General features: G+C 47.1%; 197 protein-coding genes and 1 riboswitch (2 of these 198 only partly in view). Of the genes, 120 read left to right on the top strand and 77 right to left on the bottom strand.

The window, feature by feature from the left end; genetic code table 11:
• On the top strand, window positions 1-1,702 hold the 3' portion of the coding sequence (locus ACJJIS_RS12005; RefSeq protein ID WP_475708191.1) for a hypothetical protein. Its footprint begins 842 nt before the window's first position; only the last 1,702 of its 2,544 coding nucleotides appear in the window; its start codon lies off the left edge, out of view; its stop codon occupies window positions 1,700-1,702.
• Here the strand turns inward: ACJJIS_RS12005 and yciH are convergent.
• Window positions 1,699-2,022, bottom strand: coding sequence for a stress response translation initiation inhibitor YciH (gene yciH, locus ACJJIS_RS12000; RefSeq protein ID WP_444932961.1), 324 nt, complete (start codon window positions 2,020-2,022; stop codon window positions 1,699-1,701). The genes ACJJIS_RS12005 and yciH overlap by 4 nt on opposite strands.
• Before the next feature lie 166 nt (window positions 2,023-2,188).
• Here yciH and ACJJIS_RS11995 point away from each other — a divergent pair, with 166 nt between their 5' ends.
• The gene (locus ACJJIS_RS11995) at window positions 2,189-3,022 is read left to right on the top strand and encodes an ion transporter (RefSeq protein ID WP_413665480.1); all 834 of its coding nucleotides are present in this window, start codon (window positions 2,189-2,191) and stop codon (window positions 3,020-3,022) included.
• A 63-nt stretch (window positions 3,023-3,085) separates the two neighbouring features.
• On the opposite strand, the gene ACJJIS_RS11990 is transcribed toward ACJJIS_RS11995, so the two are convergent.
• Window positions 3,086-3,550, bottom strand: coding sequence for a PaaI family thioesterase (locus tag ACJJIS_RS11990; RefSeq protein WP_282933171.1), 465 nt, complete (start codon window positions 3,548-3,550; stop codon window positions 3,086-3,088).
• Window positions 3,551-3,660: 110 nt separating this feature from the next.
• On the opposite strand from ACJJIS_RS11990, the gene ACJJIS_RS11985 reads away from it, so the two are divergent.
• The 11 genes from ACJJIS_RS11985 (at window position 3,661) to gad (ending at window position 16,670) form a co-directional block, all read left to right on the top strand.
• The gene (locus ACJJIS_RS11985) at window positions 3,661-4,803 is read left to right on the top strand and encodes a serine hydrolase domain-containing protein (protein WP_413665481.1); all 1,143 of its coding nucleotides are present in this window, start codon (window positions 3,661-3,663) and stop codon (window positions 4,801-4,803) included.
• Window positions 4,803-5,030 carry a SlyX family protein gene (locus ACJJIS_RS11980; protein ID WP_282933169.1) on the top strand — a complete coding sequence of 76 codons (228 nt, stop codon included), beginning with the start codon at window positions 4,803-4,805 and terminating at the stop codon, window positions 5,028-5,030. The genes ACJJIS_RS11985 and ACJJIS_RS11980 overlap by 1 nt, the downstream gene beginning before the upstream one ends.
• 615 nt (window positions 5,031-5,645) lie before the next feature.
• Window positions 5,646-6,293, top strand: a complete 648-nt coding sequence (locus ACJJIS_RS11975) for a YiaD family glycine zipper/OmpA-like lipoprotein (protein WP_413665482.1) — start codon at window positions 5,646-5,648, stop codon at window positions 6,291-6,293.
• Between the two features lie 2,168 nt (window positions 6,294-8,461).
• Window positions 8,462-9,475 (top strand): GlxA family transcriptional regulator, encoded by a 1,014-nt coding sequence (locus ACJJIS_RS11970; protein WP_475708190.1) that lies wholly within the window; start codon window positions 8,462-8,464, stop codon window positions 9,473-9,475.
• A 150-nt stretch (window positions 9,476-9,625) separates the two neighbouring features.
• Window positions 9,626-10,711 (top strand): PQQ-dependent sugar dehydrogenase, encoded by a 1,086-nt coding sequence (locus tag ACJJIS_RS11965; protein ID WP_444897588.1) that lies wholly within the window; start codon window positions 9,626-9,628, stop codon window positions 10,709-10,711.
• 199 nt (window positions 10,712-10,910) lie between these two features.
• Window positions 10,911-11,375 (top strand): netrin-like domain-containing protein, encoded by a 465-nt coding sequence (locus ACJJIS_RS11960; protein WP_413665485.1) that lies wholly within the window; start codon window positions 10,911-10,913, stop codon window positions 11,373-11,375.
• Between the two features lie 309 nt (window positions 11,376-11,684).
• The gene (locus ACJJIS_RS11955) at window positions 11,685-12,251 is read left to right on the top strand and encodes a hypothetical protein (RefSeq protein ID WP_444897586.1); all 567 of its coding nucleotides are present in this window, start codon (window positions 11,685-11,687) and stop codon (window positions 12,249-12,251) included.
• Window positions 12,252-12,332: 81 nt separating this feature from the next.
• Window positions 12,333-12,701: a SpoIIAA family protein gene (locus ACJJIS_RS11950; RefSeq protein ID WP_413665487.1), complete on the top strand. Its 369-nt coding sequence runs from the start codon at window positions 12,333-12,335 to the stop codon at window positions 12,699-12,701.
• A gap of 36 nt (window positions 12,702-12,737) precedes the next feature.
• Window positions 12,738-13,541, top strand: coding sequence for a class I SAM-dependent methyltransferase (locus tag ACJJIS_RS11945; RefSeq protein WP_444905541.1), 804 nt, complete (start codon window positions 12,738-12,740; stop codon window positions 13,539-13,541).
• 220 nt (window positions 13,542-13,761) lie between these two features.
• Window positions 13,762-15,282, top strand: coding sequence for an amino acid permease (locus ACJJIS_RS11940; protein ID WP_444905540.1), 1,521 nt, complete (start codon window positions 13,762-13,764; stop codon window positions 15,280-15,282).
• Between the two features lie 14 nt (window positions 15,283-15,296).
• Complete coding sequence (gene gad, locus ACJJIS_RS11935; protein ID WP_444932965.1) at window positions 15,297-16,670, top strand: glutamate decarboxylase; 1,374 nt, start codon at window positions 15,297-15,299, stop codon at window positions 16,668-16,670.
• Between the two features lie 53 nt (window positions 16,671-16,723).
• Here the strand turns inward: gad and ACJJIS_RS11930 are convergent, their stop codons facing one another.
• From ACJJIS_RS11930 to ACJJIS_RS11915, 4 genes are all read right to left on the bottom strand, one after another.
• The gene (locus ACJJIS_RS11930) at window positions 16,724-17,497 is read right to left on the bottom strand and encodes a multicopper oxidase domain-containing protein (protein WP_475708189.1); all 774 of its coding nucleotides are present in this window, start codon (window positions 17,495-17,497) and stop codon (window positions 16,724-16,726) included.
• Window positions 17,498-18,280, bottom strand: a complete 783-nt coding sequence (locus ACJJIS_RS11925; RefSeq protein WP_475708188.1) for a multicopper oxidase domain-containing protein — start codon at window positions 18,278-18,280, stop codon at window positions 17,498-17,500.
• A 154-nt stretch (window positions 18,281-18,434) separates the two neighbouring features.
• Window positions 18,435-19,573, bottom strand: a protein-coding gene (locus ACJJIS_RS11920) for an IS3 family transposase (RefSeq protein WP_475708187.1) whose coding sequence is annotated in 2 segments (ribosomal slippage) — window positions 18,435-19,324 and window positions 19,324-19,573 — 1,140 coding nt in all. Because the reading frame shifts where the segments join, the coding sequence is not laid out codon by codon here.
• Between the two features lie 71 nt (window positions 19,574-19,644).
• Entirely contained in the window at window positions 19,645-20,331 is a 687-nt protein-coding gene (locus ACJJIS_RS11915) for an alpha/beta fold hydrolase (protein WP_475708186.1), read from the bottom strand.
• Window positions 20,332-21,039: 708 nt separating this feature from the next.
• Here ACJJIS_RS11915 and ACJJIS_RS11910 point away from each other — a divergent pair.
• The gene (locus ACJJIS_RS11910) at window positions 21,040-22,932 is read left to right on the top strand and encodes an aconitate hydratase (protein ID WP_475708185.1); all 1,893 of its coding nucleotides are present in this window, start codon (window positions 21,040-21,042) and stop codon (window positions 22,930-22,932) included.
• Window positions 22,933-23,244: 312 nt separating this feature from the next.
• On the opposite strand, the gene ACJJIS_RS11905 is transcribed toward ACJJIS_RS11910, so the two are convergent.
• Window positions 23,245-24,258, bottom strand: coding sequence for an ELM1/GtrOC1 family putative glycosyltransferase (locus tag ACJJIS_RS11905; RefSeq protein ID WP_475708184.1), 1,014 nt, complete (start codon window positions 24,256-24,258; stop codon window positions 23,245-23,247).
• 648 nt (window positions 24,259-24,906) lie between these two features.
• Between ACJJIS_RS11905 and ACJJIS_RS11900 the strand changes: the two genes are divergently transcribed.
• The gene (locus tag ACJJIS_RS11900) at window positions 24,907-25,656 is read left to right on the top strand and encodes a sporulation protein (protein WP_475708183.1); all 750 of its coding nucleotides are present in this window, start codon (window positions 24,907-24,909) and stop codon (window positions 25,654-25,656) included.
• 296 nt (window positions 25,657-25,952) lie between these two features.
• On the opposite strand, the gene ACJJIS_RS11895 is transcribed toward ACJJIS_RS11900, so the two are convergent.
• Window positions 25,953-26,312: a winged helix-turn-helix transcriptional regulator gene (locus ACJJIS_RS11895; RefSeq protein WP_413665496.1), complete on the bottom strand. Its 360-nt coding sequence runs from the start codon at window positions 26,310-26,312 to the stop codon at window positions 25,953-25,955.
• A gap of 110 nt (window positions 26,313-26,422) precedes the next feature.
• On the opposite strand from ACJJIS_RS11895, the gene ACJJIS_RS11890 reads away from it, so the two are divergent.
• The gene (locus ACJJIS_RS11890) at window positions 26,423-26,833 is read left to right on the top strand and encodes a GFA family protein (protein ID WP_475708182.1); all 411 of its coding nucleotides are present in this window, start codon (window positions 26,423-26,425) and stop codon (window positions 26,831-26,833) included.
• A gap of 413 nt (window positions 26,834-27,246) precedes the next feature.
• On the opposite strand, the gene ACJJIS_RS11885 is transcribed toward ACJJIS_RS11890, so the two are convergent.
• Complete coding sequence (locus tag ACJJIS_RS11885) at window positions 27,247-27,519, bottom strand: winged helix-turn-helix transcriptional regulator (protein WP_445362004.1); 273 nt, start codon at window positions 27,517-27,519, stop codon at window positions 27,247-27,249.
• Between the two features lie 144 nt (window positions 27,520-27,663).
• Between ACJJIS_RS11885 and ACJJIS_RS11880 the strand changes: the two genes are divergently transcribed.
• Together ACJJIS_RS11880 and ACJJIS_RS11875 are read left to right on the top strand one after the other, a co-directional pair.
• Entirely contained in the window at window positions 27,664-27,963 is a 300-nt protein-coding gene (locus tag ACJJIS_RS11880; RefSeq protein ID WP_444905530.1) for a YciI family protein, read from the top strand.
• Window positions 27,964-28,344: 381 nt separating this feature from the next.
• Window positions 28,345-28,638, top strand: coding sequence for a YciI family protein (locus ACJJIS_RS11875; protein WP_444905529.1), 294 nt, complete (start codon window positions 28,345-28,347; stop codon window positions 28,636-28,638).
• Between the two features lie 54 nt (window positions 28,639-28,692).
• Here the strand turns inward: ACJJIS_RS11875 and ACJJIS_RS11870 are convergent, their stop codons facing one another.
• The gene (locus ACJJIS_RS11870; protein ID WP_444897575.1) at window positions 28,693-29,427 is read right to left on the bottom strand and encodes an SDR family oxidoreductase; all 735 of its coding nucleotides are present in this window, start codon (window positions 29,425-29,427) and stop codon (window positions 28,693-28,695) included.
• 108 nt (window positions 29,428-29,535) lie between these two features.
• Between ACJJIS_RS11870 and ACJJIS_RS11865 the strand changes: the two genes are divergently transcribed.
• Window positions 29,536-30,138: a TetR/AcrR family transcriptional regulator gene (locus tag ACJJIS_RS11865; RefSeq protein ID WP_413665502.1), complete on the top strand. Its 603-nt coding sequence runs from the start codon at window positions 29,536-29,538 to the stop codon at window positions 30,136-30,138.
• Between the two features lie 49 nt (window positions 30,139-30,187).
• Here ACJJIS_RS11865 and ACJJIS_RS11860 read toward each other — a convergent pair whose 3' ends face one another.
• Together ACJJIS_RS11860 and ACJJIS_RS11855 are read right to left on the bottom strand one after the other, a co-directional pair.
• Window positions 30,188-30,736: a DUF934 domain-containing protein gene (locus ACJJIS_RS11860; protein WP_444927588.1), complete on the bottom strand. Its 549-nt coding sequence runs from the start codon at window positions 30,734-30,736 to the stop codon at window positions 30,188-30,190.
• On the bottom strand, window positions 30,720-32,381 hold the full coding sequence (locus ACJJIS_RS11855) for a nitrite/sulfite reductase (protein ID WP_475708181.1): 1,662 nt from the start codon (window positions 32,379-32,381) through the stop codon (window positions 30,720-30,722). The genes ACJJIS_RS11860 and ACJJIS_RS11855 overlap by 17 nt, the downstream gene beginning before the upstream one ends.
• A gap of 431 nt (window positions 32,382-32,812) precedes the next feature.
• Between ACJJIS_RS11855 and ACJJIS_RS11850 the strand changes: the two genes are divergently transcribed.
• Window positions 32,813-33,625, top strand: a complete 813-nt coding sequence (locus ACJJIS_RS11850) for a carbon-nitrogen hydrolase family protein (RefSeq protein WP_475708180.1) — start codon at window positions 32,813-32,815, stop codon at window positions 33,623-33,625.
• Between the two features lie 351 nt (window positions 33,626-33,976).
• Here the strand turns inward: ACJJIS_RS11850 and ACJJIS_RS11845 are convergent, their stop codons facing one another.
• Window positions 33,977-34,195 carry a DUF2970 domain-containing protein gene (locus tag ACJJIS_RS11845; protein WP_413665506.1) on the bottom strand — a complete coding sequence of 73 codons (219 nt, stop codon included), beginning with the start codon at window positions 34,193-34,195 and terminating at the stop codon, window positions 33,977-33,979.
• 4 nt (window positions 34,196-34,199) lie between these two features.
• Entirely contained in the window at window positions 34,200-37,895 is a 3,696-nt protein-coding gene (gene metH, locus ACJJIS_RS11840) for a methionine synthase (protein ID WP_475708179.1), read from the bottom strand.
• Between the two features lie 220 nt (window positions 37,896-38,115).
• Between metH and ACJJIS_RS11835 the strand changes: the two genes are divergently transcribed.
• From ACJJIS_RS11835 to ACJJIS_RS11790, 10 genes are all read left to right on the top strand, one after another.
• Complete coding sequence (locus tag ACJJIS_RS11835) at window positions 38,116-38,706, top strand: TetR/AcrR family transcriptional regulator (protein WP_444905524.1); 591 nt, start codon at window positions 38,116-38,118, stop codon at window positions 38,704-38,706.
• 119 nt (window positions 38,707-38,825) lie between these two features.
• Entirely contained in the window at window positions 38,826-39,857 is a 1,032-nt protein-coding gene (gene curA / locus ACJJIS_RS11830; RefSeq protein ID WP_444897568.1) for an NADPH-dependent curcumin/dihydrocurcumin reductase, read from the top strand.
• 33 nt (window positions 39,858-39,890) lie between these two features.
• Complete coding sequence (locus tag ACJJIS_RS11825; RefSeq protein ID WP_475708178.1) at window positions 39,891-40,571, top strand: type 1 glutamine amidotransferase domain-containing protein; 681 nt, start codon at window positions 39,891-39,893, stop codon at window positions 40,569-40,571.
• A 108-nt stretch (window positions 40,572-40,679) separates the two neighbouring features.
• On the top strand, window positions 40,680-41,270 hold the full coding sequence (nfuA, locus tag ACJJIS_RS11820) for a Fe-S biogenesis protein NfuA (protein ID WP_282933143.1): 591 nt from the start codon (window positions 40,680-40,682) through the stop codon (window positions 41,268-41,270).
• Between the two features lie 256 nt (window positions 41,271-41,526).
• Window positions 41,527-42,399 (top strand): patatin-like phospholipase family protein, encoded by an 873-nt coding sequence (locus tag ACJJIS_RS11815; RefSeq protein WP_413665510.1) that lies wholly within the window; start codon window positions 41,527-41,529, stop codon window positions 42,397-42,399.
• A gap of 316 nt (window positions 42,400-42,715) precedes the next feature.
• Entirely contained in the window at window positions 42,716-43,585 is an 870-nt protein-coding gene (locus ACJJIS_RS11810; protein ID WP_413665511.1) for a patatin-like phospholipase family protein, read from the top strand.
• 239 nt (window positions 43,586-43,824) lie between these two features.
• Window positions 43,825-44,700, top strand: coding sequence for a patatin-like phospholipase family protein (locus ACJJIS_RS11805; protein ID WP_444897564.1), 876 nt, complete (start codon window positions 43,825-43,827; stop codon window positions 44,698-44,700).
• A complete protein-coding gene (locus tag ACJJIS_RS11800; protein WP_475708177.1) occupies window positions 44,684-45,118 on the top strand; it encodes a nuclear transport factor 2 family protein in 435 nt (144 codons plus the stop codon). Before ACJJIS_RS11805 ends, ACJJIS_RS11800 begins: the two co-directional genes overlap by 17 nt.
• 137 nt (window positions 45,119-45,255) lie before the next feature.
• Window positions 45,256-45,564 (top strand): transposase, encoded by a 309-nt coding sequence (locus ACJJIS_RS11795; RefSeq protein ID WP_444905570.1) that lies wholly within the window; start codon window positions 45,256-45,258, stop codon window positions 45,562-45,564.
• An 8-nt stretch (window positions 45,565-45,572) separates the two neighbouring features.
• On the top strand, window positions 45,573-46,418 hold the full coding sequence (locus ACJJIS_RS11790; RefSeq protein ID WP_475710354.1) for an IS3 family transposase: 846 nt from the start codon (window positions 45,573-45,575) through the stop codon (window positions 46,416-46,418).
• Window positions 46,419-46,983: 565 nt separating this feature from the next.
• Here ACJJIS_RS11790 and ACJJIS_RS11785 read toward each other — a convergent pair.
• From ACJJIS_RS11785 to hrpB, 3 genes are all read right to left on the bottom strand, one after another.
• The gene (locus tag ACJJIS_RS11785; RefSeq protein WP_475708176.1) at window positions 46,984-47,346 is read right to left on the bottom strand and encodes a hypothetical protein; all 363 of its coding nucleotides are present in this window, start codon (window positions 47,344-47,346) and stop codon (window positions 46,984-46,986) included.
• 272 nt (window positions 47,347-47,618) lie between these two features.
• Window positions 47,619-48,614 carry an endo alpha-1,4 polygalactosaminidase gene (locus ACJJIS_RS11780; RefSeq protein ID WP_475708175.1) on the bottom strand — a complete coding sequence of 332 codons (996 nt, stop codon included), beginning with the start codon at window positions 48,612-48,614 and terminating at the stop codon, window positions 47,619-47,621.
• A 202-nt stretch (window positions 48,615-48,816) separates the two neighbouring features.
• Window positions 48,817-51,381: an ATP-dependent helicase HrpB gene (hrpB, locus tag ACJJIS_RS11775; protein ID WP_475708174.1), complete on the bottom strand. Its 2,565-nt coding sequence runs from the start codon at window positions 51,379-51,381 to the stop codon at window positions 48,817-48,819.
• Between the two features lie 125 nt (window positions 51,382-51,506).
• Between hrpB and ACJJIS_RS11770 the strand changes: the two genes are divergently transcribed.
• Entirely contained in the window at window positions 51,507-51,971 is a 465-nt protein-coding gene (locus ACJJIS_RS11770) for a cupin domain-containing protein (protein WP_444897561.1), read from the top strand.
• Window positions 51,972-52,171: 200 nt separating this feature from the next.
• Window positions 52,172-53,122 carry a D-alanine--D-alanine ligase family protein gene (locus ACJJIS_RS11765; protein ID WP_475708173.1) on the top strand — a complete coding sequence of 317 codons (951 nt, stop codon included), beginning with the start codon at window positions 52,172-52,174 and terminating at the stop codon, window positions 53,120-53,122.
• Window positions 53,123-53,275: 153 nt separating this feature from the next.
• On the opposite strand, the gene ACJJIS_RS11760 is transcribed toward ACJJIS_RS11765, so the two are convergent.
• Entirely contained in the window at window positions 53,276-54,394 is a 1,119-nt protein-coding gene (locus ACJJIS_RS11760; protein ID WP_475708172.1) for a KamA family radical SAM protein, read from the bottom strand.
• Window positions 54,395-55,406: 1,012 nt separating this feature from the next.
• On the opposite strand from ACJJIS_RS11760, the gene ACJJIS_RS11755 reads away from it, so the two are divergent.
• The 4 genes from ACJJIS_RS11755 (at window position 55,407) to ACJJIS_RS11740 (ending at window position 58,012) form a co-directional block, all read left to right on the top strand.
• Window positions 55,407-55,736, top strand: coding sequence for a DMT family transporter (locus tag ACJJIS_RS11755; RefSeq protein WP_413665519.1), 330 nt, complete (start codon window positions 55,407-55,409; stop codon window positions 55,734-55,736).
• Window positions 55,737-56,051: 315 nt separating this feature from the next.
• Complete coding sequence (locus tag ACJJIS_RS11750; RefSeq protein ID WP_444905513.1) at window positions 56,052-56,558, top strand: DoxX family protein; 507 nt, start codon at window positions 56,052-56,054, stop codon at window positions 56,556-56,558.
• Window positions 56,559-56,653: 95 nt separating this feature from the next.
• On the top strand, window positions 56,654-57,091 hold the full coding sequence (locus ACJJIS_RS11745) for a cupin domain-containing protein (RefSeq protein ID WP_475708171.1): 438 nt from the start codon (window positions 56,654-56,656) through the stop codon (window positions 57,089-57,091).
• A gap of 174 nt (window positions 57,092-57,265) precedes the next feature.
• Window positions 57,266-58,012, top strand: a complete 747-nt coding sequence (locus tag ACJJIS_RS11740; RefSeq protein WP_475708170.1) for a putative adhesin — start codon at window positions 57,266-57,268, stop codon at window positions 58,010-58,012.
• Window positions 58,013-58,187: 175 nt separating this feature from the next.
• On the opposite strand, the gene pcp is transcribed toward ACJJIS_RS11740, so the two are convergent.
• Complete coding sequence (pcp, locus tag ACJJIS_RS11735; protein WP_475708169.1) at window positions 58,188-58,856, bottom strand: pyroglutamyl-peptidase I; 669 nt, start codon at window positions 58,854-58,856, stop codon at window positions 58,188-58,190.
• A gap of 95 nt (window positions 58,857-58,951) precedes the next feature.
• The gene (locus ACJJIS_RS11730) at window positions 58,952-59,371 is read right to left on the bottom strand and encodes an ester cyclase (protein WP_444913560.1); all 420 of its coding nucleotides are present in this window, start codon (window positions 59,369-59,371) and stop codon (window positions 58,952-58,954) included.
• 277 nt (window positions 59,372-59,648) lie between these two features.
• On the opposite strand from ACJJIS_RS11730, the gene ACJJIS_RS11725 reads away from it, so the two are divergent.
• The 3 genes from ACJJIS_RS11725 to ACJJIS_RS11715 all read left to right on the top strand — a co-directional run bounded on the left by ACJJIS_RS11725 (window position 59,649) and on the right by ACJJIS_RS11715 (window position 64,876).
• Complete coding sequence (locus tag ACJJIS_RS11725) at window positions 59,649-61,016, top strand: efflux RND transporter periplasmic adaptor subunit (RefSeq protein ID WP_475708168.1); 1,368 nt, start codon at window positions 59,649-59,651, stop codon at window positions 61,014-61,016.
• Window positions 61,013-64,138: an efflux RND transporter permease subunit gene (locus ACJJIS_RS11720; RefSeq protein ID WP_475708167.1), complete on the top strand. Its 3,126-nt coding sequence runs from the start codon at window positions 61,013-61,015 to the stop codon at window positions 64,136-64,138. Before ACJJIS_RS11725 ends, ACJJIS_RS11720 begins: the two co-directional genes overlap by 4 nt.
• Window positions 64,139-64,429: 291 nt before the next feature.
• On the top strand, window positions 64,430-64,876 hold the full coding sequence (locus tag ACJJIS_RS11715; RefSeq protein ID WP_445354410.1) for a GNAT family N-acetyltransferase: 447 nt from the start codon (window positions 64,430-64,432) through the stop codon (window positions 64,874-64,876).
• 28 nt (window positions 64,877-64,904) lie between these two features.
• Here ACJJIS_RS11715 and ACJJIS_RS11710 read toward each other — a convergent pair whose 3' ends face one another.
• Window positions 64,905-65,777, bottom strand: a complete 873-nt coding sequence (locus ACJJIS_RS11710) for a LysR family transcriptional regulator (protein WP_475710353.1) — start codon at window positions 65,775-65,777, stop codon at window positions 64,905-64,907.
• A 141-nt stretch (window positions 65,778-65,918) separates the two neighbouring features.
• On the opposite strand from ACJJIS_RS11710, the gene ACJJIS_RS11705 reads away from it, so the two are divergent.
• Entirely contained in the window at window positions 65,919-66,860 is a 942-nt protein-coding gene (locus tag ACJJIS_RS11705; protein WP_444941954.1) for a peptidyl-alpha-hydroxyglycine alpha-amidating lyase family protein, read from the top strand.
• A 31-nt stretch (window positions 66,861-66,891) separates the two neighbouring features.
• Window positions 66,892-67,275 carry a 5-carboxymethyl-2-hydroxymuconate Delta-isomerase gene (locus tag ACJJIS_RS11700; RefSeq protein ID WP_444905506.1) on the top strand — a complete coding sequence of 128 codons (384 nt, stop codon included), beginning with the start codon at window positions 66,892-66,894 and terminating at the stop codon, window positions 67,273-67,275.
• 228 nt (window positions 67,276-67,503) lie between these two features.
• Here ACJJIS_RS11700 and ACJJIS_RS11695 read toward each other — a convergent pair whose 3' ends face one another.
• The gene (locus tag ACJJIS_RS11695) at window positions 67,504-68,382 is read right to left on the bottom strand and encodes an ABC transporter six-transmembrane domain-containing protein (RefSeq protein WP_444905505.1); all 879 of its coding nucleotides are present in this window, start codon (window positions 68,380-68,382) and stop codon (window positions 67,504-67,506) included.
• Window positions 68,383-68,401: 19 nt separating this feature from the next.
• Window positions 68,402-68,968 (bottom strand): TetR/AcrR family transcriptional regulator, encoded by a 567-nt coding sequence (locus ACJJIS_RS11690; RefSeq protein ID WP_444905504.1) that lies wholly within the window; start codon window positions 68,966-68,968, stop codon window positions 68,402-68,404.
• Between the two features lie 95 nt (window positions 68,969-69,063).
• On the opposite strand from ACJJIS_RS11690, the gene ACJJIS_RS11685 reads away from it, so the two are divergent.
• From ACJJIS_RS11685 to ACJJIS_RS11675, 3 genes are all read left to right on the top strand, one after another.
• Window positions 69,064-70,185, top strand: coding sequence for an efflux RND transporter periplasmic adaptor subunit (locus tag ACJJIS_RS11685; protein WP_475708166.1), 1,122 nt, complete (start codon window positions 69,064-69,066; stop codon window positions 70,183-70,185).
• 9 nt (window positions 70,186-70,194) lie between these two features.
• A complete protein-coding gene (locus ACJJIS_RS11680; RefSeq protein WP_475708165.1) occupies window positions 70,195-73,311 on the top strand; it encodes an efflux RND transporter permease subunit in 3,117 nt (1,038 codons plus the stop codon).
• 629 nt (window positions 73,312-73,940) lie between these two features.
• On the top strand, window positions 73,941-74,084 hold the full coding sequence (locus ACJJIS_RS11675; RefSeq protein ID WP_444905501.1) for a DnaB-like helicase N-terminal domain-containing protein: 144 nt from the start codon (window positions 73,941-73,943) through the stop codon (window positions 74,082-74,084).
• A gap of 56 nt (window positions 74,085-74,140) precedes the next feature.
• Here ACJJIS_RS11675 and ACJJIS_RS11670 read toward each other — a convergent pair whose 3' ends face one another.
• Window positions 74,141-74,905: an SDR family NAD(P)-dependent oxidoreductase gene (locus tag ACJJIS_RS11670; protein WP_444905500.1), complete on the bottom strand. Its 765-nt coding sequence runs from the start codon at window positions 74,903-74,905 to the stop codon at window positions 74,141-74,143.
• Window positions 74,906-75,044: 139 nt separating this feature from the next.
• On the opposite strand from ACJJIS_RS11670, the gene ACJJIS_RS11665 reads away from it, so the two are divergent.
• Complete coding sequence (locus tag ACJJIS_RS11665) at window positions 75,045-75,965, top strand: LysR family transcriptional regulator (RefSeq protein WP_444905499.1); 921 nt, start codon at window positions 75,045-75,047, stop codon at window positions 75,963-75,965.
• Between the two features lie 244 nt (window positions 75,966-76,209).
• Here the strand turns inward: ACJJIS_RS11665 and ACJJIS_RS11660 are convergent, their stop codons facing one another.
• A complete protein-coding gene (locus tag ACJJIS_RS11660; RefSeq protein WP_444905498.1) occupies window positions 76,210-76,908 on the bottom strand; it encodes a hypothetical protein in 699 nt (232 codons plus the stop codon).
• A gap of 197 nt (window positions 76,909-77,105) precedes the next feature.
• Here ACJJIS_RS11660 and ACJJIS_RS11655 point away from each other — a divergent pair, with 197 nt between their 5' ends.
• Both ACJJIS_RS11655 and ACJJIS_RS11650 read left to right on the top strand, forming a co-directional pair.
• The gene (locus ACJJIS_RS11655; RefSeq protein ID WP_475708164.1) at window positions 77,106-78,392 is read left to right on the top strand and encodes a metallophosphoesterase; all 1,287 of its coding nucleotides are present in this window, start codon (window positions 77,106-77,108) and stop codon (window positions 78,390-78,392) included.
• Window positions 78,393-78,634: 242 nt separating this feature from the next.
• A complete protein-coding gene (locus ACJJIS_RS11650; protein ID WP_444897547.1) occupies window positions 78,635-79,348 on the top strand; it encodes an ion transporter in 714 nt (237 codons plus the stop codon).
• A gap of 54 nt (window positions 79,349-79,402) precedes the next feature.
• Here the strand turns inward: ACJJIS_RS11650 and ACJJIS_RS11645 are convergent, their stop codons facing one another.
• From ACJJIS_RS11645 to ACJJIS_RS11630, 4 genes are all read right to left on the bottom strand, one after another.
• A complete protein-coding gene (locus tag ACJJIS_RS11645; RefSeq protein ID WP_444905496.1) occupies window positions 79,403-80,011 on the bottom strand; it encodes an OsmC-related (seleno)protein in 609 nt (202 codons plus the stop codon).
• Between the two features lie 150 nt (window positions 80,012-80,161).
• A complete protein-coding gene (locus ACJJIS_RS11640; protein WP_444905495.1) occupies window positions 80,162-80,617 on the bottom strand; it encodes a hypothetical protein in 456 nt (151 codons plus the stop codon).
• Between the two features lie 250 nt (window positions 80,618-80,867).
• Window positions 80,868-81,941, bottom strand: a complete 1,074-nt coding sequence (locus ACJJIS_RS11635) for a 3-deoxy-7-phosphoheptulonate synthase (protein WP_444905494.1) — start codon at window positions 81,939-81,941, stop codon at window positions 80,868-80,870.
• A 1,069-nt stretch (window positions 81,942-83,010) separates the two neighbouring features.
• Window positions 83,011-83,736, bottom strand: a complete 726-nt coding sequence (locus ACJJIS_RS11630; protein ID WP_444905493.1) for a YoaK family protein — start codon at window positions 83,734-83,736, stop codon at window positions 83,011-83,013.
• Window positions 83,737-84,628: 892 nt separating this feature from the next.
• On the opposite strand from ACJJIS_RS11630, the gene ACJJIS_RS11625 reads away from it, so the two are divergent.
• Both ACJJIS_RS11625 and ACJJIS_RS11620 read left to right on the top strand, forming a co-directional pair.
• Window positions 84,629-88,117, top strand: coding sequence for a sialate O-acetylesterase (locus ACJJIS_RS11625; RefSeq protein ID WP_475708163.1), 3,489 nt, complete (start codon window positions 84,629-84,631; stop codon window positions 88,115-88,117).
• Between the two features lie 774 nt (window positions 88,118-88,891).
• Window positions 88,892-90,193 carry an MFS transporter gene (locus ACJJIS_RS11620; protein WP_475708162.1) on the top strand — a complete coding sequence of 434 codons (1,302 nt, stop codon included), beginning with the start codon at window positions 88,892-88,894 and terminating at the stop codon, window positions 90,191-90,193.
• A gap of 434 nt (window positions 90,194-90,627) precedes the next feature.
• Here the strand turns inward: ACJJIS_RS11620 and ACJJIS_RS11615 are convergent, their stop codons facing one another.
• A complete protein-coding gene (locus ACJJIS_RS11615) occupies window positions 90,628-90,921 on the bottom strand; it encodes a hypothetical protein (RefSeq protein WP_444897542.1) in 294 nt (97 codons plus the stop codon).
• Window positions 90,882-91,451, bottom strand: coding sequence for a transposase (locus tag ACJJIS_RS11610; protein ID WP_475708161.1), 570 nt, complete (start codon window positions 91,449-91,451; stop codon window positions 90,882-90,884). Before ACJJIS_RS11610 ends, ACJJIS_RS11615 begins: the two co-directional genes overlap by 40 nt.
• Window positions 91,452-92,529: 1,078 nt before the next feature.
• Here ACJJIS_RS11610 and ACJJIS_RS11605 point away from each other — a divergent pair.
• Window positions 92,530-93,000: an aspartate/glutamate racemase family protein gene (locus ACJJIS_RS11605; RefSeq protein ID WP_475710352.1), complete on the top strand. Its 471-nt coding sequence runs from the start codon at window positions 92,530-92,532 to the stop codon at window positions 92,998-93,000.
• A gap of 196 nt (window positions 93,001-93,196) precedes the next feature.
• On the opposite strand, the gene ACJJIS_RS11600 is transcribed toward ACJJIS_RS11605, so the two are convergent.
• Together ACJJIS_RS11600 and ACJJIS_RS11595 are read right to left on the bottom strand one after the other, a co-directional pair.
• On the bottom strand, window positions 93,197-94,093 hold the full coding sequence (locus ACJJIS_RS11600) for a fatty acid desaturase family protein (protein ID WP_475708160.1): 897 nt from the start codon (window positions 94,091-94,093) through the stop codon (window positions 93,197-93,199).
• A gap of 23 nt (window positions 94,094-94,116) precedes the next feature.
• Entirely contained in the window at window positions 94,117-94,920 is an 804-nt protein-coding gene (locus tag ACJJIS_RS11595) for a hypothetical protein (RefSeq protein WP_475708159.1), read from the bottom strand.
• A 735-nt stretch (window positions 94,921-95,655) separates the two neighbouring features.
• On the opposite strand from ACJJIS_RS11595, the gene ACJJIS_RS11590 reads away from it, so the two are divergent.
• The 4 genes from ACJJIS_RS11590 (at window position 95,656) to ACJJIS_RS11575 (ending at window position 99,220) form a co-directional block, all read left to right on the top strand.
• Window positions 95,656-96,849: a tetratricopeptide repeat protein gene (locus tag ACJJIS_RS11590; protein ID WP_475708158.1), complete on the top strand. Its 1,194-nt coding sequence runs from the start codon at window positions 95,656-95,658 to the stop codon at window positions 96,847-96,849.
• Between the two features lie 228 nt (window positions 96,850-97,077).
• On the top strand, window positions 97,078-97,434 hold the full coding sequence (locus tag ACJJIS_RS11585; RefSeq protein WP_413665542.1) for a VOC family protein: 357 nt from the start codon (window positions 97,078-97,080) through the stop codon (window positions 97,432-97,434).
• Window positions 97,435-97,586: 152 nt separating this feature from the next.
• Window positions 97,587-98,132, top strand: coding sequence for a hypothetical protein (locus ACJJIS_RS11580; RefSeq protein WP_475708157.1), 546 nt, complete (start codon window positions 97,587-97,589; stop codon window positions 98,130-98,132).
• A 392-nt stretch (window positions 98,133-98,524) separates the two neighbouring features.
• Complete coding sequence (locus ACJJIS_RS11575) at window positions 98,525-99,220, top strand: GlcG/HbpS family heme-binding protein (protein ID WP_475708156.1); 696 nt, start codon at window positions 98,525-98,527, stop codon at window positions 99,218-99,220.
• Window positions 99,221-99,618: 398 nt separating this feature from the next.
• Here the strand turns inward: ACJJIS_RS11575 and ACJJIS_RS11570 are convergent, their stop codons facing one another.
• The 4 genes from ACJJIS_RS11570 to ACJJIS_RS11555 all read right to left on the bottom strand — a co-directional run bounded on the left by ACJJIS_RS11570 (window position 99,619) and on the right by ACJJIS_RS11555 (window position 104,196).
• Entirely contained in the window at window positions 99,619-101,862 is a 2,244-nt protein-coding gene (locus tag ACJJIS_RS11570; RefSeq protein WP_475708155.1) for a xanthine dehydrogenase family protein molybdopterin-binding subunit, read from the bottom strand.
• A 2-nt stretch (window positions 101,863-101,864) separates the two neighbouring features.
• Window positions 101,865-102,323: a (2Fe-2S)-binding protein gene (locus ACJJIS_RS11565; RefSeq protein ID WP_475708154.1), complete on the bottom strand. Its 459-nt coding sequence runs from the start codon at window positions 102,321-102,323 to the stop codon at window positions 101,865-101,867.
• A gap of 158 nt (window positions 102,324-102,481) precedes the next feature.
• Window positions 102,482-103,168 (bottom strand): nucleotidyltransferase family protein, encoded by a 687-nt coding sequence (locus ACJJIS_RS11560; RefSeq protein ID WP_475708152.1) that lies wholly within the window; start codon window positions 103,166-103,168, stop codon window positions 102,482-102,484.
• Window positions 103,165-104,196, bottom strand: a complete 1,032-nt coding sequence (locus tag ACJJIS_RS11555) for an XdhC family protein (protein WP_475708151.1) — start codon at window positions 104,194-104,196, stop codon at window positions 103,165-103,167. Before ACJJIS_RS11555 ends, ACJJIS_RS11560 begins: the two co-directional genes overlap by 4 nt.
• An 870-nt stretch (window positions 104,197-105,066) precedes the next feature.
• On the opposite strand from ACJJIS_RS11555, the gene ACJJIS_RS11550 reads away from it, so the two are divergent.
• Entirely contained in the window at window positions 105,067-107,052 is a 1,986-nt protein-coding gene (locus ACJJIS_RS11550) for an N-acyl-D-amino-acid deacylase family protein (RefSeq protein WP_475708150.1), read from the top strand.
• Between the two features lie 12 nt (window positions 107,053-107,064).
• Entirely contained in the window at window positions 107,065-107,352 is a 288-nt protein-coding gene (locus ACJJIS_RS11545; RefSeq protein ID WP_475708149.1) for a hypothetical protein, read from the top strand.
• Between the two features lie 520 nt (window positions 107,353-107,872).
• Here ACJJIS_RS11545 and ACJJIS_RS11540 read toward each other — a convergent pair.
• Entirely contained in the window at window positions 107,873-108,844 is a 972-nt protein-coding gene (locus ACJJIS_RS11540) for a class I SAM-dependent methyltransferase (RefSeq protein ID WP_475708148.1), read from the bottom strand.
• A gap of 1,140 nt (window positions 108,845-109,984) precedes the next feature.
• Here ACJJIS_RS11540 and ACJJIS_RS11535 point away from each other — a divergent pair.
• Window positions 109,985-110,830 (top strand): arylamine N-acetyltransferase family protein, encoded by an 846-nt coding sequence (locus ACJJIS_RS11535; protein ID WP_475708147.1) that lies wholly within the window; start codon window positions 109,985-109,987, stop codon window positions 110,828-110,830.
• Window positions 110,827-111,414, top strand: coding sequence for a flavodoxin family protein (locus ACJJIS_RS11530; RefSeq protein ID WP_445354042.1), 588 nt, complete (start codon window positions 110,827-110,829; stop codon window positions 111,412-111,414). The genes ACJJIS_RS11535 and ACJJIS_RS11530 overlap by 4 nt, the downstream gene beginning before the upstream one ends.
• On the opposite strand, the gene ACJJIS_RS11525 is transcribed toward ACJJIS_RS11530, so the two are convergent.
• Complete coding sequence (locus ACJJIS_RS11525; RefSeq protein WP_475710351.1) at window positions 111,376-112,674, bottom strand: MFS transporter; 1,299 nt, start codon at window positions 112,672-112,674, stop codon at window positions 111,376-111,378. The two genes, ACJJIS_RS11530 and ACJJIS_RS11525, sit on opposite strands and share 39 nt — an antisense overlap.
• Window positions 112,675-113,167: 493 nt before the next feature.
• Here ACJJIS_RS11525 and ACJJIS_RS11520 point away from each other — a divergent pair, with 493 nt between their 5' ends.
• Window positions 113,168-113,773 (top strand): TMEM175 family protein, encoded by a 606-nt coding sequence (locus tag ACJJIS_RS11520; RefSeq protein ID WP_475708146.1) that lies wholly within the window; start codon window positions 113,168-113,170, stop codon window positions 113,771-113,773.
• Window positions 113,774-113,822: 49 nt separating this feature from the next.
• Here the strand turns inward: ACJJIS_RS11520 and ACJJIS_RS11515 are convergent, their stop codons facing one another.
• The 6 genes from ACJJIS_RS11515 to ACJJIS_RS11490 all read right to left on the bottom strand — a co-directional run bounded on the left by ACJJIS_RS11515 (window position 113,823) and on the right by ACJJIS_RS11490 (window position 119,410).
• Window positions 113,823-114,245 (bottom strand): GNAT family N-acetyltransferase, encoded by a 423-nt coding sequence (locus ACJJIS_RS11515; protein WP_444913226.1) that lies wholly within the window; start codon window positions 114,243-114,245, stop codon window positions 113,823-113,825.
• 1 nt (window position 114,246) lies between these two features.
• The gene (locus ACJJIS_RS11510; RefSeq protein WP_475708144.1) at window positions 114,247-115,401 is read right to left on the bottom strand and encodes a JmjC domain-containing protein; all 1,155 of its coding nucleotides are present in this window, start codon (window positions 115,399-115,401) and stop codon (window positions 114,247-114,249) included.
• Window positions 115,402-115,530: 129 nt separating this feature from the next.
• The gene (purB, locus tag ACJJIS_RS11505) at window positions 115,531-116,904 is read right to left on the bottom strand and encodes an adenylosuccinate lyase (protein WP_475708143.1); all 1,374 of its coding nucleotides are present in this window, start codon (window positions 116,902-116,904) and stop codon (window positions 115,531-115,533) included.
• A gap of 15 nt (window positions 116,905-116,919) precedes the next feature.
• Entirely contained in the window at window positions 116,920-117,558 is a 639-nt protein-coding gene (gene hflD / locus ACJJIS_RS11500; protein WP_413665869.1) for a high frequency lysogenization protein HflD, read from the bottom strand.
• 6 nt (window positions 117,559-117,564) lie between these two features.
• Window positions 117,565-118,710, bottom strand: coding sequence for a tRNA 2-thiouridine(34) synthase MnmA (gene mnmA, locus ACJJIS_RS11495; protein WP_444913223.1), 1,146 nt, complete (start codon window positions 118,708-118,710; stop codon window positions 117,565-117,567).
• A gap of 97 nt (window positions 118,711-118,807) precedes the next feature.
• A complete protein-coding gene (locus ACJJIS_RS11490; protein ID WP_475708142.1) occupies window positions 118,808-119,410 on the bottom strand; it encodes a pseudouridine synthase in 603 nt (200 codons plus the stop codon).
• A 149-nt stretch (window positions 119,411-119,559) separates the two neighbouring features.
• On the opposite strand from ACJJIS_RS11490, the gene icd reads away from it, so the two are divergent.
• Window positions 119,560-120,810 (top strand): NADP-dependent isocitrate dehydrogenase, encoded by a 1,251-nt coding sequence (gene icd, locus ACJJIS_RS11485; protein ID WP_020415259.1) that lies wholly within the window; start codon window positions 119,560-119,562, stop codon window positions 120,808-120,810.
• Window positions 120,811-120,914: 104 nt separating this feature from the next.
• Here icd and cspD read toward each other — a convergent pair whose 3' ends face one another.
• Window positions 120,915-121,214, bottom strand: a complete 300-nt coding sequence (cspD, locus tag ACJJIS_RS11480; RefSeq protein ID WP_413662225.1) for a cold shock domain-containing protein CspD — start codon at window positions 121,212-121,214, stop codon at window positions 120,915-120,917.
• A 265-nt stretch (window positions 121,215-121,479) separates the two neighbouring features.
• On the opposite strand from cspD, the gene clpS reads away from it, so the two are divergent.
• Both clpS and clpA read left to right on the top strand, forming a co-directional pair.
• Window positions 121,480-121,860, top strand: coding sequence for an ATP-dependent Clp protease adapter ClpS (gene clpS, locus ACJJIS_RS11475; RefSeq protein WP_413662224.1), 381 nt, complete (start codon window positions 121,480-121,482; stop codon window positions 121,858-121,860).
• A gap of 134 nt (window positions 121,861-121,994) precedes the next feature.
• Complete coding sequence (gene clpA, locus ACJJIS_RS11470) at window positions 121,995-124,274, top strand: ATP-dependent Clp protease ATP-binding subunit ClpA (RefSeq protein WP_413662223.1); 2,280 nt, start codon at window positions 121,995-121,997, stop codon at window positions 124,272-124,274.
• A 96-nt stretch (window positions 124,275-124,370) separates the two neighbouring features.
• On the opposite strand, the gene infA is transcribed toward clpA, so the two are convergent.
• The 4 genes from infA to trxB form a co-directional block, all read right to left on the bottom strand.
• A complete protein-coding gene (infA, locus tag ACJJIS_RS11465; RefSeq protein ID WP_010130378.1) occupies window positions 124,371-124,589 on the bottom strand; it encodes a translation initiation factor IF-1 in 219 nt (72 codons plus the stop codon).
• Window positions 124,590-124,714: 125 nt separating this feature from the next.
• A complete protein-coding gene (locus tag ACJJIS_RS11460; RefSeq protein WP_413662222.1) occupies window positions 124,715-125,434 on the bottom strand; it encodes an arginyltransferase in 720 nt (239 codons plus the stop codon).
• Window positions 125,427-126,119, bottom strand: coding sequence for a leucyl/phenylalanyl-tRNA--protein transferase (gene aat / locus ACJJIS_RS11455; protein WP_444916208.1), 693 nt, complete (start codon window positions 126,117-126,119; stop codon window positions 125,427-125,429). Before aat ends, ACJJIS_RS11460 begins: the two co-directional genes overlap by 8 nt.
• Window positions 126,120-126,208: 89 nt before the next feature.
• Window positions 126,209-127,156, bottom strand: coding sequence for a thioredoxin-disulfide reductase (gene trxB, locus ACJJIS_RS11450; RefSeq protein WP_282933072.1), 948 nt, complete (start codon window positions 127,154-127,156; stop codon window positions 126,209-126,211).
• A gap of 410 nt (window positions 127,157-127,566) precedes the next feature.
• Here trxB and ACJJIS_RS11445 point away from each other — a divergent pair, with 410 nt between their 5' ends.
• The 8 genes from ACJJIS_RS11445 (at window position 127,567) to ACJJIS_RS11410 (ending at window position 136,772) form a co-directional block, all read left to right on the top strand.
• Complete coding sequence (locus ACJJIS_RS11445) at window positions 127,567-128,622, top strand: methyltransferase domain-containing protein (RefSeq protein ID WP_282933071.1); 1,056 nt, start codon at window positions 127,567-127,569, stop codon at window positions 128,620-128,622.
• Window positions 128,623-128,848: 226 nt separating this feature from the next.
• On the top strand, window positions 128,849-131,191 hold the full coding sequence (locus tag ACJJIS_RS11440) for a DNA translocase FtsK (RefSeq protein WP_475708141.1): 2,343 nt from the start codon (window positions 128,849-128,851) through the stop codon (window positions 131,189-131,191).
• A gap of 93 nt (window positions 131,192-131,284) precedes the next feature.
• Complete coding sequence (gene lolA / locus ACJJIS_RS11435) at window positions 131,285-131,896, top strand: outer membrane lipoprotein periplasmic chaperone LolA (protein WP_282933069.1); 612 nt, start codon at window positions 131,285-131,287, stop codon at window positions 131,894-131,896.
• Window positions 131,889-133,232: a replication-associated recombination protein A gene (locus ACJJIS_RS11430; protein WP_445361703.1), complete on the top strand. Its 1,344-nt coding sequence runs from the start codon at window positions 131,889-131,891 to the stop codon at window positions 133,230-133,232. Before lolA ends, ACJJIS_RS11430 begins: the two co-directional genes overlap by 8 nt.
• Before the next feature lie 19 nt (window positions 133,233-133,251).
• Window positions 133,252-133,626, top strand: a complete 375-nt coding sequence (crcB, locus tag ACJJIS_RS11425) for a fluoride efflux transporter CrcB (RefSeq protein WP_282933067.1) — start codon at window positions 133,252-133,254, stop codon at window positions 133,624-133,626.
• Between the two features lie 47 nt (window positions 133,627-133,673).
• Window positions 133,674-134,957, top strand: coding sequence for a serine--tRNA ligase (serS, locus tag ACJJIS_RS11420; protein ID WP_445361704.1), 1,284 nt, complete (start codon window positions 133,674-133,676; stop codon window positions 134,955-134,957).
• Window positions 134,958-135,049: 92 nt separating this feature from the next.
• Entirely contained in the window at window positions 135,050-136,444 is a 1,395-nt protein-coding gene (gene cysG / locus ACJJIS_RS11415) for a siroheme synthase CysG (protein ID WP_445354045.1), read from the top strand.
• Window positions 136,445-136,508: 64 nt separating this feature from the next.
• Window positions 136,509-136,772 carry a hypothetical protein gene (locus ACJJIS_RS11410; RefSeq protein WP_282933064.1) on the top strand — a complete coding sequence of 88 codons (264 nt, stop codon included), beginning with the start codon at window positions 136,509-136,511 and terminating at the stop codon, window positions 136,770-136,772.
• A 22-nt stretch (window positions 136,773-136,794) separates the two neighbouring features.
• Here the strand turns inward: ACJJIS_RS11410 and ACJJIS_RS11405 are convergent, their stop codons facing one another.
• Window positions 136,795-139,122 carry a penicillin acylase family protein gene (locus ACJJIS_RS11405; protein WP_475708140.1) on the bottom strand — a complete coding sequence of 776 codons (2,328 nt, stop codon included), beginning with the start codon at window positions 139,120-139,122 and terminating at the stop codon, window positions 136,795-136,797.
• A gap of 325 nt (window positions 139,123-139,447) precedes the next feature.
• On the opposite strand from ACJJIS_RS11405, the gene ACJJIS_RS11400 reads away from it, so the two are divergent.
• The 4 genes from ACJJIS_RS11400 (at window position 139,448) to ACJJIS_RS11385 (ending at window position 145,113) form a co-directional block, all read left to right on the top strand.
• The gene (locus ACJJIS_RS11400; RefSeq protein ID WP_444928043.1) at window positions 139,448-141,997 is read left to right on the top strand and encodes a TonB-dependent receptor; all 2,550 of its coding nucleotides are present in this window, start codon (window positions 139,448-139,450) and stop codon (window positions 141,995-141,997) included.
• 362 nt (window positions 141,998-142,359) lie between these two features.
• Complete coding sequence (egtB, locus tag ACJJIS_RS11395) at window positions 142,360-143,664, top strand: ergothioneine biosynthesis protein EgtB (RefSeq protein ID WP_444913970.1); 1,305 nt, start codon at window positions 142,360-142,362, stop codon at window positions 143,662-143,664.
• Between the two features lie 2 nt (window positions 143,665-143,666).
• Window positions 143,667-144,635 (top strand): L-histidine N(alpha)-methyltransferase, encoded by a 969-nt coding sequence (egtD, locus tag ACJJIS_RS11390; protein ID WP_444897507.1) that lies wholly within the window; start codon window positions 143,667-143,669, stop codon window positions 144,633-144,635.
• Between the two features lie 28 nt (window positions 144,636-144,663).
• Window positions 144,664-145,113, top strand: a complete 450-nt coding sequence (locus ACJJIS_RS11385) for a DUF411 domain-containing protein (RefSeq protein WP_444916207.1) — start codon at window positions 144,664-144,666, stop codon at window positions 145,111-145,113.
• Between the two features lie 9 nt (window positions 145,114-145,122).
• Here the strand turns inward: ACJJIS_RS11385 and ACJJIS_RS11380 are convergent, their stop codons facing one another.
• Entirely contained in the window at window positions 145,123-146,370 is a 1,248-nt protein-coding gene (locus ACJJIS_RS11380; protein ID WP_413662211.1) for an ArsB/NhaD family transporter, read from the bottom strand.
• A 77-nt stretch (window positions 146,371-146,447) separates the two neighbouring features.
• Between ACJJIS_RS11380 and ACJJIS_RS11375 the strand changes: the two genes are divergently transcribed.
• Entirely contained in the window at window positions 146,448-147,701 is a 1,254-nt protein-coding gene (locus tag ACJJIS_RS11375) for an MFS transporter (RefSeq protein ID WP_413662210.1), read from the top strand.
• A gap of 34 nt (window positions 147,702-147,735) precedes the next feature.
• Window positions 147,736-148,728 carry a hydrolase gene (locus ACJJIS_RS11370; protein ID WP_444897503.1) on the top strand — a complete coding sequence of 331 codons (993 nt, stop codon included), beginning with the start codon at window positions 147,736-147,738 and terminating at the stop codon, window positions 148,726-148,728.
• Between the two features lie 25 nt (window positions 148,729-148,753).
• Here ACJJIS_RS11370 and ACJJIS_RS11365 read toward each other — a convergent pair whose 3' ends face one another.
• Window positions 148,754-149,800 (bottom strand): methyltransferase domain-containing protein, encoded by a 1,047-nt coding sequence (locus ACJJIS_RS11365; protein WP_475708139.1) that lies wholly within the window; start codon window positions 149,798-149,800, stop codon window positions 148,754-148,756.
• Between the two features lie 403 nt (window positions 149,801-150,203).
• Between ACJJIS_RS11365 and ACJJIS_RS11360 the strand changes: the two genes are divergently transcribed.
• Together ACJJIS_RS11360 and ACJJIS_RS11355 are read left to right on the top strand one after the other, a co-directional pair.
• Window positions 150,204-150,821 (top strand): RNA polymerase factor sigma-70, encoded by a 618-nt coding sequence (locus ACJJIS_RS11360; RefSeq protein WP_444913968.1) that lies wholly within the window; start codon window positions 150,204-150,206, stop codon window positions 150,819-150,821.
• Window positions 150,822-150,823: 2 nt separating this feature from the next.
• The gene (locus ACJJIS_RS11355; RefSeq protein ID WP_444913967.1) at window positions 150,824-151,027 is read left to right on the top strand and encodes a zf-HC2 domain-containing protein; all 204 of its coding nucleotides are present in this window, start codon (window positions 150,824-150,826) and stop codon (window positions 151,025-151,027) included.
• Between the two features lie 39 nt (window positions 151,028-151,066).
• On the opposite strand, the gene ACJJIS_RS11350 is transcribed toward ACJJIS_RS11355, so the two are convergent.
• Together ACJJIS_RS11350 and ACJJIS_RS11345 are read right to left on the bottom strand one after the other, a co-directional pair.
• Window positions 151,067-151,555 carry a hypothetical protein gene (locus tag ACJJIS_RS11350; protein ID WP_413662207.1) on the bottom strand — a complete coding sequence of 163 codons (489 nt, stop codon included), beginning with the start codon at window positions 151,553-151,555 and terminating at the stop codon, window positions 151,067-151,069.
• Window positions 151,552-152,484, bottom strand: a complete 933-nt coding sequence (locus ACJJIS_RS11345) for a DUF2092 domain-containing protein (RefSeq protein ID WP_444913966.1) — start codon at window positions 152,482-152,484, stop codon at window positions 151,552-151,554. Before ACJJIS_RS11345 ends, ACJJIS_RS11350 begins: the two co-directional genes overlap by 4 nt.
• A 222-nt stretch (window positions 152,485-152,706) precedes the next feature.
• Between ACJJIS_RS11345 and ACJJIS_RS11340 the strand changes: the two genes are divergently transcribed.
• The 4 genes from ACJJIS_RS11340 to ACJJIS_RS11325 all read left to right on the top strand — a co-directional run bounded on the left by ACJJIS_RS11340 (window position 152,707) and on the right by ACJJIS_RS11325 (window position 158,970).
• Window positions 152,707-153,099 carry a hypothetical protein gene (locus tag ACJJIS_RS11340; protein WP_444913965.1) on the top strand — a complete coding sequence of 131 codons (393 nt, stop codon included), beginning with the start codon at window positions 152,707-152,709 and terminating at the stop codon, window positions 153,097-153,099.
• An 84-nt stretch (window positions 153,100-153,183) separates the two neighbouring features.
• Window positions 153,184-154,554, top strand: a complete 1,371-nt coding sequence (locus ACJJIS_RS11335; RefSeq protein ID WP_475708138.1) for a TolC family protein — start codon at window positions 153,184-153,186, stop codon at window positions 154,552-154,554.
• Between the two features lie 14 nt (window positions 154,555-154,568).
• Window positions 154,569-155,810, top strand: a complete 1,242-nt coding sequence (locus ACJJIS_RS11330) for an efflux RND transporter periplasmic adaptor subunit (protein WP_475708137.1) — start codon at window positions 154,569-154,571, stop codon at window positions 155,808-155,810.
• A gap of 13 nt (window positions 155,811-155,823) precedes the next feature.
• Complete coding sequence (locus ACJJIS_RS11325) at window positions 155,824-158,970, top strand: efflux RND transporter permease subunit (RefSeq protein ID WP_475708136.1); 3,147 nt, start codon at window positions 155,824-155,826, stop codon at window positions 158,968-158,970.
• A gap of 291 nt (window positions 158,971-159,261) precedes the next feature.
• Here the strand turns inward: ACJJIS_RS11325 and ACJJIS_RS11320 are convergent, their stop codons facing one another.
• A complete protein-coding gene (locus tag ACJJIS_RS11320; RefSeq protein ID WP_475708135.1) occupies window positions 159,262-160,536 on the bottom strand; it encodes a hypothetical protein in 1,275 nt (424 codons plus the stop codon).
• 547 nt (window positions 160,537-161,083) lie between these two features.
• Window positions 161,084-162,370: a hypothetical protein gene (locus ACJJIS_RS11315; protein ID WP_475708134.1), complete on the bottom strand. Its 1,287-nt coding sequence runs from the start codon at window positions 162,368-162,370 to the stop codon at window positions 161,084-161,086.
• 449 nt (window positions 162,371-162,819) lie between these two features.
• On the opposite strand from ACJJIS_RS11315, the gene ACJJIS_RS11310 reads away from it, so the two are divergent.
• The gene (locus tag ACJJIS_RS11310) at window positions 162,820-163,755 is read left to right on the top strand and encodes an SPFH domain-containing protein (protein ID WP_475708133.1); all 936 of its coding nucleotides are present in this window, start codon (window positions 162,820-162,822) and stop codon (window positions 163,753-163,755) included.
• 95 nt (window positions 163,756-163,850) lie between these two features.
• Complete coding sequence (locus ACJJIS_RS11305; protein ID WP_444959510.1) at window positions 163,851-164,801, top strand: IS5 family transposase; 951 nt, start codon at window positions 163,851-163,853, stop codon at window positions 164,799-164,801.
• A 245-nt stretch (window positions 164,802-165,046) separates the two neighbouring features.
• On the opposite strand, the gene ACJJIS_RS11300 is transcribed toward ACJJIS_RS11305, so the two are convergent.
• Together ACJJIS_RS11300 and ACJJIS_RS11295 are read right to left on the bottom strand one after the other, a co-directional pair.
• Complete coding sequence (locus ACJJIS_RS11300; RefSeq protein WP_475708132.1) at window positions 165,047-165,589, bottom strand: serine protease external chaperone; 543 nt, start codon at window positions 165,587-165,589, stop codon at window positions 165,047-165,049.
• A 13-nt stretch (window positions 165,590-165,602) separates the two neighbouring features.
• Window positions 165,603-167,891, bottom strand: coding sequence for a S8 family serine peptidase (locus ACJJIS_RS11295; protein WP_475708131.1), 2,289 nt, complete (start codon window positions 167,889-167,891; stop codon window positions 165,603-165,605).
• 845 nt (window positions 167,892-168,736) lie between these two features.
• Here ACJJIS_RS11295 and ACJJIS_RS11290 point away from each other — a divergent pair.
• The gene (locus tag ACJJIS_RS11290; RefSeq protein ID WP_475708130.1) at window positions 168,737-168,919 is read left to right on the top strand and encodes a DUF1428 family protein; all 183 of its coding nucleotides are present in this window, start codon (window positions 168,737-168,739) and stop codon (window positions 168,917-168,919) included.
• 897 nt (window positions 168,920-169,816) lie between these two features.
• Here the strand turns inward: ACJJIS_RS11290 and ACJJIS_RS11285 are convergent.
• Entirely contained in the window at window positions 169,817-170,806 is a 990-nt protein-coding gene (locus ACJJIS_RS11285; RefSeq protein ID WP_444933368.1) for a right-handed parallel beta-helix repeat-containing protein, read from the bottom strand.
• 1,736 nt (window positions 170,807-172,542) lie between these two features.
• Window positions 172,543-172,690: riboswitch (cobalamin riboswitch) on the top strand.
• A 103-nt stretch (window positions 172,691-172,793) separates the two neighbouring features.
• On the opposite strand from ACJJIS_RS11285, the gene ACJJIS_RS11280 reads away from it, so the two are divergent.
• From ACJJIS_RS11280 to ACJJIS_RS11225, 12 genes are all read left to right on the top strand, one after another.
• Window positions 172,794-174,650: a TonB-dependent receptor plug domain-containing protein gene (locus ACJJIS_RS11280; protein ID WP_475710325.1), complete on the top strand. Its 1,857-nt coding sequence runs from the start codon at window positions 172,794-172,796 to the stop codon at window positions 174,648-174,650.
• A gap of 36 nt (window positions 174,651-174,686) precedes the next feature.
• Window positions 174,687-175,301 carry a cob(I)yrinic acid a,c-diamide adenosyltransferase gene (gene cobO, locus ACJJIS_RS11275; RefSeq protein ID WP_475710324.1) on the top strand — a complete coding sequence of 205 codons (615 nt, stop codon included), beginning with the start codon at window positions 174,687-174,689 and terminating at the stop codon, window positions 175,299-175,301.
• A gap of 12 nt (window positions 175,302-175,313) precedes the next feature.
• Window positions 175,314-176,822 (top strand): cobyric acid synthase, encoded by a 1,509-nt coding sequence (locus ACJJIS_RS11270; protein ID WP_475710323.1) that lies wholly within the window; start codon window positions 175,314-175,316, stop codon window positions 176,820-176,822.
• Window positions 176,819-177,841: a FecCD family ABC transporter permease gene (locus tag ACJJIS_RS11265; RefSeq protein ID WP_475710322.1), complete on the top strand. Its 1,023-nt coding sequence runs from the start codon at window positions 176,819-176,821 to the stop codon at window positions 177,839-177,841. The genes ACJJIS_RS11270 and ACJJIS_RS11265 overlap by 4 nt, the downstream gene beginning before the upstream one ends.
• Window positions 177,841-178,623 (top strand): heme ABC transporter ATP-binding protein, encoded by a 783-nt coding sequence (locus ACJJIS_RS11260; protein ID WP_475710321.1) that lies wholly within the window; start codon window positions 177,841-177,843, stop codon window positions 178,621-178,623. The genes ACJJIS_RS11265 and ACJJIS_RS11260 overlap by 1 nt, the downstream gene beginning before the upstream one ends.
• Window positions 178,616-179,164 (top strand): bifunctional adenosylcobinamide kinase/adenosylcobinamide-phosphate guanylyltransferase, encoded by a 549-nt coding sequence (gene cobU / locus ACJJIS_RS11255; RefSeq protein ID WP_444917303.1) that lies wholly within the window; start codon window positions 178,616-178,618, stop codon window positions 179,162-179,164. The genes ACJJIS_RS11260 and cobU overlap by 8 nt, the downstream gene beginning before the upstream one ends.
• Window positions 179,165-179,182: 18 nt before the next feature.
• Complete coding sequence (cobT, locus tag ACJJIS_RS11250; protein ID WP_475710320.1) at window positions 179,183-180,229, top strand: nicotinate-nucleotide--dimethylbenzimidazole phosphoribosyltransferase; 1,047 nt, start codon at window positions 179,183-179,185, stop codon at window positions 180,227-180,229.
• Complete coding sequence (locus ACJJIS_RS11245; RefSeq protein ID WP_475710319.1) at window positions 180,219-180,824, top strand: histidine phosphatase family protein; 606 nt, start codon at window positions 180,219-180,221, stop codon at window positions 180,822-180,824. Before cobT ends, ACJJIS_RS11245 begins: the two co-directional genes overlap by 11 nt.
• Window positions 180,808-181,641 (top strand): adenosylcobinamide-GDP ribazoletransferase, encoded by an 834-nt coding sequence (gene cobS, locus ACJJIS_RS11240; RefSeq protein WP_475710318.1) that lies wholly within the window; start codon window positions 180,808-180,810, stop codon window positions 181,639-181,641. The genes ACJJIS_RS11245 and cobS overlap by 17 nt, the downstream gene beginning before the upstream one ends.
• A gap of 30 nt (window positions 181,642-181,671) precedes the next feature.
• Window positions 181,672-182,565 carry a cobalamin-binding protein gene (locus ACJJIS_RS11235; protein ID WP_475710317.1) on the top strand — a complete coding sequence of 298 codons (894 nt, stop codon included), beginning with the start codon at window positions 181,672-181,674 and terminating at the stop codon, window positions 182,563-182,565.
• Between the two features lie 89 nt (window positions 182,566-182,654).
• Window positions 182,655-183,152: a hypothetical protein gene (locus ACJJIS_RS11230; RefSeq protein WP_475710316.1), complete on the top strand. Its 498-nt coding sequence runs from the start codon at window positions 182,655-182,657 to the stop codon at window positions 183,150-183,152.
• A 791-nt stretch (window positions 183,153-183,943) separates the two neighbouring features.
• Window positions 183,944-185,194, top strand: a complete 1,251-nt coding sequence (locus ACJJIS_RS11225; protein ID WP_444913944.1) for an anthrax toxin-like adenylyl cyclase domain-containing protein — start codon at window positions 183,944-183,946, stop codon at window positions 185,192-185,194.
• Between the two features lie 49 nt (window positions 185,195-185,243).
• Here ACJJIS_RS11225 and ACJJIS_RS11220 read toward each other — a convergent pair whose 3' ends face one another.
• A complete protein-coding gene (locus ACJJIS_RS11220) occupies window positions 185,244-185,663 on the bottom strand; it encodes a TraR/DksA family transcriptional regulator (protein WP_444933357.1) in 420 nt (139 codons plus the stop codon).
• 124 nt (window positions 185,664-185,787) lie between these two features.
• Between ACJJIS_RS11220 and ACJJIS_RS11215 the strand changes: the two genes are divergently transcribed.
• From ACJJIS_RS11215 to ACJJIS_RS11190, 6 genes are all read left to right on the top strand, one after another.
• On the top strand, window positions 185,788-186,150 hold the full coding sequence (locus tag ACJJIS_RS11215; RefSeq protein WP_445364133.1) for a MerC family mercury resistance protein: 363 nt from the start codon (window positions 185,788-185,790) through the stop codon (window positions 186,148-186,150).
• Between the two features lie 9 nt (window positions 186,151-186,159).
• On the top strand, window positions 186,160-186,669 hold the full coding sequence (locus tag ACJJIS_RS11210; protein ID WP_475710315.1) for a ZrgA family zinc uptake protein: 510 nt from the start codon (window positions 186,160-186,162) through the stop codon (window positions 186,667-186,669).
• 3 nt (window positions 186,670-186,672) lie between these two features.
• A complete protein-coding gene (locus ACJJIS_RS11205; protein WP_282933007.1) occupies window positions 186,673-187,140 on the top strand; it encodes a Fur family transcriptional regulator in 468 nt (155 codons plus the stop codon).
• Window positions 187,140-188,180 (top strand): CobW family GTP-binding protein, encoded by a 1,041-nt coding sequence (locus ACJJIS_RS11200; protein ID WP_475710314.1) that lies wholly within the window; start codon window positions 187,140-187,142, stop codon window positions 188,178-188,180. Before ACJJIS_RS11205 ends, ACJJIS_RS11200 begins: the two co-directional genes overlap by 1 nt.
• 112 nt (window positions 188,181-188,292) lie before the next feature.
• Window positions 188,293-190,656, top strand: coding sequence for a M1 family metallopeptidase (locus tag ACJJIS_RS11195; protein ID WP_413662159.1), 2,364 nt, complete (start codon window positions 188,293-188,295; stop codon window positions 190,654-190,656).
• A gap of 107 nt (window positions 190,657-190,763) precedes the next feature.
• A complete protein-coding gene (locus ACJJIS_RS11190; RefSeq protein WP_413662158.1) occupies window positions 190,764-191,249 on the top strand; it encodes a DUF6702 family protein in 486 nt (161 codons plus the stop codon).
• A gap of 158 nt (window positions 191,250-191,407) precedes the next feature.
• Here the strand turns inward: ACJJIS_RS11190 and ACJJIS_RS11185 are convergent, their stop codons facing one another.
• The 3 genes from ACJJIS_RS11185 to ACJJIS_RS11175 all read right to left on the bottom strand — a co-directional run bounded on the left by ACJJIS_RS11185 (window position 191,408) and on the right by ACJJIS_RS11175 (window position 193,672).
• The gene (locus tag ACJJIS_RS11185) at window positions 191,408-191,965 is read right to left on the bottom strand and encodes a hypothetical protein (protein ID WP_475710313.1); all 558 of its coding nucleotides are present in this window, start codon (window positions 191,963-191,965) and stop codon (window positions 191,408-191,410) included.
• A gap of 530 nt (window positions 191,966-192,495) precedes the next feature.
• On the bottom strand, window positions 192,496-192,711 hold the full coding sequence (locus ACJJIS_RS11180; protein WP_444908148.1) for a hypothetical protein: 216 nt from the start codon (window positions 192,709-192,711) through the stop codon (window positions 192,496-192,498).
• 157 nt (window positions 192,712-192,868) lie between these two features.
• Window positions 192,869-193,672: an IS3 family transposase gene (locus tag ACJJIS_RS11175; RefSeq protein ID WP_475710312.1), complete on the bottom strand. Its 804-nt coding sequence runs from the start codon at window positions 193,670-193,672 to the stop codon at window positions 192,869-192,871.
• A gap of 66 nt (window positions 193,673-193,738) precedes the next feature.
• On the opposite strand from ACJJIS_RS11175, the gene ACJJIS_RS11170 reads away from it, so the two are divergent.
• Window positions 193,739-194,877 (top strand): IS3 family transposase gene (locus ACJJIS_RS11170; protein ID WP_475708187.1). Its coding sequence is split into 2 segments (ribosomal slippage): window positions 193,739-193,988 and window positions 193,988-194,877, totalling 1,140 coding nucleotides; the frame shifts between segments, so codons are not numbered across the junction.
• Between the two features lie 74 nt (window positions 194,878-194,951).
• On the opposite strand, the gene ACJJIS_RS11165 is transcribed toward ACJJIS_RS11170, so the two are convergent.
• From ACJJIS_RS11165 to ACJJIS_RS11155, 3 genes are all read right to left on the bottom strand, one after another.
• Window positions 194,952-195,242, bottom strand: coding sequence for a transposase (locus ACJJIS_RS11165; RefSeq protein WP_475710311.1), 291 nt, complete (start codon window positions 195,240-195,242; stop codon window positions 194,952-194,954).
• Window positions 195,243-195,346: 104 nt separating this feature from the next.
• Window positions 195,347-197,674, bottom strand: a complete 2,328-nt coding sequence (locus ACJJIS_RS11160) for a TonB-dependent receptor (protein ID WP_444908149.1) — start codon at window positions 197,672-197,674, stop codon at window positions 195,347-195,349.
• A gap of 42 nt (window positions 197,675-197,716) precedes the next feature.
• Window positions 197,717-198,439: a DUF1826 domain-containing protein gene (locus tag ACJJIS_RS11155; protein WP_444908150.1), complete on the bottom strand. Its 723-nt coding sequence runs from the start codon at window positions 198,437-198,439 to the stop codon at window positions 197,717-197,719.
• A 663-nt stretch (window positions 198,440-199,102) separates the two neighbouring features.
• Between ACJJIS_RS11155 and ACJJIS_RS11150 the strand changes: the two genes are divergently transcribed.
• On the top strand, window positions 199,103-201,328 hold the full coding sequence (locus ACJJIS_RS11150; protein WP_444908151.1) for a S46 family peptidase: 2,226 nt from the start codon (window positions 199,103-199,105) through the stop codon (window positions 201,326-201,328).
• A gap of 51 nt (window positions 201,329-201,379) precedes the next feature.
• On the opposite strand, the gene ACJJIS_RS11145 is transcribed toward ACJJIS_RS11150, so the two are convergent.
• Window positions 201,380-202,003: a DUF3299 domain-containing protein gene (locus tag ACJJIS_RS11145; protein WP_444957835.1), complete on the bottom strand. Its 624-nt coding sequence runs from the start codon at window positions 202,001-202,003 to the stop codon at window positions 201,380-201,382.
• An 86-nt stretch (window positions 202,004-202,089) separates the two neighbouring features.
• Here ACJJIS_RS11145 and ACJJIS_RS11140 point away from each other — a divergent pair, with 86 nt between their 5' ends.
• The 4 genes from ACJJIS_RS11140 to ACJJIS_RS11125 all read left to right on the top strand — a co-directional run bounded on the left by ACJJIS_RS11140 (window position 202,090) and on the right by ACJJIS_RS11125 (window position 206,229).
• A complete protein-coding gene (locus ACJJIS_RS11140; RefSeq protein ID WP_444908153.1) occupies window positions 202,090-202,827 on the top strand; it encodes an ABC transporter ATP-binding protein in 738 nt (245 codons plus the stop codon).
• Window positions 202,817-204,025: an ABC transporter permease gene (locus tag ACJJIS_RS11135; RefSeq protein ID WP_444957834.1), complete on the top strand. Its 1,209-nt coding sequence runs from the start codon at window positions 202,817-202,819 to the stop codon at window positions 204,023-204,025. The genes ACJJIS_RS11140 and ACJJIS_RS11135 overlap by 11 nt, the downstream gene beginning before the upstream one ends.
• Before the next feature lie 257 nt (window positions 204,026-204,282).
• Window positions 204,283-205,587: a S8/S53 family peptidase gene (locus tag ACJJIS_RS11130; protein ID WP_444908155.1), complete on the top strand. Its 1,305-nt coding sequence runs from the start codon at window positions 204,283-204,285 to the stop codon at window positions 205,585-205,587.
• 120 nt (window positions 205,588-205,707) lie between these two features.
• A complete protein-coding gene (locus ACJJIS_RS11125; RefSeq protein ID WP_444908156.1) occupies window positions 205,708-206,229 on the top strand; it encodes a DUF4166 domain-containing protein in 522 nt (173 codons plus the stop codon).
• A gap of 68 nt (window positions 206,230-206,297) precedes the next feature.
• Here the strand turns inward: ACJJIS_RS11125 and biuH are convergent, their stop codons facing one another.
• Window positions 206,298-207,020 (bottom strand): biuret amidohydrolase, encoded by a 723-nt coding sequence (biuH, locus tag ACJJIS_RS11120; RefSeq protein ID WP_475710310.1) that lies wholly within the window; start codon window positions 207,018-207,020, stop codon window positions 206,298-206,300.
• A gap of 600 nt (window positions 207,021-207,620) precedes the next feature.
• Between biuH and ACJJIS_RS11115 the strand changes: the two genes are divergently transcribed.
• The 3 genes from ACJJIS_RS11115 (at window position 207,621) to ACJJIS_RS11105 (ending at window position 210,549) form a co-directional block, all read left to right on the top strand.
• Window positions 207,621-208,523, top strand: coding sequence for a prohibitin family protein (locus tag ACJJIS_RS11115; RefSeq protein ID WP_444897472.1), 903 nt, complete (start codon window positions 207,621-207,623; stop codon window positions 208,521-208,523).
• 290 nt (window positions 208,524-208,813) lie between these two features.
• On the top strand, window positions 208,814-209,605 hold the full coding sequence (locus tag ACJJIS_RS11110) for a penicillin-binding transpeptidase domain-containing protein (RefSeq protein WP_444897471.1): 792 nt from the start codon (window positions 208,814-208,816) through the stop codon (window positions 209,603-209,605).
• 116 nt (window positions 209,606-209,721) lie between these two features.
• Entirely contained in the window at window positions 209,722-210,549 is an 828-nt protein-coding gene (locus ACJJIS_RS11105) for a DUF2059 domain-containing protein (protein ID WP_444908159.1), read from the top strand.
• Window positions 210,550-210,744: 195 nt separating this feature from the next.
• Here the strand turns inward: ACJJIS_RS11105 and ACJJIS_RS11100 are convergent, their stop codons facing one another.
• A complete protein-coding gene (locus ACJJIS_RS11100) occupies window positions 210,745-212,634 on the bottom strand; it encodes a potassium transporter Kup (protein ID WP_475710309.1) in 1,890 nt (629 codons plus the stop codon).
• A gap of 304 nt (window positions 212,635-212,938) precedes the next feature.
• Between ACJJIS_RS11100 and ACJJIS_RS11095 the strand changes: the two genes are divergently transcribed.
• Window positions 212,939-214,579: an acetolactate synthase large subunit gene (locus tag ACJJIS_RS11095; RefSeq protein ID WP_475710308.1), complete on the top strand. Its 1,641-nt coding sequence runs from the start codon at window positions 212,939-212,941 to the stop codon at window positions 214,577-214,579.
• Window positions 214,580-214,629: 50 nt separating this feature from the next.
• Here the strand turns inward: ACJJIS_RS11095 and ACJJIS_RS11090 are convergent, their stop codons facing one another.
• The 4 genes from ACJJIS_RS11090 to ACJJIS_RS11075 all read right to left on the bottom strand — a co-directional run bounded on the left by ACJJIS_RS11090 (window position 214,630) and on the right by ACJJIS_RS11075 (window position 219,163).
• Entirely contained in the window at window positions 214,630-215,862 is a 1,233-nt protein-coding gene (locus ACJJIS_RS11090) for a TackOD1 domain-containing metal-binding protein (protein WP_475710307.1), read from the bottom strand.
• Between the two features lie 304 nt (window positions 215,863-216,166).
• Complete coding sequence (locus tag ACJJIS_RS11085; RefSeq protein WP_413662141.1) at window positions 216,167-217,192, bottom strand: HlyD family secretion protein; 1,026 nt, start codon at window positions 217,190-217,192, stop codon at window positions 216,167-216,169.
• 5 nt (window positions 217,193-217,197) lie between these two features.
• The gene (locus tag ACJJIS_RS11080; protein ID WP_444894014.1) at window positions 217,198-218,463 is read right to left on the bottom strand and encodes a glycosyltransferase family 2 protein; all 1,266 of its coding nucleotides are present in this window, start codon (window positions 218,461-218,463) and stop codon (window positions 217,198-217,200) included.
• 448 nt (window positions 218,464-218,911) lie between these two features.
• On the bottom strand, window positions 218,912-219,163 hold the full coding sequence (locus tag ACJJIS_RS11075) for a hypothetical protein (protein WP_444908164.1): 252 nt from the start codon (window positions 219,161-219,163) through the stop codon (window positions 218,912-218,914).
• Window positions 219,164-219,334: 171 nt separating this feature from the next.
• On the opposite strand from ACJJIS_RS11075, the gene norR reads away from it, so the two are divergent.
• From norR to ACJJIS_RS11060, 3 genes are read left to right on the top strand one after another with little or no spacing between them, the layout of a single operon-like run.
• Window positions 219,335-220,906, top strand: coding sequence for a nitric oxide reductase transcriptional regulator NorR (gene norR / locus ACJJIS_RS11070; protein ID WP_475710306.1), 1,572 nt, complete (start codon window positions 219,335-219,337; stop codon window positions 220,904-220,906).
• A 5-nt stretch (window positions 220,907-220,911) separates the two neighbouring features.
• A complete protein-coding gene (locus ACJJIS_RS11065; protein WP_475710305.1) occupies window positions 220,912-221,211 on the top strand; it encodes a hypothetical protein in 300 nt (99 codons plus the stop codon).
• A 43-nt stretch (window positions 221,212-221,254) separates the two neighbouring features.
• Window positions 221,255-222,271, top strand: coding sequence for a hypothetical protein (locus ACJJIS_RS11060; protein ID WP_475710304.1), 1,017 nt, complete (start codon window positions 221,255-221,257; stop codon window positions 222,269-222,271).
• Between the two features lie 15 nt (window positions 222,272-222,286).
• Here the strand turns inward: ACJJIS_RS11060 and ACJJIS_RS11055 are convergent, their stop codons facing one another.
• Window positions 222,287-224,473 carry a heavy metal translocating P-type ATPase gene (locus tag ACJJIS_RS11055; RefSeq protein WP_475710303.1) on the bottom strand — a complete coding sequence of 729 codons (2,187 nt, stop codon included), beginning with the start codon at window positions 224,471-224,473 and terminating at the stop codon, window positions 222,287-222,289.
• Between the two features lie 77 nt (window positions 224,474-224,550).
• Between ACJJIS_RS11055 and cadR the strand changes: the two genes are divergently transcribed.
• The 3 genes from cadR to ACJJIS_RS11040 all read left to right on the top strand — a co-directional run bounded on the left by cadR (window position 224,551) and on the right by ACJJIS_RS11040 (window position 226,352).
• Entirely contained in the window at window positions 224,551-224,985 is a 435-nt protein-coding gene (cadR, locus tag ACJJIS_RS11050; protein ID WP_444897465.1) for a Cd(II)/Pb(II)-responsive transcriptional regulator, read from the top strand.
• A 21-nt stretch (window positions 224,986-225,006) separates the two neighbouring features.
• Window positions 225,007-225,843 carry a metallophosphoesterase gene (locus tag ACJJIS_RS11045; RefSeq protein WP_445354104.1) on the top strand — a complete coding sequence of 279 codons (837 nt, stop codon included), beginning with the start codon at window positions 225,007-225,009 and terminating at the stop codon, window positions 225,841-225,843.
• Window positions 225,844-225,947: 104 nt separating this feature from the next.
• Window positions 225,948-226,352, top strand: coding sequence for an acyl-CoA thioesterase (locus tag ACJJIS_RS11040; RefSeq protein WP_445354105.1), 405 nt, complete (start codon window positions 225,948-225,950; stop codon window positions 226,350-226,352).
• 39 nt (window positions 226,353-226,391) lie between these two features.
• Here ACJJIS_RS11040 and ACJJIS_RS11035 read toward each other — a convergent pair whose 3' ends face one another.
• Window positions 226,392-226,829 carry a cupin domain-containing protein gene (locus ACJJIS_RS11035; protein WP_475710302.1) on the bottom strand — a complete coding sequence of 146 codons (438 nt, stop codon included), beginning with the start codon at window positions 226,827-226,829 and terminating at the stop codon, window positions 226,392-226,394.
• Window positions 226,830-226,840: 11 nt separating this feature from the next.
• Window positions 226,841-228,016, bottom strand: a complete 1,176-nt coding sequence (locus ACJJIS_RS11030; protein WP_475710301.1) for a thiolase family protein — start codon at window positions 228,014-228,016, stop codon at window positions 226,841-226,843.
• A 1,955-nt stretch (window positions 228,017-229,971) separates the two neighbouring features.
• Here ACJJIS_RS11030 and ACJJIS_RS11025 point away from each other — a divergent pair.
• Window positions 229,972-230,686: the 5' portion of an RHS repeat-associated core domain-containing protein gene (locus ACJJIS_RS11025; protein WP_475710300.1), read on the top strand. Its footprint extends 5,273 nt past the window's final position; the window shows 715 of its 5,988 coding nt (coding positions 1-715); it begins with the start codon at window positions 229,972-229,974; the stop codon falls past the right edge of the window.

Here is a 230,686-nt window from a genome sequence, read left to right as displayed (position 1 = left end):
GATCAGCCAAGTCTTTGTAAGTGCAGACTCCCATATTCTGTCCCAGCCGGGATTTCTCCAGGTTTTTAGGCAGAATTTACCACTTACAGTAGGGCTTGCCAGCGTCGCCTCATTGGATGGAAAGGAGGTCCTGGCACTCGTGGGTAGGGGGCTCGCCTTCTATCGCGGCCGTTTGCTCGGCGCACTTGGTTGGTTGACTTACGGCACCGTGCAGCGATTGGAACTGATGCAGTGGGCTTTTGAAAATGAGCGCAGTGTTGTTAGCCCGGAGAATGCCCCCGGAGCACTGGCCGGGCCATTTCACCGTATGCTAGTGACAGGTGGATATATTTTGCTCCCTATCTTGCAGCGCCTGGAGGCACTGCATTGCCGCTTAACCGCAGGCAGTGCCGTAATGCTACAGGAGAGGGCTGACGGTGTTGCGGCTCAGATAATAGGTAGTGATGCGTTGGCAGACTTCGCCAGGAAGTGGCATCGGTTAGTGCACGCAGATCTCTTAGTGACAGAAATTAATCGCGAAGCCCAGGCGCTGGGACGCAGTTGTGCAAATATTCCCGATGCCGTCCGTTGGATGCAGGAGAATCTGGATGTTGATACCTGCGATGTAGTTGAGGCTGCTATGACGCAGGCCAGGGACCCCTGGGATATTCAGCAGGCGATCGACAGTGAATGTGTAACGGTGTTGATTGAGCGGGAATTTGTGGGGCAGGTTAGATCTGCGATACCCCTGCAATCCATGTTTGTGGACTTTGCCGGGCTGGCAACCGCTGTGACGTCTGAAGTTGCTGGCAAAGACTGTGAGATGGTCGAAAACCGACTTTTACTGAGTTCAAGTAAGGAGTCAGAGGAGTCTGCTGAGGTACTGGACGAGTATTTCAATCGCCTGGCGCCCTTGGCCCTGATGCCTCTGCGCAGGCCATCCTCTGTGGAAATGCAGGCGCTGGATCTGCAGGGCACAATCGATTGGCTGCGCAGTAAACTGGTGGAGTTGCGTGATTTGCGTGGACGCCGGGAGGACTTGCAGGTCAGGGTTTTTACAATGCAGCTGGGAGCGGCGCTGATACGCGGTAAAATCCCTTTTACCGCTGAAGACTTTTGCTTGAAAGGGGCCAGCCTTGTAGGAGCTCAAGAGCAGATCGCTGTTAAGCGCGCTGAACTGGAGGAGTCACACAAGCAATTACAGCAGATTTATGGTGTTTTCTATCAGCGCCTGTGTCTATCCCTGGTAACTATGCCCACGGATCAGCGTCAGACAGCCAGGAATCAGCTGCGCCATTTGGCTGCCTACGATAGCTTGGCACCACATCTGGATCGGCTCGCCGGTTATAGCCACTCGCTGGCAATATTTGCCCAGCACCTATCACCAGAGTTGAATGAAAGGGAACTGCTGCAAAAATATACGGCGCTGTCTTTGCGAGAGACAGATGCCATAGTAGCGGCAGTGGAGAGTTCGGCTCTATTAAGAGAGCAAGGGGTGGCGGCGGCAATAAATTTGAAAGCTCAGGGGGAGCCTTTCAGGCAGCTGCCACAAGGGAGACAGGAAGTGCTGGATTCTCTGCAGGTTATGGAATCGCGTTGCAAACACATTCGCGCTGCGATTCTGGAACACTATCATATCCAGCTAGCCGCCTTGCTGAGTCAGTGTTTGGAGCGGGAAAAGCAGTTGCAGTTGAAGCCACTGCGACTGCTTAAGGCCGGCTAACCGCCGGCCAGTTTTACCGTGTGGTTGCGAGATTCCAGGAATGTTTTGATCTCAGTACGCTTGTCACCCTGAATCTCAATCACCCCATCTTTGAGGGCGCCACCGCAGCCACAGCGCTTCTTGAGCTCTGCCAGGAGCAGCTTGAGTTCGCTGTCAGTGCCTGGCAGCCCGCGCACGCAAGTCACCCCTTTTCCTTTGCGGCCCTTGGTTTCCCTTTGTATTCGAACTATGCCATCTCCATCTCGGCGCTTTTCTGTCCTGGATTCCTCTTTAATTCGACCGAGGTCAGTTGAATAGACGAGACGATTCTCCTTAGCCATGGTTGGGAATACTCCGTTGGTATTTGCTGAAAATGCCGGGAATTGTGCCCGAGGTGCGCAGGATGTCAAAGCCGCTGTAAACGATGTTGAAAATGGGGCGACCCCTGAAGCCTGAGAGGTTAGAATTTTGCCGCAATATGAAACAGCAGCGTAGTTGAGGTGATAGATGGCGTTGACGGGACGTCGCAAACTGCTCAATGAGGTAATTTTCGGAACCGAGACCCGGGCAGGGCGGAATTTTGATGTTTTTTTGATCTGGGCGATCCTGATCAGCGTGGGTTTGGTGCTCCTGACCTCCATAGGTACGGTGCGCGACCGCTATGAGCACTTACTCATCGGCCTGGAATGGGTATTTACTGGCCTCTTCACCATTGAATATATCGCCCGGATATATTGCACGGTGAATCGCCGCAAATATATTTTCAGTTTCTATGGGATTGTGGACCTGCTCGCAATTCTCCCCAGTTACTTGGCGCTTCTCTATACTGGCGCCACCTATCTTTTGGTGATTCGCCTGTTGAGGGTGCTGCGGATCTTCCGAATCCTGAAGCTGGTTCGCTACTTACGTGATGCCAACGTCTTGTTGCGAGCCCTCGGGCTGGCCCGGCGCAAAATCCTGGTGTTTTACTCCAGTGTTTTGGTTATGTGCATTATTTTTGGTTCCCTGATGTTTGTGGTGGAGGGGCCAGGCCACGGATTTACCAGTATTCCCACGAGTGTTTATTGGGCTATTGTGACCATCACAACCGTTGGTTATGGCGATATCTCTCCGCAAACGCCTTTGGGGCAGGGCATTGCTGCAATGACCATGCTGATTGGTTACTCAATTATTGCAGTGCCTACCGGCATTCTAACGGCGGAATTGGCTGGAGAAATGCATCGGGAGCGAGTGCAACAGCGCTGTGATAACTGCAGCCGTAGTGCCCATGACCCAGATGCGGAATACTGCAAATTCTGCGGCCATCGCCTGGAGGATATGGAAGAGAGCGAAGCGCTGTAAGTTATTCGCCCTTTGTCACCGCCGGCCAAAACAGGGCCGGCAGCCATTTATCAGCTTATGGTTTTACCACTCATCCGGGACGCGGACGGCTATGACTTCTGCCTTGGCGCAGAGGCGTCCATTGCTGGTGAGATTGCAGTGCAGAACAGTTTTCTTGGAGGAGCGCTGAACAATAGTGGCTTCGAGAATGACCGGTTTATCGATGGCAGCCGGTGCCAGGTAGCTAATATCCAGTTTGCCGGTGGCATACCAGATCTTGTCACCAGTGCCGACAGCTCGTCCGGCTTGCAGGTAACCATCGGCGATGGCTGTGCATACGGTATGGCAGTCGATAACCGTAGCGATAATTCCACCGTTTAAATATTGAGCAGGTCCAGCATTGTGATGGGAGCTGGGAAGGAACTCGCAGCGGGTTTGATCCTTCTCGGTCCAGTAGCTTTTAATACGCAGGCCCTGGTCATTGTCTGGACCACAGCCGAAGCAATGATTGCCCTGGATCTGATCTTGAATTGCGCTTTCCTGAGTCATATTTATCCCTCGCTATGAGCGCGCAATACTACCGATTTGCGCCGCAGAGTGGAAGAAACTACCCTTGCGGGCTTGCAACAGAGTTATCCGAATTATCTGGACGTAAATACATGGACATATACGGCTTTTGTGCCCCTGGTTTAGAGGCTCTTTACGATGCTTTTGCCAGAAATTTTCGCGAGTGCGGTGATACAGGAGCGGCCTTTGCCGTGCGCCAGCATGGAGAATTAATCTGTTCCTTATGGGCGGGAAGTGCGGATCGGGGTGCAGAGAGGCCATTTACTGAAGACACATTGGCCAATGTCTTCTCATCTTCCAAAGGCGTTCTTGCAGTTTTGGCGATGCAGCAAGTTGCCGCAGGCAAACTGGATTTGGATCGCCCGGTAGCGGATTACTGGCCTGAATTTGCCCCAGGCAAAGAAACTGTCACCGCACGCCAATTGCTGTGCCACCGCAGCGGACTTGTCGCTTTCCGTGAGCGGGTAAAAGACAGTTTGATTTACGATTGGCAGGCGGCTTGCGACCAGGTGGCTGGCAGCGAGCCTTGGTGGAAGCCCGGAAGTGCACAGGGTTACGCCCCATTTTTATACGGCTGGAGCTTGGGTGGATTAATTGAAAGGGTTGCCGAAAAACCCTTGTTGGAACTTTATCGGGAATTGCTAGCCAAACCCCTCAATCTTGATGGGGGCTTTGGGGCAAATGGACATCGTTCGCAGAGAATTGCCGATGTCAGCCCGCTGAAACAACCCTTACCAGAGCTTCGGGAAAATGCCATTGGCCGCGCCATAAAAGAAGACCGCAAAGGGCCTGTTGCGATGGCATTTAGCAACCCGGTGAGCTTGATGATGGGTACCAATAGCTCCGAGTGGCGCGGTGCTTTAATTCCTGCAGCCAATGGCCACTTCAGTGCGAGAGACCTGGCAGCGGTTTACGGTGAACTCACCTGTGACGAGCCGACTATTTTGCCCAAGCGGTTGATAGATGAAGCGGCAAAGGAGCAGAGTCATGGCCACGATAAAGTATTGCAGGCTGAGGTGAGTTTTGGTTGTGGCTTTATTCGCAGCAGTTCCGCGGCGGACTTGCGCTTTGGGGGTAGCCAGGGCTTTGGCCATCCGGGAGCGGGTGGTAGTGTCGGCTTTGCTGATCCGGAAAGAGGGCTGGGCTTCGGATACGTGACAACTCGTTTGGGGCAGAGCTTATTTATGGATCGTCGAGCGGTCGGTCTGGTAGATGTTCTTTACGGGTTGTTGTGATGACTGAAGAAATAAAGGCTCTGGTAGAGCGGGTCGATGAACTGGAGAGCCGTTTGGCTTTCCAGGAAGACACTATAAGCCAATTAAATGATGTGATTACTCGTCAGGATACGGATATTCGCACTCTACTCGCACATATGCGCGAGTTGGGCGAAAAGTATCGGACGATTGCTTTTGAGATGCAGGGGGCCGGCAAGCCGCTGGATGAAAAACCTCCGCATTACTAATTCAGTGGTTACAAAAGGGTTTTTATAGAAGTCCACAGGGGCTGGCACGAAATTTTTTTTGTTACTAAGTGACAGACATAGAGGTATTCGCTGCCTCTTGGGGGTGACTTTAAAAACAAAAGCGTCTAAAAAAATTGCCTCAGTGGAGCGTGAGGCTATTGACAAACTTTTCCACATACGCAGTTGGTAAAATTTGCCCTCAAACAAGAAGATATCCACCGCTATTGGACGTCAAGGCAGATTTCTAACTTGTTGTTTTTAAAAGGAAAACTGAAGAGTTTAAAAAATGTGCAAAACGCTGTAGGCGAGAGTTTACGCCGGCTGGCGCCATGGATAGCTTATTAGTGCACAGTTTTATCCACAGATTTTGTGGAAGACCGGAAAGCTGATCACTTCTTGCTCGCTACTTTGTCCGTCATTGGTACGTAGTTATGAATAGTTAGTACGTAATGGGGACTAGTCAGTAGAACTGACAATAAATTCGCTTTAGTCTATGGAAAATTTCATTGGGTTGGTTCAGCCGCCAGTCAGATAGTGTGTTGAACAATACAGAGATTGCACAAGACATGTGTAGCTCAATACCCGTTACTTAAAAATGCGTTAGGAGAGCCAATAATGAAATATTGGGTAGCAGCCCTGGCACTGGGTTCGATGGTTGGTTGTTCCACATTGGACCCTTACACAGGTGAAAGTAAGACCAGTAATGCCGCCAAGGGGGCTGGAATTGGAGCTGTAACTGGAGCGATCGTTGGTGTCGCTACTGCCAGTAAGAAAGACCGTGGTAAGGGAGCCTTGACTGGTGCCCTGGGTGGCGCGGCGATCGGTGGTGGCATTGGTTACTATATGGATCGTCAGGAAATGTTGTTGCGTCAGCGCCTGGAAGGTACCGGCGTACGTGTTGAGCGTGAAGGTGATAATATTCGCCTGATCATGCCTGGTAACATTACCTTCGGTACTAACCGCGCAGATATTCGTACAGACTTCTATGACACTCTGGAATCGGTCACTGTTGTATTGCAGGAGTTTGATAAAACTGCAATTCGAGTCAGCGGCCATACCGATAGCACTGGTTCAGATGTGTACAACCAGAGCTTGAGCGAACAGCGTGCTAATTCCGTTGCTGGCTTCTTCAGCGGTCAGGGCGTTTCTGCAGGTCGGGTACAGGCGGTAGGTTACGGTGAGCGTTATCCTATTGCCAGTAATGACTCTGAAGCTGGGCGTCAGGCCAATCGCCGAGTTGAGTTGGAACTACTGCCTTTATAACGATCAGGTCAGATAATTTCTACCTTTAGTCGTTCTTTTGTTGATAGTGCCCAGATTGTTCGGTTTGGGCACTACACCCCTTCATAAATTCCCTTTATTATTCTGCTCAATTTCTTAACTATTCCCTTAATCCGCAATTTGTTTGTCCCTGCAAAGAGTTTCCGGCTTTGATCCCTGATTACTCAGAGGATGACGTATTGAGAGAAAGCTTTCTCACTTATCCTCTTGCCATCTTCAGAATCTTTTCCGAACTGTTTTTGTAGTTGCCGCTCAAACCATTCTATTTAGATCAAGGCTCATCTTTGGATTTCCGTGTTGTCTTGTTTTCAGACTTATATAAATCTAGCGACCCTAAGATTTAGCATTAGTTTGATTTCAGTAAATTTTTAGAGAATGTTTTGTGAGCCAAACGAGAGTGGTTATCAGTTCTTTGATGTCTCAGTTTGTTCGACTGCTAAAAATTAGACGTGCCAACATTTTTATAGAGATCATTTGCCAATCATATTTTCTACCTATGAATAATTGATTTTGTGGCCATGTATGCAGAGATAGATTTGCTTGCTTTTTGATTTTTAGAGCATTGGCCGTCAAGTAAGCAGGAAAGTCCGAAAATTAAGTTGTCTAGGGTTGGGTTGGCGCTAATAATAATTTCTTAGTTTTATTATTTTCTGGATTTGTACTTTATGTGATTTATATTTTTGACCAGCTTTTTATGTTGGTACACCTGTGCAAGTTGAGGTGGTGTGAGTCGTAAGTTTTTATTGTTTTTTCTGTCGCGGATATTTTTAGGTGTTTAGTTGGTGGAATCAGTTTTGATTGGTACCCCCAGGCAAAGGATCGCATAAATACTTCTAATTCGAAGGGTGTAGCGCCAGATTTTAGGGCTGTGTTAATAGTGGAGGTTGTTCCTTCCCTCATTCGCCACTTCGATTGGTAATTTAGTTGTTGGATGGATGGATGGATGTTTGTGTCTGTCTCGTCGGAGAATTAATTTGACACATTGAGGTGGGTAAAGAATTCCATAAGTATTATTTTTCATGGTTTCACTGCTGTAAATGGCTGATCTATACGCTGCAGAAATATAATAATGGTGATTGTGAACCTGGCTGGTTTTAAGAGGCGATAAAGTAAAATTTTGCAGGAAGCTTGTCCTTTTGGTTGGAAATGATGAGTCTTAAGATGTGGGCCTGTGATGATCGTCAAGCTTCATTACTTAAATGTTTTGTGAGATTCATATTGGGGCTGAGGGCTTCAAGCTCTTTTCATGAAGGTCTATGTCATTTTCAGTTCTTCACTAAAAGATTTTATCCATAAGATGGAAAGGCTATCTCGATAACTTTTGGTTGGTAATTAATAAGGGGTAGCGGTGATCTTGGCAGAAGGTGTTGGCTAAAAGTAGGTTCTGAGAAGAGTGCACAATGAGTTCTTAACTTAAAGCCTTGACTCTCCTCTTAAGGGAAGAGTTTAGAATTTTAGTGGCTCAGGTAAAGATAGGGGTCTCACTTAACATGCGGTAGATGTAGTAGCTGCGCCTAATTGCTGAATCGATCGTAAAGCTATTGATTGAGTGGTTGGATGTTAGAGTTGGTAAATAGTTCTTGGCTTTAGTGTTTTATTGCAATTTTATTACATTTAAATTTTTCTAGTAGGTTTTTGTTCTTTTTTTGTTTGTGATTTGGAGTTTTTTTAATTTTGGGTGATTTCTTTACACCCAGGCCCGGTCTGTGGGGTGGGGTGGAAAAATTGAGGCAGTGTTGTGGGTCCTTAATTGGCATTTTATTTAGATGTGTCAAAAAAACAGTCTTCAATCATTTGCTGGTGTGCATGCAAAAGACGCCAAAATTTTTAGGGTGGAAAATACTATTTATCGTTGTGTAAGTGAAATAATTATTGGTTCATCTGTACCAATTGAGGTTGTTAGTTTTATTGGTACAGCTTGTTAGTACAAGTGGGATGAAATTTGATCAGTTAAAAGGCCCCAAATTTTGGGTGACTGGTTATTCTTTAAGGTAATATCAATATCACTTTACAGAATATGCAAGGTTAGTACATCCTAACGCAAAGTCACTTAATTCCATCGAGTTATTTTGCCTTTTTACGCCAAGTTAGATTTGCGAGAAAACATAAAGAACCCTTCTGGGTTGATAAGTTAGTTGTAGGTGTTTGCCGTGAAAAGTAGTCTTCTATCGTCATACCAGGGCCTTAAAGAAAGTAAAAAGAGAACGATATCGATCATTATTTGCTCTGGTGCCCAGTGCCTGGATATCACAGGTCCAGCTGAGGTGTTTACGTTTGCTAATAAACAAATGGCCGATTTTGGGTATGGCGAAGATCAGCTGTATAAAATTGAATTTTTGGCTGCAAGCAAGGAGCCGAGGCAAGTAACTACTGGCCTGAAAGTACATCCAGATAAATGTTTTTACGAGGCCGATTCCATCCATACTCTTTTAGTTGGAGGTGGTACTGCGAAAAGTTGCCTTGATTTAACGGATGACAGTCTGTTTCTTGAGTGGTTGAAAGTTAAGGCAAAGGAAGTTGAGAGGATAGGGGTTAGCGGAAGTGGTACATTGGTACTTGCTAAGGCTGGAGTTTTATCAGGGCATCGGGCTACAACCCATGAAAAATACATCGGTGATCTAAAAAAATATAAAGATATTGAAGTAGATGACAAAGCGATTTTTGTGAGAGATAAGAAAATCTACAGTTCTGTAGGGCGAAGTGCAGGGATAGACTTGGCCTTAGCTATGGTTGAGGAGGACTTCGGTCGAAAACTGGCCCTTTTAGTTGCTCGGGAAATGATTTTGTACCTGAAGCGTGATGGTGATCAGAGTCAGTACAGTAGTTATTTGCAGGCACAATTAAAAAATAATAGGTTCTCCCCGTTGTTGGAATGGATAAACCTTAACTTAGAACAGTCTCTCAGTGTTGATTTTTTGGCCAAAAAACAAGCAATGAGCCCCCGAAATTTTTCTCGCTGCTTCACAAGCGAAATAGGTGTAACTCCGGCTCGGTATTTGGAGCAGGTTAGAGTTGAGAAGGCCTGTCAGTTAATATTGGAGGCAGGGATTAGTCAGGATGTAGTGGCAACCCAGTGTGGCTTTTCGTCGCAGGAACAAATGAGAAGGGCGTTTCTTCGGCAGAAAGGTATTCTTCCCAGTAAATACCGCAAACAGTTCGCTTGAAAATACTGGATTTCGTTGATTTTTGGCTTATCTTCGACATGGGGGGCGGCTTTTCAGGGTTTAAGCATGAATGCTCATGTATGCCTGAACCTCTGAGTTGATCAACATCTTCACTTTTAGTTAATATTTATATTTTGCAAGAATATAAATATGAAATACTTACTTTTGACCAGTTTGCTATTTGCAGCTTCTGCAAGTGCTGAGATAGACCTTGATTACCTCAAGGTACCCGAGGGCTTTAAGCTCAGCTACTTTGCAGAAGATGTTGAGACGGCTCGTCAATTGGCACGTTCTGAGTCGGGTACAGTATTTTCTGGTTCTTTCAGCGCGAAAAAAGTTTATGCTTTCAAGGACACAGATAATGATGGTGTAGCTGATCAGCGTTGGCTATTGATGGATGATTTAAAAGCGCCGACAGGTATTGCCTATAAAAATGGCGATTTATATGTGGCTGATGTCAATAAGATTATTCGCTTCCCCCAGATTGATAAAAATCTTGACAAACCGAAGTCTGAGGTTGTTTACGATCAGTTTCCAGCGGACAGGCATCATGGTTGGAAATTTTTGCGTTTTGATAGTGAAGGGCAGCTGATAGTGCCCGTCGGCGCACCTTGTAATATCTGTGATGCCAACGAAAATTACTCAAAAATATTTTCGCTGGACTTGCAATCTAAGAAAACAAAAGTGATTGCAAATGGGGTGAGAAACTCCGTTGGCTTTGATTTTCATCCGCAAACCAATGAATTGTGGTTTTCAGACAATGGTCGGGACATGATGGGTGATGATATCCCACCCTGTGAAATCAATAAGGTAAGCTTTGCAGGAGAGCATTTTGGCTATCCTTATTTCCACGGTGACGATATTGCAGATCCGGAATTTGGTCAGGGTAAGAAGGCCGCTGATTATTCCAAGCCGGTATTAAATTTAGATGCCCATGTGGCGCCTCTTGGAATTCACTTTTATCGCGGTGGGCAGTTTCCCAAGGAATACCAACAGAACTTGTTGGTTGCTGAGCACGGGTCCTGGAATCGAAGCAAAAAATCAGGTTACCGAGTAATGATGGCGACAGTTAAAGATGGTGAGGTCACGGATTACAAGCCGCTGGTCACTGGTTTTATGCGGGATGAAACCACCTATGGGCGCCCTGTTGCATTTTTAGAAATGCCTGATGGCAGCGTATTAATTTCTGATGATTTTGCCCATAAAATCTATCGCTTAACCTATACCGGTATTTAAATGGCCGATTTTATAGCTATCAGGGCTGCTCATTGAGCAGCCCGCTTGGTTATCCACTGTATTGGTTTTCACGCTAGAGGAATTTCTGCCAAATTTCCTCACCTCTTAGCTATCCTTCAGACTCTGTAAAAAAGAGTAAGCCGATCCTAATTACTTGTGCTATGTCTACTGCGATAAGAGCATAAGTAAGGAGAGGGTTGTGACGCAAAAAATATCCTGTGAGACATTTTCCAAAATCGTGAGTGTTATTTTATATCTCCTAGTGAGTAGCACGGCGCATGCGACTGAGGACATAGCTTCGGCATCTACTGCTCATTTGGAATTACGTTTTGCCCAAGCTGAGGTTGTGGCGCAAGTAGAAATTATTGATGTTCACAGGGATGTGGATAGCGCACTGTCTGAGGAGGGAATTACAGCCATATCAGGCTATATCTACTCTGCCGTTCCCAGCCAGGTTTGGAAGGGGCCAATGGGTGGAGAGATCACCTTCCGCCTGGGATTTGAATCCTGCGATTTAAAGCTGGAGCAAGGTGAAAACTATCTGATTTTTGCGAATTTGGATAGCTACGGAAGGTTACACCTGAGGAGTTGTGAGGCGGTTATTGCTGAGTCAGACGCCACCGCGATACTTGCCCAACTTAATAAGTTTATTAAACAGGGCTAAGAAGTTGCTTTCTTGCAGACCTGTTAGAACTATCAGTTGTAACTGGTTCTTTCTTTACAGCAATCCAACCTGCTACGAAGTGGCTCTCCCCCTTGAAGAACCCCAAAGGAGGGTTATTCTTATCAGTATTGGCGCGACCTTCTTTTACAGGCGCTGCATCTCATTAAGTTGCGCACCGTTGTAAACAGGCTGGAGTGTCAGGGTTTGGGATTGTTATCGAGAAAGTACACCGACCAGCACTGTGTAACCGGCTCGATTTTAATGATTAATGTCTTCTTTTGAGTTTGCCTGGGGTCGAGAGGTCCAGATATGAAGAAGTTACTGATTCCCCTGATCATTTTATTACTGATCATCGGTTATTTTATGTCGCGCAGCGGCGAGCATAAGGCTAAAGAAGCCTATAACTCGATGGAGCAGGAGCAGAAGAGTGAACAGATGAGGGGATCCTCTACCCCCTCTAGTGGAGGAAGTAGCGGTGGCTCAATGGCCCCAGCAGATACCTCGGATTCCCCTGATGGTATGGGCAATCCCGATTCCCAAATGCCCCAGGACTCTGACTCAACCGATCCCGCTCCTCCGGGGTCTTCAGATAACGGGAGCTCACCTGACGCTACTATGTCTGGGTCCGACAATATGGGTGCAGATGGCAACATGAGCCCGGATGCTAATGATTCTAGCGCCATGCCAGACGCGAGCAATAACTCGGGCGGCGACCTAAATCAGCAAGCGGATAAGGTCGTAGATGATGCTACGAAGGAAGCCAATGATGCTGTAGAGGGAGCGACTAACGATATGGATGCCTCTGCCGATGGCACTGAAACAGATACAGAGGCAGATACCGGTCAGGATGAGGGAATGGAAAGTAATGATAACTGACCAATAGTAATGACTCAGCTACATCGAGCTAAGCGAAAAGCAGGGCCGCACAGAAGTGTGGCCCTGCCGCATTCTCAAAATATGATTGAGCATATCTGGCATCAGGGTGATCGAATACTCGAGGTTAGACCAGTTGGGAAGTTAACCGTTGAGGACTTCCAGTTGCTAGCCGCGCAAGTTGATCCGATCATCAGTAAGCGGGGACGTATAGAAGGGTTGCTAGTCAATGCGGGAGATTTTGCTGGCTGGGAGAGCTTCGTCGCAATGATCTCTCATTTTCGCTTTATTCGAGAGCATCAACGACATATCCGCCGGATAGCCGTGGTTACCGATAATCCTATCCTCCGCTTTATGCCCAACCTTGCCTGTCACTTCATCAGTGCTGAGGTGCGTCCCTTTCCCGAAGAGGAGTCCGCTCAAGCTCTGGAATGGTTACAAAAACCGGGTTAGCATCGCCTCCCTTTTTCAATGTTACCTGGAGGGCAGGTGAGTCCATCGTTGGCTATTGTCGCTGCGGCGCCAGAATATGTTTCCGCAGCGGAAGAACTATCCGCTCAGTTAGATTACCCCCTCCTTGGAGCTATTTCTCCTGCTGATGTGGTCGACTTTCCCCAAGTGTTGTGTCTCGGAGAGCAACTGCAGTTATGTGCGACCGGGCGCAAAGCAGCCGGGCCAGTATGGGTGGATTTTGTTGCTGGAACACTTGCTCATCGCCGCAAGTATGGCGGCGGTAAAGCTCAACCGGTAGCAAAAGCTGTTGGTTTGCGTTCTGGCTTCCACCCCAAAGTCCTCGATGCCACCGCTGGTTTGGGTAGAGATGCCTTTGTTCTGGCGGCGCTGGGATGTGAGGTGCAGATGCTGGAGCGCAACCCGGTTGTTTTCCAATTGCTGAAAGATGGAATACGCCGGCTGCGACAGGCGTCTATCGGGGATGCTGAGTTGGCTGCAATTTCTGAGCGAATGAGCTTGGTGGATTGCTGTACGGCGGCGTCAGAGTGGCTCGCGCTGCAATCGGAGGAATCCATCCCTGTTATTTATCTGGATCCAATGTTCCCTGCGCGGGGGAAAGCTGCCAAGGTCAAAAAGGAAATGGCTGCCTTCCATCATTTGGTTGGGACTGATGAGGATGCGGATAGCTTATTGAGCCCTGCCTTGGCGGCCTGCTACTACCGCACAGTAGTTAAGCGCCCTAAGCTTGCCCCCTATTTGGCTGATATGAAGCCCAACCTTTCCTTGGAGGGGAAATCCGGACGCTTCGATATCTACACCAAACATGGGGTTCCAGGCTAACTGCCACATACCACTGCCCTAGCCGATTTCTCCTTGGGTGAAAGATGGTGTGGGCACCGACTTGCTATGAATTCTATGTTTCCATAAGTCCGTTGCTAAAAGGGCGGCTTATGCCTTGGTAGCGGCACCTCTGTTATCCCATCTATCCCGCAGGCTCCCACGATAGGCTTTGCTTCTTTGTACTGCCGCAAAAATATTGCACTCCAGGGAGGTCCCATCAGTGCGACCAAAAGGGAGCAGTGCATCGAGCACCCCGGATATTGCCAACAGAAAGATGTTTTCTGTGGCTGCTCTCGGGCTCCTAACTGCCGCAACGGTCGTTACCAGCTTGCGTACCCTGCCGATGATGGCGCAAGAAGAACTGACGATGTTTTTCTATATCGGCTTTGCGGCATTGTTGTTCTTGATTCCTGCAGGGCTCGTGTCGGCAGAACTTGGTAGCGCCTTTTCAGAGCGCACTGGGGGTGTCTATACCTGGGTTGGTGAGGCCTTCACCCCGAAGGTGGGTTTTGTCGCTATATGGTTGCAATGGATCGAGTGCATTGTTTGGTATCCCACAGAGTTGGGTTTTGCCGCAGCGGCGGTGGCTTATGCGGTGGGCGATAATACCATCGCCCAGAATACCTACTATATCGGTGGGTTTTGCATCCTTGCCTATTTGCTAGCGACCCTGATTGCTCTTACTGGAACCCGCTTTCTGGTAAAAGTGGCACAGTTTGGATTTCTGGTGGGTATCGTATTTCCCTGTTTGATTTTGATTATCCTGGCTGTTTGGTGGGTGGTGAGTGGTAATCCTATTGGCTGGGAGACCTTGACCGACCCGGAAGTAGCAGTGCGTCGGGATGGTTATGATCACCCGCGCTGGTTTCCCCATATTAACGGTTTGGGGGCTATTGCTTTTCTCGGGGGTATTTTACTTGCCTTTGCTGGGGTGGAAGCACAGGCCACGCATGTGTCGGAACTACGTGATACCCGTCGAGGATATCCAGCTGTAATCGCCATCGCCGCCGTTATTTCCATCCTGGTGTTCACTCTCGGCGCACTCTCTATTGCTGCAATTTTGCCCTATAAAGAGATATCTGTAGAAACTGGCTTATTTACAGCTTACGAAAGAGCTTTTGGGCAGCTACTTGGGGTTCAATGGCCCGTGCAAGCACTTTCCTGGCTAATTGGCTATGGTGCACTAAGTGGTGCCTTGGCATGGTTGGCTGGCCCCAGTCGAGGGCTACTGGCTACGGCCCAGGATGGGATGTTGCCGCCCTGGTTTCAGCGAGAAAACCGGGTGGGTGTACAAAAAAATATTCTCCTCGCACAGTTTGTAGTGGTAGCGGCAATCTCGTCCATTTATATTTTAATGGATAATGTATCTACAGCTTTTGTTTTGATTTCAGTGATGGCTATTAGCTTATATATCATTATGTACATAATGATGTTTGCTGCGGTTATTCGGTTACGGATCACGCAACCAGACTTACCCAGAAGTTTTCGTATCCCCGGAGGGCTGCCAGGGGTTTGTATTGTTGCTGGAATAGGCTTAATTTCCGTTGTTTTTGCCTTGGTAGTTTCATTTTTCCCGCCAGAACAGCTCACGATAAAAAATCCTGTAACTTATGTTGCTCTCAACCTGGCTGGAATTGCTATAGCGATCACCGTTCCCTTGTTAATTTTCTATTTTCACAATCCCTCCTGGCGGGGGGAGGGTGGCCATCAACAGCAGTCATTTTCTGATATTGATGAGTGAGCCGGAGGTAGGTAGTGAAAGAGCAATCTCCATTTGATAGGTTCTTTGACGAATACAATGAAGATATTCCAGAAAAGCACTTTCCCCGGTGTAGTATTTCAGCAGAGGCTGCCGAGGCTATCGTAACCAGTGAAACCTGGGCTGACGCAAAGCCTGCGATGAACTTATCTTCGTTTGTCACAACTTTTACTGAGTCAGAAGCATTTGAGGTCGCCAAGAAACATTACCTGAAGAACTATATTGATCACGACATGTATCCTCAGCTGTTTGCGATGGAAGCGCGAATGGTTCGCTGGTTACACAACCTCTGGAATGGACCTGAGGGAGTAGAGCCATACGGCGCAGCGACCATAGGCTCGTCAGAGGCCTGCATGTTGGCTGGTTTGGCGCACAAGTGGAATTGGCGTAAGAAGAGGCAGCAAGCCGGCAAAGACGGCTCAAAACCTAACCTGGTTACCGGAGCCAATGTGCAGATCGTTTGGGAAAAATTTATGCGCTACTTTGATGTGGAGCCGCGCATAGCACCGTTAAAGCCTGGTCATTACCGCTTTACCAGTGAACATCTGGATGAATTGGTCGATGAGAATACCATCGCTGTTGTCGCTATCGCCGGGCAAACCTTTACCGGTGAGGATGATGCATTTAGGGCGATTCAAAACTGGTTGGATAAGTATGAAGAGAGAACAGGAAACGATATCCCTATGCATATTGATGGGGCGTCGGGAGGATTTGTTAATCCATTTCTCTATCCGAATTACAAATGGGATTTTCGTTTGCCAAGAGTGAAATCTATCAATGCCTCCGGGCACAAGTTTGGCTTGGTGCCGCCGGGATTGGGGTGGATAATTTTTCGTGAAAGAGCAGTTTTTGATGAAGACTTGATGTTCTATGTTAATTACCTGGGTGGGGAGATGCCTACAGCCACATTGAACTTTAGCCGAAATGCATCGCCGGTTGCCTACCAGTATTACAACTTTATACGTCTAGGCTATGAGGGTTACAGGCAGATTATGCAGCACACCTTGGAGAATGCGCAGACTCTTCGTCAACTTCTGGTGGCCAGTGGGTACTTTGAAATAATGAATAAAACCCAGAGAATCCCGGTTGTTGCCATGACCCTGAATAAAAAATATAAGAATTTTAATGAATATGATATATCCAATAAAGTACGTGAACGGGGATGGGTTCTTTCTGCCTATTCGATGCCGCCAAACGCTCAGTCTGTAAACTCTCTGAGAATTGTTGTTCGCCCTCATCTCAATCAGAATGCAATCAGTGGCCTTGCAAAGGATATTATCCATGCTTGCGATTGGTTGAGTAAGCATTGTGGTAATGCAACTCCGCCCAAGTTACATGACCCGCAAAAAGTGGCCCCCAGTAAGTGTTAATTCTTACGGGACTTTAACGATCCTTGCATTCAATGACTGGATAGATAAGTGGGCTATTTTGGAATCTCAGAGGCATCTTTGACAACTCTAACATGCTGCATCATGCCCCCATCCTCATGATAAAGTAAGTGGCAATGCAGAGGATACTTTCCGGTAAAATCCTTGAAACGAGTACGGAATTTGACATGTCCATGGGGCGGTACTTGAAAGGTGTCGCACCAAAACGGTAGTTTGAGTGTGTGGTGCATGGGATCTTCTCCAGCCACCTCGATAACATAATACGGATTTACATGAATATGGATTGGGTGGGGGAATTCACTTTCATTAACCAAGGTCCACTCCTCTACTGCATCAAGCTCTACGTAATGATTAACCACTTCACACCCTTCGAATGGTGAATGGTCAATACTGACATTCAGCCCGCGATAATATTTTTGGGGGTCATCAAGCGTGTTGGCCTGGAAAGTGAGTCGACGTGTATTGGTGATCTCATCATCTGTAATAGGTTTCAGTAAGTCCACTTTAAAACTGCTGGGGAAGGGTGGGGGTGCACATCGGGCGGGTGGTTTGCTGGGGGCATAGATTGCCGTTCCGATTTCCTCCCCCTGGGCAATGGCAATAACAAAAAGTGGACTGTTGTTATGGTACTTATAATGCGGCATTTGTTGGAACTCAATCGCATTATTGTAAATGTAAAAATGAGCTCCCGGAGTGGCGGCTTCACTGATTTTTAAGAAAAGGGAGGCTCGATTAGCGGGGCCCAGGCTTACTCCGTCTTGTAGGCGGTAGTCATCAGTAGGGTTTCCATCAAACCCGTAGATATACATTTACGCGAACCAAGGGCAATCGATATCTATCGATGTCCTGATGGTAGCATTGAGAAGTCTCAGATTGAGAAGCTCACCCACCGTTGCATGAATGATAGGGCAGTATTGTCCGTTAACGGTAATACAGTATTCACTATCTGGGAACTTAGCGACCTGGTGTTGATCCTCTACTTTTCCGTGCTCATCTACGGCAATATTCTGGAAGACAAGAATATGTTCCTTAACTCCCATTGCCTCAAATTCATCCCTTACGATTAGGGCACCTGCCATCCCGCTGCCGACTTGTATAGCGACAGAGCCGTGCTTATGGGGGTGGTACCAGTAGAGTCCTGGGGGTTGGTCCTTGGGAATGTCGTATTCGTAGGTATAACTTTCCCCTGGTTTGATCTTCATGCAGACATTGTCGGCCGGAGATTCTGGGGAGACGTGGAGCCCGTGAGTATGTAAGTTGTAGGTATTGAACTCATGGGGGAAGTTTATTGTAGCGGGTGTATTGAGGGGGTCTTCCTCTGGCAGCAGGTTGTTTGTCTGGATAGTAAGGTGGCTATCAGCGCGAATTTCAATGGTAGGGCCTGTCAGTGTGAAACCTGCTTCTTGAGTGATTGATGATGAAAATACACGGGTCCAGGTTGGTGTGTCATGGGTTTTGTAAAAACTGAAAATGTTATTCTTTTCGTACTGTACATCAAGTTTAAGTTCTAGTTTTCTATTTTCTTTATCCATTGAGTAAGCGGGTGGATTTTTTATTGGTTCTAGAAAGGAAATATGCTCTCTATTGCTCACTGTTAACTCCGAGGATTTTGTGGGAAGCAAGATTGGTAAGGGGTATTTTATGAACGAATATCAGTTTAGATTCTAAGGCTGGATTATTTCTGGATTTGCTCGCCATATGATTGTTAATTGAGAGTGTTGTGGTCAACTCCAACCGGACACTTCTTTAAGCACATTTCTCAAATTCGATAGGGGCTAGGTCTCCCAGTGTTGTATGTATTCTGCGTGAGTTGTAATAAGCAATATAGGCTCTTACATCTGCTACCGCATCCTCCCTTGTCGGATAAAGGTTTCCCGTTACCCACTCCCGCTTCAGGCTGCTGAAGAAACGTTCAGTCGGTGCGTTGTCCCAACAATTTCCCTTACGGCTCATTGAACACACCATCCCATGCTGACTCAATAACGTTTGGTAGGTATGGCTGGCATACTGACTGCCACGATCAGAGTGATGCAGGAGACCTTTTGGGGGCGAACGCAAATTGACAGCCATCATCAACGCACGAGTTACCAGGGCCGTTTCCATCTTGCGATCTAGATGCCAACCAATAATCCGGCGCGAATAGAGATCAATCACTACCGCCAAGTACAACCAGCCCTGCGAAGTCCAAATATATGTAATATCAGTCGTCCAAACTTGATTTTTAGCGCTCGGTGAGAACTCCCTATTCAGAAGGTTCTCTGCGACCGGCAGGTGATGTTTACTGTCTGTCGTCAGTGTAAATCGCTTCTTACGCTTTACTGCCAAGCCTAGCTTTTTCATGAGCTTGCGGACTCGATAGCGCCCGACTTCAAAGCCTTCTTTACGTAACAGCTTCATTAACCGACGACTTCCCAGGCTCTGTCTAGATTCTGCAAATAGGGCCTTCAAACGATGGCATAGTTGCCATGTTTGAGCATCTATTGAGCTATTACCACGGCAACACCAATCGTAATAACCAGTTTTACTTACTTGCATTACCCGGCAGAGCACCCTAACAGGAAAGCTGCCTTGCTGTTTTTCAATAAAGCTGTACTTTATTTCATTTCTTTCGCAAAGAAGGCGCTGGCCTTTTTTAGGATTTCTTTCTCCATCCGCAACTGCTTATTTTCACGTCGTAATCGCTCTAATTCTGCGCGCTCACCTACATCCAACCTCACACCGTCTTCTTCCTGCTTCAGTTCCTTTATCCAGCGTCGCAGGTTATTGGCTGTTGTTCCTACAACCTCTGCTGCTTTAGAAATTGAATACCCTTGCTCAGAGACTAGCGCTACGGCGTCTTTCTTAAATTCCGGCTTGAAATGCCGACGTGTACCTTTTGTTGTCATACTTCACCTCGCTTGGTAGTTTTACCATCTTAGCGAAGTGTCCGGAAGGATTAGACCACTACAGAGGCAAGTTAGGGTAGCAATAATCCTTCTGCAAAATTCATAATAATTCTCGCGACTTTGTTGGGGTGTGCCTGAGCAATAAAGTGCCCACCTGGAATATCAATGACATTGAGGTTGATGTATATCGCAGATATATCGATGGCAGCTTTTTTACTTACAAGTCGATCTCTATCCGGGCGGATATAGACGGCAGGGATTTCCAAATTTTGGGATGGTTTGGAGATAGAGGCGATATTATGAAGCCTTTGCTTTAGTTTGCCTCTGTTGGTATTTAGTAGGGCGTTATAGGTGCTGTCAATGAGTATGTCACTGCCTTTGCCATTGAAACCAAAGAAATTTAGTGTGATTTTGGTTAAAGATGGGCAGTCTATAAGCGAGATTGGAGCTAGTTGTGCCGCCTTGGATAGCAGCGAAGGAGAGCTTATAAAGCTAGCTATAAAGGTAATGCCTAAAATTTTCTCGGGAGCTAAAAGGGATAGCTCATATGCAACTCTTCCTGAATAGGATTCAGCAATAATGTAAGTCTTCTCATTGAGATAGCTCTTGGCGATTGATTGAGCTTGAGCCAGGTAACTATCCCCTGGGAGCTTGGAAAGGCAGATAGTTTCGGTTGTCCATTGTTTTGGTAGTGCCTTAATCAAACCTGAAAACAGTGTTCCTGTTCCATCAAGTCCTGGTAGAAGTAAAACTTTCAATTCCGAATATCCTGCTGGAATTTCCTATTAATTGAATATTAACATGCTTATGTTGAGTATTTCTCTATATATGACATTCAGCCAGGGTAATTCTTCTTGATGTTTGTACGGGACAAGCAATCTGGTAGTGCCGAAAGGTGAAGTTTTCTATCGTATGAGGCGGTTTGAGTTGCTGTGAAGGCTGTTGGGTGTGCATGTTTTAGATAAAAATAGTTTCTTTGATTTGAGCTTCTAAATATATTTAATTATTCTAATGGATATTTATTTATACTAATACGTTATTTCTAGTTATGTCGATAACGAAAACAGAATTGCTAGGCCAATAAGTTGTCTAGGTGGGTAAGTATTAGAGTTCGTTAGTGTAACTTAATGACAGGCCTAAACGTAGCTAGAAAGTTAATTGAAAGTCATTTGGTCAAAGGGAATATGGCTCCCCAAAGTGTTATCGAGCTTAAAATTGACCAAGGGAGCCTCTGAATAAACCTGTAATGCCTCTGCGGGTCTTGAAGGCTGCAGATGCTAGGCGCAGCTCGCCGCGAATGGCCGTAGCCCTTTGCAAGAGCTGCAACGCAGCAGCTGTGGTCTTCAAGGCCCGCCCTTCGGGGCTTGCAGAGCGATTCACACTCCGCGTTGCGACTTCTTGAAAGGTCTAGACATTCCTGCGAAGCCGCGCCTTGATTGTGAACCGCTCTGCATGCCAGAGGTATCATGGAGTTATTCAGAGGCTCCCAAGTCCTCAGTGAGGATGCCACCGGCACGTTAGTGATGTTGGAGCTTGAAGCTTTGGGGGCGAGGCAGGTGAAAGCAGAAATATGCGCTCAGTATGTGGATCACAATGTATTGAGGGCAGACCATAAGAATGGTGATGACCACGTGTTCCTGCAAAGTTCCTGTCGAAACTACGGGATATGGTACTCGCGACCAGGAAATGGTATTAGTCATCCTGTCCATATGGCTTGTTTTGGTATCCCCGGTAAAACCCTTTTAGGTGGGGATAGCCACTCATGTGCTGCGGGCTCGTTAGGTATGTTAGGAATAGGAGCCGGAGGAATTGAGGTTGCGCTTGCAATGATGGGATTTCCGCTCTCTCTGGTAATGCCAACTATTTTGGGGGTGCGTTTAGAGGGGGAGCTACAGCCATGGGTAAGCGCTAAAGATGTTATTTTGGAACTTGTACGTAGATATACATTGAGAGGTTGCTGGAACAAGATCGTTGAATATCACGGCCCTGGATTGGCAAACCTTACAGCAATGGATCGTCACGTAATCGCCAATATGGGGCAGGAAATGGGGGCCGTAACAAGTGTCTTTCCTGCTGATGATCAAGTGAGGCTTTTCTTGCGGCAGCAGTCGCGCGAGAACGACTTTGTCGAGTTGCTTGCCGATAAGGATGCAACCTATGATGAGGTTGCAACTTTAGACCTATCGAAAATTGAACCGATGATCGCTTGCCCCTCGCGGCCGGATAAGGTTGTTAAAGTTCGTGAAGTTGAAGGTAGGCCAGTTTCTCAGAGCTATATCGGTTCTTCGGCTAACCCTGGGTTGCGTGATTTCTCTATTCCCGCCCGGATGGTAAATGGTCTCTTTGTACCGCACGAGGTTTCTTTAGATATTAATCCCGCGTCGCGCCAACTACTTCATGAGCTGACTCATAATGGTGACCTTGAAAAACTGCTTGGTGCAGGGGCTTACTTGCATGAAACCGGCTGTGGTGGCTGTATCGGTATGGGGCAAGCCCCAGCTAGCGGGCACAATAGTCTTAGAACTGTGCCGAGAAATTTCCCTGGGCGTTCGGGAACTAAAGAAGATAGCGTCTATTTATGCAGCCCAGAGACTGCGACGGCCAGCGCCCTGAAAGGAAAAATAACTGACCCCAGAAATTTAGACATGGATTATCCGGTATTTGAAGAGCCTGAACATCTAATGGATATGCGGTCACTATTGGAGCCACCGCAGGAAATACCAGTGAAAGTTGAGGTTAGAAAGGGCCCCAACATCAAGCCTTTGCCAGTTCTGGAAAAAATGTTAAGTGTGATCGAAGGCCCTGCTCTTTTAAAGCTGGAGGATAATGTTTCAACCGATGATATTATTCCCGGAGGTGCGGATGCTTTGCCTTATTGGTCAAATGTCCCAGAGTTAAGCCGCTTTGCTTTTTCAAATGTAGATGAATCTTTTTATCAGCGGGCTTTGAGCACCGAGGAGGATATATTTCTTATTGCTGGCAACAGTTTAGGTCATGGGTCGAGCCGGGAGCATGCCTCAATTACTCTGCGATACCTGGGAGTGCGCTGCGTCATAGCCAAAAGTGTAGCTGGACTCTATCGCAAGAATCTTATTGACCACGGAATTCTCATTTTAACATTTTGTAATCCAAGCGATTTTGACGCATTTAGTAAAGATGATCAACTTCAATTTTATGATCTCTCAAGCTGTACAGGGGGTAACAAGATACTAGAGCTGAGAAATGTGACAAAAGGTATTAAGATTTGGTTGGAAAATGATCTTTCCCAAGAAGAAATTGAAATAATTAAATTTGGAGGCCGCATCAACTATATTAAGGGGTTGTTGAGAAGGTCTCTGGAAGATATGGGCTCATTTTAACAGTGTGCAGGGTGGTGTGGGGTTGGCTCTCCACGCAAAATACTTGCTTGTATTTTTTAGAACGATATTTTTAATTATGAATTGGCAGTTGATGTATAGATTAAAATTTAGGTTGGCTTTTGATGAAGTTCTACTCGCTTGGTGAGGCTAGAGAGAATATTATTTTCTGCTAGTAGTTTTTGCTACTGCAATTGACTAGTTTGAATGTGCAGGATCTCTTGCCGTTAAAAGTTTGTCTCAGGTTATATATCAATAGATCTTTGTGTTAAAGTCCCTGTCGTCATGATGGTCAATTTAAGGGGTTGAGATCGCTCACCTACCATTGCTGCTGATGTCAAGCGCAGAGATAATTTCATCGTATCTTGCTTTAGAATGGTCTCCATAATCTAAGTTGAAATCTTTTGATAGAGAATCATTAAAGGTCTTGGCCAGTTCGAAAATCTCCATCCTCTTTATATAAGTTTCACTGTAAAGTTTATTGATGAGAGTTTTGTGGGCTCCGTAGATGTTATTCTCTTGGGGGGCTAAAGTATATATAGGTTTAGATAGGGCAAGGGCCTCAGAAATCATTGATGAACTGTCTTCGGTTATAAAGACAGCTTCACTTGCACCGAGTATTTCTTCGAGGCTGGCATTGGGGGCCTCATAATCTAGCAAGTTGAAGCATGTATCAAATGGCATGTTGCTTTCAATTAGCTCAGCCACATATTTAGGGGTTCTTCTTGAGGTGCTAATTAGCCATGAAATATTTTGATAGATCGCTATTTTTTTTAGCTCTTCTATCAAGTCTATATAATCCTTCCGTGTGTATTTATAGCCGCTTCCATTGCCTCCGATAAGTAAAGTATAAAAGGGTTTGTGGTGTTTCTTCTTTAAGTTGTCGCCCAATGCTTTGCATAAATTTACATCTATGCGGCTAAATGGAAGGTATTGCCTAGATTTCTTAATGTCCTCTTTGGTAGATAGGGTTAGAGAGAAGTCGGTTTTCCTGAAGCTGTAAATATTTCCTATGGCAATATTCATGCATTGTGTTTTTTGGGTTAGTGCAACGTTCGCAGCAACGCTATTCCCACCAAAGGAAATAATTAGATCTGGTTTTCTTTTGAAGGAGGGGTTTCTGTGAAAGAGCATGATAAATTTGTGTGCGTTTCTGGCGAGATGTCGAGTCAATAGTCTTATTGGTTTATTTAGGGCCTTTAAAACTGGTTTACTGGTGGTGATTTCATAAGAATATTTGCCCTTGGAGTGGCGGGAGAGTAGCTGGTATAGCCCCAGCGAAGGACTGAGATGGCCCGGTTTTCCATCGTAAATAATTAAAATGTGCATAACCTTGCTTAATGGTTTGAGAAATGTTTCTAGGGGGCTCTAAGTGAATAGGAGTACCCTAAATTGATTATTCTCAATTTTCTGTAGATGGAGTTTCTATACGTAGTGGCTGAGATGGAGAGTCTCAATTTGCAGATTTAAACTTACAATCTACCTTTAGTTTGTTATCGACTTCTGATGCTGCAGATAGTGGTCTAGCCCTTGCAGCATGATGTAGGTGTGAGAAGGTGTAATTTTGAAACTATTTCTGATCATATTTTTACTTCTTCGGTATAAATAGGGCTCAGATACTATGGTACTGCTGGAATTTTCTTAACAACAGTTAGGATTTTGCTGATATTTCAACGAAAAATGACACATTCAGAAAAAGTAAGTGGCCTTATTCAAGCATTAAATTTTTTACTGTTGGGGGAAATATGTAATAAAAATATCTCTTTTTGATCAGGCAAGCTCTCCCTGAACCTGGTAGAGGTAGGTATAGGTGTTATCAATTATTTATGTAGAAGTTCAAGACATAAATGAACTTATTGGGCCTGGTATTACCTAAATTGGATTTGTGTTAATGTTGGACTCTATTTATTGGGCTAAGAAATAGGTTGAAGTCCATATTTTAAGGCCAGGTTGTTTGGTTAGGTGAGTACCCCAAGTATGTCTATGTTTCAAAAACTCAAAGCGTCAATAGGTATTGGTGCAGCTAAAGTTGATACAGTTCTACAAAACTCTGAGCAAGTTCAGGGTGGAATCATTGAAGGGGCTATCCATATCATTGGTGGTGATATCGACCAGCAGGTGGATGCTATAAGTTTAAAGCTCTGCACCGAGATCAAGGTGGAGACCGATGAAGGGGTAAGCCATGAGCGTTTTGTACTGAATGAATTACAGGTACAGGACCCTTTCACTATTGGCGCTGGAGAGAGCCTGGAAGTTCCTTTTCAGTTGGCGTTGCATGAAGAGACGCCAGTTACTGTTTTAAACACCCGTAAAAATAAAAGCTATGTGTGGCTGGAAACTTCCCTGGATATTGATTTTGCGCTGGATCCGAAAGACAGGGATCCCTTGCGGATAAGACCTTTACCCGTTGTAGAGAAGGTACTTTCCATGATCGAGGAAAGTGGCTTTAAAATGGTAAAAGCGGATGTTGAAAAGGGGCATTTGCGTGGAAGCAATTTTGTCTCCCAGTCTGGATGCTACCAGGAGATAGAGTTTAAGAGTAGTGGCTTGTTGACTTCAAAAGAGATTGAACTCTCCTTTATCGTTGATGGTGAACAGGTGCACTGTTTGGCTGAAATTGATCGCAGATTTGGTCTGCGGGGCGATGAATATCATTCGTTTTCATTAGCACATGATGCGAGTGATAATGAGGTTGTCGCAGCGGTTCAGTCTATTTTGTCTCTATAGATGAGCTGATCCATAGAGTCTGGCGGCACTGAGCTGCCGGGCCCTTAGGGGCAAAAGTGTTCAAGTAAAACAGTATACTCTTAGTATCAACTGCCGCCAGGTTCGTTAGTGATTCAGGAGGGTTTCTTAATGAGATTGGGGGGGGAGCATAACAGGCAGAGTCAATATCATAAGCTTCTGGCCATTTATGGAGAGCAATTTCGGAGTAAAAATGCATAAAAGTTGCTGTTATTGCTAAATTTTCAGCTTAGCTTTGTCCTGCGGAATTGTTGCGCTTCTGGCCCCGAATCAAAGGGTTAGGTTTCCATAAACCACTTCGGGGGAATCCATGAGCCTTCAAAATATGTATTTCCCCATTTGGCGATTGCCTGAAGAATCGGTAAGACATCCTTGCCTTTCTGTGTTAGCAGGTACTTATATCGCTTAGGCTTTGATTGATATTGTACCCTCACCAACATTCCCTCTGCTTCTAGCATTTTTAATCTTTCTGCGAGTCTGTTGGTTGGTATTTTCTCTGGTGAGTCAGCTAGCTCGCTATAGGTCTCTTTACCACACAGTAAGTCTCTTAGAATAACTAATGTCCACTTATCGCCGAATACGTCCAGTCCGTTCACGATAGGGCATCCCGAACGTAAAAATTGATTATCAGGACTCATGCTCACACTCTTACTGCCAGAAAATGAAATACTAGCCTAGTTACTTGCGAAGTTGAAGTTATTGATTTAGGCTAAGGTTACTTCAACTTTGTAAGTAACAGGGAAAATTTATGTCCAAAATATCTGGAGAATGCCTGTGCGGTTATATTAGTTATTCTTGCTCTGAAGAGCCGGTAATGGCGGGTCATTGCCAATGTACAGATTGTCAGAAAATTAGCGGGGCTGGACACATCGCTAACATCGCTATTCCTCGCGGAAGCTTAGCCATTAGTGGCGATCTTGCATTTCATGAGAAGCAGACAGATAGCGGCAATACAGTAAGAAGAGGTTTTTGCCCTCGCTGCGGTTCGCATATTTATGCGGAAAATAGCGGTATGCCGCAGTTTGAATTTATCCGCGCTGGAAGTCTTCATGACCTGGAGCAATTCAACCCGACAATGGTGGTATATGCTGGTAGTGGTGCATTTTGGGACTATATGGACCCGGAATTACAAAAATTTGAAAAAATGCCAGAAATATGACCTTAACAATCAAAAGTAGGGGATGCAGCGCACAGCTGTTTTTGGGTTAAGGAAACTTCTGAAAATCACATTTCTCTCAATTTATCTCCCTGCAATCCCCATGACTCGCCGCTTACGGGCACAAAAAGGTAACCCATAAGAGTGCCCTTGAGAGCAGTGGTTTGTTGACCTCTAAAGAGATTGAACCCTCCTTAACCCTTGATGGTGAGCAGGTGCATTGTTTGGCAGAATTATTCGTAGATTTGGTTTACGCGGCGATTAATATTATTCGTTTTCGCTAGCGCATGATGCGAGTGATAATGAGACAGCCCTATCAGTTCAGTCCATTTTGTAGCGATAGTTGGCCTGCCTCCAAGAACCCAGCGGCATCTAGGCTGCAAGGCTCTTGGGTTTTGGTTTTTACAGAGTGTCCATTAGGCCTTGAGGAATTCCTCCCAGTTATTAGCCCATTCCCTCAGCGGATCAAGGGTTTCCATTAACGAAACCCCCAGATCTGTCAGTTGATATCCATTCGTACACTTATTAATCAATTTAGCTTCGCTCAACTGTTTGATTCTTGTATTTAGTACCGAAGGGGACATGGCATCACACTGGGCTTGGAGTTCCCTGAAGCTCCGGGGTGTGTTCCTCAGTTCCCACAGTATTCTCATATTCCATTTTCGCCCGAGCAGATCGAATACAGCCATAATGGCTATGCCGCTAGTCGAGCCTCTGACAGTTTTTTTCGGTAGAGGAGTTATCATGGTTCTTGCGCTTCTAAATTAGTAGCGTTACAGTTGCTACGAAATCAGTAGCAATCTTATAGTGTTTTTAGAGAAGAGGGAATGGGTATGTTTTTAGTGGATATGCATTTTAAGGATATGAAAAAGCTAACCCCAGAACTGACTGCGGAGCATAGGCTTTATCTGGAAGGAGAGTACAAGTCTGGAAGTTTACTCTTTGGAGGAAGGAAAAATCCCAGGACTGGAGGGGTTATTGTTTCTCGCCACAACAGTGAAGAAGCATTGCGGAGAGTGCTTGATGAGGACCCTTTTATAAAAAGTGGAGTGGCAGTTTATTCGCTAACCGAATTTGAGCCTGTTATGGCCTCTGAACAGTTTTTACACCTTCTAAAGATGAGTTCGCATTAACAGTCTAAAGAGTGAGCTCAAAGAGGGAGTGCCATCGCATTAATCCCCAAATGTTTTGAGAGGAGTTTGGTATGTGGCTTTGAGGGGGATACCATAGCCTGGAAGGCAGATGAAGTTCTTCAGGCCACATGTAACTTGATTAATCTGAAGTATCGTCTATTTAGCACTTTTGCCTAAAGAAAGGTACGTGATGGCACCATTAAATTAAATGATGCCCGATCATCAATCTCCGATGGTTTCCATTTAAACTACTGCTTGGGGATTATCCTCTACCGCCAAGATGAAAAGATTAGCTATCTATTAGTTTGGTGGAGGTTATTTCTGCAAGCTTAAAGTGGTGTAAAGAGTTGATATATAGCCCCTAAGGAGGGGGGAGACGTTATGTTTTTAGTGAACTTGAATTTCCCGGATATTAAAAAACTGACCCCAGAGTTAATGGCGGAGCATGTGAGCTACCTGGAGGGACACTATAAATCGGGAGACCTGCTTTTTGGCGGGGCGAAAGAGCCTAGAACTGGCGCGATAATTATTTCACGTCATCCCTCCAAGGAGGTGCTGCGAAAGGTTCTGGAAGAAGACCCTTTCACAAAACATGGGGCGTCGACTTTTACGATCACTGAGTTTGTACCCGTTATGGCTTCAGAGGAATTTTCCAGCCTCTTGAAAGAACCCTAGATCGGGTTCCTTCGAGGCTTGTGTTACTTCTTACTCAGACAATCTTCGGCCGTGTTATTCGCTAAGGTCTGCGGTGATCACCGAATCAGAGAAGCTCTGATAAGCGGCTTCAAAAGTCTGCGACATGGCATCCGGGAAGAGGTGAAAATCCCCATTTTTTAGCGCGCCAACAATTTCCTCAGCTACTGCACTGGGGGATTCTCCGTCCTCCAGTCCAGCCTGTTTGGCCATATCTGTTTTGATGGGGCCGGGGTGAACACTCAATACTTGTACGCCTCGCTCCTGCAGCGTTTCTCGAAGTGCCTGGGTAATTGCGTAGCTGGCGGCTTTGGATGCGGAATAGGTGCTAACGTGTGGGAAGGTACGCAAGGATACTACCGAATTCATTTGTACCAGGGCGCCTTTGCTCTTTTCCAAATGGGGGGTGAATGCTTTGGCTACACGGACAAGCCCAAAGGTATTCACTTCCAGTTCCTGCTTAAGTGAGTCCTCTACATGGTCGCTTAGCGGGTCTGCGGGCGCAAGTACCCCGGCATTGTTCACCAGAATATCCAATTCCTGAATCGCCTTTGCCGCCGCCCCTACACTTTGGGCTTTTGCCACATCGAGTTCCAATGTGATGACTTTGTCGCCATATTTTTCTGTCAGCTCTGTCGTTGTTTCTGGGTTACGCACGGCCAGATAGACTTTTTTTGCGCCACCGTCGAGAAAGCGCTCGACAATTGCCTTGCCAATTCCGCGGTTTGCTCCAGTTACAAGGGCAGTTTTTCCTTCGATTGAAATGCTCAATTCCGTTCTCCTGTGAAGGGTTGATCAATATTGTACCGATCGGTAAGGTTTGAGCTAAGTCTTACCGATCGGTACAATATTGTCAAAACAATTTTTGGGAGATTGCCAATGGCGGGACGCAAGCCGGAGTTTGATAAGGCGCATGCGTTGGAATCAGCAACGAAAGTCTTTTGGAAAAAGGGCTATGTGGGCGCCTCAATGGCGGACCTGACCAAGGCTATGGGGATTAACAAGCCAAGTCTGTATTCTTCCTTTGGCAATAAAGAGAAACTGTTTGTTCTTTCATTGGGGCAATACCTGGATAGATATGCCAAAGATCGTATGCAGTTCCTGACGGAAGAGGGAGTGCCGTTACGGCAGCGATTGCATAGTTATTTGTTGGCTACCGTTAAAGGGCAAGCGGGGGAGGGAACCCCGAGGGGTTGTTATCTGGCGTTTGGATTATCAGAAACTGCCGGTGACGCTTTGCCCTCTGATGCCATTGACGCTTTAAAAGCTGCTGATGCAGAAGCGGTAAAGCAACTGGTTGACTTGTTTCGTTTTGATAAAGAGTCCCAGGCTATAGGGCTTGATCGGCGTGCCGAGGAGTGCGCTATGTACCTGATTACCCTGCTGCATGGCACAGCATCGGTATTGCGATCCGGGCGAGAACTCAAGGAGGTGGAACCCTCTTTGGAGTTTGCACTTAATGGATTGGGGCTGGAGGCGTGATGGAAGTGGAAATTTAGACCTCTGAGTATTCAGAGGTCTAAATTGAGCTTTAGAAGCGGCGACGGAACATGGGCAGCGGTTGGTCTACCCCTGTTTGGTAGCTATCGCCAAAATCGCTCATCGAGTCTTTAAGGCTTGCCAGAGGCTGCTCGCCTTCAAATGCGTAGGCATTGAAGCCGCAGCGTTGTAAATAGGTCAGCTGGTCTCGCATAAACCCGCCTACTGCGCGTAACTCTCCGGTAAAGCTGTAGCGCTCGCGCAGCATACGGCCTGCGGTAAAGCCTCGACCGTCGGCAAATGCCGGGAAGTGCACGGCAATTACCGGCAATTTGGCAGCTTCTTCCGCAATTTGCTCGGCACCTTCTTCACTGTCCAGCCAAACACCGACTTCGTCACTGCGGGATGACAGCGCATCGCGATGCGCCAGCCACTGTCGCAGTGGCAGGATAATTTTGCCGGAGGGCAGGGTGCTTGGGTCCAACTCCTCTCCCGCTTCCAGTTGGGGTACCAGCTGCCATTCGTTGGTCTTTACTTCACCATCGATGATCAGTTCTGCGGGGTTGCCCGGCTGTGGGCCCAGTTTAGCTGGCTTTGGCATAAACTCTCTCCTTGAAGGGCTGAAGGCCGATGCGGTTGTAGGTGTCGATAAAGGGCTCTTCCGTTTGGCGTTGCTCGACATAGAGGTCGAGGATTTTGCTGATCACGTCTGGCACTTCAGCGCGGGAGAAACTGGGGCCCAATACCTTGGCCAGGCTGGCCTCGTTGGATGCACTGCCGCCCAGCTGAATCTGGTAGAACTCTTCCCCTTTTTTGTCGACGCCGAGGATGCCGATATGTCCCACGTGGTGGTGGCCACAGGCATTCATACAGCCAGATATATTGAGGTTGAGATCACCCAGGTCGTACAGGTAGTCCATATCGTCAAAGCGACGCTGGATGGCTTCGGCTACCGGGATGGACTTGGCATTGGCAAGTGAGCAGTAGTCACCGCCGGGGCAGCAAATCATATCGGTCAGGGTGCCGATATTCGGTGTGGCGAAACCGTGCTTGCGGGCCTGTTGCCAGAGTTCAAACAGTTTGTCCTGTTCGACGTCTGCGAGTACCACATTCTGGTCGTGAGTTACCCGAGCTTCACCAAAGCTAAAAGTATCGGCGAGATCGGCAATAGCCTCTAATTGGGCATCGGTTACATCACCTGGGGGGACACCAGTGGGTTTGGTGGACAACTTAATCGCGCGATAACCGGGTACCCGGTGCGGGTAGGTGTTGCGTTCAAGCCAGCGGGCAAAGGCTTTGTCGCTGTCAGCTTGTTGTTGCAGTGCAGCTTCAGCAGCTGATCCGTCAAACTCGCGATATTCCGGGGCTGTGAAGAAGGATTTAGCCCAATCCAATGCTTCCTGGGTTAACTTTTCAGCGCCGTCTTTAATATGTTGCCACTCTTCTTCCACGCGGCGGCCGAACTCTTCCGGGCCGAGGGCCTTGACCAGAATTTTAATGCGCGCTTTGTACTTGTTGTCGCGACGACCCAGCTGGTTGTAAACGCGGACAATCGCTTCAAGGTAAGAGAGCAGGTCTTCTTCCGGCAGGAAGTCGCGGATGGTCTCGGCAATAACCGGTGTGCGGCCCTGACCGCCACCTACCAATACCTGGAAGCCAATCTCTTCACCGCGCTTGACGATCTGCACACCGATATCGTGTACGCGGATGGCCGCGCGGTCCTGCTCTGAACCACTGACGGCAATCTTGAACTTGCGCGGCAAGAAAGCGAATTCCGGATGGAATGTAGACCACTGGCGAATCAACTCGCAGTAGGGGCGCGGGTCGGCAATCTCGTCGAGTGCAATGCCGGCGAAGGGGTCCGAGGTGGTATTTCGGATACAGTTACCGCTGGTTTGTACCGCGTGCATTTCCACTTCCGCCAGCTCATCGAGAATAGCGGGTACATCTTCCAGCTGCGGCCAGTTGTACTGGAGGTTCTGGCGCGTAGTGAAGTGGGCGTAGCCTTTATCGTAGTCGCGGCTTACGCGAGCGAGACGGCGTAACTGGGCACTGTTGAGCAGGCCGTAGGGAACGGCAATACGCAACATGGGGGCCAGTCGCTGAATATAGAGGCCATTTTGCAGGCGCAGCGGCAGGAATTGCTCCTCGCTCAACTCGCCGGCAAGGTAACGTTCCGTTTGGCCGCGGAACTGGGCTACGCGATCGTTGATGATGGCGCGGTCCCGGTCGTCGTATCGATACATAACAGCTTGATTCCATTGCCTTTGTGCGCTGATGGTGGAGAAAGGGGCAGGCCCCGGACGATTCTCCGCTGGCGCATAACATACCAGCGCTCTTATGCAATAAATAACAATATTTTCCGCTATATCTGTAACCAACAGTTATAAGAGAGATTTATCAGCATAGTGCTTGTCTGTTGTTGCAGATTCGAGGAGCGTTGCAGTAATGGCTATCTATGCCGTCCTGTCTGTTTTTTAGCCGCAACTTACCTGTTGAGTGTAGCGACTCCACTTCGGGGCCCTGGCAAATCGACGCTAATTCAGTTAGCTGTGAATTGATACCGCCTCTCAGTTTACTTGCGGTGATATAAAGTGCGAATCGCCAGTCACATATGAGGCTGGTCAGTGGGTAAGTCAGTGAGTGAATTCCTAAAAAAATATAAGAGGTAAGCGGGATGGCTAAAGATATCCTTGCGGCGATGATTGAGTTTGATGATTCATCAAAGTTTACTGGTGTGAGTAACAGTAATTTCGATGTGTTTGAGGGGGCGTTGGCTCGCGCTAAAGCCATGATGCAAGAGTACTCCGACGATAAATATATAAAGATGTTGGTTGCGCCGGAGTATTACTTTTCAGGGTATGCCTCTAAAGCAAAAACTAATCACATCGACTCTTTAAGCAAGGGCTCCAAGAGTGATATTTATTCCGGCCTGCGCAGAGCTTCCCGTCAGTACCCGAACATTCTGATTGTTGCAGGGACTATTGCTTACACAAAAGGTGGTGGATGTTTTTCTTCAGCATCTTACTTGAGCATTGCTCCCATCCTGGCCGGTGGCAATTTCCTGCTGAAGAAATATAAAGTTGGCAATGATAAGTATCAGACAGATGATGCTTTTTCGACCAAGGCAGGTGACAGTACTTTTTCGTACAAGGGCTTAACTTTTGGCATTGATATTTGTTTGGATCATAACAATAGGATTCTAAAAAACTCGCTGGGTGGTAAAACTGTCGATGTACATATTCTGATTTCCGATGGCTCAAGCCCGAGTCCAGGTTCTCTGGCGACGAACAAGAGTGGTGGTGGAGCCGTGGTGTTTTGCAATATGACGAGTGTTAACAAGGGCAAAGGTGTTAATGGAATTATGTCAGTTTCCCCAAATAAATGGGGCAATCTGAATGTCGATGTTAACAGCCGTACACAGGTTGCTAAGACTGGCCAGGCTCTTACCGGAGGGTTTCATATTGCTCTCTATTCCGGGCAGGCGTAGAGTGGCAGTTGGGTCGGTAAGGTTGTTTGCCGGCCCCGCCTTGCAACTGATGACTTGATTTGCTCTACTTGGGTTGCCGCATCCAGCGGCCCAACTACTTTAAATAACAATAAAGAACGATCGGAGAGATTCGATGAATGATGAAGTAGCTGTAGTTTCTGAAGACGATAATGTAGTGGATGCAATTGCTGCTGTAGCACTGGTCGCAATTTTCGTAGCCACCTGTGTTTTTTGGGTGGCCACGCGCTAGCCCGCTGCTGGCCCGGAGTTGTGTAGTCCCGGGCATTAGCGATAGACATTTAGCTCGGCTTATTTGTATAGCTGCTAGCTGATGGAAAGCACTCTGCGCTCTTAGCCCATATTGCCGAGTACTATTTTCACAATAAGAGCCAATCCGATTACAAATACGGCGGTAAAAACAACGCCGGCAATAACGTACGTCATAATACTGCCACTTTGAAAATCCCTTTCGCGGTTTTTATCACTCTGCACGCCAATCGCGGCGGCCAGGGTACTGACTACCACCTGGCCGAAATTGGGCTTTTTCGCTTTCTTATTATTATCTTCCACAGGCTCACTCCTCGAGGTTGGGACGTAGCCAGCGCTCCAATTCCGGTTCGCTGACCCCTTTTCGTTTAGCCAGGCTTTGCAGCTGATCCCTGCCGATTTTGCCCACATTGAAGTACTTTGCCTGGGGGTGGGCGAAGTACCAACCGCTCACCGCAGCTGCGGGCATCATGGCAAAGTGCTCGGTAAGGCTGACGCCTGCATTTTGCTCCGCTTGTAGCAATTTGAACAGGGTAGCTTTTTCCGAATGATCGGGGCAGGCGGGATAGCCCGGGGCTGGGCGGATGCCCTGGTAGGCTTCCTTGATCAGCTCCTCATTGCTCAGAGTTTCGTCCTCGGCATAGCCCCAATATTCTTTTCGCACCAAACGGTGCAGTGTCTCAGCAAAGGACTCTGCCATACGGTCTGCCAGGGCCTTTACCATAATGGCGTTGTAATCGTCGTGCTTGGCTTCGTAGGTATCTGCCAACTCGTCTGCGCCGATGCCAGTGGTAACCGCGAAGCCGCCCACATAGTCTATTTGGCCGGACTCCAGCGGCGCGACGAAATCTGCCAGGGAGCGGCACAGGCCATCACCACCGCGTTTCTGTACCTGCTGGCGCATATGGTGAAGGCGAGCCAGCTCCTCACTGCGGCTTTCATCCTTGTAGACGATGATATCGTCGCCGACGCTATTGGCTGGCCATAGGCCGAATACGGCCCGTGCGCGCAATAGCTTTTTATCGATAATCTCTTTCAACATACGCTGGGCGTTGTCGTAGAGATCGGTAGCGGCTTCTCCCACAATTTCGTCTTCAAGGATTGCCGGGAATTTACCCGCCAAATCCCAGGAAATAAAGAAAGGCGTCCAGTCCATAGTGTCGAGCAGTTTCTCCAGAGGGAAATCGTCGATCACGGTAAGGCCCAGCTTGTTGGGTCGTGCTGGCTGGTAGTTTTTCCAATCAAATTCCGGAGCGGTATCCCGCGCTTCCTCGTAGGTTAAGCGGGTGTCATTGCGCTTGCGGTTGGCGGTGCGGGTGCGCACCTTGTCATACTCTGCCTGGATTTTTTCCACAAAGGCTGGGCGCAGCTCATTGGAAATCAGGCTGCTGGCCACGCCTACGGCGCGGGATGCATCGGCTACATACACCACCTGGTTGCGGTGGAATTGGGGATCAATTTTTACGGCGGTATGGGCTTTGGAGGTGGTGGCTCCGCCGATCAATAATGGGATATCAAACCCCTGACGCTCCATCTCGGCGGCTACGTGAACCATTTCATCCAGGGATGGGGTGATCAGGCCGGACAGGCCGATAATGTCACACTCCTTTTCCTTTGCTGTTTGCAGAATAGTTGCCGCTGGCACCATCACGCCGAGGTCGATCACTTCATAGTTGTTGCAGGCCAGCACCACGCCCACGATATTTTTGCCAATATCGTGCACATCCCCTTTAACAGTGGCCATCAGGATACGGCCGTTGGAGCGGCTGTCTTCGGTTTTTTCCGCTTCAATATAGGGTTGCAGGTAGGCTACCGCCTGTTTCATAACCCGGGCGGATTTCACTACCTGGGGCAAGAACATTTTCCCTTCGCCAAACAGGTCGCCAACGATATTCATACCGTCCATCAGTGGACCTTCGATCACGTCCAGTGGGCGTGAGGAACTTGCGCGGGCCTCTTCGGTATCTTCCTCGATATAGTTGTTAATGCCTTTCACAAGGGAGTGTGCCAGGCGTTCCTTCACAGGCAATTGGCGCCAGCTCAGGTCCTCTTTGCGTGTGGCACCGCCGCCATCCCCTTGGTATTTGGGGGCAATTTCCAGCAGGGCTTCAGTGGCATCCGGGCTGCGGTTGAGGATCACATCCTCAACTTTTTCCCGCAGCTCCTCTGGGAGTTCGTCGTAAACCGCCAGCTGCCCGGCGTTCACGATACCCATATTCAGGCCGGCTTTAATAGCGTGAAACAGGAATACTGAATGAATGGCTTCACGTACCGGGTTGTTGCCCCGGAAAGAGAAGGAAACATTGGAGACGCCGCCACTGATCTGGGCACCGGGCAGATTTGCGCGAATCCAGCGGCACGCCTCGATAAAGTCCACCGCGTAATTATTGTGTTCCTCAATACCGGTGGCGACAGCAAAAATATTCGGGTCGAAAATAATATCGGTGGGATCGAAGCCGACTTCATCGACCAGCACATCGTAGCTGCGCTTGCAGATCTCAATTTTGCGCTCGAAAGTATCCGCCTGGCCATCTTCATCAAAAGCCATCACCACCACAGCCGCACCGTAGCGCAGGCACAGTTGGGCCTTTTCGATAAACTCCTCTTTGCCTTCCTTGAGGCTGATGGAGTTCACAATGGGCTTGCCCTGGATGCATTGCAGGCCGGCCTCGATCACCTCCCACTTGGAGGAGTCCACCATAAATGGCACCTTGGCGATATCCGGTTCGGTAGCGGCAAGGTTGAGGAAGCGGCGCATAGCGGCGAGTGCATCCAGCATCGCCTCATCCATATTGAAGTCGATTACCTGCGCCCCATCCTCTACCTGGGCGGCAGCCACTTGCAGGGCGGTGTCGTAGTCCTCTTCAAGGATCAGGCGCTTAAATCGGGCGGAGCCAGTGACGTTGCAACGCTCGCCCACATTGACGAATAAGGCGTTTTCATCGGCGACAAATGGCTCCAGTCCGGACAGGCGCAGAGCAGGTTTTATTTCCGGCTGCTGTCGTGGGGGTATATCGGCCACTGCGTCGGCAATTGCACGAATATGATCGGGGGTGGTGCCACAACAGCCGCCGAGGATATTAATAAATCCGCTGCGGGCAAATTCCGCTACGATTGCGGCGGTCTGCTCAGGGGTTTCGTCGTATTCGCCAAACTCATTGGGCAATCCCGCGTTGGGGTGGGCGGAGACATTAGAGGTACAGGCGCCCGATAAGGCTTCCACATAAGGGCGCAATTCGGTGGCGCCCAGGGCACAGTTGAGCCCCACAGAAATTGGCTTTGCGTGGGCAACGGAATTGTAAAAAGCTTCAGTCGTTTGGCCGGAAAGGGTGCGGCCAGAGGCATCGGTAATGGTGCCGGAAATCATAATTGGCAATTCGAAACCCAGCTCCTCAAAGAGCTGCTGCATGGCATAGATAGCGGCCTTGGCATTGAGGGTGTCAAAAATGGTTTCGATTAAGATCAGGTCGCTGCCGCCTTCGACCAAAGCGCGGCCCGCTTCTACATAGTTTTCTACCAGTTCATCGAAAGTGACATTGCGTGCCCCTGGATCATTGACGTCTGGTGAAATACTGGCGGTGCGGGAAGTGGGGCCGATGACCCCGGCTACCCAGCGCGGGCGCTCTGGGGTAGAGAGTGCATCTGCTGCACGGCGCGCGATCTCTGCGGAGGCCCGGTTGATCTCTACTACCAAGTGTTCCATATCGTAATCAGATTGGGACAGCTGGGTCGCGTTAAAAGTATTGGTTTCGATAATGTCCGCGCCCGCCTCAAGGTACTCCCGATGAATCTTTTCGATTAGCTCCGGGCGGGTCAGGCTGAGCAGGTCGTTATTGCCTTTCAAGTCGCGTGGGAAGTCGGCGAAGCGCTCACCCCGGTAATCGGCCTCTTCCAGTTTCTCCCTCTGGATCATCGTCCCCATAGCGCCATCCAGAATCAGGATACGCTGCGCAAGCGCGGCATTAATTTGCTCGAGACGTTGGTCGCGGGACTGCTGGGACATTTACCAATCCTTATATTGTCGATCTTTTGCCGATGGTGGGAATGGCGCCAATCTTAGCACAGTCACGCCCACTCACCGGCTGCGACTTACGCCTTTTTGGTTGTTCCACCACAATAACAGAGCAGTTTTGAATAAAGTTGAGCAATTTATAGATACTCTACAGCTCCTAATCACTATAAATCCCTAGACGACCGGTCTAGTTTTGCGTAGAGTGATAGGCATGAAAAGCAGCTATGAAGATACTCGCCAACATTTGTTGGATACCGGTTACACCGTGATGGCCGTAAAAGGTTTCTCCGGTGTAGGTTTGAGTGAAATTCTCAAAACCGCCGGTGTGCCAAAGGGATCCTTTTATCACTACTTTAAGTCCAAGGAGCAATTTGGCGAGGCTCTGCTGGAAGATTATTTTCGCAGCTACCTGGAACAGATGGACGTTGGCTTTTCCTCCCGGGATCAATCTGCCGCCGATAATTTATTGGCCTATTTTGATGCTTGGCAGAAGAGTAGTGGGGAGCGTTACGATGCACACCGCTGCCTGGTGGTTAAGCTTAGCGCTGAGGTGGCAGACCTGTCTGAATCGATGCGGGTTATCCTCAGAGATGGGACTGAGCATATTATTCAGAAGCTCCAGAATTGTATCGAGCTGGCAGGGGAAGACGGTTCTCTGCCTAGCACCCTCAATGCCCGTGCCACCGCAGCTTCCTTGTACCAGCTGTGGCTGGGAGCCAGCCTGTTGGCCAAGTTAAACCGCAACGATACGCCAATGGCAGAGGCGATGCTGGCGACCCAGGAGATACTGGGGAAACACTGAGTTTTTTACTGAGCCCGCGAGGGGAAAACCGTTGCGGGTATTTTTATGGCGCCTTTCTAGACGACCGGTCTAATTTGGCGACTTTGACTTCCATTTTACGAAGTTATGGAGAATAGAGAATGCAATCGAGCGATATAAACCGCCGCCTGGTATTGGCATCCCGCCCTGAAGGTGCCCCGACGACAGATAACTTCCGCCTGGAGCATGCCCCTGTGGTCAAGCCGGAAGTCGGCGAGGTGCTGTTGCGCACAGTATTCCTATCGCTCGATCCCTATATGAGGGGGCGAATGAGTGATGCGAAGTCCTACGCAGAGCCTGTTTCACTGGGAGAGACCATGGTTGGAGGGACGGTGAGCCGTGTGGTTGAGTCCCGATTGAATGGCTTCGAGGAGGGGGATTGGATACTCGGTTATAGCGGCTGGCAGGACTACGCCATTTCTGATGGTACCGGGTTGATTAATTTGGGTAAAAATCCGGATTACCCCTCCTTCTCCCTGGGAGTGCTGGGTATGCCGGGAATCACCGCCTACTTTGGTTTGCTGGAAATTGGGGAGCCAAAAGAAGGGGAGACTCTGGTAGTTGCAGCTGCTACCGGTCCTGTGGGGGCAACAGTTGGACAAATCGGCAAGTTGCAAGGGTGCCGGGTAATCGGTGTTGCTGGAGGTGAGGAAAAGTGTCGCTATGCGGTAGAGGAGTTGGGCTTCGACCTGTGCCTGGATCACCGCGCCGAAGATTTTGTCGATCAATTGGCTGCGGCTTGCCCTGACGGTATCGATATCTATTTTGAAAGTGTTGGTGGCAAGGTCTTTGATGCGGTGCAACCGCTATTAAATGATTTTGCGCGGATTCCTGTATGTGGGCTTATCTCTCAGTACAACGCAACCTCATTGCCGCAAGGCCCGGATCGGACCAGTTTGTTAATGCGGGATGTGCTGACCAAACGCTTGAAAATCCAAGGCTTTATTATTTTCGATTACTACGAACGTTTTCATGAAGCGGTACGTACATTAAGTCAGTGGGTTGCGGAAGGCAGTATTAAATATCTTGAGGATATGGTCGAAGGGTTGGAAGAAACACCCAATGCATTTATCGGGCTTCTGGAAGGAAAGAACTTCGGCAAGTTAGTTGTGCGCATAGGAAATGATGATTGAAGCAAAGCTGACAAAGTTTATAAGGACAGAAATATGAAAATACTGATGGTTTTGACTTCCCACGATGAACTGGGGAATACCGGCAAGAAAACGGGGTTTTGGCTGGAGGAGTTTGCCTCACCTTACTACATCTTCAAGGACGCCGGTGCTGAAGTGACCCTGGCCTCTCCAAAAGGCGGGCAGCCGCCTCTGGATCCCAAGAGTGATGAGCCAGATTTTCAGACGGAGGCGACTCATCGCTTTCAGGCTGACGCCGATGCTCAGCAGGTTCTGGCCAATACCCACAAATTGGCTGATATGAATGAGTCTGATTTTGATGCAGTCTTTTATCCCGGTGGCCATGGTCCCTTGTGGGATCTTGCGGAAGATCCGGTCTCAATTGCACTGATTGAGAACTTTTTTGCCGCAGACAAGCCGATCGGTGCTGTGTGCCATGCTCCGGGCATTTTCCGTCATACACGCCGCCAGGATGGCGCTTACCTGGTGTCGGGAAAAGGTGTGACCGGGTTTGCCAACTCGGAAGAGGCTGCGGTTGAACTGGTGGATGTCGTGCCTTTCCTAGTTGAGGATATGCTCAAGGGAAATGGTGGAAACTACTCCAAAAGTGGTGATTGGGCACCCTACGTAGTGGTAGACGGCAAACTGGTAACTGGTCAAAATCCGGCCTCTTCAGAGGAAACCGCCCAGACTCTTATGGGATTTATCCCCACCTAGGAGAGTGGTGAGGCCGGTCGGTCGAAAGGGTTCCAACTGACCGGTTTCCCTTGAGTCTTTCTGAGAGTAGAATACCCGACAAAGAAGCTTGGTTATTTGAGAGCCTATATGTCTGATTTGAATGTCACTATTACTGAACCCGCTCAGGAATACCTGAAAGAGCTGTTGGCCAAACAGGACTGTGAGGGAATTGCCATTCGCATGTTTGTTTCCAGTCCCGGCACACCTAACGCCGAGACTTGTATCGCCTACTGCCGCCCGGGAGAGGAGGAGGAAGGTGATGTGATGTTGGAAATGAACGGTCTCAAAGCTTACTTCGAAGGGCGCAGCGTTCCCTATCTGGATGATGCTCGGGTCGATTACTCTTCGGACAAGATGGGCGGGCAGCTGACGATTCGCGCGCCCAACTCCCGTATGCCGAAAATTACCGACGACAGCCCTATCCAGGACCGTATCAACTATGTTTTGTACAACGAGGTTAATCCGGGCCTGGCAGCTCACGGTGGCCAGGTAAGCCTGGTAGAAGTGACCGAGGATATGTTTGCTGTGTTGAAGTTTGGTGGCGGTTGCCAGGGCTGTGGCATGGTTGATATGACTTTGAAGGAAGGCGTGGAAAAGACTCTCAAAGAGAAAATCCCCGAATTAGCAGGCGTGAAAGATATTACTGACCACACCGACAAGTCCCAGGCCTACTACTGAGTTCCTGAGACCATTCTGAGTCGGCCAAGTGGCTCAAAAGAAAAAGGCGAACCTTGTGTTCGCCTTTTTTATTTCTGTGAACCTCTCAGGTTAGATCCTGCGTAAGCCTCCCTACGAACTACTCCCACACTGTATATATTTGAAATATTCCTCGGTGCTTTTGAGGCGCTGGGGCAATGTAAAGTGCCGGTGCAGCGATCCAGTGATTGGTCATGCTAGTGATTGCTTGTGCGCCAACTCCAGGGAAGAACAATCTATGTTTGACCAAGTGGTGTTTGCCGGTGGCGGCGTGCGCTGTACCTGGCAGATCGGCTTTTGGGAGTCGGTTGCAAAGGAAATTGATCTGGCACCCAGGGTGGTCAGTGCAGTATCCGCTGGCGCCCTGGTCGCCAGCCTGGTTCTGATGGACAGGTCACTCGATGGAGTGGATTACTTCGTTTCGGCATTTAAATCCAATGGGAAAAATATCCATTGGGGTAATATGTTCCGCAAAGATCCTGTATTCCCGCACTATACAATTTATCGTCGAGCATTAAGCGATTTATTTTCTGGGGGCTTTGATCAACTTAGGGAAGCCTCAGACCTACGTATTGGAGTCAGTACTTCGCCGAAATGGCTGCCTGGTCCGATCGCGTTAATGATTGGAGCAGCGATTGATTACTCTGATACTTATATTTTCCCGAACCTTCACCCCACTACTGCACTTAAATTGGGCTTCCGCCAATCTTTTTATAAAGTTCGTCACTGTTCGGATCCGTCCCAGTTAGAGAAGCTGGTTATTACTTCATCCTGCACGCCACCTCTGACGCCGCGTCTGAAGCAGGGCGGTGCAGAGGTATTGGATGGAGGGGTTGTAGATAGTGTGCCTATTGGTGGGCTGGATACCGCTGAAGGACGGGTGCTTATTTTGCTAACCCGACGTTTCCCACAGCTGCCGGACCGTTTTACGGTACAAAAATTTAACCAGGAATGGACATATGTTCAGCCCTCTGGACATGTTCCACTTAATGTTTGGGATTTTGCCAGTCCGGAAGAGGTGAAAGATACTTTCCGTATGGGGATTGCAGATGGCCGTGCATTTTTAGCGGCACTGAGTGGCGAAGGGCGGTTACTTGAGAGTCCTCCCTGATGTGACTGGGGATATCTTGAATTACTGATTGGAAGGTTACGATCTTAAAGTTACTCATAGGTTTGCACTGAGTGTTGAGATAAAGACACCTTTAGTCTCAATGCCTAGTTGGTTTGAAAAGTGAAGCCTTTTTTATATCTATTTGTATCAAGGTGGTTGGCAGGTTTGCTGATTGTGATGCGTAATAGTTGGGAGAGAGCCATTAACTGTGATCTCGCTTTAACGCTTGGTGGCGATAGAGACAAAAACTCCTGCCTAAAATTAAAACCAAAAATACCCGTATTTATTTCGATAGCCTTTTTTAGAGGGTGTCGTCATGTTTGATCAAATGGTTTTTGGTGGCGGTGGAAGCCGTTGCACTTGGCAGCTTGGTTTTTTGTTATCCCTAAGTCGCGAATTACCGATCCGGCCGAAAGTTGTTTGTGCTGCATCCGGAGGCAGCATGGTAGCGGCACTCATGCTTACGGATCGCTGCCGTGAGGGTGTTAATTACTTTCACTCTGTTTGCAAAAAAAATGAAAGGAATTTCTACTGGAATAATTCATTCCGCAAAGAACCAATTTTTCCGCACTTTGAGATCTATCGCAAAGGGGTACATGAATTTTTTCACGATAGTCTTGAGCCTCTGCGTCAATCTGCCGACCTCAGAATTGCAGTGACTTATCCCCCGGAATGGTTGCCTGTGCCTCTCGCTCTAACGCTGGGGCTGGCAATTTTCTACTCTAACAAACACATCTTTCACGACTTGCATCCAAATACAGCGTTACATCTTGGGTTCCGCCAAATGTTTCACCCCGTGAGTAAATGCAAAGATGGGACAGATCTTGAGCAGCTTATTTTGAGTTCCTGCTGTGCCCCCCCCATATCCCCAAGGTTGTCGCTTGATGGTGCAGAGGTGCTGGATGGAGCTCTGGTAGGTAATGCTCCGGTCGCTGGCTTGGATGCTAGCAAAGGGCGGGTTCTGATTTTGGATACAGGGAGCTTTCCACACCTACCGAACAGTTTCAGTGTGCAAAGGGGGGATCAGGTGTGGACTTATGTTCAGCCTTCCAGTCCGTTGCCCATCGGGATGTGGAATTTTGCTGACCCCAGTGCGATGAGGCACACCTTGAAAATTGGGGTTGCAGACGGTTATGCCTTTCTTGATGCGCTTGTGTCCGGTAAGGAACGCCTGGTGGAAATTTGAGTATTCAGTGAGTTCAGGATCAAGACGATCAGTTGCACAATGCTTGTGATTCGATTAGCTTATGCAATTAGTTGCATATTGTTGTCGTCATCAATATGTCATCATGAAGGCTGAAACTAATTGGTCAAAAGTGTCGGCGGTAACGCAAAGAGCGGCCTGAAACTGCACTTGAGAGGATGTAAAACACAGAATGGACTCAGGAAGTTCCAGCCGGAAGGCTGCTGCAGGGAAGCGCGATCATGTTTGACCAAGTTGTTTTTGCCGGTGGTGGTGGGCGGTGTACCTGGCAGATTGGCTTTTGGGAGTCCATAGCCAACGAAATTAGTCTTTCTCCGAAGGTGGTTACTGCGGTTTCGGCAGGGGGCCTAATGTCGAGCCTGGTGCTGATGGGTAAGACGGAGGAGGCTCGAGAGCATTTCTGGACTGCGTTCGAGACTAATGAAAAAAATGCTTATTGGGGAAACCTTTTTGGTAAAGAACCTGTGTTCCCCCAATATGGAATCTACCGCAATGCGATGTTAGAGCTGTTTCGCGATGGACTGGAGACCCTTCAGCAGGGCGCAGAGTTGCGAATTGCGGTTGTTCACCCACCAAAAGGCCTATCTGGAGGTTTGGCTTTTGGAGTGGGGGCCATGGCCTACTATGCCGATAAGCATTTTTTACGCAGCCTTCACCCCAAGATCGCCCAGCGCTTAGGTTTTAAGCAGCAATTTTATCGAGCCCGGGATTGTTCCAGTATTGAGGAGTTGGTGGACCTGATTTTGTGCTCCTCCTGTACGCCGCCATTCACCCCAAGACTTAAGTTGCGGGGGCGAACAGCACTCGATGGTGGGGTGGTAGATAACATCCCGGTGGCAGGGCTGGATAATGGAAAGGGAAGGGTGCTGGTGTTGTTGACCCGTCGTTACGATCAGTTCCCGGACATATTTACACAGCGCAAAGGCGATCAGGATTGGACTTATGTCCAGCCCTCGAAACCGCCATTCATCAGTGTTTGGGATTACACAAATCCTGAGCTAGCCCAAAAAACTTACGAGTTGGGGTGTGCTGATGGGAGAGAATTTTTACAAAAACAAGTGAGTGAAGAGGAAGTCTCCAATGAACAATTCCAATAATAAAATAGCGGAATCTATTGCCCTATGGCACGAAATGGTCGCTGCGCGAGATCTGAGTCGCTTACCAGCGATCGTTGCAGAAGATGCTGTTTTTCGTTCACCGGCATTTTTTAAGCCCTACCACAGTTCCGCTGCTGTGTGCCTGATTCTCAATACGGTGATGCAGGTTTTTGAGAGTTTTGAATACGACCGTGAATTTACTACCGAATCGGGACACGATCTGGCTCTTGAATTCGCAGCCTCCATCGGTGATAAGAGCCTGAAGGGATTGGATATTATCCGCTTTAATGATGAAGGTAAGATTATTGAGTTTGAGGTGATGATACGCCCGCTCAACGCCCTGCAAAAATTGGCAGAGGAAATGTCCGGGCGGCTTTCCCAGTATGTGACTCAATATAAGGAAACTCATCAGGCCTAACTTCTAGAAAACTATAGAAGTGTACATTTACAAGTCTTCCACTTGGTTGACTTTAAATTAGGCGTTATGGTTAAGACTTACCCACGTTTAGTAGACACCCTGTATAGTTAGGTTTAGGCCTAACACGGAGGTGTATCATGGGTAAGAAAAAAACTCAGGCGTATACGGAGGAGTTCCGTAGAGAAGCAGTTAAGAGAGCGGAAAAGCCTGGAGTAACAACGGCTTCTGTGGCAAGAGAACTAGGCGTCAGCGCACAGCAGATCTACAACTGGCGTCGTCAATTTAATCGACTGTCTGATAAGCAGTTCAATAGTTTAGACGGTGTCGACTATTCCAAACAGGAAAGCGCTGAAGTTCGCAAGCTCAAGAAGGAGCTGCATGAAGCTCGTCAGGAGGTTGAGTTTCTAAAAAAGGCAGCTGCGTACTTTGCGAACCACCAAGAGTAAAGTACGCGCTGATACAAGAGCATGTAGGGTCATTCCCGGTTAGCTTGATGTGTCGGTGTTTAGAAGTCTCAAGATCGGGTTATTATCGATGGCGGGGGCGGTTGCCATCTGCTCGCACGATTAGAAAGATACGAACAATCGAGAAAATCCGAGAGACGTTTTCTGAGTTTAAAGGTCGTTATGGAGCGCCTAGAATCGCTTGCGAGCTTCAAGAATTAGGCGAGTCATGCTCGTGGAACTACGTCGCTAAGCTTATGCAACAGGAGCATATTAAAGCGAGAAACGGCAAAGGCTTTCGATATAGTCAGCCCGTAGAGAGGAATATCAATGTCGCCGCCAACCTACTTAAGCGTTGCTTCGATGTGGATCGACCAAATTGCCGCTGGACCAGTGACATTACGTATATCTGGGTTCTGGAGCGGTGGTTGTACCTCGCGGTAGTTATGGATCTGTACTCTCGACGTATTGTAGGTTGGGCATTTGACTCCCAGATGACCGATGAGTTGACACATCGAGCGTTGAAAATGGCCCTAGAGCGACGACAAATAAAGCCTGGACTAATAGTTCACTCTGACAGGGGTGTGCAATATCGATCGCAGAAATACCAGGATCTCTTGTCCGAAAGTAAGTGCAAGCCGAGTATGAGTCGCCAGGCTAACTGTTGGGATAATGCGGCAATGGAATCATTCTTTAGCAGGCTAAAAGTCGAGATGGTCTATGCCAGAGCATTCGAAAGCGAAGAGCAAGCAAAAGCTGCGGTGTTTGAATACATTGAGATTTTCTACAATAGGGTTCGTAGGCACTCTGCATTGGGCTATGTAAGTCCAGCAGAGTATGAGCGAAAATACGCATAGTTAGAGTGTCTACTTTTTGTGGGCAAGACCAGGTTATACAGCCGTTCAGCTTATGAGGGGCTGTATAACGGGTTAGTATTTATCTATTTGCGCAAATAAACTAGTTTGTAGGCTTTTGCCCAAAGCTTGATATTTCACAGCTTGCAGAGTCTGACTCTACATAACGGACAAACATCTTTGAATTTGAAGCTTTAGCTGCCAAGACGGTTGACCAAAATCGATTTTTACTTTCGGTTGTTGCGGAGTCCATATGGAAGGATGTGCAAACGTTATTGGTATCACCTGCGACATTGAAGACTTTTATAATCCCATTATCTGTGTAATTTTCAAGTTTCCAGTCTAACGGTATTGTATCTATCTCCCCTGCAAATGCGGCAGGTGAAAAAAATAACTGTAACCACTATGGTGTTAAAGATGTTTTTGTGCATTAGAACTTCCTTGAATTATTGGGTACTTTATTGATCAATTTAGGTATGGTATTGGGGGGTGGTAAACTTGGAAGCGATCTGGCCGGGATCCCTTTAATTAATCAGTCACAGCCAGATATAAGTGATTTTTAATTGAGCTAGCGTATGTCAATCATATGAGGCTTAGTCGCACTTTCCCAAGTTGGAATCGTACTGCAGGCGACACCATCTGGGTATTGGACTCTAATAGTGGTCTGAGAAAGTTTGGCTGACAGTATAATACTTAACCATGCATTACATGTACTACTGCTAACACCACTTTCTTCTCCTTCTGCGGGTCCTTCTACGGAGCATATTTTTCGCCCTTTATCATCCCCCCAAATTTCTTCGGAAGTAACCTGTAAGGTCCCTTCTGAGTTTACTTGAAAATTTGTAATAACACCGTCACAGTTAACATAAGCATTCGCATTTCCTGCTAATAAAAGGCCTGTTATTAATATACTCGGTATACTTTTATTCACGGATTATCTCTCCTTTTTGTTTCTATGATTTACGGCGAACATTACATAAATGATTTGGTGAGTTCAAGTAGAGGGTAGATTTCTATTGGGCGTGCAACTTAAAAAGTTGTGGTGCTGTGGCTCTACTCACCCACTTTGGGTTAAAATGCCAGTGCTTTGTTGTTTCTTGATGTTATGTTTCTATAGTCGAACGGCCGTCAAATAAATAGAGCTATCTTTGACTGATAGCCCCATAAAGCGTTTGTTTTGAGTTTCATATTTACTTGGAAGGATTAATCATTATTAGATTCAAAGTGTTCAAATGCATCGATTCCATCCATATAGGCCCCATCAAATCCTGCATCAACGATCATATAAATATAAGAATTATCGTTGCCGAAGATAATTTTCTGCCAGCCCTCCTGCCAGTACTTCACATAGTAATTGCCTGACTCACCGGGTACTCCCCCCAGTAGCCATTCGGGAGGGGTGTTGTACCAATAGGATTTCCAGTAATAACGATCGTCTTGTGCCTCGCCGACATTGACATAGGCCAGCACTAGGCGGCGCCCACCATTTTCTTTTACCCTGAGCTGCTCAATTTGTTCTTCTGTGTAAGGTTCACCGTCAAAGAAAAAGTCGATTATCAATATGTCGTAATCGGTTTCACTCAGTTTATCGATGAAATCTTGAGGCGTAGAGTAGTTGCTGGTATTGGTAATATTGACAAAGTTTTTGGCTTCCTCAAGGTCATCAATGTCCAGAGAGTTAACATTGAAGGGCTCATCGGGATACCGAGGTATATCGTTCAGGAGTTCGTTATCTGCGGCAAAAGAAATATACCCAGCCTCTTCGTTATTCTCATATGACTCATCAATATCCCGCTCAATATTGGTGAAGTCCGTGATTAGGATTGTATCCCCTTCATCTTTCGCCAAATCCAGATAAGTTTGCAGGCGCTCGGTTTCAGACTCACTGGTGGGCTCGTTGATATCACCATTTGCGCCAAAGAAGAGGGCCTCTTGTGCAATGCCGTCTGTGGCATCCAGGTAGGCTTCATCGACGGGGCCAGTGGTGGTAGTTGTCGTAGTAATCAACTCAACCCCATTCTGGGGTACGATGAGAAAGTGACGGTTGATGCCCTTGGCGTAGGCGCTGATATCCTCTACCAGGTAACGCATTTCCTTATCGTACTTGATAGTTGACTGATTCAAATCATCGGGAAGGTCATCGAGGCTACAGCCAAATATCAGTAATGGGCTGAGAGCTGCTAAGAGTATTCGGCGCAAAATACATCTCCATTGCTACGAGTTAGAGTTTGTTCTGGTTTTGGGGCGTCGCTGCGGGCCAAAATAAATCAGACTATCTCTATTGGCGCGAGTTCCTATCCCTTGCGGCAGCTTATGCTATCCGGTTGTTGCTGAATGTTAACTTAACCGCCGCCCAGAAAGTAATTTTGCTGCCTCAGGGGCAGTGAATCTAAAAAAAGAACTACCGTCCCATGTCCATTCTCTTCTTCGTTTTAGTAGTAGCCTCAGCCGTCAGGGGATCATCGGGCCAGTAGTGCTTCTGGTATTTGATACGCAACTCCTTCTTTACCTCTTGGTAAGTATTGGCCCAGAAATTCACCAGGTCACGGGTAATTTGAACGGGGCGCCGTGCCGGAGAGAGCAAATGAATCATCAATGGATAGCGGTTTTTTAGAATTGTTGGAGTTTGTGCTAATCCAAATAGCTCCTGCAGGCGCACAGCCAAAACAGGTGGAGTTTCTCCGTAGTCGATTCTTATCCGGGAGCCACTGGGAACCAGGTAGTGACTGGGGGCCAAGTCATCGAGTTTTTGTTGCAAGTCCCACTCAAGCTGTCCGCGCAAGATGCTTTGCAAGTCAAGCTGCCCTAGCTGCTCAAATTTGCTGAACCCCTGCAAATGAGGCAGCAGCCAATCCTCCATGGTCTCCAATAGAGCCTCATCACTCCAGTTTGGTACTCGAATGTCGCCGAGCAAATCCCCGCACTCTTCATTTTGGCGTAAAAATTCCACTCGAAAACGTAACTGGTTAGCTTCTGTGTTCCAGGGGAGGGAGGAGAGGCCTTTCTTTCGTACGGCTTCTAATAATGCGTGACTGAGGGTCTCCGGTGGAATATCTGCTGCAGGCCGCTGGTGTAAAACCAGCGCCCCCAATTGCGTTTGCTGTAGGGCGACAGCGCGGCCGGTAGTCTCGTCCCAGCGAACTGAAATCTCTTCTTTGATCTGGGCGGCGAAATGCGACTTCAAAGCGGGCAGGGAAATCTCTGCTGCCAGCTGGATACTTGCATCTCGGCCCTGGCCATCCAGTTCGGCAATGACCAAGTATTCGCTTAAAGCTAGGGCGTCATCATGGGAGAAATGTGCGCCTCGGCCACTGGAGAGTAGAAACCGGCGGCCGGTATCACTGCGCGATTTCGCAATACGGTCTGGGTAGGCGAGTCCAAGCAGGGCACCAGTTTCATCGGAGTGATCGATAGTCTGTGGTGCAGGACTTGAACTTGACTCAAATTTCTTTAATTGAGAGAGCCAGGTTTTAGACTGCTGGCGTATTCTGTGAGCAGTACCGCGATCTACCCGCCGATCGTTGCCTTGGGACTGCAGAGCCTGGATCCGTTTGCTAATGTCCCGATCCCATCGTGCTTCGCCACGGAAAATATCCCGTTCAGATAGTAGCGCTGCCAGCAGGCAGGCCTGTTCCTGCAATCCCCAGCCGACACTGGCAACTAACATATGTGCGAGGCGAGGGTGGGCGCCAAAGGCGAGCATGGTATTCCCGTGAGGGGTAATACGCAGTTTGTCATCCAGTGCCCCCAGTTGCTGCAAGAGCTGCTGGGCCTGGGCCATAGGTCCTGGGGGTGGTGTGTCGAGCCAGTTGAGTTCGCTGACATCGGTAACCCCCCATTTGGCTAATTCAAGTGCCAGGGGAGCCAGGTCACTGCGGGTGATTTCCGCTGTATTTTTGGCGCTCAATGACCGCTGCCGGCCCTCACTCCAGAGTCGCAGACAGTAGCCGGCGCTGAGACGCCCGGCGCGCCCTGTGCGCTGAGTAGCTGAGGCCTGGGAAATTGCGCTTGTCACCAAACGATTCATGCCACAGTTGGGATTAAAGCGCGATTCACGCATTAATCCTGAGTCGATAACTATTCGGGTGCCTTCAATCGTCAGGCTGGTCTCGGCCACATTTGTAGCCAGTACGATTTTTCTCGTGCCTGGTGCCGTTGGTGCTATCGCCTGATCCTGCTGCTCACGGCTCAGATCCCCAAAAAGCGGTGCAATAATAATGCGGCCCTTTTCGGTTTCCTCAGATAGTCGCTCCTCCAATAAGCTCTCAACCTGTTTGATTTCGGCGACACCAGGAAGGAAGGCGAGAACACTACCTTCTTGTTTACCTAAGGATGCGACAACTTTACTTGCCATCAAAGCCGGGATTTGTCGTTTGTCCTCGGGCTCTTCTCGTTGGTTCAAGTATTCAATATCGACGGGATAGCTGCGTCCTTCACTGGATATGATGGGTGCGTTATTTAGTAGTGAGGAGATGCCGCTGGTATCCAGGGTGGCAGACATCACCAGAATCTTGAGATCCTCGCGAAGATACTCCTGGGATTGGAGACATAAGGCGAGGGAGAGGTCGGCTTGCAGACTGCGCTCATGAAATTCATCGAATATGACCAGAGCGCTGGATGCCAATTCAGGGTCAGCCTGTAAGAGGCGCGTGAGAATTCCCTCGGTTACAACCAGGATGCGAGTCTTCTTGCTTGACTTCCGCTCGCCCCGGACCTGAAATCCAACGGTATCACCAACTTTCTCACCCAGCTGGTTAGCCATGCGCGCCGCTGCCGTTCTAGCGGCCAAACGTCGCGGCTCCAGCATAATAATATTCTTTCCGCTCAACCAAGGCTCATCTATTAATGCCAGTGGTACGGCGGTCGTTTTACCCGCTCCGGGGGGCGCCTGGAGCACGACATTACTATGCCCTCTCAAGGCCTGGAGCAGTTCGGGGAGGATACTTTGAATAGGTAACTCAGACATGGGCGCGATTATAGTTATTTCGCAACATCGGTGATACCAGCACTGTCCGGTAAGCTGGCTAGCTGCTGGCTGAACTATATTCTCCCGTAACTAGATGGTTGCTGCCCAAGAGAGAGGAGAGTGCGATGAGTGTGAATGTCCGGCGAGTTGTTACAGGGCACGACCCAGAGGGAAAGCCAGTAGTGCTCATAGATGATCAGGGTTTGCATACCAGTAGTTGGCGGCCTCATATGGTTCAGCAGCAGTTATGGACTACCCAGGACTTGCCCGTAGAGCTTTGTGAAGATGGTAGAGACAACGGCGGGAGAAAATTTGATGGAACTACGATTCCGGGAGGCTCGGTTTTTAAGGTCGTAGAATTTGGGCCGGGAGTTACGCCACGATCTCACCAAACTGACAGCATTGATTATGCGGTGGTGATGTCTGGGAATATCGAGATGGAAATGGGAGATGAGGTTGTTGTGAAACTGTCCGCAGGAGATGCACTTGTCCAGCGGGGGACAGTTCATAATTGGGTCAACCGAGGTGAAGAACCTTGCGTGATAGCTTTTGTGCTAATTAGCTCTACGGGCAATACGGCATTTGGTTAGTTGTCTTTATTAATGGTTACTTGCAAGTACTTTCGACTTCAACCCTATCCAAAACTCAGGACTAATGAAGGTTATTAACTTCTTTTTTACGTTCACTTTTCCGGGTAGGGGCTGGGGGGCGTTAAAGTGAAAATCAGTTGCGTAGCTAATATTCCAGTCCGGCATTCGATAGATTATGTAGTGGCAGCGGAGCATGATTGATGCGTATCGGTATAGTCTACGACCTTCGTGATGATTATCTCGGGATGGGGTTTAGTGAAGAGGACGTCGCTGAACTTGATTACCTGGAGACGATAGATGCGATTCACGATGCGCTTACCTGCGCAGGCCACCATATCGAACGGGTCGGCAATATTTACAGGTTGGCGCAGCAACTGGTTGAAGGTAACACCTGGGATCTAGTGTTCAATGTTGCTGAGGGGATGTACGGAACTGGGCGTGAAGCACAGGTTCCCGCTTTGTTGGATGCCTGGAAGATACCGTACACATTTTCTGATCCATTTGCTAACACAGTGACTCTTAATAAGGAGATGACCAAACGCATATTGAGGGATATGGGTATACCAACGGCAGAGTTTGCAGTTGTTCGAAGCGTTACAGATGTCAATCGAATAGAGCTTGAATATCCCTTGATGACAAAGCCGCTCAGGGAGGGAACTAGTAAGGGGGTATCGCCTGAGTCCAAAGTTATCGACAAGGCAGCTTTGAAAAACCGCTGTGAATACCTTTTGAATCGGTTTAATCAGCCAGTACTGGTTGAAACATTCCTACCTGGCCGAGAGTTTACTGTAGGCTTTTTAGGAACGGGTGCAACTGCCGAGTGCATTGGCGTTATGGAAAAGTTATTGGGCGATGAACTTGTGTATTACAAGTATGATGGAGCTTTCCCCGGCCGGCTGGTTGACGATGGTCAGGCGCTTAAGGTTCGAGCAATTGCGCAGAAGACTTGGGAAGTTCTTGAGTGTCGTGATGGTGGTCGAGTTGATATTCGCTATGATGCACGGGGCGCCCCCATGGTTATGGAGGTCAATGTCTTACCGGGTTTGCGGCCTGAAGTTTCTGAACTGCCCGTGATGTGTGAATTGGCGGGTATTCAGTATGGGGCCATGATCAACCGCATTGTGGAATCAGCTATAAGCAGTCATTTATAGTTATCCTGGATCCTGCAAAACTCTACGATATATTGCGGTGCATACTATCGTTGCCAAACACTTGGTGTTTTGGGTATCTCAGGAACATCCAAAAAGGCATCAGCGCAATAAATTTGTGACTTATGATTACCTTCTCTGGTAGTTAGCACTTTGTTACTCCAGATATATACCCGTTTGTCCTCTGAAATTTCGAATGTGCCATTCGCCTTCGATATCGCCTTGTTTTACATATTCGTAGGGCATGACCGGGTTTTTGCCCAGCTCGGTAGTAAGTACATATTGAGGAACCGCAAAACCCGTGATGTGCCCCTGCAATGACTCATAAATCGCCTGCCCTTCCTTCAGGCTTGTCATAAAGTGAGAGACACCGACCACATTATCGCAGTGATAGAGGTAATAGGGCCTGACTCGTATTTTTACCAGAGCGAGCATCAATTGGCGCATAACATCCGGTGAATTGTTCACGCCTTTTAAAAGTACTGTTTGATTTCCTAGCGGAATGCCTGCCCTCAGCAAGCGGCCGCATGCAGCGGCGGCTTCTTCTGTGACTTCTTTGGGGTGATTGAAGTGTGTGTTCAGCCACACCGGATGAAATGATGCGAGCATTTCGCACAATTCGTCGGTGATACGTTGGGGGGCCAGTACTGGGAAGCGTGATCCAATTCGAATAATTTCCACATGATTTATTGCCCTCAGCTTCTCCAATAGTCTGGCTAAGCGGTCGTTGGAGTACATCAGTGGGTCGCCGCCAGTGAGTAATACATCGCGAATCTGTGGATGTGATTCTATGTAAGCAATATCCTCCTCCCAGCTGGTTGCTTCGCCTTGTTCAAAATAACTTTCCGGGCCCACCGTTGTGGTGTGAAATTTCCTTGTGCAATGACGGCAATAAACAGGGCAAACAGACGTTACCAGAAAGATGACGCGATCCGGGTACTTATGTACGACACGGTTGGTTTTACGAAAGTACTGATCACCTACAGGGTCAACGTCTGCACTGTCGGGTACGATGGTTTCCTCTAGTGAGGGAACTGCCTGCAATCTAATTGGACAATTAGGGTCGTCAGGGTCCATTAAAGAGGCGTAGTAGGGTGTAATACTCCACCGATAGATTCCTTTGAGCTTTTGGATAGCGTCAGATTCAGAAGTAGAAACATTGATCCATCGCTTCAGGCCATCCAATGTGCTGATGCGATTGCGCATCTGCCAGCGCCAATCAGACCAGGCCTCGTCAGAGTTTCCTGTTACGGAACGGACTATAATGTTGCGCATAAGTATCGCCGCTCTGTTGTGCATTCATTTGTTGCTGATGGTCTGCCTCGATATCCGAGATTGCCTGTAAGGGGCTTGAACATGGATTGCCTGTGAAGTAATCATTATGTGTAATGAAATCTGTGGAAGGATTTGATGTTCGTAATGCCTCAAATCTCTGTAGGGCTTTCTGCGATATTTTGAGCAGCCAACTTCTGAGCAACCAATTCCAGTGTATTTTGAGACCATACTACTTAGTTTCTTCAATACCCTTGGGAAGTAGGGGGGGCTGTATTTTATCTACCGCCTTTCTAATAAAAGTAGAAGATGCGATTTTCAGCTGGTAGGTACTAAGAATACTGCTTTTTCGATAGCTTGGGAGATAAGTGTTTTGCGCTCTAAACGCTAAATCGAGAAAGTTGTAATCATCGTGATTGTATGCCTGTAGTAACACAGATCTAAAAAGGGGTGCGTCATTGGCGATAAAGGGTGTAACCACACAAATTATACCAAGTATCGGTTTCACGATATTTCAATCCTATATCCCAAATATCATTTAGTTGTTGCTCTATGCAACTTGCCTGCTACGTGAGGTAGATGTTATATGGTCCGCACTCCTCTGTTTAATAAATATTTGCACACATTGAGTATTTTTCAACAAGTCAGTAATCGCTGGTATGGGGCCAATATGAGTGTAAAATTAGTCACGATTGTTTCTGGAGGAGTATAAAAAACAGCTGTAATACTACAATTAGATCTATTGGTATCGATAGGCTAGGTAGTTGTCGGGGCTGAAATCTAGCTCTTCTTTTATTGCTGATTTGTCAATGGGAAGACATGAGTTATCTTGGGTAGCCAGAGGGCTGACTGCTGACTGCTGACTGCTGACTGTAAAGTCCAGCATTGTATTTCGTACAGCCGCATAGTAAATAGCAGAATCCCCGCTATTTTCCAATAGCGCTATTCGTCATAAATTTGATAGTATCTAGCTGATCAAGTGATTTGACTACAATAAATTCTAATGGAGTAGAACTTGACCTATTTGTTTTTATTTTTTGCAATCATTACCGAAGTTACAGCTACCCTACTACTTAAGGCTTCCAACGGTTGGGAAAAGTGGTGGCTGGGAATGGCCTCTATCTTTTTTTATTCTCTGGCGAGTCTATTTCTTGCGTTTGTACTAAAAAATATGAATGTGGGAATGACTTATGCCATCTGGTCAGGCGTCGGTATTGCTCTTGTTTGTGCAGCTTCTGTGGTTATTTGGCAGCAAAAGTTTGACGTATACGCTGTGAGTGGAGTTGCTTTGATATTTATGGGTACGGCTCTAATTACTATAAAATCCACTGTATTTGAGCAGTAGCTTTTTCCTAAAGCTTTTATAGGGCGGCTTTACTCAGAGAAAGGCCGGTGAGATTGGATTTACGGTGTAAATGCATCAATGAATTGCTGGCCTCCTCCGAAGAATAGGTTTGTGGCATTCTTTGAAGTGCCTCTTTTGTCATTTAGGTAAACCTGGTTTACTGCAATAATATATATGGTGTTGCGAATTAGGCAATTTTTGCGGTTCAACGGGGTGGGCTTGGCCTATTATTATAGATGACTGTAAACCCTTTTATGATATCTCTTAAAAGGGAATGTATGGCTGTGGTTGAGTTGTGTGTTAAGGAAGTGTTATATGAAGCAGAGCACGCACGAAAGCTATGAGACTGCAGCTGATTTACAGTTGGCCTTGATTCGAATTTATATCGGGCTCAATTTTACCCATCATTTTGCTGAGAAGTTTGGTCTGCTGGGCGCAGACGCTTACAATTTTGTTGTTCATTATTTTGAGGGGATTGGATACTCATCCTCTATGGTGATTATCTCTGGTATTTGTGCGTTCTCTGCATTTGTTGGATTTACTTTCGGTTTGTTTACGCGGTTTGCCGCTGTTGGGACTGCTCTTTATTTGATGATTGCATTATTTGAAGGGCGGCATTATCTTGCAGGTTTTTCATGGGCAAGTCATGTCAGTGGTATAGATATTAGTGGAAATATACAAACCGTTTATGGGGGGTGGGAATACCCTCTTTTTTGGGCTTTTATTTGCTTATCTTTTGTGTTAACTGGTGGCAGAAAGTGGTCTGTAGATCAATATTTGAGGAAGACAAATTCTTCGGTGTTACAGTTTCTAAGTCGGTGATCTGGATTGTCTGAAACTAGGGGTAACCTATGGATAATTAGTGATTTATCGATGAGGCAATTTTTAGATTTTGCTGATGAGGTGAGATACTCGTAGTGCAAGAAGAAATCGTTCGCCAAGATTTTTATCATCTTTGGTATGATAAAAGAGGAAGGTCAAGAACCACTGTAGGACATTTTTCAGATTTTGAATTGATTCAATACTCCAATCCTGTGCCCGAATATCACTATCGTGATTTGCCTAAAGTTATTCGAAGTGAGTTTGCAATTTTGCCTCCTGGGTGGAAAAGCGATTTTCACTCTACTCCGAACCCTCAATGGGTTATTACATTATCTGGCTGTTGGCGTACGACAACTCGGGACGGTGTTGAGGTGATATATAGGCCTGGAGATGTTCATTTTGGGGGAGACACGCCTGTTAATGGTATAGCTATTGACCAGCAGGGGCATTGTACGATTAATCCCTCCAAAACAGATCCCGCGAAATTACTTATATTAACTGTCGACTCTTTGCTTCCTGCTCCTGAAGAGTGAGTATCTAATAGTTTGCCTGATAGACTCCGGATCATATTTCCTGTAGCTATTGAAAGCTATTTTTGATTAAAAAATCGCATATTTTAAACATTTACTTTGGCTGTTGGGTGGAATACGATTTTTCTCGAGATAATTCTATTTGTTAACTTAGGCTTTGAAAGCTGGGGAGGGTTTATGCCTGCAAAGGAGTTTTTCAGTAATGTCAAAAGTGCTTTAAAGGATTATTTTGGTAACAAGGCAACAGCGCTTTGGCATACCTTTGATGATTCTGAAGTGGCGGTGGCAGGGAACTATCAGTGTATAGATCTTGATGGTCGTGCTTGGTTGTGGACTCCTCGTGGAATGACAACAAACCGGTTAATTGTAACTGCTCACGGGTATCGCAGAACCATATCCAGTTTCAAAATAGAGCACAATGTTAACCTGCATTTTTACTCGCGTGATAAATTCAGTGTGAATGACCCTGGACTTGGGAGGTTTTATGATCGGGGGGCCAATTCTGTTGAAGATTTAGGTTTAAATGATACTTGTTTTAACTACATCCTGACAAAGTATACCAGTAGCGCTACTAATAGACACAATACTAACAATGAAACTTATACTTCGATTAATGCGATTATGTCTCACAATGATAGCGATAGTCGAAGACGCAGAATTCAGAATGCTAATAATATCGGAATGGTTGCCAAGGCAAATAGCATTCAGTCCTTTCAGCCGCCCAGTATTCTGACCATAAGAAATAGACAGTTTATGGCAGCTGTAAACCTGAAGTGGGATTTGGATACCTTGGCGAAAAAGGGGCATCACTTTAATGACATTGATTGTCTCTTCTGTAGAAATACTCTTTGGACTGGCACAGTAGCTGTGATGTCGGGTCTATCCGGAGGAGATAAATATAGTGATGATGTTGCTATAAATTAGTAGTACCAGAAGGGGTTGTTTTATAGTGTTAATATGGCCTTTTTTTATTCGGTAAGAGCATTTATTGATCTGCTTGGTGCTTTGAATTATCTCGTTGATATTTCCTTCTTTGTATGTTGATTGCATTGAAATTACTAGTAGGAAAAATATGACCTTACTAAACTGTTCAATTTGATTAGATTTGTAAGTGAGAAGGGATCGGATCGTCAGTGTCCCGCGGGTTAGCTAGTGCGGCTTCAATGGCGGCCTGTATCCCAAGGGCGGCAGTTTCTTTTGACATGCTGGGATTGCCGATATTTTCGGGTAGTGCGGCAATCTGGGGTAGCTGAGGAAGGTGTATCCAGCCGGCGGGGATATTCAGCTGATTAGTCGCGATATAGTGAAGCGCGCCATACATCATATGGTTGCAACAAAAAGTACCCGCAGTATCAGAAATATCGGCAGGAACACCAATATCGCGCATTGCCATAACCATTGCGCGGATAGGGAGTGTGCTGTGATAAGCGACAGGACCATTTTGTACAGTCGGCTCACCCTGCATTTCAACTCCCCGGTTATCTTTCAGGTTATATCTGGTGGAGTCATTATAATTTTGTGCAATTCTCTCAGCCGTAATGATTGCACGGCCACTGTACTCTCCTAACATCACCACTAATTGCGGTTCTATTTCTTCAATAGCATCTGTGACAACTTCAATGCTTTCAAAGAAATTGTTGGGTATCAAAAGACCATGAATATCACCATTGGCTATTCGTGTTCCGTCCAGCATACGCATAACTGACTCAGCTGGATTTATCGGTGTGTTACCAAAGGGCTCAAAGCCAGTCAATAAAACTTTTGCCATAGAGATATTATCGTAAATAGATACAGAAAGATTGATATATTGTTAGTTGTCAAAGGTAGCGTTGTGCAGGCTACCTTTGACTGGTTCGTGGTCGGCTATTCAACTAAACCTAATTGCTCCAGGAAAGTGTATTTATCCCAGTCCACCCAGCTTTCCACCATTTTTCCATCTTTATATCTATCGGTATGCACGCCAGTCCAACTGCTGGTTTTTCCTGTTGCGTCATACTGTAGGAATTTTCCCGTATGGGTGGCGGTTATCCTCCAGCGGGTGCAGACGTAATCTCCCTCAGAAATTTGCAGCAGAATTTCTAACTTTGTATTGGAGAATCCCTGGTGAAAATCTGCGACAAGTTGCTGCCATCCTTGTACTGTTAGCGCTGAAGTGTCGCCTCCAGCATAAGGCATTTGGTGGTTTTTATAATCCGGTGATAAATAATCTGTCGCTTTGTCGGGGAAGTTGTCCCCCCACAATTCCAGTATCGCTTTTGATGTCTCTTTGTGATTGTTCGCCATTTTTGTCCCACTGTCAGTTAGGTCGGAATTTGGTAGCCCAAGCATAGTTCAGTGAATTTAAGGGGGGAGTGAATCGAAGTGGGATTGAATTCAATATTGATAGTCGATTGATATGAGTTGGCGCAGATTACATGATAAATAAATATATTGAGTAACTACTTTAAGCTTTATAGGGTGTTGTGCGTTCTGCGAACTTTAATAGAGTATTCAACTGCTGGGTTTTAGTGGCACTAGGCTTTTTAAGGTCTGGTTCGGCCAGTTCTTTATGGGTAAAACTATGACAAGTAGCGCAATCAAAGCCTTACTAAAGCGTCGTCGAATGCTACCCGTTTTGATACTTGGTGGAATTTTAATGGCTGTGTCGCTGGTGGCCAGTCGACAGAAACCACAAAGATACGAAGGGCAAGTTCCGGAGCTGCTGGTGGAAGCTATCGAAGTGAAGCGAATGCCTATTCGAGCTGAAACTGTTGCTTTTGGAGAGGTGATGCCGAGCCTTACCCTTGAGGCAAACTCTGAAGTTGGTGGTCGTGTGGTTTCAGTGTCGGCTGATTTGGAACCTGGCGCAATAATATCTGCCGGGGCACCAATCCTAAATATTGACGAAACCAGCTATCAATTGGCCGTTGCTCAAGCGGAGAGTGACCTGGCTGTTTATCGCGCAAAATTGCAAGAACTGGAGGTTGAAAAGGCTAATAGACAGCTTTCGTTGGAAATAGCTCAGAGGACACTGGAATTAGGGGAACAGGAATTACAGCGAAAAGAGCAGTTGGCGGTTAAGGGGATTGTTTCTCGCTCAGCGGCTGATGCGGAGGAGCAACGGGTATTGAAGTTGCGACAAGAAGTTGAACTTCAAAAGGGTAATCTCTCCCTATTTCCCACTCGTAGGCAGGTGATAAAGGCCCAGATAAGTCGTGCTGAAGCGCTGCTTGGTGAAAGTCGCTACCAGTTATCGCGAACCCGGATAAGCCTGCCCTATAACGTGCGGATCGGTGATGTCTATGTGGAGGCTGGCCAGTCTGTTGCCCATGGGACTCGGCTTTTTGTCGCTTATGGTATGGATCAGGTGGAGGTTTCAGCCGAACTGACGATGGCTCAAATAGTGCCTCTTTTTCGGAGTATTGAATCTCCCAGTGATCAAACTCTCTCGCCTGACGACTTCTCAGATGCCTTATTGGGATTGGAGGCCAGGGTTGGACTGGTAGGTGGTATTAAACCGGTGGAATGGCGGGGCAGGGTAGTGAGAGTTGGAGGTACCATGGATACCACAAGCAGAACTCTATCCGTAGTGGTTGCAGTGGATAACCCTTATCGAAATATAGTAGCCGAGGGTCGGCCGCCCCTATTTCGTGGTATGTATGCCCGGATTAAGCTTGTTGCACCTCCTTCGCCAGCTTTGGTTATCCCTCGCAGAGCCATGCATGAAGGGCGGGTCTACTTGGCTGAAAATAATCAATTGAAGATTCGCACCATAACGGTGGACTACTACCTGGGTGATCTAGCTGTTGTTCGCTCTGGCTTGGTGCCTGGAGATCAGGTGATAACTACTGATGTTATCCCAGCAATCAGTGGGACGGCAGTATCTGTCATCGATGTCAAAATGGGAGTTTCAGACCTGGCCGTGGCAGCAGAGGAAGTTGGCGAGTGATTCGCTTTTTTGCGATCCACCCAACTGCTGCCAATTTGCTTATGGTGGGTTTAATGCTGGCTGGCTTTTTCGTATTGCCGACGATGAAGCGAGAGACTATGCCGGAAATCGACAAGTTCGAAGTACAAGTCTCAGTATTTTATCCTGGTGCAGCTACCGCTGAGGTCGAAGACAGTATCTGCCTCCCCCTCGAAGAGGCAACGGATGGCATCCCATTTATTGATGAGCGCCGCTGTGAAGCTGCAGACAATCTTGGCGTGATGAAACTGAAAATGCAGGAAGCAGGTGATATGGGGCAGTTTCTTGCCGACAATGAATCTGCAGTAGATGCGATAGACTCCCTTCCTGCTGAGAGCGAAAGGCCAGTCATAGAAGAGCTGGGACGTACCCAGCCGGTGGTGAGTGTTGCCCTAAGCGCAGATTTGCCTTTGATCCAGCTCAACCAATTGGCCGAGCACTATCGCCGAGAGTTACTTCGTCATCCGTTGGTGCCCATTGTCAAAATTTCCGGTTTTTCAGACCATCAATTGCAAGTGGAAATTTCAGATTACAATTTGCGACAGTATGGACTGAGTGTTGCCGATCTTGCCGCAATTATCGATAAGCAGGCAATTGATATGCCCGCCGGTAAGGTAACTGCACCTGATCGGGAGTATCAGGTTCGTTTTACCGAAAAGCGGCGCACCGCAGCAGAGCTTGAAGAACTTATTGTTGTCAAAGGAATGGCTGGCGCAGAGGTGCGATTGGGCGATATTGCCACTATCTACGACAGTTTTGAAAAGGAGGAGGACAAAATCACTTTTGATGGGCAGCGAGCCGCATTGCTTGTTGTTCAGAAAAACAGTGTGGATGACAGTTTGAGGGTGTTGGAAGCGGTTCGCGAATTTGTACAAGCGGAAAATGCCCGTTTGCCGGAAGAAATGCGGTTGATTCTTACTCAGGATAGCGCCTCAATTGTTGCTGATCGTTTAAGGATGATTATTACCAACGCCTGGCAAGGGCTTATTCTTGTTGCGCTGACCCTTTATTTGTTTTTTAGCGGGCGATATGTGTTTTGGGTGGTTATGGGCCTGCCCGTTTCATTTCTCGGCGCCTTTGCTGTGATTACTGCTTTGGGTATATCCATCAATATGATCAGCTTGGTGGGGCTGCTGATTGCAATTGGCATCTTGATGGATGATGCCATTGTGCTTTCGGAAAGTATCGCCACCGAATACCGAGATGGCCGTACACCTCTTCAGGCGGTGGTTATCGGAACCAAGCGTGTTGCAAGGGGGGTTATCTCCTCATTTGTCACTACCGTGATCGTTTTTTCTGGATTAGCTTTTATCAAAGGGGACATGGGGCAGGTCCTCAAAGTTTTGCCAGTTGTTTTGATCTCTGTACTAGTGGTTAGCCTGATTGAAGCCTTTCTTATTCTCCCCGCCCATTTGCGTCATGCCCTTTCGTACAAGGAAAACCCATCAGCCTGGAAAGTCGCTTTTGCTGAGCGATTTGAGTTGTGGAGAGAGTATGTCGGGCGTGTCGCTGATAAAGCGGTGGAATACAGATATGCTTTTGTCGGCGGCGTAGTGGGACTATTTTTTGTTACGGTGAGTCTTCTTCCTGCGGGGTTAGTTAAATTCCAAGGGTTTCCTACATTGGAGGGAGATTTACTACAGGCCCGAATTCTAATGCCCCAAGGAACCTCCCTCGTAGAAATGGAAAATCTGGTGGCGTATCAGAAGAAGGCCCTGTATTTAGCTGCTGGAAACCTCTCAGGGAAAGAGGTAGCGCCACTTATCGAGCACATTAGTGTTACTTACGGTGTGAATGGCGATGCTTTTGAGAGTGGAGCTCATGTAGCCACAATAAATGTCGACCTACTGGCTGCAGAGGTTCGCCATACAAGTATCAGTGAGTTACGTCAGGCCTGGAGTAAGGCTGCTGGCGATATACCTGGTGCGATCGCGATTTTGTATAAGGAGCCATCGCCTGGTCCAGCTGGACGAGCTATTTACCTTCGCTTGGCCGGGCTGGATATTGATCAGCTAAAAGGAATATCTATACGTCTACAAAACTGGCTGCGCAGTTACGAAGGAGTGGTGAATGTACTGGATGACCTGCGTCCTGGTAAGCCACAGCTGACGGTCCGAATGCGGGAGGGGGTTTATGCTTCTGGTATTGATGCCAGTGTTGTGGCCACTCAACTGAGAGCTGCCTATCAGGGCACAGAGATTGATGAAGTGCAGTATCAGGGAGAGACTTACGAAATTCGTGTTCGAATGGATGAGCCATCTCGCAGTGCGCTGTCACGATTTGACGAGCTTGTCATTATCCACCCTGAAACAAGGCAGCGTGTACCCTTGATGGCAATTGCCGATATTGAAATGCACCGGGACTATGCGCGTATCCAGAGAATAAATGGTGAGCGTGTTGTTACGGTCTTTGCAGATGTTTTTACAGAGAGGGCCAATGCCAGTGAAATTCTGCTGGATACCCAACAGAACTTTTTTGCACCATTGGAGCAGGAATTTCCGGGCCTAAGGGTAACCATGAAAGGAGAGATTGAGAATAGTCTCATTACAGGTCTATCGATGGGTAAGGCCTTGTTGATCGGGGCAATAGGAATCTATTTACTACTCTCGCTTCAATTTCGTAGTTATACCGAACCTGTAATTGTGATGATGGCGATTCCCCTGGCTTTAATAGGTGTAGTCTGGGGACATATTATTATGGGGCAGAATATGACGATGCCCAGCATGATGGGATTTGTCTCTCTCACTGGAATTGTGGTGAATGATTCAATCCTGTTAGTAGAGTTTGTGAAGCTTCGTGTCCGAAAGGGAATGGACGTTCACTCGGCGGCGAGTCAAGCCAGTCGCGACCGGTTCAGGGCTATTTTCCTTACCTCACTGACAACAGTGGCCGGATTGTTGCCACTGATGTTCGAAACCAGCCTTCAAGCCCAGATACTGATTCCACTGGTGACCAGTATTGTATTTGGGATAAGTAGTTCAACCGTTTTGATTCTGTTAGTCCTGCCAGCCCTTTATGGCATTCTTAAGGACTTTGGCTTAACTGAGCGAATTCAGGAGCCGCTAGATCGATTACCTGAAGATATCGCCGCTTCTACGACTTAAATAATCTTGATTGTTGAAGTGAAAAAGCAGCTGGAATGATTGGTAGAAGAAGGAAGATAAAGAGAAAGCAGTGGTAATACTTTGAGCTCCGGGAAGAATTATTCATCAATTCTTAATTAGCGCACATGTACGAGTATCCAATATAGGGTTTCGGAGTTGGTTTAAGTAGTCCAATGTTCCATGTACGTCACGGAAGAAGTAGCGAATAGTCCTTGTTGTCCCCTTTACTTCAATTGATAATCAGGAAGATAAATTTGAACTTGCCTTCTTTTGTACAGATTCACTCTCAAAATGATTAGAAAATACAATAAAAATGACTATCCAAGTGTGCTGGATATATATGCCCGTTCAAAACTTGATGAGCTACGGTTTGAAAGCCGGAGTTTCAATCTACTGCCACTGGATAAAGATCAAAAACGTTTGGCCCAGCTGATGGAGTCGGATATTTATGTGTACGAAAAAGGTGATGTTCTTGGCTATGGTGCGCGATATAAGAATGAGATTCGTGCACTGTTTGTGCATCCTTCGTTTAGAGGTCAGGGGGTAGGGCGGGAGTTGCTGGAGTACCTGTTAGGGGAAATCAGTGGCGCTGTACACCTGCAGGTTGCCAAGACCAACGACCCGGTGAAAAACCTGTATCGCAAATATGGTTTTGTGGTGACCAGGGAGCTGCAAACTACCTACAGTGGGGTCCCTGTACTTGCCAATGAGATGGTTCGCCCCCCCAGCGCCAACTAAATACACAAACACCTATGCTACAGGAGTGTCAGCAGGCGTTGTTCTGAAAACATTCCTCCAGAAATCTCCAAAAGGCATCCAGCTTGGCGGAGGCGGCTCTTCTCTGCTGATACACCGCAAAAAGTGGCCTGCTTGATTGCTGCCAATCCGGCAGAACCTGAACCAAGTTACCCGCCGTCATATCCCGCTCTACCAAATAATCGTAAAGGCAAGCTATACCGGCGCCAGACAGGGCTGCTTGGTAGAGGGAATAGTAGTTATTACTTGAAAAGTAGGGCTTGGGGGCAATCGTGATCGATTCCTGCCCCTTTTGAAAAGTCCAGGAAAGTGGATCGCGGCTGTACTTGTAACACAGTAGTTGGAATTTATTGAGTTGGTCCGGGGAGGAAAAAGACTTAATCCTTGCCAGGTATTCGGGAGATGCTACCAGGAGCCGATCGTGCCGGCCGATTTGATGAGAGTAGAGTGTTGACTGGGGCTGCGCAGGTTGGGAGCGCAATGCCAGGTCAAACCCTTCACCGGTAAGATCCCGAAGCTGATCATCCAGAATCAGATCCAAACGGATATCTGGGTGCTCAGTTGTAAACTTCGGGAGCCTAGGTGCCAGCCAGAACTGCCCCAGAGCCGTTGGGGCGGTAATCCGCAGCAGTCCAGAGGGCTGCCCCTTGGAGCTGGTTAGGCGCTCTTCCACTTCCCTTAGATCATTAAGGACGCGCTCTGTGGTTTCCAGGTAGTCCCGCCCCGCATCCGTAAGGCTTTGGGATCGGGTAGTACGGTGAATTAGCCGAGTACCCAGTCGCTGCTCTAGCTGTTGGATGGCCTTGCTCACAGCGGACACCGTGGACCCCAATTCCCGAGCAGCACGGGTAAATGACCCCAATCGCGCCACCGTAGTGAACACCTGAATTAAGTGGAACCGGTCCAGAGGAACCTCCAATACTTTCCTGGCAGGAAAAAGTGAATATCAAATTTATGCTATTAACGCATTTATAGGAAAAAGTCACAATATCTTGGCAGATTGACAAGTTAAGAAGGGTTTCTGATGAGAGTGATTGTATTGCTATGCCTGATTTTGGTTCCCAGCGCCTTTACGCTGGCCGAGGCACCGCCAAACAGCCAGCCATTTCACGTCAAGGGGGGTGATTTTAAGTTGCCAGTGGGTTGGCACTTTGGGGAGGTTGCGGGGGTGGTCCGCAGGGAGAATGGCCACTTTGTTGTGTTTCACCGAGGGTCTCATTCGCTGTTGGAGTTCGATGGGCAGCGGCGTTTTGTTCGCGAAATTGGCGCGGGACTGTTTGAAAATCCGCATGGTCTTCGTATAGACCATAAGGGCAATATTTGGACTACCGATACTGCCACGCACCTGGTATTGAAATTTGCACCTGATGGCGAAGTAGCCATGGTATTGGGGAAGCGAGGAGCAGCCAGTGAAGGCTGGTTTGATCGCGACTACAACTTGGTGCTGTTCGATCAGCCCCAAGATGTTGCAGTGGATAGAAATGGATTTATTTATGTGGTGGATAAAGGCAACAGCCGCATCGTAAAGCTGGATAAGAATGGCCTTTTGGTAACCACCTGGGGTGGTCAGGGGGAGGCCCCTGGAGAGTTTAATTTCCCTCACTCCATTGTGATTGATTCTGAGGGGCAGTTATATATTGCCGATCGTGAAAACCGCAGGCTACAGATCTTTGATTCACAGGGTAAATATTTAACTCAATGGCGTGGAATAGGTTACCCCTATGTCCTCTTTCTCAAAGGTGATGCTTTGTGGATGACAGATGCACGGGCCGAGGAAGTGCGACAGTACGACCTGTCTGGTGATCTCAAGATGCGCTATCAAGGCCAGCCTGGGCGGGGACAGAAGCAATTTGGCTTTGTACATGGGATCTATGTGGATGACGACGGACTTTGGGTGTCCCATATCTTGAACTGGAGCATTAATCGCTTACTGCCAGCGGATACACTACCCGCTCCGGTCATGTAGCTTTTCTTTCAAAATTCACCTGGGAGTATTTATGCCTCACTGTGTTATCCAGTGTCCTTCTAACCTACTTGAGTCGGTAGATGTTGATAGCTTACTGACTTCTATCCATGCCGCTGCAGATCAGTCTGCACTCTTTGAGCCGGGGGATATTAAAGTTCGTTTGTTACCTGTCGAGCACTATTTGGTTGGACCTGAACCAGCACCGTTTGTACACCTGGAGTGCAGTCTGCTTTCAGGTAGAAGTATTGAGCAGCGACAAAGCTTGGCTCATTTACTAGCCAAGGCCCTATGTGCAGCCGTGCCCGATGTGGAGATGGTTTCTGTAGAGGTCCGCGAGATCGTGCGGGCTACATATTGTAATCGCGCTGCATTGGGAATTGGTCCTTTGGTATCAATAGTCAATGTTCCCAGCTGACGGGAGGGGGAACTGCGTAGCCTTTTCTGGTACTTTGGATGATAAGTGGTCAGCGCTTGTTGATGGGGCGGATCATTAGTAGAAAGAAAGCGCCGGCGGTCATCTGTGCCTGTATCAAGCTTTGAAAGCGGCTTCCAAAGTTTCTTTTGAGATTGAGCCAGTATTTGGTGAGAAGCCCAGCTGTTTTGGAACGGGGGGAGTGCCTTTGGCAATAAAGCCCCTCTTTCCTTATGATCGAATCCGATTAGAAATCTCCTTCAAACGAATAACCTGCTGAACATAGAGTGGCAACGCAGATACCTTCCCAATAAAGTCGAAAACGTACATTAATAAGGCAACTATTAACCCGTAGTTAACCAGGCCCCCATCGATTGCAGCTATGGGAGCGTAAACAAACAAAGCGACTATGCCTGCCCACAATATAAAGTAAGTACCTGTTTCCAGGTCACTCAATTCAATATTCCACCGCATAAGGCGCTGGAAGTGTGCTTTTGCATGCTCAACATTTGGCTGTTTAATCGCATCAACCTGATATTCCAGCTCATTATTATAAGATTCATTCAGCTGATAATTGGTATTTCCGATTACGCAATAGATCAGGATAATCATAGCAAGAAGAGCCAGGCAAGCTAGAAAGACATTAAGATTGATAGCGCTGATGATAATGAGCAAACCCACCGTACCAATAGAAACGGTAATGACTTCTGGTAGACTATTTTCAAAGAATTCGACAATTTCAGTTAATAAACTGGAGCGCGCAGTAATAGTCGATACCGACTGCCTCTTTGCTTTTTCACGGGCTACCATTTCCGACGTAACTACCTGGTAAATATGTGCGTAGATTCTTGTATCGTAAAATCTTCGAGCACTTCCTATAAGGACAGAGATAGTACCCAAGATTGCCAATAGATAAATGCCATCATAGGACTGTTCTAACAGACTATTGATAGCCCAGCCGATGACAAGTGGAAAGAGTAGTTCGAGGAGTGTTTCAATAATGACCAGCGCTAGGGTCAAGGATACTCGCCACTTAAATCGGGTAAAAATCGAAAGTAAAGAATGTTTGTGCTTATCTTTCGTAAAATCAGCAGTAACTGGCTGAGTCATTTAACAACACTCTCAATGGTTAACTAGCAACGCCATTACAAAATGTGTGAAACGCTAAATCGGCCAGCGTATTGTGGTCTATGGATTCTGCATTTTTTGTTAACCAGGATGTATAAAGCAGACCTTCTACCAGGTTTACTACCCAGGAAGTAGGAAGTTTCTTGGACAAGCTGCCTTCGGATTTTGCGTATTCCACTAATGTCGCGATTTCATTTCCCTGTTTCTCATAGATCGCGGTGAGTTCTGGGTCATCTTCATCAAAGTCTCCCAGCTTCATTAAAAACTCCATTTCAGCGGACAGCGGAAAGATCGCCTTGAACATCAGGTGGAAGGCTTGCAGAGCTGATTCAGCTTCGCTTTCCAAGTGTTCGGTAGCTTTATCAAATGCCTGCAGGCAGTGAATTGCAGCAGCCTTAATCAGCTTTTCTCTCGTGTCATAAAGGCGATAAAGGGTAGTGCGCCCAACTCCAGCCGCCCTGGCAATGTCACTAAGTGACGCCTCCCTGTTTTTGCTCAAGAGTTCCATTCCTGCCTTCATGATCGCAGTTTGTGACTTCTGAATACGCGCATCTAGTTGATCAGCCATGGAGTTATCACTCAAACTTTATGGAACATACTTGTATCATAATCTGCTATTAGTTATGGTGCAAGAGTGTTCCATAAACTGTAAGTTGCCTAGGCATGATGAAAATTGCGGGAATCTGGTTAAAGCGACGGGCTGCAGGTGTCGTTGCCACCAGCTTACTGGTCTTGGTAGGGCTGTGGCTTGGGGCTGAGCAACAGCCGGTAGCCATGGTCGAGAAGCCCAAAGAGCTTGGTCTTACTGTCACCGTCGTAGAGGCGGTACCGGCGGATGCACAGTTTGAAGTCAAAACAACGGGCATAACACAACCCCGCTGGGCGACTGAAGTTATCGCGTCAGTCAGCGGGCGTGTCACCCATATTGCTAAACACGCAATGCCGGGCAGCCTCATTAGAAAAGGAGAAATACTGGCATCGCTACAGGATACTTTTTACCAGTCTGAGCTAAGTGCTGCTCAAGCCAGAGTGTCAGAAGCTGAACTCAACTTGGCCGAGGTGTTAACGCGTCAATACGTAGCAAAACGAGGGGATAAAGCGAAGTCATCATTTGGCCGGCTGGAGCCACATGTCAAAGCCGCAGAGGCAAATCGAGAAGCGGCGAGGGGAGCTCTCGCATCCTCCCGGCAGAGGCTGGCTGATACGCAAATCAAAGCGCCTTTTGACTCAGTGGTTATTGCAGATTTAATCCATCCTGGCCAATGGATAAATGAGGGGGATGTACTCTTTCGAGTGGCAGCCAGTGATTACCTGGATATTAAAGTTGAGCTATCCGAGCAGACTTGGCAGCGCTTAGACGGCCTTCAGCAAGACCCCAACAAAATCACTATAGAGGCGCCTGACGGACAACAATGGCAGGCCTCGGTCCGCTACCTTAGCCCAATCATGGATACGGTCACCCGTCAGCTTAGCCTTATGTTGCAAGTGGCTAACCCCTTTCAGCACGAGACTCCCTTGCTCGCCGATCAGCAGGTCGGTGTAGTGTTTGGAGGCAACACACAGAGCTATGTTGTCAGCGCACCAGCATCGGTTCTTACAGAAGATGGGAAAGTATGGAGCGTTTCTGAACAATCCCTACTTTTGGAAGAGATAGAGCTACTGGATATGCGGCCGGAATCAGTCCTGTTTCGTTACAAGAATCGGCCCCACCAGAATCGTCAGCTTGTTCGCTTTCCTTTGACCAACTTTGTTGAAGGTCAAGCGGTTGCAATGACTATCAACTAAGGCCTGCACATGAAAACACTCTCACGCTGGTTCCTGGATAACCCGGTTGCCGCTAACCTTCTTATGGTGTTCATTCTGGTTGCAGGCTTGCTGACCTTTCAAAATCTGCGGGTGGAAAGCTTCCCACAAATTCCACCTACGGAAGTCGAAATCTCCGTTGTCTACCCCGGCGGCACTGCCCGCCAGGTCGATGAGAGTATTACACAGCGTATTGAGGAAGCTATCAGTGGTGTTGCAGGGATAAAGCGCATAACCAGTCAATCGAGCAAAGGTTACGCTTCATTAGTAGTGAGAAAAAATACTAATGTTAAGCTGGATCGTTTGATAGAAGATATTCGCAATCAAGTTGAAAGTATCGAAGGTTTTCCTGCATTGGCGGAGCGGCCGCGTATTTATCGCAGTGAATATACGAATCTTGCGGCGTTTGTCATGGTCTACGGTGGTGACAATAATGATTCTCTTCAGCAGGTATCCTCACGAGTAGAGCGAGCACTTAAGAAACATCCTGCTATTTCTAAAGTGACAAACCTGGGTAAAAGAAAGAAGCTATTGGCTATAGAGCCGGACCTCAGGAAACTCCAAAGCTACGGTTTATCCATTGAAAACCTAACGAAACGTATTCGCCAATGGTCAGTAGAATATCGCAGTGGCGAATTAAGAACGGCCAATGGCAATATTGTACTGCAGGGCAGTTTCCTGGCTGACAACTTGGCGGAACTTAGGAATATCCCCATTATCAATACATCGACGGCACGAGTGGGACTCAGTGATATCGCTACTGTTAAGCGAGATTATGAGCAAACCGACAGTATTGTTCGATACCAAGGGCAACCTGCAGTCGCACTGATGATATCCACCAGCCAAAAGGACAACCTGTTTCATATCAATGAAGCCACAAAATCAGTATTAGAATCATTAGAACCGACCTTACCCAAGAATATGCAATTGGATGTAATGGCGGATATGTCCCCTTATATTTCCGAGCAATTAGACCTACTAAGTAGCAACGCCTTACAGGGATTATTCATCGTCTTATTACTATTGGTGCTTTTTTTAGATACGCGGCTGGCCTTTTGGGTTGCCTTGGGGATTCCCATATCCCTTGCTGGTGCGATTACATTGATGGGTTTTCCTTCCCTGGATTACAGCATTAACGATATCACTTTATTCGGCATGATTTTGGTGCTGGGGATATTGGTAGATGATGCAGTTGTGGTCGGTGAAAGTATTCACCAGGCGAGACAAAATACAACTGACACTAAAGAAGCTGCCTGGAAGGGTGTTGAAGCCGTAGCCGTGCCCACAGTTTTTGGCGTATTGACTACAATCGCGGCCTTTTCACCGATGTTATGGATTGAAAATGAGTTGGCAAAAGCCTTGTCAGGATTCTCAGCTGTAGTGATATTTGCACTGATATTTTCACTAATTGAAAGCAAATTTATATTACCCGCCCATTTGAGCTATCCAAATACACATACTCAAACTAAAGGCGCACTAAAACGATGGATTGAGATTGCCAGAGAGAAATGTAACCGTTTATTAGATAAATTTTCGGATAAGATATATATTCCGCTTTTGTCTTTGAGCTTGGTAAACCGGAAAACGAGCATTAGTCTGTTCGTCACCTTTTTGCTACTGGCCTATGGCGCTATGTTCAAGGGGCATATTGCTTCAGTATTTTTCCCTGAGATTCCAGGGCGCTATGCCACGGTTAAAGTGACTATGCAGCATGGTGTTGCAAATACTTTAGTGGAACGCAATACCGGTCAGCTTGAACAGGCCATCAAGCGCACTGCAAATAGGTTGCAACAGGAGTTTGAACTTCCAGATTCACCTGTTAGCAAGTATATAGTGTCAAAGGAAGGCACCAAGACTATCGAGTTGACAGCGGAATTAACACATGACGCCTTGGCTAAATTAGCGAGCAACCGCTTTTTAGAGGAGTTGCGGCTGCATACAGGTATCCTGGAGGGTAGCTATGCAGTGAAGTTTAGCCTTACGGAGGAGCCGGCGGGCGACACTGCCATTGCGGTTTCTGCTCGCAATCGAGATCAGGCAAAACAAGTGGCTGACCGCCTCAAGGCTTCACTCGCTGAGTTGCCCGGTGTGAACGATGTATACGATGATAGCCAACTTGCTAAAAGACAGCTGAAAATTTCGGTTAATGAGCGAGGAGCCAGCCTGGGAATTGATCAAAGCCATCTGGCGGTGCTGATAGGCGGAGCATACGGCCAGATTGAAATACATCGCCTGTTGGATAAAGGTGAAGAAACTCTGGTTTTGGCCCGCTTTCCTCAAGCAAAAACTAAAACAATTGAGCAGTTAAAAGCGACTCCTATTAACCTGGATGGCAACAGCTACGTAAGCTTAGGTGAAATCGCCCAGCTTGAGTATGAGCGTGAGCCCGAGGTTATTTATCGTCGTAATCGCGATGAAGTGGTCAGTATCTACTGGCGTCAGAATCGTTCTGTTATCTCACCGGAAAAAAACTGGGAGAAGCTAAAGGAAGGGTTGGTACCAGAACTGGAGCGCCTATATCCGGGTGTCCAAATTAAGGCCGTTGGTGAATTTGCCGAAATAGTAGAAGTACAGGCTGGATTTAAAAAGTCCATGTTGCTGACCCTTTTACTTATCTACGTTTTGTTGGCGATACCATTAAAATCCTATTGGCAACCTTTGATTATTATGTCGGTGATTCCAATGGGCTTTGCAGGGGCAATTATTGGACACGGCCTATTGGGCTTCCCAGTAAGCTTGTTATCCTTGTTTGGGATGATGGCAATGACTGGGGTAGTGATTAACGATTCCCTAGTATTAATGAGCCGATTTAATCAGCTCTACGCGCAGGGCGTACCAGTAAAAACAGCGTTACTTCAAGCTGGGAAAAGTCGCGTTAGGGCAATTTTCTTAACCACGGTGACTACTATCTGTGGGTTGCTACCATTATTAGCCGAAACCAGTGAGCAAGCCCAATATTTAAAGCCAGCGGCTATATCCTTGGTATTTGGGGAACTATTTGCTACACCGATTACCCTAATCCTGATCCCTCTTTTAATTTCTTTTGTGCAATGCAAAATTGCTTCGAAAAGTGATAGCACTTCTTACCCTAAGCAAGTCTCGCTTTGATGACTTAAGCCACCAAGTTGATCTCACGAGTGAACGTTTAGGGGACAGCTAAACGTTCATTAATTTGCCACTAAAGGCTCCAGTACTTGTGAGGGAACAGGTGCCCGGTAGTCATCAAGAACCAATTCGAGCGCGTTCATCGGTGAATAAGATTCAAGTTTTAACAGGATTTATATAGTAGAGGGCGCTTCTAATGCAATTTGTATGTAGGTGATAAATTGCGTCATACTACTTTTTTATTGCCATTTGTTTTTTTTATTTTCTAGACCTCCCCCAGTTTTTTCATCTCGCTACTACTTGGAGCTTAATAGGCCTGTATATAAGCGGATTCACGTTGTTGAAGAAGATAATAGGTCTATCCTAGTTCTGGGTTTAATATGTTATGAGATATTGTTTAAAGGCCAGATTTTAAGTGCGGTAATTTGCACAAGTGATTGTTCTCGAAAATTAATAGAGGAATAGTGTCATTTTCGTGTAGAAAATATGGAACAGTTAATCGAAATGTTTCACCGGGTAAGAGGAGCCATTTTAAGTAAGTTGGTTCAAGAGGATCTGAAGCTAAACCGCAAAGTAGAGGTGGGTAAACTGGATTTTGGAAAGCAAATGGATACTCTGGGAAGGAATGCTAAATGTCATTTCTGTGGTGGCACCATGAAAACACTGCTCCCCAACTGCATTCGGTTTATTCAGATAATTTTGTGCTGGGTGGCTTGTTATTAGACCCTGATCACATAGGTGCGGTAGCCAAACTACTGAATGAAGAGGATTTCTAAGGTGGTCATTCGCACAAGTGGAGGGCTTGGCCCCCACTTGTGCACTTTCAAGCCGGTTAGAGGCAGTAGCCCCCATCAACCTTCAGGTGTGCATTTCGCATACCGACTGAGTGATCTGTGGCCAGATAGTGGATTGCTGGCACTATGTCATCTACCTCAAGTGCCCGGCCCAGTGGCGTTACCATCATACTCTCTGCGAGACTTTGAATGTCTGATTGGCTCATGCCGGCTTTTTCCTGGATTTCGGTCAGGGTGATTCCGGGGCGTACGCTATTTATACGAATTCCCCTCACCGCTAACTCCGCATTCAGGACCTGGGCATAACCTTCAATGGCAGACTTACTCGCGCTATAAGCGGAAGTTCCCGAAAAGGTTTTCTCTACGGCAATACTTGAAAGCAAAACCACGCTGGAGGGGTTATTCATCACCGGTAGTAATTTTTGCAGTGTGAAAAAAGGTCCCTTCACATTGATATCAAAAGTGTGATCGAAGAGGGCTTCATCGGTTTCCTCAAATATCCCAGGCTTGAAAATACCGGCATTCAAGATAAGGGCATCCAGTTTAACCTCATCGTTTTGTAATTTGTTTCCCAGTTGCTCAATTTGATCGAGTTGTCCGCTATCACATAGGTGGCAGGTCAGCTGGCCGCTACTCCCAAAGAGGCCCGCGATATCCTCGGCTGTTTGTTCCAGTTTTTCAGCGTTTCGGCCCGTGATGATGACTTGCCAGCCCTCGGTTAAAAAGTGCTTAGCTGTTGCGAGTCCAATACCGGCAGTGCCACCAGTGATTGCGATGGTTTTTGTTCTCTGCTGGTGTCCCATAGATCCTCTCTTGCGATTGTAATGGTGCAATGAATGGCAGTTGCCAAGATTAGGCTTAGGAGGATATGTTGTTATACTGGTATCAATAAGGCACCATTAGGGCAACACTTTGATTCTAATTTGGAAACAGTGAGGCAGAATGCAGCATCTACATCAATACTTGGGACATTTGTACGTCTTCCGGTTGGTCATTGAGCAAGGCAGTTTTCAGGGGGCTGCTAATCAGCTGGGCTTACCTCGCTCATCAGTCAGCAAGAAGCTGGCACAGCTGGAGGGGTTTGTTGATCAGCGTCTATTGCACAGAAGTACGCGGCAATTGCGCCTTACGGATGCCGGTGCTGCTTTGTTGGAAGCAACGGAGACAATGGCTCAGCTAATGAGCAATACCGAACACCTGATCCTCTCCCACCAGGATGAAGCTGTTGGTAGAGTTAAGATAAGTTGCTCTACCTTAATGGGGCAGCGGTACTTATTGCCATCCATACCATTACTAAAGCAACGCTACCCAAAAATTACTTTTCAAGTGAACTTAAGCGATAGGGTTGTGAACTTACTGGATGAAGGCGTTGATATTGCCATTCGCACTGGGCACTTGCCGGACTCTTCATTGGTAGCGCGCCGAATAGGTGAAAAGCGTTGGGGGTGGTTTGCCAGCCCGGATTATTTGGCGAGTAGGGGGGAACCTAATTCTCCAGATGATTTAAGCCAGCATCAATGCTTAGTGTTTAGTAACCAAACAACAACCATTGATCACTGGCACTTTTCTAACGATGGTAGTGAAATAAAGACCATTCCCATTGATCCGGCGATGGTAGTCGATGATGGCCGTACATTGGTTGAATTAGCTACAATGGGTCAAGGTATAGTTATGATTGATCCTCTTCTGGTGCGCCGGGAATTAGCGGAGGGCAAGTTGATGCCTATCTTTCAGCAATGGAGAAGCCCTGAGCTGCAACCGATCCATCTAGTGTGCTTGGGAAGGTCTATAAGAAGTAAAGCGGTAGAGGTAGTTTGGCAGGCATTGGTTGAGGGCTTGCAGAGGGATTTAATTCAGCCTTAAAAGCAAATATGGCAGGGTTTTACGTATCATCTCTTTTGTTCTTTTGAATTTCCTGAAGCTTCTTTCTTTTTAATTCTCTTTTCTCTTGGTAGTAGCGCTTGTCGACATATCTAAGCAGTAGCCATAAGACAAGCGCAGCAACAATGCCAATCAGGTATCCTTTCCCGTACATACTATGTGCGACCCGCTGCTGGCCAGATTGATACTCTGTTCAACCAATCTGGTCTTTTTAGAAACCTGGTTATTAGTAGGCAAAATAGGGCAGGTAGGAACTCCAGTCGGTCCATACGAGCTGCTGGACAGTTCTATTCACACCATTGGTTTGCATGTAAAAGTTCCATTGGCCCGTTTCCTTAACACCTATTACATTTTTATTTTGCAGATTAATGGCCGCAAAGTTTGATTGAATCAAAATATAACGATTCGGGTCCAGGCCACCAACTTTAGAGGCATCGATTAGCTGAGTGACGTCTGTTCGTAAGTAGCTTCTCTGCGTGCTGGCAAATACACTGAGAGGCGTATTATTGATAATAGTTTGATTTACCTGGTTGTAACTATTAAAGGGATGGGGCTGCAAGTGTCCCATAGAGAGCTGACCACCACCCCAGTCAAGAATGATTAAGCTACAGCCAGTTTGACGCTCGGTTACCCAAAAATCCGCATTTGCCGTATTGGGCCGTAATAGTGCGGTATACCGATTCACAGAACTGTGCCCTCGCGTTGGGGTTGTGAGAGCCTGAATATAGATTCTACTGTCGTTATTTGGTGCACCTGGGCCGATATTGATACTTCCCAAGTTGAGTGAGAATGGGACTCGAGCCAGCTGCGTTTGATGTCCAGGTTGGAGGCCGACTTGCAACCGATAATTTTGTAGTGCAGTTTGCGGGTCAGCTTTCAGTTCTCTCAATGCATTACGAGAATTTAGTTGATCTTGCAGCGGCATAGCTTTGAACTCCATTTTATTTATGCTTGGCATAATACCGCATATTTTTGGCTGTTTTCACAGTATTTTTCTTTTCAAATTTACTCGACTTGTATTTGGCTGGTAGAGAGTTTCTATCGAATTAATTTGTACTGAGGTGCAGGTTAAATTTTGCCATGAGTTGAATGATTTTGACTCAAGAAATCTTTGTCTTGATAATGTTCGAATTGATTCAGGTTATGTTAAAGGGATTTTTTGTGGTCGGAACGGTTGTTAAGCGAGCTATCACCTTATTTTTTGTCCTATTTATTTTGGGGGTAGCAGGTATAACCTACCTGCTAAGTGGTAGTAAGGTTATTAAAACTACAGGACAAGTCTTTCAAGGAATTAAGATTCCTATTGGTGATGCGGCTATTAGATGGCGCGCCGACTTGAGTAAAATTGCTGAAAACCCACTTCTAGAAAGGATGCAGGGGCCGGTGATCATTCAAAGCACAGATGGTTATATTTCACGGTGGTTCTGTGACGATAAAGTTAAAGAGCAGAGGTCCATTTCTAAGGAAATTGTATTGGAGTGTGGGGGCGATCAAAGAACTTATTCTTTGAGGGATGGTGAAGTTGAGTTTGTCCCCTATGATGAGGTAAGCCCTATTGCTGTGGTCAGTGACTTGGAAGGAGATCTAGACTTCTTTAAAAATTGGGCGAGAAACCTGGGTATTATTGATGCCGATGAAAAATGGACTTATGGCTCAGGCCAATTAGTGATTGTAGGTGATGTCTTTGACCGGGGGCGATATGTTTATGATTTGCTCTGGTTTATCTATCATCTTGAGGAGCAAGCGGCCAATAGTGGTGGAGCTGTACATTTTCTACTAGGAAATCATGAACAGTATGCATTTACTTATAGAATTAAATCTGTAGAGGCTGAACACTTATGGGCTATAGAGCAGTTGAGGCCATATGATCAAGCTTTGGCAGAAGATACAGTTTTAGGAGCTTGGCTAAGGAGTAAAGATGTAATGCTGAAGCTTGGATCAGTACTTTTTACCCATGGAGGTATAAGCCCTCAGTTGCTCAAGCAGGGGCTGAGCACCAGCGAATTTAATGGTGCCCATAGAGCCTATTTAACAGGGGCCAAGATAGATAATAGCCTGTTAGTTGGGCCTCACTCTCCAACGCAATATCGTGGCTATGCCTATGCGATGGATCAATATCCGGAGGCCGATCAGCAGTTAGTTAATGCCACTATGGAGCACTTTGACGTAAGCTATATTGTGGTAGGTCATAGCCATCAGGAAGAATTGGCTTCCAAGTTCCAGGGTAAAGTGTACTTGGTGGATAGCACTTTGTATGTACCAAAAGCATTGGTCTTTGAGTCGGGCAAACCAGTAATTCGTAATACTGGCGTAGTGCGTAAAAGTTTTATTGACAAAGATACAAAGGAAGAGCCATTTGATGTTCTAAATACTGTACATTGGATGGCTTTTTTGGGGATATTTTTGTAAGTATGTCTGTATAAAAGCGAGCATATGAGGTCGTTGTTGGGAGCTGAAATAGAGTGTTTAGGCCGACTTATTGGTATTGGCATGTTTCAACTCCATTACTCGAATTACCTCTCTAATCATAATTTTTATTGTTTGATGTATCGCTTACAACTTACAAAATGATAAAGCCAAATATGCATGTGCATTAGTAGGTAGTGTTAAAATGCGGTATATATTCAATATGATACGAGCTGGGTGATTGTGTGGAACAGGGAATTAGAAAGCTGGTTGATAATTATGAGAGCAAAGAGGGGCGATTTTTTTCCATATTTATTCAGTGTCTGATAGTTGTATCGCTAATTTCTTTTTCTGTGGGTACTATCCCTGATTTAACACCAGAACAGAGAGCTGTATTGGATCACTTCGAGTTGTTCTCAGTGATTGTGTTTACTTTGGAATATATATGTCGCGTGTACGCGGCGAAAAATAGATTAGGCTTTATCTTCAGTTTTTATGGTTTGATTGATCTTATGGCGTTCTTGCCATTTTATATAGCCTCAGGAATGGATTTAAGGGCGCTTAGAATTGTTCGCTTATTTCAAGTGTTTAGGGTTTTAAAGCTATTGCGCTACAGTAAGGCAGTTGCTCGATTTAGCCGTGCATTTAGTATGGTTAAAGAGGAACTGGTATTGTTTGGAGTAACAGCTCTGATCTTGCTTTATTTGTCATCTGTAGGTATCTATTATTTTGAGAGCGCTGCTCAGCCGGAACAATTTAAATCTATCTTTCACAGTTTGTGGTGGGCAGTTACAACCTTAACCACTGTGGGTTATGGTGACATGTATCCAGTTACTCTCGGTGGGAGAATATTTACTTTCTTTGTGCTTTTGATTGGTTTGGGGGTGGTTGCAATTCCGACAGGTCTTGTCGCTTCTGCCTTATCTAAAGCCCGGATTGAGGATGTAGAAAACGATTAGTAACAAGCGCTATTAGGCTATGGCCTCTTGGTCTGTGAGGCCATCCCAGGGTATTCAATTGAACTCAATCGCTTTACTATTGATAAAGAGCTGGGTATCAACGGGTGTAGCACTGGAAACGGTTTGAAGTGACATACAGGCCTGCCGGCAACAATGCATAAATTTTACAAGTTTTTCTTCTGGCTCATCACTTTCAACAATCAAATGTATTTCCACTCTATCCCCCTTGCCAAAGACTTCTTCCGGTTTGATACCCCCAAAATTCAAAGTGGTTGAGAACTCAGTTTTTTGCTCTAGCCTTACACTTTTTAATTTGATCCCGCCAAGTTTAGCCAGCATTTCGATGTGAGACATCATGCAAAGGGCTAGCCCTGCAGAGAAGTACATAATTGGAGATGGAGCGCTGCCTCTACCGCCGACGGCTGTGCCTTCATCACAGATAAGCTCCCATGTTCCACCATTAGGAACGTTGGAAAATATGGTGGCTTTTTTTAGGTGATGCCCCTCAGGCATTTGTTCGACATTAATATGAGCGTGAAACTTCAGCAGCTCGCCTTGTTTCACCTTATCGAGATGAGGGGGAGGGAAGGTTACTTGGTGTGCATCCTCGTCCAACTTGCGAACGATGGTAGAACTCGACATTTTCCATTGAATTGGGTCCATTTCGAGGCTCCTCTGTTTTTTTGTCTCGACTGGAGGGTCGAGTAGAGTTGACTTGTGCACCCCTGCGGAGTTGGGTGGCAACAGCTTTAACAAAGGAGGTTAGGGTGAGAAGGGCTATATCCCCACTTGTGCCTTAAGAGTACTGGCTCTTTAGTCCAGTAGGGGGAGCGCGGTAAAGAGCGCGAGTTCATGCGCGTAGGCCAGTGCATCATTCTTGGAGTGGAAGGCCTGCGCCTGGATACTATTGCTACCGTTACTTTGGCGGGGGACCAATATTACCTGCCAGCTGGAGTGGCTACTTTTACGGTCTGTGGTATGGGGTGAGTAGGAGACAACCTTAACCCCCTTGAACGCCGCTAGCGATTGCCTCTCGGTCCAGCTATGCCAGAGGGCTTGTCTCTTGGAAACATAGCTTTTTGATTCTCCATCGATGTAATGTGTTGCCCGAAATGAGAATGTGATTACTGCGAGAAGAGTGCAGAGAGCGGTGGCCAGCCAGGAGATGGTGGAGCCCCCATCGAGAGCAAAACTTAGGCTGACAAGTAGCCAGGTTAGAGTAAACCCACCAAAGATATAGATTGGTACTTTGTTGGACTGCAGTTCCATATGTGCTGCTTTCCTATTTCCCATAAATGAAAAAATTAGGTGCCAGATTTCAACCTCAATCTAGTAGGCCGCTTATTTTTATTTAGCTGATTGAAGGAAGCATACGACAGCTATCTGTTACGGCAGGGCAAAAGTACTCTTTTTGTAGGGTCTTTATCAAGTGAATAGCGTAATTTGTAGGGAGATCAAGCTGTGGCGGTTATCTTTTCGGCAGGAAAGAGGCCCGCTATGGGCCTCTCCAGGGGGAGATCTAAGAGGAGCGTGCTTTAAGGGGCTCGCGCAGCTGTTCGGCCATGCCTAACAGCAGGGACTCAGTAGTTTCCCAATCAATACATTTATCGGTTACCGAAACGCCATACTCCATATCGCTCAGGTTTGGCAGAATTTTCTGGTTGCCGGCTTTCAGGTTACTTTCCACCATAATGCCAATAATCGACTGATTGCCATCGAGGATTTGGTGAGTCACATTGTCGACCACCAGGGGCTGTAATTCGTGGTTTTTATTGGAGTTGGCATGACTGCAGTCGACCATAATGTTTGGCACGATATTGGACTTACGCAGCTCCTGCTCGCACATTGCAACACTCACTGAGTCGTAATTTGGCTTGTCATTGCCCCCGCGAAGTACAACGTGACCGTATGGGTTTCCTGCGGTGTGGATAATCGCAACTTGACCGTGCTTATTGATGCCGAGGAAACGATGGGGGTTGGCGACTGATTGCAGGGCATTGATAGCCACCTCCAGGCCACCATCGGTACCATTCTTGAAGCCCACGGCAGAGGATAGGCCGCTGGCCATTTCCCGGTGAGTCTGTGACTCTGTGGTTCGCGCGCCAATGGCAGACCATGAAATTAGGTCCTGCAGGTACTGAGGGGAGATTGGGTCTAGTGCTTCTGTTGCAGTAGGCAGTCCTAGCTCGGCAACATCCAATAGCAGCTTGCGGCCAATATGCAGCCCCTCCTCAATCTTGAAGGAGTCGTTCAAGTGAGGGTCGTTGATCAAGCCCTTCCAGCCAACAGTGGTGCGGGGCTTCTCAAAATAGACGCGCATTACAATTAGCAGGGTATCGGAAACCTTGCCCGCTATCGCCTTCAAGCGCTTGGCATAATCCATTGCGGCGTTCACATCGTGAACGGAGCATGGCCCGATTACCACCATCAGGCGGTGGTCTTTGCGATCTAGGATGTCGCGCACGGCGGCGCGTCCTCCAGCGACAGTCGCCTCGGCGGCATCGCTAATGGGGAGTTCTGCTTTCAGCGTCTCCGGGCTGATCAGTACTTCCTGGGAGACAACATTTAAGTCGTCGAACTGCTGTGTGGTCATGGCGTCTTCTGGTTTCTCTATTCCTTAGTGCCGCGCTGCACCTGCAGGCGGAGTACCTATCCTACTTTGCCATCAAGAATAGGGCGAGGGTTTCATTTGCAACCAAATAATTGGACTTGGTTTGGGATGTTCATTTGTATTCACCCTTTAACAGTTTGGCACTTTCAAAGCGGTTGAGGTGGCTCTGCTGGGGCGGGCTGAGTGATGCGGGGTGCTACTTATCCATCGGTGAGTAGGTCTTCTGGCGTGTTTAGAGAGGCTTGATGTTACGAAAGAAATACGGATAACTGACACTGCAATGGCCTGCTGCCATGATATAGAGATCCCTTTAGACAGGGAATCCTTTCCAGGCGCTATTGGAACAATATATGAGTACGCTCAAAGTTCCGCAAAAGAAATTGTTGGAACAAGATTCCTGATCAATAATTTTTGTCAGTCACCAGCGGGGGTGGTAAACGGGGGGGCTCTATCCAATGAAGGAGTTTGGTTTAACTGATGCGGGGCTTTTATTTCAACATAGCGAAGGCTATCTCCTAACACTAGGGATCATGGTATTCAATTAATTGTGACATGTGCAAGGGGAGATGTCAGTTTAGACTAAATAATTGTATTTGATGAAGGCTTGTTTAATACGGATATTTCATTGTGAGGTGACTATTTAGAGCAGATGAAGTTATGGCGAGCTACATAGCTGTGTTTTTTGAGTAAAAAGTAAGAGCTCATGTACAGTGCTTTCTTATGGATTGTTTATGATAAAGGCTTGTACTAAAAAAGGTCGTTTTACGTAACGATTTCTGAGTTACCACAACGGTAAGATATACGGTGGATTGAATTTTTGTGTGGACTGGCCTTTTGGATTTACCTGTTAAAAATTAGTGCGGATTTTTTTGCGTATCTATACAGAATATAATAAGCAGGGTATTCGAGGCTATGGTGTTCTGAGGAAGCATGCTTCCGTCTAGGCTTAAGCACAACCGATAGTAGTTTAGATGAGCATTCCCATACTGAATTACACGTAGATCCTAGCCCTTTGTTTGATATCTTAAAGTGAGCTTCATATTCATTAATATCAAGAATCGGTCGCGGGAGGAGGGTCGTGTCGTTGAGTCGATACAGCTGTGAACAGTGTCATGACTACGGGTAATGCAAGAGAGAGGAACCCCCAAATTTTATATCCAATAGTGCCAAGAATTACACCAGTTATAAACCCCATAATTACCCCCAAATAGTACTTAGCTCTACGAGAAGCCTTAGGATAGGGCGGAGCGTTCGTGCTTTTGTCAACACGATAGTTATCCAGCATTTCGAAAGCAGCAGCGAAAAGATTAGTAGAGTTTCCTGTCATAAAGTGTGTAGGCGCCTTCTTATTAAGTACCCTGAAGAATATTGTACTGTGAAGAGACATGGTTGCAATTGCAAAAAAAGAGATGATGAAGGTATTTGCAGCATAGGGAGATGAAAGTTTTCCTATATAGCTGCCACTGACAAAAAATAGTAGCATTAGTCCACTCTCTAAAAATAGCATGATAGTTGCTGGGTTTCTCTTTTGTAAATGTAATCTTCTGATGAAATAAATCCAAAATATTTGAAGAAGGATAAAGGCGAAGAGGATAAAAGTTTTTGTGATGTAGTTTGGATTGTTGCTTGCAAAATCGGTGATGGCGAGAACAATTGTGCCGGTAATAAAAGTTGTAAAGCTTCCGAATAAACCCAAAATGCATACAGCTTCAGAAAAGCCGGCAACTAATGCCAGGGTGTACTCTATATTTGTCTCTTTATTGGACCTTTGATTCATGGCGTATAATCTACCCTATACTGTGATAGCTTATCTAATTGACTATTTGGTATTTAGATGATTATGAATGATAGTTTATCTTGATTTTGGATAATAAACGTTACTGGAAAGAGAGCCTCAGTTATCAGAGATATAATCCAAAGTATTACCATTCGGTAGTGGTCTTGAATTCGCTTGCCATGAAACGATTGCGGAAGGTTTGAAAGCTGACGTTTAATTTATCCGCTCACTCATTTAGACAGGGTGGTTAATGCAAATGCTAGCGGCCTCATTCAACCATATTTCCCATAGAGTACTGGCTTTAACGATGTAACAGGCGAGCAGGTTAGATTTGTGACGGGTTGCTTGGATAGTAGACCAAGAATGAGTCGAGCTGGGCAGTCACCGAAAGGGTTCTTTGTGGGGCTGCAAGTGATTTGCTTGTAATATTAAGAATTGCAGCTATTACTTGAGGTCAATTTATAGCCCCTAAATCACTAGATTAGCGCTGGTAACTTTGTCTATTCGCTTGTTTATTGATGAGTTTTCTCAAATTTCAACAGATTAAAGTTATCTACTTAATCGAGCAATTGCCGAGCAGTTGCTCATGAGCGATGTTAATTTTATAGATTTCTGTGATATAGCAAGCGAATATTGAAGGGCAGTCGCATAGTTTGGTTATGTTTGCTGAATTGGAGCACATGGTCTCATATTCACATCCAGGCCAGATCCTTTGCTTGAAAAATCACTTTAAGATCAAAGAATAAATCAAAGAACTGGTTCACGGCATTTGTTTTTATATCTCTCTAAAATTTCTGGTTAATTTCAGCTCTTTAAATGACTACTAATGTTTATAAATGCTAATGAAAATCTTCAATCAAAAAAAATATTGAAGGCTCCGCTTTTAATACTATTGAGTGCACTACTTTTTGGCTGTGGGGGAGGTAGTAGTAACGATGAGACGACACCGCAAGAGAACACTGGCGGTGATAACTCGGGCGGTGGAAATTCGGGTGGGGGAGTGGTAGATACCCCGGATGAAGGTGATGATTCTAACACTTTACCCATTGCCAATGATCAGTTGGTACAGATGGCCGCACACGGCCGACTTGCAAAATCTATATTTCTTGCTGCGTATGATGAAGATCTGGATTCTCTAGAATATTCTATTCAGTCGGAGCCGGCGCATGGCACTTTAACAGGAAGTGGGCGTCGCTGGGAGTACCTCCCTGCAACAGACTTTACGGGTACTGATAGCTTCTCATATCTAGCGTCAGATAGTAGTGGTGCTAGTAATATTGCGACAGTTACTATTGAAGTTGCGGCAAATGATTGTGCCAGCGATTTCCTGGATGGACCAGCTGACAGCCTTCTGGTGCATGTTCCGTCTCACTTGGAATTCCGTGATGTAGCGGGTGGAAATTCTGTGATTGTTGAGGGCACTGCGCTAACAGAAAGTGCATCTTCGGATCCAGATGTAGAAGGGCGCACAATGTTTGTCAGTCGCAACGACTTTAATAATGCAGACATGACGGTGGCTCTTCCTGAGAAAGATGGCCTCGCGCATTTTAGCTTGTCTTTTAAGTTCATCCCGGATAGTACTGAAGGCGATGAAGTGATGGTGAGATCAATTGCTGATCCTAATGGTGATAATAACTCCGGCAGCTTTTATATAGGCATCAGTGATGATGTTGTTGTAGGGCAATTGGGTGGCCAAGACAGCCAGCAGTTTTCTAACGCAGAAAGTACTTTAAAAACCCGTAGCTGTAATCATGTCGCAGTTACGGTGGACAATGGCACGTTAACCGTGTACGTAAACGGTGAAGCTTCTTCTTCGATATCTGTTGATGGTGATAGCTATCCTTACTTGGGCGACATGCTGCAATTTGGGCCCTTTGCGGGAAAAATCTGGGATGCGCGACTCTATGAGCGTGTGCTGACATACGATGAAGTCATGGACCTGGGTGGCAGTAAGTGCAATGAATCCATGATTGCTACCAGCCCCTATGATGGTTACAACAACTATCTTTGTTCAACGTACCAGTGCCAATGGTGGTCGGATGATACCGACAAAACCATGGCTAATTTTGAGCATTATATTGTGGCTCAAGAGCGGGTATGGGAAAGGAATATCTTTGAAGCCGGCATGTATGGAAAAGGCGAGCTTTGCACTTACTTCAGTGATGAAGGTTCCACCCGTGATTTAGAACTCAATTACTCAATCAGTAATACGTTCGTTAAGAATTACACCCTGGAGGATAACCCGCTTACCCAATCTAACGCTCAGCACTGGATGCATGAGAACTTCCACTCCTATCAGGGTAAGCTAAACAGGGTTACAGGTGAGTCCAGTGGTAAGTACACCCTGGAATCCTCCGCAAGCTGGGGCGCGGATCACAATATCCCGGGCGTTAAAGATAGCTTGCTGGGTTACTACACCCTCCACCCACATATTACCCTTTGGGCCATTCAAGACTCTCCCGTCGATCACCAATATGGTTATGACTTTAAAGGTGGGCATCAATACGGCGCTTATATTTTCTGGTCTTGGCTGACTAATTATGCTGTGAGTAAGGACCTGATGGGGGGGGTATTCCGTGACTCCAGGGATGGACTTAACGACCTGGAAGCAGCCGATGCTTATTTAACAGCCCAAGGGCACGACATGAAGGCCCTGTTTGCAGATTTTGCCGCACAAATCACGACCTGGGATATGGTTGAGAGTGAGGCCTACCAGGTGTCGGAGGCGGCCTCTTTGAGTCGAATGTTGAGTGAGCACCCTGATGCCAGCACCCACGATAATAAGTACACTCAAACATTTGACCAGGAAGGGACGGGTAACAGCTGGACTGATATGGATACCGGTTTTGTACCAGGCTCTTGGGCTTTTAATGCCTTTAAGGTAGAAGGTATTACTGAAGACAGTAACTACACCATTGCGGTTAGGGTTGATGCTGAAAATAACCCAGCTCATGCGGACTTCCGTGGTCGTGCAGTGGTTTACAACCCATCTACCGGCTCTCGTAGTTATTATCCATTTGATATTGATAGCTCCGGGGAAGATTCAAGTACCGTAGTACCGGTACCTGCCAATCATGAACTCTATGCTCTCGTAGTCACAACTCCTGACACCTTCAGGGATTTTGAGTTTTATGATTATGATTTTGCTATCTATCCATCTGGTGGCGACGTAAATACCGATCCAGTGGGTGATACTTCAGATGAGGATGTTGTAAAAGTTGTGGTTATGGCAGGCCAGTCCAATATGGAAGGCAACAACACCCGGTTAGATCGCTTGCAAGAGCTGATTTGCCATGCCAATGCAGATTACACCTACGGCGATGTCGACTGTGGTTCTACGGCGATTAGTGATGACCAGATAACAGAGCAGTTTATCAATAATAGTGATTCGCTAGCCGATTATAACCAGAGACTTAGCGATGATAACGAAGATCCTGTGGTGCAGAAGCTCGGGCAATTCCTCTGCCGTGCAGGCAGTCTCGACTCTCATACAGGTGAAACCTGTGATAGCCGTAACTTTGATCTGACTGACCGACTCTTTGCCACCATTAGTAGATATTACTTCTCCTCTAGCGAAGGCTCCTATGGGTACAACTACGATGCCTGGATGCAAATGAGTACTGCTATGGAGGTAGCTGAGATTTATGCTGATGGCCACCTGGACGCAGCTCTTGAAGGTACACGAGACGATATTACTGTACTGCAGTATCAGGGTTCATTGAATGATACCGGTTCTCTCTCCTTCTCTGAGCGCCATGGTGAATTGTTCCCCAATTATGGCGTGTCTACTAACCGCTATGGACCAGAGCTCACTTTAGGGCACTACCTCGGTGAAGAGACTGAGAACGATCTGTTACTTTTAAAAGTGGTTCAGGGTGGTACTGACCTGAGAGTAGACTGGAAGGTCCCTGGCTGCCATGACTCCGCCGCTAATGAGTGGACCCAAGATGAGGAAAATCAGGAGTCTCTTTACACTGCGATGTTGGAGAAGATTGAGGCCTTGCGCGACCCTGAAGTCTTGGCTGGTTACTTTCCGCAGTATGAAAATAAGTCGATTGAAATCGATAGTTTTATCTGGTTCCAGGGTTGGAATGATGGAGGGCAAAGTGTAAATGAAAACAACTATGAGGCGAATTTGACCTGTCTGGTGAATGGCCTACGGGAAGCGCTAAATGATTATGACTTGCCCATTGTTATTGCTAAAAGCCACTATGGTGATGCCAGTGGAGCTATCCAGTCTGCCCAACAGTCTGTTGCAGACAACCTCTATAATGTTGAGGCTCATGAAACAGATGATCTCTCAGGTTATTACCATTTTGATCCAGCGGCGCATTTAGCGATAGGTAAGAGAATGAAAGAAGAGAGGGATAACTTACATTGATTTAGGACTCATTTACAGGGGTTAAGTAGTGGATAAAACCATCATTCTTAAGGTTTTATCCGCTCTGGCTTTGCCTTAAAGGCTTACAAGTTAACTCCAATATACTCTCAGGTTGCCTTGCTTTGGTATATCGCTTTGCCTAGGCCAAGCGAGGTACCTAAGACCTAATTTAAGTCGTTCATTCCTCACATTATTACAATTCCTTCAACTCATCGCTGCCTTTTTCTGGACCGGGAAAGGTGGTAGTGCTACCAGTAGAATTTTCCCTGATTAATGGCACTTACTACTCGTAGCGAAGCAAAACAAGCTTTACTTTATTTTGTGAAAACGCACAGCCCGACTAGAGTTTAATCTTTATATATGCGGCTAATTATTTACTTCTACAACTGGAGGCGAATGACATATGGGAATTTTGTTAAAAATTTTCGAATTACTCACCCTCTTCAGATATTCAAGTTGATACTGTGAGCGTTGGAGTATTGAATCACAAGGGGCAAATTGATCTTTAACATCTCGTGAGTTGTATTTTAGGAATCCTCACTTCCTAGGTGTGAAGAGTTAATAGTTTCTATCCTAATAGAAAGTTATGAATATCATTTGTGAATTGATCTAATCGCAACCCTTAATACCTAACATGGATTCGTGAGGTTGTAATTGTACTTGTATGTAATCGTGCTGACCCATCACAGTAGGTTAGAGTATGAATTTTAGCTAGGCATAGCCATAATTTATTGCTATGCGATGGCGGCGTTTCAACCAGGAATGGTGATAAAGATGAGCAGGTCGGTACATGCTTTAATAATTAAGTTTGGTCTTGTTCAGGCCGGAATATCAGCTATAAGTGGGATGATTGCTCCGATTATATTCTTGTTGTTTATGAGTAAAGGAATCGAGCTTCATGAAATGGGTATATTGTTGGCAGTAGCAACAATATCCACTGTTGCTTTAGAGGTCCCGTTTGGAGCGCTTGCTGATAGATACGGGAGAAAAAAGACCTTTATAGCTGGCGAGCTGGTTCTACTGCTTGTAGTGATAGGTTTTTGGTGGTCGTCTAGCTTTGCGGAATTGATTGTATTTATGATTCTTAATGGATTGTCTATAGCTCTTTTCTCTGGAACTATTGATGCACTTTTTGTTGAGCAGTTTAAAGTGGTTTCTAGAGATGGTGAAACAAACTTGATGGAAGCCCAAGCTTCAGTAAATATTTTCCAGATGATTGGCTTAGCTGTTGGGGCAGTATTTTCAGGACTTATCCCAGTATGGTTTTCATTTGTAAGTGATAGCTACGATTTTATAGGGTTTTATGAGGTGGGTTTTGTCTTTCTTGTTCCTTTAATATTAATACATATGCTTTGTACTTTCTATTTTGTTGGTGAATCAGATTCTATGGGGGAGCCAGTTGGTTCGAATTTTTTCCGCGAGGTTCACAGTACCATTAAGAGTGCTTTTGATGTGATTGTTGAGAATCCAGTCTTTAAACCACTTTTATTAATTGACTTCATAAGCGGGGTCGCATTCATTAGTTTAGAGCAACTTTGGCAGCCAATGCTTTCTACTTTAGTCGACAGCAAGGAAAGTCTTTGGTTGTTTGGTATTCTATTTGCATTAAATTATGTTTGTATGGCGGTAGGGCAGGGATGCTCCATTCCCTTGTCAAGAGTTTTTAAAAATAATTATTCGAATATGCTATTGGTGCTTGAGTTCTGTACAGGACTACTATTTTTTATATTTGCAATTCAAAGTGATTTGTATGGTTTTATAGTTGTATATTTACTATTGCATGTTGTTGTTGGGATTTCGATGGCTCCAGGATCGGCAATGTTTCACGAGAAAATTCCAGAATCTAGAAGATCAACAATGCTATCGGTGAAATCTTTAATTGCACAAGGGGGTGCGACGGCAGGGGCTTTAGTGGCAGGGTATACAGCTCACTATTTTAGTATTTCTATTGCGTGGTCCATTGCTGGATTTGTGTTTATTATTTCCTCTTTCCTTTATCTATTGCCGTCTATCTCGAACTTGTCAAAAGATATGGCTATTGTGCTAAACAAGAGGTTTCAGCCACAACCCGAGTAGTACTTTCTGCGCTCAATAAAAATCTGAGTTGATGGTATGTAAATAGCTATCAATATTTTATTGATATGTGGGCTCTGAAATCTGGAATGTGCATTAATTGATGATGAGAATCTTCCTATATCCAAGTTGTATATCTCGTGCGTATAGCAGTTCATTGAATCTAGTGAGTCTCTGAATAATTCCTCAAATTAATCCAGGAATTAGAAATTAATCCAGAGAAATTAATCCAGGACATCCAAAGAACATCCAAAGAATGGAGAGTCGGAAGCTAGACAAGAATTTTTTCGCCACCACTTGGTAGCCGGTATATCTGTCTCAAAATAGATGGCAATTTGGCGTTAAAAGATCATTTTGGGAGTCCATAGGGAATCAGGTGGGGTGTAGAGTCGGGAGCGATGGAATCTAGGGGCAGCTGATAAGCGGATTTCTGTAATCTAGCAGGGGGCGGGGCAAAGAAAGCGCTGGCAATCGGGCAGCCCGTGTACCCAGCGTTTATTTTGCTGCGCACAGACCTGGCGTACCGCTTCCGCCGAGCCCACCAAGCGTTTAAAGCGGCTTTCAAAATTGCGGTTTAGGTAGAGCCAGTGTTTTGGCGAAATACCCAGCCGATTTAAAATAGGTGGGATGTTTTCGGGAATAGCGCCGCGCTTTTTAGGGTGCAGCTGCCGGCCACTCCAGTCTACCAGCTCTAAATAGTGATCCAGCTGAAAAGGCAAGCCTTTAGGCATATCCCGGCGCTCTCCGCCCACCAGCGGCAGTAGGCTTTTGGGCTGCTGGCCTGAGATGGCTGTGTGGATGCGTTGCTGGATCGAAGTGTAATCGGATTAGCGATACTAGCACGGATAGGGTTGAGGTCCACGTAAGCCAGGCAGGCGGCAAGGGCTCTTTCATCCATCAAGGCCTGAGACTTGAAAAGCCCTTCCCAGAAACGACCGGTGCAGCTGTCCTCGGCATTGGCCTGGCGGGCGATGGACTCGTTCAGGCAGCGCATAAACCAGCTGATATCGGCCAGGCGTTCGCGCCAAAGGGATGTCACCTCCTGAAGTTTTTCCAGCTCGACGGCATCCAGGGCTTCACCGCGAAGATAACGTTTGCTTAGCGCAGAACCTTTGAAAAGTTGTTGCCAGCGTTCAATTATCTCGATAGTGGACCATGAGTTTGCTGTGTAGGTATCGATATAGAGCACAATATGGGTGTGATTACTCATTACCGCATAGGCAGCGATATCGAGAGCAAAGATTGAGGCCAGCTTATGCATCCTGGCCTCAATCCACCGGCGTCGGTGCTCATAGTCTTTTTCGGATTAGCATCCCTACCGCAAAGGAACGCTCTACGCACACAGCGGGAGACACAGTGATAATAGGGTGTCGCATCGAGAGAGATTTGCGTGCTGCGCGGAAAAGTCATGGATTTTTATCTTTGACTCCAGTATTTTGATCATTCTGCCTGTGTTGTGTCAATTGACTTGACGCTTTAAGCTTCTACTTTGGTGGGTGTCCAGAATTGTCTCGATACCACCTACAATGTTGAGGCTCATGAAACAGATGATCTCTCAGGTTATTACCATTTTGATCCAGCGACGCATTTAGCGATAGGTAAGCGCATGAAGGAAGAGAGAGATAACTTGCGCTGATTAAAAATCATACTCGATAGCAAGTGCGTAGATAAGGCCTCCCTGCTGAAAGTCTTATCTACGCTCACCTAGCCCACAAAGCCAAAAAACCAGTATTATCCCTTCCGTTTATCTTGTCAGATTTTTTCAAACCATACTGTATCTCGCTCTAATAGCGTGATATCAATAGCGCTATACTCAAGTAATTAATTTGCCCCATCAAAAGGTGCGTACTTTAGCGTTTGAGATAGGCGTTACATTGATTAGCTGTGTCTTCAAAATTACTTTTGCTGAAAAGTTATGTGAAGGGAATATTGATATCGGTAGAGATATAGCCTTTGGGTTTTAAGTTTAGTTACTCTAAAGTGAGTATCGATAGTAGTGCGTATCATAAGGGGCCGCCACGATTCTAAGTAGCGGATTAATTCTAATAGATAGAAGTTTAGTAACATGAAAACCTTGCCTAAACATATAGGTATAGTTGGATGCTCCGCAGAAGGGACCGCCCTTTGCTACAGAACAATATGTACTGAAAGCCCCAAAATTTTGGGGGAGTATGCGCACCCGGAAATCTCCATGCATACTCACTCTTTGGCAGACTATGTGGATCGATTGAATAACAGCGATTTGTTGAGTGTTGGTGACCTAATGCTTTCTTCAGCTAAAAAGCTCAAAGCTCAAAGCTCAAAGCTCAAAGCTCAAAGCGCAGGGTGCTGATTTCTTAATTTGTCCAGATAATACCATTCATCAGGCGTTTGAGTATGTAAAAGAATTATCACCGCTACCTTGGCTCCATATTGCTGAAGTTGTAGCAGAGAGTGCGAAATCTCGCGGTTATCAAAAGCTTGGTATTTTAGGCACCAAATGGCTGGTGGAAAGTGATGTTTACCCAAAGAAAATTGAAGGGCAGAACCTTGGTTGGCTGCGACCTACAAATGAGCAGGTACACAATATAGACCGCTTAATTATGGAAGAATTGGTCTGTGGTGTCTCGACGCCAGATTCAGTAACTTACTTTCAAGAGGTAATTCAAAGTTTGAAGGCTAATGGTTGTGATGCCGTTATACTTGGGTGTACAGAAATACCACTAATAATTAGTGACTCCAACTCCCCTCTGCCTACCTTGAACTCCAATCATTTATTGGCGGAGGCAGCAATTAGGTTGGCTGTTGGATGTGCAGAATATTCCTGGTAAGCGCAATAGTGGGTGCTCGATCGGCATTTATCATATATAAAGCGAAGCTCTAATGTATGGATTTAGATGGCAGCAAAGCAAAAAACCATTTCACGGATAGGTTAGCATGGCTTTTGCTGCTGCCTGTATGGAAAATACGGCGGAAGTATCATTCTTATCTTAAGCTGTTTTGCCGCGAAGTATTCAGTTTCAGTTGCTATCTTAACACCTGCCTTAACACGCCAAGGTAGTTATCAGCCAGCTCTACATCATCATAGTACCCGCGGGCCTTAAGAAACTTATGGAGTGCCCTTAAGTTATAGGTGGGCACACCCATAAAAGCGTGATGCTCACAATGGTAGCTTAATCCATCGGTGGGGCTGACAAAGAGTAATCCTAAAATTCCCCTTGGAACCGATCGTGTATTATATTTTGGTTCCAGATGATAGAGATCTTTAACCCCGGCATGCTCAGCGATTTGACGCATTCGAATGATGGCCATATAGACTGTGAAGTAGGCTATTACCCATAGGATATACAACTGCGGAAAGCCAGAGGCCCACAAAGCCGCAAACATGATACCGTTAACAAACAGGCCCCGTGTCAACTGATAATTAACTCTCTTATTTCTGCTCAACAAATCTCGACCGCTTAAAAAAAGATATAGATTTGCCTTTAAACCAGTGATTCCCAAAAAATCTCTAGTGAATTTTCTCGCTAGACTCCTTTTACTTACAGGATAGTCTTTGTAGTTCTTCAGATCCGGATCTTTATCTGTGCCAGCATTTCGATGATGTTTTAGATGGCTCTTAATATAGGTATCACCATCCATCAATAAAAATGGTGAAGATAACCACTTGGCAACGAATTTATTATAGGCCCGGGTTGCGAAAAGCGTTTTATGACTGGCTTCATGCATGATTGCGGCTAAGGCCTGTTGACGCCCAGCAAGCAAGAATACTGCTGCAATATATACGTACCAATACGGTAATAGTGCTGCAATAACAAAAATACTAACGATGCTAATCCAAGCGCTTGCTACTATCCACCAAGCTCTGGCATCACTACGCTGCAGAAAAGGCTTGAGTTCTTCTTTGCTAATTGGGATATTCATTGAGGAGTACCTTGTTGTGATTATTAGTCAACACCTAACTTCTTCAACTGTTCCAGCCAAATGTTACGGCCAATACGATCGTACTTACGCACGATATTCTTCAATTCTTGGTACTTCTCTTGCGGTCTTATTATCTTTGGGAGTAGAGGATCAATCGCTAGGCGATGAATGGCCTCACCACCCAACCGGCATGTTTCTGATAATGTTGTATAAATAGGTTTATTTGACAGAGTCTTAAGGCTGTTCTCAAGGGACCGCACGAGATCGTCATATTCGCTATCAAGCCTTTCGATATCCCATAGCTGGTGACCCCATTGAGAGACTAATGAATCGGGAACCTCATGTAATACAAAACAGCTAGCCCCTACCTCAAGTCCAAGAGTATCTAATGAAGCGATTATTTCAGTATGGGCGAGTTTTAGATTGTTGGGTCGTACCCACAGGTGATCGAGGCCTACGGAAAAACCATACCATTGGAGAACAGATAATGACTTTCTACGAACCGTACGTGATATTCCTTTAGGTAAGTGACAAGTAAGCCAACTACCGTCCCAAGTTTCATAATGAAAAGTATCATGTTGCCAGCGGTTGATAAAAGCGCGTTTGGCGATCGCTTTTTCTGTTAAACGGTACACCCCCCGCCCATCATGGCTGACCAATTCGGTACTCACCAATCTATTTAATGTTACTCGTAGACTATTGATAGAAATGTCAAATGCATCAGATATAAAGCTGAGCTGACTGGTTCCAAGCTCGTGTCGCTTGTTAACGCCCATCAGGTCCAGTAGGACATTTTTAGGGGTAGGCTCATACGTAAACTGATACATAATGATTTTACTGACAATAATCCTGGTATTTGTTCTAAGTGATATTACAGGGTAGAGCACAACTTGCAAGACATTGTAATCTTTGGGTTAAACAAATAGACGCTTAAATCCACGGTAATGCCATCTTCTGCTATCCGATATCCTTATCACCGTGAGAAAAATCTATTGGGGAGGATTATATTCAAGTACTTTTAAGTGCTCGATAAACTCCCCGTGTGAGAATGAGATGATGGTCTCAGGCTTTGTTGTTAAGGCAGTTATAGTTGTAGATGTTAGTAGCTAACACAAAGGAAGCTTGTACAAAAGTGTTTATTTTAGAAATTCTACAGGGATGACTTTGTGTAGTGCTTGAAGAGTATTTTTAAAGCTAGTGTCTATGGGTTGGTGCTCTTGTAATACTAATTATCAGTGAATTAGATAATAATCGACAGAGACGTCCCTTGATTGTAACATAAGTTCCATATGTAACTGTCGATTGTCCCTTCATGATTTACGTCACATCGATGATAGTTAGAGCCAGTTTGAAATGTAGCTTTGAAAGATAAAATCTGTAACTGGAGCGGTCAGTCAGGGTATTATCTTTGGTTATTGTACCTATAACCTAGGTTTTTCTGACCATTTGCGCTCTAATTGTTTGTAGGCCAGGGTAGATTGCTTAAGAGCCATAAATTGAAGTTGCCACACGGTAAGATGTTATAATAATTATGCGCTTTAAAAGTAGTAAGGATAAATATAGTGAAGCTTAATTTTTGTTTGTTAATTATGTTGCCATTGATATTGTCATGTGCAAAGGCGCCCAAAGCAGATTCATTTAAAGTAATGCCGCATGGATATTACAGGCAATTGCTTTTAGAAGAAAGATTTCAAGAACTTGAAAATATCCAAGCAACGGAAAACAAGGCATATATATCTGGTAAAGTCAGTGATGCGATTTATATAGATGTGTTTGGGACGCTCTGGTTTACCAGTGATCACAAGTCAGATTTGATCGAGAGCAAACTCAAGATGTGGCTCGAGGAATTTCCGGAGTCCGCTTTTGCCTATTCAGCCTTGGGCAGATATTACTATAGGAGAGGCCAATATCATCGGGGTAACAAATGGGCTTCTCAAACGTCAGAGTCAAGCTTTAAAAAACTTTACGCTAATTTGGAGCTGGCAAATACATTGGTAGTAAAAGCTCTGGAAATAGACCCTGATTTAATTAGGGCTTATGACACTTCAATCGGAATATCAATATATAGTAAAGGGAATAATGCAGAAGAGGCTTTTGAATTGTTGCTCAAAGGTGTAAAACATACTCAAAATGATTTCCCTCTTTGGCATACGTATATGCATGGATTAAAGCCCCGATGGGGGGGTAGTTATTTCTCTATGGAAGAAATGTTGAAGTTGGCACAGAGAGAAAATTTAATAACTGAAAGCACTCATCGGCAGATGAAGGGGTATATTATTGCCGATAAAGTAAACAGAGCAAACGCTAAGAAAAAATATGAGTTGGCTGAAAGCTTAGCCAGGGAGCACATTGATTCTGGGTATTATGGCTTATATATGGAACTTGCAAACGCATACTCCTACCAGAAGAAATATCAAGAGTGCTATGATGTCGTCAAGCAATTTTCTGATAATTATCAATATTATTACGATTATCAAAAGAGGATGGGGTGGTGCTCGCTTCGGTTAGAAAAATGGGATGAAGCTAAGCATGCTTTCACTAGATATATTCAAATGACAGGAGGAAATGCTTGGTCGTTCTTTAATCTGGGTAAAGCATATGGTTACCTCGATAATTATCCAGCTGCTTACACTTTGTTGATTCATTCAGCAAAAATAGATCCAAGCTACTCAGATTCAATTAAAGGATATATCGATCATATTTTAGACGAAAAGCCAAATACGAGGGAGTTAGAGTTATCTAAATTAGGGCTTTAACAGTTAGGGCAAGGGTGGATGCAGATGGCATCTATTCTTTAACTGTTTCTTGTTGTTATAGATCTATCTCAATATAGATGGAAAATACTCTATAGTTTGAGGCTTGTGACTGAGATTTAAGGTTTAATATTTTTTAGTTTGCCAATAACTTATTGTATTTGGAGGCTGTTTCTTATGCAATATAAGTCGAGATATTTAGAAGTCTTGTAAAGCAAGGGGTGGTAAGATATGAGTGAAACATCAAAGTTTGGAGTCGTAATATATGCAAGAGATATACAGGGTCTCTCCGAGTTCTATCTAAAAATGTTTGATTTTCACGTACTACATAAATCAGATAAGTTAATTAGTATAGGTAAAGATGGATTTAATATTGTTGTACACGTCCCGCCCATAGAGCTCCCTGAGCGAAATTTCAACACAATTAAACTATTTGTCATGGTGGAATGTCTTGAAGATGCAAAGAATAAGGCTGAGGCACTTGGGGGCAGGGCTATGGAGGGTGAGTGGTCAAATCCAATTTTCAAGGTTTGTAACGTAGCTGACCCTGAGGGGAATCACATTCAGCTTAGGGAAGCTAAATCTTAGTAATAAAGTCAGTTTTTATCTATATTGGTGAAGCATGACCTTCATTGATGCTGCTTGGTGGCGAGTATATGTTTCTTTACAGTTTTATATTTTAAAGTTTGATTTCCAAAGTAACTCTTCAATGTGGTGCGTAATAGTGAGTTGGAGGATAGGTGGATTTAATATTAAAAGATATAATTTCTTTATCATGTAAGGCTCTGCAGGAGGAGGATCAGTATCTTCAGGAGTCACTTTCCAATAATTCTTGCTACTCGTGTGACCAAGCTGGGATTCTAAAAATAAATAATGAGAGATATTATCAGTTCATCATTGCCAGGTACCTTTTTAGATGCTTCGCTAGAAGGATTCAGGTCGAGTATGACTTAATTGATCTTGTTGTATTCCGGGAAGATGTGCCATCAGAAATAGAAGTGGTGGTGGAAATGAAGAGGTGGATGAGCTCAACAGGTAGTCCTGAAATACCTAAAATTAGAAGTGACTTTGATAAATTAAGCAAGTGTAGTCCGGCAAAAGGACTGGCTCTAATAATGTCTTCTAATCCAAAGGGCGTATCAATTAAAGATAATATACAGTATCTTTCTGATGAGCTAGATAGAAATTTAGATTCAGACCTATGGGTATATGAGTCGTTCGATACAATAGGTATAAATGGTGAAGAAAATGTATTTTGGGTGGCCGGTTATAACCCTGCCTATTGATAAGAGTCAGTTGTAAAAAGACATGATTGTTTTCTATAATTTATTATTTGAGTAATTCTTCTAGCTTAAAATCGTTTATTGTGTATATAGACTTTTTTATTTTAGATAGTGTTTATTTTGTGGTCGTCAATCATTCGTGTAGTTAAGTTGGATTTAGATGGTTCGTAACCAGTTGGATGGAGATTAATATGATCTATCCTGCTTGTTGGTTGTAAACTAGTCATAACTCTCAATAGAGGCAGTCTTCAATCAGGTAGGCGAGAAAATAATTTTCAAACTTGCTGGCAGAGTATAGGTTGGCTCTACTGACCTTTAGTGGTTGAAGCACATTTAATGCAATAAGCTACTATGATTGGATGCTAATTACTTGAGCGAGAAAAGGAGAAGTTGGTATGGACGCTGCTTCAGTTAAATTCCCAACGCATTCTGAGCTTCAGAAAGTGCTTAAAGATATTGTAAGCGAAAAAAATGGTGGATTTAACTTTAATATGTGGGCAACTATCGTTGACAGGGATGGTGTCGTTAAATTAGTTGCATTTTCAGGCAAGGACCGAGGTGATCAATGGCCTGGGAGCAGAGTTATTTCAGCGCAAAAGGCAAACACGGCGAATGCTTTCAGTCTTCCCGACCTATCACTATCAACGGCCAACCTTTTTTCGGCTGTACAGCCTGGTGGTAGTTTATATGGCTTACAGCATAGCAATCCAGTTGATACAAATGTCGCTTATGGTGGTTCATCAAATCAAATTGGCACAGAAGATGACCCGATGGTGGGTAAAAAGATCGGAGGAATTAATGTATTTGGTGGCGGTTTAGCTCTGTATAATATGAATGGAAAGCTTATCGGCGCTCTAGGGGTTAGCGGTGATAGTTCATGTGCAGATCATAATATCGCATGGAAATTGCGCCACAACCTCCAGCTAGATTATGTGCCTTCAGGAGTTAGCCCCAATAAGGATGACAATATTGTCTATGATATTGTTGATGGCGTTAGCGACAGTGGTTGGGGGCACCCCGCATGTTCTCCCGAATCAGTTGATATAGCGGCAAGCTTCTCTAAAATTTATTCGGTTAGAATAAAAAAGTAATTTAATTTCCAGTAAGAGCAGTATTCAACACTATCCCAATAATGAAAATGGCAAGCCGAACGAGGTTTTTGTAGATATCTCTTTATTTGATGTTGCCCAACAAGGTAAAGGCTATGGCCCAAAAACTATGAGATTTCTGTGTGAGGAAGTCGGAAAAGTGAAAATTTTTAACCCTGTATCCTGTTGCTATGTAGCAATCCATGCTCTTATTAAGAAACTTTTGAGCGATTTAATTTTTAAGTTGTGAACGAGATGAGTTTGATGAGTCAATAATAGAATTACATTTGGTTCAGTCAGTTCCGTGGGGCTTTGTCTACGCTGTTTTCTTTTATATATCCCCCTTCACGAAGAACGAGTAGGGGGATATAAAGCTCTACCTTTGCAATTGTGATCATAACTTAAACATTAAGTTTTTTATTTACTGGCAGATTGCGAATTCTGGTTCCTGTTGCTGCAAATATCGCGTTGGTCAATGCAGGGGCTACGGGTGGCACACCAGGCTCACCAACGCCTGCTGGAGCAGAATTGGCACTCACTACCCTTACCGAAATATCAGGGCACTGCCCCATACGAAGTACAGGGTAATCATGGAAGTTGGACTGCTTAACCTTTCCATCTTCAAAGGCTACCTCTCCCATCATCGCCAAGCTTAAGCCAAAAATCACCGCGCCTTCGGTTTGTGATACAACTCTATCAGGGTTAACAACAAGTCCAGCATCAATAGCTGCAATTGCTTGCAGTACCTTAAGGTTTGTGTTTTCTACCTCCACCAGTATCGCTATAGCTACATAGCTATTAAAGCTTCGATGAACGGCAAAGCCCCAGCCTTGATTTGCCTGGTTAGGTGCAAATTCAGCCATATTCCTTTCAACAATATCAATCACCTGATGGTAGCGACCAATATCGACTGGGTGACGTGATAGATCCTCTCCGTAGTTTCCGTATTTGAACTGTTGACCGGAAAAGTCGATATGCCTAGGTTGGCCCAACATTTCTTTCCACATCTTTGGGCATGATACTTTGGCATTGTGTGCCAGTTCATCCACGAAACTACCAATGCCAAAGGAGTGCTGAATATTACTCACTGAGCGCATCCAGCCGATACGGGTATGTGCCAGTGCTTTAACCGCTTCACAACGATGACTTCGCACAGTAAATGGAATGTCGACAAAGCCAAGGTCCAGTTCTCCAGCTGAGGGGTACTCCACGTTCTCGGCAAAGGTAGTGCTAATAGATGGAAAGGCGGTACGTTGTAGTATTGCCGTTGGCATTTGATCGCTATCAAGTTTTGCTTGATAAAATTGGGCACTAATTGCGTGCATGTAGCCGTTTTGGATATCGTCCTCGCGGCTCCAGCTAACTTTAACCGGCCGTCCAAGCTTTTTAGACAATAGTGCCGCTTCCACACTAAAGTCAGGCTTTGACTTCCTTCCAAAGCCGCCCCCTAATAGCGTGACGTTAACTTTCACTTGTTCGTCATTGAGCCCGAGGTTTGCTGCTACATTTTGCTGCGTACTTTGGGGTGTTTGTGTTGATGCCCAGATTTCACAGCCATTTGGTGTAACTGAAGCTACAGCAGCAGGAGCTTCCATCGGTGCGTGGGCCAAATAGGGCACTGTGTATATGGCTTGCTGGGTAGAGTCCTCCGGCCAATCGGTGTTTTCAACTCCTTGTTGGCGAACTAATTTACCAGGCTCCTTGACCCCCTGAATTAACGACTCCATGAAACTTGTGCTGCTGTGGCTATCATTCTTACTGGCAGTCCAAGTTATTTCTAATGCTTTACGCCCTTGCAAGGCACTCCAGGTGTTAGTAGCAATAACTGCTACACCACCTAAAACTTGAAACTTAGGTGGTCCTTCGGGCACAGGTAATTGAATTACATCCACAACCCCGGGAACCTTGCGAGCCAGGGTATCATCTAAACTTTCTACATCACTACCTAGAACCGGGGGCCTGGCTATACTGGCATACAACATGCCATCTATTTGAATATCGTAGCCATATCTAGCTCTTCCGGATAGCATATTATCCATGTCGACAATCTTGTGAGATTTGCCGATATGTTTAAAGTCCTTGTTTTCCTTCAGTTTCACGTGGTTCAATTCTGGTATGGGTAGTTTAGCAGCAGCAACTGCTAGCTCTCCATAACTAAAGCTTCTGCCCGACTTTACGTGTACAACATTATGATTCCTGGCTTCCACTTCTCCGACAGGTACTTGCCATGAGTCTGCTGCAGCTTGTTCCAGCATGGTCCGAGCTATTGCCCCCATTTGTCGCATTTTGTCATAATGCTTACGAATACTGCGTGACCCATCGGTATTCTGGCTTCCATAGCGCTTATCGGCTAACCCTTGAATCACAACGACATGTTGCCAATCAGCCTCAAGCTCATCAGCAAGTATCTGAGGTATCCCGGTTCTAATACCTTGGCCCATCTCTGAACGATGACAGGTAAGATAGACTTTATTGTCTTCGCCAACAGCAACAAACAGGTTTAACCTCGGCTCCTTTCCTTGTGCTATGGCCATCGGACTCCAGCTCATCCCACTTGCACCTAAAGCTAAGCCCCCGCCAGTTGCTCCAAATAGTTTAAGTACATCCCGGCGGCTGAAATTTTTTACGGCTGTAAAGCTACTCATTATTAAGTTCTCTTTTTAGCGGTGTCTTGAATAGCAGCTCGAATTCGTGTGTAGGTACCACAACGGCAAATATTTCCAGCCATGGCAGAGTTAATCTCTTCATCACTTGGTGATGGGTTTTGGGTCAATAGCGCGGCAGCAGTCATAAGCTGGCCAGACTGACAATAGCCACATTGTGGAACGTTATTGTCGCTCCATGCTTGCTTCAATTCAGCAAATTGCAGCCCCTCGATGGTAGTTACTTTCTTGCCTTTGGCTTGCGAAACCGTCGTTAAACATGCTCGCGTCGGCGTTCCGTCCAAGTGGATTGTGCAAGCTCCACACAATCCAACACCGCAACCATATTTAGTGCCTGTTAATCCAAGCAAATCTCTGATTGCCCACAAAAGTGGCATCTCTGGATCAATATCTAGTGCGTAACTTTCGTCGTTGATGGTTAAGGTTAACTTCTTATCTGACATTACCCGCTCCTTGATAATCCCGCTAGTAATTGCGTATCGGTGGCGAAATCGCTTCTTTTCGTTAACTGGCTCTGACTTGGAAATCTGACTATCGCAGAGCTAGTTTTACGGAAGTACTTATGTAAATTGATACTCTCACTAAAAACTGAAAATAAGCCCTAACTGAGATTTTCCACAATCATTTGTTGCCATTTTTCTATATCAGCTCTACGATCTATATCTATGGCGACACCCTCGATCTCAACAATTGATAAAGCATCAAGATTAGATTTCTTTTTCAATAAGTGCTTTGCGCCCATATCGCCTGTGAGAGATGCGAGATCAGTAAAATCTGAGGAGTTAAATACTGCAGGTACGCCAAAACTATTTTGATATTGGGCGCAGCAAGTTTGCCCATATGACTGCCACGCAGTGATTAATTGTTGATAATCATCCAAAGTTACGCCTATGTGATCAGCCAAGGCAATTAGCAAACCATCTACCTTAAGGGCCTCGGCTTCGATAACTGCTTCTTTAATAGAGCTTGCAATACCACTTTGCCAGTTAGTGTTAAATCGTCGGTTCACATCGGAAGACAACAAATTAGCCAGCTTCTCTTGATGCGCTCCCAGAACTACCAATAACTCTACTTTTAGCTCGGTTGATGTTTTTGTGTTTAGGCTGGTTAGTTTATCAAGCGTTTGCAACAGCAGAGGCTGACTCTTAATCTTCCCATTTGAGTCAATCACATCTACTGTTGCTTGTAATTTTATACCATTAAATCTACGACTTTCTCCGGCAGCGAGCAATGCTACCAGTATCCGTTTTGAAGGTTGTCTAGCTGTCTCCCGGATAAATTTATTCACGTTGCGACCTTGTCTAGGGGTAACAATCTAGCTTGATGCAATACTCCGTGACATTGAGCCAGGATGCTCAAAGCAATGGACTCAGGTAGCTCACCACCTAATGCTAAACCTGCCGGTGCGGAAAAGACACCATAGAAATCACTTACTTTTATCCCCGCTCTATCAAGAACTTTATCACGTCTATGTGGAGGGCCGAGCAGCGCAACATAGTGTAGCTTCGTCAGGCTTACGGCTTGTAACGCCTTCGCATCCAAGTCCAAGTTGTGGTGCATCACAATCGCCGCATCAAACTGATTCAGCAGCGATGTAGTCAGCTGTGAATAGGGTTTCTTTAGAATACTTGCACCAGGGAAATCGTAATGACGGGCAAAACTTGTGCGTTCATCAATCACCGTAATATGCCAGCCTAGTTCTTGAGCAATTTTGACTACTGGCTGAGCATCTAACCCGCCACCAAAAACAGCAATATGAAAGCGGGGTAGGCAGGGAATAATTAATCTAGGATGCAGAGCATCTGTTTTTCCATTTTCTAGCGATAGCGTAGCTTTGGTAGTGCTATCAATCTGGTAGCCCATTACTTCTGGGGCAATAACTCTCGCAACAAGATCTCTTGAATTGGTATTTTGAATAGGTAACTCCAGTTCGTAGAAAGCGGAGTTTCCCGAGTTCAAATATTCTAATAGGCAATGCAACTGAAGATATTGGTTTCTATGCGTGAGGGGAAATAAAATTAGTTCTACAATGCCACCACAGCCTAATTGATAGCTAGTATCCGACTCATCACTGGCATCGTAAATCACTTTAATCGAAGTATCATACTGAATAGCGCGTTGAGCGTATCGTTTTAAATCGGCCTCTAAGCAACCACCACTGACTAGACCAATACTCTTACCTAGTGGGTGAAACAACATCATCGCTCCCGCCTTACGATAAGCTGAGCCCTGAACTTTGGTGATTACGGCTAGTACCCAATCATCCGCAGGCGATGCCTGCCATTCACTTAATAGGGCTTCAATATGGTGCGACATAACTCTGTGCTCGAATACATGAAAAATGACCTACAAACCTATTTGGAACCCAGTAAACTGTAAAACACCACAATTTAGCGATACTCCAAGAATGTGAATAAAATGCAAGGTCGTTCCCAGAAAATGCGGCAGCTGTGCTGTTAAGCGCGATAGTTGGAAATTGATGCGTGCTTTCGTCTAATAATGGGCTGCTTCTATAAGGGTAGAATCTGAGGCGAGGCAGTGGAGTTTTGTCCTAAATGGCTATTATTAGATTATTTTCTATTTTGGCTGCCTCTGAAATAGTGGTGCCAGCTCACTGGCTTGTTCCGAGTCGAACCAGTAACTTACTTCCTAGTGATACTTTGGGTAAGGAAAGGCTTAGTGCGTAGAGGTTCTTGTAATTGATCTTTGGTAGAAGAGTGAAGCAAGGCAAAAGAGTAATAGATGTAGAATGGAAAATTAGATATTAAGCTGCTAGTGCTGGGAAGCCATTGGTTACATCAATATTTATAAGGTTAACTAAACGTTAGTATTGCAATGCCAGGAAAATTTCGAGATCCGTATGAAATTCTGTCGATAGCCGGTCTTGTTTAAGCGATAAATAGTGTTTTATTCAAAGATTGTAACAGATAAGGTTAGAGTAAGGTGAATTTTAAGTCCGTTTAGTTGTGTTTTGTGGTGTGCCCTATAAAGATAAATTGATAAGGATGATTATGAATGCCAAGTCGATTCTCAATTTTCTCATCGCAGGTATCATATTATTTGGTGTTTCAATTCTTGCTGAGAATAGCGGTATTCTAAAGCATGGAGTATTAAAGGTGTGGAATTATCTATTTCGCCGTATCGTGAAGTTCTTGGTTTGAGTTATGTAGTTAATGGGGCGTAATTGTGAAATTTACACAGAGTTTATTAGTTAAGTATTGCCTTGTTTTATTGTTCCTTTTCTACAGTGCGGTAACTCTGGCACAGAACAATAAAATAGATTATTTGGATATTTTGATTCTTGATGGAAAAGTTATCGATGGTTCAGGTAATCCATGGATAAAGCAAGATGTAGGAGTGGTCGATGACAAGATAGTCTTTGTAGGGAACGCTGATAGTTTTAGGAGCAAGGCTAAATTAACCATTAATGCTGAGGCGTTATATGTTACTCCTGGGTTTATTGACATGCATAGCCATGCAGATCTCAATGACCCGCAGGGCAAAAAAATGTTGCCCCAGATCTTTCAGGGCGTGACCTCGGTAATTGTTGGTGTAGATGGATTTGGGAAAAATGATGTTCTAGAGCAATATAAAATCGCTGAGGGGGGAGGTGAAAGGCTCAGTGATACCGGTGTCAATATAGGAACCTATGTGGGTTTTAATCAGGCTCGCTTGAACGTTATGGGGATGAATGATAAACCTGCCAGCAATGAAGAGCGTTCAAAAATGACGCAGTATCTTGAAAGTGGTATGCAGCAAGGTGCTTTTGGGGTCTCAACGGGTCTTTTTTACCGACCGGCTTCTTATGCCTCAACAAAAGAAGTGATTGAATCCCTGTCATTCTTAAATAAGTATAAAGCTATTTATGATACCCATGATAGGGATTTGGGGGCAGTTCTAAACGGTATAGGATACGATGCTTCTGTTGCTGAAGCTATCAAAATTGGTTCAGCAATAGATGCAAGAATTATCTTTAGCCATTTTACTCCACAGGGTAAGCATAACGACGGACGAGCTAACGTAGGGATAGATTTGATCAATAATGCCAGGGCGGATGGTGCTCAGGTATTTGCTGCACAACATCCATATACTGCAACGCAGAGTTCATTGCTGGCTTATACTATTCCAGACTGGGCCTTAGCTGGAGGAATGACATCTTTACTTGAACGGTTACAAAGTAAAAATCTCCTAAATCGTTTACATTCAGAACATAGGCAGATGCTTGACATTCGTGGTGGTCCGGAAAAATTATTATTTACTGATAATAATAAAGACCTCAATGGCAAAACGTTAGCACAAGTATCCGAGGAATTAAATCTAACAACTTTAGATACTGTACTTCATATTGCTAAGGAGCAAAGAGATGCTTCTGTGATGAATCTTGAATTATATGATATGGACAATATTCGCTTATTAGCAACACAGGAATGGATGATGACGAGCTCGGATGGAGGCTCACACGCTGTGCCAGGCCAGCGTGCACATCCTAGGACATTTGGAGCGTTTGCTAAGAAGATAAGGCAGTTTGTTGTTGATGAATCTCTGATTTCTTTACCATTCTTGATTAGGGGGATGACAGCATTGCCCGCGAGTTTCTTAGGCATTCAGGATCGGGGGCGATTGGCTCCTGGATATTATGCCGATATTGCTATCTTTGATTTGGATCAGGTCAATGATCGAGCAACCTACGAAGATCCGCAGCAGCTCGCAGAAGGCTATATTCATGTATTAGTTAATGGCGAATTGGCCTTGTACCACGGTGAGATAAAGAGTACAGATTTAGGACAGGTTTTACTTAGGCACCAGCCGCTAGTGAATGAAATGCCAACCGCACTACAAGTTAAAGAAAGTCTCTTAGGTGCTTTTGGAGGGAAGGACTCATTACATAAGATTGAATCTTTAACGTCCACAATAGAGTTATCTTCAGAAAGCAAGCCGTCACGTACAAAAATTCAATATTTAAATTTTTTGAATGAATCCATCGCAGAGTATTCAAGTCGTGAAAATGTAATTCACTTTGGAGTAGAAGGTCAATACGAACTATATCAAGGTGGCAATTCAATTGACCCTGAGTCAGCTGCCTATATTAGCTTAAATAAGAAGGATAATTTGCTTCAGGGATTATGGCTTAATTTCCTTTATTTTCTACGTGACCCATCGATGGAAGTGTAGGGCCCATTTGATGTGCCTGAGCACAGAAGTGAAAGCTGGTGGAAGCTCGTCTCAGGGGGAAGGATAACCCCTTTACTTGGTATAGACCCTGATACTGGGTATATTAGAAAGGTACTTTATGAAAATGGTGTTTTTGTTGAGGAGTTTGATTATAGAAGGATTGAATCAGGCGTCGTTTGGCCGCACCAATTTAAAGTATTAAATAATGGTAAAGTTAGCCTGAGTGGTCGATACAGCAATTTACAGACCGACTCAGGTCCAGGGTTTGAGGTATTACCATCTTGGTTCCCTGGAAATTAACTATATACGAAAACACAATGCTGCTGGATTGTAGGTAGACAATTGACTCGGTTTGATCTTGAGAAAGAGTTTTAATTGTATTAATTTAAATTTTGATTGGCGATGTGTTTTTTGTGAAGTTGTTGACCCTGGATTCCTACAATATTCGATACATATGGCGATGGCGAAGAATATCTGCTGGCTGGTAAGTTCCTACACAAACAAGTTAGGACCATCATGGGGTTCCCAGTTGATCATGGAAAAATGGTGCCAGATCGAACTCCTTATTGGGTAGTTCTGTTCGGGGGTTGCCTTCAGGTTACCATTTTTTAGGTGATTAACTGATATGCATCAAAACTGAAGTCAGCTGTTATTGTTGTAGCTATTATTTTATAAGTGGAGGTGAGTGGACTGATAAAGAAGGTAAGTTGGTTATGGGGGTTTGGGGCAATTTATAAAGGGGTAATTTTTTTGGGGTTTAGGAGTCGCTATTGTGGGTTTTGGCGAGCATGAAATTACTCGCCGAGTTTTTTAGGCACTGTTAAGGTTTTAGGATTTCAATTTTCCAGCCAGTACAATTGTTTTCATCATAGAATTTATCGCGAGCTAGTGGTTGCATCCCCAACCTTTCGAATATTGCTAGAAGGTTACCCATACTTTCTTCTGATAGTGATGAATCTAGTTGGTTTTGCGACCTTAAAGCCGTATATTCCAGTTCTGTACTAAAAAAAGAAAGAAACTTATCTTTTGTGGCGTTATTTGATGCTAAATTTCTTTGCAGGAAGTTTTCAAGAGAATTTCTCACAAAGTAGGTTGTCGCAGATTTTGGATGTTTGGAGATTAACATCTCAACGGATGTAATAAGATACTTTAATTTGTCTGCTGTGTGCGGGTTGCCTAATTTTACTTTTGCCTCTTCAATGGACTGGATGTCTTTAAAATCATGTATAAAAGATGTAGTTTGCTCTGGGATTCTTAATTCTTCGGTAATTAGCTTGTGGGCTAAAACCTCATCTGAGCAATTTCTGTAGGGGGTGGAGTTTGTTTTGTGGCATATCGCTTTAAATACTCCTCCAGACTCCAGTGATTTTTCTATGCTTCTCGCGGCTTCCAATTTATTGCTGTACTCAAAGCCAAATTGTGAAGTAATTAGGTTGAATTTCTCATCAAGTGAATGAATTTTTTCGATTGCCATGCAGGAGTGAAAGTGTAGTTTTTCTAATAGTTTTTGATTTCTAGGGTTTTTGTTGGTTGCTAGGGGGGTGATGTTAGCTGCATCAGCAGCATGTATTTCAAGAGGTTTGCCAGACTTTGATGCTTCATCTGCAATTAATAAAGCTATTGCACCATTGCCGCATGCAATATCGAGAACTTTAGAGTTAGGACTCAATCCAGAGACTGTTGATCTCCAATATTCGCCTGTTTTTCCTGTATAGCTGTGGGGCAGAACTTGTGCAAAAGAAGTGGGAAATCCTTGCTTCCAGAAATTTGTCCATTGCTCCAAATTTTGCATGGGTACCTCGATTTTATTTTGATTTATATATTGGATAATACGGTAAAGGCGTGTTTAAGAGCTACTTGTCGTGTATTGAGTGGGTGAGAATGGAAGGCTATTTAGGGGCATTATGCCCTCACAGTGGTTTGGCTAATATAATTAGCATGCCGTTTGTGACATTTATGAGTTTTTTATATGTGGCGATGTATTTAATATATTTATCCATATTTAGGATGATTTTATTTGACTGTTTGCCTGTGTAGGATATGTGTCTTTTTAGAACGGTTGTGTAGACTACTGTCTTGCTTTTCCAATGCTCAGACTAATTTGTATGTAGGTGGGGCAGGTATATAACGATTGTTATCAGGTGAAAAGGCAGTTGACTTAATGGTCGGGTTTAATCGGGTTTTCCCAACACATAGAACCCGCTTGATAAATTGCTGATAAGGGGACTTGGTGACTGGGCGTGCCTACTTGGTCCTTTATTATTGTGTAAATTGATTCTGTAGTATTGTGATTTTGAACTTCAATCTAGTTATTTGGGCGAGTCGTTTTTCTGTTTCGGCATAGCTTTCCCATATGATTACGTTGATATATGTTGGGTTATCTATACATATGGGGTAGTACTCCCTGTTTAGCCAGTTTCAGATACGTAAAGTCTTCAGCTAACTACAGCCACCCCTATAAACTGATTGTGCCTCATTCCTAATTGTCTCTTTTGATCATTAGGTTCTTTTGGTAGCGAGTATAGTCATGGTTAGAACCTGATTGGGTGTTGATATACTCTCCGTAAAGAAAGTAATTAAGTAGAAAGCCGTGTCCTACACGGCTCACTATTGCGGTGATATTCTTTGTCTAAATTGCTTTATGTACTAGTACACTTTCCAAAATTCCAGCAGCAGAAACACTATGATACTTGGTTGGTGTGCCTGATGATGTCGCTAAAAACGGTATTTTCACCAAGTTCTTCCTGATTTTTTTAATATCGTTATCGAGATTGGAGTCTGCGTTTGCTGAGTAATCCCTACACTGTGAGCCGGAATTGCTCTAGATCGTAATCAATGTAGAAGATGAAAAAAGCTATTGACCTCAAGTTAGGTTTAGGTATTAAGCTCTTGTCTATTGATTATGAGCCCGGATTTTGAGGAGACAATCGAGATGAGTACCCCTGGTATTAACTTGCAGCAATATTTAGACCGTATTAATTTTGATGGAACCCCGGGTGCTAACTTGCAGTGTCTACAGCAGTTGTTGACCCAGCACGTCCGTACGATTCCATTCGAGAACGCCACTTCATTTTTGGGAAGCCCCGTGGATATTGAGTTGGAATCTATAGAGGCCAAGTTGGTACAACAAAAACGTGGAGGTTATTGTTACGAGCAAAATGCCTTATTAGGGGCAGTGTTAGGGCAAATCGGTTTTAAAGTTACGAACCTCGCCGCGCGGATACTGTGGCAAATGCCGATAGGGCATCAACCCGCTCAGTCGCATATGATTCTGATGGTGGAGCTTGAGGGCGCACGCTTTCTGATTGATGCGGGATTCGGCAATAACACTTTGACTGCGCCACTAAATATTGACTCCAGTGATCGTCAGAGCACACCGCATGGTGTTTACCGCTTTACTTTAATAGGTGATGAGTACCTGTTAGAGGTTACAACCGATAGTGGTTGGCAACCTATGTACAGCTTTGACTTGAAACCTAAAACTCATGGCGATTATAAAATTGGTAGTTGGTATTGCTCAACGCACCCAGAATCCAGGTTTGTAGAGCACTTGATTGTTACTCGGTCTTTCCCAGAGGGGCGGCATACACTTTTCAATAGACAGTTAAGCTATCAACCACTTTTAGGCTCCAAGAGTGTTGTCATGATAGCGGATGTTGATGAGCTTCGGGCTACTTTACTGGATATCTTTGGGATAGAAGTGCCGGCTGGCAGAGAAATTGATCAAAAGTTAGGCCGGATATTTGAGTCAGGCGGCATAGCGGAGAGAGTCATATGAAGAGGGTAGGTGTTGTTTACCATTCTGTATCTGGCTGCAGTAAAGTTCTTGCGGAGTCCGTGGTGGAGGGAGTTAACACGCTAGAGAAGTGTATTGGTGTTGCCCTTGAGATTCAGGGAGAGAGCATTCGTCACGGACGTTATGAAGACCAGTCATTATTAGCTCAGTTGGATCAATGTGAAGCCATAGTAATGGGTTCGCCGACCTTTATGGGTACTGTCTCCGCTCAATTCAAAGCATTTATGGATGCAGCAAGTGAACGCTATGGAGATCGGTGCTGGCTGGATAAGTTAGCTGCAGGATTTACTGTTGGTAGTAATTTTAGTGGTGATCAGCTAGGTACCATCAGGACTCTACAGGTCTTTGCTGCACAAATGGGCATGTTGTGGGTTCCCCTGGATATTCTACCGAGTCAAGATTCCCTGGGTAGAAACCGGGGTGGTTGTCAGTCGGGCTTGGTAGCTGTCGCTGAGGGGGCTGGTGAAATTCATCAGTTGGACCGACTTACAGCCGTACATTTAGGTCGTCGAGTCGCAGGCTTAGCACTACGAACTTCCGATTTTAGAACCGCGCTTCTTGACTAGCTTTTTGCTGTTCAAAAGTAGGCTGCTGATGCAGCCTATGATGACGACAATCCCGATTAGCTGAAATCCCGCTTGGTAATTGTAGAATTTCTGTGTTGGTTGTGGAGCAAAGTCAAAAAGTCTGGCTAGTAGATTGCTGAGGGAGCGGATATAAGCGAACTCTATATCTTGATCGAGTGAGAGCCCTATGAGGGTTTGAATTACCCCTCCTAAAACAAAGCCCCCAGTTACAATAAGGGCAGAGGCAATGGCGTGCGCCTTTTCAGGAAGTTCAGATTGCACTATCGAGAGAGATAGAATTGAGCTGCTGAGGCCAAACCCTAAGAGAAAATTTGCCGCCAAAGTCCAGGAGTCCGACAAGTGAATACTCAGTAAAGCTGTGACAGCAATAATTGAGAGGAAACTAAAAGTTCTCGCTGGAATTATATAATCTCCCCGATAATGAGACCAAGCACCGACAATAAAGCTGCCGATAATGATGCCCGTTGAAATCATCGCATTGAGTAGGGCACTTTCTTTGGATGTTTCACGAAAAAAATCAACCTGGAACTGGATATTCCATAAATCAGAGTAGGCGATAATTATGCCGAAAAGGCAGGAGTAGAAGGTGAGGGCCAGCCAAAAAGCTCTTGATTTGAAGCATGAATTTAGCTTGTCAAATTGAGTGGCTTTTTTGGCAGAGAGTTCATGGGAAGAGTTTTGATTGCTGCCAATAAAAATAAATAGCAGCACAGCAAGGCAAATAAAAAATAGCGCTGCGATGAAGTAGGGCTCCCGGAATGAGACTTCGGTATCGAACAAACCGATAAGTAATGAGAGTGAAGCTGCTGCGAAATTAGCTAGTCCTTGGCTAACAGCGGCCATTAGTGAAAACTTATTAGGTAAATCCCGTCCGATAACATAGATAACTCCCAAGAAGCTACTGGATAATCCAAGTGCGACTAAGAGCTGCCCTGTAAGGGCTGTTCCGAAAGAATGACTGCTGGCAAAAATTACACAGCCGCTAGCGGCGAGGGCGGCTGAGATACCCAGTAAATACCGTGGACTTATAGGGCCCAATAGTGAGCCAAGTGTCAGTTGACCAATAGAATAGGCGACAAAGTAATATCCTCCCAGCATCCCTAAGCTTTGATGGTTGAGATTGAGTTCTTGAGTGAGGCTAGGTGATAGTAGGGCAAATAGGATTGAGTTGGTTACGCTGGCGCTGAAAAATATGACTGCAACTGTCCAAGACGCGTAGCGGAAGTGTTTCTGCCCCATAGGCTTTTCTTTATCGGTGTCTATTGCCACGTCTCGGCCTTGGGCTTCACTCCTCAGCTCCTGCTTATGATTGCAGCGACCAATAGGGATAAAGCGCTAGGGTTTTAAATGGATATGAAACAAGTCGCATTAGATAGATCTTAGAGCAATTAGGAGCCGTAGCCCGAACACAAGTAGTTGATAGTAAGCAGGATTGAAATCGATCGGGCAGCTAGGTTTGATCAAAGTATCGCCAACGGCTGTTGAAGTTGAATGCTATTTGCTAGGCGGTGCCGTATTGAGGAGCTTTAATAGACTCTTTATTCAAAAGAATACACTTACAAAGTCGTTATCACGTGATTTCATCTCCCCAATAGAAACATTCCGTGGCTCGTTATCAGGTGGAAGGGATGTGAGCAGTGTGAACGCTGTTGGCATCTTGATACTGGAGGTGAGATCGTGCTTCGGGACTGGGCTTTAATGAGTATGCAACCCTGGCAATCGATGGTGGCCCATGCGTCGAAAGTCTTTCTTGGCTAGCCGTATTAATGCCGTGAGTGATGGCGTTTTTGCCATTGCTATGACGCTGTTGGTTTTTAATATCCAGATTCCCGATCTGGAGGATATAAAGCCGGGCGAGGATTTCCACAGCAATATTCTTCAGCAGTTGCCCCACTTTTTTTCCTGGATACTGAGCTTTGCGATTCTCTGTCGGCTATGGCTTACCCACAATCATCTGATGTCGGACCACCAATTTAAATCGGTTGCCTTTACCAGTTTTAACTTTTTGCTATTGGGGGCGGTGGCGTTTATTCCTTTTCCAGCAAGTTTGATGGGGGAGTATCCAGACCAGGTTTGGTCAGTGATCTTATTGTCAGCCAGCTACGCGGTGGCCGCTATCGCAATTGCGGGTATGTGGTGTGTCGCTGCGAACCGAACGAACGTATCCGCGCACCGTGTACTAGTGGTCAGCATGGTGATGTTGTGTACCAGTATCCTGGCGTGCTTGTTGACCCTTTTCAATCCCTATTGGGGGCTTGGGCTCTGGATAGTATATGTGTTGGGGATAGTGCCTTTGGCTCACTTTGTCGAGAAGCGCTATGCCCCAGTAGAGAGTTGAGATGGGGCTGGGCCTGCCATATGGGTGCTGGTGGCAGGCCTCAAAATGGTCAAATCAGGCCGCGCACCATTTTGATGTGGGGAATTCCCGCTTCGTAAAACACGTCGCCTTCCACCTCAAACCCAGCCTGCAAGTAAAACCCCTCGGCATGTTGCTGTGCATGTAAATAGACTTGCTGAAAGTTTTGTTCCTTCGCCCGCTCACAGATGGCCTGCAATAGCTGGGCCCCGATGCCGCATCCGCGTGAAGATTTCTGTACAGCCATACGACCAATTTTTCCGCCTTGGGTGAGGCGCCCGGTGGCAACTGGGATTGTTTCGCGGAAGACGAGGAAGTGCTGGGATGTCTCCTCTTGATCATCCCATTCCAGGTCCGCAGGTACCTGTTGTTCCTGTACAAAAACTGCTTCGCGAATTGAACGAATTGCGTCCCGGTCAGTGTTCCAATCCGCTAGGCGTATAGCTACTGGCATCTCAGAAATCCTCAGGAGGGTAGATCAAGGTGCCCTGTGCAACCAGCTGATCGAGAAGGCCGCTGTCTTCAGCGATTTCTGGGAAGGCTTCGATATCATCCCAGGAAATTTCATGGGATTCAGCAAACTGCTCGGCAAACGCCAGGGGGCAGGGGAAGGCTTCACCATCAACAAATAAAGTGGCTGGCTCGCGGCAAAAGGCGGTGCGGGAAGCGGGATTTAAAACCAGTTGTGCTCCCTGGGGTATTTGTTCGCGCCAGTCTGCAGCGTCGTCAGCGTCCAGGGCTACAGTATCCGGGTATTTCGCTTCGGTCATAATCGCGCCAAACCACTGGGCGATTTTCTCCGGCTGCTGCAGCCATTCGCCGAGTTGTTGTTGCAGGCGGGCAACAGAGGCGGGGTCAATTTCCGCTGGGTTTTTCGCCACTTCAGCACGGGCATCGGTGTAACGCTGGCTGTCCGGCAAATCCATAGCAACTTCAGCGGCGAGATCTTCGAGGATCGCTGCGGCGGAAGGGGCGCGGAAACCAATAGAGATCGTGGTGCACCCACCTTCGGCTATTCCCCAATGGCTGTATTGGGGCGGCAAGTAGAGCATATCGCCGGGCTCTAGTACCCAGCTGTTTTCTGCTTCGAATTCTTTCAGGATATTGAGGGGCGTTCCTTCCAGGCGGGGATTGCTTTCATCCACTTTGGGGCCTTGCTGCCACAAGCGTTTGCCTTCGGCTTGGAGAAGAAACACATCGTAGTGATCGTAGTGGGGCCCAACGCTGCCCTTATCGGCGGCGTAACTGATCATCACATCATCCAGACGCCAGTCGGGGATAAAGCGGAAGAAATCTTTTAGTTCAGCAATTTCTGACATCCACTGATCGACAGCTTGTACCAGCAGGGTCCAGTGGGTTTTAGGGAGGGAGAGAAAATCCTCTTCAGTGAATGGACCTGTGCGCAGCTCCCAGGGGCCGCTTTCACCATTTTCCAATACCAAGCGAGACTCGACCGCTTCCTCCAGGGCCATACCAGCGAGTTCTTCACCCGAGATGGGTGATTCAAAGTTGGCGAAAGCATTGCGTATCAGCAGGGGTTTCTGCTGCCAGTAGTCACGCATAAAAACTTCGATGGGCATGTCGCCAAGATGGGTAAGGGGGCTGGCCACGGTAACTCTCACTGTCAGAAGGCTGGGGTTTGTATCTGGATATTCTGAGGTTCGGAAACTATCCAGCGTACTTTTGTATTTTTTAAAAGATGACCAGCCGCACTGGGTGCGGCTGGTAGCTGGGCTCGGTTAAATTTTGCGAGCTTGTTCTACGGCGTTACCGATATAGGATGCCGGAGTCATTTCCAGCAGATCGCTCTTGGCTGCTGCGGGAATCTCCAGGTTCTCGATAAATACTTTCAGGGTTTCACGGGTGATGCCCTGGCCACGGGTAAGGGCCTTCAGTTTTTCGTAAGGCTCTTCAATGTTGTAGCGACGCATAACCGTTTGGATCGGTTCTGCCAACACTTCCCATGAATTATCCAGGTCTTCCGCTAGGCGCTCGCGGTTGATTTCCAGTTTGCCCAGGCCTTTCATGGTGGCGGCATAGGCAATGGCAGAGTAGCCCGCACCCACCCCCATATTGCGCAGCACGGTGGAGTCTGTCAGGTCGCGCTGCCAGCGGGATACTGGAAGTTTGGCTGCCAGGTGCTGGAATACGGCGTTGGCGATACCCAGATTGCCTTCGGAGTTTTCGAAGTCAATGGGGTTAACTTTGTGCGGCATGGTGGAGGAGCCAACTTCACCGGCTACGACTTTTTGCTTGAAGTAACCCAGGGAGATGTAGCCCCATACATCGCGGTCAAAATCGATCAGGATGGTGTTAAAGCGGGCAACAGCGTCGAACAGCTCAGCAATGTAGTCGTGGGGCTCGATCTGGGTGGTGTAGGGGTTCCAGCTAAGGCCCAGAGAAGAAATGAATTCTTTAGCATTTTGCTCCCAATCAATATTGGGATAGGCGGACAGGTGAGCGTTGTAATTACCTACCGCACCGTTAATTTTACCCAGCAGCGGTACCGCTTTAATCTGGGCTACCTGGCGGCGTAGGCGCGCGGCCACGTTGGCAAGTTCTTTACCAACAGTAGACGGGCTGGCAGTCTGGCCGTGAGTACGGGACAGCATGGGTACGTCGGCAAAGTCCTGGGCCAGGCCTACGATAGCGTCAATCAGGGCTTCCATCGCAGGCAACATGACGTTGTCGCGGCCGGCGCGAAGCATCAGGGCGTGGGATAGGTTATTGATGTCCTCAGAGGTGCAGGCAAAGTGTACGAATTCACTCACTTTTGCCAGCTGGGCATTGCTGCTGATTTTATCCTTGAGGAAGTATTCAACCGCTTTTACATCGTGGTTCGTGGTGCGCTCGATTTCCTTGATGCGCTCAGCATCTTCCAGGGAGAAGTCGGCCACAATGCTGTCGAGCAGCTTGTTGGCAGCTTCGTCGAACTGCTCAACTTCGGCGATCTCTTTATGTGCGGAAAGTTTTTGCAGCCAGCGTACTTCCACTTCAACGCGGGCGCGGATCAGGCCGTATTCACTGAAAATTTCACGCAGGGGGGCAGTCTTGCTCTCGTAGCGACCATCAATAGGGGATACCGCTGTGAGTGCGGAAAGCTCAACTGTCATAGTAAATCTCCGGGATTAGTGTTCTATAGATTCGATATGTGCGATCAATTCGTTGGTCGCATTCAAAAGCTTTTTGCGCTGGAACAGAAGGTGCAGGCGACGCCCACCCAGCTGTCGCCATAGGGTTGCCGAGCGGATGCCGGCAAATAGCATGGAGCGAATTTGATTGGCGATACGCTGCTGTTGCAGGTAATTGAAGTCACCCAGTACTTGAATCCGGAAGCGGAAGGTACCTAGCGTATCGCTGTAGATGCTGGCGAGGTTGGAAAATACATTCTCGTGAGTCAGCTCGAAGTGCTCTGCTTGAGTCTTGGCCTTATCCAATCGGCTGCCAATGATTGATAGCAGGTCATTATTCTTGCTGAGTTGTCGCTGCAGGTAGATCACCGAGAGGGCGTAGCGTAGACCGTCGGTATATTCCGGGTGTTGCCGGGTCTTTAGTATTTGCTGCGATACTTTTAAGCCGGGCAGCAGCTTGTCTGCACCGGCGAATATATCTTCAGTGCGATCAGGGTTTAGTTGGAAGAGGCTATATACCCCGGTTTCCAGCTGTTCCTGCGGTGCAGAGCCTGTTTTGGCCAGGCGCTCCACCAGTGTTGCGGATTGGAATATTCCTGCCAGTGCCAGTGCCTGATCCCGCCAGTTATTCAAAATTACTCCTTAATCTTTCTTGTATTTTTCCGGTACTGCGGCGCCAACTCCCGTGGCTTTCTCGATCACCGCACCACCTAGACAGGTTTCTCCATCGTACAGTACCAGAGATTGTCCCGGTGTGATTGCGCGTTGTGGCTCGTCGAACTCTACAACCAAATCGCCATTGTCCTGCAGGTGCACGGTGCAATCCTGATCTGGTTGGCGATAGCGGGTCTTGGCCTGGCAGCGGAAAGTTTTGTCCGGTGCTGCGCCATTAATCCAGTGGGTTTGTGTTGCTTCCAGCCCCGTTGCATAAAGCAGGGGGTGGTGTGCTCCCTGGGCCACAATCAATACATTGCGCTCCAGGTTTTTTCCGACAACATACCAGGGCTGTTCGCCTGCACCTTTGACGCCACCAATACCGAGCCCCTGGCGCTGGCCAATGGTGTGGTACATCAGGCCCGCGTGGCGCCCCATGACTTCACCCTCTGGGGTTTCCATATCGCCGGGCTGGGCGGGCAGGTACTGCTCGAGGAAATCCTTGAAGCGGCGCTCGCCGATAAAGCAGATGCCGGTGCTGTCTTTCTTGTTGTGGGTGATAAAGCCGTTTTCTTCAGCTATACGGCGAACCTCGGGCTTCTCCAACTCTCCTAAAGGAAAGAGCGAGCGGGCAAATTCGGCTTCCCCCACCGCGTGCAGGAAGTAGCTCTGGTCTTTGTTGCCGTCGAGGCCCTTCAATAAATAGGTGCGGCCATCGATATCGCGGCGACGGGTATAGTGCCCGGTGGCTATTGCATCGGCACCCAGCACTTCGGCGTACTCAAGAAAGACCTTAAATTTGATTTCCCGGTTACACAGGATGTCCGGGTTGGGAGTGCGCCCGGCTTTATACTCTGCCAGGAAGTACTCGAATACGTGATCCCAGTACTCGGCAGCAAAATTGGCGGTGTGCAACTTGATGCCCAACTTCTTACAAACTGCCTGGGCATCCGCCAGGTCCGCCTTGGCGGTGCAGTATTCTGTGCCGTCGTCTTCATCCCAGTTTTTCATAAACAGGCCTTCCACTTGATAGCCCTGCTGGATCAGCAGGTGTGCGGCTACAGAGGAATCCACACCGCCGGACATACCGACGATGACGCGCTTTGGCTGTTTGTTGTGGGTGGAATCAGGCATAAGAAGGACAGTCACTACTTCACTGGTATGAAAGGGGGGCGAATTTTACCTGCGAACGCCCCATTTGACCAAGACCGCTTTGATCTTCCGTTATAGATTATCGCTTTCGGCGCGGTCGATTGCGGTTGTTTGCCGGCTTTGTTCGGGGCTTGGGAGCGCTAAAAACCTCCTCCGTTCGATACTCGCCAGGCTTTAATGAGTCGAGCTTCCAGCTGCCTATCGCCACCCGGATTAGCCGCAGGGTAGGGAAGCCTACCGCCGCAGTCATCCGCCTTACCTGGCGATTCCGCCCCTCAGAGATAGTCAGCTCCAGCCAGCTGGTTGGGATCGATTTGCGCTCGCGAATTGGCGGTGTGCGGGGCCAAGGCTCCATATCAGGCAGGCGCTTGGCCTTGGCAGGTGCGGTTCGGCCATCCTTCAGGTCGACCCCTTGCCTGAGCATATAAAGGGCATCATCAGTAATGTCACCCTCCACCTGGGCCCAATAGGTCTTGGGCATCTTCCGCTTGGGGTGACTGATTTGATGTTGTAGCGCTCCATCATCAGTCAGTAGTAGTAATCCTTCAGAATCGTAGTCCAGGCGGCCCGCCGCGTAGAATCCCTTGTGCTGGATAAAGTTAGCCAAAGTGGCGCGATCCTGATCATCTGTAAATTGGCTTAATACGCCAAAAGGCTTGTTGAGGAGAATAATCTTTGCCATAAGAAAAATTGAGTATTGTAATCCAACTACAAAAATTAGCCGAGGCTGCTATAATCCCGCCGTTTTTCATCCCCGCCCTAAGGTCCCGGGGGAGCGGTGCAAGCAACGCTGGACCTAAAAAGTCATAGAATTTTGGGAGTTTACGCAATATGGGTCATATCCAAGTGCCGGCAGACGGCGAAAAAGTTACAGTCAATTCCGACGGTTCGCTGAATGTTCCGAATCGCCCGGTTATTCCTTTCATCGAGGGTGACGGCATCGGTGTGGATATCACCCCGGTAATGCGCAAGGTGATCGACGCGTCTGTAGAAAAAGCTTTCGGCGGCGAAAAGAAAATCGAGTGGATGGAAATCTACTGCGGTGAGAAAGCGGCAGAGACTTACGCTGGCGACTGGTTCCCGGCTGAAACTCTGGAAGCGATCAAAGACTACGTTGTTAGCATCAAAGGCCCCCTGACCACTCCAGTAGGCGGCGGCTTCCGTTCCTTGAACGTAGCCCTGCGTCAGGAGTTGGATCTGTACGTATGTCAGCGCCCGGTGCGCTGGTTCAGCGGTGTACCTTCTCCGGTTAAAGAGCCGAACAAGGTAGACATGGTTATCTTCCGTGAAAACTCCGAAGATATCTACGCTGGTATCGAGTGGAAAGCTGACACTGACGAAGCTAAGAAAGTTATCAAGTTCCTGCAGGACGAGATGGGTGTTAAGAAGATCCGTTTCCCTGAGAACTGTGGTATCGGTGTTAAGCCGGTTTCTGCAGAAGGTACCAAGCGTCTCGTGCGCAAGGCCATCCAGTACGCTGTGGATCAGGATCGCGATTCTGTAACCCTGGTACACAAAGGCAACATCATGAAGTTCACCGAAGGTGCCTTCGCTGATTGGGGTTACGAGCTGGCTCGCGACGAGTTTGGCGCTCAGCCGCTGGACGGCGGCCCCTGGCACAGCTTCAAGAACCCGAAGACTGGCAAGGAAATCGTTGTTAAGGACGTAATTGCTGACGCTATGCTGCAGCAGATCCTGCTGCGTCCGGCTGAGTACGACGTAATTGCTACCCTGAACCTGAACGGCGACTACCTGTCTGACGCACTGGCTGCACAGGTTGGTGGTATTGGTATCGCTCCGGGCGCAAACCTGTCCGACGACGTTGCCCTGTTCGAAGCAACCCACGGTACTGCGCCTAAGTACGCTGGCCAGGACAAGGTTAACCCGGGCTCCCTAATTCTTTCCGCTGAGATGATGCTGCGTCACCTGGGCTGGAACGAAGCTGCTGACCTGGTAATCAAGGGTATGGAAGGTGCTATCGAAGCCAAAACTGTAACCTACGATTTCGAGCGTCTGATGGACGGTGCTGAGCTGAAGTCCTGTTCTGCGTTTGGTGACGAAGTTATCAAGCACATGGCTTAAGCTACATCCGTGAGGCTGGGCTGGCTTTAAGTTGGCCCGAGTCCCATGAAAAAAGCCCTTCACATTGGTGAAGGGCTTTTTTATTGTCTGTTTGCTGGACTCGCTTAGCCGACAGCTTCCGCTTCCTTCTCCCGCGACTTTTCTGTGTGTACTGCATCAGATTCGCTTTTGCTCGAAGTGTTGGGTGAAGTGGTTTCGGAGGTCAATGCGGAGATATTTGCAGCGTGGTAGCCCTTGTCTCCTCGAATAATATCGAAGGTGACTTGCTGGCCGGCCTTCAGGGTTCGGTAGCCTTCCATCTGAATTGCGGAATAGTGCGCGAACAGATCCTCCCCTCCCTCATCTGCAAGAATAAACCCATATCCCTTAGCGTTGTTGAACCACTTTACAGTACCGGTAGGCATAACGATTCCCTCTAATTGCCTGAGTGGCCCCTGGCCACCTTACAGAGTTTTTATATTTATTTGACCTGCTGGTTAGTCGGCTGCGATCCTATCTGCGACTAACGTTTGATGTAGCGGTCACTACCTCTTGTAGTCAACAGCTGGGGGATTGTCAAGGTTCCCCGCTGACCGCTGTGTCAAAGGTCAAATAAGGTTACAATGTCACGTCATTGAAGGTTGCATTGGGTGCAATTTTCAGGCTCGATAGAATTCATTGATAATTGTTATGAGTACTTCGCGAATCATTAAACTAAGCTCCAGTGACTCCGATGGAGACAACCCGTACTTCGATGATTTCGATGGTGGGTTGGCCCTTGAGGAGGCGCCGCCGCAGCTGAAGCGGCCGCCGATGTATAAAGTCGTTATGCTCAATGATGACTACACCCCCATGGATTTTGTTGTTGAGACTTTGGAGTTGTTTTTTTCAGTAAACCGGGAGCGCGCCACACAGTTAATGTTGCAGGTTCACACACGGGGAAAAGCAGTGTGTGGTGTCTATACTCGGGATATAGCGGAGACAAAGGCCGCACAGGTCAATCAGTTCGCTCAAGAGAATGAGCATCCCCTGTTATGTGAAATTGAAGCGGACGAAAGCAAAGAGGATTGATTCTGACAAAAACTGCTTTGAACAAAGGGTCCCGTCACCTGAAGGGAATCAGCCAGGATATAAACGCCGGCGAAGGGTGCGCGCCTACCAGCGGAGTCGGCGGGAAATATTGGCGATTAGGGTTTGAGGTTTAGATGCTCAGCAAGGACTTAGAGGTAACGCTTAATCTAGCGTTCAAAGGTGCTCGAGCGAAACGGCATGAATTCATGACCGTTGAGCACCTATTGCTGGCGCTCTTGGATAACGAATCCGCAGCAGATGTTCTACATGCGTGCGGGGCGGATTTAAGTGCATTGCGCCGTGAACTCCTGGAGTTTGTGGACTCCACAACACCGTTGATCCCGGAGGCCGATACAGATCGAGAAACCCAGCCGACATTGGGTTTTCAGAGGGTCCTGCAGAGGGCCGTATTCCATGTCCAGTCATCCGGTAAAAAGGAAGTTACAGGGGCTAATGTCCTGGTCGCCATTTTCTGTGAGCAGGAGAGCCAGGCTGTTTACTACTTGAAGCAGCAGAGTGTTGCCCGGATAGACGTAGTTAACTACATCACCCACGGAATTTCCCGCGTTGGCTCCAGTGGTAATAATCACCATCACGGTTCCGATACTGCACCTGAGCAGGTAGATGAGGAAATTAGTGGGGGCGCTGAGCCAGGTGGTTCCGACCCCCTGGAAAGCTATGCCACCAACCTCAATCAAGAGGCAATTCTTGGTCGTATTGATCCGCTTGTGGGGCGTGCACCTGAGGTGGAGCGTGTCACGCAGGTTCTCGCTCGTCGCCGCAAGAACAATCCACTGTTGGTGGGTGAGTCCGGTGTCGGCAAGACGGCAATTGCTGAGGGCTTGGCACGGCGTATTGTCGATGAGGATATCCCCGAACCTTTGAAAGAGAGCACTATTTACTCTCTGGATCTCGGCTCCCTGCTGGCGGGGACCAAGTATCGCGGTGATTTTGAGAAGCGCTTTAAGGCGCTGCTGGCGGAGCTCAAGAAGCGTGAGCACGCCGTACTGTTTATTGATGAGATCCACACCATCATCGGGGCCGGCGCCGCTTCAGGAGGCGTCATGGATGCCTCCAACCTGCTTAAGCCGCTACTTTCCAGCGGTCAATTGCGCTGCATAGGCTCCACTACTTTTACTGAATATCGCGGTATCTTTGAAAAAGATCGCGCGCTGTCGCGCCGTTTTCAAAAGATCGATGTCAGTGAGCCCTCAGTGGAAGAGACCGTGCAAATATTGCAGGGGCTCAGAAGCTGCTTTGAGGATCACCACAAGGTCCGCTTTACCGATGGAGCTTTGGATGCTGCTGCGCAGCTATCCAGTCGTCACATCACCGAGCGATTCCTCCCAGATAAGGCCATTGATGTAATCGATGAGGCGGGAGCCTACCAATCTTTGCTGCCTGAAGAGGACCGCAAAGAGGTTATTGGGGTTTGTGAGATTGAGATGGTTATCGCCAAGATGGCGAGAATACCTGCCAAGAGCGTGTCTGCTTCTGACAAGGAGCAGTTATCACGCCTGGATGACAACCTCAAAATGGTGGTGTTTGGGCAGGACAGCGCGATTGATGCCCTGGGTACTGCGATTAAGCTGAGTCGCGCCGGCCTGGGTTCTGAAGAGAAACCCATCGGCTCCTTCCTATTTTCGGGCCCCACCGGAGTCGGCAAGACAGAGCTCTGCCGCCAATTGGCGAAGGTGATGGGTATCGAGCTGATTCGCTTCGATATGTCTGAGTATATGGAGCGCCATACGGTTTCCCGCCTGATCGGCGCGCCCCCTGGGTATGTAGGTTTTGACCAGGGTGGTTTACTGACAGACTCGGTAACCAAGCACCCTCACAGTGTTGTGCTGCTCGATGAAATTGAGAAAGCACACCCCGAAGTATTCAATCTGCTTTTGCAGGTGATGGATCACGGTACCCTAACTGATAACAACGGCCGCAAAGCGGACTTCCGCAATGTCATCCTGATTATGACAACCAATGCGGGCGCTGAGGTGATGAGCCGTCGTTCAATTGGTTTCTCCCATCAAGATCACTCCACCGATGGAATGGAGGAGATCAAGAAGATGTTTACCCCGGAGTTCCGCAATCGCCTCGATAATATTATTCAATTCCGCTCTCTGCCTCTGGATGTCGTGAAGACGGTGGTGGATAAGTTTATCGTTGAGTTGCAGGCCCAGTTGGATGACTCCAAGGTGACACTGGTTGTAGATGATGAGGCTCGAGAGTGGTTGGCGGTGCGGGGTTATGACGAGAAGATGGGTGCGAGGCCTATGTCCCGTCTGATTCGCGACAAGCTGCGCAAGCCTCTGGCAGAAGCCGTGCTCTTTGGTGAGTTGGCAGAAGAGGGTGGGCGTGTTTGCGTCACTATTGAAGATGATGAGCTGGCGATTAAAACGGCGGTGCCCGCCTAAAGTAAATTAGCTTCAGCCAAGCAATAAAAAAGCCACCGAGAGGTGGCTTTTTTATTTCAGGTCAAATTGCCTTGCGGAATTTGGCCTCTGAGCGAATTAGCGCGCGCGGTACGTAATGCGGCCCTTGCTCAGGTCGTATGGAGTCAGCTCCACTTTCACCTTGTCGCCGGTGAGAATGCGAATGTAGTTTTTACGCATCTTTCCAGAGATATGCGCAATTACCACGTGTCCGTTTTCCAGCTTTACGCGGAAAGTGGTGTTCGGCAGGGTGTCGATCACCTCGCCTTCCATTTCAATATAATCGTCTTTTGCCATGCGGCAGCAACCTTACAATAACTTGATCAGACCTTTACCCCGGAGGCTCTTTGGCCTAGCCGCGGCTTGACGGGCGAGCATTTTGCACGAAAAGGCAAGATAGAGCAAAGGGAGAGTGTGTTGAACTAGAGCGATTTAAGGCTCCAGCGGTTTTCTTTTAACATTTCGATGGGGCGAAATTGGCTTTTATAGGCCATTTTGTGGCACTTCTCAATCCAGTACCCCAGGTAGAGATTAGGTAGTCCCAAGCGCCGGGCCCATTCGATCTGGTAGAGGATGCAGTAACTGCCCAGGCTCCGTTTGTCCTCATCGGGATCGAAGAAAGTATAGATGGCCGATAACCCGGCAGTCAGGATATCTGTTACCGCCACTGCCACCAACTTGCCGCGGGCTCTCAGCTCAATATAGCGAGTAGACCCCCAAGCCTGGCTTAGGAAGCTGCGGTATTGTTCCCGGCTGGGTGGATACATCTCCCCATCGGCGTGGCGCTGCTCGATATAGCGGGCGTAGAGTTCGTAATGCTCATCTGTATCGATGGACTCGATATGGAATATGTCCAGGTCCTTGTTGCGCTTCCAACAGCGTCTCTGGTTGCGGTCAGGGACAAACAGGCTCACAGGCACGCGAGCCGGTATACAGGCGCGACAGGTCGCGCACTGGGGGCGATAGAGGTAGGCACCACTGCGCCGGAACCCCAGCTCTGACAGGCGGTTGTACAGACGCTGATCCACTTCTGTTTGCGGATCGACAAACACCGTTGTTGCCTCCCGATCCGGCAGGTAACCGCAGGGGTGGGGCAGGGTGGCCAATAGGCGCACTGAATCCAGCTGAGAGTATTTACCCATAAGTCCACGAAAGCTTCCAGGGCTGCGGGAAAGGCGGCTGCTTAACGCCGTCTGCCAGCAGTTGTTCGAAATCCTTACGACACATTTCCACCGCCCCAAGGCTGCTGAGATGAGGATTGCTCACCTGGCAGTCGATCAGTGGGCAGCCCCACAATTCTAATTGCCGAACGAGGTGGACAAAAGCGACTTTTGAAGCGTCTGTCTCCCGGTGAAACATCGACTCCCCAAAGAACACTCGCCCCAGCGCAATACCATAGAGTCCGCCAACGAGTTGACCGTCGCGCCAAACCTCCACTGAGTGGGCAAACCCCTGATGGTGCATGTCGATATAGGCGTCGCACATCTCATCGGTGATCCATGTGCCGGTTTCATCCGCCCGGGGGGCACGGCAGGCCTCAATTACCTCGGGAAAGGCTTGGTCGAAGGTGACCGAAAAGGTTCCTCGGCGCAATACTTTGCGCAAAGTGCGGCCAATACGAAAGTTTTGCGGGATAACCACGCAGCGAGGGGAGGGGCTCCACCACAAGATCGGCTGGTCATCTGAATACCAGGGGAAGACCCCTCTTTGATAGGCTTCAACCAGCCACTCGGGAGTCAGGTCTCCTCCGGCCGCCAGCAAGCCATTGGGGTCATCCAGTGCGAATTCAGTTGGGGGAAAATCAACAACGGTGTGGTCGAGCCACATCAGGCGGCTTTGGGTGTTCCCTGCCACGATCTGACTCCTGTCGGTAGAGGGGGGATACCGGGCAGAAAAGCTCTGCCCGGGGATTTGACTTACTTCTCGGCGTCGAGGAAGCGCTCGGCGTCCAGGGCGGCCATACAGCCGGTACCCGCAGAAGTTACCGCCTGGCGGTAAATATGGTCGGATACGTCACCTGCGGCAAATACACCGGGAACAGAAGTCTGAGTGGCATTGCCGTTCAGGCCGCTCTCCACAATGAGGTAACCACCATTCATTTCAAGCTGGCCTTCAAAGATACCGGTATTCGGTTTGTGACCGATAGCAATAAATACACCGGAAACGTCCAGCTCTGTAGTGGTGTCGTCCTGGGTGTTGCGCAGGCGCAGCCCAGTTACACCGTTGTCGTCACCGAGCACTTCGTCCAGGGTGTTGTGCCAGCAGACATTGATATTGCCGTTTTCCACTTTATCCATCAGGCGGTCCTGAAGGATTTTTTCTGCGCGAAGCTCGTCGCGGCGGTGAATCAGGGTCACTTCACTGGCGATATTGGAGAGGTACAAGGCCTCTTCCACGGCGGTGTTGCCACCACCGACAACAGCAACTTTCTGGTCGCGATAGAAGAATCCGTCACAGGTCGCACAGGCGCTGACACCGCGTCCCTGGAAGGCTTCCTCAGAAGGTAGGCCCAGGTACTGAGCTGAGGCGCCAGTGGCGATAATCAGCGAGTCACAGGTGTAAGTTTCGTTGCCTTTCAAGGTGAAAGGGCGCTGTTTCAGATCAACAGATTCGATGTGATCGAAGATGATTTCTGTCTCGAAGCGCTCTGCGTGCTGCTGCATTTGCACCATCAGGTCCGGACCTTGAAGCTCCGGAATACCGCCCGGCCAGTTCTCGACTTCAGTGGTGGTGGTCAGCTGCCCACCCTGTTGCATACCCGTGATAACAACCGGGTTCAGGTTTGCCCGTGCAGCGTAGATAGCCGCGGTGTAGCCGGCAGGGCCTGAGCCGAGGATGATCAGTCGATGATGGTTATTGCTCATGAAGTACTCTTTAAAACTCTCAATTTGCGAAGTTTACCCAATGGGCTGGGAGTCGATATGCCCGTCCATTTTTTGATCAGGCGAGACTATTAAATTGGGCGATATAATAGGCGATATTTACCATTCGGCGAAATAGTTTGCCTTAATTTGTTCGATTGATCCTACCTATTCAACTCTCTTTGACCTTGCTAGAGCTTTGGCTCAAATCGGAGTTTGCGCCAAAGCTGGCCGTAAGAGCTGGAAAAATGTAAAAAAGTTCCAATCTGAGGTAACTGCTGCTGGCTTTGATAGGGGGAGAATGGAGTGTCACAAATTAGAATTACGGATTGTTAGATGTATTGAGTGTGTGAGCGTCATAGAGGCCAGTGACTTCGAGTAAGTGCCCAAACCCTAGTGGGTTGAGGATCGTTATGCGCTATAAAAGAAAGTTCATACCCTTAAACCTGAAGCGAGAGCAGTTGGGGCATCCTAAAACTTTTCTGACCCTTAGTGAGGAGGCCCAGGCTTTCGTAGCCGAAATTATCGACGATAGTTATTCGTTGCGTTTTTCCATTGATCTGGAGCCCGATGGCGATCACCGGGCGAGCTTACATGGCCCACCCCACCTGCTGGATCTATTTACCGCGCTTAACTTGCAAATACGCTGTGAAATTGTCTCTGATGGATATGGTGATACAGGAGGTGGGGCGGTTACTTGCGCGGGTGAGCCAGAAGAACTCGAGAAGTTTGCTATGGCGCTGGGCCTCAGCAATGGTTGTCGAGTTCTCGACTTGATGTGTGGCAGGGGAGTCCTGAGTAGCTACCTGCTTAAGTTTGCCAAAGCTCATGGGGTTATTATTCAATGTAGCTTGTGCGATTCCCACCCTTCGCAGCTTGAAAACCTTGACCCAAATATTCAATTGCTAGCTGCCGATATCACTATAGGTGACGGAAGAAACTTGCCATATCCCAGTGAATTATTTGATGCTGTGGCAATCAGAATGGGCCTGCACGAAGTGCCTTATAAAGATCAGCCCCTGGTTCTCCAGGAGTGTTATCGGGTTTTGAAGCCGGGAGGTCCGCTGTTGGTTTGGGACTTGATGCCGGCGTCTGCCGGGGTCCAAGATTTACTGTGTGCCCAAAAGCGAAAATTGTCAGCGCTGACACACCGTGAATCGTTGCTCTTGGATCGGTTCTTTTTGCGGGAAGACCAGTTGTTACAATTGCTCAGCGATGCAGGCTTTTCGCAAGCAGAGCGGGTATCCAGAACCTATTACCGAGATAGTACTCAAGACAAATTAAAAACAGAGTTGGGCGGGGATCAATACAAATTGGAAATTCTGAATAGTTACCTCCGCGAGAGAGTTACCCAGGCGATTATTGATGAGGTTTGCTGGGAGGATTCAGGGCAGGATATCTCGATGATGATTCCAAATTGCATCTATCGCACGTACAAACCGATAAATTTAGAAGAGAATACTGGCTAGGAAGCGCTCCAGGTTTTTCGATACTGCCGCCAAACAACAAAAAACTACTTGGCGTCAGGGATCGTAAGGCGCAATCTGAAAGCGTAGATTGTAAAATAGCCTGATTGAGTTGCTTTCTTCTGTAAGCAATACAGAATTTTGTCGGGCGGCATGGGGATTCAGGTCCCAGGTAGACATCGCCAAGTTCATGTGGACATAAAAAGTACAGCATTATTGAGGTAAGCCATTGAAGGCCGAAAGCGCAACTGAAAAAAGCCCTGCAGAGAGCAATGCATTGCCAGACTCATTGATCGCCCGACTCGTTCGCGAGGGGGCCCTGATCAGTTTGCTGGCTGGTGCCCTGTTGCTCGCCATTAGCCTGTTAAGCTTTAGCGCAGAAGATCCGGGCTGGTCGCAAACTGGCAGTACCCAACAAGTGCACAATGCCATTGGGCCAGCCGGTGCTTGGCTGGCAGATGTGTGTTTGTCTTTGCTCGGATGGATGGCTTACCTGTTCCCCTTGCTGATTGGTCTGCGGGCCTATCACATTCTTCGCGATCGCAATGCCCGCTTCCATTTGCCGCTATTTGCTTTGAGGATATTTGGCTTGCTGCTGGTTCTTGTCAGCGGGGCGGCAATGGCGACTCTTTGTTTTGATCCCGCAGAAAACCCATTGCCGTTTACCAACGGAGGCATCATCGGCAGTGCGATGGCGTCTGCCCTGGGTTCTAGCCTCGGCTATGTAGGGGCAACCATTTTACTGCTGGCGATATTTGCTATCGGTGTCACTGTTTTTACAGGTTTGTCGTGGCTCAAATTGGCAGAGGCAATCGGCAAGAATGTGCTCGGCTTTTTTGCCTTACTGGGCAGTTTCTATCAACGCTGGCGCCAAAAGCGCAATGAGCGGAGGGTGGCCAGAGAGGCGATTGTCGTGCGCAAGGCGGCTGTGGAGGAAGAGAAACAGCGAGTTGCCAAACGAATTCCCCCGAAGATTGAGCCCACTGCCCCCAAGCCGAAGCAGAGTCCTCGGGCAGCAAAGGAAAAACAGCGAGAGCTTTTCAAGAGTGGCCCGGTTACTGGAACCCTGCCGCCGTTGGGTCTACTCGATCCAGCAGATCAAAACAAGAAGGCCGGCTTCTCCCGGGAATCCCTGGAAGCGCTGTCACGCCTGTTGGAACTTAAGCTGAAAGACTTCGGCGTTGTTGCCGAAGTGGTATCTGTGCTGCCGGGACCGGTAGTAACCCGCTTTGAAATTCAGCCAGCTCCCGGTGTAAAGGTGAGCAAGATTTCCAATCTGGCAAAAGACCTGGCGCGCTCACTGGCGGTGATCAGTGTGCGTGTGGTCGAGGTAATCCCAGGCAAGTCGGTTGTGGGTATCGAAATCCCTAACGAAAATCGACAGATGGTACGCCTCAGTGAAGTGTTGTCGGCAGATGTCTACGATAATGCCAAATCGCCGCTGACTCTGGCGCTCGGTCACGATATTTCCGGTCAGCCGGTGGTGGCCGATCTGGCCAAGATGCCTCACTTGCTGGTAGCGGGTACCACCGGTTCGGGTAAATCCGTGGGTATCAACGTTATGTTGTTGAGCCTGCTGTACAAATCCACGCCCGATGAGGTCCGCCTGATTCTGGTGGACCCAAAAATGCTGGAGCTCTCGGTGTACGAGGGCATTCCGCATTTGTTGACCCCGGTCATCACCGATATGAACGATGCCGCCAATGGTTTGCGTTGGTGTGTTGGAGAAATGGAGCGCCGCTACAAGTTGATGGCAGCAATGGGGGTGAGAAACCTCGCAGGCTTTAACCGCAAAGTGAAAGAGGCGGAAGAGGCCGGGGAGCCGCTGATCGATCCTATCTGGCAGCCAGATCCCGCCTCCAGCGTGCCGGAAGATGAACAAACCGCACCGGCCCTGAAAGCACTGCCTGCCATTGTTGTCGTGATTGATGAATTTGCCGACATGATGATGATCGTCGGTAAAAAGGTCGAACAGCTGATCGCGCGAATCGCACAAAAAGCCCGTGCAGCTGGGATCCACTTACTGCTTGCAACCCAGCGTCCGTCGGTGGATGTTATTACCGGCTTGATTAAAGCTAACGTACCTACTCGAATCGGTTTTCAGGTTTCGTCCAAGGTGGATTCCCGCACAATCCTCGACCAGGGCGGTGCGGAGCAGCTGCTCGGTCATGGTGACATGTTGTACTTACCGCCTGGAAGTGGTGTTCCTGTTCGTGTCCACGGCGCTTTTGTCGACGATCACGAAGTGCATAAAGTTGTCGCCGATTGGGGCCGTCGCGGTGAGCCTGATTATATCGATGGTATTGTCGACGATAGTAATAACAGTATCCCCGTGCCTGGATTACAGTCTGAAGGCGGTGAGGATGAAGATCCTGAAGCCGATGCGCTCTACGACGAAGCCGTAGCTTTCGTCACTAAATCCCGCAAGGCGTCAATTTCCTCTGTGCAGCGTCAGCTGCGGATTGGTTACAATCGCGCGGCTCGAATTATTGACGCCATGGAGGCTGCCGGGGTGATATCTGCGGCGGGCCACAACGGCAATCGAGAGGTGCTGGCACCGCCGCCAGCCTGATAGGAGTTTGGCCCTTGGAGCAGTGGCGGGTTAAGCCTCCGTTCACTTAGTCGGGGTTAATCTTTAAGGAAATCAATACGTTGGGACTCCACTATGAAAAGAATTCTGCAGGGTCTGCTGCTTTCAATCAGTGTTACCGCCAGCGCGGCCTGGGCTGATGCCACCGATGACCTGAGCGATTTACTCAAGCCGTTGGAAGCGATTTCGGGTAATTTCAAACAGACATTGATCGACGAGCGTGGCGAGGTCACACAAAAGAGCAATGGTAGCTTCTCTGTGCAGCGCCCGGGCAAATTGCGCTGGAAAACCGGTGAGCCTTATCCCCAGTTACTGGTGACAAACAACAAGACACTCTGGCTGTACGATCCGGATCTGGAGCAGGTGACAGTTCGCCCAGTGGATGCCCGTATTAAGGATACCCCAGCCCTATTGCTGGGGGGCAAAGTAGAGGAAATACGGGGCTCGTTTAATGTGAGCCAGAAAGAAGGGGTTTATCACCTGACCCCCAAGAACCCCTCGGCCCCTTTTAAAGCCATGGAAATTCGATTTGCCAAAAATGGCTTGCCGTCGGCAATGACCGTGCGCGATGGTATGGGACAAACCACTGAAATTCAGTTCAGTGGTATGGAGGCGAATCCAAAACTATCCGCTTCTATATTTGATTTTAAGCCCCCGGCCGGTACTGACATTATTAAAGATGAGTGATCTGTTCGATACTCCCAAAACCCACCAACCCCTCGCGGCCCGTATGCGGCCGAATTCCCTGGCCCACTATGTGGGCCAGTCGCATTTATTGGGGGAGGGCAAACCTCTGCGGGAGGCCGTAGAGCGCGGCCAACTGCACTCAATGATTTTGTGGGGCCCACCCGGTGTTGGCAAAACCACTTTTGCGCGGTTGCTAGCTGAAGAGTGCGATGCTCGATTTGCCACTCTGTCTGCGGTACTCGCCGGAGTGAAAGATATTCGCCAGGCGGTGGCCGAAGCTGAACAGCACCGGATACAGTCGGGCCGACACACTATTTTATTTGTCGATGAAGTGCATCGATTTAATAAGGCTCAGCAGGATGCCTTCCTTCCCTACGTGGAGGAGGGCACTGTGACTTTTGTCGGGGCGACTACGGAAAACCCGGCTTTTGAGTTGAACAATGCACTTCTGTCCCGGTGTCGCGTCTATCTTTTGCGCAGCATTCCTGAAGAGGAGTTATTGGGGTTGCTGCGCTACGCCCTGCAAACCGACCAGCAGTTGCGCGAGCGGAGCGTCAACATTCCCGAGGAAGTGTTGGGCAAGATTGCTAGGGCTGCCGATGGAGATGCCCGCAGTGCTTTGAACTTGCTGGAAGTGGCCTGCGATCTGGCCAAAGAGGAGGCCGGGCGACTGATTGTCGATGAAGACGTGCTCGCCGAGGTGCTCAGTGCCGATGTTCGCCGTTTTGATAAAGGCGGCGATTATTTTTACGATCAAATTTCCGCCATGCATAAATCAGTGCGGGGGTCTGACCCGGATGCGGCGCTCTACTGGTTTGTGCGGATGCTGGATGGAGGCTGCGACCCGTTATATATCGCTCGCCGTGTCGTGCGTATGGCTAGTGAAGATATCGGCAATGCGGACCCGAGGGCTTTGCAGTTGTCGCTGAATGCCTGGGATGTGCAGGAGCGCCTGGGGAGTCCCGAGGGCGAGTTGGCAATTGCCCAAGCCATTACTTACCTGGCGGTTGCGGCAAAAAGCAATGCAGTTTACTCCGCTTACAATCGTGCCGTGGCGGATGTTCGTCGCGAGCCCAGTTATGAAGTGCCAGTGCATTTGCGCAATGCCCCTACCAAACTGGCAAAAAGCCTGTCCCACGGTGCGGAGTATCGCTACGCCCACGACGAACCCGATGCTTTTGCTGCGGGAGAGAATTACTTCCCCGAAGAGATTGCTGAGCGCGAGTACTACCAGCCGGTTCCCCGAGGGTTGGAGTTAAAAATTTCAGAAAAATTGCAGACTCTGCGCCGACTAAATCGCGAGAGTGACAAGCAGCGTTACAGAAACTCTAAATAGATAGAAAGGAAGCAGCTAAATGCAGTGGCTGGCAGTCGCCTTGGGCGGCGCACTTGGGGCAGTTCTTCGCCACCTGGTGAGTATCTGGAGCTTTCCGGTATTTGAGGGCCGGTTTCCGCTAGGAACCATCATTGTCAATTTAACAGGCTCTTTTTTGATCGGTATTGTTTATGTACTGATCGCTCACCGCGCCATGTTGGGGGAGGAATGGCGTCTTCTGTTGATGACCGGTATGTTCGGCGCACTGACAACCTTTTCCACTTTCTCCCTCGAAAGCCTGATACTGTGGCACAATGGCCAGCCGCTGGTGGCCCTTGGCTATATTGTCGGCAGCCTTGTTGGTTGTTTGTTGGCCACCGCTGCTGCTGTCGCTTTGGCGACACGGTATTTTTAATTTAACTTCTCTGTTGTAGGAGCCTGATAACAGGCGAACTGGAAACGATGCTCGATCCCAAACTGATTCGCACGGATATGGACCAGGTGGCCGCTGCCCTGAAAAAGCGCGGTGTAGAACTGGATACTGCCAAACTTGAAGCCCTTGAAGAACGCCGCAAAGAATTGCAGGTGCGCACCGAGAGTTTGCAAAACGAGCGCAATAGCAAGTCGAAAAATATCGGCCGTGCCAAGGCGAATGGTGAAGATATTGCTCCGCTTTTGAAAGAAGTGGAGTCCCTCGGTGGTGAGTTGCAAGATGCCAAACATGCACTGACAGAATTGCAGGGAGAGTTGGATGCAATCTTGTCTGCGATTCCCAACTTGCCGGATGCCTCAGTGCCTGAAGGCGAGAGTGAAGACGATAATGTAGAGGTTCGCCGCTGGGGCCAGCCGCGTACTTTTGACTTTGAAGTTAAAGACCACGTAGACCTGGGCACACACCTTGGTGGCCTCGACTTCGAGATGGCAGTGAAGCTCACCGGCTCCCGCTTTGCGGTAATGAGCGGTGATGTTGCGCGTCTGCATCGCGCGTTGGCACAGTTTATGCTGGATACTCACACCGAAGAGCATGGTTACCAGGAAACCAATGTGCCGGTTGTTGTGAATGCTGATTCCCTGTACGGCACTTCCCAGCTGCCTAAATTTGAGGAAGACCTGTTTAAGCTCGAAGATGATCGTAGTTTCTACCTGATCCCGACTGCGGAAGTGCCCCTCACCAATATGTATCGCGATCATATTGTTGAAGACAGTGCTAGCCTGCCGCATAAATTGGTTGCTCACACTACCTGCTTCCGCTCTGAAGCTGGCTCTCACGGCCGCGACACTCGTGGCATGATTCGCCAGCACCAGTTTGAAAAGGTAGAACTGGTTTGGGTGGCGCGCCCGGATCAGTCTGAAGAGGCATTGGAAACCCTGACGCAAAATGCGGAGACCATTTTGCAGAAGCTGAACCTGCCATACCGCACAGTGATTCTCTGCGGTGGCGATATCGGTTTCTCTGCTCGAAAGACATACGATATTGAAGTTTGGATTCCGTCCCAGGATAAGTACCGCGAGATATCCTCTTGCTCCCTGGTAGGTGACTTCCAGGCGCGCCGAATGAAGGCACGCTGGCGCAACCCGGAAACCAATAAGCCCGAATTGGTGCATACACTGAATGGCTCCGGCCTTGCCGTGGGTCGTACCCTCATCGCTGTTCTGGAAAATTACCAGCGCGAGGATGGCAGTATTGAGGTGCCGGAAGTATTGCGGCCCTATATGCGAGGCCAGGAAGTGATCTCAGCTTCCTGAGCGTAGCACTCCAAAAGGGCGAGCGTAGAGTTCGCCCTTTTTTGTTTGTAGTAATGAGTTTCACTTTGCCCGCTATTTGATGGAATAAGAAGTTGCGTTATTTACCCCTCGCATTTGATGTCAAAGATCATCCCTGTTTGATTGTTGGAGGCGGCTCCATTGCCACCCGTAAAGCTCGCTTATTGCACAAAGCGGGTGCACGGATATTGGTGGTATCCCCGGAAATTACCGATGAGCTTCAGCAAATGGTGACTGATTCTGGTGGGGAATGGTTTCAATCAGTTTATTCGAGCGAGTATTTACAGAAAGCGGGGCTGGTCGTTGCTGCATCTGATAGTGAGTCCGTGAATGCACAGGTTTCAGCCGATGCCCAGGCTCAGCGCCTACCTGTCAATGCGGTGGACGCGCCAGAGTTGTGCACGTTTACTTTCCCGGCCATTGTGGAGCGGGGAGATCTATCGATCGGCATCAGCAGTGGTGGCGCGGCTCCAGTACTGGCGCGCAGAATCAGGGCTCAGCTCGAAGCCCTGCTATCGCCGGGGCTGGGACCGCTGGTAACTTTGGCGGCAGGGATGCGCGATAGGGTTAAGGCAGCGCTTCCAGAGTCTCGGCGCAAGAATTTTTGGGAGTGGGTTTTTGCCGGCCCCGTTGCCAACCGCATGGAGGCCGGGCAACCAGCAGATGCCGAGCAGGCGCTGGTGGATGCGCTTCAAGACTGGCAGGGGAGCCCGAATCCGGTGGGTGAGGTTTACCTGGTAGGTGGAGGTCCGGGAGATCCAGACCTGCTGACTTTTCGCGCACTGCGCTTGATGCAGCAGGCGGATGTGGTGCTCTACGATCGGCTGGTTTCACCGGAAGTGATGGAGTTGGTGCGCCGGGATGCAGAGCGGATCTATGTGGGTAAGCGCAAGGCTTTCCACGCGGTGCCACAGGACGATATCAATCAGCTGTTGGTAGATTTGGCCAGCCAAGGTAAAAAAGTTTTGCGACTTAAGGGAGGCGATCCCTTTATTTTTGGTCGAGGCGGTGAGGAAATAGACAAGTTGTCAGAGGCGGGGATTCCCTTTCAGGTAGTGCCGGGAATCACTGCGGCCTCTGGTTGCGCCAGTTACGCTGGTATCCCACTGACTCACCGGGATCACGCTCAATCTGTGCGCTTTATTACCGGGCACCTGAAAGAGGGTGAGTTGGACCTCCCTTGGCAAGAACTTGCGGGCCCAGCACAAACCCTGGTTTTCTATATGGGGCTTACGGGGTTACAAACTATTTGTGCTGAATTGATTAAACACGGGCTCGATGCGAATACGCCGGCGGCCTTGGTTGAAAAGGGCACTACGCGAGACCAGCGAGTAGTTGTCGGTGACTTGAGCAGCTTGCCGGCCCTTGCTGAAAACAGTGAAGTTCGAGCGCCAACACTCACCATCATTGGTGGGGTAGTGAGCTTGCATGAAAAGCTTCAGTGGTATCAGCCAAATCGAGAAGATTAAGGCAGGGACCCAATGACGCCGAGAGTACCTATACTGAAAAGGTACTCTCAGAGTGGTGTTCAATATGCTGCTTGCATTTATTCGCTTTTATTGCACCAATGCTGTGCGCTTTTTTCTCCCACCGGTCCGTGAAATAGCAATTCCTGCACAGCTAGACAGTCACACCCGGCGCTACACCTACCACTACCAGCAAAAGAAGAGTTGGGTGAGAAACCTCTGGATTATATCGGCGGCACTGATGTTGTGCTTTCCAGTGCTGCCTTTCGTTGTGAGTCTTGCCTTCTTCACCACGTTTCTGTCTTTTGCAATTCTCGATGAGACTGCCTGACTTTAGCGTCCCTGCGGTACCTCTAATTTAACGTGAGTCGGTAGCGAGGCTCGCGTTCAATAAATGATGAAGTGTTTCCCTTTACCCAATCCTGATGGCCGTTGCCGAAAAATGGTGAGAGTGGATGAGCACTCTGACCTGTGGCCATATGGAAAATACCGTCTGCATCCCGGCCCGGTGAAACCACTAAGCGCTGGGATGCGCCATGAGTGGGAGACTGGAAGCGGGGCATATGGGTATCTCCAGCGAGAGGCTCCGCAGGCATTGCCAGGAACCAATTCAGCGGTGGTATTGCTTTGCCCAGTGGATGCTGGATCTTTGCCGTATTTTCAGCACCCCAGGATTGACGCTTAAGGGGTTGATTGCTGCGATTCATTTTTTCCAGTACTTGATCCAGAGCGGCGAGCTTTATCGCCTTCCAGGATTCAAAATCCGGGTTGAGAAGCTGTTTTGGCTCTTGCTGAGCCATTTCCCAAAGTGGGTATTCAAATTGGCGCTTGAGTTGGCCGAAAGAAAACTTAGGCTGATAGCGGCGCATGTAAGTCAAAATGGGCGCTGTCGTAAGCTCCATCAACTTCAGGCGATAGTTGCGAACGATGCGATAGCCTACGGAGTCGATGGCGGCTCGGCCTCCCCAATTTTGAATCTGTGTATATACCTCGCGGTAGTCTTGCTGATCTTCAAGTAAGGTGAGGAGGTGTTGCTGCCACCGCTCGAGAAAAACTGCCTGATCGTCGAGCTGGATATTTAAAAGGTCCTGCTCATTGAATTTTTCTTGAGCGAAAAGCCGTTCGCGAATTTGTTGCTGACGTGCGCCGAGCGCATAGCCGTGGTTGCCCATGAGTTTGAGATAGTCCCCATCAACGATACGAGCGTTGGCACTCCAGATTCGGCCGGACTCCGGGTTATACAGGCGGGGGTGCTCCTGGGGGCTTAAATAGCCGTCCCAATAGGCACTACCATCTGCCCAGCTGATTGATCGACTGCCATCAAACCCGACTCGCTTGGGAATAGCGCCAGCCACAGTCCAACCAATATTGCCGTTACTATCGCCAACCACTAGGTTCTGATGAGGGATGCCTATGGTGGGGCCAAGCTCCAGAGCTTCTTCGGCGGTGCGAACAACTTCCATATCAATCAAGTTCATATTGCCGCCCAGAGTGTCGTGAGCAACCCAGCGGAATGCGAGAGGAACGCCATCGTGGTTTGTACCGATAACGGGACCCCAGATAGTTGTGCGAACTTCTATGGTTTTTGGGTCGCTGCCTTTGACGGCGATAGATTCTGTTTCATAGGCAAAATTCCTCCAGCCTTCAGGCGTTTTATATTGATTGCCGTCTTCGCTGAGTTCCAGTGGAATCAGGTCACTCCAGTCGCCACCGGTGTTGGTAAATCCCCAGGCAACTAATTCGTTGCTTCCGGCAACCATAATTGGGCCGCCTGGAAGGGTTACGCCACGAACAAATCGGTTGGTGCCTGGTATGCTCCAGCCTGCTCGGAACCAGATATTGGGAACACTCAGCCCGAGGTGCATATCGTTGGCAAGAATGGCTCCACCGTGCGCTGTTAAATTACCGCCGACCACCCAGTTATTACTGCCGTAAATCTTGTCATCACTCTCCATCGCCTGATAAACGATAGTGTCCTGTTCATCTAAAAGTGCAGAAATCGGTGTTTCTGGGAGGCTAACCTTTTCTCGTGCTTCTCCAAATAGTGGTGCGTCCCACCGCCCGCCTTGGGGAAAATAGAAAGCGTAGAGATCTGCTGGAAGCAATTCGGCTAAAGCGGTGTCGCGAAGTTCATAACTACCGCGTTCACTTTGTAGCGTCAGGTACATGCTGTAGATAGTTAACAGGCTGTCGGCAGAATTCCAGGGGCGCGGTTCCTGACCCAATAACAAATACTCCCAGGGTTTTGCGGGAAGCTGGTTGAGGCCAAAATTAATACCGTTGATATATTGATCCAGAAGGGCCTTTTGTTCCGCCGGCATCGCAGCAATGTTTCGCTCTGCTCGCTGGCGAAATTGATGCAAACGTACCTTTTGATCGTGTTTTATAGTGGACGCGCCCAGTAATTCTGATAATTCCCCGGCAGAACTTCTCCGCAACAGATCCATTTGGAAAAAACGTTCCTGCGCGTGTAAAAAGCCCAATGCGAAGGCCGAACTGTTTCGGTTTTCAGAATGAATTAATGGCACTCCCTGTGAATCGCGCTCGATAACAACTGGGTCTTTTAATTTACCCGTGGTAATGGTTCCATCGAGAATAGGCAAGCTCTGTCGGAGCCAGATCCAGGAGCCAATTAAAAATATAATTATCAAACCCAATAGGCTGATAATTAGTGCTGTCATATACCGCTTGAGAAATGGAAATGTTGTCATTGTGGTGGCCGCAAAATCTCTGAGTTAATGTCGGTAGCACTTTATTGTGCAATTTTAATTTCACTCGCAAAGTTACTAAGCGATACAAGGAGTAACTTTTAGTGACAAAACCCAAGCTTTAAATTATAGGATTTTCCTGTCATTCACTGCTATTTCTCGAAGAACTGACTGGTCACAAGAAAAAAGTCATCGCAGGGTTTTCAATATGAAAACGCAACCGTAAGATGGCGTGCAATAACAAAAACAACAATAAATCGAAAACATCAGGCTGTATAACAATAAACGCGAGGACGCGATGATGCACGATGTTGGTAGAGATGTAACAAACCGTAGATTCAATCTTTCCATTCTTTCTGGAACCATTGCTTTCCTCACCGCTGTCGGCTCTCACGTTCACGCTGCGGAAATTGAGGAGGTTGTCGTTACTGCGCAGAAGCGAGCGGAAAACCTACAGGACGTACCTATCGCGATTTCCGCCTTCACCGGGGAAAATATAAAAGAAGCCGGTGTCAAAAATTTGACTGACTTGGGGAAATATACGCCGGGCGTGGAAATGCACAATGATACCGCCCTGCAACCAACGTACAGTATTCGCGGCGTGCAAACTAATGACTGGACCATAGGCTCTGATCCAGCAGTGGCGGTCTATGTGGATGGGGTTTATACCGGCCGCAGTGCAGGTGCCGAGATACCGCTGACCGATATTGAGAGGGTTGAAGTCCTCAAAGGGCCTCAGGGTACACTATTCGGTCGCAATGCCACCGGTGGTGCGATCCACATTATTACCACCAAACCGCAGGCGGATGATTCTACGGAATTAAATCTAACTGCCGGTAATTATGGGCGCCAGTCGTCGGATCTTTTGGTTAATCGCCAGATTAGTGACAACCTGTATGGCCGTTTTTCGGCGTCGACAAATCGTCGCGATCCATTTGCTGATAATTTAGCAAATGGATTCTCTGTAGGGGATCAGGATACTCAGACCTACCGCGCCTCTGTGTTGTGGGAGCCGGCGACGGATACTGAGGTGCTGTGGCGCGCCAATTACGGGATTATGGATCAAGGCAGCGCTTTGCGAACAACCATAGTGCCCAGCCTTAAAGATGAAACGGATGTTTTTGGCGACTACGCCCTGGATACCCCGACCATAGAGGATCGTGATTCCTTTGGCACATCACTGACAATTACCAAAGATTTCGATAATTTCACTTTTACTTCGATTACTGCCTACAGCGAATTCGATGCCCACCTGCAGCAGGATGAGGATGGTACCGCCAACCCGGACTATATGTTTGGGTCGGCAAATACTGATGATCAAAGCCAGTTCTCTCAAGAGTTCCGTCTCAATGGTGCTACAGATACTATCAAATGGACTCTGGGAGCTTCTTACTCCGAAGAAGAGGTGGATCACACCACTTATGCCAATTTCACTACCGGATCGGTGGAGTCCTTTGCCGTTTATGAAGGGGTAAAGGCTGCCTATCCGGACCTGACCCAAACCGAGCAAGAGGACTTAGCGGTTATCACCCGTGCGCAGCTACAGCAGGCAGGGTTGGAGGGAATTGCCAGCGCTTCCTTTGTCTATGACCTGATGCTGCAAACAGGCCAGGTGGATGCGTTACTCGCTCAGTTAGGCGCTGCTGGTATAACTGGCGATATGCTCTATGCGGAAGATGTAGTCGGACAGATGATGGCGGGCTTCAATCCCTGGATAGCCTCGGATGCACATTGGGGGGAGAGCGTTCGCAACACAGGTGATTACCGTTCCAGTGCTATTTACGGCGACATGACCTGGAGCCTTACCGATAAGATGGACCTGACTGTCGGTGCTCGTTATACCTACGATCAAAAAGATTTCACCATCCAGACGGCTTATGGCAACAGTATTCCTCTGTCACTGTCCGGCGGAGATGTGCGCTTGGTTGACGGAGATGGCAACGTAATCGGCACTGTAACCCTGCCTGAGGTCGATTTGGGGTCCCAGTTGTTTGGCATTGTGTTTTTCAACAATGGCCAGCCGGTTTTGGACTCCAAATTGAGTGATAGCTGGAGCGACCTTTCCGGTCGTATAGTGCTGGATTACCGCTGGAATGACGATGTGATGACCTATGTCTCCCTGGCGGATGGTTTTAAAGCCGGTGGATTCAATAGCCTGAACTTTGGTCCCGGGGTTGAGTCGTCTTTCGATCAGGAAGATGTCGTTAACCTGGAGGTTGGTCTTAAGAGCAGCCTGTTCGACAACCGAGTACGCTTGAATACCTCTATTTACACCTACGAATACAACAATTTGCAGGAGTTGGATCTGGTGGGTACTCCTATTCCTAGTTATAACCTGCGGAATTCGGATGCAGAGGGTACTGGGGCGGAGATCGAAGTGCAGTGGGCAGTAACAGAGAGCTTGTTTATTGCCGGTAATTACTCCTACCTGGATACAGAGTTTACTGACTACCAGATCATCGAAGCCATTGGTGAGACTGAAGAGGACTCGAAAGTAGGTCAGTCTCGGGTATCAACGCCAGAGAATAAATTCAACCTAATGGCTGAATACACAGTGGACCTTGCATCTGGCGGGGAGTTTATTTTCCGTGGCGATTATAACTGGACAGATGAGCGAATTGGTTCGATTACTGATCGGACACGTATCGTGGAAGACTATCAGTTGTTCAACCTGCGGGCGGCCTGGAACAGCCCTTCAGATAGTTATTCTTTAGCGCTCTGGATACAAAATTTGACGGATGAAGAAATTGCTGGCGGTTATGGTGGTACCGGTGCAGCCATTGGTGCCAGTCCCGCTTGGCGCTTTATGCCGAGAATGTACGGTGCGGATTTAACTGTCCGATTTTAATTAACCCATGGGTTAATACGGCACAGGGATGTGCTGTTGTCGACCTTGGGAGGGCATTTAAAGGCCACAAGAGTATTGTGGGATTATTTAGAGTCCCTTATTCCGGCAGTAGCCTATAAAAAACGTTTAGATTGAGAAAATTGCGTCTAAATTTTGAAAGAAATATTACATAAAACAATTTTTGCTCTATTTTATTAAGTTATTCCTGTCAGCATGACGAGAGAGTGGGCCGGTTTATCCGGCCCTTTTTTTTATTGACCCTTCAAGAGAAAAATAAACTGGCGCATATACCCTTCTGTTGAATAGCTAGCCTCTAGGTTTACACCTAAAACTGCGTATGATGATTTCAATAGAGAAGAAATGTGTCGCAGTTGATTACTAATATGGCAATACACGTCGGTGAAGTAACTTTAGAGGAAGTACAACATCAACTTCTCAGTGATTACCAGAAAGTTCGTGCAGAGACAGAGGATCTTGCGTTGCCGTTATCCCCGGAGGATATGCAGCTACAGTCTATGCCGGATGCCAGTCCTACCAAATGGCATTTAGCACATACGAGCTGGTTCTTTGAGACCTTTATCCTTGCCAACCGGTTGCGGGGATATCAAACATTTAACCCACACTTCAACCACCTGTTCAACTCTTACTACAACAGTTTGGGTACCCCCTTTGCACGCCCTAACAGGGGGCTAATTTCGCGTCCGGATAGTGCCCAGGTTTATGAATATCGAAAGTTTATCGATGACTCCATGCACCGGATGCTCAGTGAGTACCCGATTCCTGAAAATTTGGCCGCGTTGGTCCAGCTGGGGTTGAATCATGAGCAGCAGCACCAGGAATTGATATTGACCGATATCAAGCATGCGCTGTCAACTAACCCCATGGCACCGGCATACAGGGATATGTTTCCTGAAGATGAAGACGGGGCGCTGGAACCTTTGCGATGGTTGAGCATACCCAAGGACCTCTATGGGATAGGGAGTGATGGGGATGCTTTCTGCTTTGATAATGAAGGCCCTGAGCATCAGCAGTTTATCGATGACTTTGTGATTGCCTCCCGATTGGTTACCAATGGCGAGTATCTTGAATTTATAGAGGATGGTGGCTATGAACAGCATCGGCTGTGGCTTTCGGATGGTTGGCTGCATTTGCAGAAAAATCAGCAAAAGCACCCATCCTATTGGCGGCTGAACAGTGATGGTTGGCATCAGTACTCCCTCTATGGGTTGCTACCCTTAAATCCAGCTGAGCCTGTCTGCCATCTTTCTTTCTATGAGGCAGATGCTTTCGCAACCTGGGCTGGAAAACGATTGCCTACTGAATTTGAATGGGAGGCAGCTGCTTGCCATTTACGCCAGCCGAATCAGATGGCATCAGCTAATTTCCTGGAAAAACGTCACTTTAGGCCATTGCAGGCGCAGCGGGGGCAAACGCAGTTCTTAGGGGATTTGTGGGAGTGGACTTCCAGCGCTTACTTACCTTATCGGGGCTTCAGAGCCCGGGAGGATGCAGTAGGGGAGTACAACGGAAAGTTTATGTGTAACCAAAAGGTTCTTCGCGGTGGATCTTTTGCAACCCCGGCTGACCATATCCGGATCAGTTACCGCAACTTCTTTTATCCACACCAGTCGTGGCAATTTACCGGTATCCGTTTGGCAGGAGACTAAATGTGAAAGCAGCCGTATCATCGATGCAGGAAAGTTCACAACAAGACCATGAATTTCTCAATGATGTGTTACGGGGGTTGGCCGGAGATCAGAAAACACTACCGTGTAAATACCTATACGACGAACTTGGCTCTCAGTTATTCGAGAAAATATGTGATGTAGACGATTATTATTTAACCCGTACTGAGGCGAAGATATTCAGTCAGTATCTACCGGATATTGCTGAGGAAATTGGCCCAGGGGCGCTACTGGTGGAGCCCGGTGCAGGCAACTGCGAAAAAGTAGAGGGCCTACTGCATCTATTAAAAAGCCCTAGCGGATACTATCCCATCGATATTTCCCCGGAGATTCTCTATCTGGCGGGGCAACGAATTAAAAAAGGCTTACCTCATATTTCTATCTGGCCGGAAGTGGGTGACTTTACTCAAGCCGAAGTATGGGACAATCTGTCGAATATTGAGTCAAAAAAACGTGTGGTGTTTTTTCCTGGTTCGACAATTGGAAACTTTGAGCCGGATAGGGCGGAGCAATTGCTGGAGACGTTTGCGGCAAATTTGAGAGCGGGAGACGGCCTGCTTATCGGAACTGATTTAGTTAAAGATTCAGTTGTGCTGGAGAGGGCGTATCACGATAGTGAGCATATTACGGAGCAGTTTAACAAGAACCTCCTGCAACGAATTAACAGTGAGTTGGGAGGCAACTTTGATTTGTCATCTTTCTCTCATCGCGCCTTCTATCAGCCATTGCGACAACGCGTAGAAATGCATTTAGTTAGCCTCCGGGATCAAAGCGTCGCAATCGCTGGGGAACAAATCGTCTTTTCGGAAGGGGAGACTATTCATACCGAGAATAGCCATAAATATAAAGTGAGTAGTTTTAATACCCTGTTGATGAAAGGCGGCTTTAAACCTGTTCGCCACTGGACTGATTCCTCTGAATCTTATGCTATTCACTATGCCCAGGCTATCTAGGGAGGTTTTAGGTCTCCTTTTCTCACTGGTGATATTGGCCGCACCAGCAAGTTTTGCTGGTGCGGAGGAAAAAAAACAGTGGGATGCCGATAGTTTTATTGTGTATAAACATCCGCTTTGCTTCTGTTGTAACAAATGGGTGGATTATCTACGGGGTAACGACATTGCCGTATCTACCAGTTCTGAGCTGAATATGGCCAAAATTCGGCAGCAATGGGGTGTTCCTCGGGGGATGGAGGGTTGCCATACGGCGGTGTGGCACAACAAATATGTTTTTGAAGGCCATGTTCCCGTCAAACATATCCTGCAATTTATTTCCTCTCCTCCAGAGGATGGAATCGGTCTATTAGTACCCGGGATGCCCGTTGGTAGCCCAGGAATGGAAGTGGATGGAAAGTTTGAACCTTACAATATTTATCTGCTGCTGGAAGGGGGAGACTATCGCCCCTTTGTCCGAGTCGAGAAGCCCCAGAGTTAGCTCTTGTTTTTAGGTCTGTAGCGAGCTGTACCAAATAATATAGAGATAACTCGCTGCCACACTGATAACACTTACCGGCAACATCAATAAAAAGAACTGCCAGAAGTTAAATGGTTGCACACCAAATTTTTCCGCCTGCTGCAGCACTATTACATTGCTGGCTGCGCTGATTATAAATAGGTTACCAGCAACTGTAGATATGGCTGATAGCATCATAAGTGTTTGAGTGTCGTGTTCATGTAGCAGATTCAGGTAGATTTCCACTACGGGAACATTGGAAAACAGTTGGCTGGCAAAAAAACTGACAAAAGTTACGGTTTCAGGTTCAGCCAGATTAATCCCGCTCTTGTGCAGAAAAAACTGTAGTGATCCGGACTTGAGTAGTGAGCCGGTCACAATAAACATAGAAATAAAGAAAAAGAGGGTGGGCCAGTCTACTTCTCTCAGTATTCTTCTTCTTTCATGACTCGCCAGATAAATGGGTGAGCAGGCGACCAAGCCTATTTGACCCAAGGTTGGGTGGTAAATACCTTCTACGTTATGAAGTACACTGCCTAATGCAATTAGAATTACCAGAAGGGCTGCCGACAATAGAGGTGGCCATTTTTGTGCTATCTCATTGTCCTCTCGATGCTGAATGCCTACATTGTGACTGGGTTCGTCAACTTTAAGAAACCTTTTTAACCAAAGAATCGACAGCAGCATGGTGATTGCTGCCGGGATAAAGATCCACTCGGCAAATACCAGAAACATATTGTCAAACTGCCCTGCGTTGGCAATCAAGATATTTTGTGGGTTGCCGACTGGGGAGATCATGCTGCCGATCGTTACGGTGGCACAAAGTAAAATAAGTAGGGGTACAACACCCCAGTTCATATCCCGAGCCATCAATAGAGCGATGGGTACACCAATCACTGCTGCAGCATCATTGGTGAGAAGGGCGGCGCAGACGGCCATGATCAGGACATAGCTTGCCAGTATGGTATTGGGGTTTTTACGGGAGAGTATTCGCCTGCTGATTTGTGCTGAAATCCCTGTGTCGTACAGAGCGGATGCAATCGAAAATACAGAGAATAAGTAGAGGATTAAGTCCCAATCCACTGCAAAGAATGCATCTTTAAGTGTGATTTGCCTCAAGGCCAAAAGTGCTACTGCGCCAAGGGTCATGATGTGCCAGATACGAACGGCAGATGGTAGCCATTGGCGCACGGCTATTAGGATAAAGATGATTGCCGAAACGGTTAAGCTGATAGACATCTATCGTTATCCGAGTGTCGCTAGTCCCAACTGCTACTCTGGTTTTCAGCATTGCTATTTTTCTGAGGCTCTATCCAGTGCAGCAGAGTGCCAACAAGGCCATTCATAAGAGTTTAAACAAACCTCTTCTCTTTACGAATTTCTTTGCTGGAGATGTGGTTGCGGGTTTGGGACCATACCTGGCTATTTACCTGCTCTCAGCCATGCACTGGAAGCCGGGAGATATTGGGGTTGTCCTGGCAATTGGCGGGGTAACCACTGTACTGCTGCAGACACCTGCTGGCGCATTTATCGATAGTACTCGCTTTAAGAGAGGGCTTATTGCCACTTGCGGGATCATTATCGGTATTGTTTCTATCACTATTGTGGAATTTACCAGCCACAAGCCATTGATTTATCTCTCTCAGGTTTTGATGGGAGGCGCAATTGCTTTCGTGGCTCCTTCTATTGCGGCAATCACACTCGGGGTTACCAGCGATAAGAACTTTACCTATCAAACCAGTGCCAACCAGGCCTCCAATCATGCGGGCAATGTCTTTGCTGCTGGGCTTGCAGCGATTCTTGCCCTGACTATTTCCGGGCAGGGGGTGTTCTGGTTGATGGCGGTTATGGGTGCCCTTATGGCGATCTCGGTAGCCTTTATTCCGGGAAAATCTATCGATCATATCCGTGCTCGGGGCGGAGAGCACAAGGATCTAGAGGGCAAAGCACAGCCGTCGGGCTTCAAGTCACTGCTGTCTGACAGGCGCCTGGTCGCTTTGGCTGTCAGCGTGTTTCTATTCCACTTTGGCAATGCCGCGATGTTGCCCTTGGTGAGTCAGAAACTGTCGATTAACTCGAATGCCGATATAGCTATTGCCTTTACATCAGCTTGTATCATCGCCGCCCAGTTTATGATGATGCTGATGTCCTTTCTGTGTGCGGCCAAAGCGGATACCTGGGGGCGCAAGCTAATCTTCCTTATCGGTTTTTTTATCAATCCGGTACGGGCGCTGTTGTTTATGTCTACGGACAATCCGTACTTCCTGGTAGCAATTCAATCCCTGGATGGCGTGGCTAATGGTATATTTGGCGTCATTATTATTTTAATGTGTGCCGACCTGACACGTGGTACGGGCCGTTTCAATGTTACTCAGGGCGCTATGGCCGCCTTGGTGGGAATTGGTTCGGCATGTAGTAATTTTTCTGCGGAATATATTGTTCAGTATTTTGGCTATGGCGTTGCTTTTCTTACTTTGGGAGCTATTGCTCTGATCGCCGGTACATTTTTTCTGATTTTTGTCCCAGAAACGAAAGGGGCAACAATCCCTAAACCATCAGCAGGAAACTGATAGCCCCGGTTGTTTCGACTATTGATAGAAATCTATGGTTAATTCTTTTTCTCCAGCCCCAGGCCTTGGCAATCGACATATTCAGACCGTATTCAGTCGTTTTCACCGCGCCACCCCCTGGATTGAGACAGATTGCCGCTGGTACGAAACGCCTGATGGCGATCGCCTTTCTTTGCATTTTCCCAGGCCGCTACGCAATGATCCCGATTATCCTCTGGTATTGATACTTCACGGTTTGGGAGGTTCGGTAGAGTCGCCCTATGTGCAGGGGCTGATGGAAACCCTTCTGGCATACCATTATCAGGTCGCTGTAATGCATTTTCGAGGTTGTGGTGGTGTGCCTAACAAGTTGCCGAGGGCCTATCACAGTGGTGACACTGAAGATCCTCGCTGGCTGGTTAGTGAACTTAAGAAACAGTTTCCATTAATGACGATTGCCGTGGTTGGCTTCTCATTGGGCGGAAATGTTGTTCTGAAAATGTTAGGTGAAGATGGTGGCCGCGGGCAGGTAGCCGCTGGGATTGCTGTCTCGGCGCCAATGGACCTCCATGCCTGTAGTCGCTACATCAACACTGGTATATCCCACCTTTATGAGCGCCACCTGATTAGCGGGCTTCGTTTGAGCCTGCTTCATAAGGCGAAAGACCCACAGTTGGCTGCGGCCTTACCCGATCTCAATTGCAGTGAGGACTTTGTCGATTTCAGGCATTTCGACAATGCTTTCACTGCGCCGTTACATGGTTTTCGTGATGTGGATGAGTATTACACCCAGGCATCCAGTAAGCCTTTACTCAAAGATATTCGCACGCCGACTTTGATTATCAACGCCGTTGATGATCCTTTTATTTGTCCATCAGCGATACCTGTAACCAGCGAAGTTAGTTCTGCTGTCGATTTGGCGGTGAGTGATCGAGGGGGGCATGTAGGGTTTATAGATGGGACGGTATGGAGCCCCAGTTATTGGCTGGAGAAAAAAATACCCTACTTTTTGGGGGCAGTCGTTGGGTTTCCAAAGGGAGCCCGTTAGGGGGCTCCCATTTCCAGGCTCAGGGTTAACAGCACTGGGTACTCGATTGATCCGCTTCGGGAGTGTCGCTGGCAAATGGCATTTCCTTGCCGCAGCCGGGAAACAGGCCAAAGTGCCGCGAAAAATCGCCAATAAACTCGAAGTGGGGTGCGAGACGGGTCTCTGCGAGCATTCTCCAAGTATTACCGCACACAGGGAATACTCGTCCGGTCTCAATAATGTGGTGTCCATCGAGAACGAATTGATCGGCAGAGCCCGGTAGTGTGCCTTTGTAAATCACTGCTTGGCCGTAATCCTCACAGTCTTTTTCCAGTTGCGCTAATTTGAACAATCGATAAGTGGCGGAAAAAAATCGAATTGATCTACAGCGCTGGGCCAGGGTTGGGTTGGTGATAAGTAATGGCCGACTCTCCACCAGGCGTGGATCGCGGAAGCCGCTGCCCTGAGCAATTTCCAGAAAGTCATTCCAGTAGAGTGCGCCCCCAAGACACTCGCCAAACAGTTCGGGGTCAGAGCTAATTGCGGGGGGAATGCGGCGGTCGGCATAGACATCGGAGAAGTAAAATTCTCCCCCTTGTTTCAGCAGCCGGAACAAGCCTTTGAGAACAGCATCTTTGTCTGTGGAGAGGTTAACCACACAATTGGAAATGATCACATCAAAGCTTTCAGGCTCTAATTCCAGTTCCTCCAGCTTTTCGATGTAGCCGTGCAGGAAGCGGACATTGTCATAGCCAAACTTGTCGGCGTGATGGGCTTGGTGCTGCCTGGCCACAGCCAACTGCTCTTCCGTCATATCGACACCAACTACTTCACCTTTTGGACCTACCAACTGGGAGAGCAAGTAAATATCCCGGCCTGAGCCACAGCCAAGATCCAGTACCCGGCAGCCTTCCAAAAGTGGAGGGCAGACAAGTCCACAGCCGTAATAGCGGGATAGGACATCGGGATGAATATTGGACAGCAATGGTTTTAGCCACTCTGGCATATCGCTGGGATCACAACAGGCATTGGTCTTCAGGTCTGAAGAGTTCTTTAGTTGGCGTCCGTAGTAGTCCTGTACTAAATCGTGCATTGGCTCTTTACCTATTGCGGGGGTTAACCAAAAAGGCGCAGTTGCGCCGGTATTGGCGCTCTTTGTAATTTTGCTGTGGAAGTGTAACAAGTCTGTGGTTCCCTCGACTAAAAACCAGAGGAATCACGGAAGAGTTGAGGAGTTAGAGGTTCTTCTGGCCAAAGGTTTCCGCTTTCGAAACTGATGCAGAGCTCTATACTGGCATGATATTTCACTCATTCTGGCTCGAGAGGCGGGGTAAAGCAGAAAAGTCTCAATTGGCACAAAAATACCAGCATGATGCACTAGATATTTCAGAATCAGCAAAATTGCCTTTTGGCGCCAGTGGGAATTGGTTTGTAGAGAATCGCATTATTTTCGTTAATATCGACTCTCTCCGCTTCGATATTATGAGGGAACGTAATTGAGCGATCACCTAGCTCCCAGTGCTTCGACAGCCTCCGCCGAGGATTCCTTACAGAATTCGCAGTTCCTGGTGGATTTGCGCCAGCAGATGCTGCGTTTTGCCAGTTTGCAGTTGCAGGATACACAGCTGGCTGAGGATGCTGTTCAGGAAGCATTGATGGGTGCCCTAAAGAACTCGCGCAGCTTTTCCGGTCGCTCGGCTTTGAAGACCTGGGTCTTCGCCATTCTCAAGAACAAGATTGCCGACATATTGCGACAGAGACAGCGCTTCGTAGATGCGGATCAATTGGTTCGTGGGGACAGGGAAGAATATGATCACGATGAGCTGTTTGATCAGACGGGGCACTGGCAGAAGGATGAAAAGCCCAAACGCTGGGCTGATCCTGAGTCGGCAATTCACGATAAGCATTTCTGGCGGATCTTTGAGGCCTGTCTCAGCCATCTTCCCTCGCGCCAAGCGCAGATCTTTATGATGAGGGAATTTATTGAGCTGGAAAGCCATGAGATCTGTGCTGCCATGGAGATTACCGTTAGCAATTTAAATGTCACATTGCACAGGGCGCGCCTTCGCTTGCGCGAGTGTCTGGAAGATAACTGGTTTGGTGTGGAGAAGTGACAATGATGAAGACCTGCCGGGAAGCCACGAAGCTGATGTCTGAGTCCCAGGAGAGGGACCTGCTCATTTCCGAGAAGGCGAGCCTGAAGTTACATCTGGCGGTTTGCACACCTTGCCGCAATTTCGGCAAGCAGATGAAGACCCTCAGGCATATCACCAAATCTTATGCTCAGGGTGGCCCCGAGAAAGCTGACAACGAAAAATAGCATTTCGCACTTGGGGCCACTTATCCAATATTGGCGTTCCTAGCGGGGAGGGCGAACCGGGCGGTAGGCGATATGGCCACCGACAAAGTGCGGTTCATACCAGTAGGACCCGCAGTGCTCATAGGTAACGTTACCAACAGTTACTGCAACACAGCTGCGAGGCAACGTATATAACCACCCGCCGACACCTACGGCTGCTGCCGTACCCCAAAATGCTGGTCCCGGGTAGGGCCAGTAGTGGGGGCGCCAAGGGGGCGGTGGGTAGGGTGGATGATGGGGGTGAAATGGGGGGTGATTGGGAAAGCGCCTTGCAAACTCCCCCGGGGCATAGCCACCGTGGAAGCCTCCACCCATCGGACGCATCCCATTAAAATGTCCCCCAATATTGAAATGAGCCCCACCACCACCAAACCGACCAAAGGCTTCGGCTGAGGGACTGGCCAATGCAGTCAGTAGTGCCCCCGTGACCAGAGCAGGCACAACCAGTTGTGCAAGGAAACCCGTCTTTTGACCGTTGCGATGCATCATGGTGTGGCCTCCTTATTGGGTTCCGCCTTCTTAAACTGAATCTGCTTGAGCTTGTCGATGGAAGGGGTAAATTGCCCGGCGGCACCAGGTTTGGCTTCCATCCATTTCAAGGTGGCAATAAAGCGCGGCTTGGCGGGGTCGCGGGTGTTTACTGTTGAAATACGCAGGGGCAGAGGCTTGTCACCAGCCTTGATCCAGATTTCCCAGTCCAGGTTTTCAGAGCGAAATGCCCAGTGCTCGGTTTTTTGGCCGTCAACCATAGGCCGATTTACCAGAAAGCCTTCTTTGATACCGGACCAAACATTTTCCTTCCTTCCCCATTCGAGGAGGTCGGCAAAAGGAATCTCAATGCCGTAATCCTTGGCGGCTTTGGTTAAAACTTCCGCTGTAGGCTGGGGTGCTTCCATTTCTGCGAAGTAACCATCGCGGGGAGCAATCACGGTGAACTTGTCGCCATTGTGAATGAATTGACGGGTAATAGAATCTGTTTTCAGGTCTACACGCAGTTGCTTGGGTGGCATTGCCATGTATTTGACGGTACCGCCAATCAGGAGCTTTTCCTGATTCTCCAGAACGACCTCAGTGAATATATCGGCGTTAAACATCATCATTTTGAGGCTGGCGAGGTAGTCACCCATTCGTTTCAAGGTTGCCATCGCCTTGGGGTCTAGGGGCTCGTTTGATTCCATGGCCCCCATTTGGCCTTGAGGAGGTTTGCCTTGCTGCATTTGCCCTGGTGGCTGGGGGGGATTGCTGTCATCGGTCGATTGAGTGGGGTGCCCTGGTGGCGGGGTTTGGCCTTGGGAGCCAGTGCTATCGGATTGCGGGGGTGGTGTCGGGTTTTGAGCGACAATCGCAGGGGCTAATGCCACCGTCGCTGCAAGAATCAGCGCCCTAGCCAAGCCACCAAAGGGTTGAAAAGCAAGCATTTACCGGTACCTCCCAATACATAGCCATAGTTGTGGCATCTGAATCAGTGTAGAGGAGAACCTTCGCGCCTGCTGTTGCGTAAAAACGAGTATTGAAACGAGACTGGCTATCCAGAATTGCTGGTCAATAAGCTGTTGTTTTACAAAACTTTTGCCGTATTCAATTGAGGCTCTGGGTTATGTTTGCTAGAGTCGATCCATTATTGATACTAGCCTGCTCCTATGAATGTGGTTCGTCTGTCATTTTTACTGATTGCGCTGCTGATTTTCCAGACAGCTGGCGCCTTCTATGACAGTCATGATGAGCTAGAAGATATCACCATCCACTTCTCTTCAAATCATACAGATCAACTCCCGGGGGTAGCTCCTACTGACGAGCCTGATGGGGGTTCCGTCACTTTCTCGCTGCCTTCCTCCGGTGAAGAGCAATCTACACCGACGTTGGATTTCTGTAATCACTGTTGCCATTGTCACGGAATTAATGCAACCGGGCTTTTGGGGCAGTCTTATCAACCTCTTCTTCGGGGCACTATCAGTTACAGTGACACAATCAGTGCAGCTGTGCCCTCAGGTTATTTTTCTCCACTTTTACGCCCACCTATAACCCAAGTCTGATTAGTTAAATACTGCGTGTGCCGCTATAGAAGTATGTAGCTTTTGCTCGCACACGATGATCGAGTTGTGACTTGGGAGAATTCCATGGATTTTTTTTCCACGCTCTCGCTGAGCGTGATTGGTCGTACATCCTTTAGATTTTTGTTGACGACCGCTCTACTTATGTCTGCGCAAGCTACCTCTGCGCAGAGGGGAGAAGTATTGACGTTGCCAGAGGCAATACAGAAAACTCTGGCACAAAATCCCCAGATTGCAGTTTTTCCACTCCAGCAATGGGCATTGGATGGTGCTGAGTTCACAGCCGGCCTACGTCCTGCATGGGATTTTGGTTTCGAAGCTGAGTATGCGGTATACGGAGATGATGGTTCATCAAGCTCAAGCTCAAGCTCAGGCTCCCCCGGCCGGCCCGGTCCGCCAAGTGACGACGATGATGATGATGACAAGGAACTTGAGCTGACTGCTTCTTTGTCATCAGTTATTGAGTTGGGGGGCAAACGCCAGGCTCGAATCGATGTTGTCAATGCTCAGCGGGACCTCTTAATTGCCGATGAGCAAGCGACAGCACTGGATGTCTTGGCCGAGGTGGTTCGTGGCTATGCGCAAGTACTCGCTGCCGCAGAATTACTGATTCTGGAAAAAGAGAAGGTCTCGCTGGCGCAAGAAGCGTTGGACGCTGTAACTACAAGGGTCAATGCTGCTGCGTCCCCCATAGCTGAACGCATGCGGGCTGAGTCTGCACTGGCGAATGCCATTTTGGCCGCCGAGGCACAGGAGCGAATGCTGAGCTACTACAAGTACGCACTATCCGCGCTGTGGGGGCAACCTACCCAGGACTTTGCAGTTGACTCCAGCGTGCTCTTCCGATTTGAGCCAAATGCCAGCTTTGATGTTCTGTACGAGCGGGCTCAGGAAAACCCTTCTATTGCCCGTTTTGCCTCTGAAGAGCGCTTGCGCGCATCTCACCTGCATCTGACACAAGCGAAGTCGATACCTGATATTGGTTGGTATGCAGGCTATCGGAACGACAAAGAAGATGATGAGAATGCTGTCGTTGTTGGCTTTAACGTGCCGCTTTTTACCGGGCGACGTAATCGGGGTAAAGAGATTTCTGCAATGGCTGAGCTGGAACAGGTTCAGTTGGATAGAGAGGCGGCATTGCTAAAGCTCTATCCCCAGCTTTTCTTGGCGGTAACGAGCCGTGAACAAGCGCTGGCCATTGTTGACGAAATGCAAAATACCGTTATTCCCACATTGCGCAAGGCGCTTTCTGAGGTTGACCGGGCCTATCGCCGGGGGCGCTATTCCTATGTTGAGTTGATCTCTGCCCGCGAGGAATTGCTCGATGCTGAGCGCTCGAGAATTGTGGCGGCACGCTCTGTTCATGTGTACGGAGCGGAAATTGAGAGATTAACTGCCCGGCCATTAGGTGTCGTGGCTGTCGAGAGCAGTAGATGAAGTTGAGTTTAAAAATGAGCAGATTAAATAGAACTTTAAAGCTAGCGATGCTGTTCCTAATCCTTTTGGTACCTCAAGGGTGGGTGGCAAATTTTAGTTATGCCAGTGGCTCCCACGGTGGAGAGCATCATCAAGAAGAAAGTAAAGGGCCACATGGGGGCCGCCTCTTAGAGCAGGGGGATCTTGTGGTTGAGCTGGCTCTGGTAGAGCGGAGTGGTAAGGCTGAGTTTCGCGCATGGATTCAGGAAGACGGAAAAGCGCTGGACAATGCAGAATTGACCCTAACTCTGGTTCGACTTGGGGGTGAATCGCAACATATTGCCTTATACCGTGATGCAAATATTGATTACTGGCGCAGCCAAGAACATCTGGCTGAACCCCATTCATTCGACATTGAGCTCTCTTTGATTCACAAGCGAGGCCGTGCCAAATGGCAGTTTGAATCACATGAAGGAAGAGTAAAGATAGATGAAAGCACGGCGGAAAAGGCCGGCATTAAAACTGCGATAGCCGCACCGGGAGTTATTCAAGAGCGTATTACCCTTTACGGTAAAACTACTATCGATCATCGCAGCCTCAGTCATGTTCGTGCTCGTTATCCAGGCACCGTTGTCACGATTGAGAAAGCGTTGGGAGATTCAATACAGAAAGGAGAAAAGCTTGCAACAATTGAGTCCAATGACAGCTTGCAAACTTACTCCTTGATAGCGCCTATCAGCGGTCAGATTATCGATAAGCAGGCCAGTCGAGGGGAGTTTAGCGGTGACCGGGTACTGTTTACGATTGCGAACTACAAGCAAATATGGGCAGAGCTTCAAGTATTCCCCACTCGCCGGGGACAAATTGCTCGCGGACAAAAAGTTTCTATTACCGCCGATGGGCTCTCATTTGATTCGACAATTGTCAGCTTGGCACCGGGGGGCAATGGCACGCCTTTCGCAATAGCCCGCGCGATGATTGAGAATCCAGAGGACATTTGGACAACAGACCTGATGGTTCAAGGAGATGTGGTCACCCATGAGAGTCCTGCGCCCTTAGTGGTGGAAAATCAAGCGCTACAACCCTTCCGCAATTGGACCGTTGTGTTTGTAAAAGTAGGGGATGCTTATGAGATTCGCCCACTGGAACTTGGGCGGACCGATGGCAGGGTTACAGAGGTATTAAGTGGACTCAACCCTGGAGACCGCTACGTCACTGAAAACAGTTACTTAATCAAGGCGGATATAGAGAAATCCGGCGCTGCTCACCACCATTAATTGAGGCCAGAAGATGATTGAAAGCATCCTGCGCTTCTCCATTGAGCGGCGTTATTTCGTATTGTCCCTAATTTTTATTCTGGTGGGGCTCGGGGTTTGGAGTTACCAGAAACTCCCTATTGATGCGGTCCCCGATATCACCAATGTTCAGGTGCAGATTAATACTGAAGCACCTGGTTACTCGCCTTTAGAAGCTGAACAGAGAATCACCTATCCGGTAGAGGCGGCACTTGCCGGACTTCCCAACTTGGAGTACACCCGTTCGATTTCGCGCTACGGGCTATCCCAAGTGACCGTGGTTTTCAAAGAGGGGACAGATCTCTATTTTGCGCGAAACTTAATAAACAGTCGTCTGGGTACCATCGAGAGCAATCTGCCCCCGGGGTTGGAGCCGGAAATGGGGCCCATTGCCACCGGGCTCGGTGAGATCTTTATGTATACCGTGGAGGCTTTACCCGGAGCAACCCAGCCCAATGGCCAGCCCTACGACGCCACTGCACTGCGGGAGATTCAGGATTGGATTATTAAACCGCAATTGTCTCTCGTTCCGGGGGTTACGGAACTAAATACTATCGGTGGCTATAACAAGCAATATCACGTAACACCGGACCCCCGCCAGATGCTTAACTTCGGCGTATCTATGGAGGATATTGCCGAGGCTTTGCGTCGCAACAACGAAAGTCGAGGTGCTGGCTATCTGGAAAATAATGGACGCCAACTGTTAGTGCGTTCACCGGGACAACTACAGAATATCGGAGAAATTGAAGACGTAGTAATTACCAGCCGATCCGGGGTGCCGGTTAAAATTTCTGATGTTGCTGAAGTGGCTATTGGTAAAGAGCTGCGTACCGGTGCTGCTACGCGAGATGGTGAAGAAACCGTTTTGGGCACCGCTATGATGCTGGTGGGGGAAAACTCCCGCGAGGTGGCGCGCAATGTGGCGGTAGCTTTGGAGCAAGTAAAATCCACTGTACCTGAAGGTGTAAAGGTGGAAGCGGTTTACGATCGCACGACGCTCGTGGACAAAGCCATCGCTACAGTACAGAAAAACCTTATTGAAGGTGCGTTGCTGGTAGTCGTCGTGCTGTTCTTGCTACTTGGAAATATTCGGGCTGCCTTTATTACGGCCGCTGTGATTCCGCTGTCCATGCTTGCCACTATATTTGGTATGGTGCAAACCGGTGTTTCTGCCAACCTGATGAGTCTCGGTGCGCTCGATTTCGGTCTGATTGTCGATGGGGCTGTAATTATCGTAGAAAATGCGATTCGCAGGCTCGCCGAAGCCCAACAGCGCAAGAGCGGTAAGTTACCTCTGCAAGAGCGACTGGAGCTGGTATTCCAGGCCACCAATGAAGTGATTCGCCCGAGCCTTTTTGGAGTGTTGATTATCACGGTGGTGTATATTCCTTTGTTCACACTGACTGGTGTCGAAGGAAAGATGTTTCACCCTATGGCCGCTACTGTGGTTATGGCGTTATTGGCTGCATTGGTTCTTTCTCTCACCGTAGTACCTGCAGCAGTTGCTGTTTTTCTCACCGGGAAAGTCAGTGAAAAAGAAAATAAGGTGATTGTTGCTACTAAGTCACTGTACAAGCCGCTTTTAATTGCCGCAATGAAAGTGCGTTGGCTGGTACTATCAGGGGCTCTTGCTTTAGTACTGTTTTGTAGTTGGCTAGCTACTACTCTCGGTTCTGAGTTTATCCCTCAGCTTAATGAGGGCGATATTGCACTACACGCTTTACGTATTCCGGGGACTGGCCTTGAGCAGTCGGTGGAAATGCAGCGTCTACTGGAGCAGCGCATTAAGGCGTTCCCCCAGGTAGACAAGGTATTTGCAAAAATTGGTACTCCAGAGGTAGCTACAGATCCAATGCCTCCGAATGTGGCTGATAACTTTGTGATCCTGAAACCCAGAAATCAATGGCCCAATCCAAAACTGCCTCAGGAGCAATTGGTGGCAGAAATCGAAGCAGCCGTTCGAGAGCTTCCAGGTAATAACTACGAATTTACCCAGCCAATCCAGATGCGTTTCAACGAGTTGATTTCTGGTGTGCGTGCAGATCTAGGCATCAAAGTATTTGGTGATGACCTGGACCAGCTGGTCGCTTCGTCTAATCAAATCCTGGGAGTGTTAAATGGGATTGAGGGTGTAGCCGATGCTCGAGTAGAGCAGGTTGAAGGTCTGCCAGTTCTCTCTGTAGTCCCCAAGCGTATAGCGCTTGCCCGCTATGGTATCGACCTGAAAACCCTACAGGACTTGGTATCAACCGCAATTGGTGGGGAATCTGCAGGGCTGATTTATGAGGGTGACCGTCGCTTCCAATTGGTAGTAAGGCTGCCGGAAGGTCTGCGCCGGGACTATGAAAACCTTGGTGACTTACCTGTACCTTTACCCGCTGGTAGCCCGCTAGGTAGCTATGTGCCCTTGTCTGAAGTAGCCAATCTTGAAATGACACCGGCTCCCAATCAAGTCAGTCGTGAAAATGGCAAGCGCCGTGTAGTGGTAACCGCGAATGTACGCGATCGCGATTTAGGATCTTTTGTAGAGGAGGCAAAAGCCCGAATCCAGCAACAGGTGTCTTTGCCTGCCGGTTACTGGTTGGTATATGGAGGTACATTTGAACAACTGGAATCTGCAAGTACGCGTCTTTCTATCGTTGTCCCGCTGACGCTTTTGGTAATCCTCGGTCTTCTGGTAATGGCTTTCGGCTCATTCAAGGATGCCTTGATCATTTTTACAGGAGTTCCCTTAGCGCTAACTGGCGGGGTGCTAGCTCTATGGCTGCGCGGTATGCCTCTATCGATTTCTGCAGGGGTTGGGTTTATTGCCCTTTCTGGTGTTGCGGTTTTAAACGGCCTGGTAATGCTGTCATTTATTCGTCAGCTGCGGCAACAGGGCGGTGAGCTTTTGGTTTCGATTATTGACGGAGCAATGATTCGTCTTCGTCCTGTACTGATGACTGCTCTGGTCGCCAGCTTGGGGTTCGTGCCTATGGCATTGAATGTGGGTACCGGCGCAGAGGTACAAAGGCCCCTGGCCACGGTTGTGATTGGGGGGATTATTTCTTCCACACTTCTAACTCTGTTTGTACTTCCGCTACTGTATCGGATTGTGCATGGCAGGGGAGGGGAAGAGATGATTAAAAACGCTATTAAGTAGATGTTTCTGCCTACTTCACCTCACAAAAGAGGTGAAGTAGGTGGAGAACCAATGAGGCAAGATTCAGTTAATTTATTGCCTCCTAGTGACGCTCTAAACAAAAGGTATGAGTGCAGGTCGTTCGGCGTCCTAATAAACTCCCCTATGAGTCTGTAAGATAATCATAGTGTCTAATATATAGCCTGCGTATGGTTTAAATGTATTGCTTTTATGGGGCTGTGTTTTTTTGGGGAGTGGTACATACTGAAAGTGATTCGATAGCTTGAGACGCCTAGTTTATGTGGAGCTGATTCATATCAAATTCTTTAGAGTGTTGATATATTTTTCAGCAAAATTTAAAGCGTTATTTCTTTTTGTCAGTGGCTCACAGTATGAAAAGACAAAAACGGAACTTTTTTCTGTTGAATAAGTGCTCAATGATATTGGATGGGCGCCATGAGTTTGGAGTGAGGTACCTATGATGGGTTCAAAAAAAATCATGTGCACACCCAGGGATTCCAGGTTACCCAAGTTGGATACACATAACCCTTCAAGAAAGTAGGGGTTGTTGGTTTCGTACTTTTCAACCCACTCTATAATACTCCCTAAATCATAGTTCTTGTGAAAGTTAAACTTACAATATTCACCGGACGCTGCCTGCCGATCAAGTTCAGTCTGTAAGTGCTTTGCCAGCTCCCAGGTGTTCTCGATATCGATATCTGGTGTAACCTCAAGAGTAGTAACTGCAGAAAATGTACCAATAACGCTTAATTCGATTCCGGTACCGCATAGGTCGCGGACATCCATGGGTAATAAGATTTTGATCCACTCTCTGTGATTTGGCAGTATGTTTGATGCCTGGATGGCAATAGCACAAAAAAGCGCACTAGGTCTTACTTTGTGTTTTCTGCCAATAGTTGCAACGTGAGAGAGTTCCTCCATAGGAAATTTGCGATATAAAATATGGCCCTCCCTTTCAGTAACAAAAGCGGCTTCTTCTACTGGCCATTTAAATAAATTTTCTTTAATTCCAGATTTTTGCTTGTTTGAGAAATGCTTGCTTGAATCAAAGTAGGTCTCAACTGGGTTGTATAACAGCTGTCTATCTAACCTGAATCTTCCTTGATCCAAAAAATACAAATCTAAAATATAGAATATGATCCCGGCAGACCGGCCGTCCAATGCAGCATGATTGCTGACCATAGATATGTAGCCGACTTTACCGAGTGAATTTAGATAGAAGGAAAGAGTATATGTACATGCTTCAACATTGAGTCCTGTTTTACCTCTACGAGTATATTCATACTCAATATTAATGGGTGTTGAAAGCTCTTTTATTTCTATAGGGATATCCTCAAAGGGTACATCGCAATACCAGCGCAGTTGCTCAGTTGACTCAACACGAGCCTGTAGAAGGGGGTAAATTTTATGGATTAAAGAAAAGGCAGTTTTAAGTTGCTCAACACTCAGTGGAATTAGAACTTTATAAAAGGAAACCAGCAAGGTTCCCCCGCAAGTTCTCCTGGCTAGCTCGGTAAATAATGCTTCTTCAGGCCCCAGCACCCTGGATAGTTCTGGGCTGGACATAGGTTCTCTTTCCAAGAACAGATTGACTTAATGTCAAACTTAATAAAATAGAAGTTAAGATGCAAAAATATTGATGCCTAAATGTTGCTTGCTTATCTACATATAGATGTTCGGAATACATAAGTGTTGGTTAAGATTTGTCGTGGTTTGATCTAATTCTGACTGGTTTGAGGTGCATTGCTTGAGTGGGGGTGTGGGGCAATAGTTCCTTTAGAATATATGTGCGCCTTTCGATAAAGCTAGTAAGGTCGTCTCCTTTTGGTAGGTTACATTATGAAAGATAAGTGCTGAATTCTGGATGGTTTATTAGGTTAAAATTGATGATTGGAGAAATTCGGGAGATTCATGTGATATGACTGGCTGTGCTTGGTTGGCGTTACTAATATTTCCTTGCATTGATTTTTGGTGGTCACTTGTTGTGACCAATTGATTCTTTGTTGGAGAATCGTACATAAGGTGAAATTGTTTGGGTGTAGCCTCGGCTGATTAGGGAGTAGTGGGCGCCTTTGCTTTACTTTTGCTTTTGTTCGTTTTTTCAAGTCAAGGGTTAGTTCTCAGGTTCTAAAAGCCTCTTGATCGTGTTGATGAATTTTTCTGCAAAATTCAAAACGCTATCTCGTTTTGTGAGTGGGTCACAGTATGAAAATATAAATACAGAATTACGTACCGTTGAATAGGTTAGTAGTGAGATAGGGTGAGCCCCATGTGTTTGAAATGGAATTGCCGTGATGATTTCGAAGTGCTTCATTGCCGTGCCAAGCGCTTTCATACTGCCTACATTAGATATACACATTCCTTCAGAAAAGACAGATTTCTTTTCCTCGTAGTCCTGAGCCCATTCAATAATATCCTCGAGTTTATATTTCTTGGGGAACATGAACTTGAATGGTTCTCCTTCTTCCGCCTGTTTATCAAGCTCAATCTGTAAGTGACGCGCTAGTTGCCAAGTATCTTCTATATCTATATTGGGCATGATTTCAAGAGTGGTTGCTGATGAAAAAGCACCTACTGCACTTAATCCAATTTCAGTGCCGCAGAGTTCACGAACATCCACGGGTAGTAAAATCTTTATCCAATCTTTATGGTTGGGTAATATTTTGGATGCTTGAATTGCAATGGCACAAAACAGGGCGCTTGGCCTTACCTTGTGGGTTTTCCCTATTTTTACCAGTTGTGAAATTTCTGCAATCGGAAATTGTCGATATATAGCGTGACCTTCACGTTCTGCTGCAAAAGCAGGTTCCTCTACGGGCCAATTAAAGAGTTCATCTTTTTGAGGTGATGGTTTTTCATGGGCAAAGTATTTAGAGGAACTAAAGTAGCTTTCGACAGCTTCGTAAAGTGGTTGCCCGCCCAACCTGAATGTTCCTTCATCTTTAAAGAATATGTCTAAAATACAGAATAAAGTCATCACTGATCGGCCATCCAAAGCTGCGTGGCTGCTGACCAGTGAGATCCATTCAGCTTCGTCATTGGAATTAATATAGAAGGAAAGTGTATATGTGCATTTTTCAACATCAAGGCCCGTCTTCCCCCGACGATTGAATTCAGCCTCGAAATCAAGAGGCTCCTTCAATTTTCGAACCTCAATTGGAATTGACTCGAATGGTACGTCGCAGCGCCATCGAAGCTTGTTGCCGGACTCAACTCTTGCCTGTAGAAGTGGGTAGATTTTATGTGCCGATGCGAAACCACTTATTAATTTTTCAACGCTAAGAGGGGTGAGTACTTTGATAAAGGAGATTACTAATGTCCCCCCGCAAGTTCGCCTTGCCAACTCGGTGAACATAGCCTCCTCTGCACCTAATACTCTGGAGAGCTCTGTAGCCAGCACAAAGTACCTCCTTTTTAAAGCCCATCCATATCATGTAAAGTAACTTGAATAGGCTTGAATCGCAAAAAACAATTGCTTAAAGATAAATGACTGTAGATTTGATTTTGGATACTTTGTTGCAGAAGAATAGTTAAGTGATGGTAAGTTGTACTAACAATAGTTTTATTGGTGCGGGTTTTAATTTAAGGGTTTTTCCAGAAAAATTGTTGTTTATTGGTCTGTAGCGGGTTTAGTGAAGTTCTTTACATTTGCTTTTACCCTACTGGGGGGTAGTAGACTTACAGTTGGGTTTTGGACAGTAGCTTTGTGGCCAGCATGTTGTAGTTGATGTAAGCTGTGGGTGAATGCTCTTAGTATAGTGGGTATATTTGCGTATCCATTGGTTACCCCTTGCTGAATAAGAGAGTTTGCACATCTTATATAATTTATTCTGACTGGATTTTTAAAATATGCCGGAACAACTCTTTCCCCTTTTACTTTTTTGGCCTGCGATACTTGGAGCTGTAGTAATTTTTTTGTTAGCTAAGTCCATTGTGATAGTGGAACCGAAACAGTACCACTTTGTGCTATTTCTTGGTAAATATTGGAAAACTGCTACCCCTGGTTTCAACTTGATTATTCCCTACCTTTCCTGGGTAGACAAAAAAGCTTCAACGGCTCTACATGAAACCCCCGTTGAGTTGAGTCTAAAGACCAGTAATCATGTCACTTTTGGTTTGATTCTTAAGGTTCAGCACCAGGTATCGTCGGATGTGCAGCTTGCATACAAAGCTCTATATGATTTAGAGAATTACCAGGCACAACTGAAGTCTTTTGCGACAGATGCAGCTATCCCTGTTGCCAACGGCATTGAACTTGAAGACGTTTATAACAAAAAAGAACATATAGCTGATAAAGCCAAGGGGCGCCTTCGCCAATTTTTCCACGACTTTGGTGTAGAGATTGTCGATGTATTATCAGATGAGCCGCGGCTACCCAAGTCGGTAGAGGTTCAGGCTAACAAAGTTATGGAAATGCAGCGGGAGAAGCAGGCCGCTACCTACGAGGCTGAGGCGATTCGGGAGCGCGAAGTGGGTAAGGCTAAAGCTGATGGCGAGTCCGTAAAGATTCGTATGGAGAAAATGGGGGAGGCACGACGGGTATATGCACAAAGTGCAGCCGAGGCTATTAAGGTTCTTACCAGCGCTGGTACCAGCGCAGACGAAGCGTTGCGCTTTATGACTGCCATTGCAGATAATGATGCGCTGGTAACTGCTGCACGCCATGGGAGTACTGTAGTCATGGCTACTGGGCAAACTCAACAGGCACCCATCGCGCTACCAGTACATGAAAAGGCTAGAGCAAACGCTCAATCCAGGGTGCATGGTGAAGTAGAGTCTGCCTGATATAGCTTTTTTTCAGAAAGAAGATCTAGGGAACCTCTGAATAATTCTGAGTCAATTTGGTAATATTCACCTACCCATCAAGACTACGATGAATCATGCACCAAGTCACCTTTGCCGAAGCAGAATATAAGCTAAAGCGTCGTATAACTCGCCGAGAGAAGTTTCTTTCTCAAATGGAAACCCTCGTCCCATGGCAGCGACTAGAAGCTCAGATCACTCCTTGTTACCCACAAGGTAAACGTGGCCGACAGCCATATCCATTGAGTGTCATGCTTCGTATTCATTGCATGCAGCTATTTTACAATCTCAGTGATCCCGCTATGGAAGATGCACTGTATGAAATTGAATCCATGCGTAGTTTTGCTGGATTGACTTTGAGTAGCCCAATTCCCGATGAAACAACGATTCTTAACTTTCGCCACTTACTGGAGCTCAATCAGCTAGGTGCAGCTCTTTTTGATGAAATCAACAAACACCTTGCTGAGAATGGGATGGTACTGCGTGAAGGCACGATTGTAGATGCCACTATTATCTCTGCGCCAACTTCAACTAAGAATGAAAAGAAAGAACGTGACCCGGAAATGCATCAAACAAAGAAAGGCAATCAGTGGCATTTTGGGATGAAAATGCATATCGGGGTTGATGATGTGCTCGGAGTAATACATAGCATAGATACAACAGCAGCGAATTCGCATGATGTCACAACCACAGAGCGAGTTCTCCACGGGGAGGAGAAAAGAATCTGGGGAGACTCTGGGTACATTGGTGCGGAGAAACGTGAAGAGTTGAAAGAGCGGGAGGCGGATTGGTATATAGCAATGAAGCCGAGCAAGCTAAAAACTCTTCCAGGGCGTGATGCACTCCGTAAAGCGGAAAAGATCAAGGCGCAGATAAGAGCGAAGGTCGAGCACCCCTTCCGCTACATCAAACGGGTATTTGGTTATGACAAGGTCCGCTATCGGGGACTGGTAAAAAATACTGAGAGGCTGTGCTTACTGGCAGGCTTTACCAACTTATTAATAGGGAGAAAATACTTGGCTGCCTAGGGGTGGTTCGCCTGAAACCCACCTATTGAGGGTTTCAGATGAAAAATTAGGGGACTATTACGCGAAAATTACGCGTTTGTGCGTAATAAAGTGAATTTTTCAAGCAGCTCAGCTTAATTCTGGAAAAATGCTTCGTTGATCAGAGGATCCCTAGATCTTAATCCGGGGATTTTATAAAAGGCATCACCTAGAAGGTGACGCCTTTTATATCAGAGTCAGAAATAAATATTTAAATTGAGTTTTAACTATTGTGCTTCATTTATGGTCTCTGTAACTTCCACTCGGCTTTCAATAGCTAGGCCAGATTCTTTAATTACATTAAAGGCTTCCAGTAAATCATTGCCTTCTTTAACTTTCAGGATGGCAATGTCAGTACCAGGAAATACTGATAACACTTCCATGTTAGCTACAGAGGCTACTTCTGATGCGCTTACATTTTTGTCTAGTAAAATTGTTATATTGCCAGTTAATGTTGTTAACTCATTAGTCATAGTGTTTCGTACTACCGTACCTTTGCCAACAACATCAGTTGTAGAGTCGTCAGCAATATCCACTATAGCCATTTCACCTTTTGTTGAAACAATACGTTCTGGCGCAGCAATCGCTGTGGGGACGCTTGACAGTGATCTTTCGATTTTAAAGATGCCAAAATCAGCAGTGCTAGTTCTTAGCTTTGTGACCTTGATCTCTTTGCTTTCTACATTTAACTCTTTGTCAATATCGCTAGCTTGTACTATGCCAGATAAACATACCGCAGCTGTTAGTGTCATTAATATATTAAGCTTCATTGTGTTGTCCTTCTTATTGTACAGCGCGTCCAAAGGTTCTTAGTGATACTCCCTCTAACACACTTTCAACTGGATTATTGATAAGGCCGGTAGCCCCCCAGTAGTTATCTGTATTTGAGAAATCGATATTTGTTTCACCGGTATCTAATGCTCTGATAGTCCAGGTTCCTTTAGCATTTTCCCCGTAGAAGGCATTAGAAAGAAGCACGGCACCATCTAAAATATAGCCATAGCTATATCCAGTTTCAAAGCTGTAAGAGGCATCTAGTAACGCCTGTTTAGAAGAAAGTAAAACACTTCTAGTACCTGAAGGAGAAACTACCTCAAGAGCCAAATCGTTACCAGCTGATGTCAATAGGCTATCATTTAATATAGCGCCCATGTGGTCATTGCGAACAACAAATTCGAACTGCATTGCTTCGATAATAATGTCTTCAGTCACTTCGATTTGCTGGCTAATACCTGTTGCGCTATTGTCTGGAATTGTTGCTCCCAGTGCTGAATCACTGATGGTTGAGCCTACTCCTTGCCAATCAGTGACAATTTGCTCACCAAGATTCTCTGAGTAGCTTAAAGCCATAGCAACAGCTGCACCTGCATCAACGCGACCAAAGCCATACAAATTGTTAAAGTAATAACCAGCAGCGTTTTCAATCCAGCCATCATGAGCAACAAAAGTTCCTTCTCCAATCGTAAGCTCAACTTTTGCATCTTCTGTATCAATTACAGTACTTGTCGAGGCCAGGATGTGCCTGACATCTCGCCAAGTCAGCTCTGGATTTGCAGATAGGATCAGAGACACAACACCTGATGCGTTTGGCGCAGCAGAAGATGTTCCATTGAAGGTTGAGGTATAGTTACAGCTTGCATTCTCTGGGTGGCCCGGATAGTTGAATGGGAATTGGCTGGCTGCGAAGTCCTCACCGTAGTATTCACTCCAGGCGCTTATTGTCCCACCATTAAATCCAGAATAACCATTAATGCATGTCATTTGATCCGTGGTTACCATGGCGGGAGCGTAGCGACCAAACTCTCCTGCAGGAGCTGATACCATCATGCTTGCCCCGGCTGTCGAGTAGCTCGTATGCTTTCCGTTAGCGTTTACTGCTGCAACATTCAGGTAATAAGGGTGACCGTGACTGGGCTGGAATGCAGAGTTGTAACAGGTTAGACCCAGCTCATTGGCCCCATTATCAGCGCATAATGAGCCCTCACCACGGCCGTCCTCAAAAGAGTTGCCACTTGACTTCATGTTCAAAGCGCCTTTTCCGCTTCGAAGAGTAAGGTTGGGGTAAGACTCAATGGCTTCATCTAAAGCAGAGTAAGCAATAGAAGCTGGGTAGGTAATACCATAGCTGCGGTTAAACGCTGAAATTTCCTCATCTATAGAAATACCACTACCAGGAAATCCGTGCGCCAATAGATCAGTTTGCTCTATTTTATCACTACCTAAGTAGTTCATGCCGATAAGCCCAGTATCTGGGGCCACCCCACGGCTACCTATATTGTTCCAGCCTTTAGCTGCGATGAGACCGGCAACACTAGTACCATGATCTCCGCTATTGGATAGGCTTGTCGGGTCTGTTCTGTCAGCTGCTGATTCATCTAGGTTGAGAGAGCGATTTGCCAGCACGTTATCGATCAGATCTTCATGGCGAATTTCTAAGCCTGAATCCACAACAACAGCCGTTACGCCTGCACCAGTTACACCTTGAGAGTATGCTGCTAAAACATTCATATCTTCGCCGGCAACTAGCTCTTCAGCTTCAGCTTCTTCAAATCTGTCATCAGCTTCCGCAGCTGTATAAATCTCTAAATCTACAAGGCCTTGCTTCATTTCATCGCTGAGGGAGTAAGCTTTTTGGCCTGTGTTTCGTAAGTGCCATTGCTGATAGGCTAAAGGGTCGTTTGCGACATTTGTTATTTCAATTGTCGCAGAGGCAGATGCACTATTTGCGGTTACCGTATAACCAATTGAAACCTCTTCCCCCGAGAATGAAGTATATTCAAATTCATTGCCATCTAATGTCATCTGACCATGACTGAATGTATAGATACCCTCAACTGACTCGATAGACTCATCACCCTCATAAAAACTATAGGTTAAAGAATCCCCATCTTGATCGTACCCTTGTAGATTACCGGATGCGGGAATCCACTGCTTTGCCCCTTTAATCGTTACATCTTTAGCGGTTGGCGGAACATCTTCAGGTTTAGACGACTTGTTATCGTTCACACACCCTGACAATGTTAATAAAAAAGCCGCTTGAATTGCAGAAAGTTTAAACATCTTTTTGTTCATTAAAAAATACCCTTTATCCCCATTATTTGTAATTTTCGGGTCCGGAAATTATAAACCACTTAAAAGTTGTTTAGCCAACAAAAATTGGTCTCTTGATTTTTGTGGAATCTAGGGTTAGCCGATCTAAACCCTGGTACCATTTGAGCTAGTTTCAGGGTTTAATCTCATGAATTAGTGATTTTTTGATAGATTTTTGGTGTTTCTAATCTCAGCTTCTCCCTATCACTTGAATGGAGTTGCGACTGAATTGGTTATGAAAAGTTGAGCTTGAATATTAATTTGTCAATTTTAAACCTTCTTCCTAAAAAGCAATTCGAAATTTGACTATCCTTTCGAGTCTGATTTTGTATCAAAAGCAATCAAATCGTTGTGATGTTATAGGTTCAAGTAAGTTATATTTGACGAGAATATAGTTTTTGTAGCCTCGAACTAATGGGGAACATTAATGTGACTTTCTTGACTTAACTTGGTGGGAGTCAAGTAAAATTTGGAAAATAACTCAAAGAAAGAATATATCTTTATGTTTTTCGTGCTACGTCTAGCTTGAGTAGAGTTAAATGACTGAATGTTGGCATTCTAGGCCAAAATATACAGTATTAATTTTATCATTTGAAGACTGCAGGTAACTAATATTAGTGGCAAGTACTTTGTCTGAAGTGGTTATCAGCAGGCATTTGCAGTGTCGTATACGGATTGGTTTGCAGGAGGAGTGCCTACAGCAAACAAAGAAGAATATATTGAGTATGCAATAATTGCTGCTGGGGTGTTTAAAGAGTAAGGGGCGTTAAAAATTGTTGAGCTCTGAGGGGGTAATGTATTGGATGGTGAAATGATCATCATTTCAGGTGCCTATAAAATGTGCAGAGAATGAAGTTGTAGTGCTCTCCTGGGTTGCTTGGTTATCCAAACATGTTCGAGATACTGGGGTGATCATAGATGACCCAAGGGTGACTTCACGGCTAAGCCCTATGTCATTTGATGGTAAAAGATTGATCTATGGTGGTTTTAATATAATTTTGGATGAATAAAGAATGTTTGTAGGTTATTGCGGAATGTCAACATTAGTGATCTAGAGCAATGTCAATAGCTTAGTTTGAGTTGCCTTTGAGGTGGTATTTTATCGTGAATTGAGTAGTGCGAAGGTTCCGTTAATGATGGATACGCAGTTATATTTGGAGTGCGGCCACACCTGAAGAGGGTGGATATATTCTGCAGCTCAGTTGGGCTTTGGGATTCTCGAAGCTGGAGGCGACTATCCACTGCCTAAAGAAAGTGAAATTTCATTTCACGATTTCGAAGCTGGTCCTAATTTCTTTAGTTTGGTATATTCGTCAAAAGCCCAATTTCGCAATGTGGTATTGTTTAGGTCCCTCCCAGAAAAATTGGGTAATCCTGGGTAATCGTATGACTATAATTCCCTCTAACCTTGCACTATTTATCCTGGTCATTTGGGGTGGATAATGTTCGGCTGGTGGCTTTAGTAGAGATGTTTCTCTCTTAAAGAGTATATGTTTGTTAAGCACTTGCCTCCTCTACGGACCTGACGACCTTGGTTACAAGTCATGCCGCCATGGTAGCCCCACGACGGACTTGTCAGGTTGGTGTTTGGGAGATGGTAGGAGTTTGTTCTCCATATCGAATGATCCGGAACATGTGGTTAGTGTTACAACTATATTGCACGGTTGTGTATTTTATTCAATGCCAGTAGATTTAGGGTGATTATTGTTATCGGTTTTATTCGGTTCATTATCGCTCTTTTGGATTTGAATGTACCTATATTTAGGGGGTAGGCTTGTCTAATATACATAACTCTGGAAGTTGCCAATCCACGGCTATTAAATTTCTTTTTTCCACTGCCTACCCCCATGATCGATCGCCCACGCTGTAAATGTAGGACTTATCTACAAGTACAGTTATTTGATACGCTAGAGAAATCGAAGACAGTCAGGGTCGGAAGTATTGGCTGTATTGGAGCTCCAAGTATTATTTAAATTAGTGCAGGTGGGATCGGCAAATGGGTCCAGCAAGTCGAAACCAACATTATCTGTAGATATATTGCCTCGAATTACATTGTCGACACTTCCTGACTGCTCTATATATATTCCCTGGTCACCATTATATTGGACTGTGTTTTGGAGGATTGTGTTGCTAGAGCCGCTGTCGGAGATCTCAATACCATCATCACCATTATTGGAGGCAATGTTTTGGGATATATAAGAGTTGTTTCCATTAATGACGATTCCGCCACCATCATTGTTTTCAGAAATATTGAATGATATGGTTGCTCCTGATCTGTTTAGATCAATTCCGTCATCGTCACTGCCTGCAGTATAATTTTGGATGATAGAGGCTGAGGCGCCATTAATTTCGATGCCTTCGTCACCTGCCCCATTAATTATATTTTGTGTTACTGTAGTGAAGTCGCCACTGGCATCTATGCCATCATCACCATCCACCCCATTACTAGTAATAATATTGCCCTGTATTAGATTGTTATTACTCTCTGCTCTGATTCCGTCATCGAGGAGAAAATTAGTGATTTGTGTGTGAAGAATTGAGTGTAAGCCGGAGCCGGCTACCAGAATGCCCCCTGGACAATTCTCTACGCTCCCACCGATAACTTGACGAGAGGTACCCTCAACCATTATACCAAATTGTCCAGTTTCTCCAGCTTCGCCGATGCATGTGATTCCGCCATCACCTGACATATACAGGTTTCCTGAGGGGCCGGTAATGGTTAAAGCGTAAGGGTTTTCTGGCGTTAACTCACATAGTAAATTTTCTGTAAGAGTGGTAGGTGAATTAATAGTATCAAAACATTCAACGGCAAGTGATTGAGGGGAAAGTATAACGGCTGAAGTGCTTACCATTAAGTAGATGGGCGCAGTCAAAGACTTAGAAAATTTGATATTCATTGATGATTTCTTCCATATAATAGGGTATGAGTGGGTTTAGTTTATCCTTGTTTTTTAGGTATCCTGAAATGGTTTTTTTAGAGTCTTCAATGCAGTTTTGTGGTTAAAGTGGACGGCTGTTATTGCAGTAACAATTCTGCTTTGTGTGGTTGTTTTTTTCAAATATTTTTTTGGAGTTTTGAGATTATTGTAATTATATTTTTTTATAAGTCTTTGGGTGTTTCCCTTGGTCTATGAGGTTAGGTTTGTCCGGGAAGTACTGGTGTTGATTTTTAATATTTATATGGAGATGTTTAGTGTCGGTTGTCCTATATAGATATTGAGAATTAGTGGGTGTAATTATCTTGTCTGATACTTGTCACCTCAGGTAATACTTTTTGAATTCCTTTAAGGTCAATACTCCGGGTAGTTTTAAGTGGCAATCTGGGTAGGGACTATGATCAAGTACTGGGAGTGATAGGCTCTAATAACCAGGTGGTTCAGTACTTCCACATGAATATCTAGGGGGTGGACAATTTTGTGATGCCTCGAAAGTCCCATAGGGAAGCCTTGAAGACCGCAGTTGCTGCACTGTGACCCTGATGGCATTCGTTGCATGCTGCGCCTAATGTCTGCGACCATCAATACCTACAATATACTGTAGAATTATTTTGAGGCCCCTATTAAAAATTGAATTATGGCGCTTTAATAATAACTTTTCCCAGTTGTATCTCCTCATTTGATTAGTGTTGTTTGACCTTCTGGTACCTTTCTGCCAATTTCGTGATCACGATTAGAGGTGCCTTATGCCCTGAATTGGCTAAGAAGGTTAAACGGGGTGTCCGGAAATCCGTCGCTGACCAAGCAATAGTGATCCACTCAGTATTTTGAGTGTTAAGCCTAATACCGGCCTCCTTTTTTAAATATAATGGAATGGAGTGCTACCATCTTGCAATGCAATCTTTCGTGCTTTGGCTCTATATCATGTTCTCACTGGAATAGTTGACAAAAATGTAATTACTCATAATGGAGGTGGCTGTAATCTCCATAAATAAAATGCATCTTCGATGTTTTCATTGTTTCGCCAATGTACCGATAAATGTTTCTCGGATTGGATTGCAGTATTTGATAATAATTATAGGGAGTGGCTTATTAATTGCTCCTTTTTAAAGCTGTATTTAATTGCTTATTAATATATTTTGCCTGTAGCTGATGGCCTCTTGTTCGTAGAATGCTGCCAGGATAGGAGCAGGTATGGTTAGTGTTTCAAGCAGGGAAAGTACGTCTGACTCGCGAGTTAATATACTCAGGGGTACTTTTATTAATCTATTTGCTAAAATAGTTACCTGGTTTAGCCGAGCTCTGAACTTAGGCTGACGTGATTTTTATATTTTTGTAGGAAAGGGGCTGATAGGTACGAGTTTGAGTGCTGAATAATGGTTATTTAACGATCATGCTTGAAAGTATTCGCTTAGGCAGCGGATAAAATTTGTGATCACCCTGACTAATAATCGTGCTTGCAAAGAAAAACCTCTCATATTTTTGTCTATATCCTCCTTTCTTCGTGGGTTAATTATTATTGAGTGTTATCTCAAAAAAATCTCGCTAATGGTTAAATAACTCGAATAAGTTGATGTATCTAAAATTGGAGGAACTGCCCCCCCTCGAATGGCTCCAGAGCAAGGTGTCTAATGACTTATGACGTGAAAGTTAATCTTTTTTGGCTTCTGTTGACTTTCCGGTACCTTTCCACTAGTTTCGCGATCACGATTAGAGGTGCCTTCTGCCCTGAATTGGCTGAGAAGGTTAAACGGGAAGTCCGGAAGTCCGGCGCTGCCCCCGCAACGGTGATCCACTTGCATTCTGAGTGGTAAGCCCGATACCGGCCTCTTTTCTAAACACGATGGAGCGGAGGGCTACCATCTTGCAATACGATCTTTCGCGCTTCGGCGTGCCGCATTGCTATTCCTCCCTCGATCCCATGTGCTTTTGTCTTAGGGGTTGAAACTTGAAAAAATCTATATTTAGCCTGGCTGTTTTATCAGCCGTGAGCGCGCCGTCTTTTGCTGAATCCACTGTTACCGAATCTTCAATTCCAGACCTGGAAACTGTGGTTGTTGTGAGCTCCCGTCAGGGTGAGCCGCTGCGCCAGGTAGCTACTTCAGTAACTGTATTGGATGAAGAGCAGCTAAAAGAGCGGGGATTGGTGTCCCTTGCCGATGTTTTGCGCAGTGTGCCTTCCGTGTCTGTTACCAATACAGGGGGTATGGGCAAGACAACCTCCTTAAGGGTACGTGGAGAGTCCGGTTTCAGAACCTTGGTCCAGATAGACGGTATCGACGTTTCTGACCCAACCGGTACCCAGGCGGGGGCTCATGTTGAACATATTATGAGCAGCAACTTGCAGCGCGTGGAATTATTACGCGGTCCACAAGGTATGCTCTACGGAGCCGATGCCGGTGGTGTACTGGATATCTCGACTCGTCGCGAGGGTGAAGGGCAGCGCTTTGAGGTGTCAGCTGAGGGCGGTAGCTTCGATACTGAACGCTACAGTGCCAGCGCTAGCGGAGCTAATGAAGCACTGGATTATTTTGTTTCTGCTGCGGCGGCAGAAACCGATGGTTTTAATACCAGTAGTTATGACACGGAATTGAGAGATGACGACGGTTACGATAATGAAACCTTGCATGGCCGTGTAGGTTGGAATATTTCTGAGCAGTGGCGACTTGAGGCTGTGGCGCGGGATACCGATGCTTCAGGTGAGTATGATCGCTGCGGCTGGCCCTCTCAGGATGATTGTAACTTTGATTTCAGCCAGGAAAGTGTTCGTGTCAGCTTAGCTCATAAAGGCGAAGATGGTCAGCAGGAGTTGGCTTATACACGTTCTGATTTGCAGCGTACCTATATCAGTGAAGGCGTGCCCTTTTATGAAGCGGAAGGTGATATCGAAAAGTTGAACTTCACCGGTTCCTACGGGTTTAGTCGCGAACATGGAATGGTCTACGGGGTAGAGCATCGTGAAGATACTTCGGGAGACCTAGATCGGGATCAGTGGGCAGTTTATTCCGAATATCAGGGAAGCTATGCCGATCAGGCTTATATCACCCTTGGCCTTCGCCATGACAATAACTCTGATTTTGGCAGCTACAACAGCTTCCGCGCCAGCTCAGCCTATTTATTTGAGGATGTTGCCAACGGTACGGTAAAAATAAAAAGTAGTTACGGCACTGGCTTCCGTGCCCCGAGCTTATATGAAGTTGACTACAACGCTACCGCATTCGACTGGTTAACTTTTACTCCATTAGAGTTGCCGCCTCTTAAGCCGGAAGAGAGCCGGGGCCTGGATCTTGGTGTTGAATACTTTGGTGAAAACTCTCTCTACCTGGAGTTCGTACTGTTTAAACAGGTCATTGAGAATGAAATCGGATTCGATATGGTCGACTACACAGGTTACCTGCAAAGCAGTGGAGAAAGCGTGTCCCAAGGCGCTGAGTTTGTTGTCGAAGCGCAATTGACTGACAGTCTATTGCTCTCTGCCAATTACACCTACACCGATGCTGAAGAAGCCGATGATTCTCCCCGAGCCCGCAGTCCCAAGCACTTGGCGAATCTCGGCTTCACTTATAAGCCTACCAGTGACTTGAGCCTTGTTATGAACCTGCGTTCCAGTGCGGATGTGGTAGATAGCGATGGCACCTCGCTGGATGATTATGAAGTGCTGGATGCCAGTGTCCGTTATCAGCTGAACAACTCCACGACGGTATTTGTTCGGGGTGAAAACCTCACCGATGAAGATTATGTGGAAGTCACTGGCTATAACACTGCGGGCCTCGCCGGTTATGCTGGTGTGGAATTCAGCTTCTAAAACACTTTTTTTATAGGTTCTTGAACTGAGGTGGCCATGTCGGAAGACGAGCAAAAACGAAATGCCAAGCACAAGCAGGCAATGCAAAAACACAAGGAGAAGGTTGATGCCAACATTGCAGCAGCCGATATCCAGCGTGGAGTTGCTGTCCTTCTCACTGGAAATGGCAAAGGGAAGTCGAGCTCAGCTTTCGGCATGGTGATACGCGCACTGGGTTATGGGCAGAAAGTGGGCGTAGTGCAATTTATTAAAGGCGCACAGCAATCTGGGGAAGAGTTTTTCCTTAAAAACCATTGCCCGGAAGTTACTCTCTATCAAATGGGTACCGGCTTTACCTGGAATACTCAGGATCGCACCAGCGATATTGCTGCTGCAGAGAGAACCTGGGCAGAGGCAGAAAAAATGCTCACCGATACCACCTATGATTTAGTGGTGTTGGATGAGCTCACTTATATGCTCGCTTACAAATACCTGGATGAGTCCAAAGTATTGGAGACTCTAGCCCAGAGGCCACAGAAACAGAGTTTGGTGGTGACTGGTCGAGGTGGTGGTAGTGCGCTACAGGAGCTAGTGGATACGGTATCTGAAGTGAAAGATGTTAAGCATGCTTTTAAAGCGGGCATCAAAGCCCGCAAAGGCGTAGATTACTAGGTTGTTTTCACTATGTCCGTGTTGATGGTTCAGGGCACGACTTCCGATGCCGGCAAGAGTACTTTGGTGGCCGGGCTCGCTCGTTACTTTTCCCAGCGCGGAGTCAGTGTCGCACCTTTTAAACCGCAAAATATGGCACTCAATAGTGCCGTTACGGTGGATGGTGGTGAGATAGGGCGGGCACAAGCGTTGCAAGCCCAGGCCTGTGGGATCGACCCCCACAGTGATATGAACCCGGTGTTACTTAAGCCCGCTTCAGATACCGGGGCTCAGGTTATTATCCAGGGTAAAGTGTTGGGGAATATGCAGGCGCTGGATTACCACCACTATAAAGCTACCGCGCAAAATGCAGTGCTGGACTCCTTCGCACGGCTCGATGATCAATATGAGCTGGTGTTAGTTGAAGGGGCTGGCAGCCCGGCAGAAATTAACCTGCGGGAGAACGATATTGCCAATATGGGCTTTGCCGAGGCCGTTGATTGCCCGGTTGTACTGATTGCCGATATCGATCGCGGAGGTGTGTTCGCCCACTTGGTAGGCACCCTCGAATTGCTGTCTTCCTCAGAGCGAGAGCGTGTCGTCGGTTTTGTGATCAACCGCTTTCGTGGCGATCTGCAATTACTTCAGTCGGGGCTCGACTGGTTAGAGGAGTATACGGGCAAGCCAGTTCTCGGAGTCTTACCTTATCTCCATGACCTCTACCTTGACGCGGAGGATGCCATTAGCACCCAACAGAGCGGTGCTGATGCTCGATTGAAAGTGGTAGTGCCGGTATTGCCGCGCATAAGCAATCATACAGATTTTGATGCGCTGAGGTTGCACCCGGATATCGATCTGCAATTTGTCAGTGTCCGTGAACCAGTCCCTCAGTGCGACTGGGTTATTCTTCCCGGCAGTAAAAATGTGCGGGCAGACTTGGCTTACTTAAAAGAAAATGATTGGCCTGCACAGTTGGATCGGCATCTGCGCTATGGCGGCAAACTTTTGGGTATTTGCGGTGGTTTGCAAATGCTGGGGAGCGAGGTACAGGACCCGGATGGGGTAGAGGATACCCCGGGTAACGAACCGGGCTTGGGTTATCTGGATTTAATAACTCGATTACAGCCCGTCAAAGCACTAAAAAATATTACCGGTTTTTTAGCTTTGGAAAGTGAAGTAAAAGAAGCTGCTCCTGTTCAGGGCTATGAAATCCACTGTGGTATAACAGAAGGTGTAGCTCTGCAAACTCCAGCGGTATATATCTGTGATAAAGACGGAAATTCCAGGCCTGATGGTGCAATAAGTGCTGATGGACAGATATTCGCGACCTACGTGCATGGGCTGTTCGATTCACCCGAAGCGCTGAGCGCACTTTTTGCCTGGGGTGGGTTGAAAGACTCTACGCCGCTGGATGTGGGTGAACAGCGACAGCAACAATTGGACAGGCTGGCTGAGACTATTGCCGAGAATATCCAGGGAAACTGGCTCGAGCAATTTGAGGGAGCTAAGGAGACGGCAGTGCTGCAAGAGGATACCCAGTGACTGTTGCCCGTATCAAAGCATTAAATATTGCCTGGTGGTTACTGCCTGCAGCACTTGCCCTTAGTTTTTCTGCTGCCGTTGCTATAGGTGCAGTGTATCTCTCACCCTCACAACTATTTGCCGCGATCAGTGGCCAGGGCGATGGTGGACTCGCTGGGGATATTGTTCAGGCAATACGATTGCCAAGGGCGCTGTTGGCCGCTGGAGTGGGTGCTGTGCTCGCTATCTGCGGGGCAATGTTGCAAGGCTTATTTCGAAACCCTCTAGCTGACCCATCCCTGATTGGTGTTACCGCAGGGGCTTCTCTCGGTGCTTGTTTGGCCATCCTGCTAGGAGCGGAGGTTGCCGCTGCGTTTGGGAGTTTGCCCGTTGTATCCATAGCTGCTTTTTTCAGCGGCCTTTTAGCGGTGACACTGGTCTACAAAGTGGCGAAAAGTATTAATGGCACTTCCGTGGCTACCATGTTGCTAATGGGGATTGCCGTTACCGCTTTTTCCGCAAGCCTGATCGGGCTAATGGAGTACTTTGCTGATAATGACACCCTGCGCCGTATGAGCCTGTGGCTTATGGGAGGGCTGGATGCAGCGAGCTATCCTCGCGCTTTTCTGGTTTTGGCCGTGCTGAGCGCTTTGCTTGCCAGTATGTCCCGCTTCGGCACCTCACTAAATGTTCTTTTATTGGGAGAATCCCAGGCGCGGCACCTCGGTATTGATGTGGAGCGGGTAAAAACCCGTTTGATAGTGCTTGTTGCGGCGGGAGTGGGCACTTCGGTTGCTGTAGCCGGCAGTATTGCTTTTGTGGGGCTGGTAGTGCCCCATATAGTGCGTTTATGGGTAGGACCTGATCACCGGCAACTGTTGCCGCTTTCTGCCCTGGCTGGAGCCAGTTTATTGCTGGTTTCCGATACCCTGGCGCGAACCATTATTGCCCCGGTGGAGATCCCGGTAGGGCTGATCACCGCACTAATTGGAGTGCCTTTCTTTGTTTCCTTGTTGCGTAAAAGCAGGGGGGCAATTTAATGGCTCTGCTACAGGTGGAGGGAGTTGCGGTTAGTGTCGATAATCGGCCGCTGTTGCAAGATATCAACCTGAAGGTAGATGTCGGCGAGCTGGTTTGTGTGATTGGCCCCAATGGCGCCGGTAAGTCGACTCTGCTGCGTGCCCTTTGCGGTGAAGTCAGGATGGATTCCGGGCAGGTCCACTTTAAAGGCAGCTCTTTTTCAAAGTTGTCCGCCCGCAATCGAGCCAGGCAAGTTGCCGTCCTGCCGCAAAATAACCCACTGACATTTGCCTTTACCGGGCTGGAATTGGTCGCCCTCAGTCGAACTCCGCATTCCACTGGCACTGACCGGGACCGAGAAATCTGCCTGGAAGCCATGGCTGCCCTGGATGTTAGTCATTTGTCTGAGCGCCTGTACCCAACATTATCCGGCGGCGAGCAGCAGCGCTTGCAATTGGCTCGGGTGATGGCCCAGATCTGGCGGGCAGAGGATGGTGGAAAGCGGCTCCTCTTATTAGATGAGCCCGCTGCCAGCCTGGATATTGCACACCAATATGGAATGATGAGAGCGGTAAGAGACTTCGCGCGAAGTGGCGTAGCTGTGGTAATGACGGTCCATGATCTGGCCCATGCCAGCGGCTATAGCGACAGAATCCTCGCCTTAAAGCAGGGGCGCAGTATGGCCTACGGAAATCCAGAGGATGTATTGACTGCGGAGAATATGCAGCAGCTTTACGGCTACAGTGTCACGGTGATGCCACACCCCGTAACCGGTAAATCCCTGGTGATTGCCGATGTCTAGTGCCAGTGGTGTACATCTGGTACTAGGAGGCGCACGCAGCGGAAAAAGCCGGCTCGCGCAACAGCGCGCGGAGCAGTGGCTAAGCAGCAGTAGCGATGGTGGACTTACCTACCTGGCAACGGCTACGGCGGGCGATCAAGAAATGTCTACCCGTATTGCTCGACATCGGGAAGACCGGGATCATCGCTGGCAGACCCTGGAAGAGCCTATTGCATTGGCAGAGGCTCTGGTTACAGCTGCTGAGTCCCACTGTGTACTGGTGGACTGCCTCACTTTGTGGTTGAGCAACTGTCTTCATCAGGGCGTTTGGGAGCGTGAGCAAGAGGCGCTTCTGCAATGTATTGATCAGAGGCGTACTCTCGCTAACGGTAATACCCCACCTTGGATTTTTGTCAGTAATGAAGTCGGTTCGGGTATTGTGCCCCTTGGGCAGTTATCGCGGGAATTTGTGGATGCGGCAGGCTGGCTTCATCAGGCATTAGCCGAGCGAGCTGATAGCGTCACCTTGGCAATTGCTGGTTTGCCGCTCACTGTAAAGTAAAATTACCTGAAACTGATAATGATGACAGATGAACTCAGTTGGCTCGATAAGCCTGCACCAACCCCGGACCAGAGTGCTCGCAATGCCGCGATTGCCCGCCAGAAGCAATTGATTAAGCCGCAAGGCGCACTCGGTCGGCTCGAGAGCATTGCCGTGGATTTCGCCGGATTCCAGGGGAGGGAGCAACCCCAACTGAATAAATTGTCGGTGCGCGTATTCGGTGCTGATCACGGTATTGCAGCTCAGGGAACTTCCCGATTTCCTCAGGCAGTCACTTCTGTAATGCTGAAACTATTTTGCGAGGGCGGGGCGGCTATTAATGTATTGAGCCGCGAGCAGAGTGCTGACTTTGCCGCAATTAACCTGGGTTGTGTGGTCCCCGCTGAACACCCCGACCTGATTGATGAAGTTATAGCTCCCTCTACTGCGGATTTCTCCCAAGGTAACCCAGCTATGACCCAAGCGCAGCTGGCTCTTGCTCTTGATGCCGGTCGCCGTCAGTCTACCGATGCAGATTGTTTTATTGGTGGTGATATGGGTATTGGCAATACCACTTCCGCCGCTGCCATGTTTGCTGCCCTTTTTGAGCTAGAGGTTGGCAACATTACAGGGCGAGGAACAGGTATCGACGATGCAGTGCTCGCCCGCAAGGTGGAACTGATCGAATTTGCCTTGGAGCAGCATCGGGCAGCGCTGGGCTCGCCACTTGTTATTTTGCAAACTTTTGGTGGCTTTGAGATTGCAGCCTTAACAGGAGCGTTTGTCGCCAGTGCCCAGCGAGGTGTCCCTGTATTAGTTGATGGTTTTATGGCGACTGCTGCGGCAGCTATTGCCGGTGCTATTAATCCGTCAGTGAAACCCTGGTTGCTCTACGCCCATCTCTCTGACGAGTCTGGTCACAAACTAGCCCTCGAGTGCCTGGGGGTGAAGCCATTGCTGAGCTTCAATATGCGCCTTGGCGAAGGCACAGGTGCAGTGTTGGCCATCAGTATTATCAAGCAAGCGCTGAACCTGCATAACAAAATGTTCACGTTCAGTGAGGCAGGAGTGCCAGTTGCGGATTGATCTTTTACGACACGGTGCCTGCGAAGGTGGAAATATTTTTCGCGGCCAGATCGATGTGCCCCTAACCAGTGAGGGTAGGGAGCAGATGTTGCGAGGGCTTGCCGAACTCGATGGCTCCTGGGACCGGATTGTTACTTCACCCTTACAACGTTGCCAACGCTTTGCTGCCCAGCTTGCCCGAGAGAAAAAACTGCCGATAACTGAAGTTCCTGATATCCGGGAAATTGGTTTCGGGGACTGGGAGGGGCAGTCAGTCGATAAGATCTGGACTGAGCAACGAGCACTGTGTGAAGCCTGGGGGCGTGACCCGGAAAAGCACGCACCGCCGGGAGGTGAGCCCTTTCCCGTATTTCGATCCAGAGTTCTTCAAGCTATTGATAATCTAGCCCAGCAATACTCGGGAGAGTCCCTGCTGCTCATTACTCACGGTGGCGTTATCAAGTTGTTGCTCGCATATGCGAATAACTGGCTTCCAGTGAAAATGATTTCACTGCAAGTTAATTACGGGTTTGCCGCATCGCTGAGATACGACTCGGACAATAAGACCTTTACCGTTTCCTACCCAGAGCAGTCAGCTTATGTTTATTGCCCGTAAGTTGTACAACCTATCCCAAGCATTTCTGTATGCGCTGGTGTTTCTTACCCGGCTGCCGGTGGCGGGATTGCTGCGGGAGGTGGACAAGGAAACGGTGAAGCGGTCGATATATTTTTACCCCCTGGTTGGAGTGGTGATTGGTGTACTGTTATCCGGGGCCGCCTACCTTTTGGCTCCTTTAGGTACTCAGTTGCAAGCCGCAATACTATTGGGTTTCTGGGTGGTCCTGACAGGTGCACTACACCTCGACGGCCTTGCTGACTGTACTGATGCCTACTTTGCTGGACATAAGTGTGCCGATCCTGAAGAACAACGTCAGCATATTTTGAGGGTAATGCACGATCCCCGCTGCGGCTCTATTGCGGTAGCGGCTGTTGTTGTTTTCCTACTGATAAAGTTCGCTGCAATTGCAGCCCTGCTAGAGCTAATAAACCCGGTAACAAAAGATGCTTGGGTCTATCTGCCGTTGGTGCTCTCACCTATGCTAGCCAGGGCTGCGGCCCTGGCTTTAATGGGAATTTCACAATACGCACGTGGTGAAGGCCATGTACCGCCCTCTGGCTCCGAACACCGATGGGACCTATTGCCGGTAGTTGCAATCGTAGTTGCTATTGGATGTTTAGCGGCGCCAATACCCATTGCCATAGGCATCGTCTGTAGTTTGATTGCCCTGGTTTTATTCTGGCGTCGCCTGTGGGATAAGGCTATTGGTGGTTATACCGGCGATTGTTTGGGCGGTTTGGTCGAGATAAGTGAGTTGTCGATATTGATTTTATGGGTGGCAGTGGTTGCCAATGTGAGTTACGGAGCTGTTTAGAAGCTCCTTAGTTATAGTCGAGTTAAAGAGATGTCTCGAAGCAGTATTGTCCGTGTTGTTTTAACCTTGAACCTGTTATTGGTGAGTAATACTTGGGCGGATGATTCCGTGCGGGTAAAAGATGCCCGTGGCCAATGGGTTGAACTGCCTGCACCAGCAGAGCGTATTGTTGCGCTAGCGCCAAATATCGTGGAGAACTTTTACAGTGCCGGGGCAGGGGATAAGCTAATTGCTGCGGTAAGCTACAGTGACTACCCCGAGCAAGCCAAGCAATTACCGGAGATAGGTAACTATAAAGCGGTAAACTATGAAAGTTTACTATTGCTAAATCCTGACTTGATTGTTGCCTGGGGATCGGGAAATGGCGATCAGATGATTAATAAACTGGAGGATCTCGGTTTTACAGTTTTCGTATCTGAATCTCACACTCTTGAAGATATCGCTGTGAATGTAAAGCGCTTCGGTAAACTTGCAGGTACAAGTGACTATGCAGATAAATCTGCCGGAGAGTGGCTTGAGCGACTGAATCAAATACAGCTTAGCCATAAGGACCTGGATTTAGTCAGTGTTTTTTATCAGGTTTGGAATGAGCCACTGCAAACACTTAATGGCGACCACCTGATTAGCGATGTTATTCAAACTTGTGGCGGCCGTAATATATTTGCCGATGCATTGGTATTAGCACCGAAGATTAGTATTGAGTCTGTACTCGATAGAGACCCGAGAGTAATTATCGCCAGCGGCATGGGAGAAGAGCGGCCAGATTGGTTGGATGCCTGGGAAGCATACCCAAGAATTAATGCAGTTAAAGAGGGAAACCTGTTTCATGTACCACCGGATATCATCCAGCGACATACTTTTCGGGTGCTGGATGGTATGGAGATGGTTTGTGATGATTTGAATCGGGTGAGAAGAAGCGGTTAGTTTTTCTGCTTATCAGCAGGAAGACTCAGTCGCAGCGTATTATTTTGTAGATCAACTATCGAAATTGAATTTGCTGGCTAGATATTTTTATGGGAATATTTTTTGTTATTCTCTTTGTCGGAGGGCTGCTTGCAGTCCCATATTTGGTGATTAAACTAACCATGCTTGAACAAGATGAAAGTAGTCAGTGGTCAACCTTCTGGAGGCTGGCTTCCGCAGACTATTATACAATGCAAAGTGTTGCAGCTATCCCAGTCACTGGCTTGTCATGTTATATATCGTTTTATCGAGGGGTGTCGACAGGAAGCTTTGAATTTATAGTAATTGCTTTTGGTTTGGCGGTTCTCATATTGTTTTTAATTGAAGATCTTCTAAGGCAAGATTATCTTCAATTTCATATCAAAAATTTAAAGCTGTTATCGATAAGTGTCATTTCTTTAACGTTGATTGCTCTAGAGTTGTCAATGGCAGCCACTACATTTATTGGAGCCATCGCTATACTTTGGGTGTCAGTTAGATGTGTAAAGCAACAAGTACTCAGCAATAGAGATAAAACAGAATCTGGAACTTTAGACGGTGACAGGTAGTCGGCAATGTAATTGATATAGTCTGATAAATATCAATTTTCTTAGTGTTCAAATTTTGGTGGGTCCGGGTGTGTTTAATGTCGTAAAGTCCAACGATTCCTCTTGTGTATAACAGGCTCTGTTCTGACTCAGATAGGTAGATTAATTGCGCTCCTTTAGGAAAAGATCTCGGAGGCTAGCTAGGGGTCTTTTTTCTTTAGGTTATAATTCGTGATCTGATGTGGCCACCCTTCTCTAATCTGGTAAATACTATATCTATCAAGAATATATTCATCTACAGGATATCATATATGTCTAGTACTGATGCTTCAGTTGTTTAAACCGACCCTTCTCAATTCAAAAGGCCAAAATCTAAAAAAATATGTCCAAAACCTAAAGGCTGGGGTTCGAACTGCGTGTAGGCTTAAGTTTTAGAGCAAACTGGAAATCCTTTGGATGCTTTAGGTGATACGATCCACGGACTTTGGTATTTTGGTAGCCTTTCCTTTGCGTATGAATTTGGGGTAGGGCATTTTTCAAGCCAAGCTTCCTAAGAATTTGGCTTTATTAATTGGATTCAAAAGACTAATTCAGTTTGTGTTCACAGATACAGACCTATAAATAAGTCAGGGCGATGGGCAAGATCTCTACCTTGGCGTGTTTGATAATAGTAATTGGACTAGTGCTTATTTTTAGAGGCACAAAATATAGATTTAGTAGTTTTACATTCATCGTAATAAATTTCTATAAATAGCATTTATTTAGCTAATCGAAATTTATATGTAGGCTGCCCCGAAACAGGAAGTTAATACATGGACCTTATATTTAACAATGCTGCATTGCGTCAAAACCTTATAGGCTGCCCGGCTTCTCATGCAGACGCATTTAAAACCACCGCAGCATCTCACCGTTGCGTTATCATCGTTCGCGCAACAGGGCCAACATGTACCCAATTACTTGAGCAGGGATATGACACAAAGGGCTTTAGGATTCATGGGAAGTCATGTGATTGGGGGCCGATGGCAGGCTTTGTATTACGAGACCCCCGGTTAAATAAACACGGGATGAGAAAAGCGGCCTATAACCGTGATCAACATCGAGAAGCCTTTACTGATCTACAGTCTGGTGCAGGTTGGACTGCATCAACAACACCTCTTCGATTACATCAGGAACGGGTTGATTGGCTTATTCAATCAGGAAAGATCAATGTTACAAGAAAAACTCAAGATCGTTACGAAGGTGTAGCCAGCCACCTCAGTGGCATTACTTTTCATTACTCTCTTATCAGGGTTAACACATGCTTGGGAGACATGTGGGGTGTCTATGTCGATAAGGAAAAAAGTAGGCAGTCAGGCTTTATTCAGGAGCGTGGCAACATTGTTGTTCAGTATGACACTAAGTACAAGGATATGTATGAGCCGCTACTGGCAATGACCAACCCCGTGGAGCATCGTCATTTTCGTAATGAGCACCCCCTTAATGCAATTACTGGAGATTATGATCTGTTTGCTATCTGGCCATTTAAGCGGGGCGCAAAGAAGTTTGATCGATATGGAGATGATCGCCGTATTCTCGGCACTGCTCAAGCTTGGTCGCAGCGTCAGCATATCGAAACCCAATTAGAGAGAAATTTCACTACCCAAAGGCAAGGCACCAAGCTGGGTAATATAACTAATCGGATTTATGAAGTAAGCCAGACACTCAATTCCACTATCGGTGGTATCCGCAGCCCGAGAGCTGGAGCTGGGCAGTGGGGGCCATTCCCGAGAAGAAATGTGCTATGGCACAGTGATGAAGCCGCACGCCCATATGTGAATGACATAGATTTACCCCTTATTGCATTTACTCCTGCTCGCAGTGAAGTGGTCATTCAAACTTTGCAGGCTTTCAGAGAGCTTATAGCAATGTGCAGAATAAATGGTGTCAATGTCACTCTGGCAGAGGGCTGGGCAATGAACCCTACCAATAATAAGCCAGACCGATTGGGGCAAGGCTACGGAAGGTTTGTACCCCGCGACTGGCACTTTGGTCAGTGGATTGTCCCACCTTGGTACAATGCTTAACTATCGGGCTGTATGAAAGAAATATTAGTGGTCTCTTAGAAGGTGACCCTTATCTTCGCTTACTGTAGTTACGCTCCAGTATTTCCTGGCGAGCTTTCTCTTCAAAGGAAAGCTCTGCGGTGGGTCTTATCAATAGTCGCTGCAGCCCGATAGGGTCACCGCTGATTTCGCAGTAACCGTAGCTGCCATCTTTTATTTTCTCCAGAGCCCGCTGGATCTTTCTCAACAGCAGGTTCTTTCGACCGGTAAAGCGCAGATGTTGCTGGTTCTCTTGCTCTGCGGTCGCCCGGTCCAGGTCATCAGCTAAGGCAAGTTTCGTGGTAGCAATAGCCTGTTGCCCGTGTGCAAGCTCGGCTAGCAGGTCATTTCTCAATTCCATCAGAAGCTGTTTGAAGAAGAGTAATTGCTTTTCGTTCATATAGTCTGATGCAGGCATCCCCAGCAGTTCTTGTTCACCGATTTTTGGCATTCCATGAATCCCCTGTTGCATAGCTCGTGTTGACTTGAAATATTAAATTTATGATATAACATATCATTAAGTTGATTGAAGTGTATGTGGTTGTCTTGGGTTCTCGTAGATTAAAAGGATTGTTGTGAGAGATACTTTAGGAATTTTGGCTTCTGGGCTTTGCTTGCTGCACTGTCTTTTGACTCCTTTGTTACCGCTATTGGGAGGTTTGGGGATATTGGGTGCTTTACAAGAGGACCAGTTTCTCCACTTGCTGTTGCTTGTACCTGTGGTAATTCTGGCCTTGGCCAGCTTCCCAGCCTCTTGCCGGCGCCATCAGCGCTACGCGGTAATGATTGTTGGTTTCTCCGGGGCATTGCTGTTGGTTGGTGCGCTATATATCGAGGGAGTATGGGAGCTAGTTGCCAGTGTTCTTGGTGCAGGCTTATTGATTGTTGCCCACTGGGTAAACCTGCGCTTGATTTATCGGGATGCTTTAGTCGAGTAGGTGAGGGTCATGAAACTTGCAGGAGCATTGTTTGTTGCGTTGTTTTGGGCCGGCCCAGTCGCTGGGGAAATGGGAAGTCATGTTCACGGTAAGGCGATGATGTACCTGGTGGCCGAAGCAGACAAAATCATCGTCGAGCTGGAGTCACCCACAGTCGATCTAGTGGGATTTGAGCATGCGCCACGTAGCGATGTTCAAAAGCAGCGGTTAGAGCAGGTTGCTCACGAGCTATCCAAGCCAGATCATTTTCTTGAGTTTGTCGGTGCCCAGTGCAAACCCTTAAGTGTGGAAGTTAAAGCGCCATATAGCGCAGAAGTTACCAGTGACAACTCGGTGCGCAGTGGTTTCCGTGCTAGTTACCAATTCAAGTGTGATAATCTGGCAGAGTTCAACAGTGTCATTGTTACCCTGTTTGAGAGGTTTCCCGGTATTCATGGGATTGCAGTGCAATGGATCAGCTCCGGTCGTCAGGGGGCTGAACTGCTCACTGGTAAAGACAACAAATTGCAAATGAAATAGGCTATGAAAGCATCCCAAATCAAACAGACCCTGAGTGTGGCGGAACAAACCTGTCGCAGTTCAGGTGCCCGCCTGACTGAAAAGCGTAAGAACGTTCTTACCGTGTTGTTGCGGTCAAAAACTCCGCTCTCTGCCTATGAAATAGCGGAGCATTACAATGGTGACTTTGGCGACTCAATTCCCGCCATGTCAGTCTATAGAATGCTGGACTTTCTGGCAGCAGAGAACCTGGTTCACAAACTCAATTCAGAAAACAAGTACCTGGCCTGTGCTCATATTGCCTGTGACCACAGCCACCAGACCCCACAGTTTTTAATCTGCAATCGCTGCAGCAAAGTGCGGGAAATTGGCATTAGGCCCGAAGTCATTGATGCATTGCGCGATACAGTTGAAAGTGCTGGATATCATCTCCAGACATCCCAATTGGAGCTGGATTGTGTTTGTGATGAGTGCAGCCGGGATGCAGCTTAGTGGCAGCTAGTCAGTTAATACGCGGGGTACATGCCAACGTTATCACTGGTTTTTTGGGCGTCGGCAAGACAACGGCTATCCGGCATCTCCTGGAAAGTAAGCCCGCTAATGAGCGCTGGGCTGTTCTGGTCAATGAGTTTGGAGAAGTGGGCGTTGATGGCGCACTTTTTGAACCAGAACAGGAAGGCGATATTTATATTCGGGAGGTACCTGGCGGCTGTATGTGCTGTGCTGCTGGTTTGCCGATGCAGGTTGCTTTAAACCAGTTACTGGCTAAGGCCAGGCCCCATCGATTAATAATTGAGCCGACGGGCCTGGGGCACCCTAGAGAGGTGCTGGCGGCTTTGTCTGATGCAGTGCGCGGCGGTGTGTTGGACCTTCGCGGTACGCTAACTTTGGTCGATGCTCGCTGTATTGAAGATAACCGCTACTTACGTAGTGAGACTTTTCGGCAGCAATTAGAAGTTGCTGATCTGGTAGTGGCTAATAAGTCTGATCTCTACGGCCCCGAAGACTTGCAAAACCTTCAGCGATTTCTCTCGTTCTTAGGTGAGGGCGCTGAAAAACCGCTGCAAGTGGTGGAGCAGGGGCGTATCGAATTGGATTGGCTCCAACTGCCCTGCAGTTTTCAGGTCTCGTCAGGGAGTGACCACCACCACCCAGTAACTCAGGCGGCGGATGAGATTGAGCTATTGCCGGAGTGTGGCTATCTCCGCTCAGAGAATAGCGGAGAGGGATACTACAGCTGTGGCTGGCGTTTTAGCCCTGAATTTATATTTGATTATGATGCGGTCTTTTCACTATTCAGTGGCACTGACGCTGAGAGAATCAAGGGGGTATTTATTACCGAGCAAGGTGTATTTGGATTTAATAAGGCTGGCAAAGTGCTTACAGTTTTAGAGCTGGATGACACATTGGAAAGCCGGGTAGAGGCGATTAACCAAGCGCGTCTGGACTGGGATGCAATGGAGAGCTCCTGGATCGCTGCCCTGGCGGATAACCAGGGTACCGAAACAAAAGTGTTTTACGAATCCAAATAGCTATATGGCCAGGTATTCAAATCTGGCCTGGCTTATTAGAAATTTTTGCATAAATTCGGTCCGACCGTATTCCGTAAAGTTTTAATCTGACGTAAATCTCTGAAGTAAACCAATGAATATAAAATTACTCGGCCGCTTAACTGTGGCATGGCTTGCTATGTCCGGAACCTCGGGCAGCTTTGCCGCAGATCCCCTAAATGTAACCGGTGATAAGTTCCGCCAGCTGGAGGAACTGCTGCCGACACCGAATAGTTACCGAACAGCGTCGGGAGCCCCTGGTCATGCCTATTGGCAGCAGCAGGCGGACTACGATATCAAGGTTTCATTGGATGATGATAAGCAACTGATCACTGCTTCAGAGACCATCACTTACACCAATAATTCGCCGGACACCCTGCGTTACTTGTGGGTGCAACTGGATCAAAATCGCTTCAAGCCAAATTCCTCTGGTAATTTGGCGACGCCGGTTGATATGGAAGCTATTGAACCGGACACCATTCCATTTAAGAGTTTTCGTCGTGCAGTAGTATCCGGTGAATTCCCAGGCGGATACCAGATTACTAAAGTGGCTGACACTCGGGGTAGGGAGCTTCGCCATACTATTGTCGATACCGGCATGCGAATTGACTTGCCCCAGCCTCTGGCCTCAGGTTCCAGCGTGAGTTTCCAGATTGACTGGGCTTACAAGGTTATTGAGCAGAAAGCACTGGGTGGGCGTTCCGGTTATGAATATTTTGAGCGCGACGATAACTACTTATACGAGATAGCCCAATGGTTCCCTCGTATGGCTGCATATAACGATGTTAGCGGGTGGCAAAACAAGCAGTTCCTGGGACGCGGCGAATTTGCGCTGGAGTTTGGGGATTATCGCGTTGCTATTGAAGTGCCAGCAGATCATATCGTTGCTGCAACCGGTGTTCTTCAAAATCCCAAGGATGTATTGACCTCCAAGCAGCGTGAGCGCTTGCGAAAGGCTCGAGTAGCCAGTAAGCCTGTGATGATTGTCACTAAGAATGAAGCGCTGGAGAACGAAAAAAGTCGTTCAAATAAGCGTAAAACCTGGGTATTTGAAGCTGAGAATGTACGTGACTTTTCTTGGGCTTCGTCACGTAAATTCCTGTGGGACGCACAGGGTTACAAGAAGGGTGGAACCGATACGATGGCTATGTCCTTCTACCCGGAAGAGGGCACTCCACTGTGGGACAAGTACTCAACAGAGTCCATTATTCATACAATAGATATCTATAACCGCTACAGTTTTGACTATCCCTATCCGGTCTCTATTTCCGTCAATGGCCCTGTGGGGGGAATGGAATACCCCATGATCACCTTCAATGGTCCGCGCCCTGAAATTGATGAGGAGGACCGCAGCAAGCGTACTTACTCTCGCCGCACCAAGTATGGGCTTATCTCTGTGATCATTCATGAGGTGGGGCACAATTATTACCCTATGATCATCAACTCTGATGAGCGTCAGTGGACCTGGATGGATGAGGGCCTGAATACCTTCGTACAGTTCTTGGCTGAACAGGAATGGGAAGAGAAGTATCCATCCCGCCGTGGCGATGCACGAAAAATTGTCGAGTATATGAAGAGTGAAAACCAGGTTCCGATTATGACGAACTCGGAATCTGTGCTTCAGCTTGGTAACAATGCCTACGGTAAGCCTGCAGCTGCACTGAATATCCTGCGTGAATCCATTATGGGGCGTGAGTTGTTCGATTTTGCTTTCCGGGAATATGCCCAGCGTTGGAAGTTCAAACGCCCTATGCCTGCGGACTTTTTCCGCACTATGGAAGATGCATCAGGTATGGACCTGGATTGGTTCTGGCGCGGATGGTTCTACACCACTGATAATGTCGATATCAGCCTTGATGCCGTACATCATTACACCGTTGGTACACAAAATCCTGAAGTGGAAGGGCCTTGGAAGCGCGCCCAGCATAAACGGGAACCCGAGACTATCACTGTTATTGAAAATCGCGCGAAAAAGTTGACTCGAATCGTCGATGCTAAGCCGGAGTTGGAAGACTTCTATAATACTCACGATGAGTTTGACGTTTCTAATGCGGATCGCAATAGCTACCAAAGTAAACTAGAAAATCTAGAGGACTGGGAAAAAGACATGCTCAAGGTTGAGAGTAATGTCTACGTGCTGGACTTTAGCAATATTGGTGGCTTGGTGATGCCACTGTTCCTGCGGCTGGAATATGAAGATGGGAGTGTTGAGGATTTGCGTATCCCCGCTGAAATCTGGACTCGCAATGCCAAGAAGACCTCCAAAATGCTGGTGAGGGATAAGAGCAAGGTGCTTAAGTCTGTAGTGCTCGATCCCCATTGGGAAACAGCGGATGTCAATGTGGAGAACAACTTCTATCCACGTCGAATTATCAAGTCACGCCTGGAACTATTTAAGGATGAAAAGCAGCGTAACTTGATGAAAGATTGGGATGAGGAGCTTAAAGAGGAAGATTAGGTCTTGGAAAAAGTGCAGCACGCAGGCGGTCGGCCTGGAGGCTGCACTTTTGTCCTTTTTACTAAAAATATCCATCTGAAACATTCATTGTGTAGTGGTAGTATTTGATGAAAGTTTTACTTTCCTTTTTAGTGATAGTCACAACCTCGGTATTTTCATTCCAGGCAAATGCACATCGCTATCATTTTGGTTTGACCAACCTCTCCGTAAACGGGCGTACTCAAACGCTGGAGGTTTCCCATCGTTTTTTTGTTGCTGACATTGAAAAGGCCTTATCAATAAGTGCCAGTAAAGAGTTGAATGAAGCACAAAGACAGATGGAGAGCTATGTCAATTCAAGATTTCAGATTAGCCAGGAAAATGGTGAGGTGGTGAAGCTTAATTGGGTAGGTATGGAAGCCGACGTTCATGACATTTGGATATATCAGGAAGTGCCTATGGTAGATATTTCCAGTAAAAAATTGAACGTTAAACAATCAATGCTGATGGAGATAGAGCGGGACCAAGTGAACACATTGAATGTCAATAATGGCAGGGGAACTCAAAGCTACACCTTAAAGCCCGGTGAGAGTAAGGTAGGGTTCACTTTATGAGCTGGAAACTTGTCAGATAGTATCTAATTCTGTAGTTGATCGTTCAGGGTTGACCTGACAGAAGACCTTTTGAAAACCGGTAACTGTCAGATCAAATCTGAACTGATGCAGTCAAGAGCAGAATAGCTCAATAGGCTATACGTCACTCTTGAGAAAAGTTAAATTACTTGCCCCGTTACCGGCATATATATCATGGTTGTATGGGAATTGCCGTTATGATTACTATCTTTACCAAAAAAATGAGCCATATCTAGTAGCTCCCAACCGCCTGTATTTCCATCAGTAAAAACACAGTCACTTTTATTGCCTGCTCCATGACCATTTGAGGTATGAATCATTACATGTCTCATAACTCCTAAATTTGATAGAAAACCAACGAAGCAGCCCTCCGGCAAGGTCATCAAATCGTGCAGAGTATTAACTGATCGGGCTCTGGGGGTGGCTCCAAAAATTCTATTGTAGTTATTGTTACCAGTAACATTATAGTTTTTGTTGTCCATGGTTACACTAGGGCAGTTTACACCCTTGGCGCTCCAGGCACAGTAGAGCGCAGCGTCCCAGCATTGCAAACTGCTTAGTTTTGTATAAAGGGAAAGCTCTGGTCCTGTCAGAGTGCCGTTCATGAAAGCGGGTTTAGCATTCCCCATCGCTTCAGCTAACAGACGTGTTCTTCTACCCGGTGTTTGCCCCTCAGGGATTAAGGTCATTAGTGGCATTTTTGTTCCTTATTTTTATGCTTAGAAGTTGTTTTCTAAATGTTAATGCACTAAATGAATCGCATTGAAGCCATGATAAATGAATGGCGGACCTAACTGTTAGAAAAAAGTGCTATTTGTAATGCTGTGTTTTTGTCGGCTAATGGCAATCTCTAGATGCGACTCTTTATTTTATATTTTTTGATTAAATGGCCGCGCTTTGTGGGCAGCAAGTCGTAAAACCCTACTTGGTATCAGGGGTTTCATTTTCGTAATTTCCGTTTCAGATCTTTAGTTTGAGTAACTGTGATCTCTGGTATCAATTTCTGGATGTTATTAACGGCTTCTTGTTACTTGTAAAGGCAATTGAGTTGAGGTCGCTATGGTTGTTTTAGGTTGGAGTAATAGCTAGATGTAAATCTTTCTTAAATTATCCGCATCGATGGGTAGGGTGTTTGGGTTTCCTTATAAAACTATTAATCTGGAGTCACATAATGCCAGTCGAGGCTATTGTGTCCATTGGTTTTGGTGGTTTTTAGTTGTCTCCGGGGTCATATTTCTTCACGTACTTGTTTAAACCAGCTGAGTACTTTCTGGTGGTGTTCTTGCCCGTATAAGAGAATAAAATTACGGGTGTGGTAGTTCTTGTTGTCCTGCAGTGCATTGATGCGCTCATCAACAAATTCTGGTGTTAGTTCGATGCCGCACTCTACCGTAATGCAATATAGCCAAGCATTGAAATTCTCTGGCACTACTGGCTGGGTCATAATAACTCCTAATTATTTTCTTGGTGCCTACGGGCCCTAAGGGAAGTTCTTGTGAAAACGCAGGGATTTTTCTAAGTTCTTATTGAGGGCAATTTATAAAATGGAAAAACCACCGGCAATGATTACTTGTTGTGGTCAACTCCAACCGGACACTTCTTTAAGCACATTTCTCAAATTCGATAGGGGCTAGGTCTCCCAGTGTTGTATGTATTCTGCGTGAGTTGTAATAAGCAATATAGGCTCTTACATCTGCTACCGCATCCTCCCTTGTCGGATAAAGGTTTCCCGTTACCCACTCCCGCTTCAGGCTGCTGAAGAAACGTTCAGTCGGTGCGTTGTCCCAACAATTTCCCTTACGGCTCATTGAACACACCATCCCATGCTGACTCAATAACGTTTGGTAGGTATGGCTGGCATACTGACTGCCACGATCAGAGTGATGCAGGAGACCTTTTGGGGGCGAACGCAAATTGACAGCCATCATCAACGCACGAGTTACCAGGGCCGTTTCCATCTTGCGATCTAGATGCCAACCAATAATCCGGCGCGAATAGAGATCAATCACTACCGCCAAGTACAACCAGCCCTGCGAAGTCCAAATATATGTAATATCAGTCGTCCAAACTTGATTTTTAGCGCTCGGTGAGAACTCCCTATTCAGAAGGTTCTCTGCGACCGGCAGGTGATGTTTACTGTCTGTCGTCAGTGTAAATCGCTTCTTACGCTTTACTGCCAAGCCTAGCTTTTTCATGAGCTTGCGGACTCGATAGCGCCCGACTTCAAAGCCTTCTTTACGTAACAGCTTCATTAACCGACGACTTCCCAGGCTCTGTCTAGATTCTGCAAATAGGGCCTTCAAACGATGGCATAGTTGCCATGTTTGAGCATCTATTGAGCTATTACCACGGCAACACCAATCGTAATAACCAGTTTTACTTACTTGCATTACCCGGCAGAGCACCCTTGTAGTGGTCTAATCCTTCCGGACACTTCGCTAAGATGGTAAAACTACCAAGCGAGGTGAAGTATGACAACAAAAGGTACACGTCGGCATTTCAAGCCGGAATTTAAGAAAGACGCCGTAGCGCTAGTCTCTGAGCAAGGGTATTCAATTTCTAAAGCAGCAGAGGTTGTAGGAACAACAGCCAATAACCTGCGACGCTGGATAAAGGAACTGAAGCAGGAAGAAGACGGTGTGAGGTTGGATGTAGGTGAGCGCGCAGAATTAGAGCGATTACGACGTGAAAATAAGCAGTTGCGGATGGAGAAAGAAATCCTAAAAAAGGCCAGCGCCTTCTTTGCGAAAGAAATGAAATAAAGTACAGCTTTATTGAAAAACAGCAAGGCAGCTTTCCTGTTAGGGTGCTCTGCCGGGTAATGCAAGTAAGTAAAACTGGTTATTACGATTGGTGTTGCCGTGGTAATAGCTCAATAGATGCTCAAACATGGCAACTATGCCATCGTTTGAAGGCCCTATTTGCAGAATCTAGACAGAGCCTGGGAAGTCGTCGGTTAATGAAGCTGTTACGTAAAGAAGGCTTTGAAGTCGGGCGCTATCGAGTCCGCAAGCTCATGAAAAAGCTAGGCTTGGCAGTAAAGCGTAAGAAGCGATTTACACTGACGACAGACAGTAAACATCACCTGCCGGTCGCAGAGAACCTTCTGAATAGGGAGTTCTCACCGAGCGCTAAAAATCAAGTTTGGACGACTGATATTACATATATTTGGACTTCGCAGGGCTGGTTGTACTTGGCGGTAGTGATTGATCTCTATTCGCGCCGGATTATTGGTTGGCATCTAGATCGCAAGATGGAAACGGCCCTGGTAACTCGTGCGTTGATGATGGCTGTCAATTTGCGTTCGCCCCCAAAAGGTCTCCTGCATCACTCTGATCGTGGCAGTCAGTATGCCAGCCATACCTACCAAACGTTATTGAGTCAGCATGGGATGGTGTGTTCAATGAGCCGTAAGGGAAATTGTTGGGACAACGCACCGACTGAACGTTTCTTCAGCAGCCTGAAGCGGGAGTGGGTAACGGGAAACCTTTATCCGACAAGGGAGGATGCGGTAGCAGATGTAAGAGCCTATATTGCTTATTACAACTCACGCAGAATACATACAACACTGGGAGACCTAGCCCCTATCGAATTTGAGAAATGTGCTTAAAGAAGTGTCCGGTTGGAGTTGACCACAACACCTAACAGGAAAGCTGCCTTGCTGTTTTTCAATAAAGCTGTACTTTATTTCATTTCTTTCGCAAAGAAGGCGCTGGCCTTTTTTAGGATTTCTTTCTCCATCCGCAACTGCTTATTTTCACGTCGTAATCGCTCTAATTCTGCGCGCTCACCTACATCCAACCTCACACCGTCTTCTTCCTGCTTCAGTTCCTTTATCCAGCGTCGCAGGTTATTGGCTGTTGTTCCTACAACCTCTGCTGCTTTAGAAATTGAATACCCTTGCTCAGAGACTAGCGCTACGGCGTCTTTCTTAAATTCCGGCTTGAAATGCCGACGTGTACCTTTTGTTGTCATACTTCACCTCGCTTGGTAGTTTTACCATCTTAGCGAAGTGTCCGGAAGGATTAGACCACTACAACTGCTGGTGGTTTCATTGATTGACTAAAGCCTTTCCCTCACTAAAACATGCCTCGCAATCCAACATTAAAGTTCCGCCCCGGCAGTGGAGCAAGTTCCTTTAGGAAGGATGAATGCACGTAAGCTAACTCGTCAGTTAGATTGTTAGCCTTCAGATAAACGGTGAGGTCGTGTTGGCTTCCTTGAAAAGTGTATGCAAGCTCAGTATTCAAAAGTGTGTAAGCAGCGGTGCTGGTTTCCAGTTCTGATACTTTGTTTTGCTCAAACGCGTGCGTAATCTCAATTCCTGCATCCCATCCATTGGAGCTATAACTTAACATACCGCCCAATCGTGCAGGTGGAGTGCGAGGCAGGTTACCTCCGTCATCTAACTTTCCACGAACAGTGTCTCCCCACAGTGTTAATGTGAGTGGCTTGGATATTTGCCAGGCAAATTCAGCTTCTAGCCCGTAGAGTGTCGAATCAGCTTGATCGAAGACATAAACGGGTAATTCGCCATGATTGTGACTCTCTTCTTCCTCATCGTGACCATGCTCTTCAATATCTTCGCTGGTGTAGCCCGTATTTCGCTCGTAGTAGAAATTATCAACCTGGTTGTAGAATAGATTCAGCACCCAGCCGATATTTCCGGAATGCCGGCGAAAACTGAGGTCAATGTTGTTGGAAACCTCTTCCTCAACATTGTTCTCGTAGTAAAAATAGGGCTCTTCTGTGTCATCCAGTCTAAATAGTGCGCCGACTTCGAAGGTGCTGGTGCCAATATGGGGACCATAAGAAAAAAGTTCAGCGGCACTGGGTGCTCGTTGGGCGTGGGTAAAAGAGATGCCGGCATTGTAATTAGCGGCAATGTCCCAGACCAAGCCGGCAGAAAAGCTAAAGGGTGTGAAAGCTAACTTATCGAGATTTCCCCCCTCCCAGTCATCATCGGTGGCTTCGATAGTGACTCTTTCGATTCGGGCTCCTAACTGCCATAGGAACTCTCCCGTGTGCTTTTCCTGTATTAGCCCAATCGCTGAGCTTTCCGTTGTGCTCGGCGGAGTGAACGCCTCTTCGCCTATTGCTTCAAAATCGGTGGTTTTGCTTTCCAGGGTTATTGCACCACGCCAGCCGGCCATATCTTGCAGCAGCAGGTTGACCCGTGCTTGCAGTGTTTGATTACTGAATGTCGTACCGATAGCGTTGTTTTCGATCTCAGAATGTTCGTAGTCTGTGTAGCCAATTCTGGCATCCAGGCCGCTCAACCATGGGTTATCCAGTGACATTTCGCTAGCCAATTGCCAGCGGTCCTGTTTCAAGTCAGAGACTACTTCTAACTCTTCTTCATGCTCGTCATGATGCTCTGACTCATCTTCCTCGTGTTCCTCATGTTCTTCAGCGTGCGAATGGCTGTGCCCGGGAATACCGTTAATTCGCTCCAGGCGTCCATAGGCAAGGCCGATTGAACCATTATCTAAAAACCAGTTGCCACCGATGTTGAACCCTTTGCTTTTTGAGTCACTGTTCTCTAATACCCCACTGGATTCTTCGCCATAGTCGCTTGAGGTGGGAATTTCATAGTCGTCACCTTTGCGCCAGAAGCTGTCCACGTGATACGCCAGCTGATCATTGCCGCCGGTATGAGCCAGCGAGGCTTCGCGCTCATCTGCCACGGTATTGCTTCCCAGCGAATAAGCAGTCCTGTTTTCACTAGAGGTAGGGATCCGCTCATCTACCACATTGACTACGCCACCGATGGCTCCTGAACCATAAAATAAAGTGGCAGGCCCCCGCAGGATTTCTATCTGCTCTGCAGTAATGGTCTCAGTGGCGACGACATGGTCTGGGCCAACTCGGGAGGCATCGGCGCTATCGAGCCCATTTTGGGTAATCAGAACGCGGGGGCCGTTGAGTCCACGGATAATGGGGCTACTGGCTACTGGTCCAAAGTAGCTGGAATGAACCCCTACTTCATTCTTGAGGGTTTCTCCCAAAGTGGAGGCTTGTTTTCGACGCAGCTCTTCGCCGGCTACCACTGTTACTGGTTGTGCTGATTCAATGGTGGAAGCATGTAATGGTGTGGCTGTTACGTCAATTTGTTCGATAACAGTGTGTTGCAAGGTAACCTTCAGGGGCTCATCCTGACCAGCTTGTAAAATTACTGTCTTATGGCTGTGCCCCGGGGCATTGATATGGATCTCGCGGAGCTGTGAAGTATTCACCTCAAGTGAAAATCGGCCCTGCGCATCTGTTTGTGCCTGCTGTCTACTTCCCGCGACTTCAATACTAGCGCCATAGATGGGCTCTCCAGAAGAATCTAATACCTGGCCGGAAATCCCATGGGCCAGGTTAGATAGGGTCATCAGTGCGAAAAGGTTCGCAGTAAGTTTCATGAGTTATTCCTTATAAGATTTTTACGTCCAAGTGCACGCTAGTTACTCGTTGGCGGACCCGAAATCGAAAGTGAGCAGTAGTCGCAGTTGGCCGGGATCGACACTGGGTGAGCGATGGATTAGGCCGAATCCTTCATTGCCTTCCCAGAGTTCACCTTTGAGTAGGGCAACCGAGCCGCATGCCAGGTGATTGATGGAAGTTGAAGGAAATTCCTGGTTGGCCTTCAAGTCGAGTGTATGAGGGTCAATAGAGTCTGGTGTCAGCCACTCTGTCCCGGTGCCCAAATAGGTTGTAATCAATCGGCAAGGCACTCGGTCTACGTGAAATTTGGGGCACATTGCACCGCTTAAGGTTGTTAAGCGAATGCCGACTCCGCTTAACTCAAACAGGTAACTGAACATATCTGCCAGTAGCTGGATATCAGCACATAGGTGCGGGTAGGGCTTAAGCTCCGGTAATACTTCAGCGAGACGGTCAATCTTGGTGGTGGGAAGCAGAATCCGGCGGTTGGGATGCACAGCGCTATTTAGAAGAGATTGGCAATTATAGGCTATGTCTTTGGGCAGTTCTCTTTGCCAGATAGCCATATTGATATCAGTTTGGAAAATATCTGCCAAAATTTCTCCGGTATCTGCAGACACGGACCGGCGGGTATTTGGCTCCTTTACCTCAGATACTCCTTTTCCAAGTGGAACCAGCTCCGCATTATTTACCTGTGTAATCAGTGGCTCACGGCTTCTTTCGTTAGAGTAAATCAGGCTCAAGATATGCTCCTCTTAAGTAAATTCGGCTAGCGAAAATGTTTTCCGCATTGTTTATTTGCTTTGCTCTTAATGAGCGAGAGCAGGGTGTTAGTGAGGTTCCTGGCTGAAAGCGTTCAATCTTCAGTTGTGGAGATGATATAACGTATCATATTTGGGTTGGTGAGATTAGGCAACCTCCAGGTATTGAAGAGGAAGAGGGGTTTTGGAGTCAAAATGATCGAGCTGATGTCGGTCGTTGGGATGAGACGGTGGATGTTGTAACAGGAATAGGCTTTCTGAGGTGTGCGGGTATGTGCTTACGGGTAGTGAGTTACTTCGCGATATCTCACAGAGGGTCATACTGTTTATCGCAAATATCTTTCTTGTTGTCGGCGCAACTTACATTTTACTCAGATCTGGTGGATCTAAAATGATATAGTGTATCAATCGTATCTTTGTGGTTTATCCAAATTGGGTGGAAGAGCCAGGAAAATAATGGCGATGATTGGCCGGCTTCAAGTAAGGTCTCAGATTCGTGTTGGTCTACAGCCGAAGAGGGTATGTTACTCTGTCAGCTTGCTGTGTTTGTAGGTGAATTTTCGGTGTTTATGCCGCAAAAAACAGGGTTAGTGTTGGGAAACATCCAAAGCTCACCTGTTATTATTTAAATATTGCTGAGTAAATATGAAAATAAATAATTCTATTGTTTACGGGGTTGCAACTGCTGCACTACTCGCTGGAGCCAGTTACTCCAGCCTTGCTGCAGAGAAAGAAAGTGTTTCGACCGAGGGGATGTGGCAGCCTCACCAGTTGCCTGAATTGTCCAAGGAGCTTCGCAGTCATGGCCTCGAGCTGGACCCAGCCAGCATGACCAAGCTTACTGAATTCCCTATGAATGCGGTGATTAGCCTGGGGGGGTGTTCCGCTTCCTTTGTCTCTCCCACGGGATTGGTGATTACCAACCACCACTGCGCCTACGGTTCAATTTCATACAATTCAACTGAATCCAAGGATTTACTGGCGGAAGGTTTCCTGGCCGGGGATTTAGCGGAAGAGTTGCCTGCTGCACCTGGCTCCCGTGTCTATGTCACCGTTGCAATGAACGAAGTGACGGATAAGGTTAATGAGCGCCTGACTGATGAGATGGATGGTGCTGCACGTTTTGCCGCAATCGAAGAAGCAGAGAAAGCGCTGGTTTCCGAGTGTGAGAAAGAGCCGGGGCATCGCTGTGAGGTTTATAGCTACTACGGCGGTTTGAATTACTACCTGGTCAAGCAACTGGAAATCCGCGATGTGCGTTTGGTCCATGCGCCGGCATCTTCGATCGGAAAGTTCGGTGGCGATATCGATAACTGGATGTGGCCTCGCCATACCGGCGATTACGCCTTCTACCGTGCCTATGTGGGTAAAGATGGTAAACCGGCCGATTACTCTAAAGATAATGTCCCTTACGAGCCCAAGCACTACCTGCCCGTAGCGGCAAAAGGCCCTAAGGAAGGCGATTTTGTGATGGTTGCCGGTTACCCTGGCCGCACTAATCGCTATCGCACCGCCCAGGAAGTGGAAAGTAACTTCAATTGGTATTACCCAAACATGCAGCGGGTATTGGGTGAGTGGTCAGAAACGATTGGTACGGCTACCGCCGACAATAAAGATGCAGAGTTAAAGTATGCCAGTCTCGTGGCAGGCTTGAATAATTACTCTAAAAACTTTACCGGCATGATGGAGGGATACCAGCGTAGCGATCTATTGCAGCGTAAAGAAAAGCTGGAAAAAGATTTGCAGGCCTGGGTGGATTCAGACAAAGCCCGCCAGAAAAAATACCAGTCTACTATTGATGACCTTGAGGCACTGGTTGTAGAAAAAGAATCAACCCGTGAACAGGATCTCGCCATCGATTATATGGATCGTTCAGCTATGCTGGGTGCCGCGAGCAAACTGTATCGTTTGGCTAAAGAGAACGAAAAACCTGATGCTAAGCGCAAGCCGGGTTATCAGGAAAGGGATCTGACCCGATTCACAGAGGGCATGCGTCGTATTGAACGCAGCTATCATCCATCAGTCGACAAACAGATCTGGCTCTACTTCCTGGACCGTTACCAGGCACTCCCGAAGGAGCAGCGTATAGCCAGCTTTGATCGTTTCTTGAACATCGGCAAAGGCAATACAGACTTAGAGGCAACACTCGACAAAATGTATAAGGAAACAGAGCTTTCCGATGTCGAGGTACGTGAAGCATGGATAGGTAAAAAGCCTGAAGACTTTATAGAGAGCAAAGACCCGTTTATCCAGCTGGCAGTGGCCATGTACGAAGACATGCTTACGCGTGAAGAGCATGAGGAGTCCATGAAAGGTCGCTTTGCTCAGTTGCGCCCACAGTATATGGAAATGCTGATTGATTATTACCACTCACTGGGTAAGCCGGTTTATCCTGATGCAAATAGCTCCCTCCGCGTGACCTATGGTTTGGTCAAAGGCTATGAGCCACCACCAGGTACGATTAAGAAGGCCGCTGACGGCAATGACGGTAAGCAAGGTTTTGTACCCTTTACAACTTTGCGTGGCATTAAGGCCAAGTACACAGGTGAGGCTCCCTTTGATGCCCCTAAGGCTTTGATGGAAGCTATCGATAAGAAGAGCTATGGCCGTTACTATGAAAAGCAGCTGGATTCGGTGCCGGTTAATTTCTTAAGTACCGTAGATATTACGGGCGGTAACTCAGGATCTCCGACAATGAATGGTCGCGGCGAGCTGGTGGGAGTCGTATTTGACGGAACCTACGATAGTATCAATGCTGATTGGGACTTCACCGATAGCACCCGGGCGATTCATGTCGACATCGCTTACATTCTCTGGGTAATGGAGAATATCGACGGTGCCGGATACCTGGTTCGGGAGATGGGCCAATAGCCGGCAATCGATGAAGTAGTGTCCTCGGGTGAGCAGCGCTCGCCTGGGACATTATTCTGTGTAAGGTTGAATGTTATCCACTTCCATACTGTAAGCCGCAGTTCCGAACTCGCTTTCTATTTTCAATGTTCTCAGTTTCCCTTCTATAGAGAAAGGTTCATACAGAGCGTCAACTTGAACTCCCTCAGGAAAACTGCCATGGATAACCTGATTTGGGGGTGGGGGCGGCAGGTGGATACAGGCTCCGAAGTAGGGAACAAAAAGGAAATTGGAAATTGTTAATTCGTCATTGAATTCAATTGGAACTATAAACCCAGCAATACGTATCTGTTGGTTGTCGAACTCTGGTTTTATTCGGGTGGAAGTCAAAGCGGCTTGGTAGCGGCTTTCATTTTCGCTCGTAGTGGCAATAGCTGATGAGTTAGGCATTGAGTCGGCAGTGGAGCCTTCAACAATATCATCTATGTATTCTGGTGGGTTGAGTAACGCATCCAGATCATCTTTTGGGATTAACTCTTCCCAGCTGACTTCACGATAATTGATACTTACCTGTTTGACTTGAGTATCTTCAGCGACTGGCGCTGAAACTTGATTGGTTTCAACTGGGCTATCACAGCCAGCTACGAGTAGTACGATTGCCAGGGTGCAGGCTGATGAGAAGAGATATCTGTTCATGGCTGGGGTTTATTTATCGTATTAAATGATTTGATATATCATTATATATCTGTTTGCAAAAATCCATGCTGCAAATGAGGTGCAAGATGAATGCTTTCACTACGAAATTGAAACTAGCGGTTGAAGTGGAGCAGCTGCGCTTCGCCTATCGTACAGGTCCTTCGGTTTTAGAGGTCCCTTATTGGTCAGTACCTGTCGGTGAGCAGGTATTTTTACGTGGCCGCTCCGGTAGTGGTAAATCAACACTGCTGAACCTCCTGGCCGGTATTCTGTCGACAAAAGTTGGAAGCCTTAAGGTTCTGGGTCAACCACTGGGTACACTGAGTGAGCGCAAGCGGGATCGCTTCAGGGCGAGACATATTGGCGTTGTATTTCAGCGCTTTAACCTAATTCCCTATTTGAGTGTGGAGGACAATATTCGTGTCGCTACCCACTTTTCTGGTTTCCGTGGCGATTTTCGCGGCAGGGTTAATGAGCTGCTAACGGGACTCTGTTTAGGAGAGGAAATTTTACCCAAGAAAGTGGCCAGCTTGAGTGTCGGACAGCAACAGAGGGTGGCAATCGTGCGGGCATTGATCAATGAACCGCAGTTATTGCTGGTTGATGAGCCTACATCTGCTTTGGACCCTGAAGCGAGAGATGCTTTTGTCCAGTTGTTGATGACTGCATGTCAGCAAAAGAAATGCACTCTGATCTTTGTCAGCCACGATAGCTCTTTGGAACGACACTTCCCTCTGGTTATGGATATGCGCGAAATAAATATTGCCTGGAAACTTAGGCCCGAGTGGGACACTGCACCGGAGGCTTTAGCCGATGTTTTTTAAACTTGCTTGGCAAAGCCTGATGCAGCGTAAGGGTAGTGTGTCACTGGCCGTATTGTCTGTAGCAATCAGTTTGATTCTAATGTTGGGGATCGAGCAGTTGCGAAGCCATACTAAAAACAGCTTTAGTCGAACTGTGTCAGGGGTAGACCTTATTGTTGGGGCACCTACGGGACAATTGAATCTCTTGTTATACAGCGTATTCCATATTGGGAATGCCAGCAATCATATTTCATGGGATAGCTACCAGGAACTTACTCACTTACCCCAGGTACGTTGGGCGATACCCCTATCCCTGGGGGATTCGCACCAAGGTTACAGGGTGGTGGGAACCTCAACGGGATTTCTCGATCACTATCGGTATGGGAATAAGAGGCCATTGGAGCTATCAACCGGCCAGAATTTTATCGATACTTTTAGTGTCATATTGGGGGCGGAGGTCGCTCGGGAACTCAACTACCAACTTGATGACACTCTCACATTGGCGCACGGTTTGGTTGGAACGCGCTTCACAGAGCATGGTGAAAACCCCTTTATCGTTAGTGGCATACTCAAGCCTACTGGTACACCAGTAGATCGAGCACTCTATGTAAGCTTGGCGGGACTGGAAGCCGTTCATGGTGCTGATGCGGAGCACGATGATCTGGTGCCTAATAACATTACTGCCTTCTTACTCGGGCTTAATTCCCCTATAGCTACATTTCAGGTACAGAGAAAAATAAACGAATATTCGAAGGAGCCGCTGCTGGCAATATTGCCGGGCATTGCACTATCGGAGCTTTGGCAGATATCCGGTGGTATAGAAAAGGTACTATTTTTTGTCTCAGCTATGGTGGTTTTGGCTGCATTACTTGGCTTATGTATCTTACTACTTTCCACGATGCGCGAGCGCAGACTGGAGATAGCACTACTGAGAACTGTAGGTTCTGGCCCTTTGTTTTTATTCCTATTGATCCAGACTGAGGCATTTTTGGTTTTACTTTTAGGTGCGACAATTGCTGTTTCTGGATTGATAATGGGAGGCTGGCTGGTTGAGCCAATTCTGACAGATAAATTTGGAATCTATTTGGACGGCGTTGTTATAGGCGAACATACGATTGTGCTTTTAGCTTTAGTACTGGTAAGCACATTAATTGTGGCTGCTATTCCCGCTATAAGTGCATGCCGCCAGTCTTTGGGGGATAGTGATCTTCTGCATTGACTAGAAGATGAGGCGGAGCCAAATTCAGAGTAAGACTTTCTCTAGATTTTGATGTCAGAGGTAACCGAATATCTTTTATTTTATGAGCGATATTAGCTTTGTAATTTCTATATATATTTGCTTTGTTGCCTTTCCACACCATTCGTGATCCTATTTCCAGGCTGCGAGCTTTTCCTGTCACTGGGACTATTTATATCCCGTGGCTTGTAGCAGCCTACAAACACTATCTAATAATTTTTCATGACAAGGAAATAGTTTTGAATAGGATAATACTAACAATCTTAATGTTGCTGGGTAGCCTCAATATATTTGCTTCAACCCCAGATATTGAGCAGGCCAGAGATTCCTTAGAGATTGTGAAAGAATTAACCCCCTGGCCTTGGGAAGAGCCGGTAACTCCAATTATTGAAGAGTATCTGGCAGCTGATTTTGATCAATATTCGGGAATGGCAAAATCCCACTACATGGTTGAAGAATTACTGATGCACAAGTGGGGGCAGTCAATCACAGAATTTATTGTATTAGCTGAGCTTCTATACACGTTTCAGCCAGAAGATTACCAGAAGCAATATAGGCCGGAATTTGATGCCGCTATTGCCGACCTGAATCTATTCAGGTTGGCGATTAATGAGTTACTGCTTCCCCATGTGCCCGGTTATAAACTGAAACAGCAAATTTTGACTAAGCGCTTTGATGGCGAGGGTATGGTAATTGCTGTTTTTGATTTGTTTGATCCGACACGCTTACAAGAGCAGCGCGAACAGTATCCCAATATTGAAGCGGAAGTTGCCTTTGGTGATCCCATCACTTTCCTTCATGGTAACACCGTAATTGATATCATTTTGGATATTGCTCCGAAGGCGACTATTGTACCCGTTAGTGCCGAGAGCAAAACTTATAATGATGCAATGGCCTATATGCGGTATCGAGATGACATTAGTGTGATCAATATGAGCCGTGCATTTCATATCACCAATGACCAACTCGACCCAGAGTTTGCAGAGCATCTTTCCGCTATTTTACAAAGTAAGATTTTTACCAAGTCACTGGGGAATACAGGTACAGATCTTGAGCATAACAACACCGATGTCAGAGAGCGCTTGGAGCTACCACCACTCGGCAGCTTCTTTACCTATGACCTGGATTTAATCAGGGCATTCCTTGCTCAGAATGAAGGGCAGGCCGGTGCTGAGAATTTGTTTTTTGCAATCAACCTCCAGCCATTCTCAAATGAGATCTCACTTACGGCGACGGTTCCGGGTTACAACCCCTTGGCTATTAAGCAGAGCTTTGCTATTGCCGGCGATGCAGTATATTCAGCTTCCAGTCAAAACTTTGAGTCTGGTAGCTCTTTTGCCGCTCCTCAACTAGCGGCTGTCAGCCTATTGCTCCTTGAAATGGCAGACTACTACGGCCTTAGCAGGGTAGAAGCTGCTCAGCTAGTGAGCAAGTCATTGAAAGATAATGCTCGCCGCAGTTGGCTAGGTGATCACAACACCGGGCTTGGGTTCGTTGACGCCCACCGGGCTATGAGCGCTATTCTGAGAGCGAATAGCAAATAAGCTTGATTTAGTCATCGAGTTGAATGAGAGTGCGCTGGCAGGTTGAATATTTGCAGCCTGCCAGTTACCTGTATAGATGGTACTGTGGGTAAAGGAAGTGAATAGGAATAGGAGTGAATATTGAACATACTTTCCGCTCATATGGGGTCCTCATTCAATGAATTATCTCCACTGTTGCAATTTGCACACACTGGGATGAAGAGGTATGAGGGTTCTGTTGTCGTCAAACGAGGTGGGGTTATTGCGAATACTATTTGTTCAATATTTAGATTCCCGAAGGCGAGTTCAAGTTCGCAGTTAGTTGTTGATTGTGGACACTTTTCCGATCGGATGGATTGGGTGAGAGATTTCGATGGGTTCAAGATGAGCTCATCATTTTATTCAGAAAAAAATTATCTGGTGGAAAGGCTCGGCCCTTTGGAAATGCAGTTTACCGCTCATAATGTCAACGGAGCACTTGAATATCAGTTTTCGAAAACGAAGCTATTAGGTATAGCTTTGCCAAAATTTCTTTGGCCCAAAGTCAAGGCTTATGAAACAGAGAGTGAAGGGCAGTATCAGTTCAGTGTCAGTGTGCACATGTTTTTAGTGGGGTTCATTTTATCATATGCTGGCGATCTGAAAATTACGGAGCCCGCTTGATTTAAAATGCCATTAGGGAAGAGCGATCTCAGTAACAAGCTCTTCCCCAACAACAATACATGATTTACTTACCTGGTATTAGAGGCTTCCGCTAGTCCCTTCAGGAGTTTCTGACTATCTGTATAAGCGCCAAAGACACCTCCCTGCATAGTAATCATCTTGAGAGCCGACTCATGGTTGCCGATGTCGGTAGCCCCAGTGCAGTCTGATAGAAGCAGGCACTCGAATCCTCGATCATTTGCTTCCCTCATGGTGGTGTGTACGCATACGTCGGTTGTAACGCCCACGAGAATCAAGTTATCGATCCCTTTAAGCTTGAGTATTAGCCCGAAGTCTGTAGAAAAGAAGGTACCTTTGCCTGGCTTATCAATAATGACCTCACCAGCTTTGGGCGCTAGTTCAGGGATCACGTCCCAACCAGGTTCCCCTCTGACTAAAATACGTCCACATGGTCCCGGGTCGCCGATACCCGCAGCAATTTGTCGTGAGCGCCAGCGTTTGTTTGGAGGGAGGTCAGAAAGGTCGGGGCGATGCCCCTCCCGGGTGTACATAATGTGATAGTTTTCTGCCCGCATCGCATTCAATACTTGCTGGATGGGTTCGATGGGCTTGCGCATTGCCTCCAGATCATATCCCATCTTGTCGACATAGCCGCCGGGGCTGCAAAAGTCCACCTGCATGTCAATAACCACGAGAGTGGTGTTTTCTGGCCTGAGATCCCCATTATATGGCCACTTGTATGGGTTGGCCTCGACAGGGCCATTTTTGTCCGATGAATCTGAAGTGCTCATTGTCAAGGCCTCTACTTATTGATAGAGAAAGTGATTGCCAATGGATAATAGCGTTGATTGAGAGCTTGATTGATTGGTAAGACTTTATTGGGCGCACAATTCTTGCTTAGGTGAGGTATGACCGAATCCGCATAAGTAATGAATGCTCATCTGGTAGTGGGTTTAGGCGTATCTCTCCTATATCTTTTGTTCATGAAAGGCCAAAACATTGCGACATATATTTTGTGTATTCGTTTCTCTTCAACTATTTGATCAAATTTAAAAGGCCGCCTTTATTCGTATATCTAGCATATGAAATTTCGAGTGCGATTTTATTTTGCGCTAAATATCTACAAACAAGATCACGGTTGGATAGTTGAAGCTTACTTCTATATTTCGGTTCAAAGAGTTCGTTCCACTGATATGTGGAAGTGAAACGTCACACTTTTTTTATTGAAAAATTATCTATATTATCCTGCGTGTCATTTTGAGTGAATTTTAGTGGGGCTTATTTGGTACTCCCTTCTGGTTTAGAAATATAGGGATTAAAGAATATCCGCTTATGTATTCATCTTTGAAGTTAAGAACCGTTTTTGGATGTAAGTAGTTAAAGGAAAGTTTGTGGAAAATCTTAAGAAGGGAATTTTCGCTGGTGTTGCATTACTGATTATTCCTATCGCCATGGGGACTGTTTTCACGGTTGACGAGGGGCACGTAGGAATTGTAAAGCGATTTGGTAAGGCAATCTCACAGGTTGATCCTGGAATTCATACGAAAGTCCCATTTATGGACAATGTGGTCGAAATCGAAGTAAGAACCCGGAAAAATGTTGAGACGATGAATGCCGCCACTGCAGAACAAATGCCGTTAAAAGCAGTGACTGCGGTGAACTGGACGGTAACTCGCAGTGCAGCCATTGATTTGTATAAGCAATATGGCGGTTTGGAACAATTTGAACAGCGGATTCTCGATCCCAGGCTGAGAAGCGCCAGTAAAGCTGGTTTGGCTGAATTCAAGGCAGAGCAGATTATCCAGAACCGGAATGCAGCAATTCGACGTATTGAGGAACTCTTGGAGGAGGAAACCAAGGGGTTGCCTATGGAATTGGGAGATGTACAGATTGAGAGCATCAGCTTGCCTCCCAAGTACATCCAATCTATTGAAACCAAGCAGACAGAGTTGAACCTGGCGGCTGCCGAAAAGCACAAATTGGAACGTCAAAAGCTGGAAGCGCAACGTGAGGTGAATACTGCTAATGCGCGCCGTGATGCCACCAAAGCTAAAGCAGATGGTGAAGCCCATAAGATTCGTGTAGAGGCCGAGGCGGAAGCTTTTGCGATTCTGGAGAAAGGGGAAGCGGAAGCCGCAGCGATTAAAGCAAAAGCTGATGCGATTGCCAGAAACCATACCTTGGTTGAATATATCCGCGCGCAGCAATGGAATGGCCAGATGCCTTCAACTATTATGGGTGGCGATCAGCCAATTCTGTGGGATATGGGGAATAACTCAGACCGCAGAAATTAAGATAGCTCAAAGCTAGAGCTTTGCTTGCTTTTTACACAAAAGGTTTGGCGTTTATCAATAGGAAACGCCAAGCCTAGTTTGTTCAGTTGGCAGTATTTCCTAAATTCTAAATGATGGTACAGTTATTACTTAATAAGGACTGTTTGTTAGTCTCTTAGTTACTTGACTTGCCAAGTAACTCCTCCCAATATCCGAAAGGTACTTTTCGGTGTGCTAATTACCCAGTTTATCCGGATTAAATTTATTGATGTTCCTCGGGTATCACGCACTCTAAATCAAGGAGATTCCGGTTGAAACACTTTATATGGTTTATCACTGCTGCAATATTGGTTTTTGGTGTCAGCAACTCGGTGATTGCAGAAGATGGGGGCTCATGTAGCAAGTTATGTACTTTTGTGCTCAAGAATAGTCGGACCTCAGAATATACGGTAATTAATAGGGAGAGGGCAGCCAGGCAGTTCACACCATTCTCTACTTTTAAGGTTCCAAATACCCTTATTGCACTTGACTTGGGTTTAGTTGAGAACCTGTTACAAGAGCTAACCTATAATCATGACAAATACCCGGCTAAAGGGTGGTGGCCTACAATCTGGTCAGAAAGACCTTTGACAATTCGCGAAGCATTTCAAAATTCAGCGGTTCCGATCTATCAGCAATTAGCAACGGAGATTGGCGCTAAGAGAATGAATCAGTATTTGGCAGGTTTTAATTATGGTAATCGGGATGCTTCGTCTGGTATTGATACCTTCTGGCTCAATGAGAGTATCAAAATATCCGCGTTGGAGCAGGTAGACTTCCTGGAACGTTTATTTACTGGTCAATTACCTGTATCGCAGTCAGCTATAGATAAAATTAAAGAAGTGATGCTGGTAGAGGAGACTGATACCTATAAGTTATATGCAAAAACAGGAGGAGGGCCAATAGCTAAAAATAAGGCTTTAGGCTGGTATATTGGAATTGTAGAGTCCAATAACAATATTCATTATTTTGCGATTAACATAGATGGCAGCAGTTTTCGGGAAGTACAAAAGAAAAGAATTGAAATTGCCAGAAAGAAACTATCTGAGTTGGGGGTTATTTAGGCTCTTTATAGCAAAGCTGTGGTACGTCTGTTTTGCAATGGTTAGGGCTTTTTGATTGATTGTTGTGAGTCAATCGGCATAATGGCGATCAAATTCACTTTCATATGGGGCTTCCTATGGGAACTCAAGCTGTAAAAGTTATATTTGCTTTATTCATCAGCACCTTTTGCTCATTATGCCTGGCTGCCGATAAAGCAGACAATTTGGATAAGCTTCTGCTTGTATCGGGTTTCACCAAGCAGGTTGAGGGGTTTCCTGAGCTAGTAAAATCTGGATTTGCGGAAGGCGTACAGCAAGGTGCACCAATTCCTCAGGATAAACTGCAAAAGATTCTTGAAAGTGCAGATAATACAATTTTACCGTCCATCATTATGGAAGAAGTGCGCTCGTCACTGAGTACTTCTCTGACCGATAAAGATGTTGAGGTCTTATTGGCTTGGTATGAGTCAGATATCGGTAAGAAAATTACTAAGGCTGAAGAGGAAGGAAGCTCTGAAGAGGCATTCCAGAATTTGATGGCTAATGCACAGCAGTTGATGGCTGACACAAAGCGCGTTGAAATGGCAACTCGTATTGATCAGCTTGTTGGTGCTACCGATATAGCGATGGAGATGCAGGTCTCTACGGGTATTGCTGTCTATTCCGCAGTGATGGCAGTGATGGCTCCCGGCCAAGAGATCAATCTAGATGCTTATAAGGCACAAATGGAGGCAATGAAGCCCCAGATGCGTCAAAATGTTGAGCAATTTGTAACTCTCTCTTTCGTGCAAACTTATCAAGGATTCGACGATGCAAGCCTAGCGAAATATGAGGAGTTCTTGAGCCAACCAGAAGCTAAAAAATTCAACTCCTCTTCAATGGCAGGGCTAAATAAAGCTCTAACACAAGTAATCGGCCGTTGGTCCGGTGATATGGCCTCTATACTTAAGAGTGAAGCGAACTGATTATGGGGTAGGGAGCTCCTGAATATCTTTGTGCTTTCTAATTAGATATTTAGGGGTTCCTCGGCCTACAGCCTGCTTCCATATTAGCCGTAAAGGAAGCAGGCTGGTATGATCAGCATGTTTTAACTATTTCTCTCTATACTCTAAGGTGAGTTTCATAAGCTCGTCAGTTATTTGATAAAATAGCTTGTCAATTCAGATCATTATATTCTCTTGTACTTCGACAGTCCTGTTAGCCGGGATACGATAATATTCAATAGCACTGCTTGAATTCCTTACCATTGCAGCAAAGATCCGCTCTCGCCAATTTGCCATTTTGCTATAGCCACCTTTAACAGGAAATATATTGTATCGGCAGGTAAAGAAAGAAGACTTACTTGGATCTATATCCAAAAGGTGCATTTTGTTGAGTTTATTTATGGCCCCTTCGACATCTGGGCGTTCCATATATCCATAACGTAAGATTAGCCTGAAGCATCCCTCTCTGATCTTACTAATGATTGCTCGGTTCTTTGGGAGTACTTTTGGTGTATTGGCCGACGTAACGGTTAGGAAAAGGTTCTTTTCATGAAGGACACTATTATGTTTCAAATTGTATATTAGGGCATGAGGTACAAAGAGTTGATTGGTTCCCACAAATATCGCTGTTCCAGGTACTCGTAATGGGGGGTTATCAAAAAGTGAGTTTAAATAGGGTTCCAATTTATAATTCTTACCCTGCAAGTAACAATTTATTGCTTTTTTTCCATCTCTCCAAGTAATCATCAGCATCGCAATAAATGCGGCTAAACTTATAGAGAACCACCCCCCGTGGCCAATCTTTGCCAGGTTTGAAGTAACAAAGGCAAAATCAATAAAAGCAAAGAATGAGCCGACAGCTAGGCAAATTAGCAGATTGTATTTGAGGTAGTGGCGATACACGATTGCTGCAATGCAGGAGGTAATCAACATTGCGCCACTCACTGACACACCATAAGCACTAGCCAGGTGGACTGAGCTTCCAAAGAGAATTGCCACTAGTATTACCGCTGTCATTAATAGGTAATTGACCCCGGGCATATAAACTTGCCCCACGAGTGCTGATGACGTGTGCCGGATGGCAAAACGGGGCATCAAGCCAAGTTGGATTCCTTGTTTTGTCAGGGAGAAGGTCCCCGAGATACAGGCCTGGGAAGCGATGCAGGTTGCTACAGTTGCAAGAATAATCATTGGGTAGAGCGACCAGTCCGGGTACATCCGGTAAAAGGGGTTGTCTACCGCAGAGGTGTCACTAATAAGTAGAGCGCCCTGTCCCATATAGTTCAACACGAGGGCGGGGAACACCAAACCTATCCAGGCAATTCTTATAGGCATGCGTCCAAAATGCCCCATGTCGGTATATAGGGCCTCTCCTCCGGTAAACACCAGTAATACTGCACCTAATATCCAGAATGAAGCCATGCCATGGTTAGTGAGGAAGCTAACAGCATGCAAGGGATTAATGGAGTGGAGAATTACAGGATTCTGGAGCACCCAGTAAAGGCCCGCGAGCAGCAAAACTAAGAACCAGATGGCGGTAATCGGGCCGAACAGTTTCCCCACGGTTTCGGTGCCGAAGCGCTGTACAAAAAACAATCCAAAGAGTATGCCGATAGAAATTGGCAGGATAAACGGTTTTAGAGTTTTGTTGACTATCTCCAGTCCTTCGACTGCGGAGAGAACGGAGATGGCTGGTGTGATAACGGCATCACCAAAAAATAGTGCCGCGCCACAGATCCCGCCGCCTATAATGAACTTTCTTAATAATTCTCGCCCTTTTGTCGCTTCTAGGGCCAGCGTCATCAGCGCCATGATCCCGCCTTCCCCTCGGTTGTCCAGGCGCATTACCAATATGACGTACTTAATAGTGACAATGAGGGTAAGTGCCCAGAAGACAGCAGACACCCCACCAATAATGGTCTCTGTGTTATGGGGAATTCCAAACCGGGGGTGGAAAATCAGTTTAAAGGCGTAGAGTGGGCTGGTACCGATATCACCAAATACAACCCCGAGAGCGGCAAGTGAGAGAACCCAGTGTTTTCTTGCGCCTTCTGAGCGAGATTCCATTTGCAACTCTTATCATCCAGTGTCATACAAAGGCAGTGATTTAATACTTATCAGGGAGTTTGCTGTCATCACTTGGATGGTGGGTATCAGCGCGCAAGAAATTAATTTTCCCTGAGACTGATCTTAGCAATACATTGCTAAGGCACCATGTGAGCTACTGTGCAGGGTGCAAACTTATGAGCCGATAAAGTGAGATGTAAGAGAGGTATCCGCGTAATTGAGCAATCGTGTCAGGCAGTTATAAAAACAGCTCTTTTGGCGGGGATCTTATTGTTAGTAAGGCGGGACTACAGGAGCCTCCCCAATGAAAGCATCGGACCTTTTTATTCGTGCCCTAGAGAAAGAGGGCGTTGAGTATATTTTCGCGATTCCTGGTGAGGAAAACCTGGATATGCTGGAATCTTTGCGGGGCTCAAAGATAAAACTAATTGTCACGCGCCATGAACAGGGTGCCGGTTTTATGGCTGCTACCTATGGTCGGCTTACGGGCAAACCAGGTGTCTGCATGTCTACTTTGGGGCCGGGGGCCACGAACCTTGTGACAGCTGCAGCCTATGCCCAGCTCGGTGGAATGCCGATGGTGATGGTCACAGGTCAAAAACCTATCAAAAGTTCTAAGCAAGGCCAGTTCCAGATTATTGATATTGTTGACATGATGCGTCCACTCACCAAGTTCACCAAGACCATTGTGGGTGGCGACTATGTGCCAGCTCATGTCCGTGAAGCCTTTCGGCAATCGGAAGAGGAGCGGCCGGGGGCAACCCACTTGGAATTTCCTGAAGATATTGCCCGTGAACACTCCACCATGCCGGTCTTGGAGCCCAGCTATAACCGCAGGCCAATTGCCGAAGAGAAGGCAGTGCGCAAAGCTGCAGAAGCGATTGAGGCATCCCGTAAACCTCTGCTGTTGGTGGGAGCAGGCGCAAACCGTAAATTAACCGCCAAAATGTTGCGCAAGTTTGTCGACAAATTGGGTATTCCGGTGGTCACAACTCAGATGGGCAAGGGAGTAATTGATGAATCGGGCCCGCACTTTATTGGCAACACCGCGCTATCGGATGGGGATTTTGTTCACCGGGCCATTGAGCAGGCCGACCTGATTATCAATGTGGGTCATGATGTTGTAGAAAAACCGCCTTTCTTTATGCGTCCCGGTGGCCCGGAAGTTGTACATATCAACTTCAATTCAGCGCAGGTGGACCCGGTCTACTTTCCGCAGATAGAGGTGGTTGGCGATATTGCCAACAGCTTGTGGCAGCTGGACCAGCACTTGGAACCCCAGGATCACTGGAGCTTTACCGATGCGCACCGTATCCGTGCCGCGCTTCAAAAGCACATCCAGGAGGGCTCAAATACCACCACTTTCCCAATTCGTCCGCAACGACTGGTAAAGGATCTCCGCGAAGTAATGCCGGAGAAGGGCATTATTGCGCTTGATAATGGCATGTTCAAAATATGGTTCGCGCGGAATTATCCTGCTTTAGCCCCGAATACCGTGCTGCTCGACAACGCACTGGCAACGATGGGGGCGGGCTTGCCTTCGGCAATGGCTGCCAAGTTGGTATGCCCAGACCGCCGTGTGGTTGCAATTTGTGGGGATGGGGGCTTTATGATGAATTCCCAGGAGATTGAAACGGCGGTTCGTTTAAAAATTGACCTCATCGTACTTATTTTACGCGATGATGCCTACGGTATGATCAAGTGGAAGCAGGCCATGATGGAGTTTGATAACTTTGGTCTGGATTTTGGTAACCCTGATTTTGTCGACTATGCAAAATCCTATGGTGCTCATGGCCACAGAATAACGGCCACGGATGAGTTTAAGCCGATGATAGAAAAATGCTGTAGGGCGGGTGGGGTCCATCTCGTGGATGTGCCAGTGGATTACAGTCACAACGACCGTATCCTGAACCATGAAATTAGGGAGTTATCGAGTAAGTTGTAGGCGCTAGCCGGCTCGGGTAAGGTGGTTGTAACAGGGCGGGCGGCTTTCTTTTAAACAAGCTCCTCGGGCCCGAGTACTTTAAAGTAGGGGCCAATATCCAGCCTTATGGAGGACATGGCAATCTTGATCATTTCTCTGCGATCTTCAAGTATGTCCTCCTTAGCTATTCCATGTAGAACCATATAATCTTCATATTTCCCGGTAATAAAGTCCTCTTTCCGTATACCTTCGTAAGCTCTACATAAAACTCCATGAAGGTTCTCTATGAATTGGCGGCGGCTCTGCATTGTTTGTCGGGGTCCATGTTCGACTTCGAGTTCATGAGCATGTTCATAGTTGATATTCACCAAGCAAAAATTTGTTTTGTTCTCTTTCCATGCTCTTGCCGCCTGGTTGAGTTCTACGATCAGGGTGAAGGGCAGGTCGGCAAACATGGGATTGTGGTCAGTGAAATCGAGAAATGCGTATCCTGCCCTAAGGTAACTGCTGGCTCTTTCAGTGAGGTCGTAACTATGAATATCACCGGTACGGATTGACTCGCTGTCGGTATCCATCTGGCAGTTGAGACACAAAAACCCTATTTCCACTTCTGAGCTGGCATGGCCGCAAGCATTGCAAATAAGTAGTGTGCCGGGTTTGTCGTAGTCACTGCCGAAGTGTAAAAGCTCCTTTCGACATTTGGGGCAAATCAGGTCTTCACCTTCCCTGAAGTCAGCTTCGCGTCCCAGGTAGGCGCAGCTGAAATGGTGCAGATAGAAGTCTTCGGTAAGGTTAGAGGATCTGCATACCGCACACTCTTCACGGACATTAAACTGGGAACCTCCACAGCCGTTACAGATATGGCGTCGATCGAAAAACTTGCCCTGTAGAAATCCTGATTCGATCAGTTTTTCACATTCCGTCACAACCGTCGGGCTATCGAGGATAATATTAAAATCAACAGTAGCTTTGGAGTTGGGGCTATAGTGCGGCGAGAGACTTACGCCAGATACAAATAATCGCGCTAGTATTTTGTCGCTATCTTTCTGAGTGGTGTGGAAATCCAGGTGGACTTGCGCGCGCCGATAGTGAAAGTCGTCAATAACCTGGCTCACAACGGGCATATCCTGCGCACTAAGCTTTGAGCAATCCAGATCTGCCTTCTCGCCGACTGTTCCAGTGAGATCAATAACCGGGAGTAGATACAAGCCACCACGCATATGCCATATATGCGTCAGGTCATCTACTGATGCTGGCTCCTCAATTAAAATAGCGTCTTTGGATTCACCGGTATGCGATGTCACCTTAGAGTCGCCGGGCCAGCGAAAAAAGCTATATTCGTCACTTAAAAAGGAGATGCTGATTCCTCCACACCTATATAACAGCTGGCGTTTGAAAGATTAACTGAGTGTTTTAGCTTATTTCATGCCAGTTATGCGTAACTGTGTAGCCTGTAGTGTATATGGCGTCCCTTTAACTGAATAGATTGTTGAGTATTTAAGAAAAGATAGGTGAAAAATTGGCAATAGGCAGGGATAGGTGCCCTACGTCCCTGGCGGGAATTAGGAATAATTGTATGACATAGAAGGTAGTCGTCATCTGGGGAAGTTAATTAATAAATTTATCAATAATGACATCAATCCAGTCAATCTTTAGGGTTATGGTAACTTTCTCGTTCACCGGAAATTTTGATGGGTCAAGTAAGACTATTTTCGCTAACTGATTACGCGATGTGGGCTTGAATGTATTTTGGAACTCCTGGGGTAGTGCGGCTGAGAGGGGGATCATTTCTACAAGTACCCCTTTGTCTTTAAAGCGTCCACCAGTAACCAATACCTCCATTCCAGGCTTGATCACGAATTGATATTGATTGGGTAGATAGGCTAGGACATAGGCTTCCCCGGTGTAGATAGACATAAGGGGCTCCCCAGCATCATAGACATTGCCGACATGGGGGACTGAAGCCCCAACTAGACCAGAAGTGGGGCTTTGAATAATACCGTTATTGTAATGCTCCTCCAGTTTTCTTAGCGCTTGTTCGGAGCGATAAATTGCCTCATCAACAGATCTACGTTTTCCTTCCAGGGTGGCGCTTTCAACTTGTAATTTTACCAGGGTCTCACTGGCCTCGAAGTTATCTTTCAATACATCTTGGTAACCGACTTCGCTGACTACTCCTCTATTTGCAAGTTTATTGATTCTATCTACGATTCGGCCAATTTGTACTTTACGCTCCTTGGCGGGAGTAAGTAGTTTTTTTGCAGTCTCTGCCAATAAAGTGAATTCAGCAGAAATCTGTATTAGGTTAGCTTGGCGGGTGGAGAGATCGGCTATTCGCTCCAGTAGCTCCATTGATTCAATCCTTAAGAGTAGCTCGCCCTCTCGAACAGCTTGCCCTTCATCTACGGCAACCTCTACCACTTTTACCAAGTAGCCCATTTCAATAACGCTTTGATCGCGTAGTACCAACCCATCGCTTCGTAGTAAAAACCAGTCGCCCCATATATATCGGATAACACCAATGCCAAATAAGATTAACAAAGCCAGATATATTCGTCGGCTGGCAGATCCCCGGGTTTTTCGCTGCTCGCTTTCGAAGCTATCTGGGCGTAGTCGTTTTCGCAGAGCCTTCATTCAAGCTACTCACGAACACGGTGTACTTTTAAAGGGGCGAAAGAATCTTTATAGGATGTTCTAAAGATCCATTCCTGAACATAAGCATACAGTCTTACGACTCGCATAAAGTTTACATAAAAGATGCTATAGGCAGGAATATAGGGCCAAAGGGGAAGTGACTTGACTTTTGGGGTTGCGTAAGAAGCTAAAGCAAAGGTAATTGTATCGAGTGCAATTAATACAACCTGGGCTCCCGCTAAAATAAACCAGGCATTTTCGCCATAACGCACGAATAGCCAGATTAAATAGACGGGTAAAGCTATTGCGGCAATAACATTGAAAACCAGGAATTCATATTGGTGAAAAAACTCTTTTAGCTGCATTCCTTGGCGGAACGGATTAATAAAATGCAGGTACTTGCGGTAACGAAGACGAATAGCATCCCGTTCCCACCTAAAGCGCTGGCGCATTAGAACGGTTATGCTGGTGGGAACATCGGTATAACAAATCGCCTCAGGTGCAAATTCCACTTTCCAACCGTAATCCCGCAAACGAAAGGTGATATCTAAGTCTTCTCCTCCGCCGGCATCAAAGCCGCCAATTTGATTCATTGCGGATACCCTAAAAGCACTGAAGGCACCGGAGGCACAACACATTTGGTCGAGCATCGCTAGAGAGTGTCGCCCCAAGCAAATACTGATTACATATTCAATGGCCTGGAATGAGCTGAGTATATTTTCTGTGGAGTTTCGAACAATTACATTACCAGAAACCACGCCAACCCTGGGATCTGCAAAGCCTTGCATCACGTATTTCATAGCGTGGCGATCGAAGGTGCAATCGCAATCAATTGAGGCGATAAAGTCGCCAGTTGAAAATCTCTGTCCTAAGTTGAGGGCTGAGGCCTTGCCTCCACGCAGTTCTGTTGCATGAGCGCCATCCAAGCGGCCCTTGTTTTGCAGGTAATGAATATCGTCTCGGGTTTTATCTGTGGAGCCATCGCTGATTGCGATGACTTCATAGGGGATATAGCTCTGTTCCTGTAAGCGCTCGCCACACTTTTCAATAGAGTTTTCTTCGTTGTGACCGGCGATGACTGCAGTGAGTCTGCCCAAGGATTCAATGTCCTCCTCGTACTCTGGTTTTGTGGCGAAAAAGAATACCGAGGTAAAAAACGACATTAAATATCTAGGGAATTCCAATACCACCACGATCCAAAACATCGTAAAGAGGGTGGCGTAGCTCTGAGTGGCAAAGAAAGTAATTCCATCATCGATCATTTCCCACATTTAGGTCTGCTCCTGAATAGGCGAATACAGGCCCCGGCTATTGCTGTTACCTATCTGTGATATGGTAGTGATCTTATTTGGAGAACAGCGAGTGTCTTGCGGCACTTCGCTTGGGTGGACTAGGGGGCGAGCATGGAAGGTTGATCTTACGCTTAGCTTCCATTCACTGGTAAGGGCTATCAGCTCACTGCTTGTATAGGCTAAGCCCAATTTTGATACCCCCTGACTTTGGCCCTTTATGCTATAGAGCCTGTAAAAGAGACCTTGGCTCAACCAGAGGGGCAGCCATAAGTCTCCCTAGAAGGAAATGCTATCTCTGAGACTGTCAGTATAGTCCACGGTGGTTTGAGGTGTCGGGCAATGCAGAGCCCCAGAGCCAGCAGAGGCTCTGGGTTGATTTATTCGCTGCTAATAGGAAGGGGGGAATTCGGAGGCGGCGGTTCAGCCTTTATCGAACCTCAAGGTCCAGATTGTATTGAGCAACCACGCGACCTATGTAGCCCAGTTTTAGAAACGTCGCACTAATCACCATAAAGATATGTCCGGCGACCTGCGTGGGAATTGAAAACAGGTGAGACAGGGGATAGCAAATAACAATCGTCAGAATAAGCAGGGGAACTGACAGAAGCAGCGTAAAGTTACCGGCTTTTAGTAGTAGCTTGAAACGCTCACGCAGTAAGGGGTTTTCCGTATTCAGCATATCGGCCTCAGGTTCAAACGGCGTCAATCTATCTTTAGCAACTGCTATGCCAAATATAAATACCAATAAAAACAACGGGTTACGGCTTATTCTTGGTGTTTATGTGTCAAATTGACCTTTATGATTGCTGTGTCATAATGACTCTTAAAGGTCTTTTGGACTGATTTGGCTATGGTAGATACCAACGCAACCTTACTGCTTGAAGTGGCTCTGGACCTGGCTAATAGCCTTAACAACAGCGATCGTTTTGAGCGTCTGCTCTCTACTATCCGCAAAGCGATCAAGTGCGATGCTGTTGCCTTGCTAGGGCTAAATGGCGCTACACTCACCCCTCTCGCAGTTCAGGGGCTTGCCCGAAGGACTCTGGGGCGGCGATTCCTAATTGATGAGCATCCACGGCTAGCGCAAATTTGCGCCTCGGAACACCCGGTCCGCTTCCCCTCTGACTGTCAGCTACCAGATCCCTTCGATGGTTTGCTGTTGGATAGGGAGGGAGATCTTCCCGTGCACTCTTGTATGGGCTTGCCTCTCTATTCAGATAACCATCTGATTGGTCTGGTAACAGTGGATAGCATGTCTGCGGATGCCTATGCCCGAATCAGTGATCGAACCCTGGAGCTGATAGCCGCGCTGTCTGCGGCCACTTTACGCACAGCTTTAGAGCTAAAAGCCCTGTCACATTCTGCCGAGCACGCTGAGCAATTGGTGAAAGACCTAACCCAGCAGGCACTGGAGCGGGATGGAGGCGAATTAATTGGTGAGAGCGCGGAAATGCAGTCCCTGCGCAGTGAGATAGAGCTGGTGGCTGGGTCGGATTACAACGTGCTGATTCTCGGAGAAACGGGAGTGGGGAAAGAGCTGGTTGCCCGTACCGTCCACAGGTTGTCGACTCGCAAGGAGAAGCCCTTAGTCTATTTGAACTGCGCTTCCCTGACTGAAACCCTGGCGGAAGCTGAACTTTTTGGCCACTCAAAAGGGGCCTTCACCGGCGCAGATCGCGAGAGGCCCGGTAAATTTTTACTGGCGAACGGCGGCACTATTTTCCTGGATGAGGTTGGCGAGTTACCGCTTGTGGTGCAGAGCAAATTGTTGCGCGTATTGCAAAGTGGTGAGATTCAGCCGGTAGGTAAGGATACGGTACAGCATGTAGATGTTCGTATTGTAGCGGCGACTAATAGGGATTTACGTAAAGGGATTGAAAACGGTACTTTCCGAGCTGATCTCTACCATCGCCTCTCTGTATATCCCCTTGAAGTCCCACCGCTATGCCGGAGGGGTAATGATGTCCTGCTGTTGGCAGACTACTTCTTGGAGCGCTCCCGCAGGAAGTTGGGTTTTCGTCAGTTGCGTCTCAGTTCAGAGGCCACCAATAAGCTACAGCGATACGCTTGGCCGGGTAATGTTCGCGAGCTGGAACATATTATCAGCCGCGCAGCCCTTAGGGCCCGCAAAGGTAGCTCTCCAGAAGCTATTGTTGCCATTACTACAGCACAAATTGAAATTCCCGATGACCTGGTTATTCAGAAGCCTCCGCAGAAACCGGTAGAGTCGCTGTCTGAGGCTATTGATTTAAGGGTGGAAACGGAAAACTATCAGCGTGAACTCATTGGGAGTGCCCTGGCTGAGACCGATGGGAACTGGAGTAAAGCGGCCAAATTACTATCCGTAGACCGAGGGAACTTGGTGCGTCTCGCTAAAAGGTTGGGTGTTTACATCAAGAAAGAGGTTGTTCGAGGTAAGTAATCTATATGAAGCAAGGAGTTGCAACGTTGATTAACGATAAAGGATTACGGTTTGCGCTGGTTGTAGGGGTAATTTCCCTGACTATCGGCTTACTGGCATTTGCGTATAACTGGAAAATAATTGGTGGGGGTTGGCCATATTTCGGTACATTTTTATTTCCAGGCAATCTTGTACTGTCATTCTTCTCTGAAGAAATAGATTTCTGGCCAAAGTTTGCACTTCAGATGAGTGGTCAGTTTTTAGTTCCTTTTTTGGTTGCGCGCGGTATTATCAAATTCAAGGATTGGTTGAGGTCACAGCTTTAGGTTTGTAATTTTGCTCGTTGCACTTCTTTCGATAGGGTAAGCAATGAACGCGGCGCTAAAAAAGATTTTTCCACTTCTATTTCTAATCTGTATCTCCATTTTTTGGGGCTTATACTATAGCTCTAACGGCCCCCTAAATGATTACGGTCGCGCTAATTACGAGTGGTTGCTACTGATAGATGGCCTTATTGTTTTACCTATTCTGTGTTTAATTTGTTCCGAAAATAAGCGGGACGCACTGCTAAAAATACTGGTCTTTGGGAGCCTGGTAGTATTGGTTGGAAGTTACATTATCCCTAATCAAAGTAAAGTCCTTTGGCCATACCTGGAGATGGGGAGATACTTGCTATTGGCAGGCTTGGTTATAGTTGAAGTGACGGCTATAGCTACAATGTGTTCGGCAATTAGGGCGGCAACTATCAACCATGACGATCCTGATATCGCAATACGCTCGTCAGTGGAGAAATATACCGGTGGGGGAGTGTTAGCACAAATATTGGAGTTCGAGGCCCGTGTTTGGATGTTCACGTTCCTTGGTCATCGCATTGACCCAAGCCAATATCACGGGAGTAAGCATTTTAGTTATCATTTGAGGGCTGGAGCAAAAACTACTGCTCTCGGATTCATTTTTATTATTTTATTCGAACTGCTAATAGTACATCTCCTTTTACACTTTATTTGGTCGCCAATGGCAGCAAATATTGTCAGCTTTTTGACTCTGTTTGGGCTTCTATTCTTGGTTGCCGAATATAGGTCAATGGGGCGTAGACCAATATCTCTTAATAATGACTGCCTCTTAGTAAGGTATGGCCTCTTTAATCAGAAGAATATTTGTCTAAGCGATATCCATTCTATTACTCAAAGCTCTGGTTACATTCCAAGGTCGAAAGCTGTAAAACGATTTAACTTTTCCGGTAATCCAAATATTCTTATCGAACTAAACAGGCAAGTTGGGCAGGTAAGATGGATTTATATTGGAGTTGATCAGCCGGCGGAATTAATCAGTGCTGTGACCGATGCTAAGAATAACTTAGAGGTGCCGCTCTCCAGCACTGACTAACTTGAGTAGGATTGATTATTTTCTCATCACTCGGAGCCCATTAAAGACGACTAACAAACTGGTACCCATATCGGCAAAAACAGCCATCCACATGGTTGCCTCTCCGGCAAAAGCAAGCACTAGAAAGACCGCTTTTATGCCCAGCGCCAAGATAATGTTCTGCCAAAGAATGTGGGCCGTTGAACGAGATAGTTGGATAAAGGTGGCGATCTTGCCCAGATTGTCGTCCATCAGGGCCACATCAGCGGTTTCTATCGCTGTGTCGGTTCCCGTTGCTCCCATCGCAAATCCAATATCAGCACGTGCCAAGGCGGGAGCATCGTTAATGCCATCGCCAACCATGCCAACCTGGCCTTTTCCAGATAGAGCCTCCACCTCTCTGAGCTTGTCTTCCGGCAGTAGGTTGCCTTCAGCCCGATCGATGCCGACTTGTTTGGCAATCGCATCTGCAGTGTGCTGGTTGTCCCCGGAAAGCATCAGTGTTTTCACGCCCAGCTTGTGAAGGCTCTCAATGGCGTGTTGGCTCGATTCCTTCACGGTATCGGCGACAGCAAATATCGCCAGTACGGAGTTCTCCCGGGTCAGCATCACAACAGTTTTCCCTTCTTCCTCAAGGGTTCCCAATTGGCGCTCCAGCTCGGCGGAGCAAATGCCCAATTCTTCAATAAGCCGGTGGTTACCCAGGTAGCACTGATCCCCCTGAATTCTGCCCCTGACGCCGCGCCCGGCCAGGGCTTCAAAAGTATCCACTTCTTGTAGGCGTTCGTGGGGAATCTGAGCAAACTCCAGTACGGCCCTGGATACCGGATGATCGGAACGTTCGGCTAGGCTCGCCGCCAGGGTTTGTACCTCTTCCGCGGGCATTGGCGCTAACACTTGAAAATCCGTGACGGTTGGCAGGCCATGGGTGATGGTTCCAGTTTTATCCAATGCCAACCAGCGAAGGTGGCGCCCTTGCTCAAGGTAGGCCCCGCCTTTAACAAGGATTCCGTGGCGGGTGGCCGATGCCAGGCCGCTTACGATGGTGACAGGAGTTGCGATCACCAGTGCGCAGGGGCAGGCGATTACCAGTAACACGAGTGCGCGATAGATCCATTCCATCCAGCTGCCGGCAAAAAGCAGCGGCGGTATTACCGCAGTAGCCAGTGCCACTGCAAATACCAGGGGCGTATACCAGCGGGCGAATTGGTCGACAAAGCGCTGGGTTGGTGCGCGACTACCTTGTGCGGCTTCCACCGCATGAATGATTCGGGCGAGCAGATTATCGTTGGCAGCTGCCGTAGATTGGTATTCGAGTACCCCGGATTCGTTGATACTGCCGGCGAAAAGTTCATCTCCAGGGCCTTTGTCTACCGGAAGGCTCTCCCCGGTAATTGGGGCCTGGTTTACTGCTGAATTGCCGCGTATTACCTCCCCATCAAGAGCGATACGTTCGCCGGGGCGCACCCGAATGGTTGTGCCAACCGGAACAGTCTTGGCTGACATGGAAGCCCACTCGCCATCTGGCCCCTGTACAGTGGCGGTTTCCGGGGCCAGGTCCATCAACTCCCGAATCGCATTGCGGGCACGATCCAGGGATTTGGCTTCAATTAATTCTGCCAGGGTGAATAACACCATCACCATTGCCGCTTCGGGCCAATGACCGATAAGCAGGGCGCCGGTGACCGCGATGGACATCAGCGCGTTCATATTCAGGTTGCGATTGCTGAGTGCAATCCAGCCCTTTTTGTAGGTCGTGAGTCCGCCGCCAGCGATAGCGGCCAGGGCCAGTATCATTACCAGCCAATTGTTCCCCCCCTGTAACCAGAATACGACCTCGGAGGCAATTGCCGCCAAACCGGCAGCGCCCAATAACCACCAGTTTGCATGGGTGGTAGGTGGCGCGGAATCGATGTCATCTTCGGTGGCCAGGCGTGCGTCCAGGTCAAGAGGGGTCAGAGTGTTGAGGATCTTGCTCTCCATACCGGGCGCGTGGCGCACCTGTAGGATTCGCTGCACCAGGTTAAAGTCCAGCTGGTAAATTCCCTGCATGCCAGAGAGCTTGGCGCGTATCAACCCTTCTTCAGTGGGGCAGTCCATCTTGCTGATGGAGAACAGGGACAGGTCACCTTTGTCGTTGTTGTTATTGGTGTTTTGAATCGGCGTCATGGTTGCGGCTTGGGTTGCCTCGCTGCAGCCACAGCTGGAATCGCGCTTGACCATTATTCACTCTCGGATAGATCAGTCAGTGAGCCAGTATTACAATCCCTCTAGTAACTATAGAGTCAAGAGGGAGTGGCATGGCTTACAAAATTGGTGAAGCTGCCAGGAGAGTGGGCTGCAAAGTGGAAACGGTTCGTTACTACGAGCAGGCAGGGCTACTGCCAGAGCCCGCTCGCTCAGAGGGTAATTTCCGGCTCTATTCAGAGTCTCACCTGGAACAACTGCGTTTTATTCGCCACTGTCGTTCTCTGGATATCCCCCTCGAGGATATTCGCAACCTGTTGAGATTAAAAGAGGCTCCATCGCAAAGCTGCACTGATATTGATAGCGTGGTTGATGATCAAATTCAAAGAGTCGAAAAACAACTGGAATCGCTCAAGCAGTTGCGAAAAAGCTTGGTAGATTTACGCAATCGATGTGAGGGTGGCCAGGCAATTAATGCCTGTGACATTATGCGGGAGCTGACAGATTGTAGCTGTCATGGCCATCCGGCAAATAATAATGAGTGTTAGTCGTAAATTTTGGGCCTTGTTTTGAGTAAGTGGCGTATAACTTTTATCGTATTATTTTGTATTGGTTTGTTGTTGGCCGTATGGGCATTTATCGTTGAGCCTGCAAGTTTCCGAATTAATGAAGATGATATTGTCGTAGATGCCTGGCCAAAGGAATGTAACGGGCTAAGGGTCGCGATACTTGCTGACCTGCATGTAGGTTCCCCTTACAAGGGGCGGAAGAGCTTACAAAACCTGGTTGAGGCTGTTAATAAAAGCCAACCCGACCTTATTCTCCTACCCGGTGACTTTGTTATTCAAGGGGTTGTTGGAGGTAAATTCGTTCGGCCGGAGGATGCAGCGGGAATTCTTAAAGAACTCAAGGCCCCGATGGGGGTGTTTGCCGTATTGGGAAATCATGATTGGTGGCTTGATGCAGCGCGGGTTGAGCAATCCCTTGAAAGCCAGGGAATTTCAGTGCTTGAGGATAAGTCAGTAAGTCTGGTTAGTAGCGAATGTAAATTACGACTAGTGGGAATCAGTGATTTTTGGGAGGGGCCTCACGATGTTAAAAAAGCAATGCAGGGGATAGATGAAGGTGAGACGATATTGGCCTTCACTCATAATCCGGATATTTTCCCCGAACTGCCTGCGGAGCTGTCATTAACTATCGCCGGGCATACTCACGGGGGCCAGGTCTACTTGCCGTTTATTGGGCGGCCCATAGTACCTTCAAGTTACGGGCAGCGTTTTGCTATTGGGCATATTGTTGAAGGTGATAAACACCTCTATGTAAGCCCTGGGGTAGGGACCAGTATTTTGCCAGTACGTTTCCTGGTGCCACCAGAAGTAACTGTATTATCCATATTTGGTCCTTGAGGTTTGATCTCTCAATGATGGATTTGGGTAGGTGGTTTGGTAGGAATGGAGCGGGGACCTTCACATATAATTCCAGCCCAGATAAGAAATAACGGGTTGATACGATGATAACAGTCAAACGAAAAGTACTGTTCGGGGATTGTGATCCCGAGGGAATCGTATACACCCCAAGGTTCTCATCGTTTGCACTTGAGGCAACCCATGATGCAATGGCTGTTCTGCTTGAAGGGCCTGCTATCGCCAGAATGAAACAACTGGGTTTTCTTACACCTGTAAGAGCTTTTAACCTGGAATTTCTATCCCCTGTAACCTGGGATCAAGAATTAAGTATCCATGTTTCTGTTGTGGATATTGGTAATCACTCTTTTACGTTTCAAACGAAAGGCTTTTTGGATAATGGGATACTAGCGTTCACCGCCAATATTACCTATGTCACCCTGTCATCCCCTGAAAAGCTAAAGACCCCATTACCTGGCTATCTTAGAGAGGCCCTGCTGCGCGTCAGTTAGCTGCCAATTCATTGGCAAGTTATTAGAGTAGGGTGCTTCCTAATTATCTTTTTGAAAGACCGTTGTCGGAATTCCCTTAGCACCAGCGTAAAAAATGATAAGTGTCGCCGGCTTGTCGCCTTCATTGCGCCCAAAATGCCACATATCGGTGACTTCAACGTAGGCTTTCCCCTCATCCAAAGTTAGGCTTTTATCCTGCTCAACGAGGGTAACTTTTAAAGTGCCTTCGGCAACATAGACGCTATTAGGTACGGGGTGTTTGTGCACTGGTAGCCGTGCGCCGGGCTCGATTGTCACACGCACCACAGAGAGCTCTGGCTGCCCCTCTGGATATTGGGGTAGGGTATCTCCGGCCCAATCCTTGGTCGATTCTACCAGTGTGTCAAATTTTACCCCCTGCATATTTTCCTGTAGATAACCCGCCAAGGGGAGCAGTAGCAGTAATACTAGGGCAGCTATAGGCTTCCAGGTGTTCATGGGGCGACTCCTTATCGCTCTAAGTAAGCAGCCGTCGCCATGCCGCCGGCAGTGCAGACACCAATAATTGCCCGATGGGCGTCGCGCCGGCCCAGCTCTAACAGGGTTGAACCCAGGTAGCGGATGCCCGACATACCGTAGGGGTGGCCGAGCGCAATAGCTCCGCCATTAACGTTGGTACTGTCCCAAGGGGTTTTGAGTTCAGCTTGGTTGTATAGGGTGGTTACGGCAAAAGCCTCATGTAGCTCCCAAAGGTCAATCATATCCTGGGTGAGTTGGTGGCGCTTCATAAGGCGACTGACCGCTGGCGCTACCGCAATACTCATCTCTTTTGGCGCTACCGCTCCCAGCTGCATACCGCGAAACAGCCCCAGAATAGGCAGGTTTCTCTGCGCTGCCAGCTCAGCATCCATCATGACGACCGCTGCGGCCCCATCGGACAGCTGGGATGCATTGCCCGGAGTTATCGTCCCCCCTGTGTTTACGGGCTCCAGCGCAGACAGGGCTTCCATGGTTGTGCCGGGGCGGGGGCCTTCATCTTCTGACAAGGTGACTTTCAGGCGATTGGTTTCGCCACTCTCCTTATCTTTCACTGCCATTACCGTATCAAACGGCGTGATTTCCTCGGCAAACTTTCCGGCCTTTTGAGCTTCAGCAACACGCTTTTGTGACTCAACCACATAGCGATCCTGATCTTCGCGACTGATGTTGTATTGATCGGCGACATAGTCGGCCGTTTGGATCATGGTCCACCAAACTGCCGGCACTTTCTTTTGTAGGGGCTCATAGACAAAATGGTTCAGGTTCAAGTTGAACTGCACCAGGCTGATACTCTCGACGCCACCGGCCACCCCAATTTGCATTTCGCCTGCGGCAATACGATTGGCCACAATAGAAGCCGCGTTAAGGCCAGAGCCGCAGTAGCGATTTATAGTAAAACCCGGCACTTGAGACCCAAAGCCGGCAAATAGTGCCGCGTTGCGCGCGACATTGTGCCCGGTAGCTCCCTCGGGTAAGCCGCACCCCAGCACAACGTCTTCCACTTCCTGTGGCGTTAAACCCGCCTTATAAACCACCTCCCTCAGGACATGGGCAGCCATAGAAATACCGTGAGTTTCATTCAGCGCACCCCGCCTGGCTTTGGCAATGGCAGTTCGGCAATAGGCAACAACGGCGACATCTCTCATGGGTGTAGCTCACACGATCGGGGAGGGGATGTGTTTACATTAGATCAGATAGAGGGGCTTGCAGGGGGGGATGTGGGCTATGAGTTGTTTTCTAGCATCATAGAGTCAATGGGGTGTCTGTTTTGGAATCTAATTCCGCCATGTTTGGCAGTTAAGGTATTGAAGGAATCTGCGGCACATGTGTTCTCCCACTGACGGCGACTGATTCTGTCAATTTTGCATAAGAGGGAGGGGTGGAACGCAAGCCTATTAAAGAAAAGGTAGTGGGGTTAACTTTCAGAAATGCCGATGATAAGCGGTGTTGCGTGACGGCTAGTTAAGTTGCCTCTGTTGATTTAAGAGAACGAACAATTACTTATATATGGACGAGGTGGTGGAGTAATAAATCAGGTATTGGTGGGATTGCCTCTAAATGGATACTGGGCACCCGAAGATCGAAAAGTATGGAGAATTTTCTGAGTGAAGTTCTATCTAGTTTTTCTTTTACTTCTCTTGTGTTTTGTAAATGGTGGTTTATCTGAAGGGTATGAAATAGATTTGGTAACGATGAGCAAAACGGAAAATGGAGAAATGGGCAGTGCACTGAATCTATATGAATATTATGGGTAAAAAAGATTAATTTTGAGGCCAGTGAGCTACTGGCTAATGGTAGCAGCAATGTATGGGCCTGCTGACACGATTGTAGAATTTGCATCTGATTACGAGGGGCAGAGTGAGACTGAAAAATAATTTTCGAAAAGGTGGCCTGAATCGATAATTGTTGAGGGAGTCAAAAAGAAGTCAATAGAAGAGTTTTCTTTTTAAGGAGAGTGGTATACCAAGAAGACAATCTATCTGGAGTGTCTTTCATCGTCAGATTATATGGATATGAGTTTTAGCACTTCGACTGACTGTAGTTGGCTGTGAGTATCACTTTATCACTCCTCTCCAGTTTTATAGCTTATCAAGAGGCTAGGGATTTCGTAATTTTTATTTCAAAGAATCTATTGGATAGGGGGGGATGGCTGATTAAATCTTCAAGGCTTGTTGTTTTGGGGCGGACTAATCAGTTACTGTGATCTTGAATGGGGAGAATCATAATGTTGTAGCGCTAACGCGTAATCGAGTATGAATTATGCGAGAGTGTATGTTGTTTAGGTGGTGCTCCGTTCTCAAATTCAATTTATGCTAATCGGAACAATTGTACTTGTTAACAGGCTTAAAAATATACTTGAATCTATATTTTCTGAAAATAGTTCTATTTGTCACGAATGCTGCATTTTTGTTTTGTCTTTGTTTTATTTTAATAAATCACTCTGATAATCTCGCTTTTTTTAGTGACCGATGATAATCATATGCGTTCCTTTAAAGTGCTGTTATTTGTATTGCTTGGGTTTATATGTGGAAGAACCCTAGCGGCTGTTGATGTTCCATCGACTAGTAATTCTGGGAAGTACACAGTTTCCTATTCACATAGTTATGGTTCATCTAGAGACTACCACTTATCATCTCTAAAAATGGTCGAGCTTAAAAATGGTACGGTCAATCGTACTTTTAGCGGGCTTAGTGTTGATGATACAAGTGGAAGTATCTCTGTTACGGTGAGTACTTCAGCGCAATATACATATGAGCTTGTCGCAACCGTTTCCCGGTGTAATGTCATTCGAGATACTTTTCCATTCTCGTGTGGGGGGTGGAGTAATCCCTATGAGACTGACCATGGGGAGGATGTCATCAATGTTGCATTTAAACCGAATGCCCCGGGGAGCATTGGATATGTATCTAGCACTATTGAAAGCGGTAGCACGGATACTAATGGGAAGTTCACTATAAATTGGAGCGCTTCAAGTGAGGGGCCTTTGGTCTCCGGTTATCAATGGTGTCAAAAAACTAATGGAAGCTGGCAGTCAAGTAGTAGCTGTCCAAAAGTAGGAAAAAACACTCGTACGCGTTCATTGCCTACTTCAACAGGTACTATGCCCAGTGGAGCTTATGAATACAGAGTGCGCGCCTATGTAAAGATCGGCAGCTACTATCAGTACAGTGGTTGGAGCGACTCCCCTACACTTGATGTAAAACATTATCCTGAGAAAGTCAGTGACTGGCTTGAGCCTGGTGGTAGCACATTGACCGGGACAAGCTTCCAGTTAAAGTGGCAGTCTGTCAGTGATCCAGATCCTTCCGACCCAGTAGATAGCTATGATTTGGAGTGGAGTGTAGATGGCAGTGGTTACAGTAATGTTTTCGATAGTAATCTTGGTAAAACAACTACTGCAACTATTAACAAATCGACAACCGGTCAAGATATTGAAGCGGTTGTTTATAAATTCCGTGTACGCGCATGTAATCAATCCAATGATTGCGGCCCATGGTCAAACATCAAGGAACTTTATCCTCCTACACCACCAGAACCTGAATTTAGTGATGACTTAAAAACACAGTTCTTTAAGCTTGATCAAGTTATTACATGGAAAGATGTTGGGGCCAGTAGCTACCAACTGGAACGCCTCCGTAAAGGTGATGGAAATAACTGGCAAACCAAGGTCGCAAGCACGACCGGTACTAGTTATTTTGATGGCGGCAGTGAGCCGGGCACTTATCAATATAGGCTAAATGCTTGTAATGACTTTGAATGTGCGTCAGTTCTAAGTCCCTGGATTAAAGTACACAGCTTGGCCAATACTGATGAGG

It is taken from the genome of Microbulbifer maximicatervae (SeqCode) (genome assembly GCF_056231245.1).
The sequence above is the reverse complement of the archived record's forward strand: the minus strand, read 5'-3'. Positions and strand labels throughout refer to the sequence as shown.

Bases quoted from the DNA above. Each gene is read 5' to 3' on its own strand.
- yciH (WP_444932961.1), bottom strand. From the start codon at position 2,022: ATGGCTAAGGAGAATCGTCTCGTCTATTCAACTGACCTCGGTCGAATT.
- ACJJIS_RS11995 (WP_413665480.1), top strand. From the start codon at position 2,189: ATGGCGTTGACGGGACGTCGCAAACTGCTCAATGAGGTAATTTTCGGA.
- ACJJIS_RS11990 (WP_282933171.1), bottom strand. From the start codon at position 3,550: ATGACTCAGGAAAGCGCAATTCAAGATCAGATCCAGGGCAATCATTGC.
- ACJJIS_RS11985 (WP_413665481.1), top strand. From the start codon at position 3,661: ATGGACATATACGGCTTTTGTGCCCCTGGTTTAGAGGCTCTTTACGAT.
- ACJJIS_RS11980 (WP_282933169.1), top strand. From the start codon at position 4,803: ATGACTGAAGAAATAAAGGCTCTGGTAGAGCGGGTCGATGAACTGGAG.
- ACJJIS_RS11975 (WP_413665482.1), top strand. From the start codon at position 5,646: ATGAAATATTGGGTAGCAGCCCTGGCACTGGGTTCGATGGTTGGTTGT.
- ACJJIS_RS11965 (WP_444897588.1), top strand. From the start codon at position 9,626: ATGAAATACTTACTTTTGACCAGTTTGCTATTTGCAGCTTCTGCAAGT.
- ACJJIS_RS11955 (WP_444897586.1), top strand. From the start codon at position 11,685: ATGAAGAAGTTACTGATTCCCCTGATCATTTTATTACTGATCATCGGT.
- ACJJIS_RS11950 (WP_413665487.1), top strand. From the start codon at position 12,333: ATGATTGAGCATATCTGGCATCAGGGTGATCGAATACTCGAGGTTAGA.
- ACJJIS_RS11930 (WP_475708189.1), bottom strand. From the start codon at position 17,497: ATGTATATCTACGGGTTTGATGGAAACCCTACTGATGACTACCGCCTA.
- ACJJIS_RS11910 (WP_475708185.1), top strand. From the start codon at position 21,040: ATGGAGTTATTCAGAGGCTCCCAAGTCCTCAGTGAGGATGCCACCGGC.
- ACJJIS_RS11905 (WP_475708184.1), bottom strand. From the start codon at position 24,258: ATGCACATTTTAATTATTTACGATGGAAAACCGGGCCATCTCAGTCCT.
- ACJJIS_RS11900 (WP_475708183.1), top strand. From the start codon at position 24,907: ATGTCTATGTTTCAAAAACTCAAAGCGTCAATAGGTATTGGTGCAGCT.
- ACJJIS_RS11895 (WP_413665496.1), bottom strand. From the start codon at position 26,312: ATGAGTCCTGATAATCAATTTTTACGTTCGGGATGCCCTATCGTGAAC.
- ACJJIS_RS11890 (WP_475708182.1), top strand. From the start codon at position 26,423: ATGTCCAAAATATCTGGAGAATGCCTGTGCGGTTATATTAGTTATTCT.
- ACJJIS_RS11885 (WP_445362004.1), bottom strand. From the start codon at position 27,519: ATGGCTGTATTCGATCTGCTCGGGCGAAAATGGAATATGAGAATACTG.
- ACJJIS_RS11880 (WP_444905530.1), top strand. From the start codon at position 27,664: ATGTTTTTAGTGGATATGCATTTTAAGGATATGAAAAAGCTAACCCCA.
- ACJJIS_RS11875 (WP_444905529.1), top strand. From the start codon at position 28,345: ATGTTTTTAGTGAACTTGAATTTCCCGGATATTAAAAAACTGACCCCA.
- ACJJIS_RS11865 (WP_413665502.1), top strand. From the start codon at position 29,536: ATGGCGGGACGCAAGCCGGAGTTTGATAAGGCGCATGCGTTGGAATCA.
- ACJJIS_RS11860 (WP_444927588.1), bottom strand. From the start codon at position 30,736: ATGCCAAAGCCAGCTAAACTGGGCCCACAGCCGGGCAACCCCGCAGAA.
- ACJJIS_RS11855 (WP_475708181.1), bottom strand. From the start codon at position 32,381: ATGTATCGATACGACGACCGGGACCGCGCCATCATCAACGATCGCGTA.
- ACJJIS_RS11850 (WP_475708180.1), top strand. From the start codon at position 32,813: ATGGCTAAAGATATCCTTGCGGCGATGATTGAGTTTGATGATTCATCA.
- metH (WP_475708179.1), bottom strand. From the start codon at position 37,895: ATGTCCCAGCAGTCCCGCGACCAACGTCTCGAGCAAATTAATGCCGCG.
- ACJJIS_RS11835 (WP_444905524.1), top strand. From the start codon at position 38,116: ATGAAAAGCAGCTATGAAGATACTCGCCAACATTTGTTGGATACCGGT.
- curA (WP_444897568.1), top strand. From the start codon at position 38,826: ATGCAATCGAGCGATATAAACCGCCGCCTGGTATTGGCATCCCGCCCT.
- ACJJIS_RS11825 (WP_475708178.1), top strand. From the start codon at position 39,891: ATGAAAATACTGATGGTTTTGACTTCCCACGATGAACTGGGGAATACC.
- nfuA (WP_282933143.1), top strand. From the start codon at position 40,680: ATGTCTGATTTGAATGTCACTATTACTGAACCCGCTCAGGAATACCTG.
- ACJJIS_RS11815 (WP_413665510.1), top strand. From the start codon at position 41,527: ATGTTTGACCAAGTGGTGTTTGCCGGTGGCGGCGTGCGCTGTACCTGG.
- ACJJIS_RS11810 (WP_413665511.1), top strand. From the start codon at position 42,716: ATGTTTGATCAAATGGTTTTTGGTGGCGGTGGAAGCCGTTGCACTTGG.
- ACJJIS_RS11805 (WP_444897564.1), top strand. From the start codon at position 43,825: ATGTTTGACCAAGTTGTTTTTGCCGGTGGTGGTGGGCGGTGTACCTGG.
- ACJJIS_RS11800 (WP_475708177.1), top strand. From the start codon at position 44,684: ATGAACAATTCCAATAATAAAATAGCGGAATCTATTGCCCTATGGCAC.
- ACJJIS_RS11795 (WP_444905570.1), top strand. From the start codon at position 45,256: ATGGGTAAGAAAAAAACTCAGGCGTATACGGAGGAGTTCCGTAGAGAA.
- hrpB (WP_475708174.1), bottom strand. From the start codon at position 51,381: ATGTCTGAGTTACCTATTCAAAGTATCCTCCCCGAACTGCTCCAGGCC.
- ACJJIS_RS11770 (WP_444897561.1), top strand. From the start codon at position 51,507: ATGAGTGTGAATGTCCGGCGAGTTGTTACAGGGCACGACCCAGAGGGA.
- ACJJIS_RS11765 (WP_475708173.1), top strand. From the start codon at position 52,172: ATGCGTATCGGTATAGTCTACGACCTTCGTGATGATTATCTCGGGATG.
- ACJJIS_RS11760 (WP_475708172.1), bottom strand. From the start codon at position 54,394: ATGCGCAACATTATAGTCCGTTCCGTAACAGGAAACTCTGACGAGGCC.
- ACJJIS_RS11750 (WP_444905513.1), top strand. From the start codon at position 56,052: ATGAAGCAGAGCACGCACGAAAGCTATGAGACTGCAGCTGATTTACAG.
- ACJJIS_RS11740 (WP_475708170.1), top strand. From the start codon at position 57,266: ATGCCTGCAAAGGAGTTTTTCAGTAATGTCAAAAGTGCTTTAAAGGAT.
- pcp (WP_475708169.1), bottom strand. From the start codon at position 58,856: ATGGCAAAAGTTTTATTGACTGGCTTTGAGCCCTTTGGTAACACACCG.
- ACJJIS_RS11730 (WP_444913560.1), bottom strand. From the start codon at position 59,371: ATGGCGAACAATCACAAAGAGACATCAAAAGCGATACTGGAATTGTGG.
- ACJJIS_RS11725 (WP_475708168.1), top strand. From the start codon at position 59,649: ATGACAAGTAGCGCAATCAAAGCCTTACTAAAGCGTCGTCGAATGCTA.
- ACJJIS_RS11715 (WP_445354410.1), top strand. From the start codon at position 64,430: ATGATTAGAAAATACAATAAAAATGACTATCCAAGTGTGCTGGATATA.
- ACJJIS_RS11705 (WP_444941954.1), top strand. From the start codon at position 65,919: ATGAGAGTGATTGTATTGCTATGCCTGATTTTGGTTCCCAGCGCCTTT.
- ACJJIS_RS11700 (WP_444905506.1), top strand. From the start codon at position 66,892: ATGCCTCACTGTGTTATCCAGTGTCCTTCTAACCTACTTGAGTCGGTA.
- ACJJIS_RS11695 (WP_444905505.1), bottom strand. From the start codon at position 68,382: ATGACTCAGCCAGTTACTGCTGATTTTACGAAAGATAAGCACAAACAT.
- ACJJIS_RS11690 (WP_444905504.1), bottom strand. From the start codon at position 68,968: ATGGCTGATCAACTAGATGCGCGTATTCAGAAGTCACAAACTGCGATC.
- ACJJIS_RS11685 (WP_475708166.1), top strand. From the start codon at position 69,064: ATGATGAAAATTGCGGGAATCTGGTTAAAGCGACGGGCTGCAGGTGTC.
- ACJJIS_RS11680 (WP_475708165.1), top strand. From the start codon at position 70,195: ATGAAAACACTCTCACGCTGGTTCCTGGATAACCCGGTTGCCGCTAAC.
- ACJJIS_RS11675 (WP_444905501.1), top strand. From the start codon at position 73,941: ATGTCATTTCTGTGGTGGCACCATGAAAACACTGCTCCCCAACTGCAT.
- ACJJIS_RS11670 (WP_444905500.1), bottom strand. From the start codon at position 74,905: ATGGGACACCAGCAGAGAACAAAAACCATCGCAATCACTGGTGGCACT.
- ACJJIS_RS11665 (WP_444905499.1), top strand. From the start codon at position 75,045: ATGCAGCATCTACATCAATACTTGGGACATTTGTACGTCTTCCGGTTG.
- ACJJIS_RS11660 (WP_444905498.1), bottom strand. From the start codon at position 76,908: ATGCCGCTGCAAGATCAACTAAATTCTCGTAATGCATTGAGAGAACTG.
- ACJJIS_RS11655 (WP_475708164.1), top strand. From the start codon at position 77,106: ATGTTCGAATTGATTCAGGTTATGTTAAAGGGATTTTTTGTGGTCGGA.
- ACJJIS_RS11645 (WP_444905496.1), bottom strand. From the start codon at position 80,011: ATGGACCCAATTCAATGGAAAATGTCGAGTTCTACCATCGTTCGCAAG.
- ACJJIS_RS11640 (WP_444905495.1), bottom strand. From the start codon at position 80,617: ATGGAACTGCAGTCCAACAAAGTACCAATCTATATCTTTGGTGGGTTT.
- ACJJIS_RS11635 (WP_444905494.1), bottom strand. From the start codon at position 81,941: ATGACCACACAGCAGTTCGACGACTTAAATGTTGTCTCCCAGGAAGTA.
- ACJJIS_RS11630 (WP_444905493.1), bottom strand. From the start codon at position 83,736: ATGAATCAAAGGTCCAATAAAGAGACAAATATAGAGTACACCCTGGCA.
- ACJJIS_RS11620 (WP_475708162.1), top strand. From the start codon at position 88,892: ATGAGCAGGTCGGTACATGCTTTAATAATTAAGTTTGGTCTTGTTCAG.
- ACJJIS_RS11615 (WP_444897542.1), bottom strand. From the start codon at position 90,921: ATGCCTAAAGGCTTGCCTTTTCAGCTGGATCACTATTTAGAGCTGGTA.
- ACJJIS_RS11610 (WP_475708161.1), bottom strand. From the start codon at position 91,451: ATGCATAAGCTGGCCTCAATCTTTGCTCTCGATATCGCTGCCTATGCG.
- ACJJIS_RS11600 (WP_475708160.1), bottom strand. From the start codon at position 94,093: ATGAATATCCCAATTAGCAAAGAAGAACTCAAGCCTTTTCTGCAGCGT.
- ACJJIS_RS11595 (WP_475708159.1), bottom strand. From the start codon at position 94,920: ATGTATCAGTTTACGTATGAGCCTACCCCTAAAAATGTCCTACTGGAC.
- ACJJIS_RS11585 (WP_413665542.1), top strand. From the start codon at position 97,078: ATGAGTGAAACATCAAAGTTTGGAGTCGTAATATATGCAAGAGATATA.
- ACJJIS_RS11575 (WP_475708156.1), top strand. From the start codon at position 98,525: ATGGACGCTGCTTCAGTTAAATTCCCAACGCATTCTGAGCTTCAGAAA.
- ACJJIS_RS11570 (WP_475708155.1), bottom strand. From the start codon at position 101,862: ATGAGTAGCTTTACAGCCGTAAAAAATTTCAGCCGCCGGGATGTACTT.
- ACJJIS_RS11565 (WP_475708154.1), bottom strand. From the start codon at position 102,323: ATGTCAGATAAGAAGTTAACCTTAACCATCAACGACGAAAGTTACGCA.
- ACJJIS_RS11555 (WP_475708151.1), bottom strand. From the start codon at position 104,196: ATGTCGCACCATATTGAAGCCCTATTAAGTGAATGGCAGGCATCGCCT.
- ACJJIS_RS11540 (WP_475708148.1), bottom strand. From the start codon at position 108,844: ATGCAAAATTTGGAGCAATGGACAAATTTCTGGAAGCAAGGATTTCCC.
- ACJJIS_RS11535 (WP_475708147.1), top strand. From the start codon at position 109,985: ATGAGTACCCCTGGTATTAACTTGCAGCAATATTTAGACCGTATTAAT.
- ACJJIS_RS11530 (WP_445354042.1), top strand. From the start codon at position 110,827: ATGAAGAGGGTAGGTGTTGTTTACCATTCTGTATCTGGCTGCAGTAAA.
- ACJJIS_RS11525 (WP_475710351.1), bottom strand. From the start codon at position 112,674: ATGGGGCAGAAACACTTCCGCTACGCGTCTTGGACAGTTGCAGTCATA.
- ACJJIS_RS11520 (WP_475708146.1), top strand. From the start codon at position 113,168: ATGCGTCGAAAGTCTTTCTTGGCTAGCCGTATTAATGCCGTGAGTGAT.
- ACJJIS_RS11515 (WP_444913226.1), bottom strand. From the start codon at position 114,245: ATGCCAGTAGCTATACGCCTAGCGGATTGGAACACTGACCGGGACGCA.
- purB (WP_475708143.1), bottom strand. From the start codon at position 116,904: ATGACAGTTGAGCTTTCCGCACTCACAGCGGTATCCCCTATTGATGGT.
- mnmA (WP_444913223.1), bottom strand. From the start codon at position 118,710: ATGCCTGATTCCACCCACAACAAACAGCCAAAGCGCGTCATCGTCGGT.
- ACJJIS_RS11490 (WP_475708142.1), bottom strand. From the start codon at position 119,410: ATGGCAAAGATTATTCTCCTCAACAAGCCTTTTGGCGTATTAAGCCAA.
- icd (WP_020415259.1), top strand. From the start codon at position 119,560: ATGGGTCATATCCAAGTGCCGGCAGACGGCGAAAAAGTTACAGTCAAT.
- cspD (WP_413662225.1), bottom strand. From the start codon at position 121,214: ATGCCTACCGGTACTGTAAAGTGGTTCAACAACGCTAAGGGATATGGG.
- clpS (WP_413662224.1), top strand. From the start codon at position 121,480: ATGAGTACTTCGCGAATCATTAAACTAAGCTCCAGTGACTCCGATGGA.
- clpA (WP_413662223.1), top strand. From the start codon at position 121,995: ATGCTCAGCAAGGACTTAGAGGTAACGCTTAATCTAGCGTTCAAAGGT.
- infA (WP_010130378.1), bottom strand. From the start codon at position 124,589: ATGGCAAAAGACGATTATATTGAAATGGAAGGCGAGGTGATCGACACC.
- ACJJIS_RS11460 (WP_413662222.1), bottom strand. From the start codon at position 125,434: ATGGGTAAATACTCTCAGCTGGATTCAGTGCGCCTATTGGCCACCCTG.
- aat (WP_444916208.1), bottom strand. From the start codon at position 126,119: ATGTGGCTCGACCACACCGTTGTTGATTTTCCCCCAACTGAATTCGCA.
- trxB (WP_282933072.1), bottom strand. From the start codon at position 127,156: ATGAGCAATAACCATCATCGACTGATCATCCTCGGCTCAGGCCCTGCC.
- ACJJIS_RS11445 (WP_282933071.1), top strand. From the start codon at position 127,567: ATGCGCTATAAAAGAAAGTTCATACCCTTAAACCTGAAGCGAGAGCAG.
- lolA (WP_282933069.1), top strand. From the start codon at position 131,285: ATGAAAAGAATTCTGCAGGGTCTGCTGCTTTCAATCAGTGTTACCGCC.
- ACJJIS_RS11430 (WP_445361703.1), top strand. From the start codon at position 131,889: ATGAGTGATCTGTTCGATACTCCCAAAACCCACCAACCCCTCGCGGCC.
- crcB (WP_282933067.1), top strand. From the start codon at position 133,252: ATGCAGTGGCTGGCAGTCGCCTTGGGCGGCGCACTTGGGGCAGTTCTT.
- serS (WP_445361704.1), top strand. From the start codon at position 133,674: ATGCTCGATCCCAAACTGATTCGCACGGATATGGACCAGGTGGCCGCT.
- ACJJIS_RS11410 (WP_282933064.1), top strand. From the start codon at position 136,509: ATGCTGCTTGCATTTATTCGCTTTTATTGCACCAATGCTGTGCGCTTT.
- ACJJIS_RS11405 (WP_475708140.1), bottom strand. From the start codon at position 139,122: ATGACAGCACTAATTATCAGCCTATTGGGTTTGATAATTATATTTTTA.
- ACJJIS_RS11400 (WP_444928043.1), top strand. From the start codon at position 139,448: ATGATGCACGATGTTGGTAGAGATGTAACAAACCGTAGATTCAATCTT.
- ACJJIS_RS11380 (WP_413662211.1), bottom strand. From the start codon at position 146,370: ATGTCTATCAGCTTAACCGTTTCGGCAATCATCTTTATCCTAATAGCC.
- ACJJIS_RS11370 (WP_444897503.1), top strand. From the start codon at position 147,736: ATGGTTAATTCTTTTTCTCCAGCCCCAGGCCTTGGCAATCGACATATT.
- ACJJIS_RS11365 (WP_475708139.1), bottom strand. From the start codon at position 149,800: ATGCACGATTTAGTACAGGACTACTACGGACGCCAACTAAAGAACTCT.
- ACJJIS_RS11355 (WP_444913967.1), top strand. From the start codon at position 150,824: ATGATGAAGACCTGCCGGGAAGCCACGAAGCTGATGTCTGAGTCCCAG.
- ACJJIS_RS11350 (WP_413662207.1), bottom strand. From the start codon at position 151,555: ATGATGCATCGCAACGGTCAAAAGACGGGTTTCCTTGCACAACTGGTT.
- ACJJIS_RS11345 (WP_444913966.1), bottom strand. From the start codon at position 152,484: ATGCTTGCTTTTCAACCCTTTGGTGGCTTGGCTAGGGCGCTGATTCTT.
- ACJJIS_RS11340 (WP_444913965.1), top strand. From the start codon at position 152,707: ATGAATGTGGTTCGTCTGTCATTTTTACTGATTGCGCTGCTGATTTTC.
- ACJJIS_RS11335 (WP_475708138.1), top strand. From the start codon at position 153,184: ATGGATTTTTTTTCCACGCTCTCGCTGAGCGTGATTGGTCGTACATCC.
- ACJJIS_RS11330 (WP_475708137.1), top strand. From the start codon at position 154,569: ATGAGCAGATTAAATAGAACTTTAAAGCTAGCGATGCTGTTCCTAATC.
- ACJJIS_RS11325 (WP_475708136.1), top strand. From the start codon at position 155,824: ATGATTGAAAGCATCCTGCGCTTCTCCATTGAGCGGCGTTATTTCGTA.
- ACJJIS_RS11320 (WP_475708135.1), bottom strand. From the start codon at position 160,536: ATGTCCAGCCCAGAACTATCCAGGGTGCTGGGGCCTGAAGAAGCATTA.
- ACJJIS_RS11310 (WP_475708133.1), top strand. From the start codon at position 162,820: ATGCCGGAACAACTCTTTCCCCTTTTACTTTTTTGGCCTGCGATACTT.
- ACJJIS_RS11305 (WP_444959510.1), top strand. From the start codon at position 163,851: ATGCACCAAGTCACCTTTGCCGAAGCAGAATATAAGCTAAAGCGTCGT.
- ACJJIS_RS11300 (WP_475708132.1), bottom strand. From the start codon at position 165,589: ATGAAGCTTAATATATTAATGACACTAACAGCTGCGGTATGTTTATCT.
- ACJJIS_RS11295 (WP_475708131.1), bottom strand. From the start codon at position 167,891: ATGAACAAAAAGATGTTTAAACTTTCTGCAATTCAAGCGGCTTTTTTA.
- ACJJIS_RS11285 (WP_444933368.1), bottom strand. From the start codon at position 170,806: ATGAATATCAAATTTTCTAAGTCTTTGACTGCGCCCATCTACTTAATG.
- cobO (WP_475710324.1), top strand. From the start codon at position 174,687: ATGTCGGAAGACGAGCAAAAACGAAATGCCAAGCACAAGCAGGCAATG.
- ACJJIS_RS11270 (WP_475710323.1), top strand. From the start codon at position 175,314: ATGTCCGTGTTGATGGTTCAGGGCACGACTTCCGATGCCGGCAAGAGT.
- ACJJIS_RS11260 (WP_475710321.1), top strand. From the start codon at position 177,841: ATGGCTCTGCTACAGGTGGAGGGAGTTGCGGTTAGTGTCGATAATCGG.
- cobU (WP_444917303.1), top strand. From the start codon at position 178,616: ATGTCTAGTGCCAGTGGTGTACATCTGGTACTAGGAGGCGCACGCAGC.
- cobT (WP_475710320.1), top strand. From the start codon at position 179,183: ATGATGACAGATGAACTCAGTTGGCTCGATAAGCCTGCACCAACCCCG.
- cobS (WP_475710318.1), top strand. From the start codon at position 180,808: ATGTTTATTGCCCGTAAGTTGTACAACCTATCCCAAGCATTTCTGTAT.
- ACJJIS_RS11235 (WP_475710317.1), top strand. From the start codon at position 181,672: ATGTCTCGAAGCAGTATTGTCCGTGTTGTTTTAACCTTGAACCTGTTA.
- ACJJIS_RS11230 (WP_475710316.1), top strand. From the start codon at position 182,655: ATGGGAATATTTTTTGTTATTCTCTTTGTCGGAGGGCTGCTTGCAGTC.
- ACJJIS_RS11225 (WP_444913944.1), top strand. From the start codon at position 183,944: ATGGACCTTATATTTAACAATGCTGCATTGCGTCAAAACCTTATAGGC.
- ACJJIS_RS11220 (WP_444933357.1), bottom strand. From the start codon at position 185,663: ATGCCAAAAATCGGTGAACAAGAACTGCTGGGGATGCCTGCATCAGAC.
- ACJJIS_RS11210 (WP_475710315.1), top strand. From the start codon at position 186,160: ATGAAACTTGCAGGAGCATTGTTTGTTGCGTTGTTTTGGGCCGGCCCA.
- ACJJIS_RS11205 (WP_282933007.1), top strand. From the start codon at position 186,673: ATGAAAGCATCCCAAATCAAACAGACCCTGAGTGTGGCGGAACAAACC.
- ACJJIS_RS11195 (WP_413662159.1), top strand. From the start codon at position 188,293: ATGAATATAAAATTACTCGGCCGCTTAACTGTGGCATGGCTTGCTATG.
- ACJJIS_RS11190 (WP_413662158.1), top strand. From the start codon at position 190,764: ATGAAAGTTTTACTTTCCTTTTTAGTGATAGTCACAACCTCGGTATTT.
- ACJJIS_RS11185 (WP_475710313.1), bottom strand. From the start codon at position 191,965: ATGCCACTAATGACCTTAATCCCTGAGGGGCAAACACCGGGTAGAAGA.
- ACJJIS_RS11180 (WP_444908148.1), bottom strand. From the start codon at position 192,711: ATGACCCAGCCAGTAGTGCCAGAGAATTTCAATGCTTGGCTATATTGC.
- ACJJIS_RS11165 (WP_475710311.1), bottom strand. From the start codon at position 195,242: ATGACAACAAAAGGTACACGTCGGCATTTCAAGCCGGAATTTAAGAAA.
- ACJJIS_RS11160 (WP_444908149.1), bottom strand. From the start codon at position 197,674: ATGAAACTTACTGCGAACCTTTTCGCACTGATGACCCTATCTAACCTG.
- ACJJIS_RS11150 (WP_444908151.1), top strand. From the start codon at position 199,103: ATGAAAATAAATAATTCTATTGTTTACGGGGTTGCAACTGCTGCACTA.
- ACJJIS_RS11145 (WP_444957835.1), bottom strand. From the start codon at position 202,003: ATGAACAGATATCTCTTCTCATCAGCCTGCACCCTGGCAATCGTACTA.
- ACJJIS_RS11140 (WP_444908153.1), top strand. From the start codon at position 202,090: ATGAATGCTTTCACTACGAAATTGAAACTAGCGGTTGAAGTGGAGCAG.
- ACJJIS_RS11135 (WP_444957834.1), top strand. From the start codon at position 202,817: ATGTTTTTTAAACTTGCTTGGCAAAGCCTGATGCAGCGTAAGGGTAGT.
- biuH (WP_475710310.1), bottom strand. From the start codon at position 207,020: ATGAGCACTTCAGATTCATCGGACAAAAATGGCCCTGTCGAGGCCAAC.
- ACJJIS_RS11105 (WP_444908159.1), top strand. From the start codon at position 209,722: ATGGGAACTCAAGCTGTAAAAGTTATATTTGCTTTATTCATCAGCACC.
- ACJJIS_RS11100 (WP_475710309.1), bottom strand. From the start codon at position 212,634: ATGGAATCTCGCTCAGAAGGCGCAAGAAAACACTGGGTTCTCTCACTT.
- ACJJIS_RS11095 (WP_475710308.1), top strand. From the start codon at position 212,939: ATGAAAGCATCGGACCTTTTTATTCGTGCCCTAGAGAAAGAGGGCGTT.
- ACJJIS_RS11085 (WP_413662141.1), bottom strand. From the start codon at position 217,192: ATGAAGGCTCTGCGAAAACGACTACGCCCAGATAGCTTCGAAAGCGAG.
- ACJJIS_RS11080 (WP_444894014.1), bottom strand. From the start codon at position 218,463: ATGTGGGAAATGATCGATGATGGAATTACTTTCTTTGCCACTCAGAGC.
- ACJJIS_RS11075 (WP_444908164.1), bottom strand. From the start codon at position 219,163: ATGCTGAATACGGAAAACCCCTTACTGCGTGAGCGTTTCAAGCTACTA.
- norR (WP_475710306.1), top strand. From the start codon at position 219,335: ATGGTAGATACCAACGCAACCTTACTGCTTGAAGTGGCTCTGGACCTG.
- ACJJIS_RS11065 (WP_475710305.1), top strand. From the start codon at position 220,912: ATGAAGCAAGGAGTTGCAACGTTGATTAACGATAAAGGATTACGGTTT.
- ACJJIS_RS11060 (WP_475710304.1), top strand. From the start codon at position 221,255: ATGAACGCGGCGCTAAAAAAGATTTTTCCACTTCTATTTCTAATCTGT.
- ACJJIS_RS11055 (WP_475710303.1), bottom strand. From the start codon at position 224,473: ATGGTCAAGCGCGATTCCAGCTGTGGCTGCAGCGAGGCAACCCAAGCC.
- cadR (WP_444897465.1), top strand. From the start codon at position 224,551: ATGGCTTACAAAATTGGTGAAGCTGCCAGGAGAGTGGGCTGCAAAGTG.
- ACJJIS_RS11040 (WP_445354105.1), top strand. From the start codon at position 225,948: ATGATAACAGTCAAACGAAAAGTACTGTTCGGGGATTGTGATCCCGAG.
- ACJJIS_RS11035 (WP_475710302.1), bottom strand. From the start codon at position 226,829: ATGAACACCTGGAAGCCTATAGCTGCCCTAGTATTACTGCTACTGCTC.
- ACJJIS_RS11030 (WP_475710301.1), bottom strand. From the start codon at position 228,016: ATGAGAGATGTCGCCGTTGTTGCCTATTGCCGAACTGCCATTGCCAAA.